General features: G+C 63.7%; 199 protein-coding genes, 3 tRNA genes and 1 riboswitch (2 of these 203 cut by a window edge). Of the genes, 74 read left to right on the forward strand and 128 right to left on the reverse strand.

All coding sequences use genetic code 11. The features are described 5' to 3' along the window. The 9 genes from ftsE to J7E83_RS06825 form a co-directional block, all read right to left on the reverse strand. Positions 1–210 carry the beginning of a cell division ATP-binding protein FtsE gene (ftsE, locus tag J7E83_RS06785; protein WP_214960232.1) on the reverse strand. The gene continues 582 nt to the left of window position 1, outside the view, so only the first 210 of its 792 coding nucleotides appear in the window; it begins with the start codon at positions 208–210; the stop codon falls past the left edge of the window. 176 nt (positions 211–386) lie between these two features. Continuing rightward, positions 387–1,502, reverse strand: a complete 1,116-nt coding sequence (gene prfB, locus J7E83_RS06790; RefSeq protein ID WP_214960234.1) for a peptide chain release factor 2 — start codon at positions 1,500–1,502, stop codon at positions 387–389. Between the two features lie 54 nt (positions 1,503–1,556). Beyond that, positions 1,557–2,000 (reverse strand): pilus assembly protein TadG-related protein, encoded by a 444-nt coding sequence (locus tag J7E83_RS06795; protein WP_251043473.1) that lies wholly within the window; start codon positions 1,998–2,000, stop codon positions 1,557–1,559. Continuing rightward, complete coding sequence (locus tag J7E83_RS06800) at positions 2,000–2,392, reverse strand: hypothetical protein (RefSeq protein WP_214960236.1); 393 nt, start codon at positions 2,390–2,392, stop codon at positions 2,000–2,002. Before J7E83_RS06800 ends, J7E83_RS06795 begins: the two co-directional genes overlap by 1 nt. Positions 2,393–2,561: 169 nt before the next feature. Next, positions 2,562–2,978, reverse strand: a complete 417-nt coding sequence (locus tag J7E83_RS06805) for a TadE family protein (protein ID WP_214960238.1) — start codon at positions 2,976–2,978, stop codon at positions 2,562–2,564. Between the two features lie 3 nt (positions 2,979–2,981). After that, complete coding sequence (locus J7E83_RS06810; RefSeq protein WP_396020521.1) at positions 2,982–3,161, reverse strand: hypothetical protein; 180 nt, start codon at positions 3,159–3,161, stop codon at positions 2,982–2,984. 191 nt (positions 3,162–3,352) lie between these two features. Further along, positions 3,353–4,294, reverse strand: a complete 942-nt coding sequence (locus J7E83_RS06815) for a type II secretion system F family protein (protein ID WP_214960241.1) — start codon at positions 4,292–4,294, stop codon at positions 3,353–3,355. Further along, positions 4,291–5,145, reverse strand: a complete 855-nt coding sequence (locus J7E83_RS06820; protein ID WP_214960243.1) for a type II secretion system F family protein — start codon at positions 5,143–5,145, stop codon at positions 4,291–4,293. Before J7E83_RS06820 ends, J7E83_RS06815 begins: the two co-directional genes overlap by 4 nt. Beyond that, positions 5,145–6,368, reverse strand: a complete 1,224-nt coding sequence (locus tag J7E83_RS06825; RefSeq protein ID WP_214960244.1) for a CpaF family protein — start codon at positions 6,366–6,368, stop codon at positions 5,145–5,147. The genes J7E83_RS06820 and J7E83_RS06825 overlap by 1 nt, the downstream gene beginning before the upstream one ends. Before the next feature lie 574 nt (positions 6,369–6,942). On the opposite strand from J7E83_RS06825, the gene J7E83_RS06830 reads away from it, so the two are divergent. Continuing rightward, positions 6,943–9,111, forward strand: coding sequence for a lysozyme (locus tag J7E83_RS06830; RefSeq protein ID WP_251043474.1), 2,169 nt, complete (start codon positions 6,943–6,945; stop codon positions 9,109–9,111). 166 nt (positions 9,112–9,277) lie between these two features. Beyond that, positions 9,278–10,549 (forward strand): lipopolysaccharide biosynthesis protein, encoded by a 1,272-nt coding sequence (locus J7E83_RS21500; RefSeq protein ID WP_214960248.1) that lies wholly within the window; start codon positions 9,278–9,280, stop codon positions 10,547–10,549. Positions 10,550–10,556: 7 nt separating this feature from the next. On the opposite strand, the gene J7E83_RS06840 is transcribed toward J7E83_RS21500, so the two are convergent. From J7E83_RS06840 to J7E83_RS06855, 4 genes are read right to left on the reverse strand one after another with little or no spacing between them, the layout of a single operon-like run. Further along, positions 10,557–11,549, reverse strand: a complete 993-nt coding sequence (locus J7E83_RS06840) for a glycosyltransferase (protein ID WP_214960250.1) — start codon at positions 11,547–11,549, stop codon at positions 10,557–10,559. 11 nt (positions 11,550–11,560) lie between these two features. Then, complete coding sequence (locus tag J7E83_RS06845) at positions 11,561–12,985, reverse strand: bifunctional dTDP-4-dehydrorhamnose 3,5-epimerase family protein/NAD(P)-dependent oxidoreductase (protein WP_214960252.1); 1,425 nt, start codon at positions 12,983–12,985, stop codon at positions 11,561–11,563. Positions 12,986–12,988: 3 nt separating this feature from the next. Then, entirely contained in the window at positions 12,989–13,987 is a 999-nt protein-coding gene (gene rfbB, locus J7E83_RS06850; RefSeq protein WP_214960254.1) for a dTDP-glucose 4,6-dehydratase, read from the reverse strand. 31 nt (positions 13,988–14,018) lie between these two features. After that, positions 14,019–14,798 (reverse strand): glycosyltransferase, encoded by a 780-nt coding sequence (locus J7E83_RS06855; RefSeq protein WP_214960257.1) that lies wholly within the window; start codon positions 14,796–14,798, stop codon positions 14,019–14,021. A gap of 204 nt (positions 14,799–15,002) precedes the next feature. On the opposite strand from J7E83_RS06855, the gene J7E83_RS06860 reads away from it, so the two are divergent. From J7E83_RS06860 to J7E83_RS06885, 6 genes are all read left to right on the forward strand, one after another. Then, entirely contained in the window at positions 15,003–15,752 is a 750-nt protein-coding gene (locus J7E83_RS06860) for a glycosyltransferase family 2 protein (protein WP_214960259.1), read from the forward strand. 3 nt (positions 15,753–15,755) lie between these two features. Further along, positions 15,756–16,199: a DUF2304 domain-containing protein gene (locus J7E83_RS06865; RefSeq protein ID WP_214960261.1), complete on the forward strand. Its 444-nt coding sequence runs from the start codon at positions 15,756–15,758 to the stop codon at positions 16,197–16,199. Positions 16,200–16,202: 3 nt separating this feature from the next. Further along, a complete protein-coding gene (locus tag J7E83_RS06870) occupies positions 16,203–17,090 on the forward strand; it encodes a glycosyltransferase (RefSeq protein WP_214960263.1) in 888 nt (295 codons plus the stop codon). Positions 17,091–17,115: 25 nt separating this feature from the next. Then, on the forward strand, positions 17,116–18,210 hold the full coding sequence (locus tag J7E83_RS06875) for an NAD(P)-dependent oxidoreductase (protein WP_214960265.1): 1,095 nt from the start codon (positions 17,116–17,118) through the stop codon (positions 18,208–18,210). A gap of 12 nt (positions 18,211–18,222) precedes the next feature. Next, on the forward strand, positions 18,223–19,122 hold the full coding sequence (locus J7E83_RS06880; RefSeq protein WP_214960267.1) for a glycosyltransferase: 900 nt from the start codon (positions 18,223–18,225) through the stop codon (positions 19,120–19,122). Positions 19,123–19,346: 224 nt separating this feature from the next. Beyond that, entirely contained in the window at positions 19,347–21,281 is a 1,935-nt protein-coding gene (locus tag J7E83_RS06885) for a hypothetical protein (RefSeq protein WP_214960269.1), read from the forward strand. 31 nt (positions 21,282–21,312) lie between these two features. Here the strand turns inward: J7E83_RS06885 and J7E83_RS06890 are convergent, their stop codons facing one another. Continuing rightward, positions 21,313–23,493 (reverse strand): acyltransferase family protein, encoded by a 2,181-nt coding sequence (locus J7E83_RS06890; protein WP_214960270.1) that lies wholly within the window; start codon positions 23,491–23,493, stop codon positions 21,313–21,315. Positions 23,494–23,628: 135 nt separating this feature from the next. On the opposite strand from J7E83_RS06890, the gene rfbA reads away from it, so the two are divergent. After that, positions 23,629–24,498: a glucose-1-phosphate thymidylyltransferase RfbA gene (gene rfbA, locus J7E83_RS06895; RefSeq protein ID WP_214960272.1), complete on the forward strand. Its 870-nt coding sequence runs from the start codon at positions 23,629–23,631 to the stop codon at positions 24,496–24,498. Between the two features lie 128 nt (positions 24,499–24,626). Here the strand turns inward: rfbA and J7E83_RS06900 are convergent, their stop codons facing one another. The 5 genes from J7E83_RS06900 to glf all read right to left on the reverse strand — a co-directional run bounded on the left by J7E83_RS06900 (position 24,627) and on the right by glf (position 31,453). Further along, positions 24,627–26,570: a DUF6541 family protein gene (locus J7E83_RS06900; protein ID WP_311379614.1), complete on the reverse strand. Its 1,944-nt coding sequence runs from the start codon at positions 26,568–26,570 to the stop codon at positions 24,627–24,629. A 70-nt stretch (positions 26,571–26,640) separates the two neighbouring features. Then, positions 26,641–27,369: an ABC transporter ATP-binding protein gene (locus J7E83_RS06905; RefSeq protein ID WP_214960277.1), complete on the reverse strand. Its 729-nt coding sequence runs from the start codon at positions 27,367–27,369 to the stop codon at positions 26,641–26,643. Continuing rightward, positions 27,370–28,251, reverse strand: coding sequence for an ABC transporter permease (locus J7E83_RS06910; protein WP_396020501.1), 882 nt, complete (start codon positions 28,249–28,251; stop codon positions 27,370–27,372). Further along, positions 28,248–30,269 (reverse strand): glycosyltransferase, encoded by a 2,022-nt coding sequence (locus tag J7E83_RS06915; RefSeq protein ID WP_396020502.1) that lies wholly within the window; start codon positions 30,267–30,269, stop codon positions 28,248–28,250. The genes J7E83_RS06910 and J7E83_RS06915 overlap by 4 nt, the downstream gene beginning before the upstream one ends. After that, positions 30,266–31,453: a UDP-galactopyranose mutase gene (glf, locus tag J7E83_RS06920; RefSeq protein ID WP_214960279.1), complete on the reverse strand. Its 1,188-nt coding sequence runs from the start codon at positions 31,451–31,453 to the stop codon at positions 30,266–30,268. Before glf ends, J7E83_RS06915 begins: the two co-directional genes overlap by 4 nt. Positions 31,454–31,847: 394 nt before the next feature. Between glf and J7E83_RS06925 the strand changes: the two genes are divergently transcribed. Beyond that, positions 31,848–35,954 carry an FtsK/SpoIIIE domain-containing protein gene (locus J7E83_RS06925; protein ID WP_214960281.1) on the forward strand — a complete coding sequence of 1,369 codons (4,107 nt, stop codon included), beginning with the start codon at positions 31,848–31,850 and terminating at the stop codon, positions 35,952–35,954. Between the two features lie 55 nt (positions 35,955–36,009). Here the strand turns inward: J7E83_RS06925 and J7E83_RS06930 are convergent, their stop codons facing one another. After that, a complete protein-coding gene (locus tag J7E83_RS06930; protein WP_214961058.1) occupies positions 36,010–36,423 on the reverse strand; it encodes a hypothetical protein in 414 nt (137 codons plus the stop codon). 314 nt (positions 36,424–36,737) lie between these two features. On the opposite strand from J7E83_RS06930, the gene J7E83_RS06935 reads away from it, so the two are divergent. Then, entirely contained in the window at positions 36,738–36,986 is a 249-nt protein-coding gene (locus J7E83_RS06935) for a WhiB family transcriptional regulator (protein ID WP_003804966.1), read from the forward strand. A gap of 140 nt (positions 36,987–37,126) precedes the next feature. Here J7E83_RS06935 and J7E83_RS06940 read toward each other — a convergent pair whose 3' ends face one another. From J7E83_RS06940 to J7E83_RS06955, 4 genes are read right to left on the reverse strand one after another with little or no spacing between them, the layout of a single operon-like run. Continuing rightward, entirely contained in the window at positions 37,127–38,596 is a 1,470-nt protein-coding gene (locus tag J7E83_RS06940; RefSeq protein ID WP_214960282.1) for a sensor histidine kinase, read from the reverse strand. A 28-nt stretch (positions 38,597–38,624) separates the two neighbouring features. After that, entirely contained in the window at positions 38,625–43,478 is a 4,854-nt protein-coding gene (locus J7E83_RS06945; RefSeq protein WP_214960284.1) for an NAD-glutamate dehydrogenase, read from the reverse strand. A gap of 57 nt (positions 43,479–43,535) precedes the next feature. Next, positions 43,536–44,843 carry a P-loop NTPase gene (locus J7E83_RS06950; protein ID WP_214960285.1) on the reverse strand — a complete coding sequence of 436 codons (1,308 nt, stop codon included), beginning with the start codon at positions 44,841–44,843 and terminating at the stop codon, positions 43,536–43,538. Then, complete coding sequence (locus tag J7E83_RS06955; protein WP_214960286.1) at positions 44,840–45,484, reverse strand: hypothetical protein; 645 nt, start codon at positions 45,482–45,484, stop codon at positions 44,840–44,842. Before J7E83_RS06955 ends, J7E83_RS06950 begins: the two co-directional genes overlap by 4 nt. 154 nt (positions 45,485–45,638) lie before the next feature. On the opposite strand from J7E83_RS06955, the gene J7E83_RS06960 reads away from it, so the two are divergent. Next, entirely contained in the window at positions 45,639–45,854 is a 216-nt protein-coding gene (locus J7E83_RS06960) for a helix-turn-helix domain-containing protein (protein WP_015937610.1), read from the forward strand. Between the two features lie 72 nt (positions 45,855–45,926). On the opposite strand, the gene J7E83_RS06965 is transcribed toward J7E83_RS06960, so the two are convergent. Then, entirely contained in the window at positions 45,927–46,490 is a 564-nt protein-coding gene (locus J7E83_RS06965; protein ID WP_214960287.1) for a hypothetical protein, read from the reverse strand. Between the two features lie 145 nt (positions 46,491–46,635). On the opposite strand from J7E83_RS06965, the gene J7E83_RS06970 reads away from it, so the two are divergent. Both J7E83_RS06970 and J7E83_RS06975 read left to right on the forward strand, forming a co-directional pair. Continuing rightward, positions 46,636–47,400, forward strand: a complete 765-nt coding sequence (locus tag J7E83_RS06970) for a LysM peptidoglycan-binding domain-containing protein (protein ID WP_214960288.1) — start codon at positions 46,636–46,638, stop codon at positions 47,398–47,400. Positions 47,401–47,442: 42 nt separating this feature from the next. Further along, entirely contained in the window at positions 47,443–47,904 is a 462-nt protein-coding gene (locus J7E83_RS06975) for an Rv3235 family protein (RefSeq protein ID WP_251043475.1), read from the forward strand. A 92-nt stretch (positions 47,905–47,996) separates the two neighbouring features. Here J7E83_RS06975 and secA read toward each other — a convergent pair whose 3' ends face one another. From secA to mtrA, 7 genes are all read right to left on the reverse strand, one after another. Next, positions 47,997–50,735, reverse strand: coding sequence for a preprotein translocase subunit SecA (secA, locus tag J7E83_RS06980; protein ID WP_214960289.1), 2,739 nt, complete (start codon positions 50,733–50,735; stop codon positions 47,997–47,999). 47 nt (positions 50,736–50,782) lie between these two features. Next, on the reverse strand, positions 50,783–52,051 hold the full coding sequence (locus J7E83_RS06985; RefSeq protein WP_214960291.1) for a winged helix-turn-helix domain-containing protein: 1,269 nt from the start codon (positions 52,049–52,051) through the stop codon (positions 50,783–50,785). Between the two features lie 32 nt (positions 52,052–52,083). Continuing rightward, the gene (gene hpf / locus J7E83_RS06990; RefSeq protein WP_214960292.1) at positions 52,084–52,809 is read right to left on the reverse strand and encodes a ribosome hibernation-promoting factor, HPF/YfiA family; all 726 of its coding nucleotides are present in this window, start codon (positions 52,807–52,809) and stop codon (positions 52,084–52,086) included. Between the two features lie 172 nt (positions 52,810–52,981). Further along, entirely contained in the window at positions 52,982–53,887 is a 906-nt protein-coding gene (locus J7E83_RS06995; protein WP_214960294.1) for a ComF family protein, read from the reverse strand. A gap of 87 nt (positions 53,888–53,974) precedes the next feature. Then, positions 53,975–55,690 (reverse strand): LpqB family beta-propeller domain-containing protein, encoded by a 1,716-nt coding sequence (locus tag J7E83_RS07000; protein WP_214961063.1) that lies wholly within the window; start codon positions 55,688–55,690, stop codon positions 53,975–53,977. After that, positions 55,690–57,555: an MtrAB system histidine kinase MtrB gene (gene mtrB / locus J7E83_RS07005; RefSeq protein WP_251043615.1), complete on the reverse strand. Its 1,866-nt coding sequence runs from the start codon at positions 57,553–57,555 to the stop codon at positions 55,690–55,692. The genes J7E83_RS07000 and mtrB overlap by 1 nt, the downstream gene beginning before the upstream one ends. A gap of 115 nt (positions 57,556–57,670) precedes the next feature. Further along, positions 57,671–58,345 carry an MtrAB system response regulator MtrA gene (mtrA, locus tag J7E83_RS07010; RefSeq protein WP_214960296.1) on the reverse strand — a complete coding sequence of 225 codons (675 nt, stop codon included), beginning with the start codon at positions 58,343–58,345 and terminating at the stop codon, positions 57,671–57,673. 168 nt (positions 58,346–58,513) lie between these two features. On the opposite strand from mtrA, the gene J7E83_RS07015 reads away from it, so the two are divergent. Genes J7E83_RS07015 through J7E83_RS07040 form a run of 6 tightly spaced genes read left to right on the forward strand, consistent with a single transcriptional unit; the run spans position 58,514 to position 64,680 of the window. After that, positions 58,514–59,785 carry a hypothetical protein gene (locus J7E83_RS07015; RefSeq protein ID WP_251043476.1) on the forward strand — a complete coding sequence of 424 codons (1,272 nt, stop codon included), beginning with the start codon at positions 58,514–58,516 and terminating at the stop codon, positions 59,783–59,785. After that, positions 59,775–60,422, forward strand: coding sequence for a DUF4129 domain-containing protein (locus tag J7E83_RS07020; protein ID WP_214960297.1), 648 nt, complete (start codon positions 59,775–59,777; stop codon positions 60,420–60,422). The genes J7E83_RS07015 and J7E83_RS07020 overlap by 11 nt, the downstream gene beginning before the upstream one ends. Then, positions 60,419–61,630 carry a DUF4350 domain-containing protein gene (locus J7E83_RS07025; protein WP_311379596.1) on the forward strand — a complete coding sequence of 404 codons (1,212 nt, stop codon included), beginning with the start codon at positions 60,419–60,421 and terminating at the stop codon, positions 61,628–61,630. Before J7E83_RS07020 ends, J7E83_RS07025 begins: the two co-directional genes overlap by 4 nt. Then, positions 61,627–62,622 (forward strand): MoxR family ATPase, encoded by a 996-nt coding sequence (locus tag J7E83_RS07030; protein WP_214960299.1) that lies wholly within the window; start codon positions 61,627–61,629, stop codon positions 62,620–62,622. The genes J7E83_RS07025 and J7E83_RS07030 overlap by 4 nt, the downstream gene beginning before the upstream one ends. Positions 62,623–62,627: 5 nt before the next feature. Further along, positions 62,628–63,920 carry a DUF58 domain-containing protein gene (locus tag J7E83_RS07035; RefSeq protein ID WP_214960301.1) on the forward strand — a complete coding sequence of 431 codons (1,293 nt, stop codon included), beginning with the start codon at positions 62,628–62,630 and terminating at the stop codon, positions 63,918–63,920. Between the two features lie 46 nt (positions 63,921–63,966). Further along, entirely contained in the window at positions 63,967–64,680 is a 714-nt protein-coding gene (locus tag J7E83_RS07040) for a DUF4166 domain-containing protein (RefSeq protein WP_214960303.1), read from the forward strand. A 51-nt stretch (positions 64,681–64,731) separates the two neighbouring features. Here the strand turns inward: J7E83_RS07040 and J7E83_RS07045 are convergent, their stop codons facing one another. The 7 genes from J7E83_RS07045 to mnmA all read right to left on the reverse strand — a co-directional run bounded on the left by J7E83_RS07045 (position 64,732) and on the right by mnmA (position 73,339). Next, positions 64,732–65,805, reverse strand: coding sequence for a hypothetical protein (locus J7E83_RS07045; RefSeq protein WP_214960305.1), 1,074 nt, complete (start codon positions 65,803–65,805; stop codon positions 64,732–64,734). 13 nt (positions 65,806–65,818) lie between these two features. Continuing rightward, positions 65,819–66,280, reverse strand: coding sequence for a chorismate mutase (locus tag J7E83_RS07050; protein ID WP_214960306.1), 462 nt, complete (start codon positions 66,278–66,280; stop codon positions 65,819–65,821). 114 nt (positions 66,281–66,394) lie between these two features. Beyond that, entirely contained in the window at positions 66,395–68,110 is a 1,716-nt protein-coding gene (locus J7E83_RS07055; protein ID WP_214960308.1) for an ABC transporter ATP-binding protein, read from the reverse strand. After that, the gene (locus J7E83_RS07060) at positions 68,107–69,126 is read right to left on the reverse strand and encodes an ABC transporter permease (protein WP_214960310.1); all 1,020 of its coding nucleotides are present in this window, start codon (positions 69,124–69,126) and stop codon (positions 68,107–68,109) included. The genes J7E83_RS07055 and J7E83_RS07060 overlap by 4 nt, the downstream gene beginning before the upstream one ends. A 1-nt stretch (position 69,127) precedes the next feature. Then, on the reverse strand, positions 69,128–70,219 hold the full coding sequence (locus J7E83_RS07065; RefSeq protein ID WP_214960312.1) for an ABC transporter permease: 1,092 nt from the start codon (positions 70,217–70,219) through the stop codon (positions 69,128–69,130). 126 nt (positions 70,220–70,345) lie between these two features. Then, entirely contained in the window at positions 70,346–71,977 is a 1,632-nt protein-coding gene (locus J7E83_RS07070; protein WP_214960314.1) for an ABC transporter substrate-binding protein, read from the reverse strand. A gap of 216 nt (positions 71,978–72,193) precedes the next feature. After that, entirely contained in the window at positions 72,194–73,339 is a 1,146-nt protein-coding gene (mnmA, locus tag J7E83_RS07075) for a tRNA 2-thiouridine(34) synthase MnmA (RefSeq protein WP_214960316.1), read from the reverse strand. 409 nt (positions 73,340–73,748) lie between these two features. Here mnmA and J7E83_RS21070 point away from each other — a divergent pair, with 409 nt between their 5' ends. Then, positions 73,749–73,889, forward strand: coding sequence for a hypothetical protein (locus J7E83_RS21070; RefSeq protein WP_251043477.1), 141 nt, complete (start codon positions 73,749–73,751; stop codon positions 73,887–73,889). Here the strand turns inward: J7E83_RS21070 and J7E83_RS07085 are convergent. Next, positions 73,865–75,097: a cysteine desulfurase family protein gene (locus tag J7E83_RS07085; protein WP_214960319.1), complete on the reverse strand. Its 1,233-nt coding sequence runs from the start codon at positions 75,095–75,097 to the stop codon at positions 73,865–73,867. The two genes, J7E83_RS21070 and J7E83_RS07085, sit on opposite strands and share 25 nt — an antisense overlap. Before the next feature lie 247 nt (positions 75,098–75,344). Beyond that, positions 75,345–76,013, reverse strand: coding sequence for a hypothetical protein (locus J7E83_RS07090; RefSeq protein ID WP_311379597.1), 669 nt, complete (start codon positions 76,011–76,013; stop codon positions 75,345–75,347). 206 nt (positions 76,014–76,219) lie between these two features. Here J7E83_RS07090 and J7E83_RS07095 point away from each other — a divergent pair, with 206 nt between their 5' ends. The 4 genes from J7E83_RS07095 to J7E83_RS07110 all read left to right on the forward strand — a co-directional run bounded on the left by J7E83_RS07095 (position 76,220) and on the right by J7E83_RS07110 (position 79,385). Beyond that, positions 76,220–77,185, forward strand: a complete 966-nt coding sequence (locus J7E83_RS07095) for a J domain-containing protein (RefSeq protein ID WP_214960321.1) — start codon at positions 76,220–76,222, stop codon at positions 77,183–77,185. Positions 77,186–77,215: 30 nt separating this feature from the next. Further along, complete coding sequence (locus J7E83_RS07100; protein WP_214960323.1) at positions 77,216–77,683, forward strand: tRNA (cytidine(34)-2'-O)-methyltransferase; 468 nt, start codon at positions 77,216–77,218, stop codon at positions 77,681–77,683. Positions 77,684–77,872: 189 nt separating this feature from the next. Next, the gene (gene sigK / locus J7E83_RS07105; protein ID WP_214960325.1) at positions 77,873–78,481 is read left to right on the forward strand and encodes an ECF RNA polymerase sigma factor SigK; all 609 of its coding nucleotides are present in this window, start codon (positions 77,873–77,875) and stop codon (positions 78,479–78,481) included. 1 nt (position 78,482) lies between these two features. Then, the gene (locus J7E83_RS07110; protein WP_214960327.1) at positions 78,483–79,385 is read left to right on the forward strand and encodes an anti-sigma factor; all 903 of its coding nucleotides are present in this window, start codon (positions 78,483–78,485) and stop codon (positions 79,383–79,385) included. A gap of 101 nt (positions 79,386–79,486) precedes the next feature. Here J7E83_RS07110 and J7E83_RS07115 read toward each other — a convergent pair whose 3' ends face one another. From J7E83_RS07115 to J7E83_RS07140, 6 genes are all read right to left on the reverse strand, one after another. Next, positions 79,487–80,899, reverse strand: coding sequence for a gluconate:H+ symporter (locus J7E83_RS07115; protein WP_214960329.1), 1,413 nt, complete (start codon positions 80,897–80,899; stop codon positions 79,487–79,489). A gap of 9 nt (positions 80,900–80,908) precedes the next feature. Continuing rightward, positions 80,909–81,448 (reverse strand): gluconokinase, encoded by a 540-nt coding sequence (locus J7E83_RS07120; RefSeq protein WP_214960331.1) that lies wholly within the window; start codon positions 81,446–81,448, stop codon positions 80,909–80,911. A 74-nt stretch (positions 81,449–81,522) separates the two neighbouring features. Beyond that, positions 81,523–82,302, reverse strand: a complete 780-nt coding sequence (locus tag J7E83_RS07125; protein WP_214960333.1) for a PIG-L deacetylase family protein — start codon at positions 82,300–82,302, stop codon at positions 81,523–81,525. A gap of 4 nt (positions 82,303–82,306) precedes the next feature. Further along, positions 82,307–83,260 (reverse strand): electron transfer flavoprotein subunit alpha/FixB family protein, encoded by a 954-nt coding sequence (locus tag J7E83_RS07130; protein WP_214960335.1) that lies wholly within the window; start codon positions 83,258–83,260, stop codon positions 82,307–82,309. 14 nt (positions 83,261–83,274) lie between these two features. Further along, on the reverse strand, positions 83,275–84,075 hold the full coding sequence (locus J7E83_RS07135) for an electron transfer flavoprotein subunit beta/FixA family protein (protein WP_214961071.1): 801 nt from the start codon (positions 84,073–84,075) through the stop codon (positions 83,275–83,277). Positions 84,076–84,331: 256 nt separating this feature from the next. Further along, positions 84,332–86,029 (reverse strand): S1C family serine protease, encoded by a 1,698-nt coding sequence (locus J7E83_RS07140; RefSeq protein WP_214960337.1) that lies wholly within the window; start codon positions 86,027–86,029, stop codon positions 84,332–84,334. 299 nt (positions 86,030–86,328) lie between these two features. On the opposite strand from J7E83_RS07140, the gene J7E83_RS07145 reads away from it, so the two are divergent. Continuing rightward, a complete protein-coding gene (locus J7E83_RS07145) occupies positions 86,329–88,374 on the forward strand; it encodes a TPM domain-containing protein (protein ID WP_214960339.1) in 2,046 nt (681 codons plus the stop codon). Between the two features lie 110 nt (positions 88,375–88,484). Beyond that, positions 88,485–89,276 carry a PspA/IM30 family protein gene (locus tag J7E83_RS07150; protein WP_214960341.1) on the forward strand — a complete coding sequence of 264 codons (792 nt, stop codon included), beginning with the start codon at positions 88,485–88,487 and terminating at the stop codon, positions 89,274–89,276. 91 nt (positions 89,277–89,367) lie between these two features. Here J7E83_RS07150 and J7E83_RS07155 read toward each other — a convergent pair whose 3' ends face one another. The 5 genes from J7E83_RS07155 to J7E83_RS07175 all read right to left on the reverse strand — a co-directional run bounded on the left by J7E83_RS07155 (position 89,368) and on the right by J7E83_RS07175 (position 95,202). After that, positions 89,368–90,300: a cytochrome b/b6 domain-containing protein gene (locus J7E83_RS07155; RefSeq protein WP_214960343.1), complete on the reverse strand. Its 933-nt coding sequence runs from the start codon at positions 90,298–90,300 to the stop codon at positions 89,368–89,370. Between the two features lie 138 nt (positions 90,301–90,438). Then, positions 90,439–90,512 (reverse strand) — tRNA-Met (locus tag J7E83_RS07160). A gap of 143 nt (positions 90,513–90,655) precedes the next feature. Next, a tRNA-Met gene (locus J7E83_RS07165) sits at positions 90,656–90,729 on the reverse strand. A gap of 204 nt (positions 90,730–90,933) precedes the next feature. Continuing rightward, entirely contained in the window at positions 90,934–93,939 is a 3,006-nt protein-coding gene (locus J7E83_RS07170; RefSeq protein WP_214960345.1) for a UPF0182 family protein, read from the reverse strand. Between the two features lie 135 nt (positions 93,940–94,074). After that, positions 94,075–95,202: a PDZ domain-containing protein gene (locus J7E83_RS07175; protein ID WP_396020522.1), complete on the reverse strand. Its 1,128-nt coding sequence runs from the start codon at positions 95,200–95,202 to the stop codon at positions 94,075–94,077. 209 nt (positions 95,203–95,411) lie between these two features. Here J7E83_RS07175 and J7E83_RS07180 point away from each other — a divergent pair, with 209 nt between their 5' ends. After that, positions 95,412–96,881 carry a zinc-dependent metalloprotease gene (locus J7E83_RS07180; protein WP_214960347.1) on the forward strand — a complete coding sequence of 490 codons (1,470 nt, stop codon included), beginning with the start codon at positions 95,412–95,414 and terminating at the stop codon, positions 96,879–96,881. A 38-nt stretch (positions 96,882–96,919) separates the two neighbouring features. Here the strand turns inward: J7E83_RS07180 and J7E83_RS21505 are convergent, their stop codons facing one another. From J7E83_RS21505 to nudC, 3 genes are all read right to left on the reverse strand, one after another. After that, entirely contained in the window at positions 96,920–97,498 is a 579-nt protein-coding gene (locus tag J7E83_RS21505) for a M48 family metallopeptidase (RefSeq protein WP_214960349.1), read from the reverse strand. Then, complete coding sequence (locus tag J7E83_RS07190) at positions 97,495–99,630, reverse strand: ATP-dependent DNA helicase UvrD2 (RefSeq protein ID WP_214960351.1); 2,136 nt, start codon at positions 99,628–99,630, stop codon at positions 97,495–97,497. Before J7E83_RS07190 ends, J7E83_RS21505 begins: the two co-directional genes overlap by 4 nt. 80 nt (positions 99,631–99,710) lie before the next feature. Further along, the gene (gene nudC, locus J7E83_RS07195) at positions 99,711–100,733 is read right to left on the reverse strand and encodes an NAD(+) diphosphatase (RefSeq protein ID WP_214960353.1); all 1,023 of its coding nucleotides are present in this window, start codon (positions 100,731–100,733) and stop codon (positions 99,711–99,713) included. Between the two features lie 148 nt (positions 100,734–100,881). Here nudC and J7E83_RS07200 point away from each other — a divergent pair, with 148 nt between their 5' ends. Then, the gene (locus J7E83_RS07200; RefSeq protein WP_214960355.1) at positions 100,882–102,138 is read left to right on the forward strand and encodes a macrolide 2'-phosphotransferase; all 1,257 of its coding nucleotides are present in this window, start codon (positions 100,882–100,884) and stop codon (positions 102,136–102,138) included. Here J7E83_RS07200 and J7E83_RS07205 read toward each other — a convergent pair. From J7E83_RS07205 to J7E83_RS07215, 3 genes are all read right to left on the reverse strand, one after another. Next, positions 102,125–105,622, reverse strand: coding sequence for an ATP-dependent DNA helicase (locus J7E83_RS07205; protein ID WP_214960357.1), 3,498 nt, complete (start codon positions 105,620–105,622; stop codon positions 102,125–102,127). The two genes, J7E83_RS07200 and J7E83_RS07205, sit on opposite strands and share 14 nt — an antisense overlap. Then, complete coding sequence (locus J7E83_RS07210) at positions 105,619–108,876, reverse strand: ATP-dependent DNA helicase (protein ID WP_311379615.1); 3,258 nt, start codon at positions 108,874–108,876, stop codon at positions 105,619–105,621. The genes J7E83_RS07205 and J7E83_RS07210 overlap by 4 nt, the downstream gene beginning before the upstream one ends. Positions 108,877–109,058: 182 nt before the next feature. Beyond that, positions 109,059–109,475, reverse strand: coding sequence for an MGMT family protein (locus J7E83_RS07215; RefSeq protein ID WP_214960361.1), 417 nt, complete (start codon positions 109,473–109,475; stop codon positions 109,059–109,061). Positions 109,476–109,538: 63 nt separating this feature from the next. Here J7E83_RS07215 and J7E83_RS07220 point away from each other — a divergent pair, with 63 nt between their 5' ends. From J7E83_RS07220 to J7E83_RS07235, 4 genes are all read left to right on the forward strand, one after another. Continuing rightward, on the forward strand, positions 109,539–110,249 hold the full coding sequence (locus J7E83_RS07220) for a 3'-5' exonuclease (RefSeq protein WP_214960363.1): 711 nt from the start codon (positions 109,539–109,541) through the stop codon (positions 110,247–110,249). A gap of 308 nt (positions 110,250–110,557) precedes the next feature. Further along, positions 110,558–111,493, forward strand: a complete 936-nt coding sequence (locus J7E83_RS07225) for an ABC transporter substrate-binding protein (protein WP_214960365.1) — start codon at positions 110,558–110,560, stop codon at positions 111,491–111,493. Between the two features lie 3 nt (positions 111,494–111,496). Then, complete coding sequence (locus tag J7E83_RS07230; protein WP_214960366.1) at positions 111,497–112,255, forward strand: amino acid ABC transporter permease; 759 nt, start codon at positions 111,497–111,499, stop codon at positions 112,253–112,255. A 1-nt stretch (position 112,256) separates the two neighbouring features. Continuing rightward, positions 112,257–112,994, forward strand: coding sequence for an amino acid ABC transporter ATP-binding protein (locus J7E83_RS07235; RefSeq protein ID WP_214960368.1), 738 nt, complete (start codon positions 112,257–112,259; stop codon positions 112,992–112,994). 104 nt (positions 112,995–113,098) lie between these two features. Here the strand turns inward: J7E83_RS07235 and hemL are convergent, their stop codons facing one another. From hemL to hemE, 10 genes are all read right to left on the reverse strand, one after another. Then, entirely contained in the window at positions 113,099–114,433 is a 1,335-nt protein-coding gene (hemL, locus tag J7E83_RS07240; RefSeq protein WP_214960370.1) for a glutamate-1-semialdehyde 2,1-aminomutase, read from the reverse strand. Positions 114,434–114,446: 13 nt separating this feature from the next. After that, positions 114,447–115,547, reverse strand: coding sequence for an LLM class flavin-dependent oxidoreductase (locus tag J7E83_RS07245; protein WP_214960372.1), 1,101 nt, complete (start codon positions 115,545–115,547; stop codon positions 114,447–114,449). Then, positions 115,544–116,527, reverse strand: coding sequence for a porphobilinogen synthase (gene hemB / locus J7E83_RS07250; protein ID WP_214960373.1), 984 nt, complete (start codon positions 116,525–116,527; stop codon positions 115,544–115,546). The genes J7E83_RS07245 and hemB overlap by 4 nt, the downstream gene beginning before the upstream one ends. Further along, positions 116,524–117,480, reverse strand: a complete 957-nt coding sequence (locus J7E83_RS07255; RefSeq protein ID WP_214960374.1) for a uroporphyrinogen-III synthase — start codon at positions 117,478–117,480, stop codon at positions 116,524–116,526. The genes hemB and J7E83_RS07255 overlap by 4 nt, the downstream gene beginning before the upstream one ends. A 71-nt stretch (positions 117,481–117,551) precedes the next feature. Next, complete coding sequence (gene hemC, locus J7E83_RS07260; protein WP_214960375.1) at positions 117,552–118,550, reverse strand: hydroxymethylbilane synthase; 999 nt, start codon at positions 118,548–118,550, stop codon at positions 117,552–117,554. Then, on the reverse strand, positions 118,547–119,815 hold the full coding sequence (locus J7E83_RS07265) for a ferrochelatase (RefSeq protein ID WP_214960376.1): 1,269 nt from the start codon (positions 119,813–119,815) through the stop codon (positions 118,547–118,549). Before J7E83_RS07265 ends, hemC begins: the two co-directional genes overlap by 4 nt. Continuing rightward, on the reverse strand, positions 119,812–120,513 hold the full coding sequence (gene hemQ, locus J7E83_RS07270; protein ID WP_214960377.1) for a hydrogen peroxide-dependent heme synthase: 702 nt from the start codon (positions 120,511–120,513) through the stop codon (positions 119,812–119,814). The genes J7E83_RS07265 and hemQ overlap by 4 nt, the downstream gene beginning before the upstream one ends. A 120-nt stretch (positions 120,514–120,633) precedes the next feature. Further along, a complete protein-coding gene (locus tag J7E83_RS07275) occupies positions 120,634–121,422 on the reverse strand; it encodes a hypothetical protein (protein WP_214960378.1) in 789 nt (262 codons plus the stop codon). Between the two features lie 101 nt (positions 121,423–121,523). Continuing rightward, positions 121,524–122,987, reverse strand: a complete 1,464-nt coding sequence (locus J7E83_RS07280; protein WP_214960379.1) for an NAD(P)/FAD-dependent oxidoreductase — start codon at positions 122,985–122,987, stop codon at positions 121,524–121,526. A gap of 4 nt (positions 122,988–122,991) precedes the next feature. Beyond that, the gene (hemE, locus tag J7E83_RS07285; protein ID WP_214960381.1) at positions 122,992–124,134 is read right to left on the reverse strand and encodes a uroporphyrinogen decarboxylase; all 1,143 of its coding nucleotides are present in this window, start codon (positions 124,132–124,134) and stop codon (positions 122,992–122,994) included. 158 nt (positions 124,135–124,292) lie between these two features. On the opposite strand from hemE, the gene J7E83_RS07290 reads away from it, so the two are divergent. Continuing rightward, positions 124,293–125,636 (forward strand): glutamyl-tRNA reductase, encoded by a 1,344-nt coding sequence (locus tag J7E83_RS07290; protein ID WP_214960383.1) that lies wholly within the window; start codon positions 124,293–124,295, stop codon positions 125,634–125,636. A 28-nt stretch (positions 125,637–125,664) separates the two neighbouring features. Here the strand turns inward: J7E83_RS07290 and moeB are convergent, their stop codons facing one another. Beyond that, positions 125,665–126,864 carry a molybdopterin-synthase adenylyltransferase MoeB gene (gene moeB / locus J7E83_RS07295; RefSeq protein ID WP_214960385.1) on the reverse strand — a complete coding sequence of 400 codons (1,200 nt, stop codon included), beginning with the start codon at positions 126,862–126,864 and terminating at the stop codon, positions 125,665–125,667. An 85-nt stretch (positions 126,865–126,949) separates the two neighbouring features. On the opposite strand from moeB, the gene J7E83_RS07300 reads away from it, so the two are divergent. The 3 genes from J7E83_RS07300 to J7E83_RS07310 are packed head-to-tail and all read left to right on the forward strand — an operon-like array spanning position 126,950 to position 128,235. Further along, positions 126,950–127,615, forward strand: a complete 666-nt coding sequence (locus tag J7E83_RS07300; RefSeq protein WP_214960387.1) for a TetR/AcrR family transcriptional regulator — start codon at positions 126,950–126,952, stop codon at positions 127,613–127,615. Positions 127,616–127,667: 52 nt separating this feature from the next. Then, positions 127,668–127,892: a DUF3107 domain-containing protein gene (locus J7E83_RS07305; protein WP_214960389.1), complete on the forward strand. Its 225-nt coding sequence runs from the start codon at positions 127,668–127,670 to the stop codon at positions 127,890–127,892. Positions 127,893–127,932: 40 nt separating this feature from the next. Continuing rightward, the gene (locus J7E83_RS07310; RefSeq protein ID WP_214960391.1) at positions 127,933–128,235 is read left to right on the forward strand and encodes a hypothetical protein; all 303 of its coding nucleotides are present in this window, start codon (positions 127,933–127,935) and stop codon (positions 128,233–128,235) included. Between the two features lie 11 nt (positions 128,236–128,246). Here the strand turns inward: J7E83_RS07310 and J7E83_RS21510 are convergent, their stop codons facing one another. From J7E83_RS21510 to thiO, 4 genes are all read right to left on the reverse strand, one after another. After that, a complete protein-coding gene (locus J7E83_RS21510; RefSeq protein WP_214960393.1) occupies positions 128,247–128,915 on the reverse strand; it encodes a 4a-hydroxytetrahydrobiopterin dehydratase in 669 nt (222 codons plus the stop codon). A gap of 63 nt (positions 128,916–128,978) precedes the next feature. Next, the gene (locus tag J7E83_RS07320; protein ID WP_251043478.1) at positions 128,979–129,794 is read right to left on the reverse strand and encodes a thiazole synthase; all 816 of its coding nucleotides are present in this window, start codon (positions 129,792–129,794) and stop codon (positions 128,979–128,981) included. Between the two features lie 4 nt (positions 129,795–129,798). Further along, positions 129,799–130,035, reverse strand: a complete 237-nt coding sequence (thiS, locus tag J7E83_RS07325; protein WP_214960395.1) for a sulfur carrier protein ThiS — start codon at positions 130,033–130,035, stop codon at positions 129,799–129,801. After that, the gene (thiO, locus tag J7E83_RS07330; protein ID WP_214960397.1) at positions 130,032–131,360 is read right to left on the reverse strand and encodes a glycine oxidase ThiO; all 1,329 of its coding nucleotides are present in this window, start codon (positions 131,358–131,360) and stop codon (positions 130,032–130,034) included. Before thiO ends, thiS begins: the two co-directional genes overlap by 4 nt. Further along, positions 131,356–131,474: riboswitch (TPP riboswitch) on the reverse strand. Its footprint overlaps the gene before it by 5 nt. A gap of 27 nt (positions 131,475–131,501) precedes the next feature. Between thiO and thiE the strand changes: the two genes are divergently transcribed. The 4 genes from thiE (at position 131,502) to J7E83_RS07350 (ending at position 136,767) form a co-directional block, all read left to right on the forward strand. Continuing rightward, positions 131,502–132,257: a thiamine phosphate synthase gene (gene thiE / locus J7E83_RS07335; RefSeq protein ID WP_214960400.1), complete on the forward strand. Its 756-nt coding sequence runs from the start codon at positions 131,502–131,504 to the stop codon at positions 132,255–132,257. 77 nt (positions 132,258–132,334) lie between these two features. Continuing rightward, a complete protein-coding gene (locus J7E83_RS07340; RefSeq protein WP_214960402.1) occupies positions 132,335–133,873 on the forward strand; it encodes an RNB domain-containing ribonuclease in 1,539 nt (512 codons plus the stop codon). A 300-nt stretch (positions 133,874–134,173) separates the two neighbouring features. Then, a complete protein-coding gene (locus J7E83_RS07345; protein WP_214960404.1) occupies positions 134,174–135,886 on the forward strand; it encodes a DEAD/DEAH box helicase in 1,713 nt (570 codons plus the stop codon). A gap of 8 nt (positions 135,887–135,894) precedes the next feature. Continuing rightward, positions 135,895–136,767 carry a site-specific DNA-methyltransferase gene (locus J7E83_RS07350; protein ID WP_214960407.1) on the forward strand — a complete coding sequence of 291 codons (873 nt, stop codon included), beginning with the start codon at positions 135,895–135,897 and terminating at the stop codon, positions 136,765–136,767. 57 nt (positions 136,768–136,824) lie between these two features. Here J7E83_RS07350 and J7E83_RS07355 read toward each other — a convergent pair whose 3' ends face one another. The 3 genes from J7E83_RS07355 to J7E83_RS07365 all read right to left on the reverse strand — a co-directional run bounded on the left by J7E83_RS07355 (position 136,825) and on the right by J7E83_RS07365 (position 138,634). Next, on the reverse strand, positions 136,825–137,202 hold the full coding sequence (locus J7E83_RS07355; protein ID WP_214960409.1) for a hypothetical protein: 378 nt from the start codon (positions 137,200–137,202) through the stop codon (positions 136,825–136,827). A gap of 128 nt (positions 137,203–137,330) precedes the next feature. After that, positions 137,331–138,179, reverse strand: coding sequence for a PHP domain-containing protein (locus J7E83_RS07360; protein ID WP_214960412.1), 849 nt, complete (start codon positions 138,177–138,179; stop codon positions 137,331–137,333). A 29-nt stretch (positions 138,180–138,208) separates the two neighbouring features. Further along, the gene (locus tag J7E83_RS07365) at positions 138,209–138,634 is read right to left on the reverse strand and encodes an ester cyclase (protein ID WP_214960414.1); all 426 of its coding nucleotides are present in this window, start codon (positions 138,632–138,634) and stop codon (positions 138,209–138,211) included. Between the two features lie 176 nt (positions 138,635–138,810). Between J7E83_RS07365 and J7E83_RS07370 the strand changes: the two genes are divergently transcribed. Then, positions 138,811–140,397 carry an aminopeptidase P family protein gene (locus J7E83_RS07370; RefSeq protein ID WP_214960416.1) on the forward strand — a complete coding sequence of 529 codons (1,587 nt, stop codon included), beginning with the start codon at positions 138,811–138,813 and terminating at the stop codon, positions 140,395–140,397. Positions 140,398–140,493: 96 nt separating this feature from the next. On the opposite strand, the gene J7E83_RS07375 is transcribed toward J7E83_RS07370, so the two are convergent. Then, positions 140,494–141,393 carry a general stress protein gene (locus J7E83_RS07375; protein ID WP_214960419.1) on the reverse strand — a complete coding sequence of 300 codons (900 nt, stop codon included), beginning with the start codon at positions 141,391–141,393 and terminating at the stop codon, positions 140,494–140,496. A 77-nt stretch (positions 141,394–141,470) separates the two neighbouring features. Between J7E83_RS07375 and J7E83_RS07380 the strand changes: the two genes are divergently transcribed. Genes J7E83_RS07380 through J7E83_RS07390 form a run of 3 tightly spaced genes read left to right on the forward strand, consistent with a single transcriptional unit; the run spans position 141,471 to position 144,605 of the window. Next, positions 141,471–142,754: a magnesium transporter MgtE N-terminal domain-containing protein gene (locus J7E83_RS07380; RefSeq protein ID WP_214960421.1), complete on the forward strand. Its 1,284-nt coding sequence runs from the start codon at positions 141,471–141,473 to the stop codon at positions 142,752–142,754. Then, a complete protein-coding gene (locus J7E83_RS07385; RefSeq protein WP_396020505.1) occupies positions 142,735–143,466 on the forward strand; it encodes a DUF1003 domain-containing protein in 732 nt (243 codons plus the stop codon). Before J7E83_RS07380 ends, J7E83_RS07385 begins: the two co-directional genes overlap by 20 nt. Positions 143,467–143,477: 11 nt before the next feature. Next, positions 143,478–144,605, forward strand: coding sequence for an Mrp/NBP35 family ATP-binding protein (locus tag J7E83_RS07390; protein WP_214960423.1), 1,128 nt, complete (start codon positions 143,478–143,480; stop codon positions 144,603–144,605). Between the two features lie 27 nt (positions 144,606–144,632). Here the strand turns inward: J7E83_RS07390 and J7E83_RS07395 are convergent, their stop codons facing one another. The 3 genes from J7E83_RS07395 to sigE all read right to left on the reverse strand — a co-directional run bounded on the left by J7E83_RS07395 (position 144,633) and on the right by sigE (position 146,593). Beyond that, on the reverse strand, positions 144,633–145,046 hold the full coding sequence (locus J7E83_RS07395; protein WP_214960425.1) for a Sec-independent protein translocase TatB: 414 nt from the start codon (positions 145,044–145,046) through the stop codon (positions 144,633–144,635). A gap of 69 nt (positions 145,047–145,115) precedes the next feature. After that, positions 145,116–145,967 (reverse strand): anti-sigma factor, encoded by an 852-nt coding sequence (locus J7E83_RS07400; RefSeq protein ID WP_251043480.1) that lies wholly within the window; start codon positions 145,965–145,967, stop codon positions 145,116–145,118. An 8-nt stretch (positions 145,968–145,975) separates the two neighbouring features. Continuing rightward, a complete protein-coding gene (gene sigE / locus J7E83_RS07405) occupies positions 145,976–146,593 on the reverse strand; it encodes an RNA polymerase sigma factor SigE (RefSeq protein WP_214960426.1) in 618 nt (205 codons plus the stop codon). 229 nt (positions 146,594–146,822) lie between these two features. Here sigE and J7E83_RS07410 point away from each other — a divergent pair, with 229 nt between their 5' ends. Beyond that, on the forward strand, positions 146,823–147,455 hold the full coding sequence (locus J7E83_RS07410) for an O-methyltransferase (protein WP_214960428.1): 633 nt from the start codon (positions 146,823–146,825) through the stop codon (positions 147,453–147,455). An 82-nt stretch (positions 147,456–147,537) separates the two neighbouring features. On the opposite strand, the gene J7E83_RS07415 is transcribed toward J7E83_RS07410, so the two are convergent. From J7E83_RS07415 to J7E83_RS07430, 4 genes are all read right to left on the reverse strand, one after another. Beyond that, the gene (locus tag J7E83_RS07415) at positions 147,538–147,705 is read right to left on the reverse strand and encodes a DUF3117 domain-containing protein (RefSeq protein ID WP_009357720.1); all 168 of its coding nucleotides are present in this window, start codon (positions 147,703–147,705) and stop codon (positions 147,538–147,540) included. Between the two features lie 231 nt (positions 147,706–147,936). Beyond that, the gene (locus J7E83_RS07420) at positions 147,937–149,142 is read right to left on the reverse strand and encodes a hypothetical protein (RefSeq protein ID WP_214961081.1); all 1,206 of its coding nucleotides are present in this window, start codon (positions 149,140–149,142) and stop codon (positions 147,937–147,939) included. 38 nt (positions 149,143–149,180) lie between these two features. Beyond that, positions 149,181–149,627, reverse strand: coding sequence for a DivIVA domain-containing protein (locus tag J7E83_RS07425; protein ID WP_214960430.1), 447 nt, complete (start codon positions 149,625–149,627; stop codon positions 149,181–149,183). A 31-nt stretch (positions 149,628–149,658) separates the two neighbouring features. Then, the gene (locus J7E83_RS07430) at positions 149,659–150,444 is read right to left on the reverse strand and encodes a TIGR00730 family Rossman fold protein (protein WP_214960431.1); all 786 of its coding nucleotides are present in this window, start codon (positions 150,442–150,444) and stop codon (positions 149,659–149,661) included. 116 nt (positions 150,445–150,560) lie between these two features. Here J7E83_RS07430 and J7E83_RS07435 point away from each other — a divergent pair, with 116 nt between their 5' ends. The 4 genes from J7E83_RS07435 to J7E83_RS07450 all read left to right on the forward strand — a co-directional run bounded on the left by J7E83_RS07435 (position 150,561) and on the right by J7E83_RS07450 (position 153,895). Next, the gene (locus tag J7E83_RS07435; RefSeq protein WP_214960432.1) at positions 150,561–151,316 is read left to right on the forward strand and encodes an amino acid ABC transporter ATP-binding protein; all 756 of its coding nucleotides are present in this window, start codon (positions 150,561–150,563) and stop codon (positions 151,314–151,316) included. Between the two features lie 70 nt (positions 151,317–151,386). Beyond that, positions 151,387–152,271: a glutamate ABC transporter substrate-binding protein gene (locus J7E83_RS07440; RefSeq protein WP_214960433.1), complete on the forward strand. Its 885-nt coding sequence runs from the start codon at positions 151,387–151,389 to the stop codon at positions 152,269–152,271. A 92-nt stretch (positions 152,272–152,363) separates the two neighbouring features. Then, on the forward strand, positions 152,364–153,014 hold the full coding sequence (locus J7E83_RS07445) for an amino acid ABC transporter permease (protein WP_214960435.1): 651 nt from the start codon (positions 152,364–152,366) through the stop codon (positions 153,012–153,014). Next, positions 153,011–153,895, forward strand: coding sequence for an amino acid ABC transporter permease (locus tag J7E83_RS07450; RefSeq protein WP_214960436.1), 885 nt, complete (start codon positions 153,011–153,013; stop codon positions 153,893–153,895). Before J7E83_RS07445 ends, J7E83_RS07450 begins: the two co-directional genes overlap by 4 nt. 60 nt (positions 153,896–153,955) lie before the next feature. Here J7E83_RS07450 and dapE read toward each other — a convergent pair whose 3' ends face one another. Next, positions 153,956–155,107 (reverse strand): succinyl-diaminopimelate desuccinylase, encoded by a 1,152-nt coding sequence (gene dapE, locus J7E83_RS07455; RefSeq protein ID WP_214960437.1) that lies wholly within the window; start codon positions 155,105–155,107, stop codon positions 153,956–153,958. A gap of 50 nt (positions 155,108–155,157) precedes the next feature. Here dapE and dapD point away from each other — a divergent pair, with 50 nt between their 5' ends. Together dapD and J7E83_RS07465 are read left to right on the forward strand one after the other, a co-directional pair. Continuing rightward, positions 155,158–156,198 carry a 2,3,4,5-tetrahydropyridine-2,6-dicarboxylate N-succinyltransferase gene (dapD, locus tag J7E83_RS07460; RefSeq protein WP_214960439.1) on the forward strand — a complete coding sequence of 347 codons (1,041 nt, stop codon included), beginning with the start codon at positions 155,158–155,160 and terminating at the stop codon, positions 156,196–156,198. Positions 156,199–156,205: 7 nt separating this feature from the next. Next, complete coding sequence (locus J7E83_RS07465) at positions 156,206–157,060, forward strand: hypothetical protein (protein WP_214960441.1); 855 nt, start codon at positions 156,206–156,208, stop codon at positions 157,058–157,060. A gap of 61 nt (positions 157,061–157,121) precedes the next feature. On the opposite strand, the gene J7E83_RS07470 is transcribed toward J7E83_RS07465, so the two are convergent. Then, positions 157,122–157,733, reverse strand: coding sequence for a hypothetical protein (locus J7E83_RS07470; RefSeq protein ID WP_214960443.1), 612 nt, complete (start codon positions 157,731–157,733; stop codon positions 157,122–157,124). A gap of 66 nt (positions 157,734–157,799) precedes the next feature. Next, positions 157,800–158,444 carry a TetR/AcrR family transcriptional regulator gene (locus J7E83_RS07475; protein WP_214960444.1) on the reverse strand — a complete coding sequence of 215 codons (645 nt, stop codon included), beginning with the start codon at positions 158,442–158,444 and terminating at the stop codon, positions 157,800–157,802. 120 nt (positions 158,445–158,564) lie between these two features. On the opposite strand from J7E83_RS07475, the gene galE reads away from it, so the two are divergent. Further along, positions 158,565–159,578: a UDP-glucose 4-epimerase GalE gene (gene galE / locus J7E83_RS07480; protein WP_214960447.1), complete on the forward strand. Its 1,014-nt coding sequence runs from the start codon at positions 158,565–158,567 to the stop codon at positions 159,576–159,578. Between the two features lie 81 nt (positions 159,579–159,659). On the opposite strand, the gene J7E83_RS07485 is transcribed toward galE, so the two are convergent. From J7E83_RS07485 to fdxA, 3 genes are all read right to left on the reverse strand, one after another. Next, positions 159,660–160,943 (reverse strand): citrate synthase, encoded by a 1,284-nt coding sequence (locus J7E83_RS07485; RefSeq protein ID WP_214960449.1) that lies wholly within the window; start codon positions 160,941–160,943, stop codon positions 159,660–159,662. Positions 160,944–161,172: 229 nt separating this feature from the next. After that, entirely contained in the window at positions 161,173–162,321 is a 1,149-nt protein-coding gene (gene dapC / locus J7E83_RS07490; protein WP_214960451.1) for a succinyldiaminopimelate transaminase, read from the reverse strand. Positions 162,322–162,334: 13 nt separating this feature from the next. Further along, the gene (fdxA, locus tag J7E83_RS07495) at positions 162,335–162,661 is read right to left on the reverse strand and encodes a ferredoxin (protein WP_009356972.1); all 327 of its coding nucleotides are present in this window, start codon (positions 162,659–162,661) and stop codon (positions 162,335–162,337) included. A gap of 135 nt (positions 162,662–162,796) precedes the next feature. Between fdxA and J7E83_RS07500 the strand changes: the two genes are divergently transcribed. Further along, complete coding sequence (locus J7E83_RS07500) at positions 162,797–163,036, forward strand: hypothetical protein (RefSeq protein ID WP_311379600.1); 240 nt, start codon at positions 162,797–162,799, stop codon at positions 163,034–163,036. Positions 163,037–163,085: 49 nt separating this feature from the next. Here J7E83_RS07500 and J7E83_RS07505 read toward each other — a convergent pair whose 3' ends face one another. Beyond that, positions 163,086–163,895 carry a hypothetical protein gene (locus J7E83_RS07505; protein ID WP_214960453.1) on the reverse strand — a complete coding sequence of 270 codons (810 nt, stop codon included), beginning with the start codon at positions 163,893–163,895 and terminating at the stop codon, positions 163,086–163,088. 63 nt (positions 163,896–163,958) lie between these two features. Between J7E83_RS07505 and J7E83_RS07510 the strand changes: the two genes are divergently transcribed. After that, a complete protein-coding gene (locus J7E83_RS07510; RefSeq protein ID WP_214960456.1) occupies positions 163,959–164,114 on the forward strand; it encodes a hypothetical protein in 156 nt (51 codons plus the stop codon). A 13-nt stretch (positions 164,115–164,127) separates the two neighbouring features. Here J7E83_RS07510 and typA read toward each other — a convergent pair whose 3' ends face one another. Next, the gene (typA, locus tag J7E83_RS07515) at positions 164,128–166,056 is read right to left on the reverse strand and encodes a translational GTPase TypA (protein ID WP_214960458.1); all 1,929 of its coding nucleotides are present in this window, start codon (positions 166,054–166,056) and stop codon (positions 164,128–164,130) included. Between the two features lie 407 nt (positions 166,057–166,463). On the opposite strand from typA, the gene J7E83_RS07520 reads away from it, so the two are divergent. After that, positions 166,464–167,132, forward strand: coding sequence for an SGNH/GDSL hydrolase family protein (locus J7E83_RS07520; protein WP_396020507.1), 669 nt, complete (start codon positions 166,464–166,466; stop codon positions 167,130–167,132). Between the two features lie 68 nt (positions 167,133–167,200). Here J7E83_RS07520 and J7E83_RS07525 read toward each other — a convergent pair whose 3' ends face one another. The 8 genes from J7E83_RS07525 to ychF all read right to left on the reverse strand — a co-directional run bounded on the left by J7E83_RS07525 (position 167,201) and on the right by ychF (position 178,378). Continuing rightward, complete coding sequence (locus tag J7E83_RS07525; protein WP_214960463.1) at positions 167,201–168,907, reverse strand: ABC transporter ATP-binding protein; 1,707 nt, start codon at positions 168,905–168,907, stop codon at positions 167,201–167,203. Between the two features lie 11 nt (positions 168,908–168,918). Next, positions 168,919–169,863: an ABC transporter permease gene (locus tag J7E83_RS07530; RefSeq protein ID WP_214960465.1), complete on the reverse strand. Its 945-nt coding sequence runs from the start codon at positions 169,861–169,863 to the stop codon at positions 168,919–168,921. Then, a complete protein-coding gene (locus J7E83_RS07535; RefSeq protein ID WP_214960468.1) occupies positions 169,853–170,782 on the reverse strand; it encodes an ABC transporter permease in 930 nt (309 codons plus the stop codon). The genes J7E83_RS07530 and J7E83_RS07535 overlap by 11 nt, the downstream gene beginning before the upstream one ends. Positions 170,783–170,905: 123 nt before the next feature. After that, positions 170,906–172,591, reverse strand: coding sequence for an ABC transporter substrate-binding protein (locus J7E83_RS07540; protein WP_214960471.1), 1,686 nt, complete (start codon positions 172,589–172,591; stop codon positions 170,906–170,908). 291 nt (positions 172,592–172,882) lie between these two features. Next, positions 172,883–174,655, reverse strand: coding sequence for an ABC transporter family substrate-binding protein (locus J7E83_RS07545; RefSeq protein ID WP_214960473.1), 1,773 nt, complete (start codon positions 174,653–174,655; stop codon positions 172,883–172,885). A gap of 302 nt (positions 174,656–174,957) precedes the next feature. Next, positions 174,958–176,571 (reverse strand): hypothetical protein, encoded by a 1,614-nt coding sequence (locus tag J7E83_RS07550; RefSeq protein WP_214960475.1) that lies wholly within the window; start codon positions 176,569–176,571, stop codon positions 174,958–174,960. A 197-nt stretch (positions 176,572–176,768) separates the two neighbouring features. Then, on the reverse strand, positions 176,769–177,149 hold the full coding sequence (locus tag J7E83_RS07555) for an AbiV family abortive infection protein (protein WP_214960477.1): 381 nt from the start codon (positions 177,147–177,149) through the stop codon (positions 176,769–176,771). Positions 177,150–177,292: 143 nt separating this feature from the next. Then, entirely contained in the window at positions 177,293–178,378 is a 1,086-nt protein-coding gene (gene ychF / locus J7E83_RS07560; RefSeq protein WP_214960480.1) for a redox-regulated ATPase YchF, read from the reverse strand. A gap of 120 nt (positions 178,379–178,498) precedes the next feature. Here ychF and J7E83_RS07565 point away from each other — a divergent pair, with 120 nt between their 5' ends. Further along, positions 178,499–179,728 (forward strand): DNA recombination protein RmuC, encoded by a 1,230-nt coding sequence (locus tag J7E83_RS07565; protein WP_214960482.1) that lies wholly within the window; start codon positions 178,499–178,501, stop codon positions 179,726–179,728. Positions 179,729–179,736: 8 nt separating this feature from the next. Here J7E83_RS07565 and J7E83_RS07570 read toward each other — a convergent pair whose 3' ends face one another. After that, positions 179,737–180,816, reverse strand: a complete 1,080-nt coding sequence (locus J7E83_RS07570; protein WP_214960485.1) for a 4-hydroxy-3-methylbut-2-enyl diphosphate reductase — start codon at positions 180,814–180,816, stop codon at positions 179,737–179,739. 9 nt (positions 180,817–180,825) lie between these two features. Beyond that, on the reverse strand, positions 180,826–181,677 hold the full coding sequence (locus J7E83_RS07575; RefSeq protein ID WP_214960487.1) for a hypothetical protein: 852 nt from the start codon (positions 181,675–181,677) through the stop codon (positions 180,826–180,828). Between the two features lie 183 nt (positions 181,678–181,860). On the opposite strand from J7E83_RS07575, the gene xseA reads away from it, so the two are divergent. Next, complete coding sequence (xseA, locus tag J7E83_RS07580; protein WP_214960489.1) at positions 181,861–183,174, forward strand: exodeoxyribonuclease VII large subunit; 1,314 nt, start codon at positions 181,861–181,863, stop codon at positions 183,172–183,174. Beyond that, positions 183,167–183,385: an exodeoxyribonuclease VII small subunit gene (locus J7E83_RS07585; RefSeq protein WP_214960491.1), complete on the forward strand. Its 219-nt coding sequence runs from the start codon at positions 183,167–183,169 to the stop codon at positions 183,383–183,385. The genes xseA and J7E83_RS07585 overlap by 8 nt, the downstream gene beginning before the upstream one ends. Positions 183,386–183,437: 52 nt before the next feature. On the opposite strand, the gene J7E83_RS07590 is transcribed toward J7E83_RS07585, so the two are convergent. The 6 genes from J7E83_RS07590 to J7E83_RS07615 all read right to left on the reverse strand — a co-directional run bounded on the left by J7E83_RS07590 (position 183,438) and on the right by J7E83_RS07615 (position 189,225). Next, a complete protein-coding gene (locus tag J7E83_RS07590; protein WP_214960493.1) occupies positions 183,438–184,292 on the reverse strand; it encodes a polyphosphate kinase 2 family protein in 855 nt (284 codons plus the stop codon). 49 nt (positions 184,293–184,341) lie between these two features. Then, the gene (locus J7E83_RS07595; RefSeq protein ID WP_214960495.1) at positions 184,342–185,562 is read right to left on the reverse strand and encodes a pyridoxal phosphate-dependent aminotransferase; all 1,221 of its coding nucleotides are present in this window, start codon (positions 185,560–185,562) and stop codon (positions 184,342–184,344) included. Between the two features lie 168 nt (positions 185,563–185,730). Further along, a complete protein-coding gene (locus J7E83_RS07600) occupies positions 185,731–186,690 on the reverse strand; it encodes an ABC transporter substrate-binding protein (protein ID WP_214960497.1) in 960 nt (319 codons plus the stop codon). Continuing rightward, complete coding sequence (locus J7E83_RS07605) at positions 186,687–187,433, reverse strand: ABC transporter permease (protein ID WP_214960499.1); 747 nt, start codon at positions 187,431–187,433, stop codon at positions 186,687–186,689. The genes J7E83_RS07600 and J7E83_RS07605 overlap by 4 nt, the downstream gene beginning before the upstream one ends. Then, the gene (locus J7E83_RS07610) at positions 187,430–188,140 is read right to left on the reverse strand and encodes an ABC transporter permease (protein ID WP_214960501.1); all 711 of its coding nucleotides are present in this window, start codon (positions 188,138–188,140) and stop codon (positions 187,430–187,432) included. Before J7E83_RS07610 ends, J7E83_RS07605 begins: the two co-directional genes overlap by 4 nt. Beyond that, positions 188,140–189,225, reverse strand: a complete 1,086-nt coding sequence (locus J7E83_RS07615) for an ABC transporter ATP-binding protein (protein ID WP_214960503.1) — start codon at positions 189,223–189,225, stop codon at positions 188,140–188,142. The genes J7E83_RS07610 and J7E83_RS07615 overlap by 1 nt, the downstream gene beginning before the upstream one ends. A gap of 262 nt (positions 189,226–189,487) precedes the next feature. On the opposite strand from J7E83_RS07615, the gene J7E83_RS07620 reads away from it, so the two are divergent. Then, positions 189,488–190,507: a pirin family protein gene (locus J7E83_RS07620; protein ID WP_214960505.1), complete on the forward strand. Its 1,020-nt coding sequence runs from the start codon at positions 189,488–189,490 to the stop codon at positions 190,505–190,507. Positions 190,508–190,661: 154 nt separating this feature from the next. On the opposite strand, the gene J7E83_RS07625 is transcribed toward J7E83_RS07620, so the two are convergent. Together J7E83_RS07625 and J7E83_RS07630 are read right to left on the reverse strand one after the other, a co-directional pair. Continuing rightward, positions 190,662–191,651: a BadF/BadG/BcrA/BcrD ATPase family protein gene (locus J7E83_RS07625; protein WP_214960507.1), complete on the reverse strand. Its 990-nt coding sequence runs from the start codon at positions 191,649–191,651 to the stop codon at positions 190,662–190,664. A 115-nt stretch (positions 191,652–191,766) separates the two neighbouring features. Further along, positions 191,767–192,753 carry a LysR family transcriptional regulator gene (locus J7E83_RS07630; RefSeq protein ID WP_214960509.1) on the reverse strand — a complete coding sequence of 329 codons (987 nt, stop codon included), beginning with the start codon at positions 192,751–192,753 and terminating at the stop codon, positions 191,767–191,769. Positions 192,754–192,885: 132 nt separating this feature from the next. On the opposite strand from J7E83_RS07630, the gene J7E83_RS07635 reads away from it, so the two are divergent. Together J7E83_RS07635 and J7E83_RS07640 are read left to right on the forward strand one after the other, a co-directional pair. Continuing rightward, positions 192,886–194,169 (forward strand): MFS transporter, encoded by a 1,284-nt coding sequence (locus tag J7E83_RS07635; protein ID WP_251043483.1) that lies wholly within the window; start codon positions 192,886–192,888, stop codon positions 194,167–194,169. 119 nt (positions 194,170–194,288) lie between these two features. Beyond that, positions 194,289–194,792, forward strand: coding sequence for an Lrp/AsnC family transcriptional regulator (locus J7E83_RS07640; RefSeq protein ID WP_214960511.1), 504 nt, complete (start codon positions 194,289–194,291; stop codon positions 194,790–194,792). Between the two features lie 7 nt (positions 194,793–194,799). Here J7E83_RS07640 and J7E83_RS07645 read toward each other — a convergent pair whose 3' ends face one another. Next, entirely contained in the window at positions 194,800–196,050 is a 1,251-nt protein-coding gene (locus J7E83_RS07645; RefSeq protein ID WP_214960513.1) for an MFS transporter, read from the reverse strand. Between the two features lie 165 nt (positions 196,051–196,215). On the opposite strand from J7E83_RS07645, the gene J7E83_RS07650 reads away from it, so the two are divergent. The 6 genes from J7E83_RS07650 (at position 196,216) to J7E83_RS07675 (ending at position 205,349) form a co-directional block, all read left to right on the forward strand. Then, positions 196,216–196,752, forward strand: coding sequence for an Lrp/AsnC family transcriptional regulator (locus tag J7E83_RS07650; RefSeq protein ID WP_251043484.1), 537 nt, complete (start codon positions 196,216–196,218; stop codon positions 196,750–196,752). 9 nt (positions 196,753–196,761) lie between these two features. Beyond that, a complete protein-coding gene (locus tag J7E83_RS07655) occupies positions 196,762–197,187 on the forward strand; it encodes a DUF1761 domain-containing protein (RefSeq protein ID WP_214960515.1) in 426 nt (141 codons plus the stop codon). 43 nt (positions 197,188–197,230) lie between these two features. Continuing rightward, entirely contained in the window at positions 197,231–198,226 is a 996-nt protein-coding gene (corA, locus tag J7E83_RS07660) for a magnesium/cobalt transporter CorA (RefSeq protein WP_214960517.1), read from the forward strand. 3 nt (positions 198,227–198,229) lie between these two features. Beyond that, on the forward strand, positions 198,230–198,718 hold the full coding sequence (zapE, locus tag J7E83_RS07665) for an AFG1/ZapE family ATPase (protein ID WP_214960519.1): 489 nt from the start codon (positions 198,230–198,232) through the stop codon (positions 198,716–198,718). Positions 198,719–198,948: 230 nt separating this feature from the next. Continuing rightward, positions 198,949–199,899 carry an ABC transporter substrate-binding protein gene (locus tag J7E83_RS07670; protein WP_214960522.1) on the forward strand — a complete coding sequence of 317 codons (951 nt, stop codon included), beginning with the start codon at positions 198,949–198,951 and terminating at the stop codon, positions 199,897–199,899. A 158-nt stretch (positions 199,900–200,057) separates the two neighbouring features. Beyond that, complete coding sequence (locus J7E83_RS07675) at positions 200,058–205,349, forward strand: family 43 glycosylhydrolase (protein WP_214960524.1); 5,292 nt, start codon at positions 200,058–200,060, stop codon at positions 205,347–205,349. A gap of 86 nt (positions 205,350–205,435) precedes the next feature. Here the strand turns inward: J7E83_RS07675 and J7E83_RS07680 are convergent, their stop codons facing one another. From J7E83_RS07680 to J7E83_RS07695, 4 genes are read right to left on the reverse strand one after another with little or no spacing between them, the layout of a single operon-like run. Beyond that, positions 205,436–206,824, reverse strand: a complete 1,389-nt coding sequence (locus J7E83_RS07680) for a GntP family permease (protein WP_214960527.1) — start codon at positions 206,822–206,824, stop codon at positions 205,436–205,438. A 25-nt stretch (positions 206,825–206,849) separates the two neighbouring features. Next, the gene (locus tag J7E83_RS07685) at positions 206,850–207,485 is read right to left on the reverse strand and encodes a bifunctional 4-hydroxy-2-oxoglutarate aldolase/2-dehydro-3-deoxy-phosphogluconate aldolase (RefSeq protein ID WP_214960529.1); all 636 of its coding nucleotides are present in this window, start codon (positions 207,483–207,485) and stop codon (positions 206,850–206,852) included. Then, positions 207,482–209,134 (reverse strand): amidohydrolase family protein, encoded by a 1,653-nt coding sequence (locus J7E83_RS07690; RefSeq protein ID WP_214960531.1) that lies wholly within the window; start codon positions 209,132–209,134, stop codon positions 207,482–207,484. Before J7E83_RS07690 ends, J7E83_RS07685 begins: the two co-directional genes overlap by 4 nt. A 7-nt stretch (positions 209,135–209,141) precedes the next feature. Continuing rightward, entirely contained in the window at positions 209,142–210,470 is a 1,329-nt protein-coding gene (locus J7E83_RS07695) for an alanine racemase (RefSeq protein WP_311379601.1), read from the reverse strand. A 233-nt stretch (positions 210,471–210,703) separates the two neighbouring features. On the opposite strand from J7E83_RS07695, the gene J7E83_RS07700 reads away from it, so the two are divergent. From J7E83_RS07700 to J7E83_RS07710, 3 genes are read left to right on the forward strand one after another with little or no spacing between them, the layout of a single operon-like run. Then, on the forward strand, positions 210,704–211,726 hold the full coding sequence (locus tag J7E83_RS07700; protein WP_214960535.1) for a sugar kinase: 1,023 nt from the start codon (positions 210,704–210,706) through the stop codon (positions 211,724–211,726). Between the two features lie 4 nt (positions 211,727–211,730). Next, the gene (locus tag J7E83_RS07705) at positions 211,731–212,492 is read left to right on the forward strand and encodes an IclR family transcriptional regulator (protein ID WP_214960537.1); all 762 of its coding nucleotides are present in this window, start codon (positions 211,731–211,733) and stop codon (positions 212,490–212,492) included. Continuing rightward, the gene (locus J7E83_RS07710) at positions 212,489–212,893 is read left to right on the forward strand and encodes a RidA family protein (protein WP_214960539.1); all 405 of its coding nucleotides are present in this window, start codon (positions 212,489–212,491) and stop codon (positions 212,891–212,893) included. Before J7E83_RS07705 ends, J7E83_RS07710 begins: the two co-directional genes overlap by 4 nt. 129 nt (positions 212,894–213,022) lie before the next feature. Here J7E83_RS07710 and J7E83_RS07715 read toward each other — a convergent pair whose 3' ends face one another. The 5 genes from J7E83_RS07715 to galU form a co-directional block, all read right to left on the reverse strand. After that, positions 213,023–213,457, reverse strand: coding sequence for a rhodanese-like domain-containing protein (locus J7E83_RS07715; RefSeq protein WP_214960541.1), 435 nt, complete (start codon positions 213,455–213,457; stop codon positions 213,023–213,025). 108 nt (positions 213,458–213,565) lie between these two features. Continuing rightward, positions 213,566–213,638, reverse strand: a tRNA-Ala gene (locus J7E83_RS07720). A gap of 123 nt (positions 213,639–213,761) precedes the next feature. Then, positions 213,762–214,691, reverse strand: a complete 930-nt coding sequence (locus tag J7E83_RS07725; protein WP_396020508.1) for a hypothetical protein — start codon at positions 214,689–214,691, stop codon at positions 213,762–213,764. Between the two features lie 81 nt (positions 214,692–214,772). After that, a complete protein-coding gene (locus J7E83_RS07730) occupies positions 214,773–215,393 on the reverse strand; it encodes a GNAT family protein (RefSeq protein WP_311379602.1) in 621 nt (206 codons plus the stop codon). Between the two features lie 5 nt (positions 215,394–215,398). Further along, positions 215,399–216,304 (reverse strand): UTP--glucose-1-phosphate uridylyltransferase GalU, encoded by a 906-nt coding sequence (galU, locus tag J7E83_RS07735; RefSeq protein WP_214960545.1) that lies wholly within the window; start codon positions 216,302–216,304, stop codon positions 215,399–215,401. A gap of 125 nt (positions 216,305–216,429) precedes the next feature. Between galU and J7E83_RS07740 the strand changes: the two genes are divergently transcribed. From J7E83_RS07740 to J7E83_RS07750, 3 genes are all read left to right on the forward strand, one after another. Continuing rightward, positions 216,430–217,077, forward strand: a complete 648-nt coding sequence (locus tag J7E83_RS07740) for a 5-formyltetrahydrofolate cyclo-ligase (RefSeq protein WP_214960549.1) — start codon at positions 216,430–216,432, stop codon at positions 217,075–217,077. A gap of 97 nt (positions 217,078–217,174) precedes the next feature. Continuing rightward, positions 217,175–217,450: an FmdB family zinc ribbon protein gene (locus J7E83_RS07745; protein WP_214960551.1), complete on the forward strand. Its 276-nt coding sequence runs from the start codon at positions 217,175–217,177 to the stop codon at positions 217,448–217,450. Between the two features lie 207 nt (positions 217,451–217,657). Continuing rightward, the gene (locus J7E83_RS07750) at positions 217,658–218,323 is read left to right on the forward strand and encodes an RcpC/CpaB family pilus assembly protein (RefSeq protein WP_251043487.1); all 666 of its coding nucleotides are present in this window, start codon (positions 217,658–217,660) and stop codon (positions 218,321–218,323) included. A gap of 60 nt (positions 218,324–218,383) precedes the next feature. Here J7E83_RS07750 and J7E83_RS07755 read toward each other — a convergent pair whose 3' ends face one another. The 8 genes from J7E83_RS07755 to J7E83_RS07790 form a co-directional block, all read right to left on the reverse strand. Further along, positions 218,384–222,520, reverse strand: coding sequence for an AAA family ATPase (locus J7E83_RS07755; RefSeq protein WP_214960554.1), 4,137 nt, complete (start codon positions 222,518–222,520; stop codon positions 218,384–218,386). 127 nt (positions 222,521–222,647) lie between these two features. Beyond that, the gene (gene guaA / locus J7E83_RS07760) at positions 222,648–224,237 is read right to left on the reverse strand and encodes a glutamine-hydrolyzing GMP synthase (protein ID WP_214960558.1); all 1,590 of its coding nucleotides are present in this window, start codon (positions 224,235–224,237) and stop codon (positions 222,648–222,650) included. Positions 224,238–224,330: 93 nt separating this feature from the next. Further along, positions 224,331–224,885, reverse strand: a complete 555-nt coding sequence (locus J7E83_RS07765) for a DUF3817 domain-containing protein (protein WP_214960560.1) — start codon at positions 224,883–224,885, stop codon at positions 224,331–224,333. After that, on the reverse strand, positions 224,882–225,781 hold the full coding sequence (locus J7E83_RS07770; protein WP_214960563.1) for an SURF1 family protein: 900 nt from the start codon (positions 225,779–225,781) through the stop codon (positions 224,882–224,884). Before J7E83_RS07770 ends, J7E83_RS07765 begins: the two co-directional genes overlap by 4 nt. 79 nt (positions 225,782–225,860) lie before the next feature. Continuing rightward, the gene (locus tag J7E83_RS07775; protein WP_214960565.1) at positions 225,861–226,349 is read right to left on the reverse strand and encodes a PTS sugar transporter subunit IIA; all 489 of its coding nucleotides are present in this window, start codon (positions 226,347–226,349) and stop codon (positions 225,861–225,863) included. A gap of 43 nt (positions 226,350–226,392) precedes the next feature. Beyond that, entirely contained in the window at positions 226,393–228,132 is a 1,740-nt protein-coding gene (locus J7E83_RS07780) for a glycerol-3-phosphate dehydrogenase/oxidase (RefSeq protein WP_214960567.1), read from the reverse strand. Between the two features lie 83 nt (positions 228,133–228,215). Then, positions 228,216–229,352, reverse strand: a complete 1,137-nt coding sequence (locus tag J7E83_RS07785) for a GuaB3 family IMP dehydrogenase-related protein (RefSeq protein WP_214960569.1) — start codon at positions 229,350–229,352, stop codon at positions 228,216–228,218. Positions 229,353–229,373: 21 nt separating this feature from the next. Next, positions 229,374–230,686 carry the 3' portion of an ABC transporter ATP-binding protein gene (locus J7E83_RS07790; protein WP_214960571.1) on the reverse strand. 547 nt of this gene lie beyond the right edge of the window, so only the last 1,313 of its 1,860 coding nucleotides appear in the window; its start codon lies off the right edge, out of view — the gene reads right to left on this strand; its stop codon occupies positions 229,374–229,376.

Consider the following 230,686-nt stretch of genomic DNA (forward strand, 5'->3'; position numbering starts at 1 on the left):
GATCTTGGCTACGTTCTGGCCGGCGACATAGACGGCCCCCGATGTTGCCCTGTCCTCCTTGAGCACAAGCCGCAAGAAGGTCGACTTGCCGGACCCCGATGCTCCGACAAGGAAAGCAAATTCACCACGGTCAATTTCAAGGCTGACATCGTCCAGGGCAGGCCGGACGTTCTGGTCGTAGACCTTGGTGACATTTTCGAATCGGATCATGGCCCTAAGTACCCTGCAGGCAGCGCTGATACAGCCCAGATCTGCGACCGGTGCGCGGGCTTTCGTTTGGGGGAAGTAGAGCTCCGGCTCCTTGACTATACGCAGTCTCTACGCCGGATTTTGGGGGTTTGGCTGGCGTGTCGCGCGATCTGGCCCGCCGGGTAGGCATGACCGGCCTACTTCTCGGCGTTGCGGTTATCGGTCCGCCAGCGAATGCCGGCATCAATGAAGTCGTCAATCTCGCCGTCGAATACGGCCGAGGTGTTGCCCACTTCGTGTTCCGTTCGGAGGTCCTTGACCATCTGGTACGGGTTGAGGACGTATGACCGCATCTGGTCGCCCCAGGACGCCTTCACATCCCCTGCAAATGCCTTCTTTTCGGCATCTTCCTGTTCCTTCTTAATGAGGAGCAACCGGGACTGCAGCACGCGCATGGCAGCCGCACGGTTCTGCAGCTGGGACTTTTCGTTCTGCATGGAAACGACCGTGCCGGTGGGGATGTGGGTGAGGCGCACCGCGGAGTCTGTGGTGTTGACAGACTGACCACCCGGTCCCGATGACCTGAACACATCAACGCGGATCTCGTTATCCGGGATGTCGATGGAGTCCGTCTGTTCGATCAGCGGGATTACCTCAACGGCCGCAAATGAGGTCTGGCGCCGGCCCTGGTTGTCAAAGGGGCTGATCCTTACGAGGCGGTGGGTTCCCGCCTCAACGCTCAGCGTGCCGAAGGCGTACGGTGCCTTGACTTCGAATGTAGCAGACTTGAGACCTGCCTCTTCAGCGTAGGACGTGTCCATCACAGTGGTGGGGTAACCGTGGCGTTCGGCCCAGCGCAGGTACATGCGCATCAGCATCTCGGCAAAGTCTGCGGCGTCGACGCCGCCCGCCCCGGCCCGGATGGAGACCACGGCCTCGCGTTCGTCGTACTCCCCGGACAGCAGCGTCACGACTTCAAGTTCCTTCAGGGATTTCCTGATGGACTCGAGTTCGGTGGCGGCCTCTCCCATCGAATCGGCGTCGTCCTCGTCCTGGCCGAGCTCCACCAGGACCTCCAGGTCATCGATCCGCGAGACCAGGGTGTTGAGCCGCTCCAGTTCGGACTGGCGGTGCGACAGCCTGGAGGTGATTTTCTGGGCCGCGGCGGGGTCGTCCCACAGGTCCGGTTCCCCCGCCCGCTCGCTCAGCTCGGCGATGTCTTCCTTCAGAGCCTCAACATCGGAGACTCTCTCGATGGAGGTGTAGGTAGCGCGAAGAGCGCGGATTTCTGCGGAAAAATCAATATTGGCCATGGTTGTTTAACCCTACGCCATCCGGCAAGGGGCCCGACCCCATGGTTTTCCCCATCACCGGGAAAGCCTGGAACGGGCGGTGGAAGTCGCTTCGATCCTGATCCCGTCGGGAACGAGGAAGTTCACCAGCGGTGGGTGGACGGCTGCGCTGAGGACCACGACGGCGGTGGAGCCGTCCGGCGTGCCCGTCGCCGAGGCGACGGCCAGCCCGTCGAACCGCTGCGAAGCAGGTGTCCTCGCGATGAAGTGACCCGCCACGCTCCTGACGCGCTCTGAATTAAGGGTGGCCGATGGGCTGCCTCCCTGTGTGCCTACCTCACCCAGGGTGTAGCTGTCAGCGGCAGCGAGCGACGCGCCGTCGGCCAATGACAAAAGCCGCTTGTGTTCGAGATACAAGCTGGAGGTGCCGATAACCACGGTGGTGACGAGGAGTGCCAGCAGGACGTAACCGATGATGAGGACGATCATCTGGCCCTCCTCCTCCGGTTGTTTAGGCATCAGCGGAATCTCCCAACCAATTGCGTGGACGATGCCGCCACTTCGCTGGCGCGCAGCATGAAGTCATCGCTAAACGGAACGAAAGGCAGGCGCACCGTCAGATGCACGGTGACCGTAACGGCAGTTCCGGCGGCCTGGCAGTCGGATTGGTCGCAACTGGTCGACACCTCGGCGTCTGCCGCACTGTGTCCGTAATCTGCCAAGGCTATGAGGGCTGCCTGCTCCGCCGCTGTTTGGGCCGAATGTGCGTCGGACTGGGCCACATAGACCTTTGCGGCCTGATCGGCGGCGCCGGCCACGGCAAACGATCCACCCTGGACTTGTCCCATCGTGATGATGAAGTACACCAGCGGGACCATCAGGAGCAACGCCAGGAAAGTAAACTCGACCACCGCGCTCCCCTGCTCACGCAGCTCAGCTACCCGGAGGGGGTTGGCGGGAGAGCCTGGTTTAGTGGACCGGTCAGGCCTGGCATGCGGCGGGCCTGGCGTGGCAGGTGCAAGGCAGAGGGCTTCATTGAACCTGGCTCGAAGCCAGGCCCGCCACGAATCCCTGCTGGGTTCAGGGCTGGATTGCGGCATGACCCTTGACCTCCAGCATCTCCCGGGGGCCGATAAGACCAATCACAGGCATTGGAGCTTTGATGGTGACTTCCAGCGTCCTGAGCCCCTGAAACGTAACTTCCGATGTGCTGATGTCCTCGGCGAAGTCAGCATTCAGTGCTGTTCCAATCAGATCCCCGGCCCTTTCTGCTGCGTCCGCAGCCCCGCGGTCCGCGAGGGTCCCGTACCGGGCTCCCGAAGCAGCGGCATCGATCAGCGTATTGCGCACATGCAGGATCAGGGTGAGCTGGATTATGGCCAGGAAGAACATCGTGAGCAGGCCGCCCACCATGACGAAGTCCACCACCGCGGAGCCGCGTTCGTCCGTGGGCGGGCCTGGCTCCGAGTCACATCCGGAGTAGCCAGGCCGACGCATGGCCTACTTTCCGACCTTGTCCATGGCCTGGTTGAACATCGTTTCGAGTGCCGGGCCTGCGAGCGCGAGCAAACCGGCCACCAAAACAGCGGACATGAGCGTGATCATCACCCAGCCCGGGACATCGCCCCGCTCCGGGTGATCCCTGGAGGATCCGTCCTGCTGAGGCTCAACGTTTGCCATGCCACGTGCATTCGTTGCGACCGAAGTCCAGAGGCCCGCCACGATCGCCAGGAGCAGCAGGCCACTCCGGATTCCCAGATTCTTCATTTTTCGGTCCATTTCTTTGTGTACTGGCTCACTGCGTACTAGTAAATGTCTGGGGACGGTCGGCCTGGATGTTGTCTCAAGCTCGAACGACACACGTAGACCCGCTAGAGGTCCAGGCTGATCGCCGCAATGCCGGGAAACACCGCGAAGACGACTGTCAGCGGAAGAACACCGAATACCAACGGAATCATCATGCCAATCTCCTTCTTGCCCGCCGATTCCATGAGGTCGCGCTTGGCAGTATCCCGGACGTCCTGGGCCTGGGCCCGGAGCACGTCCGCCAAGGGTGTGCCCCGCTCAACTGCCACGATGATGCCATCAACAAACCTGACCAACGGGCCCAGGTCTGTCCGGGCGGAAAATTCCTGTAGAGCTTCCACCAGGGGTTTTCCGGCCCTGGTTTCGGCGAGGATTTTGGAAAAATCTTTGGAGAGCTCACCGCGTGCGCTGCGGCATACTCTGTCCAGGGCGCCCGTCGCGCTTTCGCCTGCCCCGACTGCCAGGGCCATAAGTTCAGCGAGGCTGGGGAATTCGGCCATCATCCGGGATTCCCGCCTGCGGATCTGGACGCCTAGCCAGTAGTCACGGAACATGTACCCGCCCAAGGCAGTCCCCAGGACCGCCAAGACAGCGGTGAACGGACTGAAGCTCCCGGCCACGGCACCGAGGACAACTGCCGCTAGCGAGAGAGTGAATCCTGCCGCCGCCCAGAGAAACTGTTCGGCGCGGAAATCGATCGGGGACTTGGCGAAGCCTGCCTGGGCAAGTCGGCGGGACAGCGCCTTGGAACCCAGGTTCAGCCTGCCCAGGGCTGTCTTGCCGTCGCGCAGCAAAGGACGCATGATCCGTTCCAGTGGGCCAAATGGGGTGACGTTCTGTTCCCCCGACCTCAGGAGCCTGGACTCAAGGTTTTGCGACTTTAGTTGTGGTTCGATGCGCTCCATGAACGTAGTGGGACGCATAAAGGGCGTCCTGAACAGCAGCAACCAGAGGCCTGCTCCCAGACTAATGCCGCAGACGATGGCTGCCGCAGAGGTGCCTGTCATCGGAGTACCCTCTCGTCCTGTGGAAGCGCGCCGATCCGCAGCATGATGGAGTAGGAGATAAGTGACACAACCAGGCCGCCCAGCAGAACACCTGCGCCCACGGGCGTGTTGTAGGCCTGGACCGCTTCAGGCCGGGTTGCAAGAAGGATCATGACGATCCAGGGAGCGGCAACAGCGAGCCTTGCTGCGTTGACAGTCCAAGACTGCCGAGCCTCAAGTTCGCCTCGGGTCCGGGCATTTTCACGAAGAAACTCAGCAAGGGTTCCCAGAAGCTTTCCAAGGTCCGAGCCGCCCACTTCCCGAGTCAGCCTGAGGGCCTCGACGATCCGGTCAGCAACCGGATCAGCCAACCGGTCTTTGAGCTTATTCAGGGACCCGTCGAACTGTCCTCCGGCACGATAGTCGGCACCGAAGTCCCGGAAAACATGCCGGAGTTCCTCCGGGCCTTTCTCTCCCAGTTGAATCAGGGCTTCAGGCAGCGATAATCCCGCCCGGATGGCGGACCGAAGGTGATCAACGACGTCAGGCCAAAGCTGGCGAAGGACGGCGGTCCTCTTCTTTGCCCGCCAACGCACCGCACTCATGGGCAGCCAGGAACCGAAAAGACCAAAACACACAGAGATCGGCCAAGATCGGCTGATCGCAAAGAACGCGAGTGCCACAAACAGGCCCAGTCCGAGGCAGGTGGCAATCAAGCCGGTTCCGGTCACTCTTTCTATTCCGGCCGAGGCGAGCAGGTCGCCCAACCGATCCACCTTTGCAGGCCTGGGCGTCGGCTCCGGTTGCTCCCAGAAAGACCACCAAACAAGAAATAGTCCCGTTCCGGCAAGTACCCCGACTAAGGGCGCCATCAGCGCGGCTCCAGCAGCGCCGCGACGTCGTAACCTGCTCGTGCGAATTTCTCGGCCGACGGCATTGAATTAACCTTGGGCTGCAGCTGCCCGTCAGCAACGGCGAACACCATCGATGACTCAATGATGCCGTTCTCCACGCGCCGGCCCAGGGACAGAATTTCTGTCACCTGCCGCCGACCGTTGGCCTGTCGGCTGCAGTGCACTACTAGGTCAATGCAGGAGGCAACGGTCGGAACCACAAAGGCGCTGGAGATGTTTTCGCCGGCCAGCAGGGGAAGGGTGCAGATCTTGGTTACCGCGTCGTGGGCAGAATTCGCGTGGACCGTGCACATGCCTGGCAGGCCACTATTTAAGGCGATCAGCATGTCCAGGCTTTCGGCTTCACGGACTTCGCCCACCACGAGGCGGTCCGGGCGCATCCTGAGCGCTTCCTTGACCAGCCTGCGCAGCGGGATCTCTCCTTCCCCCTCAAGGTTGGGCTGGCGGCATTGCAAGCCCACTACGTCCCGCAAAGGAAACTGTAGTTCGAAGATCTCCTCGACCGTGATGACCCGTTCCCGGCTGCCAATGCTCGCTGCGAGGCAATTGAGCATTGTTGTCTTGCCCGCCTGGGTAGCGCCCGAGACCAGGATATTCAGTCCGCTGGCTACCGCGGCACCCAAGAACCGGGCCGACTGAGGGGTCAGGGTGCCTAACTCCACGAGGTGTTCCAACCTGCTTGCCTTGACAACAAACTTGCGGATGTTGACAGCCCAGTGGCGGCGGGTTACGTCCGGGATGACCACGTGAAGCCTTGAGCCGTCAGGCAATGCGGCGTCCACAAATGGCGACGACATGTCGAGGCGGCGGCCGGAACTCTTCAGCATGCGCTCCACGAGGTCACGCACCTGCTGATCCGTCAGGCTCAGGGAGGTCAGCTCGGATTCGCCGTTTCGGGCAACATAGATTTCGTTCGGGGCATTCAGCCAGATCTCCTCTATAGAGGGATCGTCCAACAGCGGCTGGAGAACCCCGAAGCCGGCAACCGCATCAAAAACGAACCTGCGGGCGGCGTCCAGCGGACCAATCGGCGGGAGTGGTCCCATGAGGGCACGCTCGTCATAGTCAGTTACGGCTGCCTCGACCAATCGGCGAACCTCGCCCGCCTGACGCAACGGATCTAGACCGCGACGACGGATCAGCTCGCGTACTTCGTCCTCCACGATTCCCACAGCGTCCATAGTTCCCCAATACAACTGCCGCCCCCGGCCGAGGCAGTTCAACTGGGTACAGCCTAGGGAGCGTACAGCACGGCAACAAGTCATACGGGAGGAGTGTGGATAACGGAGCCGCATCATTCACACTGGTAACAGCAGAATCACTGGTTTCACTGGGCACTCCGGTGTTAGGGTGAGCGCGTCAAGGTCTCGATATTCCCCAGTTCAGTGTCTCCTGGCCGGATTTCGCTGCAGCTGTTAAACCCCTAATGATGCGCTTTTGGGGAGCTCGTCATTTGTCTCCGGAGCCAATATGAAGCGGAACCAGCTCAATAGTCGTCGCTATTTCCTGCAAGCTCTGGGGGCAGCAGCTTTGACTGCTTCACTCGTGACGGGACCGGGATTAGCCAGCACCTCATTCGCCGTTGAACCCAGTCCAACGCCAGCTCCGTCGGAGTCCCATGCCCCGGTGACCGGGCCGGTCACCGCTTCGCCCACGCCAACGCCTGCCGTGCAGCAGGAGCCGACAAAAACGCCCACACTGGTTCCTGCAACTGGCAGTCTCCCTGTTCCTGAAACTGGCAGCGCCCGCGGAACAATGGCTGAGGCGATCGGAGTCGGCGGCGCAGAGATGGGCCAGCGATCGAAACGCGTGACCGAGGCTTCCTCCGCTGGCGCGCCGAACAGACTGAGCACGGAATCGATGGGAACAGAAGGGACTTGGACGCCTACTTTTGGGGTGCAGGGGCTGGATGTCAGTGGTCACCAGACAAGCGTGGACTGGCAGCAGCAGTGGAACATGGGCGCACGCTTTGCCTATGTCAAGGCGAGCGAGGGCAACTACTACACCAATCCATCATTTGGCTCCCAGTACAACGGTTCCAGGAATGTTGGCATGATCCGGGGAGCCTACCATTTCGCCATCCCCAACTGGTCGTCGGGTGCCGACCAGGCAAGCTACTTCGTTCAAAACGGTGGGGGATGGAGTCCCGACGGGTACACGATGCCACCCGTGCTTGACTTCGAATTTAACCCATATGAGGGTAGGACCATCAACGGCTTCTATTTCGGCAATACGTGCTATGGAATGTCGCCGGCACAGCTGAGCTCCTGGGTCCGTGACTTCGGGAACACCATGCTGTCTTTAACCGGCCGCTTGCCTGTCATATATACCAACACCAGCTGGTGGAAGCAATGCCTCGGAGATCCTGCAGGCTTCGGGGATTATCCGCTGTGGGTGGCGGCGTACCCGGCCTCGCCCTCAAATAATGCGGGAGCTATTCCCTCGAGTTGGGGAACTTACAGCATATGGCAGTACAGCAGCACGGGACCCTTCGCGGGCGATTCCAACGTGTGGAATGGGGACTACTCGTCGTTGGCGATATTTGCGGGCACACGGCCGTTCGGGTCCTTTGATTCCGGAACTATCGAGCGTACCGAAACGACAACCGCCCTGCGGCTCCGCGGATGGGCCGTGGACAAAGCTCTGCCTGGAGCCACCACAGAGGTACACGCGTACGTCACGTCACCATCCGGAACCACTGCGCTTTATAAGATGCCGGCGACGTCCTATCGACCAGACGTAAATCAAGTTACCGGGCTCGGAGATTTCCACGGTTTCGACCAACAAATACCCGTTAGTACGTCAGGCACCTATAACGTATGTTCCTACGCCATCGGAAAGTTCACTAACGTGAGCATCGGATGTATGTCGATCGTAGTCGAGGGGGCAGAACCGCCCATCGGCAGCTTGGATGAACTGACTGAGGAACGCACCGCTACTAAAGTGACGCTCAAGACAAAGGGCTGGGCGGTGGACATGAGCAGAAAGTCTGCCACTGCGGTAGTCCGCGCTGACCTGTACAGACCCGATGGATCAAAATCCTCGTACCAAATCAATGCTGCGGACTACCGGCCCGATGTCGACCAGTTCCTAGGGGCCGGCACAAACCACGGGTTCCACCTTGATGTCGATATCAGGGCGGCTGGTGACTACAAGCTGTGTGCCGTCGCAACAGGGCAGTTCCTGCAGAGTGACCTCGGCTGTAAAACGCTGAGGATCACTCCGGCCCCCTCGCCAATTGGAACTCTCGATTCCCTGAATGTTAAAAAGACTACTTCCCAGGCATTGCTGTCTGTACGTGGCTGGACGGTCGATTACAGCGACCCTGCATCTCCTGTTGCTGTACATGTATATGTGTATGCGCCGGACGGTTCGAGCAAGCTCGTCCAGTTGTCGACAACAACGACCAGGACGGACGTCAATCAGTTTCTTGGGATTTCAGGGGTGCACGGCTATGAACAGGACATCCCTGTAACCTCCCCTGGAGAATACACAGTCTGTACATACGGGATCGCCCTAAGTCCCGTTTCCCCGAGCAATACCGCCCTGGGTTGCAAGACCGTTAACGCAGGATTTGCTGCAAGCCCGGTGGGATACCTGGACTCGGCTACTGTTCAGGTTTCCGGTGGGGTTGCAACCCTCGTTTCAACGGGTTGGGCGGTTGACCGGGATGTCCCGTCTGTATCAATCGACATCCACACCTACGTCACTGCTCCTGACGGCACTGTTACTAATTTCCCGACTCCAGCGAATCTGTCCAGGCCGGACGTCAACCAGGTTTTGGGAATCAGCGGGAACCACGGCTACACGTCGAAAAAGGTAATAACTCAACGGGGCCGTTATGCGGTCTGCACTTACGGGATCGCAGCATCACCGTTCACACTTGGAAATTCTGCGCTGGGGTGCCAAACCCTCACCTACTGATTTCGCGTGCTGTCGCTGGTCCGACTACCTACCTGAGGCTCGATTCCCGCAGGTTGGAGATGCCCGGCCATTCGGCCCTGCACGCGGTTCCGGGGTAAGATTCACTTCGGCCAAATTGGCAACGCGCACGGGCGCCGTGCTGGCAACATAGGATCGGAGATCTTGAGTGGCTTCGATAGCTGCACCTGCCTTGTTGAGGCGTTTTGGCGGTTTCGCGACGTCGCTCGTGGTCTCGACTGTTATTAACTTGCTGGCAATCCCGTTCGTGATTTCCACCCTGGGCGGAGACATTTGGGGCGAACTAGCCCTGGCACAGGCAACCGCGGCCGTCTTCGGCATCCTCGTGGCCTTCGGATGGGGCACTGTCGGGGCCGCCTTGGTGGCGTCACTTCCGCCCGGGCGACGCCCACAAATGTTCCTGGACTCATTAGTCAGCCGCGTTTATCTCTTCATGTTCGCTGCGCCGGTGATGTTCATTGTTGTCCTGATGCTTGGCAGCTTCGACCCCCCGGCGGCGGCATTAGCTTCAATCGCCTATTTGCTGCCGTTCGTTGGGGCTTCGTGGTACTTTATCGGCCAGGCGAAACCATGGCAGCTCCTGGTTTTCGACGTCCTCCCGCAAGGTCTTGGGACCGTCGTCGGCGTCATCTTAATCCAGTTCGCTCCGCACCCATTTGTATTCGTGCTGTGCCTTCTCCTCTTCAACCTGATCGCTGTGATAGCGGGAGCACTCGGCGCCCTGCAGCCCAAAGAAACCAAGGGCGGGCAGCCCCTGAAGCTGGACCTCGGCCTTGTAGCTGCAATCCGTCGACTTCGCGACCAGAAGCACGGGGTTATAGCAGCCGGCACTGGAAGCCTGAACAGCAACCTGCCAATGATCGCAGTTAAGCTTGTAGTCGCAGCCGCGCTCCCCCAATATGCCCTTGCGGATAAGCTCTTCCGTTTTGCTGTTGCCGGGTTTGGCCCTGTTCTTCAGGTAATACAGGGCTGGATTCCTGAAGCCGGCCCTGACCAAAGCACCCACCGGATCCGCAGGGTGGCAAACCTGGCCCCGGCCGTTGGCCTCCTTGGAGGAGTCTGCCTGGCCGTCTTGACACCCTGGGCAAGTTCCGTCTTTTCCCGAGGCGAAATCCAGGTCGATTTTGCCCTCAGCATCCCTTTCGGACTGATTCTTGCCGGAGTCATCGTGGCCCAGGTAGTGGGCCTGGCATGTCTCATCCCGCTCGGCAAGGGAGCTGCCCTGGCTAAATCGACGGCGATCGGCGCGGCCTTCAACGTTCCGATGATGTTCGTCCTAGGCGTCATGTTCGGTGCGCCTGGCGTTGCCTGGGCTGTCGGCCTCGCTGAACTCGTGGTTGCCGGCTACCAGATCATGGTGGTCCGGGATAGCCTCAAGCACCTCGTCCAGCCGCCCGTCGCAACCGTGGAACCACGATAGAGGGCAGCTACTTCCGGCGCCCCTTGGCAAACAATTCAACCGGCAACCCGGCAACGAACTCCGCGAAGCAGGGCAGGGCGATGTCGCCGCTACGCAGTCCTGAAACAAGGACCCGTGACGTGTGCACCCAGCGGTGTCCGCTTTCGAATGCAGCGATGCCTCCGTCCAGCCCGGCAGTCCCCGGGGCAACGCGCTTCCGCAGGGCATCCGCCATGATCCTGCGCCAGCCAAAGCTCAGATCATTTGCGGTCCTCAGCATGGCCAAGGGACTGCTGCTACCCTGAAACTTTCTGGACAGCGCTGCAACATTCTGGATTGACTTCGCAAGGCTCTTGCGTCCCCCCACCTCACCCAGCACGTTTCCGCCGTGCTGGACATAGTCCTGTACGACGTCGTCGATCACCCTCGTGCCGCCGGTCGCCTTGGCGCAAACCGCCAGCCAATGATCGTGCACCTGAGAAATTGTATTGAGACGGGGGAATGGAAGGGCGAGTTCCAAGAGCTCCCTCCGGAACGCACTCAGACTGCCCGTCACCTGATTCTGGGCCAAGAGTGCATCCAACGCGACGTTCTTCCGCTGGGTTGATTCTGATACAACATCATTTTCCGGGAGTCTGACCACCCGGGCCTGGGCGGCCACCAGGCTCACATCATTAAGGTGTGGCAGCATCGTCTCAAGCTTGGCTGGATACCAGTCGTCATCCTGATCCGACAATGCCACCCAGGCAGCCTCGGTTGGAACGCACTGAAGAACCCGTTCAAAGTTGCCGTAGAACCCTAGCCGCTCCTCGTGGCCGATGACCACGAACCGTTCGTCACCGTCAATTTCCCTGGCCACGAAGTCCCGGACTTCGCTGAACCCGCCGTCTGCTGAAATGAGGCACTGAAAATCAGGATGCGTCTGGTTCTGGATGGATCGAAGCTGGGTCCGGAAGAGGTCCCAATCAGGGTTGTATGCAGCCAGGGCTACCACCCCGAAGGAAGTCGAGTCAAAGGGCATAGTCTGGCCTTTTACTCCGCCGCTGTCGGCGCACCCAGGTAGGACTTAAGCGCTTCCTTGGCCGGCCGGGGCTTGAACCCTGACTCCTTGATCTTAGTCAGGTCAAGCACACTGTTCAGCGGCCGCGGCGCAGCAGCCTTGCCCCTGAAGTATTCTTCGGTGCTCACGCCGGTGACGGCGGACCTGGGCTGGCCGGAAAGCTCGTATACGTCCGCTGCGATGTCCGCCCAGGACTGCGGCTCGCCGTCGTTGCTGAGGTTATAAGTCCCGTACCCCGCGCCGGATTCCAGCAGGTGCTGGATCCCCGCCGCGATGTCTTCGGTGAAGCTGAGCCTGCCAACCTGATCATGGACGACAGCTGGCTCGATGCCGCGGCCGGCTAGCGATGACATGGTGCGGACGAAGTTGTTACCTTCGCCGATGACCCAGCTGGTGCGGATGATGTAGTGCCGGGGAACGACGCTGACGACGGCGTCGCCGGCTGCCTTTGTCTGACCGTACACACCCAGCGGAGTAAATGGTTCGGCCTCGTCATGGCTCTCACGGACGCCGTCGAAGACATAGTCGGAGGAGATGTGGACCAGCGTGAGGTCATGTTCGACGGCGGTTCGGGCGAGTCGTGCGACGCCAGAAACGTTCACTGCCCATGCGGCTGCCCGGCCCTCCGAAGACTCCGCGGTGTCAACACCGGTATAGGCGGCGGCGTTGACGATCGTCGAGTAGTTTTTCCAGTTCCGTTCCGTGAAAGATTCCTCGCTGCCCATGTCGAACCCGGCACGTCCTGCGAATTCGACGGTCGCGTCGCCGTCGTACTGTTCCCGGAGTGCCTTGCCCAACTGGCCATCGGCGCCGACCACGAGGATCTTTTTGGCCGGCATCGGCACGACGTCCGCGAGGCGGGGGTGGGCCTTGTCCTTGTCCGAGAGCTCCGCGTTCTCCAGCGGGACAGGCCAGGCAATAGCCGCAGTCTCGTCTGCGAGGTTCAGGAAGGTGTACCGGCCCTGTGCATCTGCCGACCAATGGTCGTTGACCAGGTAGGTGTAGGCCGTGTTGTCTTCCAGCGTCTGGAACGCGTTGCCCACACCGCGGGGAATGAAAATAGCCTGACTCGGGTCAAGCACGGCAGTGAAGACGGCACCAAAGGAAGGACCTTCGCGCAGGTCCACCCAGGCACCGAAAATCTTGCCGGTGGCAATTGAAATGAACTTGTCCCAGGGTTCGGCGTGGATGCCGCGCGTGGTGCCGGCCTTTTCATTGAAGGAAATGTTGTTCTGCACGGGACGAAAGTCCGGCAGCCCAAGGGCAACCATTTTTTCGCGCTGCCAGTTTTCCTTGAACCAGCCACGGTTATCTCCATGCACCGGAAGATCGTAGAGGACGACGCCGGGGATCGACGTTTCGTGGGCGGTCAGCTTCTTGGAGAACTCGATCGACATCTTCTACTGGCCCTGTTCCTTGTACTTGGCTTCGGTCTGGGCCTTCTGTGGCCGCCACCAGTCTTCGTTGTCCCGGTACCAGGCGATAGTGTCCTCGATGCCGAGGTCGAAATTCGAGAAACGCGGCTCCCAGCCGAGCTCGTCGCGGAGCTTGGCGGAATCGATCGCATACCGCAAATCATGTCCCGGCCGGTCCACGACATGGTCGTAGGCGTCCGGAGACTGTCCCATGTGCTTGAGGATCAGCTCCACAACGTCCTTGTTGTTCTTTTCCCCGTCCGCGCCGATGAGGTAGGTTTCGCCGATCCTGCCTTTGCCGATGATGGCCAGGACCGCCGACGAATGATCGTTCGCGTGGATCCAGTCACGGACGTTCTCGCCCTTGCCGTAAAGCTTGGGGCGGATCCCGTTGATCACGTTGGTGATCTGGCGTGGGATGAATTTCTCCACGTGCTGGTACGGGCCGTAGTTGTTCGAGCAGTTGCTGATGGTAGCCTGCAGCCCGAAGGAACGGACCCAGGCGCGGACCAGCAGGTCCGAGCCCGCCTTTGTGGAGGAGTAAGGGCTTGACGGGTTGTATGGGGTGCTCTCGCTAAAGCGCTCCGGGTCATCAAGTTCCAGATCCCCGTACACTTCGTCCGTGGAGATGTGGTGGAACCGCTTGCTGTGCTTCCTGGCGGCCTCGATCAGCGTGTACGTGCCGATGATATTCGTGTCCAGGAACGGGCGGGGATCATGCAGTGAATTATCGTTGTGCGATTCGGCCGCATAGTGGACCACGACGTCGGCATCCGCCACTAGCGTGTCGACCAGTACGGCGTCGCAGATGTCCCCTTGGACGAACTCAAACCGATCGCCTGGAAGCCCCTGCAGGGACTCCAGGTTGCCTGCGTACGTCAGCTTGTCCAGAACTATGACGCGATTATCAGTGTTTTCGAGTACATAGTGGACGAAATTGGAACCGATGAAGCCGGCACCGCCGGTGACAAGGAGATTCTGCATTAAGCCAGCTTACCGGGTGTGCCAACGCCTTCTAATCAGTGCGACGCTGGAGCAGGAGCCGACGTGTGGCCAGGATCATGCACCTGGCCAACATGATCCGTGAACGAACGATGACCGAAAGTGAACGCCAGCTCCGTGGGGTCGCATTCTCGTCGTGGATCCTTCGCAAGAGGGTGGATTCGTCCAAATGCTGAATAGACCGGCCGAGGTTCCCGCAGATCGCAAGCCAAAGGTCGTGCGATTCGTTGAGGTAGCCAGGCACGGGGGCAAATACCGGCAGGACCTGCCGGCGGAATCCCATGCAGCATCCGTAATAGGCCCGGTATCCGACGAGCACACCGAAAAGGTTGGCTGCGTGCCTTCGGCTGTCCTTGCTCCGTAGCCGCGGGATGTTCGGACGTGGGCCGTCCCCGAGGACGTCAAAGTTAGAGGCGACGACATCCGCTGAGCGCAGAGCCGAGACCATGAGCTCGAGTCTTCCCGGCATCCACACGTCGTCCTGATCTGCGAGAAGGATGAACCCCCCGTTGCAGGCAAGTATCGCCTGTTCGAAAGACTTTACGTAGCCCTTGTTGATCTTCGCCTCGAGCAGGCGGATGCGGCTGTCCTCGAAAGTCCTGATTTGGGCGACAGTGTCGTCCGGCGAGGCATCATCCACAATGACTACCTCGTCATCGGGACCGAGCTGGGCGAGGATCGAGTCAAGTTGTTCCTTGATGTACCGCGATCCGCGGTAGCTGGCCAGACAGACACTCACCCTGACCTCTTTGCCTCCACCGATGCCGGAGACTCCGTTCGGGTCGCTCTTCAATCTGGTCCTTCCGCCTGGACAAGGTGGGCGCCGCCCCTCCTTGTGGATTTCTCGTGACCCGTCCCATCTTAGGCAATGCGTCAGCCCTTCACTCCGCAGCTCACGTGGCGCGCGGTGGGCCGGTGCGTGTACCCGGGCCGCAGGGGATGGCGGCCCACCCGGACTGAATGAACCCCGCCGGGGAATTGATATAGTTTGGACACCATGGAATCCTCCCCCAATCCGCGCGTTCTGGTGATAATGCCTGCCTGGAATGAATCAGAAGCTGTCGGAAACACCGTCAGGGAAGTCCTTAATGCAGACTCCCGGTACGACGTCGTCGTCGTCAACGACGGATCGACGGACGACACAGCAGATGTAGCTGCCAGTGCCGGGGCAACAGTGCTCAACCTGCCGTTCAATCTCGGCGTGGGCGGCGCCATGAGGGCAGGTTTCAAATATGCCCGGCGTTGCGGATACAGCCAGGTTATCCAGGTCGACTCCGACGGCCAGCACGATCCACGGAGCATCGACGAAGTCCTCGCCGGACTGGCCCGGGCCGACATCTCAATCGGTGCAAGGTTCGCAGACCGCGGCGACTACAAGGTCACGGGTCCGAGAAAATGGGCGATGAATTTGCTCGCCAAGGTAATTTCTTCCCTGGCCAAGACGCGCCTGACCGATGTCACGAGCGGGTTCCGCGCAGCAAACGAGCGCGCTATGAACCAGTATTTGGACCACTATCCGGCGGAGTACCTCGGCGACACGATCGACTCCCTCGTCGTTGCCATCAGATCCGGCTGCACCGTCACACAAGTCCCGGTGGAAATGCGCGCCCGGCAAGGCGGAAAACCCAGCCATAATCCGGCCAAGGCCGCCATATATTTGGGAAGATCGGTGTTTGCCCTGCTGTTCGCCTTGACCCGAAAGCGGTCCAACCCCGCGGTACTGGCACCGCAAGCATCAGGAGCATAAGGAATGGGAAATATCGCAGCGTTCCTCCTCGCCCTGGCCATAGTTGGCCTGGTGGTGGAAATGCTCCGCCGGAAGAAGCTCAGGGAGAAGTACGCTGCACTCTGGCTGATCGTCGGAGTTGCCACCCTCATCCTGGCGGCCTTTCCACGGCTGCTTAACATAGTGGCCGAAGTCGTCGGTGTGCAGCTTCCCTCGAATCTGCTCTTCGCAATCAGCATCCTCATGCTGCTGGGCGTCTGCCTGCACCTCTCCTGGGAAATCTCCGTTGTCGAAGACGAGACGCGGACCCTGGCGGAGGAAGTGGCGATCCTGAGGGTGCAGGTTGAAGCGTTAGCTGCCCATGCCACCACTGGTTCATCGATGCCCTCGGAGTCGTTAACGTCAAGTCCAAGCAAAGCGGACCCGCAGGCTTCGCAGCCCGATACACAACGCAAAGGTTTGGAATAAGAGATGCCACTGGATATATTCATTCCCTACTGGGGCGATCCGGGCTATATGAAGGAAACCGTCACCAGTGTCCTGGCCCAGGACAGCAGCGACTGGCTGCTCACTGTGGTGGACGATGCCTATCCCAGCCATGAGATCAGGGACTTCATGGCAGGGATCGCCGATCCACGTGTCAAGTACGTCCGCAAGGAAGAGAACGCCGGCATAACAGAAAACTATCGGTCCTGTGTTGCCATGGCGACCGAGGAAGTCCTGGTCATCCTCGGATGCGACGACGTCTTGCTTCCCAACTACGTCGCAACCATCCTCGACGCCCACAAGCGCTATCCCGATGCAGCGCTTATCCAGCCCGGCGTGCAGGTAATCGACGATAATGGCGAGGTTGCTTTTACGTTGGTGGATACGGTGAAACAAAAATTCATTAAGCCCCGCGGCCGGGGACGCCAGCTGGTGTCCGGGGAGGCCATTGCCGCCAACCTGATGCACGGAGACTGGCTGTACTGGCCTTCGCTTGCCTTCCGAACCCAGAATATCCGCAAAGTGGACTTCCGGGACGGTTTCCCCATCATCCAAGACCTCGCCCTGATCATGGACATGATCTACAACGGAGATCAGCTCCTGGTTGAGCCGACTGTCTGCTTTCAGTACCGCCGGCACTCGAACAGCGCTTCGTCAGCAAAGCTTGTCGACGGCTCCCGGTTCGCCGGAGAGCGAGAGTACTTCGCCGTTGCCGCCGCGCAGGCAGAGGAACTGGGATGGAGCAGGGCCGCCCGGTCAGCACAGCTGAGGCTCACGTCACGTGCACACGCGGCGTCCCTGCTGCCCAAAGCAATGCTCAGCAAGAACGCCCCTGCCGTCAAGGCCCTGGTCCGCCACACCTTCGGCAAGTAACGCCGTTCGCTACGAAAGGTCCCAAGTGACTTCCTCTTCAACTTCCGTCCGTCCCGGAGGCACCGTCCTGGTCACGGGCGGCGCCGGATTCATCGGCTGCGCCATCTCCGAGTCACTGGTCAGCGAGTTCGACCGCGTGGTTGTCGTCGACAATCTCCACCCACAGATCCATGCCACGGGAGAGCGTCCCGAGCAGTTGAACCCCGCTGTCGAACTGGTCGTTGCGGACGTGACGGAAGCGCAGACCTGGGATGCCGTCTTCCAGGAGGTCAGTCCCGACGTCGTCATCCACCTGGCCGCCGAAACCGGAACCGGCCAGTCCCTGGAAGAGTCCACCCGGCACACGCACGTCAACGTCGTCGGAACCTCCCAACTTCTGGACGGCCTCAACCGGCACGGCAAGCTGCCCCGCCGGATTGTATTGTCCTCAAGCCGGGCTGTGTATGGCGAAGGCGCCTGGAAAGACGCCGACGGACGGGTCTTCTACCCGGGCCAGCGGACGAGCGAAACCCTCGACAAGGGCCAGTGGGATTTCCCCGGCGCCTCGCCGGTCGCCATGAAGGCATCTGAGACGTTCCCGGCGCCGGTGAGCGTCTACGGTGCCACGAAGCTTGCGCAGGAGCATGTCCTGCAGGCATGGGCCAAGTCATACGGAGTGGAGACTGTGATTCTCCGCCTGCAAAACGTGTATGGTCCAGGCCAGTCCCTGATCAACCCGTACACGGGCATCATGAGCCTCTTCTGCCGGATGGCCATGGGCGGCAAGTCCATCCCCCTCTACGAGGACGGCGAAGTGCGCCGCGACTTCATCCTGATCGACGATGTCGCCTCTGCCATCGTCGCCGGCGCTGTCTCCCCCACGGTCCAGGGCGAACCGATGGACATCGGATCGGGCGAGTTCCAGACCATCGGCACCGCCGCAAAGCTGATTGCTGAGCACTATAACGCACCCGAATCGCACGTGACGGGCCAGTACAGGCAGGGCGATGTGCGGCACGCATGGGCTGACATCACGGCCGCCGAGAAGGTGCTGGGCTGGACGCCGAAGTACAACCTGGCGCAGGGAATCGAACGGCTGGCAACGTGGATTGACGAGCAGCCAGACGTCAAGCCTGCCTGAACCGGCGAGCGAATGACGTCCAAAACAACCACTGCCGTGGTTAGCCTGTTTAATGCCGACCAGCACGTCCTGGCCAACGCCGCCGCACTGCTGGCCCAGGTCAGCCACGTGGTGGTTGTCGACGACGGCAGTCCCCAGGACCCCGGGCCGGTGCTGTGCCAGCTCCAGAACCTGGGCTGCACGGTCGAGCGGCTCCCGGAGAACTCGGGTATCGCTGCCGCGCTCAACGCCGGGATTGCGGTGGCGCTGGCGTCCGGAAACCGGCCGTCCTTTATCCTCACCATGGATCAGGACAGCCTGCTCGACGGCGGTTATGTCGCCGCGCTGGAGGAAGCGGCACTGGCTGCCGAGCAGGCCGGAGTCAGGGTAGGCATGGTCGCCCCCGCCTCAATCAGGGGCCTTCCGACGCGGCGCGCCGGCGTCGTTAACGGTGTGCAGTTGGGGGGCGAGCCGATCCAGTCGGGGCTGCTTCTGCCCGTTGCCGTCATTGAGGAACTCGGAACACTCCAAAGCGATCTGTTCATCGACGGAGTTGACTCCGAGTACTACTTGAGATGCCTTTCCTCCGGATTCAACACGGTAATTGCACCGGACGCCCGGCTGGACCATTCGCTGGGAACCATGACGCCAGCCCGGATTCTTGGGACGAACCTGGCGTTGGGGAAGCGGCCGTTAATGATCCGCACGGCTGCTTCATGGCGTTACTACTATCTGTTCAGGAACCGTATCCTGCTCGCGAAAACGTACGGGAGGAAGCACCCTTGGTGGACGATCAAAGGCGTTTTGGCCGACTATCGGCACCTCGTAATCGTGACGCTGTTTGCTCCCCCAAGATGGAGCCGAATTATTGCCGCGGCTGCTGGGATCGTGGACGGAGTAAGGGGCGCGCGGGGAAAGCGTCGGTCAACGTAACCCCGCCCGATCTGGACTAAACCAGAATCGACTATTTGTGGCGCCTGGGTGAGCGACCCGGTCCGCGATTTCTACTATAACTTTCATATGATTTGGGGACGAAGTCCGTGAACACAGCATTGAGTCAATCGCCGCTCCCTATGCGGCGGCGTTCCCGCTCACTTGGGGATGATCCGCGGGGATCAAACCGGAGAATCCTTCGTTGGTCCCGGGGAGCGGCGATATTGGCCATAGTCTCATCGCTGATTGTGCTTCTCCGTATGAACGGGCAGCTCGAGGGAATTCCGGCGATGACCTTGGCGGCCCTACTCGTGTTGCTCGTCCCAACGGCAAGGAACCTTTCCTTACGGTTGCTCATCAACGGCTTGCTTGCCATGGGATTTACACCCCTCACATGGTGGATCCCCGAGCGCATAATAGGTATTGATCACGGCACGCTGCTGCTTGCGGCCTGCTCCGGGTTAGTTTCATGGTGGATATTCTCAGCCAAGCGAGTCGCCCCCAGGCTACGACGCCTGCTACCTATCGCCCGATGGATCGACGCTGTTCCCTTTCTGGCAGGCGTGCTCTCCGCGATGTCCGTGGGGACAATGCTGGCCGTCAGAACATCTCTCGACGCCTTGTCGATTATGACCAGTAGATGGGATTACCAGTCGCATTTCAGCATCTACTACATGGTTCGAAGCCACGGCGAGGTCATACCGACGATTCCACTCCCCCCGAACGGCGCGCCCTGGGGGTTCTCGGAATATCCGCAGGGTTTCCATGCTCTCCTTGCCACCTTGTCCGAGCTCGTTCGTCCGGTGCAGACATCCATAGATGCCGAACTCGTTTCCTATATCAACCTTCAGGCCCTTGTCAGTGTGTTGACTGTTTTCCTGGTGATGGCGGCCCTATGCGCTCTGCCCTCCGTCCGCCGAAACCCGGCGGTCATGGCGCCAGCCATTGCCGTAGCTGCCGGCGCATGGATCTTTGGCCCGGGTTCGATACCCGTGTATGACGGCTTTGCCAACTTTTATCTTGCCTGCGGATTGGCGACGGCCACCGTCCTCCTCATCCTCGTTTTCCACAGAAGGATGCCCATTTGGGGGTTGGCCGCTGTGGGTGCCGGAATCATCGGCACAGCCAACAACTGGCTGCTGTTGTTAACGCTTATCGCCGTCGTGTTCATTGCCAAGTTGTGGTCGGTTCTGCGCCGGTCGGGGACATATGGCCGATCTTGGTGGAGACTCGCATTCGTTGTAGCCGCCTTTACCCTGCTTGGGGTGTCGCTGCCAGTTCTTCAAATATCACCGCTTATCGACCAGGGACAGGAAATACTCGGTCTCGCTGGCGGGATTTCCGTACCTGACTTTGGATTGACCCTCGCTTCCGTTGTTCTTGTGGTAACTCTTGGATTCGCCAACGCAGCCTTGCGGGTGACAAGGCCGCCGCTCCAAGATGAACGGCAAGCTGTCAAAATGGCATGCTTCGGGCTATTCCTTCCCATCGGACTCTGCCTATGGCTCGCCATTTCGCAAAGCATCACCAACGGTGCCATTTCGTACTACTTCTACAAGTATTTAGTTGCTGTACTGCTGTTCGCATTGCCCGTCGCCGTGGCGGCTACAGCATCACTCCTGCCGAGGCCCCGACATTCGGGCCTCGTTGTGACCGGGCGCAACTCCCTGACCGCATCATTGTGCCTTCTGTCCTTGTCTGCAACTCAGTTTTTTGGCTTCTCTGTGAGCGGTCTCGACGAGATCGGACTCCCTCCAACTGCCCGGGCAGTAACAGAAATGGAAGAACAGACGGCGAGGCTGAAAGTGACGCCGGACTACGTCGCCCGGCTCTTGGTAAGCGCCGTCCAGCCTCAACCCGCAGAGACCGTCTATATCGCCGCTCCAAGCACAATCGACGCCGTTCTCGCCGCCCGTTGGCAGTGGGGTATGCGCGGAAGATCATCTCTCAAGACCACAGGGCTGAGCCCGCTGCTCGCGGAGATCATAGATGACTATAATCATGCGCCAGAATTCATAGCCCAAATACTCACGGAAGATCCGACCATGTCGGTAATCGTTGACCCCGAACTATACGAAACCGTGCGGCGACACCTGGTCACGCTGGGACTGGAAGGTCGCTTGCTGAAGCTCGCGGTGTCCACAAAACCCCGCGTATAAATCCGGGATCTGGATCAGTAACCGCACCGCGTCAGCTGCCGAGCAATGCACCCGCAATTAATGGGCCCAATTCCTCTGAGGCGCGGGCACTGATGTGATTGATGTCTGCATACAGTGCTGTATTCCCGATGAACGCGGGGCACTGGCCATCGACGCAGAACCAGTCCTTTGTTGGCACGTACAGGGCGCTCTTACTCAAACCGGCAAGGGCTCGGCGCTCAACTTCGCTTGTGTTATCGAAGTTTGAGGCGCGCTGAGTGACGCAGTCGCCAGGAGTGCTGAACCGGGTGATACATAGGCTGGGATCTGCCTTTGCTGGTGCCGGGGCCTCCAGTAGCACGTAACGCGCCCCGCTCCTTATTACGAAGTCCCCCATCGCTGCGATGTTGCGCTGCCACTCGGCGTCGGCTGCGGGACCAACTGCATGGCTTGCCAAGTGCCCGTCGTTCCTCAGGAAAGAGGACACGACCGTAGCGGGATGCAGCCTCTTTATCTCTTCCTGGACCCACCCCTTGAAGCGAATACACTCATCGGCTGAGGCATCTTGTCCGACGGGAACGAGAGTGGGTGAACAGGCCGCAACGGTGTATACGTAAATCTTTACGTCCTGGCCCTCCAGCGCCTTCCGGATTCCCGGTACAAAACTCATTGTCGTAGAGTCGCCGAAAACGATGATCGACTTAGCGGCGGACTCGCTTCCATACACACAGCGCGCTGCGTTGCGGGTGACGTCCTTGTCATGTGCGAGCGGGGACAACTCACCGCCGAGGCATCCGTCTTTTGTCCATTCACCCGGTTTTGCCAACGCGCCGTCGGGTCCCATGCCGGCAGGGTCGGGAGTCAATGCGGGCCACTGTGAAGCGACCAACGCCGCGCGCAACTGCTCCTGGCGCCCCGTAAGCGTTGTCGCCGTCATCGATTTCGGGCTCTCCACACCGCCGGACGGGGAACCGGCGTCGGCCGTCCGCTGTTGCCCGAGAGTCGCAGACGCCGTCACGGGAGCCGCGACGAGGATTGCTGCGAAGATCGCAACGACGGCCGGTTTGCTGCGGCGTCTTCGGGGTCTGTGTTGCGTCCTGACCCTCGGGGCACCGAAACTGCTCCGGCGAATCGGGTCTTCAACCAATATGAAGGAGCAAACAGACAGCAAGACCATGACGGCCACAGCCATCACGTAGTAACGCTTAGAACCGGATGGCAGGAGCGCCCCCACTATGACAATCACTGGAAAGTGCCAAAGGTAGAGGGAGTAGGAGATTTTTCCGACGTATCTGCTTATTGGGTTCGTCAAAATCCAGGCCATCCTGTCATGGGCGTCGGATTGCATCCCAGCTCCAGCCAGGATGACCATGCACGCTCCCACGACGGGGTAAACAGCATTAGGTGCAGGAAACGGGGTTTCCGGACTAATGAACAGGGAAGACACAACGAGCAATGTCAAACCCAGCCACATGAGCACAGCCCGGACCGGTTGGGCGAAACCCTTAAAAGACGTGGTCAACACGGCAAGAAGGGCTCCCGCACTCAGCTCCCACCCTCTCGAAAAGGTGGAGAAATAGGCAACGGTGTGGTGAGTCTGTGTCTCCCAAAGCGCGAATGCGAACGACAAGAATATGGACACCGCTATGACGGAAGTCAGGATGGCAACAGTTCCACGTGAGTTGGCTCGAAGACGCCTTGCAAGCCATAGCGCCCCAAGGATGATCCAGGGCCAAAGGATGTAGAACTGTTCCTCGACTCCGAGAGACCAATAGTGCTGGATCGGAGAAACGGATGACCCTGAGTTCATGTAGTCCGTCCCCAAAATGGCGAATCGCCAGTTCGCGGAGAACAGGAGCGCCCAGAGCGAATCTCCAGCTATGGAAGAAGCACGCCCGGCATAAAAAACCACATAGGCCGCAGTCACGGTTACTGACAGGACCACGACTGCTGCCGGCAGAATGCGCTTGATCCGCCGAACATAGAACTGCCGGAAGGATATACGGCCGGTCGTGCTGGCCTCCCGCAACAGGATCCCTGATATCAGGTACCCGGAAATCACGAAGAAGATGTCCACGCCTACAAAGCCGCCTTGAGGCCAGTGAAACAGGTGGTCGAGCACAACTGCGACCACAGCGATGGCCCTGAGGCCTTCTATGTCTAAACGCCGTTGGTGTCCCACGGCGGGCAGAGCCGCCCCGGACCGCGTCTCGACGGCCAGTGCTGGAGGCATAGTAATTCCGCTCATCTTGGGTCTCAGGGTCAGTCCAGCTTACCAAGCTGAAGGCACACCGCTGTCTGCACTGCCCGCTGGACCACTATGGGGCTGGTTTGGCGATGCGGCAGTATTACGGAAAGATGTAGGTTCATGCGCGGAATTATATTGGCTGGCGGGACTGGGTCCCGGCTCCACCCCATCACCCTCGGCATCAGTAAGCAGCTTGTGCCTGTCTACGACAAGCCAATGATCTACTACCCGTTGTCGACGTTGATCCTTGCCGGGATTCGCGACATCCTCATCATTACGACGCCACATGACGCAGAGCAGTTCCAGCGACTGTTGGGCGACGGTACTCAGTTCGGTGTGAATCTAACTTATGTTCAACAGCCGTCCCCTGACGGACTCGCCCAAGCTTTCATCCTTGGCTCGGAACACATCGGCAATGACACCGTCGCCTTGGTTCTCGGGGACAACATATTTTACGGGCAAGGAATGGGAACCCAGCTTCGACGCCACGCAGACATCGACGGCGGTGCCGTCTTCGGTTACTGGGTCAAGGATCCCAAGGCGTATGGGGTAGTGGAGTTTGACGACAACGGCAAGGCGCTCTCACTGGAAGAGAAGCCTGCTAAGCCTCGTAGTCACTACGCCGTTCCCGGTCTCTACTTCTACGATAATGACGTAATTGAGATAGCACGGAACCTTGAACCCTCGGCGCGGGGTGAACTGGAAATCACAGATATTAACCGCATCTACCTGGAAAGAGGGAAACTTCAGGTTGAGATCCTTCCCCGCGGCACCGCGTGGCTGGACACTGGGACGTTCAATGATCTCAGCGACGCCTCGAACTTCATCCGCACCGTCGAGAATCGTCAGGGTCTGAAGATCGGCGCCCCTGAAGAGATCGCTTGGCGAGTGGGCTTCCTTAACGATGATGAACTGCGTAAACGCGCCGAACCGTTGGTCAAGAGCGGTTACGGCTCGTACTTGCTGGAACTCCTTGAAACGACGATCTGAAAATCTATACGTGCGCTAAAGCGCCCTAAGGTAGCTGGAATCAATCCGCTCCTTTAGGGCGCTTTTCGTAACTAAGCCCGTCTTCTCTCAGGGAGGGGAGCGACTAAAGATTTGTACAACCTATGGATTTAGCACGCAACCAGCTTGTAGAGACGGTTGGCTCCCACTTGGGCAATAAGTTCGAACCCGGGTGCCCTGTCCAAGCCCGCCAAACCTGGATAGGCCTGATTGTTTGGGTTACCAGGTAAATAGATCAGCTCGTCCGAATTAATCGCATATTCCACGTTCAGCCGCCTCGCAGCGGCGCATACTTCGGGATTCGTGGCGGCCGTATTCAGTGACTTGGCAATCACCGTCTTATCCGCATTCATCGCCGCGAGCACATGGGGAAACAGAACGTGCTTGCCGGAGACGAAATACGCCCAAGCGCTCCCATCCCAGGGGTTCCCGGCGATCACGCCATCGTCGTGTACCACCTCAGGGAGTTCCTTGTATAACTCAAATTCGTCAGCTGACATTATTGGAGACCCTGGGCCCAGGCTGTAGTTGGAATGCGCAGCGTTCGATGCGTCCCGGATTGCCCCTGTCTGGGCGATAAGAAGGACGGGCACAGCTATTAGAGCGAGGGAGGCACTAATCTCCCATGCATGGCTAGACTTTCGAAGGCTCCCGAGATACTTGGCGACAATGCGGTAGAAGCCGATAAACGCCAACAATGACAAAGGCAGTCCGACCAGAACAAGACCTGCGGCGACCCTCTTGTAGTCATCAAACCAACCACCAGTGAGAAACGCACGCATTACGGATGGCTGCCATGCCGTGACGGACACCAGGAGAAGGGTCCACATCAAGAAACTGATGGCCAACCATCTGTATCCCCGGTGGCTGAGGGCCAACCAAAGGCCAAAAATCAAAAGAACTCCTGTCGCCCATGCAGCTCCCCTCGCTGAATGGGTGGTAAAGAGCGCCTCTCCTACCGCCTGGGCTGAACTTTGATACGGGGGCCACGTGACATTAAACGACGTAAACGGGAATGGGCGCAGGACGACCCACGCCGTCGCTATAGCAACTGCCAGGCCTAAGGAGGCGGCAAGCTTGAGAATCCGCCGCCGGATTGTCCAGTGGGCAAACGAGGTTAACACCGAGCGGCGAAGCGTGCGGGACAGCAGGTATGGAACAAGGATGACGATCAGGCATATTACGCTGTTGGGGTGGCTGAGGCTAATGCCCGCCAGTCCTATGAGTCCCAGCCACGGCAGCATGATGCCCTGGCCAGACGACAGGAATCCGTTACGGCACAGCAGCAGTCCAATCCCTGCGACCGCTGGCAGCGCGGCCATCCCGAGATAGTTTGGATATAGGACTCCCCAGTCAACCAAAAGGTACGGGAATGCAGAAAACGACGAAACAAGGACTCCGAATCCCACATTCATGACGGTTGAACCGCCAAAAAGCGTGCGGCAAAAAAACCACATGGAGAGCGGCCACACCAGCGCACCTATGATCAAGTTTAGGCTGGCGACTGCTTCCGGTATGGAAGAGCCAGAGGTTTGAACGATCAGAGCAGCTATTCCATGCCATGCGGCCGGGTAGAAGGAAGGAGCGCCTCCTCCCGCTGCTCCTAGGGTCAGGGATGACGCGCTACCGCTCTCGATAACGTAGCGGACCGCATTCAAGTGGAAGACGTTGTCTGCCGTCTGGGAGACGTAATCCGGACTGCCAAAAATCCTGCCGAGGCGGACGAGAATTACACCGGATCCGGCGGCGATGCCGATGGCCGTCGCAGGCGTGAGTGCGAATCCCCACTGAATGTGCGCCCGCTCCCAGCCGAATCTCTTTGCAAGCAGAGATCGAACGACCCAGGTCGCGGCGGCCGTCACCAAGGTTCCCGCGACAACCGCGACAATCCCCCAGCTCACACCTGCGATCGGTGCGGCAACGGCTGTCACGCTCATAACCGAAATGCTCATCAGCGGGGCCAGGGCTATTGCGCTCATCGATCGCAGGCCTGCAGCTCTTGTTACGACCACACCGGGCAGGGTTACGATCAAAAGTGCCGCAAAAAAGGGCACCCATGCGTCAGTCCAGACTGCCAACTTATAACCTGCTTACTCGTCGGGTCCGGAGGATCCGGACGGCATACTACCTGTTGCGCAGAAACTGAACGGCAGAATCAATTTTTCCATCAAAGAGGACCTGACCATGTTCCAACACGACGCCTCGGGAACATATCCGTGCAACAAGGTCTAAATCATGGCTTACCACCACGAGCGTCTTGCCGTTCCGCGCCAATTCCTGGATCTTGTCGATGCACTTCCGCTGGAAGGGTTCGTCTCCGACGGCGAGAATCTCGTCAATCAGGAAGACTTCTGGATCCGTATGTACCGCTACAGAGAACGCCAGCCTCAGGTACATTCCTGACGAGTAGAACTTCACTTCCGTATCGATGAACTGGCCGATCTCGGAGAATTCTACGATCGCGTCGAAGCGGTCGTTGATCTGTTGTTCGGTCATGCCCAGGATGGCGCCGTTGAGGTACACGTTGTCGCGGCCGGAAAGATCCGGATGGAAGCCCGCCCCCACTTCGATCAGGCCCGCCACGCGGCCCCCTGTCCGCACCGTGCCGGAGTCGGGCAGCATCACTCCTGAAATGTGCTTCAGGAGTGTGGATTTTCCCGAACCGTTCAGGCCCAGAAGGGCGACGGTCTCACCCGTCTCTATGTCCATGGAGACATTCTTGAGGGCGTGGAACTTCTCGGACAGATCGCCCTTCCTGCCCTTGGACAGCCAGACAACGGCTTCCTTTATGGATCTGGTATGGCGCAGCACAAACTGCTTGCTGACATCAGAAACCTCTATTGCGTTAACCACTCACAGCTCCTGCGCGAAGCGGCCTTCAAGCCGTCGAAAAGTCAATTGGCCCAGTCCCAGGACCAGCAAGGCTACTACCAGCCCCACAGGCAACCAGAGGCTGAACAGGTTCGGTGGCATCGCCGCAGAACCGTCAGTTGTTGGAAACCAAAATGCATAATGGAACAGCTCAACGCCGATAGTGACGGGATTCGCCTGGTAGACCGAATAGGCCACTGAACCAAGCTTCGCTTGCACCATGGTCCATGCGTACATCACAGGCGAAGCCCAAGTAGCAACCATTAGCAACATGTCCACAAGATTTTCCGAATCCCGGAAGTAGACATTCGCGGAACCGAACAACAGTCCCAGCCCGGTGGCCAACAGGCCCACAATGACGAAACCTGCGATCCCGGCCAGCAGTTGGATGGCATCCGGATGCCATCCGGCAAAGATGCAGGCGGCCACCAACACGACCAGTTGTGGGAAAAAATGAACGGCGGACACCCAGACGGAGGCCACAGGAAACAGCTCGCGTGGAAGGTAGATCTTTTTGATGAGGTTACCGTTGGCCACTATCGAACGCGCGGCGTTGCCCAGCGCCTCGGAGAAGAAGTTGATCAATACAATGCCTGAAAACAGATAAATGGCGTAATTGGCCAACCCATCGGGATTCTTAGGACTGCGCTCCAGCCCCAGGAACACACCAAGCGCCACATAGAAGACGATAAACTGCACGCCGGGCTTCACATAGGACCAGAGCAGGCCAAGCACAGACCCGCGGTATCGCACCTTGAGTTCCTTGCGTACCAGCAGCTTCAACAGGAAGCTAGACTGACGAATATCGCGCAGTCCCCCGCCCAGACCCGGTGTGGTTAGTTCCCTAAGACTGATCTGGCTCACTTGATCTCGTTCTGAGTGTGCTGCTCGAACGTCTTCCTCCAGGACTCGATCGACGTGAGGTCGTTCAGTGCAGCCTTGTACCGCTGGCTCAGTGCGGGCCAGTCCTTGAGCAGAGCCGAGTGCAGGCGAGCGCTTCCTGCCAGCATCCCGCGGAGCTTCTTTGGATCGCGGCGGTACCACGATGCGCCTGTACCTTCAGCGTTGGACACTACGGCGCTGTCGTACTGCGCCATGCGCCACCAGCGGTTGTCCTGATGGGCAACAGTGGCCTGTGGACGTTCGGCGCTAGATCCGCTAACCGGACTGGCAAGCTGTCGGATGACGGTCTTGGCGGCCCACGGAACAAGCGACATCGCGGACGGCTTTGAGATCCCATGTCCCCTGCGGGGAGGCTTATCCATTTTTGGAGCCGGGAAGTCATCAGGATCCGCATGAAAGACGGAGTCGGAGTAGCCGGCCATCATTTTCCGGATCTCGGGCAATTTGGACGGCAACAGGTCCCGCAGGCCCTCGGGGCCTGACAGCACGTCTTCAAGGGCCCAGCGGCGTCCGTGTGCCGTCGCGTACTGCATCGACACGAGGTGCTTGACATCATGTTGCTGGGATTCTTTGACCACCCCGCCCCCGTATTCATAGGGACTGTGCAGGAGCGCGACGATTGCCCGGTTACGGGCGTGGAAGTAAGCCTGCCAGCCGACAAGGTCATCTTTGTCAATCCAGGACACGTGCCAGACAGCTGATCCGGGAAGGGAAACAGTTGGGAAACCGTGTGCCTTCGCCCGGAGGCCATATTCGGAATCGTCCCACTTGATGAACAGGGGCAGGGAGAGTCCGATCTCTCGGATTACCTGCGTCGGCACCAGACACATCCACCAGCCGTTGTAGTCCACATCGCAGCGTCGGTGCAGCCAGGACGTCTGACGCAGGTTCGAGGACATGAAGTCATGTCCAAGGATCATCTCGTCGTTGGGAAGTGACGGCTGGAACCTGTACGGGTTAACTACCTCGCCGAAGGTATGCAGAACTGTCCGGTTGTAGAGGTCGAACATGTGTCCGCCAACGATGGTGGGCGTCTTGCAACGGTCAGCGAAAGTCAGGAGCCGGATGATGCTTTCCGGCTCAACGACGACGTCGTCGTCCATCAGCAGGACGTAGTCGCTGCCATTTTCAACGGCCTCGAACATGCCTCTGGCAAATCCCCCTGACCCGCCGAGGTTGGACTGGTTGATAATCCGCAGTTTCCCGTTCAGGGAGTCCCGGACCTCTTCATAACCCGCGGCGTCGGAGACCTTCTGTGAACCTTGGTCCACAATAAGAATTTCCTGAACGTGCTCCAGTGCTTCAACGTTTTCTGCGAGGAGCCGGAGGTTATTGAGGCAGAAGTCAGTCTTGTTCAGTGTCGTGATCTGAAGTGTTACAGCTCCCGGGTGAGTATCAACCGCCGGCCCCTGCCATTCGGCGTCGAGCATAACAAGCGGTTCCGAGCTGGCCACAAGGTCAAACCAGTACCAGCCGCCATCGCCGAACGGAGCCAGCGACAGCTCAAAGAAGTTCTCCGAAATTCCTTCAACCCGACGGGTATCTACGCGCTGCAGCGACCCGCGTGCATTCGACTTGTAAACAATGACTGACCCGGTACCCTGGGTTCGCACATGGAGACGGATGCTTTCGACTGTGGTCCAGCGGCGCCAATAGCTTGCCGGAAAGGCATTGAAGTAGCTGCCGAAGGAAACGCGCTCCCCGGACCGGACCGATGTTGAGCGCCTGGAAAGAAAGTCCTCAACGTGGGCTTCCTTGGTCGGGCTGCTGAAGGCCTGCGCCTTGCTGGGCTTTCCGTCGCGGTCGCCAACGGTTGGCAGCTGGATACCGGTGGCGGTGCCCATATCCATGTACAGAGGTACTGTGTCCATTTGGCTGGAACTGGGCAGAATTACACGCTGGAGCGTGTCCCAGCGCGTTTCGGTGCCCTCGGGGTGGGCAGTTTCGGCGCCTTTGGTGCTGTTGGTTGAGACACTCACGCGTCCACTCCTCCGCTTTCAAGCTTCGCTCCGCCTTCAAAGTGAGGCCGGATTTTGTTGTCGAACATGGTCAGGGCAGAGCCGATGGCCATGTGCATGTCAAGGTACTTATAGGTGCCCAGGCGCCCGCCGAACAGCACGTCCTTCTCCGCGGCGGCCAGGTCGCGGTACTTCACGAGGCGCTCCCTGTCCGCTGTGGTGTTGATGGGGTAGTAGGGTTCGTCGCCCTTCTCCGCCGCGCGGGAGAATTCGCGCATGATGACGGTCTTTTCCGTCTGGTACTCGCGCTCGGGGTGGAAGTGCCGCGGCTCGATGATACGTGTGTAAGTCACGTCGGCATCGTTGTAGTTCACTACAGAGGTTCCCTGGAAGTCGCCGACGTCGAGCACTTCTTCCTCGAAGTCGATGGTGCGCCAGGAGAGGTCGCCCTCAGCAAAGTCGAAGTAGCGGTCGACAGGGCCAGTGTAGATGACGGGGATGTTGCCGACGACCTTGTCCTTGCTGTACTCGTGCGACTCGTCGAAGAAGTCCGTGTTCAGCCTGACTTCAATGTTCGGATGCTCCGCCATCTTCTCGATCCAGGCGGTGTAGCCATTGGTCGGCAGGCCCTCGTACTTGTCGTTGAAGTAACGGTTGTCGTAGTTATAGCGCACGGGCAGGCGGGAGATGATGCCCGCCGGCAGGTCCTTCGGATCGGTCTGCCACTGCTTGCCGGTGTAGTGCTTGATAAATGCCTCGTACAAGGGCCGGCCAATGAGCTGGATTCCCTTGTCATTGAGGTTTTGCGGATCAGTCCCCGCCAGCTCTCCGGCCTGTTCCTGAATCAGGGCCTGCGCCTGGCCCGGCGTCATGTTCGCGCGGAAGAACTGGTTTATGGTGGCCAGGTTGATGGGCAGCGAATAGACCTCGCCCTTATGCACGCCGTAGACCTTATGTACGTAGTTTGTGAAGGTCGTGAAACGGTTGACGTAATCCCACACTCGCTCGTTGGAGGTGTGGAAGAGGTGCGCACCATAACGGTGTACTTCGATACCGGTCTGCTCTTCTTTTTCGCTGTAGGCGTTGCCACCGATGTGGTGGCGGCGGTCGATGACAACCACGTTCAAGCCGAGCTCAGTGGCGGCCTGTTCTGCGATTGTCAGGCCAAAAAAGCCAGAGCCTACGATGACAAGGTCAGCGGTCACAAAATCTCCTGGTTCGAAAGCGGGCAGCGCAATGGTGCGCATTGTCTGCTGCTCTAGCCTACCCGAGACCCCACATCGACCGTCGAACCTCCTGATCTTCAGCACCTCACGGTGAGGGAAACTCCTTCAGCCTCACTGCACGGAGGGCACCGACGTGTTCCGCGTAGCTGCTCCCCGTTCGGGTTCCACGGAAATCATGGCGATCGCTCCTTCCTCCTGAGGGGCTGAGGCATTAGAAGGGCTCGAAATGTTTCTGGTCATCATCGAGGCCAGGGGCACGTGCAGTAGTGGCAGTGCCAGATCAGGGGATATCCACATATCGCAACCTCCCGAAGACAGTTGGGACGCCCCATCGCTAGCGTGAATTCAAGCTGATTGTTAGGACACCAACGCCATGCTGCTGCACTGCACGCTGGCCAGCAGCCCCGGATCCGGGCTGCATGGTCCGCCGGTCGAACTCACTATAGAGGCCCCATCCGGAACCTCCGGAGCGGAACTCGAGGCCGCGATTGCCGGCAGGTTCGGAACAGATCAGCTCGCTGTTGACGGCCAAGGAATTGGGCCAATGAAGCTTGGGGATCCACCCCTGATTAACGGCGCCGTCCTCGTAGACCGGGCGGGGAATCGGTCCTCTCTCCGGCCACGGCGGACCCACTCTGAGTCCCCCTCTTCTCTGGCTTTGGCCGTCCATAGTGGTACAGGTGCCGGAACAGTGGTTCCGCTGAAGCGAGGAACCTACACCATCGGGCGGAGCGGCACCGATATCGTCATCCCCGATGCGGAGCTTTCGAGGGAACATGCGCGCCTCGTTGTCACGGATACTGCCATCACGATCGTTGATCTCGACAGTGCCAATGGGACGGAAGTGGACGGCGAGCGAGTGAGGAACGCCGTCGTATCCACGTGCTCCACCATCCGATGCGGGAGTTCCACGTTGTCCCTCATTTTTCTCAGTTCACCTGCCCCGGACCTGGATGAGGCGGGCAGCTCCGTCCAACAACCGCTGGTTGTCAGCCGGCACGTAGACACGGGCTACCGATCCGTCCTGCTCCTTACGGCTGCGCTCCCTCTCGTCCTTGGCGTGGGATTAGCTGTCTTCACTGGTACGTGGATGTTCCTGGCGTTCACCGCGGTCTCGGCAATATCCATGGTGGTCCCCATTTTTTCCGGGCGGAGGCAGCGCCTGGCACTTGCCGCAGCGGTTGCGGCCGCCGTCCGGGAGGACAAAGAACGACGACGACGATCCGCGCCCCCGCTTTCTGACCTCGCAATGGCTGGGCAACTTTCGCCCGAAGGACTGAGTATGCAGAAAGCCGCAGATGAGGGCCTCTGGCTCCGGCTTGGCCAAGCGGTACAGGACGCGAATATTCGCTTCGAACCAGCAGATCCGGAGAGAGCCGTCCCGTCTGCCGGGCTGATGCCGCTGACCCTGGACCCCGCGAGGCCACTAACCACAGTCCGGGGCCCGAGGGCCGCCATTGACGCCTTGGTCCGTTCCGTCCTCATGCAACTGCGGGGCTACCCGCGAGGCCGCGATACCTTCGTGGTGGTCCACGGCGAAGCGGAGCAACTTCCCCTGGCCGCGCGCTACCTGCCTGGCGTCACTCTTACAGCCAGCCGCGAAACACTGGAGGCAGTGCTGGTCCGAGGTTACGAGCCGTCGTATCGCCATGCGGTGCTCATTCTCACTAGCGGGGACGCCTGCGACACCGGTTCCGGGAATATCGCGCATGCTGTCCGGGAGAACTGGCAGGTCATCCACCTCCGACGAGGCGACGGCGCGACGATGGCAGCGGACGTCGAACTTGACGGACGCCGATCGCTGCTCCGGACACCTACGGAATGCATCCGCTTCGTACCGGATCTTGTGCCTGATCAAGTCTTCAGCCGATTTTGCCGCCGACGCGCAAGAGGTGCTGCCGGCCCCGTCAACAGTGGCGGAGTGATTCCAGCATCATGTTCGCTGGCAGACGTACTCCCGCTGTCGCCGGCGGATACGTCGTCACGGTGGGCAGCCAGCCGTTTGAGCCAAGGGCTCGTTGTTCCTGTCGGACAGGGCACCGACGGAAAACGGGTTCTGGACCTCCAGACCGATGGACCCCACCTCCTGGTCGCCGGCACCACCGGTTCAGGCAAGTCGGAACTTCTGCGCAGCCTGACCTTGGCGCTGGCCCTCAGCTACCCGCCGGACCGCATCAACTTCCTGTTTGTTGACTTCAAGGGCGGTTCCTGCCTCGGCCCCTTGACCGGCCTCCCCCACGGCGTTGGAATTATCACCGACCTGACCAGCCATGAGCTCGAACGTTCGCTCACGTCACTCCGCGCGGAGATAAGGCTTCGCGAAGAACTCCTTGCATCAGTCCAGGCCCCCGATCTGACGTCCTACCGGGCTTCCCCGGTTGGCCAGGACACACCGCTCCCCCACCTCGTTTTGGTCATCGATGAATTTCGCATGCTGGTGGAGGACGCACCCGAGGCCCTGCGCGAACTCATGAGGATCGCAGCAATCGGCCGCTCCCTGGGCATCCACCTGATCATGGCGACGCAGCGTCCTCAGGGTGCACTGACCCAGGATATTCGCGCGAACGTCACCACCAGCATCGCCCTGCGGGTGCAGTCCGAGGTGGAATCCGTGGACATCATCAACTCCAAGGCCGCAGCCGCAATCAGCGTGGACACCCCTGGAAGGGCCTATCTGGCTCGAGGGATGGAAGCGGCACAGGAGTTTCAAGCTGCTTCGCTCGGCAGCGCGGCCGTCGAAGCAGAATCTAAAGGAATCAGGATCAGGCTTGCCACCGAGGCGCTTGAGTTCTCGGCAGGCAGCGGCGTCGCGGCATCCGGTCCACCGGGTATGACGCCCGCGCTGGACACAGCTCCCCTGATCACCGCCTTGAAGGACCTGTGGACGTCCATGGGCGGACAAGCCGTTCGTAGACCGGTTGCGGCACCACTGCCTGCCATCCTTTCAGAAGCGGACATGAGAGAACTGGCCGGGACAGAACCAGCCCTGACAGCAGCTGCCCGAGCATCGATGCAGCCCCCCAACAAGAGCGGCTGGTCGATCCAGCTTGGCCTCATGGACGTGCCCGAAGAACAGCGGACTGTACCTCTCGGCTGGGAACCCGCCGGTCATGGACACCTTGCCCTCATCGGCGGATCCGAGTCAGGCGCCCGCGATGCGCTCGGGTTGGCTGTTGATGGGCTGGCTTGCCATTCCACTGAATCGCATCTATATATCCTCGACGCGGACAACACTTTCAACCGCATGGCCACACACGACAGGGTAGGTGCGCGGGCTGGCCTTCATGAATTGCGGCGAGCGGTCCGCATACTGGAGCGCCTGACTCGGGAGCAATCCGATCGGCTGAGCCGTTCCGCCCTCGACGCCCCGCCGCTTGTCCTGGTCATCGCGGGATGGGGGTCGTGGGTCTCGGCCTTCCGTTCCGGTCCCCTGGCTTGGGCTGAGGATTTAGTCCACGATCTTGTCCGGAACGGCGGCCAGGCGGGACTCACCGTACTTCTTTCCGGCCAGCGTGAACTGGTGACTGCCAGATTCTTCGCGTCGATTCAAAGCCGCGTCTATTTTCCGACTGGATCCAGCGAGGACAGCCGTGTCACCTGGCCACGAATGCCGGAGACTGCCGCTCTGCGGGGACGCGGAGTGGCCTTCGGTGCCCTCTCGGTGGGCAAGGTGGCGGTGTGCCAGTTTCTCGCCCCTTCCCTGGACGCCGGGGAGGTCTGTCCTGTACCAGGCGCACGGCACCTTCCCCCACTCAGTCGTCCCTTCAGGGTAGAGCCGCTACCGGCTAAGGTGTCCGTCCTCGAAGTCCTGGCTCAGGCGGCAAGGGACGGTGCCCCGATCTTTGAGAAACAGTCCGGCGCAGGACAACCTGGCCCGGCAACTCGACGGCATCATATTCTGTGCGTAGGAGTGGGCGGCGACGAGTTGGCACCTGTCTATCTGCGCCTGCCGGCGGGCGGAGTCCTTGCTGCCCTGGGCGGCCCGTCCTCGGGCAAATCGAACCTTTTGCAGTTACTGCCACGGCTCAACAACGGTGCAGGCCGCTGGCTCTCACCGAAAGCTGGCGTAGACCCGTGCGACTACTGGGCGGAGGTCCTCGGCGCGGCTGCTGCCGGCGAGCTTGAACGTGGTTCCATCGCACTGGTTGATGACGCCGATCTGCTGCCGGCGGCCGCGAACCAGGACCTGGCTGAGCTCAACGCGATGGGCTTCGCCGTGGTCCTGACTGCAAACTTCAGCCCGATGCTTATCCAGCGGGTTCCGTTGGTGCTGAGCGCACGAGGAGTGGGGACCGGTTTGCTCATCGCCCCGCGCACGCTCATGGACGGCGATGTCTTTGGTGTTCGGTTTGACGTGGAATCCAATCCGCCGCCGGGCCGGAGCGTCCTGATCGCTGACGGCCGGTCGACGCCTGTCCAGTTGGCCTGGGCTCCCCCAGCCCTGCCCGGCACGGCACGGCCGCAACGGGAAACGCCCTAGACCCCGGGACCGCCCCCAAGCGGGACGCCCAAGGCCGGATGACACCAACCTGGCATCACAAGGCTGGCGATGACCCACCTGTCCGGGACGCATAAGTGATGACGCGTTTGTCGAAGAGCAGCACAATGGCAGTCAGCGCCGGCACCACCATGGCAAGCCCTGCCCATACCAGCCCGCCAGTCAGGGTCGGGAACCCAATGGTCAGAACAATCAATTGAGCAACCAGGGCCGCCGCCCGGGTCCAGCGGTACCCACGGAAGAGGAAGTGGCCCACTGCATAAAGCCATACGGAGAATGCGAGCAGAAGCCCAAGGGTAAAGACAGCACCCCAAAACGAGAGGACCGGTGCGCCTGTGACCAGCTGGTACCCATACCAGCACGCTGCGATCAACAGGCCTGTCGCTTCAACCGCCACGATCAGGGCTATGACCGTCAGGGCCCGAGGCCGCGCGGGGCCCGAAGGCGTCAGTTGTTCCTGCTCGTCTGGGGAGCCAGTACCGTCAGAGGAGGCGTCGGGCGACGGATTTTCGGGGTTCAGCGGGGGTCTTGACACACTGGCACCCTACCGGACATAGTCGGACAGTGGTGAAGGCCATCAGCACAGATGTGATGTATCGCTCAGCGTTCCAGGGATATCGAGCCTTATTACCCCTTGTTTACACAGCGTTAACATGACAGGCTTAATTCAGATGACCAAGGGGGCCCGACGGGCCCCTTTCCTTTGTAGCCCCTAGTGAATAATTTCACAAAGGGCTCTTCCCAGAAATGGAGCAACTGATCAGCATGGATTGGCGTAACCGCGCGGCGTGCCTCGACAAAGACCCCGAACTGTTTTTCCCGGTCGGAAATACGGGCCCTGCCCTTCTCCAGATCGAGGAAGCCAAAAGCGTCTGCCGCCGCTGCCCGGTTGTCGACACCTGCCTGCAGTGGGCCCTCGAATCCGGACAGGACGCTGGTGTGTGGGGCGGAATGAGCGAAGACGAGCGCCGCGCCCTGAAGCGCCGGGCGGCACGAGCACGCCGCGCATCCTGACGGGCGGAAAGCAACTTAATAGGCAATGGCCGCGACCCAGAGGGTCGCGGCCATTGCCTTTAAGTTCTCCGGACTCCCCACCACCAGGAGGGTCCAGCAGCAACACACTTTCCCGCCAGGACGGCAGGGCCCAGGAGCGGCTACCTGGCCGCGAGGCTCAGCCGGATCTGCACTGCTGTTCCCCCGCCTTCCCGCGGTTGCCACTGGATAGAGCCGCCAAGTTCACTGGTGACCAGCGTGCGGACGATCTGCAGGCCCAGGCCTTCCAGATGGGGCGTGTCCGGCAGGCCGACTCCGTCATCGGCCACAGTGACGGTCAGGAGCTCTTCGCCGTCTTCCTCCTCGGAACGATCAGCGAGGAGCCAGACCGTTCCGGCCCTGCCCTCAAGGCCATGCTCGACGGCGTTGGTCACCAATTCGTTGATGACCAGCGCCAGCGGCGTGGCGAAGTCGCTGGGTAGCTCACCGAAGAGCCCGGACCGCTCGGTTTTCACCTGCTGCGAAGGCGATGCGACCTCAGCCGAGAGCCTGAACTGGCGGCCGATCAGCTCGTCAAAATCAACGCTCTGCGCCAAGCCCTGCGAGAGGGTCTCGTGGACCAGGGCGATGGTTGCCACACGCCGCATCGCCTGTTCGAGGCCCTGCTTGGCTTCATCGCTGACCATCCGGCGGGACTGCATCCGCAGCAGGGCGGCCACCGTCTGCAAATTGTTCTTGACCCTGTGGTGGATTTCGCGGATGGTTGCGTCCTTGGTCACGAGTTCCATCTCCCGCCGCCGCAGCTCCGAAACGTCACGGCACAGCACCAGGGCGCCAAAGCGCTGCTGCTCATCGCGGAGCGGAATGGCCCGCAACGAAAGACTCACCCCGCGGGATTCGATCTCGCTCCGCCACGGCATCCGCCCGGTCACCACCAGAGGCAAGGTCTCGTCCACCATGCGCCGGTCCTTGAGCAGGCTCGCGGTCACCTCGGCCAAGGAACGGCCCTCAAGGGACTCGCCGTCGCCCAGGCGCCGGAAGGCGGACACCCCGTTGGGACTCGCATACTGCACGATGCCCTCGGTATCGAGTCTGATCAGGCCATCGCCCACACGCGGCGCGCCACGTCGCGAGCCGGTCGGCGAGGCAAAATCGGGCCACAATCCCAGCGTGCCCATCCGGAGCAGGTCATAGGCACATTGACGGTAGGTGAGTTCCAGACGGGACGGCATCCGGGAGCTGGACAGGTCCATATGGGTGGTCACGACAGCAAGGGTCCGGCCGTTCCGGACCATCGGAACAGCTTCCACCCTCAGCGCCATGTCGCTGCTCCAGTTGGTTTCACTGGACCGCTCGATGGAACGGCTGGCCCAAGCTTTGTCCACCAGGGGTTGCAGATCGGAACGGATGCCCTCTCCCACGAAGTCTCCGTGAAAGACGGTATGCGTCGTGGACGGCCGGACGTGCGCCAAGGCCACGTACCCGAGTTCCGGATGCGGGAACCACAAGGCCAGGTCGGCAAAAGCAAGGTCGGCGACCATTTGCCAGTCGCCCACGAGGAGGTGCAGCCATTCGGCATCGCCCGGCCCGAAATCAGCATGTTCCCTGATGGGGTCCGTAAAGATTGCCACTGCACCTCCAGTTACGACGCGGAAATTCCTAGCGCCGGACGATTGACCTCAAGAGCCTCAATGCTACCGACAGTGAAGCCATATCGTCGGCTTCGAGCGAATTGACCTCATCGAACATGGTTTTGGCCCTGCCCAGCTGCTCAGCATTTTGGCCTTCCCACGCCCTCAGCCGGTCCTCGGCAGAGTCCTCAGACCGCGTCGACTCAAGCACCGCCGTCGTCATGTCCGAAACAGTGGAATACAGGTCGTCCCGCAGGGCCGCCCTGGCCAGAGCCTGCCACCTGTCCTGCCGCGGCAGGCTGCTGATCCGTTCCAGAAGCGAATCCGCGTGGAAGCGGTTGAACACGGTGTAGTACACGGCTGCGATCTCCTCGACGGGATCTTTGCGGACGTGCGCGATCCTGGCGATGTCCAGGAGGACGAAGCTCTCGAAGAGCTCAGCCCAGCGGAGTGCTATGCCTTCGGGCAGGTCCCACTCGCGTCCCTTTTCCAGCCAGCCGGCGACGCGTTCGCGGTCGTCCCCGCGCAGGTAGTCAAGCAGACGGGCGCGCATCGGACCCATGAGCGGCTTAAACTCAGCGACAATGTCCGCAATGGGGCGTGACACACCGCCCTGCCCGAGTAGCCAGCGGACGGCGCGGTCCAGCAGGCGCCTGATGTCCAGATGGACAGTGCTCCAATGTTCGGTCGGGAACGACGCCGGGAGGTTGTTAAGCTCGCCCACCATGACGTCCAGCTCATAGATTTCCCTGAGCGCGACGAAAGCCCTGGCCACTGCCACCTCGGTGGCTGACGTCTCCTCCATGGTGCGGAAGGCGAAGGTGATCCCGCCCATGTTGACCATGTCGTTGGCGACCACCGTGGCAATGATTTCGCGCCGCAGCGGATGGGTATCGAGCTCCGCGTCGAAGCGTTCCCGGAGCTGCTGCGGGAAGTAGGCGCGGAGTGTCCGCCGGAACCACGGGTCGTCGGCGAGGTCGCTCTCGCGCAGCGCCGAAGCCAGCTCGATCTTCGCATACGCCGCCAGCACGGACAGTTCCGGGGAGGTCAGTCCCTGGCCCTGATTCAACCGTTCCCGCAGTGTCTCGGTAGTCGGCAAGGCCTCAAGCTCGCGCTTCAGGTCCGCACTCTTTTCCAGCCAGTCCATCAGTCGCTCATAGCTGGGGCTCCACTCGGCAACGCGCATGCGGTCGTTAAGGAGCAGGATGTTCTGGTCCACGTTGTCTTCAAGGACCAGCCGGCCTACTTCTTCCGTCATGGACGCGAGGAAGCCGGGGCGTTCCTCCGGAGTCAGCTTGCCCGCGGCCACCATCCGGTCGACGAAGATCTTGATGTTGACCTCATGATCCGAGCAGTCCACGCCCGCGGAGTTGTCGATGGCGTCGGTGTTGAGGATGACACCCTGGAGTGCTGCCTCGATGCGACCGCGCTGCGTCATGCCCAGGTTTCCACCTTCACCGACCACCTTCACCCGCAGATCCTTGCCGTCCACACGGATCGCGTCGTTGGCCTTGTCGCCCACCAAGGCGTTCGACTCGGTGCTGGCCTTGACGTAGGTCCCGATCCCTCCGTTGTAGAGGAGATCGGCAGGTGCGAGCAGGATGGCGCGGAGGAGCTCGGGCGGGCTCAGCTCCGTGGTTGAATCATGGAGACCCAGCGCGGCACGGACCTGCGGCGAGACGGGGATGACCTTGGCCTGGCGGGGGAAAACGCCGCCGCCCTCGCTGATGAGCGATTTGTCGTAGTCGTCCCACGATGACCGCGGCAATTCGAACAGCCGCTGGCGCTCAGCGAACGATGACTCCTCATCCGGGGCAGGGTCCAGGAAAATGTGCCGGTGGTCGAAGGCGGCGAGCAACCGGATGTGGTGGCTCAGCAGCATGCCGTTGCCGAATACGTCACCCGACATGTCCCCGACACCGACCACCGTGAACGGCTGGGTCTGGGTGTCCAGGTCAAGCTCGCTGAAGTGGCGCTTCACCGATTCCCAGGCACCGCGGGCTGTGATGCCCATGACCTTGTGGTCGTAGCCCACCGAGCCGCCTGATGCGAACGCGTCGCCGAGCCAGAAGCCGTACTCGGCGGCCAGTCCATTGGCGATGTCAGAGAACGTCGCTGTCCCCTTGTCCGCCGCCACCACAAGGTAGGAATCGGCGTCGTCGTGGCGCACCACGTCCGACGGCGGCACGAGGGTCTCGCCGTCGGGCCGGGTCACGAGGTTGTCAGTGAGGTCCAGCAGGCCGCGGATGAAGGTCTTGTAGCTTTCGATACCCTCGGCCATCCAGGCGGCACGGTCCGCCGCGGGGTCCGGAAGTTGCTTTGCGAAGAAGCCGCCCTTCGCGCCGGTGGGAACGATGACCGCGTTCTTGACGGTCTGTGCCTTCACTAATCCCAGGATCTCGGTCCGGAAGTCCTCGCGGCGGTCCGACCAGCGAAGGCCGCCGCGGGCCACCTTGCCGAAGCGGAGGTGGACGCCTTCGACCTTGGGAGAATAGACCCAGATCTCGAACATCGGCCGGGGGAAAGGAAGCCCTTCGATGTGCGCAGGATCAAGCTTGAAACTCAGGTGCGGCTTGTACTGGTAGTAGTTGGTGCGGAGGGTGGATTCAATCAGGTTGACGAACGTGCGCAGGACCCGGTCGGCGTCGAGCGTTGCAACCTGCTCAATCGCAGCCGCCAGTTCCCCCCGGACCCTTTCCTGGACCTTGGTGCGTTCATCCCCGCTTAGTACGGGATCGAAGCGGGCTGCGAACAGCGCACTCAGGCCCTTGGTGACCTCCGGATTAGCCAGCAGGGTGTCCGCCATGAACTCAAAGGAGTTGGTGTTTCCCATCTGCCGCATGTACCGCGCGTAGGCCCTCAGGACGGTAATCTGCCGCCATTGCATACCCTCGCGCAGCACCAGCCGGTCGAAGGCATCGGATTCAACGGCGCCGGACACGGCAGCTCCGAACGAGTCGGCGAGCAGCTGGCCAGTGGACACTGGATCGACCCCCGAAGGGTATTTGAGACCCAGGTCGTAGAGGAAGAAGTCGCGCCGGTCTGCGGTCTCTATTTCGAAGGGCCGCTCGTCCAGGACCTCAAGTCCCAGGTTATGGAAGTACGGCAGAATCTGGCTGAGGCTCTTGGGCTCCAGCATGTAAAGCTTGACCCGTGCGTCTTCCTCCAGGGTGGCGCCTGCACCTTCGGGGAGATAGACATGGACCCCCGGGCGCTGCTGCCTGGCTCCCGCGGCCCGCTCCGCTTCCGCGCCGTATTCTTCGAAGCGGGCGATGTCCTGCAGGGCATCCTCGACCTCGTAGTCCACGCGGTATCCGGCCGGAAAAGCTTCGGACCAGATGGCAGCGAGCTCCTTGGCGTGCTCATCGGTGCCGCTCCCCCTCAGGACTTCTGCGATCCCCTCGCTCCAGGAACGCGCCGCGCGGACCAGCCGTTTCTCCAGCTCTTCGGCATTGACGTGGCTGACCTCAGCGTTCTTGGGCAGGCGGATGCGGAAGAAGAGCCGGGCAAGGGCGGACTCGGTCATCCTGGCCTCGTAGTCGATGGACACGGCCTGGAACGTCTCCCGCAACTCTTCCTCGATGCGGAGGCGGACGTTGGTTGTGTAGCGGTCCCTGGGAAGGTAGACGACGGCGGACATGAACCTGCCGTAGATGTCAGGCCTGAGGAACAGCCGCGTGCGCCGACGCTCCTGCAGCCTCTGGATGCCGGTTGCTGTGGCTGCAAGATCGGGAATTTCAATCTGGAACAACTCGTCGCGGGGGTACGTTTCCAGGATTCCCAACAGGTCCTTGCCGGAATGCGAATCCGGAGGGAACCCGGCGCCGCCCAGCACGGCGTCCACTTTCTCCCGGACAATCGGGATGTTCCTGACTGAGCCGGCGTAGGCGCTTGTCGCAAAGAGGCCAATGAAGCGGCGCTCGCCATTGACGTTTCCGGCCGCGTCGAAACTCTTGACGCCTATGTAGTCAAGGTAGGCAGAACGGTGAACGGTGGACCGCGAGTTGGCCTTGGTGATGACCAGCGCACGTTTTTCCCTTGCCTTGTTCCGGCCGGCCTCAGTCAGGTGCTGGACGTGGTGTGAGTCAGCCGCCGCCCGGAGCAGGCCGAGCCCGCTGTCGTCACGGGGTTCCAGGACATCTTCTCCGTCGACATTGACGAGGTCGTATTCGCGGTAGCCCAGGAAGGTGAAATTTCCTTCGTCCAGCCAGCGGAGCAGGTCCTGGGCTTGCCTGAGTTCGACGATCTGTGCCGGGTTGGCTACCTTGTCGAGGCTTTCGGCGATCTGCCGGGCTTTGTTCCGCATTTTGGGCCAATCCTCGACAGCGGCTCGGACGTCACCGAGTACGCGCTCCAGCCCCTTGAGCAATGCCGCCCGTGCATCGTCGTCGGCACGTCCGATCTCCACTGCAATCCACGACTCCATGTGCGATGCGTTCTCGCCCTGGGTGATCAGGTGGGACACGCTCGGCATGGCGGCGGTGTCACCGCTCGAAATTCCGATATGTGAAGGAACCCGGTCCACCTTGACGAGCTGGCCGGTTTCACGGTTTCGGCTGACGACGAACAGCGGGTGCAGGACGAGGTGGATTGCCGCGTTTTGGCGAACCAGCTCTGAATTGACAGAGTCGACAAGGAAAGGCATATCGTCCGTTACGACGTAGACGACAGTGCTGTCGTCCTCGTTGATGATGGATATTCTTGCCTGGCCTGGCAACCGGACGGATGCGACCTGTCGGTGGTTTTCGGCCCGGGCAGCCAAAAGTTCCTGCGGATAGCTTCGGGCGTCCTCTTCGGCTAGGTGCTGGTAGTAGTCCCCGAGGAAACCTTCACGGTCTCCAATGGAAAGGGGCTGATCCTCCACGCTGGATCCAGACGACATCGACAAACGCCTCCATCACAAGATTGATGCTGCACCTTTGCAGCTCTTATGGTGAGCCTAACCCTTTACCCGACGCCTCGCTGTGTAAGGAAATACAGAGGATCGCGAAATTCGTTGGGCAGGTGCACAAACCAAATCGGCGATAGCCCGTCGCAGTTCCGAATCGGGAGCTGTCTCCAGCAGCAATGACCCACCAAGCAAAGCGGCATCGGCAGCAGCACCGTCAGCTGGCAGGAAGGCGATAATTGGGGAGGAGGGGCCATATCTGTCCCATGCATCACGCAATTGCCGTTCCGGCGACCTGCCGACTGCCGCCGCGCGCACCTTGTTCATCACCACAACCGGGGAAACGTGCGGAACAGCCGTTGCCAGTTCAGCCAGGCCACGGACCAGCCTCGGCACCCCGACCGGGTCAGCGGAACCGACCGCGTACACAGTGTCCGCGAGCTCAAGGCTGCGCAGGGTGGCAGCGTTCCGCCGGGGCGCCATGGTGTCGAAGCTGAGCTCTTCATCAGCTTCGAGACAGAATCCGGTATCCACCACCACGACGTCAGCAATGTCCCTGGCGCGCTCCAGTACCAGGGACAGCGCCGCCGGCCGGAGCTCGGTCCAGCGGTCGGACCGCGTGATGCCGGTCAGGACCCGGAACGTTCCAAGCCTGGTGGCTACGGGCGCGGCCACGCGGAGCAGCGCTTCGGTGTCCAGAAGCCCTTGGTCCGCGAGCCTGCACGCCTGGGCCAGGGCTGCAGATTCATCGAGAAGGCCAAGGACAGCAGCGATGCTTGCTCCATAGCTGTCGGCGTCAATGAGGAGGACCGACTTGCCTTCAGCAGCCAGTTCCCCGGCCATATTGGCTGCAACAAAGGTACGCCCCGGAGATCCGGCCGGCCCCCAGACGGCAACGATTTTCCCCGATCCGGCAGGAGGAGGAACGTCGGATGAGGCAGCTGGAAGTTGTCTGAGCGAAGCGCCTGTGTCCGCCAGACCACTCCCGGAATCCGTGGACTGTCCGTAACCGGTCAGCTGGGAGACGGCCTCGGCGATCCGTCCCGCCAGGGCCGCGGATTCGATTCCCGACAGCGCTGAGGCCACCCCTATGCCCCGTAGCCTCGCAGCTTCAGCCGGACTGTCAGTCAGCGCAATGATGGCAACCCCAACCGCGCTTAGCCTGTCAACGAGCGAAGCCGACAGCTCCTCGCAACCTTCGGCAACGACGGCGGCCAGCGCCAGTCCGCTCTGGCAGGCCGCGAGCAGTTCGGTCAGCTCGGCGCACCGGCGTACGACCGTCACGGAGCCATGAAGCCTTTCCAGTCCGCCCACGAGATCTTCCTGCGCCTGCCCCACAGTCACCACGGGAATGCTCATGAAGCTCCCCCACCCGGATTCCACACCACGGAAATCTTGGCGTGGTTCGCCTGTGCCCCCAGTAACGCAGGCATCTGGTTGTCCGCGACTAGGACCATAAGCACCGTATTCCGGGAAGACCCCAGAGTGGTTGATCCGCTGGTCACTTGGGCAATTTCGGCGCCGGGAAGCAGCAGCTTCGGTTCACTGAACCCGTTCCGTGCATCCGGCAAGGCAACCCAGACGTCTACCCTGGTACCGGCAATGGCCTGGGGCGGCAGGCTCTCTTCTATGGTCACGGCTACTGGTTTACGGTCCAGCGCGTCCACCTTGCCGAGGCTTTCCCTTGGAACCAGCTGGTTTTTCCCGATTCTTTGGACAGCGACCAACCCCTCGGGCAGCCCGGATTCCACCGTCACATAGTGCTCCTCAGTCTCACCAAGCCGGACTTTGGCATGGACGACGTTATCCGGGGTCAGCTTTTCACCTACCGCAATGGAGTCCTTGGCTGCATACACTTCCGTGGTCCGGTCAGCGCTGCCGACGAGTGAGATGACGCCCACAACAGATGCCAGAACCAGCAGCACCCCTACCAGCAGCCGGGGATCTTTCCATGATGGCCGCTTCAACCTTGCGCCAGTGGCCGCCCCATCAGGACTCATGCGTCTTCTCCCCCTTGCTCCGCACCCGACGGCTGATTGCGCCGAACACCCTCATTGTGACGGCAAGGTTGGCCTAACAGAAAGTCAAGAAACCAAACCGCATCAAACTGTGGATAACGCCACCCATTTGCCCCTGCAGTGGCAAAATGGTTGCATGCCCCGATTCCTCACACTCGCAGATGTCGCCGAACAGCTTCAGATCAATTCACCCGCGGCGTATGCGCTCGTCCGCAGCGGAGAGCTCAAGGCAATCCAGGTGGGCGGACGGGGCCAGTGGCGGGTGGAAGAAAAGATGCTTGAGCAGTACATCGAGGAACGCTACGCCGAAGCCAGCCGAATGATCCAGGAAGCCAAATCGAAGTCGGTCTGACCCGGGCTCACCCGACATGACATGACCTCGCCGCCAGTTCCCCTGCCTCCGCGGCGGCGGTAGCAATGCCGCTCACGTCCGCGGCGACCTAATGGCACCCAATGCGCCAAACGGAATGCTGGAAACCTGTTTCACCTGCGACGCACGTCGGGCTTCGCCGACGCTCAACGAGGCAAGGTCGAAGAAGTCCCTGCCCACCCTGTCGATGACGCCAAGCAATCCGCTGTCCTGAGCCGAACCGCCCCTGAGAGTCACTGTGAGCTGGGCCCTGTCGCGGGCAAGGCCGCGGAGGGCATGAGACAAACCGATGCCGCGCCGCACGACCGACGGCTCGCCGACCGACAGCCGGCCCAGGCCCACGTACCGAGCGGCGGCAGCGTACGGGATCAGAACCTGATGTCGCGCCTCATTCAGGACCAGCGCATCCGCCCCTGCATGGCTGAGCGTCCCCTCGAAGACCGTTCGACAGGCGAGGTGCACAGCCACGTGGGCTCCTAACGAGCCGCGCAGCCTATCAGCCAGATGTACGGCGGCCGTCTCAATCCTGGCCCGTTCCGTGACTTCGGCTTCCAGGGACAGCCTGTCCCCTTCGGCGAACTGTGACTCCATGTCATTGAAGAGTGAATCCCACCGCATGGCGCCAGCGTAGGGCGATGGCTGCGTTGCGGTCAATTCGCCGAGCGAGTTGTATCCAACGTCTGGACAAAAATCGAGTATGTAAGGCAAACTGAAGCCATCTATAACAAACTGCATCAAAATGCATCAAACATAAAGGATCGTCATGGTTGAAGGAAAAAACCGTGGAGTTGGCGCCGACGCCGCCATGGCCGCAGTGCTCTTGCTTCTCGGTTCCTTTCTGCTGGTCACGGGTTCGGGACTTGTGGATCAGTGGCGCCTGTCTGCCGACCGCCGGCAATCGCCCGACGTCGACGACCTCCTGGGCGCATTCGCAAATGCCGGTGGACTCGCCATCGTTGGATGGTGGGTCCTGTCCATGCTCCTGGCCACCCTGGCCGCTGTCCTTGAGGGGAGGGGCAGTAGAACGGCCGCGGCAGCCGCCGGCAGACTCTGTCCTGCCTTTATGCGGCGCCTTGCCCTCGCCGCGCTTTCTGTCCAGCTCCTGTCCGCTCCGTTGGCCAATGCCGCCGAGCCATTACCCGCCGGTCCGGCATGGTTGCCGACCCAGGAAGTAGCGGTATCGGCGGACTGGGCCCCGACGGACGTAACAGACGGAACAGGCGAACCGTGCCCGGTATCGGAAATTCAACCAGACTGGCGGCCCAACGCCCCAGTGACCGATCCTGGACTTCTCGCGGCCCAGCCGGTCCGCACCGCGCAACTTCCGCTCCAAAATCACGGCGAATTTACGGTGCTGGCCGGAGATACCCTCTGGGACATCGCTGCGCGCGAGCTCGGGCCCACGGCAACGGACGTCGATGTTGCCCTTCAGTGGCCCCGCTGGTACGAGGCCAACCAGGCCGTCATCGGGGAGAACCCGGATGTCCTGCTGCCCGGCCAGATCCTCAAACCACCCTCCGCTGCCTAGCCGACAGTCTCACGCGAATCCGCAACCAAACAAGGGGAAATCATGAGTGCAGTAACACCGATCGGAACGGCCGCAGCCAACGGCATCCGGAGAGCAGCTTCGCGGCAAGCACCGCGGCCAGATAGTCCCCTCCACCCTCTCCGAGTACGTGACCAGGACGAAGAAATCCGGGCTCTCGCACGGAGCACCGTGCAAGCCGCCATGGAGGTCCTCGCCGGTATCCGGCCCGTCCACCAGCTATCGCGGAGATTGGACCCGCGGTGCCTCGCAGTACTGCATCACCGCGCATCGTTGATCCGTCGAGAACTGGCGCGCTCGGCTTCCCCGTCGCTGGCCAAACTTCACAAGAATTCGGTGGTGCGTTCGGTCCGGGCCTGTGAGGTCGCGCCGGGTGTCTACGAGGCCAGCGCCGTGGTGGTTGACGACGTCCGGGCACGGGCGGTGGCCATCAGGCTTGAACGGAGCAAGCAGGTCTGGCGGGTGACAGAGCTCGTCGTTGGCTGACCCCAGTGCGGGAAGGACTCAAAAAAGGCAGGACCCGGAACTGTCGCTCCGGGTCCTGCCCCTTGGTGCAATCTGCGCTTGCCCGCAGGCTGTCAGCGCCGCTTTTTCTTGCCTGAACGCTTGGCCGCGTCCTGTGCCGCCGCCTTTGCCGGGTTGCCGGAACGGGAAGAGGACCGGCTCTCCACGCGCGTCTGGGTTCCGCCGTCTTCGCCAGGCGCGGTGTACTGCAGCTGGGCCGGCTTCTCTGGGGCCTCCAGGCCCGCCGCGTGGATCTGCGGTTCGACATGCTCCGTGTGGCCGCCGCCCGCATCGGCAACCACAACATCCTGTGCAGGGGTGACCTCCACCTCAAGATTGAACAGGAAGCCAACACTTTCCTCACGGATGGCCTCCATCATGCTCTGGAACATGATGAAACCTTCCCGCTGGTACTCAACCAGCGGGTCCCGCTGGGCCATGGCACGCAGGCCAATGCCTTCCTTCAGGTAGTCCATCTCGTAAAGGTGTTCTTGCCATTTCCGGCCGATGACCGACAACACTACGCGACGCTCAAGCTCCCGCATGCTTTCTGAACCGATTGCTTCTTCACGGGCCTGATACACGAGGCGGGCGTCGGACAGCAGCTCCTCCTTAAGCAACTCCACCGTCAGCCGTGACTTTCCGCCGGCCTCTTCGATAATGTCCTCAGGCGTGACACTCACGGGGTACAGCGTCTTCAGGTTCGTCCAGAGCTGGTTGTAATCCCAGTCATCGCCGTTCCCCTCAGCCGTGGCGGCATCGATCAGGGCTGTGACCGTGTCTTCGACGAAGTACTGCACTTTCTCATGCAGGTCGTCTCCCTCGAGGATCCGGCGCCGGTCGCCGTAAATGGCTTCGCGCTGGCGGTTAAGGACGTCGTCGTACTTCAGGACATTCTTGCGCTGCTCGGCATTCCGGCCCTCGACCTGGCCCTGGGCCGACGCGATAGCACGGGAGACGAGCTTGGACTCCAGCGCAACATCATCCGGCACCGAGCTGTTCATGAGCCTTTCGGCGGCGCCGGAATTGAAGAGCCGCATCAGGTCATCGGTCAGGGACAGGTAGAACCGTGATTCACCTGGGTCCCCCTGGCGTCCGGAACGGCCCCGAAGCTGGTTATCAATACGGCGGGACTCGTGCCGCTCGGTTCCCAGCACATAGAGCCCGCCGAGGTCCAGGACTTCTTCGTGCTCGTCCTTGACTGCCTGCTTGGCGGCTTCCAAGGCTTCAGGCCAGGCGGCCTCGTACTCCTCCGAATTCTCCTCCGGGTCCAGCCCGCGCTTGGCGAGCTCGGCAACCGCCGTGAATTCGGCGTTGCCGCCCAGCATGATGTCAGTCCCGCGGCCTGCCATGTTGGTGGCAACTGTCACGGCGCCCTTCCGGCCGGCCTGCGCGACGATGGCGGCTTCGCGCGCATGGTTCTTGGCGTTCAGGACTTCGTGCCTGACACCTTCCTTGGCGAGCAGTTTGGAGAGGTATTCGCTCTTCTCCACGCTGGTAGTACCGACCAGGACGGGCTGGCCCTTCTCGTGGCGTTCCGCGATGTCCTTGACTACGGCGTCGAATTTCACGGTTTCGTTTTTGAAGACGAGGTCGGACTGGTCGATCCGCTGCATGTCGCGGTTGGTGGGGATGGCCACGACACCGAGCTTGTAGGTGCCCATGAATTCGGCGGCCTCAGTCTCGGCCGTGCCGGTCATCCCCGCGAGTTTGCTGTACATGCGGAAGTAGTTCTGAAGGGTCACCGTGGCCAGGGTCTGGTTTTCAGCCTTGATCTCGACGCCTTCCTTGGCCTCGATTGCCTGGTGCATTCCCTCGTTGTAGCGCCGCCCCGCGAGGATGCGGCCGGTATGTTCGTCAACAATCAGGACTTCGCCGTCGAGGATCACATAGTCCTTGTCCCTCTTGAACAGTTCCTTAGCCTTGATGGCGTTGTTCAGGAATCCGATGAGCGGCGTATTGGCGGACTCATAGAGGTTCTGGATACCCAGGTAGTCCTCCACTTTTTCGATGCCGGTTTCAAGAACGCCCACGGTGCGCTTCTTTTCGTCCACTTCGTAGTCCTGGTCGGCCTGGAGCCGCAGCACCACCTTGGCGAATTCGCTGTACCAGCGGTTTGTATCCCCCTGGGCCGGGCCGGAGATGATCAGCGGGGTGCGGGCCTCGTCGATGAGGATGGAGTCGACCTCGTCCACAATGGCAAAGTGGTGCCCGCGCTGGACGAGTTCAGACTGGTCCCACGCCATGTTGTCGCGAAGGTAGTCGAAACCGAACTCGTTGTTGGTGCCGTACGTGATGTCGGCGGCGTACTGCTCCCGGCGGACGGACGGGTCCTGGTTGGACAGGATGCAGCCGCTCGTCAGCCCCAGGAACCGATAAACCCGGCCCATGAGGTCAGACTGGTACTCCGCCAGGTAGTCGTTCACCGTGACTACGTGGACACCGTTTCCAGCTAGGGCATTGAGGTACGCAGGAGCGGTGGCCACGAGGGTCTTGCCTTCACCGGTCTTCATTTCTGCAATATTGCCGAGGTGGAGGGCTGCGCCGCCCATCAATTGCACGTCGAAGTGACGCATGCCAAGGGTCCGGGATGAGGCTTCACGCACTGCGGCAAAGGCTTCCGGCAGAAGATCGTCGAGCTTCTCCCCGTCCTGGTGCCGTGCACGGAGGCGGTCCGTTTCTTCACGGAGTTCGGCATCCGTGAAGGTTTTGAACGAGTCTTCGAGAGCATTGATGGAATCGGCATAGTTCCGGAGTTGCCGCAGGGTTTTCTTGTCACCCGTACGGAGAAGTTTTTCGATAAGTGATGCCACGTGAAGATGCTCCCAGTCTCATGCTGCCGAATTCTGGCGTTTTTAGTCTACGGGAGAGACACAGGCCACGTTGCCTCTGTTCCCTGAGAGCGGATACCCCCATCATCCCCTCGAATGGCTGCTGCAAGTACCGCGGCCAGGTCCCCGGCGGGGTGAACCACCACCTCCCCAAGTCCCAGCCAGCCAGCCATGAGTTTCAGTTCGGCCGCAAGCTCGACGGCGGTGTCCAAAGGGGCGTTCGGCTCCGCATGGGCCGACTTGACCAGCAGTCGGCCCGCCGCCCGGTCGGCCTTAAGGTCCACCCGCGCCACTATCCTGTCCCGCAGGAGGAACGGCAGGACGTAGTAGCCGAATCGCCTTTTTGGTTCAGGCGTGTAGATCTCGATGCGGTAGTGAAAGCCGAAGAGCTCTTCAAGCCGGCGCCGCTCGAAGACCAGGGAATCGAAGGGACTCAGGAGGGCGCGCCCGGCGGCCTTCCGGGGAACCCTGGCATCCACGTGACGGAACAGTTCCCTGTCCCAGCCTGCTACCGTCACGGGTTCAAGCCTGCCGCTGCGCACCAGGTGGTCCACGGATACGGCCACCGCCTTTCCCGGAATCCGGAAGTAGTCCGCAAAGCACCTCACCGTTCCAATACCGTGCGCCTGTGCGGCGGCATCGACGAGCCGGTGCATGGCGGCATCCCGGTCATGGGGGCCTTCCCGTTCAGCGTCGCGGCCCGGCAGCACCCGCGCGGTGAGCGCATACCTGCGCTCGAACTGGTCGGTTCTGGAAGCGGCGGAGACCAGCCCTTCTTCGAAGAGATGCTCAAGGACCCTTTTGACCGCGTTCCAGTTCCATCCCCAGTTGTCCGTCCGCCGGTCCTCGACGTGTCCGATCCTGGCCGTCAGCTGGGCTGCTGTCATGGGGCGGCCGGTAGAAAGTGCCGCCAGGATTTTCCCGGCTACGCCCTCCCGCAGATCCGGTTCCATTGCTGAGGCCCCCACCCATTTGCGTTTTTGCCACAGGACCAGATCCCGGAAGTGCTCTGGCCGGATATAGCTGGCTTCATGTGCCCAGTACTCGATCATGCGTCGGGGGTGCGTGGCTGACATACGCTGCAGGATGCTGCGGTCGTAATTCCCAAGCCGGGAGAAAAACGGAAGGAAGTGGCTCCGGGACACCACATTGACGGAATCGATCTGGACCAGCTGGAGCCGGGCAAAGGTACGGCCCACCGTCCGTGATGTCACGGGTCCGGCAGGCCGTCCTTTGTCGAGTCCCTGGGCTGCCAAAGCGATCCGCCGGGCCTGGTCCAGGCTCAGCGTCGCTTCCACCTCAGTCCTCTCGTTGGATGGTCTTCACCATCCTAGACTTTTGCTGCTTCATCGGCGGAACGGTAAGCGATAATTTTCTCCTCAATCACGTTATCCCCAGGTTCGCATTCGTGGTCCAGGGTGATAACCCCGTACGTCCAGCCGCGGCGGCGGTAAACCACGGACGGCGTATTGGTAGCTTTGTCCACAAAAAGGTAAAAATCGTGCCCTACGAGCTCCATGTTGTCCACGGCGTCGTCGAGGGAGAGGGATGCGGCAGGAAAGACCTTGCGCCGGATCAGCACCGGAGAGTCTCCGGCCGGAATGTCATTGTCGACCTCATAAGGCGACGTCTCGGCAGGCGCTGCCCCGGGTTCGTTCCGGTGGCTTGCCTCTGCATAAATTGGTTCGTGGGCACTGGCAGGCTCCAAGGCTGCGGTGGCTTCGCGGACCGCCTTGGGTGTGTGCCGGCCGTGGTGGACCTTCTTACGGTCCTTCGCACGGCGGAGCCGCTCAAGCAGCTTGTTGTAGGCGAGATCAAACGCCGCGAATTTGTCGGCGGCGCTGGCTTCGGCACGGATCACTGGTCCACGGCCCAGGACAGTCACTTCAACGGTGAGCTGGTCGCCAGTCTGACGGGCATTCGTTTCCTTGGAAACCTTCGCATCCACCCGCTGGACCTTGTCGCCGAGCGCTTCGATCTTCGAGATCTTCTCGCCGGCGTATTCGCGGAAGCGGTCTGAGACCGTCAGATTTCGTCCGCTGATCATAAACTCCATGGTGCCCTCCAAATGACTTCGGTGACACGACGGCGGCACTTCCTAAGGCCGATCTGCTTGACAGTCGAGCCCCTCTCCGAGCCGCCATCGAAAGGTACATCTGTTCTTGGTACCCACAACCGACGTTAGTTCATAGCCACACGTTATTCATCCTTTCCCGGTTTATTTTTTTCTAAGTCATGGTGCCTTCCGCCAGTACCCGCCGAGGCGACGCCGACGCCCCGGAATCCGGCGGGCGTGTCGCCGCCAGGACCACGGCACCCGCCACGAAGGCGCCCGCCAGATGCAGTGCCCGGGCCGATTCCGAGAGCGTTGCCCCGGTGGTCAGGACGTCGTCGACAATGACGCACCGCCGGCCGGCAACGCTCCTCTGCTTCCATCCCGCGACCCGCATGGATCCACGGACCCGCTTGGCCCTCGCCCCGCGACCAAGGCCTTTTTGGCCACCCGGAAGCTGTTCCCCGACGGCGCGGCGTGGCGACTTCCGAAGCACGTCAAGAACAGGTGTGCAGGCCAGGTTCCCCCCACCCCTCAATGCACCGAGCAGAAGATGGACGGGGCTGAACCCCCGTTTCACGAATGCTCCTGCACTGCTGGGCACGGGCACCAGGAAGACGGCGTCCATGCCGTCAGCCGCGGCGGTCACAGCCCCGCCCAGCCCTTTCGCCAAAACCGACTTCAGCTGGTGCTGGCCATGGCTCTTGAAGGAAAGAAGCGCCTGCGCCAGCTCCTCGCGGTACACCCCCGCGGCTACCACCGGGAGGATGACCCCGCCGTCAACGTCCATCAGCGCCGGGGCCTGCGCCTCCGCCCTGAACGGCCGGCTGGTCAATATCCTGACCTGCCGTTCACAGGGAGCGCAGAGGGCCCGGTCCTCGGCACCACAGCAGACGCACTCCACGGGGATGGCAAGCGACAGAAGCTCGGCCCCGGCTGCAGCCACCTGGTCAGCCAGCCTCAGGACCCACTGCTGCTGCTCCCCCCGGTGCTTCGCGGGTCTTGGCGCAGCCGGAAGAAGGTCCGGATCTGCAGGAACGACGGCCCTGCCGGGTCCCGTGGTAGGTGAGCCATCAGTCATACCACCATGCTCGCTCTGGAGCGGACGTCGTGGAAGGCTTCGGGGCGATATGTGGGTAACGCGGCCTGCTGACGGGGTAATCGCACCCTAGCCGGGGAAAGACGGATCGATGGGACCCTTCAGCTGGGGGGACCAGCCATTCCCGAGCCGCTGAAAGATTCCTTCGGCCGACTGGCCGTAAATCTCCTCCTGTCCGTTGCCCGCACTGAGCGACACCAGGCCTGGCCACGGCGCCAGCTGCTGTGGCTGTCCGGACGTAAGTGACAACAGCTCCGGAGTGACATTCGCTGCCGGGGCCTCCTTCATGACTGCAACCGTCGTTTCGTTGACCCAGACCCCCTGGTCCGGCTCACTGTCCGTCACCAGCGTTATGGGTGACGTCAGCTCCCTCGGGGTTCCATCGGCATTGCGGATGATCCCGGCAACCTGCACCCGCGTCTTTCCGTTCTGCTCCGAAATCACCAAAGCGCGCACCCCTTCCCGGGAAATCCTCAGGTCCTTGATGGTCCAGCCTGCGAGCCAGGAAGGCGCCAGGGTGACGGTGGGAACGACTGTGCCCTCCGCCACCCCTGCCGGATGGTAGGCCACAATCTCCGTCCCCCCGGCGGCACCGGGCCCGGCGACCCATACCCAGTCATTGAGGCTCAAGGAGGGGTGTGTCAAAGTGCTGCGTGTGGTCAGGGCCCTGGCGGGCTGGCCGGGAACCATGCTGTAAAGGGTGGTTCTGCTCTCATTCAGGAACGCGACGGTCTGGGATACCGGCGACTCCGCCGGAAAGCGCGGACCAAGCGCCGAGACGGTCTGCATGTCCGGCAGCGGGGACACCCTGTTGTTCTCATAACGCACCAGTTCCTTTCCGTTCACGGCGATCTGGCGCGCGGGTACGTTCTTGTTTTGTACGGGTGGCAGCACCGACCCGTTGTCGTCCACCCGGACAAGGTCTTGGTTGGCGCGCAGCTCAACGTTGACCACATCGGGCTGGCTGCGGAAAGTCAGTGCGAGCTGCGTCTGCATGCGGAGCCTGTCCTCCGTGGACGCTTCCGTGAGTTCCTTGGCGCTCAGATCAACCTGTGCAGCCCCGGACACTACCGGAACGGACTCCCTGGCCAGTTTGATGCCTGACGGGAAGGCGCTCACCACTGCGCCCCGGAGGTAGGGCGCCGGTCCGGCAAGCAGCGCACTGGTCATTGCCTTGACAGTCTTGTTCTTGATGAACCAGCGGACGTCCGGAACGGCATAGGTGAAGCTGGGATCGTAGAAGTAGATGGGGTAGGCGCCATAGATTACCTTAAAGGTCTCCTCCGGAATCGCAGTCCCGTCAGGAATGGCTGAGATCCGCCATTGCCCATCAACCTTGGAAACTGTGGCCGGAATGTTCTCCATGGTGCCCGCCGGGCTCTGGGTGGCGATGCCGTCCGCGTCGACAGTGTAGGCAACGTCCAGTTCGTAGTTGTAGACGTTTTCGACGCTGGTAGCCACCACCCTGGCCGCCCGGTACACCAGGGCCCGCTGGTCCGGTTTCCATGCCACGGAGGAGGCTTGCGTGAGGTACTCGCGGGCCACCGCGTAGTCATCCTCGTAGCCGCTCCCTGCCCGATAAAAGTCCTCAATGATGGTTTCCGGGTCAGCTCCGGACTGGGGACCCGCGGGAAGGAAGACCGGGGCGCTGACGTTCCCCGCGCTTCCCTCGCTGCTTTTTCCTACCGGACCAGAGGTGGGTATGCGCGCGCATGACGCAAGCAGGAGGACCAGTACGACCATTAGTACGCCAGGCCGGTACCGCATCACGAGGTTCTTTCGCATCATGTCGTCTCCTTCCCTGCTGCAGCGGCGGCGGAACGGGCCTGGGACGTGCCATCGCCGCCTCTTTGCTCTTCCTCTGGAGCCTGCGCACCTTCCGGGGCTGGCACACCGTCTGGAGCAGGCCCGGCATCCGGGGCCGATAAATCAGCTGGCGGACGGTCCAGAACCAGCGCGTTCGTTCCTTCCGGCGCGCCATAGAGGACGATCTCCCCCGGCTCCAGCTGTACGGGTGACTTGTCGATCTCCTCGCCCTGCCTCAAGGGTATGGTCAGCCGGAAGTTAGCCCCGCTCCCCTTCTTTCCCCAGGCCTGCAGCCAGCCGTTGTGCAGCTTGGTGTCCTCCATGGCGATGGAGAGTCCCAGGCCGCTGCCACCCGTGGTCCGCGCCCGGGCGGGGTCCGCTCTCCAGAACCGGTCAAAGACACGGGCAGCCTCCGCCGGGGTCATTCCGATGCCGTGGTCACGGACCGCGATGCCCACTGAGGTCTGGTTGGCGGCGACAGTAATGTTCACCGGCTTGCCTTCGCCGTGTTCCACGGCGTTCAGGATCAGGTTCCGCAGGATCCTGTCGATCCGGCGGGCGTCCATTTCCACAACAATGCCACCGGCAGGCGCCCGGAGCGTGATCTCGCAACCGTACTCAGCGGCGACAGGCGCCGCTCCTTCGATGACGTGGGCAACGACCTGCAGGATGTCTTCCGGTTCGGCGTCAAGCACGGCCACGCCTGCGTCAAAGCGCGAGATCTCCAGCAGGTCCGAAAGGAGCGACTGGAAACGCTCAACCTGGTTGTACAGGAGTTCCGCAGAACGCTTGTTAATGGGATCGAAATCATGGCGGGCGTCATACAGGACTTCCGCGGCCATGCGCACAGTGGTCAGCGGCGTCCGGAGCTCGTGCGACACGTCCGAGACGAATCGCTGCTGCATCTGGGACAGCGTGGCCAGCTGGGTGATCTGCTCCTGGAGGCTGGCCGCCATGTGATTGAAGGAAGCTCCCAGCCGCGCCACTTCATCCTCACCTTTGACCACCATGCGCTCCTGCAACTGGCCGGCTGCGAGCTTCTCCGATACCAGAGCCGCGTGGCTGACCGGACTGACCACGTTACGCGTGACGTACCAGGCGATCGCGCCGATTATCACTACCAGCACCGCGCCGCCAGCCCAGAGCACGCTCTGAATCTCGTCCAGGGTCTGCTGTGCGGTGTTGAGGTCGTAAATCAGGTAGAGCTCGTACACCGTCCCGTTGAAGGTCACCTTGTTGCCCACTGCGATGCCCGGCCGGTCCTCGGTGCCTACGGGAATAACAGTGGAGGCCCAGTACTGGTCCTTGCCGGACTGCTGGACCGCCTTCCGCAGTTCCGGCGGAATGACACTGACGGTCAGCTGGTCCGAAGCCCTGGACTCAACCCACCGGTTCCGGGGCTTGGTCTGCTCCGGCATCGCTTCGAAAACGTAGCGGCGCTGGATCACGTCTCCCCGTCCCTCGACTGCGGTCAGGGTGTCGTAGACCAAGGTGATAACACTGGATTGGTCCGTGACCTGGGCGCCGTCGAAAGTGTCCTGGACCTGCTTGACGTTGTACCGGGTCTCGGACTCAGCCTGGGTCAGGCGCTCCTGGAAGAGGTTGTTGGCGATCTGGTTTGACAGGTAGGCGCCCACCACGGCGAGTGACGTCACGGACAGCAGCAACGTGGTGAGGACCGTGCGGAACTGCAGGGAGCGCCGCCAACGCCGCTGAAGCGATTTAGCCAGTTGACGCAGGGCAGGGAAGACGCGGCTGAGCCCGGTCCTGACCAGGCGCGCCACCCTGAGGGTGACAATCAGCGCCCGGCGCCTCCAGATGCCTGCGCGGAAGGGCAGCCGCATCAGTCCCGCCGCGAGGGCATCAGTGTGCTCCGGGGCAGTGTGGCTTACTGGGTGGACTTCCCGCTGCCCGGCCCCGGCAGCGTCCTGTGCGCGCCCCTTGTCGGCTCCCGAGGGGTCAGGAACCTGCTTTGTAGCCGACACCACGAACCGTCATTACTACTTCCGGGGCTTCCGGATCCCGCTCAATCTTTGACCGGAGGCGCTGGACATGGACGTTGACCAGCCTGGTGTCGGCGGCGTGGCGGTAACCCCAGACCTGCTCGAGCAGCAGCTCCCGGGTGAACACCTGCCAGGGCTTGCGCGCCAGGGCCACGAGGAGGTCGAACTCCAGCGGAGTCAGGGAGATACGTTCGTTGGCGCGGCTCACCGTGTGGCCGGCCACGTCGATGGTGATGTCGGCGATCCGGAGCGTTTCGGGAGCCTTTTGGTCTCCCGGCCGTAGGCGCGCACGGACCCGGGCAACCAGCTCGGCCGGTTTAAACGGCTTCGGCACATAGTCGTCAGCTCCGGACTCAAGGCCACGGACGACGTCGGACGTGTCCGACTTGGCGGTGAGCATCACAATGGGCACGTCGGATTCCGCACGGATCTGCCGGCAGACTTCAATGCCATCCACTCCGGGAAGCATGAGGTCAAGCAGCACGAGGTCCGGCTTCGATGAACGGAACACGTCAAGCGCCTGGCCGCCGTCGGCGCAGAAGACCGGCTCAAAGCCGTCGTTGCGGAGAACAATTCCAATCATTTCGGCCAGCGCTTCGTCATCATCAACTACCAGAATGCGTGCCTTCATAGTTATATATTCCCTTATCGACGGGGCTTTGTCCTGTTGAACGCCTTCCCGGCATGGCGTCAGGCTATGACGCCCGACGCCGGAACTATAGTCTGGGAGCGTACCGGCAGCTGCCGAAAGCGACGGTGCGCCCGGGGAAGGAACAGGTTGTCACCACAGGATCCGAATATGCAGCAGCCGCATCAGAGCGGCGAGCCGCCATGGGGGCCTCCGCCCGGCCCGCCGCGCGGGTCCCAACAACCGACAGGGTCCCAACAGCCGCAGTGGGGCGGGCAGCCGGTCTGGGGTCCGCCGCCAGGTGTCCCGCCGGCTCCGCAACAGTCGCCTTGGGGCACTCCCCCGTACAACGCCTACGGCGGTCCGCTGCCCTACCGCCAGCCGCTGTACGTCGCCCCACCCAAACCGGGCATCATTCCGCTGCGCCCCCTGATGTTCGGCGAGATCCTGGATGGCTCTTTCCAGACCATCAGGCGCAACGCGAAGGCCATGCTGGGCGCCTCCCTGCTGGCGCAGTCGCTGGCAGCGGTGCTGACCGCGGTTGCCACGGCGCTTTCGGCCAACTCCACCGGATCGCTCGAAACCTGGCTGCAGGGCCTGCGCCCGCAGGAGCTGGCCGCGGTGGGGCTGGGTTTTGGCGGCGGCATTCTGCTGTTCAGCGTCCTGACCCTGTTCATCTCCGCTGTTCTCCAAGGCGCCATGGTGGTGCCGGTAGCGCGGTCCGTCCTCAACCGGTCCACGGGCTTCCGGCAGATGTGGACCCTGGCCCGCTCCCGCGCTGGCGCCTTGCTCCGGCTGGCCGGCCTGCTATTTGTTGCCTGGCTGCTCGCCGTGCTGCTATTCGGTGCGCTGGCAGCCCTGCTGATCAGCAGCGTGGGTAGGGTCGGCGTCCTGGTGCTCATTCCCGTGGGCCTGGCCTGCATCGCGTTGACGATATGGATCTACATCAAGGTGATGGTGGCTCCGGCCGCCGTTGTCATCGAGGAGCTCGGGGCCATGGATGGCCTGCGCCGTTCGTGGGAACTCACCCGGGGGAACTGGTGGCGCGTCCTTGGCATCACCCTGGTGGTGGGGATCATGGTTGGGGTCATCGCCCAGGTGGTCATGATTCCTGTCAGCCTGCTCTCCACTTTCTTTACCGGCGTCATCTCACCCCACGGTGGCCCGGACCAGGCACTCTTGGCAGCGGTAGCCCTGGGAGTAGCCACTGCCGTAATCAGCGCACTCGTGGGGGCTGTGGGCTACGCCTTCCAGACATCGGTCATGGCACTGCTCTACCTGGACCTCAGAATGCGCAAGGACGGACTGGACATCGCTCTGCTGCGGCTGCTGGAATCGGGCGCGGACGTCGACGGCGTACCGGGCCGAGGGGTAGCTGTCTACACAGCAGGACGTGGCTACGGTCAGCCGCCGGCCTACGGGGCATGGCCGGATGGCCGCTGAACCTCCGGTGCTGCCCGGCAGCGACGAGGCCCGCCGCTGGGCTGTGGAGGAACTTTCCAAGTCTGAGTACCGAGAAGCAGCCCCGGGCTGGCTTGAGGGCTTATGGCGGATGCTCACGGAATGGCTGCGGTCCCTGGACAGTTTCCCCGGCGTCGATGGCAGCGCAGCCGCCCCGCTGATTGGGGTGGGGATAGCCGTGGTGATCGGGATCGCCATTATCCTCGCCCGTCCCCGCCTCAATGCAAGGTCGAGGCCCTCGGACGACGTGTTCGACGCCGACGCAACATGGAGTGCCTCGGACTACCGCGGACGCGCGGCGGCCGCAGCGTCCGCCGGTGAGTGGGGTGCCGCTGTCGTCGATTGTTTCCGTGCGCTGGTGCGCACCGCCGAGGACAGGAACGTCCTGGACACAAGGCCGGGCAGGACAGCGGATGAAGTGGCTCGCGAACTGGCCGGTCCATTCGGCTCTGAAGCGCGGCGCCTCGCCTGGGCGGCCAGGACGTTCGACGGGATCAGGTACGGAAACGAGGCCACGGACCGCGATGCCTATGCTGCCGTGATGGAACTGGATACCGCCCTGCAATCCCTGAAGCCACTGAACGCCGCGCTTCCGGCGGAGCCGGCGGTTCCACGGTGACCCAGGATCTGCACTCCGGCCCGAACGGGGTCCCGGCTGACGTGTCCGTCGAAACGGAAGCAGGTTCCCCGGCCAGCAGGTCTGTTTCGTGGCTCCGGCGGCACCGCGGCGGGGCAGCGCTGGGAGCGGTTTTCGCCGTCGCCCTGACGGTGGTGATCTCCTCGCAGCTTGCTCCCAAAGGCGACAGCGTTCCGTTATCCGTCCATAACTCCGGACCCGATGGTGCCAGGGCCGTGAGCGAGATCCTGGGCCGCCATGGTGTTGCCGTGGACGGCGTTGACTCCTTCGGCGCCGCCATGCAGGCCTTGGACGGCAGGCCTGGTTCCACACTCCTGCTGTATGACCGGAACGGCCTCCTGGACGAATCCCAACTGGCCGGGATCAAGAAAGCGGCGGGGCGGTTGGTGGTGGTCACACCGCGATTGAACACCCTGACGGCGTTGGGGAGCGGAATCAGCCAGGCCGGCGTGGTGCCTGACACCTCGCCGACCCTGGAGCCTGACTGTGGCCTTCCCGACGCAGAAGCTGCGGGAACCGTTTCGGGGGAATCGGGCTTCCTGTACGAAGGTGGCACCGTTTGCTACCGGCCGGCAGGGACTGCCGGCGGGTTGCTCGCCTTCACCGATGACGGCGCGTTGACGGTCCTGGGAAGCACGGCGGTTCTCACCAACGGCGGGCTCGCCGACCATGGACACGCTGCGCTCGCTCTACGGATGCTTGGCAGTTCCAGGGATCTTGTCTGGTACCTTCCGGGGCTAGGCGATGTGAACGCGGCGGACTCCACCCGGACGCTCGATGACCTTGCGCCGGAGTGGGTGCACTTCCTGGGTCCCTGGCTGGCCCTTGTGGCGGCACTGGCCATCGTCTGGCGTGGAAGGCGCCTCGGACCACTCGTCTTTGAACCACTGCCAGTCGTGGTCAAGGCTGTGGAAACGGCAGAGGGCCGAGCGCGGCTCTATCACGATTCGCACGCCGTCGACCGTGCGCGGGACAACCTCCGGGCGGGCACCCTGGTGCGGCTGGCCAAGGAGTTGCGGCTCGGCGTCGACGCCACCGCTGACGATGTCACGGAAGCAGCGGCCCGGCACCTGGCGCGGCCGGTAACCGAAATCAGGGAACTTGTCCGGGAGTATCCGCGGAACGAAGCCAGACTGGTGCGATGGTCCCAGGAGCTGGAGAAACTAGAAAACGAGGTGAGGACCCGATGAACGAACACAGCAGCGGCCCGCAGATCCTGGATTCCATCCAGCACGACCCTGCCCGGCAGGCGCTCCTTGACGTCCGCCACGAGGTGGCGAAGGCCGTGGTCGGGCAGGACTCAACAGTCACCGGGCTCCTGATCGCACTACTGTCCCAGGGGCACGTGCTCCTCGAGGGCGTGCCTGGAGTTGCCAAGACACTCCTGGTCCGGGCACTGTCCGCGGCTTTGAGCCTGGACACAAAGCGGGTGCAGTTCACCCCGGACCTGATGCCGGGCGACGTCACCGGCTCCCTGGTGTACGACACCCACACGTCGGAGTTCAGCTTCCGCGAGGGACCGGTATTCACAAACATCCTGCTCGCTGACGAGATCAACCGCACACCCCCCAAGACCCAGGCATCCCTGCTGGAGGCCATGGAGGAACGGCAGGTCTCAGTGGATGGCGTGTCCCGCCCGCTGCCGGAGCCTTTCCTCGTGGCGGCAACCCAGAACCCGGTGGAATACGAGGGAACCTATCCGCTGCCTGAAGCCCAACTGGACCGCTTCCTCCTCAAGCTCACCATGCCCCTCCCCAACCGGACGGACGAGATGGAGGTGATCCGGCGCCACGCCTCCGGATTCAACCCCCGCGACCTGGCGGCAGCCGGCGTCCGCGCCGTGGCCGGTGCGCAGGATCTTGAGCGCGCCCGCCAGTCCGTGGCCACTGTGGCCGTGGAACCCGAGATTATTGGCTACATCGTGGATCTGGTGCGCGCCACCCGGGCGGCACCATCCTTCCAGCTGGGCGTCTCGCCCCGAGGGGCAACCGCACTTCTGAACACGTCCCGTGCCTGGGCGTGGCTGTCCGGCAGGAGCTTTGTCACTCCGGACGACGTCAAGGCCCTGGCCCTGCCCTGCCTGCGGCATCGCGTGGCCCTGCAGCCTGAAGCCCAAATGGACGGGGTCCGCGTGGACGACGTGCTGGGCAGCATCCTGGCCTCCGTCCCTGTCCCCCGCTGAGCGGCATGGCAATCTCCGGACGTTTTGTGCTCCTGGCCCTCCTTGGGCTGGTGCCGGTGTTGCTGTTGCCGCGATGGGACACCGCCCTGACGGTGCTCCTGGTTTTGGCGTTGCTCCTAACCCTGGAGGTGGGTTTGGCGGCTTCCCTGCGGGGCATCGACGTCCAGCGCACGGAGTCCGGCAACGTGACTCTGCACGGCACGGCAACCTCCACCATCACGGTCCGGAACAACGGCCGGCGCCGGCTGCGCGCCACAATGCGCGACGCCTGGCAGCCTTCCGCCGGAGCACAGAATCCAGTGCAGGACGTGGAGGTCCCCGCGGGGGAAAGCCGCCGGGTAACTGTCCGGCTCCACCCGGTACGGCGCGGAGACCTGCGCGCTCCGCACGTCACACTGCGGTCGTACGGGCCCCTGCGCCTGGCTGCACGGCAGCGCACCCTCGCCTGCCCTGGCTCCCTGCGCGTCCTGCCGCCCTTCCATTCCCGCCGGCACCTGCCTTCCAAACTCCGGAAGCTGCGCGAGCTCGACGGCAAGGCGGCAGTGCAGATCCGCGGTGCGGGAACCGAGTTCGACTCGCTCAGGGACTACGTCCGCGGGGATGATGTGCGGTCCATTGACTGGCGGGCAACCGCCCGCCGTTCCGCCGTCGTCGTGCGGACATGGCGGCCGGAGAGGGACCGGCGCGTGGTGATCATCCTGGACACTTCCAGGACCTCAGCGGCGCGGATCGACGACGAGCCCCGCCTGGACACGGGCATGGAAGCTGCCCTCCTCCTGGCTGTCCTGGCCGAGCGGGGCGGTGACAGGGTGGACTTCCTGGCCTTCGACCGCCGGCCGAGGGCCAGGGCAGGATCCGCAACCACAGGGAATCTCCTGGGCCAGCTGGTCAAGGCTATGGCACCCCTCGAGGCAGAACTGATTGAGCTTGACTGGTCCGCCATTCCCGGCCAGGTCCGCGCTATATCAGCCCACCGCTCCCTTGTGGTGCTGCTGACCTCGCTTGAGGGCGGGGCCCCGGAAGAGGGGTTGATTCCCACGGCCGCACAGCTGGCGCAGCAGCACGTTGTGGTGGTGGCGTCCGTCCGCGATCCGATGCTGGGCCTGATGCTCCGGGAACGTAGCAACGCCTCCAGCGTGTTCCGGGCGGCGGCCGCCGAACGCGCCCTCCTGGAACGCGAGGCAGTCAGCACGCAACTGCGGCATCAGGGAGCGGAAGTGGTGGACGCCGAACCGCATCAGCTGCCGCCGCAGCTGGCCGACATGTACATCAGGCTCAAGGCTGCCGGTAGATTGTGAGACTACACGCAGTGCCGCTGTCAGCGCCGCCACCAGGAGGTCCAGCATGAACGTTCCCATCTACCAGCAGGTCCTGGGCGGAGACTTCGACCGGCTGCAGCCCGAGCTTCAGGACTACTTCTCCCTGGCTCCGGGCTCCGGACACTACTGCGTGGGCGAGGGCGTATTCGACGTGGTGGGGTGCAGGCAACAATGGCTGCGTCCCCTGCTGCGGCTCACGTCCTCGGAGGAGGCGTTCTTCCCCGAGTACGGTGAAAGCATTCCCTTCAGGATCGAAAACCACGCGCATCTTGATCCATTCCGACGCTCCAGCCTGACAGCCAGGCGGGAAATCCGGTTTCCCACGGTCACCCGGATCTTCCAGGACACCACCAGCGTCACCGACGCGGACAGCGGTCCCCAGCTGGTGGACTATGTCGGCAGGTACCGGCGGGTGGTGACTGACCTGAACCTCAGCGTCACGGCGGAGGGCCGGCTGCGCGGCATTTCCGAAGCCTCCCGCCTTTTCCTCGGCTCCCTCCGGCTTCCGCTGCCTGCCGCGCTTGATGCCAGGGCCTACGCCGAGCAGTGGTGGGACGGGTCGGAGGGCGAAAACGGAAAGCACCGGATCCAGGTCAAGGTCATCCAGCCCCAGATCGGCCTGGTCCTGGTGTATGCGGGAAGCTTCGACTATCGGTTGCGCCCCTACATTGGAGGCAGCTCGGCACACAGCTTCCTGCCTCCTTATGTGCAGCCGGACCGTTGGGAGAACCGGACCTAGCGGGCGGCAGCTTGCCGGTGCCGGCGCGCCGCCCTGCTGCAGCAGGCCTGTTCAGCCCAGCGCCCGCTGGTTCAGCCCATCTGCCACCTGCGTGAGCCGTGTGAGAACGGCGGTAGCCGTTGCTGGTGTGTGGTTGGCCAACCCGGCGGAGGGTGTGACGCGGACAGTGCTGAGGGACGACGGCGGCAGGCCCAGCTGGTGCCACGGATGCCAGACGGAATCGACGACGTCCGCCACCTTGGGCAGAGTGCCCATCGAGACCTCGAGCGCCCCGGCCCAGAGCCGCTTTCCTGCCTCAATTGCTCCGGCGAGCTGCTCCCATTGGCGCGACGTCAAGGCTTTCAAGGGGACGGCTATGCCGTCGGCACCAGCGGCGAGGATCCGCTCAAAAGGCGCCTCAACCTCCGGAACTGAAACGGCGATTTCGGCAGCCCCGGCGGCACGAAGTGCGTCAATGACCACCCGCCAGGATTCGGTGACCTCCTGCCCGCCCACCGCGCGCAGTGTGCGGTAACCGCTCGACGTCGGAATGGTCCCGGCAAGCACGGCGGCGATATCGGGTTCGTCGAGCTGCACCACCAGCCGGGCGCCCGGAACTGCCATGGAGATCCGGGACAGGTAGCCACCCACGCCGGCGGCCAGCGAGGCCGCAATGTCGCGGCGCGCGCCATAGTCAAGGAGTGCCCTTTCACCGTTGTGCAGGTGCAGGCCCGCGGCCAGGCTCAGCGGCCCGAGCAACTGGACCTTGATCTCTGCGGCGGGTCTGTCCTCCTCTCCAGCTACGTCGGCGAGGATGTTGATGTCCGTAGACAGCGCTGAGGCTGCCCGGCGAAAGTCCTTCCCCGGGCGGTCAACCAGGCGCCAGCCATAAGGCTGGACATCCACTGCCATCTCGACGAGGAGCGACGCCGTACGTCCCAGGCTGTCCGATCCGACGCCCCGGTCCGGAAGTTCGGCCAGGAACGGCATATGAGGGGTCCCGAGTTCGCCGCGGATAATCCGGGCAGCCTCCACAGGGTCCTCTCCCGGCCACGGACCCAGGCCGGTTGCGGTCACCTCCAGGGGCGCGGCATCGACGGGCTCCGCTTTGTACTGCTCTGGTTGCTGGCGGCCGGTCAAACTCATGCGACGGCCACTTTCATGCCACGGCGGAGGCATGCGGGCCTGAGGCGACACCCGTCCCTTGGGGTGCCTGCTCTGCGGCGGGTCCCCCATCCTGCTTTCCGGAGGCGGCCTCATGGTCTTCGGCGATGGCTTCGTGGTGCCGGATCACCTCGCCAATGATGAAATTGAGGAACTTTTCCGCGAAAGCGGGATCCAGGTGCGCCTCCTCGGCCAACCGCCGGAGCCGGGCGATCTGGGCGGTTTCACGGCCTGGGTCTCCCGCCGGCAGCCGGTGGGCGGCTTTCAGGAAGCCCACCTTCTGGGTGGCCTTGAACCGTTCCGCAAGAAGGAAGACCAGGGTGGCATCGATGTTGTCGATGCTGGAACGGATGGACAGCAGTTCCGCCATCACCGAGTTGTCCACCTGGCCTGCCAGGGAACTGGCGGAGGCGTCGTAGGATTCGGAGTCAGGAACGTCATGGCTGTGCTGCGTCATGGTCCAAGTCTATGGGCAGGCGGGGGAATTCCTGGCGGTGTTAGGCGCGGGGTGGGGCGAAGGGCACCCCGCCTGGTTCGCCCGGCGGGGTGCCCTTCCTGCTGAACGGAACGTTCAGATACCCAGCAGCGTTCGGTGTTCTGCCCGCCGTTTTGCCTGCTCGTCCGGATCCGGCACGGGAAGGGACGCGATCAGGCGCTTGGTGTAGTCGTGCTGCGGCGCCCCCATCACCTGGCTGCCGATCCCCTGCTCCACCAGCTTGCCCTTGTAGAGCACGCCAACCCAGTGCGAAAGGATGTCCACCACGGCAAGATCGTGGCTGATGAAAAGCGCCGCGAAGCCAAACCCGCCCTGGATCTCCTTGAACAGTTCCAGGACCTTCGCCTGCACGGAGACGTCCAGGGCCGACGTCGGCTCGTCTGCGATGAGCAGCTTCGGGTTCAGGATCAGTGCCCGGGCCAGCGAGGCCCGCTGCCGCTGTCCGCCGGACAGCTCATGCGGGTACCTTTCGGCGTACGACGCCGGCAGCTGGACTGATTCGAGTAGTTCGGCCACGCGTTTGCGCGCCTGGGCCGGAGTGGGGTTTTTGTGGATGATCAAGGGCTCCGCAACGCAGTCACCGATGGTCAGCTGGGGGTTGAAGGAGGCGGCCGGATCCTGGAAGACGAACCCGATGTCCTTGCGGAGCGGCTTGAAAGTGCGTTCCTTGAGATTCAGCATCTCGTACCCCAGGACCTTCAGGCTCCCTCCGGTGGTCCGGTTAAGTCCCGCGATGGCCCGGCCGATAGTGGTTTTTCCGGATCCGGATTCGCCAACCAGCCCGAAAACTTCGCCCTCGGACACCGTGAAACTGACCCCGTCCACGGCCTTGAAGGAAGGGCTTCCCAGCCGGCCGGGGTATTCGATGGTCAGGTTCCGCGCCTCCACCAGCACCTTGCCGTCCTGGTGGGCTCGCTGTGTCATGCCCTCCGACGCCGAGTTGCGCCCGAGGTGCGGGACGGCCGCCAGCAGTTTCCTGGTGTAGTCCTGCTTGGGCTCCGCAAACAGCACCCGCGAAGTGGCTTCCTCCACGACGTCGCCCCGGTACATCACCACCACACGGTCGGCGAGGTCGGCCACTACGCCCATGTTGTGGGTGATCAGCACAATGGACGTGCCGTAGATGTCCCTCAGGTCCCTGAGCAGTCCCAGGATCTCCGCCTGCACCGTTACGTCCAGTGCCGTGGTGGGCTCATCAGCCACGATCAGCCCGGGGTTCAGGGCAAGGGCCGCGGCGATGACAACGCGCTGCTTCTGGCCGCCCGAGAACTGGTGCGGGTAGTAGTTGACCCGCTGTTCGGGATCCGGAATCCCTACTTTGCCCAGCGCCTCGATGGCTCGGGCCTTGGCCTCTTTGGCGGAGACCCGCTTTCCGTCGGGCCCGCCGCTGTGGGCACGAATGCCCTCCGCGATCTGCCAACCCACAGTAAACACCGGGTTCAATGCCGTGGACGGTTCCTGGAACACCATGGCGACATCACGGCCGCGGATCTGCCTCAGCTTCGAGGCGCTGACGCTGATCACGTTGTTTCCATTGATGAGCACCGCCCCGCCACTGGTGGCAGTCTCCGGCAGCAGCCCAAGAATGGTCTTGGCTGTCACGGTCTTGCCGGATCCGGATTCGCCGACGATCGCCAGCACCTCTCCGGCCCTGACGTCGAGGCTTACGTCGTTGACCGCGTAGACGTCCCCGCTGTCAGTGGCGAACGTGACCTTGAGGTGGTCAATCTCCAGGACCGGGGGATCAGTAGGGTTCTTCCGGTCCGATACGGAACCAAGGTTGACAGTCAAAGTACTCTCGATTCTGCTTCGAGGCTGGCCGGGGCAGCCGGAACCGGGCCGCTTTTGCCGCTTCCCGCGCGCTTGCGCCCGCGGATGCGCGGATCATTGAGGTCATTGATGCTCTCCCCCACGAGCGTGAGGCCCAGCACCGTCCAGACAATGGCCAAGCCGGGGAACACGCCTGTCCACCAGATGCCCGACGTCGTATCGGCAAGGGCCTGTTTGAGGTCGAAGCCCCACTCTGAGGCGGATGACGGTTCGATGCCGAAGCCCAGGAAACCCAGCGCCGCAAGCGTGAGGATTGCCTCCGAGGCGTTCAGCGTGAAGATCAGCGGCAGAGTCCGGGTGGCGTTGCGGTAGATGTGCCTGCTCATGATGCGGATGCTCGAGGCGCCCACAACTTTGGCGGACTCGACGAACGGTTCCGCCTTGAGCCGTATGGTTTCGGCCCTGATGACCCGGAAGTACTGGGGAATGAAGACGACCGTAATGGAGAAGGCAGCCGCCAGAATGCCGCCCAAGAGGCTCGATTGTCCGCCGCTGATGACAATCGCCATGACAATGGCCACGAGCAATGACGGGAAAGCGTAGATAGCATCTGCGACGACAACCAGGATTCGGTCCAGCCAGCCGCCCAGGTATCCGCTGACCAGGCCAAGAATAACGCCCGCGAAAATGGAGAGGATGACGGCCACGACGATGACGAAGACAGCGGTTTGTGAGCCCCATACGACACGAGAAAAGACGTCATAGCCGCCCACTGTAGTTCCCCAGAGATGCTTGCCTCCGGGCGGCTGCTGGGTGGCAAAACTGCCCTCGGCGTCGGAAAGCTGGGCAAAGCTGTAGGGGGCAATCAGCGGCGCAAAGGCCGCAGTCAGCAAAAAGATACCGGTCAGCACCAGCCCGATGACGAGCATGCCCCGCTGCAGCCCCACGCTCTTGTTGAAATGGGAGATGACGGGCAGCCGCTTAAGCAGGGACGCCTTGCGGGCAGTGGGGGCTGCCACAGGAGAATTCGTGCTCATGTCAGTACCTCACGCGGGGGTCGATCAGCGCGGCCACGATGTCCACGATGAAGTTGGTGACCGCTACGATGACGGCCAGAAGGACAACGATGCCCTGGACGGCCACAAAGTCACGGGCCGTCAGGTAATTGGCCAGCTGGAAACCGAGGCCTTGCCACTCAAACGTCTTCTCGGTCAGCACCGCGCCCCCAAGCATGACGGCGATCTGCAGGCCCATCACGGTGATGATGGGGATCAGGGCCGGCTTGTAGGCGTGCTTGGTGACCAGCCGGAACTCGCTCACTCCACGTGAGCGCCCGGCCTCGACGTAGTCCTTGCCGAGGGTACCGATCACGTTCGTGCGGACCAGCCGGAGGAAGATGCCCGCTGTGAGGAGGCCAAGGGCCACCGCGGGAAGGACTGCGTGTGCCATCACGTCGCCGAGCGCGGCCATGTTCCCGCTGCGGACGGCGTCCAGCCAGTAGATCCCGCTGGGCGCCTGCAAGGACGTCAGGGCCAATTCGCTGGAAGTCTTGGCCCGGCCTGCAACGGGAAGCCAGCCGAGCCAGACCGAAAATGTGAGCTTGAGGAGAAGCCCTGCGAAGAACACCGGAGTGGCGTAACAAAGGATGGCGAACACGCGCAGCACGGCATCGGGCAGATGGTCGCGCCGGTGCGCGGCAATCATGCCGAAAGGAATACCGACAAGGAGCGCCACAATCAAGGCATTGATCGTCAGTTCAAGTGTGGCTGAACCATAGGTGGCCAGCATCTCCGTAACCTTTCGGTTGTCGGAGAGGGTGGTTCCGAAGTTTCCGGTGACGAGCTGGCCGAGGTACTCGAAGTACTGCACCAGGAGGGGGCGGTCGTAGCCCGCGGCATGGATCCGTTCCTGCAGCTGGTCCGGGGGAAGCCGGCCACCCATGGCCGCCGTGACGGGATCGCCGGTGACCCGCATCAGGAAGAACACCAGGGTGACCAGGATGAGGATAGTGGGAAAGATCAGCAGGAACCTGATCAGCATGTACTGGCCGAGTCCCCCGCCGGCCGCTTTCTTCTTTGACGGTAACAGGCCGTCGGCGTCGCTTGGCGGCGCCTCAATCAATGTAGTCATTCTTACCTAATGTCGATCGGTCCGAAGGCGGTGGGCAGCCCCGGATCTGTTATGCATCCAGCAAGAGGGCGGGACGCCAGTAGGCGTCCCGCCCCTAGGCTGGACAGATCCTGACGGTGCGGGTCCTTACTTCGAGATCACGCCGAGGCGGGTCTTGAAGGATGCGTCGAGCGTCTTTTCCACGCCCTTGACATCCGCGCCGGCCACCATCAGCTGGGCACCCTGCAGCAGCGGCAGCGTGGACAGGTCCTTAGCCACAGCTGTTTGTACGTCGCCGAGCGCCTTTGCACGCTCGGTCTTGTCAGCTGTAACAAGTTCCTTCTTGACCAGATCGGTAACCGCCGGGTTCTCGTAGTGGTTATGGAGGAAATTGCCCGGGATAAAGAACGGCGTGAGGTAATTGTCGGCGTCGGAGTAGTCCGGGAACCAGCCCAGCTGGTAGACCGGGTAGGCGTCCGCGGTGCGTGCCTTGGAGTAGGTAACCCATTCGGTGGACTGCAGGTCCACCGTGAACAGGCCGGACTTCTCCAGCTGTTCCTTGACCATGGCGTATTCATCGCCGGAGGACTTGCCGTAGTGGTCCGGGTTGTACTGCAGCTTGATGTTGACGGTACCCGAGATCCCGGCGTCGGCGAAGGCCTTCTTGGCTTTGTCCAGGCTCGGCTTGCCGTTCCCGTCGCCGTACATCTCCTTGAGTGGCTTCACTGCTCCGGGCAACCCGTCAGGAACAACGGAATAGGCAGGTACGTACGTGCCCTTGTACACTTGGGTAGCTATGGCATCACGGTCCACGATGTTCGCCATGGCCTGACGCACGGCCAGCGCCTTCTTCGCATCGGCGTCCGGGGACTTTGCACCGAACGGCATGGTGTCGAAGTTGAAAACGATATAGCGCAGCTCACCGCCCGGCCCTTTATGGACCTTGACCTTCGAATCCTTTTCCAGGTCCGCGGCATCGGTGGCCGTGAGGCTGCGGCCCGCGACGTCGACGTTGCCCTGCTGCACGTCCAGCTTCAGGTTGTTGGAGTCAGCGTAATACTTGATGTTGGCACCGTCGTTGGCGGGTTTACCGAGCAGGCCCATGTAATCCGGGTTGACCTTGAGGCTGACCAGTTCGTTCTTCTTGTAGCTGTCGATCGTGTACTGTCCCGCGAAGGGCTTAGCCTTGACGATCTCCTCATCGCTGAGGATTTTGTCTGCTGGAAAAACTTCCTCATCGACAATGGGGCCTGTGTTGGTTCCGAGCACGCTCGGAAAGACCTGGTCATTCGCCTCCTTCAGCGTGAAGACGACCGTCGAATCATCCGTGGCCTGCACGGACTTCAGGTTCGAGAGCAGCGACGCCGGTCCGTTGGGGTCAGCGATTTTGACCACCCGGTCAAAGGAGAACTTGACGTCAGAGGACGTCAGGGCGTGCCCGTTAGCAAACTTGAGGCCTGGTTTTAGCTTCACCGTGTAATCCGTGGGACTGGTGAAGGATGCCGATTCGGCGATGTCAGGGCTGGGTTCTGCTGTTCCGGGCTTTGAGTTCATGAGGAACGGATAGACCTGGTTCATCAACATGAAGGACCCTGCGTCATAGGAACCTGCGGGATCCAGGGTGACCAGTTTGTCAGTCGTTCCATAGGTGACGATTCCGCCGCCGGCACTCTCTGTGGACGTTCCGCCGCCGCCTGAGGGGCCCGTGCAGGCAGTCAATGCGAAAGCGGAAATGCCTGCCAGCGCGATAGCGCCCCGCAGTCTGGTGCTCTTGATCATCTGTGAGCTTTCTGTTCGATGAGTCGTGCCCGCCGCCCGCCAGGCTGTGTTTGCATTGGGGGGAAGCGCGCTGTCGTGATTCCTCGATTCAATCAGACAGGCAGACCATGAAACGATTCATACTGTGATTTGGTACACAAAATTTACCTGATTGGTTCATCGCTCTCACTTTTGTGTTCGAGCCTGTGCAAAGCCGCTCCGCGCGGGTTGCTGTCGCTAGAGTTCGGCGCGCTGCAGCGAACGGGCGGCGTCGATTGTCGCCTGCCCCAGGACCCGGCTGCCCTGGTAAAGCACCACTGTCTGGCCCGGAGCCACGCCCCGGAGCGGTTCGGTCAGGGTGACAACCAACTGCTCGTTCGAAGCTGCGTCTGCCGAACTGCTGGGGCTGCGCACCACAACCGCCGTCGCCGGAACCGGGTCCCCGTGGGCACGCACCTGGGCGTAGCAGGCGAACTCGGCACCTGTGTGCACTTCGGCGATTGGCAAACCGGCCCAGGACACCTTGATACCCCGGATCTCGTCAATGGCCAGCAGCGATCCAGGCCCCACCACTACCTTGTTTTCCTTGGGGCGGATCTCCAGCACGAACCGTGGCTTGCCATCCGCTGCAGGAGTACCCAGCTTGAGGCCCCGGCGCTGCCCCACGGTAAAGGCGTTGGCGCCAGGATGCTCCCCCACCTTCGTGCCGGTCTCGTCCACGATGTCGCCGGTGCTCATCTCGATTTTCTCGGCAAGCCAACCCGCGGTGTCGCCGTCGGGAATAAAGCAGATGTCGTGACTGTCCGGCTTGTTGGCTACGGACAGTCCACGGCGCTCGGCTTCGGCACGCACCTCGGCCTTTGACGGCGTGTCAGCCAGCGGGAACATCGAGTGCTTGAGCTGTTCGTGGGTGAGTACGCCCAGGACGTAGCTCTGGTCCTTGGCCCAGTCGGCCGCACGGTGAAGTTCGGGATTCCCCTCGGCGTCGGTGATCACCTTGGCGTAGTGGCCTGTGCAGACGGCGTCGAATCCCAGTGCGATGGCCTTCTCCAGCAACGCGGCGAACTTAATGCGCTCGTTGCACCGCATGCAGGGGTTGGGAGTCCGGCCGGCAGCGTACTCGTCGATGAAGTCCTGGACCACATCTTCCTTGAAACGCTCGGAGAAGTCCCAGACGTAGTACGGGATACCCAGCACGTCGCAGGCGCGCCAGGCGTCGCGTGAGTCTTCGATGGTGCAGCAGCCACGGCTGCCGGTCCGCAGGGTTCCGGGCATCCGGGACAGCGCGAGGTGGACGCCGACGACATCGTGACCCGCCTCGACGGCCCGTGCTGCGGCAACGGCGGAATCGACTCCGCCGCTCATGGCTGCTAGAACTCGCATGCTGGCTTTCTTTGTGGGGTAGGGGTTTTGCCGGCTCTTGGCGGCTGTTCGCCGCAGAAATAGCACAATGCCTGCATCCCTATTGTATCGGCACGCCGAATCCTCCTCCAAAAGAGCCTGACTGCCCCTAGGCCGCCTTCTAAAGTCACGCGTAATGGTTTTAGATACCGCCTTCCACAAGCGGTGCCGGCTGAGCCCCGGCCGCAGGAATGGAGCCAATCATGGCCAACGGGAACATTGTGATTGTGGGCGGCGGACTCGCCGGCTCCACCGCCGCCAAGACACTCAGGGCCGAAGGATTCGGCGGGCCTGTGATCCTGCTCGGCACCGAAAGCCACCCCCCTACCTGCGGCCTCCGCTGTCCAAGGAATATCTACTGGGCAAGGCGGCCAAGGACAGCGTCCCGGTGGTGCCGGTTGGCTGGTACGGGGAGAACGACGTCGACCTCCGCCTGAGCGTTTCAGCCACCAATGTTGAGCCTGATGCCAGGACCGAGCGGCTGAGGGACGGGTCGGTGGGTCTCGATCAGCTCCTGCCGGAGGCCGCCTGACGGGCCACCGTTCCGGCGGTCTGGATGGAGGATTCATGCCCCGCCATTCCTGCCTGACGGGCCCGCAGGTAGGCGTCGGGGAGGGCCGCCAGCAAGGCATCGACGTCAGCGTCGCTTGAAGCGTGGCCCAGCGTGAACCGCTGTGCGCCGCGCGCCGTTTCCTCATCCAGGCCCATTGCCAGCAGCACGTGGGATGGCCGCGGGACTCCGGCGGTACAGGCTGACCCTGTGGACGATTCCACTCCAGCCAGGTCCAGCAGGAACAGCAGCGAATCCCCCTCGCAGCCAGGGAAGGTGAAGTGCGCATTGCCGGGAAGCCGCCCCTGGCCGGGCGCTCCACGCAGGACTGCCTCCGGAACAGCCAGCAGGACTCCGTCGATCAGGCTGTCGCGGAGGCCGGCGATCCGGGCGGACTCCGTTGGCAGTTGGGCGGTTGCGGCTTCTGCGGCCGCTGCGAAGGCAGCAATGGAGGCAGTATCCAACGTCCCGGAGCGCACATCGCGTTCCTGGCCGCCGCCGTGCTGCACTGGCGTCAGTTTGACTGCCCGTCCGAGCAGCAGGGCCCCCACTCCCACCGGTCCACCGATCTTGTGCCCGGAAATGGACATGGCATCCAGGCCCGCAACCTTGAAGTCCACCGCCAACGAGCCAAAAGCCTGCACAGCGTCCGAATGCACCGGCACGCCCACGGCATGCGCCAGCTCCACGATCCTTTGCACCGGCTGGATGGTGCCCACTTCGTTGTTGGCCCACATGACCGTGACGAGTGCGATGGTGTCCGGATCACGCGCCAGCTCAGAGTCCAGGACCTCCAGATCCACAACGCCGTCGGCGTCCACCGGCAGCCAGGTGACGTCGGCACCCTCGTGCCGCTCGAGCCATTCAACGGTGTCCAGTACGGCATGGTGTTCGACGGCGGAGCAGAGGATGCGGCGCCGGGAAGGGTTTTCGCCGGACCGGGACCAGTACAGCCCCTTGACGGCCAGGTTGTCCGATTCAGTGCCTCCGGAGGTAAAGATGACTTCGGAGGGGTGGGCGCCGGCCGCCGCCGCTATGGTTTCCCTGGCATCCTCCACGGAGCGGCGGGCACGGCGGCCCGAGCCATGGAGAGACGACGGGTTCCCTGTGCGGGCCAGTTCCCGGGTCAGAGCGGCCAGCGCCTCCGCGAAAAGAGGCGTGGTGGCGGCATGGTCCAGGTATACGGGCACCCATCAATTCTAGCCGCGTCCGCAGGGCGGAGCGTTGGGCAGGGGTTTTTGGGCAGGATTCCCGGGCAGGGGTTTTTGGCCGAGTTCCTGGTGGGTAGTTGGCGCCAGGGCCGGGGGGTGCCGAGGAAGTTCTTGGCCAGCTCTTGGGCACGCTACCGTCAGGCCGGAGTGATCCTGGCGCAGCATTGGCCGGGCGCGTTGTTTGCCGCGCCGCATCGAGGCGAAGCCGCTGACCAGACTGCACCAGCTAGTTGGACGGCGGAACAACCACGAGCCGCCGCGCGACATCAGCACGAGCGGCGGCGAGCGCAGCGGCATCCGGACAGGCGACTGAAACGTAGACAGAGGAGCCAGCCATGCCGAACAGCCTCGCCATGATGGCGGTCGCCTTGGCTCCCGGAGCGGCCGACGGCTCAAGCACCAGCACCTCAACCGACGGCCCTGGTTGTTCCGGGTCTCCGCCCCAACGCAGTGTTTCCGTCTTCAGGTATTCCGGCAGGATGCTCGGGTCCAGGTAAGTGAAGAGGCCCACTGTCGACTCACGGTCATCACCCCGCGTAAGAGCGGACTGGTTGGTGCGGACCTTGGCAGCCACCAGGCACCCGTCCGCTTTCAGGTACTGGCTCTCGCCGGCCACATCGTCCTTGACCAGCTTCCAGCCGGGTAACTCTTTCAGCCCGTCAGAGATTCCCACGGGAACTCCGGGCGCCAGGGAGCCACCAGCTGAAAACGGCAGGTCCCTGGCAGCCACCGCCCCGGCGTCGTGGCCTGGGGTGATGGTGGGGGTGGCAAGGGTGGAAGCGGTCTTCTCAGGTGTCGGGACGGCCGGATCGGGCACGTTGATGCTGCAGCCACCCAGAACTGCCACTTCGAGCAACCCACCAGCCACCACTAGCGCCGCAACCAATGCCTTCACACACACCCCAATACTCTCCGCACCCGCTTGGCCGCACCCGCCGTCGTCATCCAAGAGTCTAGACGCCCAGCAGGCCAGTCCCTGGAGTGCGCCAGACCACGCCCCGGGAACCACTGGTGCTGTCACGGTCGTTATCTGGGCAGGCCGTTAAACTGGGCTGACCGGGCTGCCTCCGTGGACTGGCCATATCAAGAGAAGGACGATGCTTGACCGAGAGCAGCAGCTCCCATTACCAGGTGCTTCGAGTCGCAGTGACTGCCAGCGACAAGGAGATCAAGGTGGCCTACCGCCGGGCCGCCCGTAAGGCCCATCCCGATCACGGTGGCGACCCCGCGGCCTTCCGGCGGGTCACCGCGGCATATGAGACCCTTATCGATCCGAAACGCAGGAGCGCCTATGACCGCTCCTATGCCGCAGGCACGGCGGGAGATGGTTCGGCGAACGGAACCCCGGAGGCACACTTTGATGCGCCGCCCGCGGGAAGCCATGCGTCAGCCACTGTCCACCGTCCTAATACTCCGCGCAACACCGCAGGGGATGCACCCCTCTACGTTCCCCCCTTCGAGGCGGACGCGTACGAAGCAGCCGGAACGGTGCCGCTGATCCCCCTTGGCCAGGCCAGCCAGCAGGTCCATGGAGTGCCGCGCAAGCGGGGCATTTTTGGTGCCGAAGCGCGGATCCAGCGCGAAATGAGGACCGTGCAGCTCATCAGTCGCCAGGTGCTCCCCGCGATTCCAGCGGCCCGGCTGATCAACGGACTGCAGTCCCCGGCGGACAACAGCCACATTGACCATGCCCTCCTCTCCGGCTACCGGCTGGCACTCATCAGTTCCATGCTCCTGCCCAAGGGCGCCTACGCGTGGGACGGTCGGACCCTTAACCACGGCGGACGGTCAGTGGCCCCGCCACAGCTGGCCCATGTCGTCCGGGCCATGCAGGATATCTTCCCCGAACTGAACGTCACCGGCTGGACCGTGATCCACAGCACCGACGGCAACCTGCACGAGCCAGTGATTGACCGTCATCGCCGTTCCGCCGTCGGGCACGACACCGTCCAGGTGGTCAACGCTGCGGGCCTGGTCCGCGGTCTCAAGCAGTTCCTATCCTCCGGACCCGCGCCCAACACCGTCAACGTGTCCGTACTTGCCAGGCTGCTTCGGGGCATGCACTGACGTCGTTGCCCGGCTGACTAGGATGGGACGGTGTTCCGTATCCTCTTTATCACTCCTGAAATTCCGGGCAACACCGGCAACGCCATCCGGCTCGCAGCCATTACCGGCGCCGAACTGCACCTTGTGGAACCCCTGGGCTTCGATTTTTCCGACGCAAAGCTCCGGCGCGCGGGACTTGACTACCACGACCTCGCCGTCGTCACCATGCACAAGACCATCGAGGCCGCCTGGCAGGAATTGCAGCCGGAGCACGTGTATGCCTTCACCTCGGACGGGCAGGCCAGTTACACAGACATCGGATACTCTCCCGGCGATGTGCTGATGTTCGGGCAGGAGTCCGTGGGCCTGTCAGACCATGTCAAGCGCGATCCGCATGTAACGGCCACGGTACGCCTGCCCATGCTGCCTTCCCTCCGCTCGCTGAATCTCGCCAATGCTGCGTCCATCGCGGTCTACGAAGCCTGGCGCCAGCACGGATTTGCCGGCGCCCGGATCTGACCGGCCTCCCCGGCAATCCGCACCGTCATCTGCACCGAATCACTCCTGAGAACATTCATCATCGGCGAGGAGCGGCAGGTGACACTACTGGAGGCAGGGCAAGCGACAGACCATCAGGATCCCCTTGTTCCTTGCGGCGGCTGCGCTGCCGCCGATAGTCCGCCGCCGCAAGACCTATGCTTGGTAGTGATGGAAACTCCCAACGCGCCAGACTCCCAGGCCCGGGCCGCCGTCACAGACTCGCCGGCCGAACTCAGCCAACGCCTTGCCGGCCTGCTCGGCCGCATCGCCCACGGCGACCAGGCCGCGTTCGCTGAGTTCTACCAACTGACATCCCGGCGAGTTTTCGGCATGGCGCGAAGGGTCCTGATCGATGCTGAACTCAGCGAGGACGCCACCCAGGAGGTCTTCCTGCAGGTTTGGCAGAACGCGTCCAAGTTCAACCCGGCAGTAGGAAGCCCGCTCTCGTGGCTGATGACCATCTCGCACCGCCGGGCCGTGGACAAGGTAAGGTCCTCACAGTCCTCCACTGACCGGGAAGCCCGGTACGGCGCCAGCAGCCAGGACATTGACCACGATTCCGTTTCCGATGAAGTGCACAGCAAGCTTGAAGCCGAGGCAGTCGGCCGATGCCTGGAAACATTGACTGATACGCAACAGGAGTCTGTTCGGCTGGCCTACTATGGCGGACTCACGTACCGCGAGGTTGCCGAACGGCTGGATGCCGCCGTACCGACCATCAAGTCCCGCATACGCGACGGGCTGATCCGCTTAAAGACCTGTCTGGGGGTGAGTTGAGATGACCGACATGAACAATCACGAAGGCAGCCGCCGGCCGGGCCCGTTCGGCGAGACCGTAGCCACCGACCTTGCCTCAGGGCGTGCCGTGGATTTGGCCGAACTCTATGCCCTCGATGCAGTGACCGTGGCCGAACGCTCGGCGATTGAACAGTACATTTCCTCAGTCTCGGAAGCTGAGCGCAGCTCCTTCCTCGAGCGGGTCCGCCAGGCCCGGGAAAGCCTCGCGGCAACGTTCACTGCCGAGGAAGAACCCCCCACAGATCTGTTCGCGCGCATCGTTTCGCAACTGCCGGCCCAGTCGCTGCCGCCCGCCGGAGCGCCGCCCGCTGCAGCTCAGGCCGGGGCGGAAGCGCCGCCTAATGCTGCGGACGTTTCGCCGGCCGCGCACGACAGCGAAACGACGCACACGCGCGATGATCTGTCCGATGCCAGGCAACGCCGGGAACAACGACGCCGGCAGTCCGGTCCGCGCCGCTGGCTGGCAGGCATCGCGGCCGCAGCAGTACTCGCGCTCGGCGGTGTCGGCGTGGGTGCCTACATCGCCGACCAGAACGATCCGTTGAACCAGGTGGTCCGGGCGGACGACGTCCGGGAAGAATCTGTCGACGTCTCCGGCGGCGGAAGGGCCACCGTCCTGATTTCCCCGTCAAAGGACGCAGTGGTGGTCAGAATGAACGGGGTTCCTGCCCCTCCGGAGGGCAAGGTTTACCAGATGTGGCTGATCCCGAAGGACGGCTCGGCACCGGTGTCGCAGGGCCTGATGGACGAAGCAGCACTTTCCAAGCCCGCGTTGGTGAAGGGCATCGCCTCGGCGGCCGCTTTGGGTTTCACGGTGGAACCCGTGGGTGGTTCCACTTCCCCGACCTTGCCCACGGTGGCTGCCGCCCCACTTGGTACCTGATTCACTGCGTTTACGCCCGATTTAGGACCAAAAGCCCCGTTGCACGTCTTCCTGACGGAAGGCGAGCAACGGGGCCCTGGTCAGGCCCAGGTGGCCGGGGGCTAAATTATGAGCGACAGAAGCATCACGAAGCCGAAGCCGACCACAGAAATCAGCGTTTCCATCACCGACCAGGTCTTGAAAGTCTGGCCCACGGTCAACCCGAAGAGTTCCTTGACCAGCCAGAAACCGGCGTCGTTGACGTGGGAAAGGAACAAGGACCCTGCCCCGACGGCGAGGGCCAGCAGCGCTGCGTGGGTGGGGGTCAGTGAACTGGCCAGGGGCGCAACGATTCCGGCTGCGGTGACTGTCGCGACGGTGGCGGAGCCGGTAGCCAGGCGAAGGGCCACAGCCACGATAAAGCCGAGGACCAGGACCGACATATTGGTGCCCTCCGCCCACTTCTTCACTGCGTCGCCCACACCGGCTCCGATCAAGGTCTGCTTGAAGCCGCCGCCGGCGCCGACGATCAGCAGGATTGCGGCGATGGGGCCGAGGCTGGCACCGATCTTGGACGTGATCCGGTTGCCGCTGAACCCTACGGCATACCCGAACGTGATGATTGCAAGGAGCACCGCAAGTGTCATGGCCACCAGGGGCTGGCCCACGAAGTCGAAGAAGGTCCGGATGGCGGGAGCCGTCGCCGGATCAGGCCAGATGATGTCCACCACTGCCTTGAGCAGCATCAGGACCACCGGGAAGATGATCGTGAGCAACGTGACGAGGAAGCTGGGCTGGCGCTTCACCCCTTCCATGTCAGCGCCGTGCTCGGTATCAATACCGCCCGCCACCGCCGGAGCGCCTACGGGTACCCACCGGGCGGCCAGCCGCGAAAACAGGGGGCCGCAGATGATGACCGTGGGGATAGCAACGAGGATTCCCAGCGCGAGAGTTGTGCCCAGCTCTGCCTTGACTGCACTGATGGCGATGAGGGGTCCCGGGTGCGGAGGAACCAGGCCGTGAAGTACGGAAAGGCCTGCCAGGGCAGGGATGGCAATCCGCATCAGCGGCATCCTGGAGCGCTGGGTGACAAGCACGATGACCGGAAGCAGGAGGACCAGGCCGATCTCGAAGAACATTGGAAGGCCGATGATGACCGCCACCAGGGTGATGGACCACACCACCTTGTTTCCGCCGGCCTTTGCCAGCAGCGTGTCCACCACGCGGTTTGCGCCGCCCGAGTCCGCCAGCAGCTTGCCCAGCATTGCTCCGAGGGCAATGAGGAGGCCGACTTCCTTGAGGACGCCGCCAACCCCGTCCTCGAAGTTACTGATCACCTTGGCCAGCTCCACCCCTGAGGCCAGGCCGACGAAGGCAGACCCCAGTACCAGGGCCAGGAAGGGATGGAGCTTGAACTTCGCGATGAGGACCACTATCAGGGCAATGCCGAGACCGGCCACGACCAGGAGCTGGGTGTCGTGCCCCGTCCAGTCCTCAACGGCAGCGGGAAGCTGCCCCGTTACTACAGAATTCATGATGGGTTCCTAGTTCTTGCCCGGGGCAACGGCGGGGTTGCCGAGGCCGAGGGTGTCGATGATTTCCTGGGCTTCCTCGGCAGGGGTGGCAGAGACACATAGGGAGATATGGTTTTCGTCTTCCGTGGGCGCTTCAAGGGCGTCGAACTGGGATTCCAGCAGCGCGGGCGGCATGAAATGGCCGTGCCGGGAGGCCAGGCGTCCGGAGATTTTGTCCTTGCTGCCCTGGAGGAAGACGAAGACCACGCCTTCACCCCGCAGGACGTCCCGGTATCTCTTCTTCAAGGCCGAGCAGGTGATCACGCCCGGCCTGCCGGTCTCCGTATGCTGCCGGATCCAGGCCGCAATGGTTTCAAGCCATGGCCATCGGTCTTCATCAGTCAGCGGGATGCCTGCCTGCATTTTGGCAACGTTCACCTCCGGATGCAGGTCGTCGCCTTCCGCGAGGTCCCAGCCGAGCGTGCCGGCAACAACGCCGGCCACCGTTGATTTGCCCGATCCTGAGACGCCCATGATCACCAATACGGGCTGTTGCGCAGTCTTCGCCATCAAAGTCTGCCTTCCTGAATAAATATGATTTAAACAGAGGCAAGCATATGACACGGATTACAGCAGTAGCAATCCTAGAAGCCGGCGATGGTCCCCGGGCCGTTGATTGTGACGACATGGAAAGCCTCGGCACTGCGCCCGTCCGGCAGTCCGGCCCTCCTCGCGTTCAGGAGCATCCCATTCCTGACGGCCGCTTCCATTGCTTCGACGTCCGGATGCTGGCTGACGTGGACGTGGATCGCTTCAAGTTTGCTCCCCACGTGCCCGGTGACATCAACGAAGTGGTTTTCCCGCTCTTCAGGACCTGCGTAGAGCCACAGCCACGGAACCTTGTACGCCTGCAGTCCGGACTCAGCGAGCTCCGGATACGCGTAAGGGTTTTCGACCGCGGGGTAGATGGCGCGCGTCACCGCTTCCCCTACCGCCAGGTGGTCCGGGTGGCTCTTCTGGATGCGGCTCCAGTTGCGCTCCGGGTGCATGGAAAGCACGACGTCGGGCCGGATTTCCCGGATCAGCTTCACCACCCCCCACATCACCTGGTGATTCGGTTCGAGAAACCCGTCCCGTTCGTGGAGGTAGTGGATGTCGGTGACCCCGACGATCGCTGCCGCCCGCTCCTGCTCGGCCGCACGCAGCGCGATGATTTCAGCGCGGTGGGCAGGGTCGAAGCCGCCGGCGTCGCCGTCGGTCATGATGCAGTAGCTGACCTGGACACCAGCAGCCGTCCAGGCAGCGATAGTGCCCGCGGCTCCGAAGTCGATATCGTCAGGATGGGCCGCGAAACAGAGCACCCGCCCAACCCGGTGCGTGACCGGGTTGAACGGGCTTTGTGCTGGAACAGCGTGGTCAGTCAAAGGATCAGCCTTTTCGCTTCTTGATCTCTTCCGTGGCCTGGGGAAGGACGTCGAAAAGGTCCCCGATGATGCCAAAGTCGGCGATCTCGAAAACGGGTGATTCGGCGTCCTTATTCACTGCCACAATGACCTTGGCCGTCTGCATGCCGGCCTTCTGCTGGATGGCACCGGAGATGCCTGCAGAAATATACAGCTGCGGGGAGACCGTTTTGCCCGTCTGGCCTACCTGGGCGTCGTGGCTGATCCAGCCGGCGTCCGTAGCCGCACGGGAAGCACCCACGGCGGCGCCCAATGCGTCTGCCAGCTGCTCCACCGGGCCAAAGTCACCGTCTAGCCCCCGCCCGCCAGCCACCACGATCCGGGCGTCGGTCAGGTCCGGACGGCCACTTGCTGTTTTCTGCTGGCGATCGGTGATGCGTGCAGCTGCGGCAGTGCTGCCGGCAGGGACCTCAACAGTCGCGGCTTCAGGAGCACTTGGACTGGCCGCCGGCTCGGGCGTCACGTTGTTGGCCTTCACCGTCAGCACGGCCACCGGCGTCGTCACCTTGGCGGCGGTGGTGTAGGAGCCGGCCAGGACGGATTTGTGAGCTGTCCCGTCGGCGTCGACCGCCACAACGTCCGTAATGACGCCTGCGCTCAAGCGGATGCCCAGCCGGGCAGCGATCTCCTTGCCTTCGGGCGAGTTATCCAGGAGCACTGTGCCGGCACCTGCCGCTTCAACGGCAGCCGCCAGATAGGCAGCCTTGGGGGCCACCAGGTAGCCGTCCAGGTCCTGCGCCGATGGCTGGTAGACCGCGCTGACGCCGTATTCCGCGAATGCGTCCGAGACGTCGGTGCGCAGGTCGCCGTTGAGCACGACGGCAGTCTCCCCCAGGGAACGCCCGAGGGTCAGCAGCTCCAGGCTGCTCTTCTTCAGGGCGTCGCCCGGGTTGTCAATGAATACGAGTACTTTTGCCATGTCTGTGATCCCTCTTAGAGCAGCTTCTGGGCGGCCAGGAAGTCCACCAGCTTGATGCCGGCGTCGCCTTCGTCGGTGATGATGGTGCCGGCGGTGCGTGGCGGACGTTCCTCCGCCGACGTCACTGTGGTCCAGGATCCTGCGCGGCCCACCTGCGAGCGATCAACGCCAATGTCCGCCAGCGAGAGTGTGGTGATGCTCTTGCGCTTGGCGGCGATGATGCCCTTGAAGTTGGGGTAGCGCGGCTCGTTGATCTGGTCCGTTACCGACACCACTGCCGGCAGTGACGCTTCCACGGTCTCGGAGTACGTGTCCGCGTCCCGACGCGCGGTGAGGCGTTCGCCGTCGACCTCCAATGACGACGCGAAAGTTACCTGCGGAAGACCGAGCCGCTCCGCCAGCTGCGCGGGTACGAGGGACGTTTCGCCATCGGTGGATGCCATGCCGGTGAGGACGAGGTCCACCGGCGCGCCTGTGCCGATGTGGCGGATGGCTGCTGCGAGCGCCAGTGAAGTGGCGGCGGCGTCGGATCCGGCGAGGGCGTCGTCTGTGAGGTGGAAACCTTCGGTGGCACCCATCTGCAGTGACTTCTTCACGGCGTTCACGGCGCCGGCAGGTCCCATGCTCAGGGCAATGACCTGGTTGCCGGCCTTGCTGCCGCCGCGGGCTTCGGCCAGCTGCAGTGCGGCCTCCAGGGCGTATTCGTCCAGCTCCGACAGGATGCTTTCGTCGCGGTCCGTGGTATGGCCCTCCCCGTTGAGGTGACGGTCGAACTGCGCGTCCGGTACATGCTTGACCAGGACGATGATCTTCAATGTCTCTTCCACTGTATTTACAGCAGCCTTCCATGCTTGTGGATAGCCAGCCGGGTGAGGACATGGCCGCGGAACGCCCGGGGTACGGGTAGCTCCTAGCTAACCATATAGCCGGGTCCCGGCGCGGTCCCGTTAACGCCTGTGTCAGCCGGCCTGTCAGGTACCGGACAGACGGCGACGGCGGAGGGCACCGATAAAGGTGACCTCCGCCGTCGTCGGACTGCTTTTGCCGTGCTTCCTTTGCGTGCAGTGCTTCCTACTGGTCGGGAGCGGTACCCAGCGTGACGTCCAGCGTCTGCTCCTGGCCGTTGCGCAGGACGGTGATCTTAACCGTGGCTCCGCCTGCCTGTTCACGCACAGCAGCCGTCAGCTGGTTGGGGTCGCTGATGGCCAGGTCGTTGAACTTGGTCACCACGTCCCCCACTTTGATGCCCGCCTTGGCGGCCGCGGAACCGGATTCAACGGTGGCAACATCTGCTCCCACCGAGAAGCCGGACGTTGAGCCCGAGGTGGACTTGTCCTTGACGCTCACGCCCAGCTGTCCGTGGGACACCTTGCCGTTAGCAATAATTTCCTGCGCGACGCGCTTGGCGTGGTTGATGGGGATGCTGAAGCCCACGCCGATGTTCCCGCTCTGGGATGATGACGTCGAATCAGAACCCGCGGAGGCGATGGCCACGTTCACGCCGATGATCTCGCCCTTCGAGTTGACCAGCGCTCCGCCGGAGTTGCCGGGGTTGATTGCGGCGTCCGTCTGGATCACGTTGATGGAAATGGAGCCCTGCCCCGCGGTGCTCTGGCCCTGCCCGCCGCCGGGAGGGGCGAACTGGAAGCCCTGATCGCCGCCCTGGGAATCGTCGCCGTTTTTCGGTGCCGCGGACGAAGCAACGCTGATGGTGCGGTTGAGGGTGGAGACAATACCGTCAGTGACGGTGCCGGTAAGTCCCAATGGGGAACCGATGGCGATCGCGGTATCCCCCACGTTGAGTTTGGAGGAATCCCCGAGGGTGGCTGCGGTCAGGCCGGAAGCGTTCTCCACTTGGATGACTGCGAGGTCGGACAGCGGGTCGGTGCCCACCACCTTGGCAGGAATGACCTTGCCGTCGCTGGTCCGTACCTCGATGACGGCGCTGGCCGTCTGGCCGTCCAGGGTTACCACGTGCGTATTCGTCAGGATGTGACCGTCGTTGTCCAGGATAATGCCGGAGCCGGTGCCGCCGGAGCTGCCGCTGGTCGCGCTGATGGTGACGACGCTCGGGGATGCTTTCAAGGCGGCGGCCGTGATGGCATTGACGTCGTCCTTGTTGTTGACGATGACGGTGCCCGGCTGGTTGCTGCTGCTCACTGGTGACGAGGAGCCATTGCTGAAGAGGTTGGCGGATCCCACGGTGGCAACGCCGCCGCCCACCAGCCCGGCAGCCAGGATGCTGGCCACAAGGGTTCCGACTCCGAAGGCGGCCTTTCGGCGGGGCGCATCGGCGGGGTTCGGAGCGATGCCGACGCTTCCGGTGTGGCCGGCCGGGGCCGCCGAATGTGCTCCGTGCTGGGCGTACTGCTGGTCCGGGTTGTACTGGCCGGAATTATGGTGCCCGGGGTCCTGCTGGCCGTAGTTGTACTGTCCGGTGTTCTGCTGGTTCTGCTGTTCTGGGCTTTGCTGTCCATAGAACGGTTCGCGAGGAGGGTAGACAGGACGAGGAGCACCAGGGAGTTGCTGGGTGGGGTGCGCAGGTTCCTGCGGGGGGTCCAGCCGCTCGGTCGGGTGATTGCGCCCCTCCGAACCCGCGTCGCCTGCGGGAGTGTGGTGATCCCCTTCTCCGGAGATCCCGTTGTGCAATGGCGTGGGGTTCTGTCCGTACCGGGGTTCCGGCTGGTGCCCGTCCTGCGCCTCCGGTGATTGCCCTTGGGCCGGATTCCGGTTCTCAGGCGCTGCACCCGGGGTTGGGTTCTCAGTCATTGGACTTCCTTTCATCCTCGTCTGTATTAACTATGGACTCTCTGGCTGGAACTAGGGCGGACGTTGGCTGGGAGGTTCCTGAATGGCCCTTCGCAGCTTTTCAGGTGGCGTGGTCCCGTGCCTGGATTCGTTTCGCTGGTGGCATATTCGGCCTTGTGGACGCACCAATAGGTGCACCATAGAATCAAGAGGAATTGCCACAGCGACCTGCGGCTTTTACACCACGCGTGGGGGCGCTGCTGCATTCTAAGACGACTGATTCGTCCCGAATCGGTGTCAGGCGTGCTGAAGGGTTGCACATGCGGTCAAAGTTCAAACGTATTCTCGCCGTGATCGGCCTGGCCGGGTTGTTGGCGGTTCCCGCCGGCGCGGCCTGGGCCGAGGATCCGGTGACTCTGGATCCCGCATCGAAGATAGCCGACAAGGCCAATGTTCTAGGCAGCAAGAAGGCCGACGTCGAGGCCGCCATCAAGAAACTCGGCACGGATCATCAGATGAACCTTTACGTGGTCTACGTGAAGACGTTCACTAACCCTTCCGTCCCGTCAGAATGGGCGGCTAAGGTGGCCACCACCGCACAACTGAGCAAAAACTCGATGCTGTTGGCGGTAGCTACTGATTCCCGAAAGTACCAGCTCAGCAAACCCGACAACAGCACCATCAGCGACGCCAAGCGGGAAACCATCATCAAGAGTGCCGTGGATCCACAGCTTCGCAGCGGTGATTATGCCCAGGCTGCGATTGACACTGCTGCGGCGATTGGTGACGCCGCCGGCGGCGGAAGCGGCACGGTTCCCTCGGGGGCCGGCGCAGGAACTGCAGTCCTGGTAGGGACCGGAGTTGTTGTTGCCGGTGGAGCGGGCGCCTACCTATACTTCCGCAACCGGCGCAAGAAGGCCGCCTTGGCATCCAGCGCGAGTTACGGCCCGCAGGGCGCCGAGCTGGACCCCCTGGCCTCGCTCAGTGTGGAGGATCTCCGGCGCAAGAGCGGGTCGCTGATCATTGAGGCGGATGACGCCATTAAATCCAGCGAGCAGGAGCTGATGTTCGCCCAGGCCCAGTACGGAGATGCGGCCGTTGGCAACTTCACCAAAGCCTTGGCGGAGGCACAGGCCCACATGTCCGAGTCGTTCAAGCTGCAGCAGCAACTGGATGACCACATTCCAGATACCGAAGAGCAGCAGCGGAGCTGGCTGGGCGAAATCATCCGCTGTTCAGAGGCGGCCCTGGCCTCACTGCAGGAGCAGAAGGCGGACTTCGATTCATTGCGGGAACTGGAGAAGAACGCTCCGCAGGCGCTGGCTGCCGTCAGCGCCGGGGCGCAGGAAGCTGATGCCAAGATCGCGAACGCCGAACAGTCTCTGGCCACGCTGCGCTCCAAGTATGCGGACAGCGCCCTCGTACAGGTCTCGGACAACATCAGTCAGGCGAAAGAACGTCTTGCCTTTGTGCAGAACGCCACAGCCACCGCCCAGGAGAAGCTCGCCGCGGGCGAAAGCAGCCTGGCGGCCGTTGCCGTCCGGGCCTCCGAAGAAAGCCTGCACCAGACCAACGTCCTTCTCGATGCCATAGCCAAGGTCTCGTCAAGCCTGGATGAGGCGCGCAGCGGGCTCGAGGCCGCCGTCGTCGAGACCTCCCAGGATCTTGCCCAGGCGAAGGCCATGATCCAGTCCGGCGCCCACCCCGAGCTTGCCGGCCCCGTCGCGGGCGTAGAGGCCGCATTGGGCCAAGTTAGGGCCGAGATCCAGGGCGGCAAGATTGACCCCATCGCGACCCTCCAGCGCGTGGAAACCGCCCATCAGGCTTTGGACCAGGGGCTGACTGGTATACGTGACCAGCAGGAACAGGCCCGACGTGCCCAGGCCTCGCTGCAGCAGACCATTATGTCCGCCCAGGCCCAGATCAGTGCCACTTCGGACTACATCACGGCCCGCCGCGGCGGAGTGGGGACAGAGGCCCGAACGCGCCTCGCCGAGTCCCAGCGCAATCTCGATTACGCGCTCTCCATCTCGCGCAATGATCCGGTGACGGCACTCACGTATGCCCAGCAGGCCCACGCCCTGGCGGCCCAGGCAGCGCAGCTTGCCCAGGCCGACGTCGACAACTTCGGCGGCTATGCCAACCAAGGCTACGGCGGCGGCGGAATGTTCGGCGGAGGCGGAGGCGGCCTCGGAGGCGCCATCCTGGGCGGCATTCTCATCAATTCCATCCTCAACGGCGGCAGTGGTGGCGGCTGGGGCGGCGGCCACAGCGACGGCGGCGGCTGGGGTGGCGGAGACGGTGGCGGCTTCGGCGGGGACTCCGGCGGCGGTTGGGGCGGGGACTCCGGCGGCGGGGACTTCTAGACAACTAAAACTAGCGCTAGCCGGAATGAACCGGCCGGCGAATAGAAGCGGTACAACAACTGTTCACTGATTTCAGTGGCCCACCACTGAGCAGGACGAAAGGCAACAACATGGTAAAACAGTCCATTTTCGGCCGAATCGCGCAGCTTGCAAAAGCAAACGTCAACTCTTTGCTGGACAACGCTGAGGATCCGCAGAAGATGCTGGACCAGATGGTCCGGGACTACACGAACAACATCGCGGAAGCCGAATCGGCAGTTGCGCAGACCATCGGGAACCTGCGCATGCTCCAGGATGACTACAACGAGGACATCAGGAACGCCCGGGACTGGGGCAACAAGGCCCTCGCGGCCTCGCGCAAAGCGGACGAGTACCGCGGCAGCGGCAATGCGGCCGACGCGGAGAAATTCGACAACCTTGCCAAGGTAGCCCTGCAGCGCCAGATGTCCGCGGAGAGCGAGGCTAAGGGCGCCGAGCCCAGCATCGCCTCGCAGTCGGAGGTGGTGGACAAGCTCAAGACCGGGCTGGGCCAGATGAAGGGCAAGCTCAACGAGCTCACCAGCAAGCGCAACGAACTTGTGGCCCGTTCCAAGACGGCCGCAGCGCAGTCGCAGGTCCACGACGCCATCAAGAGCATCGATTTCATGGACCCCACGAGCGAGGTGGGCCGCTTCGAAGAGAAGATCCGCCGCGAAGAGGCCAAGGTGCGGGGACAGCAGGAACTTACCGAGTCCAGCCTGGATGCGCAGTTCAACCAGCTTGAGGACCTTGGCGAACAGGTTGAAATCGAAGCAAGACTGGCCGCGCTCAAGTCCGGCAACGCCAAGCCCGCTATCGGTGCTTCCGGCGCCTCCGCTGCCTCGGAATCAACCGTCGACGAAGCTGATTTCGACAAGCTCTAGCCAGCACGGGGGCAAAGGCCCCGGGGAGCACAGCGAAGGCCGGGGTTCATGAAGAACCCCGGCCTTCGCTGTGCTTAGCAGCATGGCTGCGTCAGCGGCTGACTTTGCCCATCAGTGAGGCTATGGGACGAAGGAAGATGGGCCGGGCCAGGAACCAGGCCGCCACCATGACGGCCACTGAGGCGACGAAGACCCAGAATCCGAACCAGCCGGCGTCGTCGCTGCCGCCGTACATGTGGTTCAGGTTGCGCAGGGCTCCCGTGGCCAGGACCAGGAAGACATGGACCACAATGAACGCGACGAAGTAGATCATCACCGGGAAATGGATGGCCCGTGCCAGCTCAATCGGGAACGCCCTATTCAGGCCACTCGCTTTCTTCGGCCAGGCGGAGGAGGTCCGGATGCCGGAGATGAAGGCAAGCGGGGCGGCAATGAAGACCGTGACAAAATATGTGAGCAACTGAAGCGCGTTGTAGTTCACCCAGCCGTTCTCTGTGGGCCAGTTCAGGGACGCGTACTGAAGTGCAGCCGACAAGGCATTCGGGACAACATCCCAGCTCGTGGGGACGATCCGCGCCCACTGCCCGGTCGCGAACAGCAGAACCGCGAAAACCAGCCCATTCAGGATCCACAATACGTCCAGCGTCAGGTGGAACCAGAGCTCAAGCGTGATCTTGGTGGGAGGCGTCTTCGTCTTGATCAGGCCCTTGTTGTTGCGCGTCCAGTGCCCGCTGGGGCGCGTGGTCGTCCGCACCTGCCAGCCTGTCCGAATGATGAGGAGCAGGAAGAAGGCATTCAGGAAATGTTGCCACCCCAGCCATGCCGGGAAACCAACGGGCGCGCCCTCGGGAAGCTCCGAATGGCCGGGATAGTCCGCAAGGAAGGAGGCGACCGCCGGAAGTCCCGTCATCCACTTCGCAAGAAGCACCACCAATACCAGCACCACGAGAGCGCCAGGGACACCCCAGTAGAATCTTGACCGCTTGCCTGCCGCGGACCCGGGCTTCTTGGTGGATGTGGACATCGAACAACATTCCTCTCGAGAATGACTGGCCAGTGCTCAAAATGTGAGGCTCTGCGAAAGAGAATACTAGGGACTGCTGGCATTCGAGCAAAAAGGAGGCCCCGGCCGGCGTAACTGCCGGTCGGGGCCTCCATCTTGTTGCGGGGACAGGATTTGAACCTGTGACCTCTGGGTTATGAGCCCAGCGAGCTACCGAACTGCTCCACCCCGCGTCGCTTGATCAACACTACCCTACTTTGGCGGCCACTTTCTCCACATCCGCCTGCGCCCTCCGGGGGCCCCCACAGCACCGAATACTGAAGACTCCTTAAACAGGAAGGCCCGGACCTGTCTCCAGATCCGGGCCTTCCGTCAGTTGCGGGGACAGGATTTGAACCTGTGACCTCTGGGTTATGAGCCCAGCGAGCTACCGAACTGCTCCACCCCGCGTCGCAAGATCAACTCTACCGTCAGGTGAACGGGGGGCCAAATCGAGAAGACGTGATGTGCGTCTCGCGCTTCGTGCGGCACAGCTCTGACGTCGGCAAACGTCCGCAAGCCGCCAAAACCGCCGCAGCCCGGCCACGCCCCTTTGTGGGTCGTGGCCGGGCTGCTGGGGCGATGGGTTCCTGGCCCGTGGCTGTCAGTGACCGCCTAGGGCGACGGCGTGGCCGAACCAGTCGGACTTGCCGTACCCGATGGAGTGGCAGCAGGAGCCGGTGTGGCATCCGGAGTCACTGCAGGAATCTTGGCCTCGGCGTCAAGGGCACTCTGGAGGGCTGCAGCCAGCTTCTTCTGCTGATCCCCGTAGGTCGCGAAGTCACCGGCCGCCAAAGCGGCCTGGCCGGCCTTGATGGCGGCATTCGCCGCTTCCAGTGCAGCCTTCAGGTCGGCCTGGGCACCCACGCTGACGACGGGCGGGGTTGCACCGGGAGCAGCCGGGGTCTGGCCATTGTTGGCGGAGTCACCGGCGGACGCTCCGGAGTCACCGCCGAAGAGCTGCTTGAGCGCCGCATCCAGGGTCGGGGCGAACCCCACCTTGTCGCCGAATGCCACCAGCACGCGCTGCAGGGTGGGATAGGACGTTTCACCCGTGGACTTCAGGTAGACCGGCTGGACGTAGAGGATTCCGCCGCCAACCGGAAGCGTCAACAGGTTGCCGTTCAACACATCCGAGGCCCCCTGCCTCAGCAGGTTCAGCGCCTGGGAGACAGATGGATCCGAGTTGAACTTGTTTTGAGCCTGGCCCGGACCAGGGACCTGGGCCTCGGGTGGTATCCGGAGGAGCCTCAGCTGGCCATAAGTATCGGCCTTGACACCCTTCTGGTTGCCGGCGTCTGAGTCCGCCGCAAGGAAGCCATACAGGACGTTGCGTGCGGTTCCGTTCACAATCTGAGGAATGAACGACGATGTCAGCTGGAAAGCCGGCTGCTTCTGGTCAGGCATCTGCAGGGACATGTAGAAGGGCGGCTGCTTGACGTCAGTTGAGACCGTTGGATCGTTCGGAACACTCCAGGCGTCGTCGGTCTTGTAGAAGCTGGCCGGATCAGTAACGTGATACCTGCCCAGGAGCTCGCGCTGGACCTTGAACAGGTCCTCCGGGTAACGCACGTGGCTCATCACGTCTGCGGACATTTCGGAGTAGGGCTTCAGTGAAGTCGGGAAAACTTTCTGCCACGCCTTCAGGAGGGGATCCTGGTCGTCCCAGGCGTACAGGGTGACCGACCCGTCATAGGCGTCGACAGTCGCTTTGACGGAGTTCCTGATGTAGTTCACGGAGCTGTTCGGCAGGGCCACTGCACGTCCGGAAGTAGTTTGTGAGTCCGTTGTGGCGTCCGACAGCTGCGCCTGCTGCGAATACGGGTAGTACTGGCTCGTGGTGTAGCCGTCCACGATCCACTTCACGCGACCATCCACTACAGCGGGGTAGGCGTTGCCGTCCACTGTCAGATACGGGGCGACTTTTTGGATCCGCTCGCGCGGATTGCGGTCATACAGGATCTGCGAATCCTGGTTAACGCCGTCTGACAGAAGCAGGTCGGACGACTGGAACTTAATCGCATAGAGCACCTTATTGAAGAAGCCGCCAACATTCGGGCCGCCGTTGCCCGTAAAGGTGTACTGCGTTTCGCCGCCACCTTCCTTGCCGGAAGGCCTGTCCTGCTCGCGGGGGGCCGCCCCTGCCGGGGCACCGACGATAGAATACTCCGCTGAATCTTCGCCGAAGTAGATGCGGGGCTCGTAGGTGGAGTCGTTGCCGAGGACACCGGTGGAAGGGATGCCGGACTGGAGGAAGTCCGGCTTCCCGTCGACGGTGAATTTGTTGCCTTTCGCCGCCACCACGCCGTAGCCGTGGGTGTAGACAACATGCTGGTTGAGCCAGCCCTGCTGGTTCGATTGCACATTTTGGGGGTTCAGCTCACGCACGGCAATGACAGTGTCCTGCACTTTGCCGTCCACCAGGTAACGGTCAACGTTGAGCGACTTCGGGAACTGATAGTACGGCCGGTACTGCTCCAGCTGGGAGAACGCGTCCGAAATGAGGTTGGGGTCCAGCAATCGGATGTTGGCAGTGGTCTGGGCGTCCGGGGCAAGTGCACCGGTGGTGGCGTTGTTGGTGGCGTTGTACTGATCAACCTGGATCTTGTCCAGGCCGTAGGCGGCGCGGGTCATCTGGATATTGCGGGTGATGTACGGATTTTCCAGTGTCTGTTCGGATGGACGGACCTGGAACTGCTGGATCACCCAGGGGTAGACGCCGCCGGCAAGAATGGACGTGATGACCAGCATGGCCGTTCCGATGACGGGCAGGCGCCAGCGGCCGATCACTGCCGCAACGACGAACAGGATGGCCACCAGCACGGCGGCCACTGCCAGGATGGCCTTCGTGGGGATGACGGCGTTCACGTCCGTGTACAGCGCTCCGGCCCAGTGGCCTCCGCTGTTCTGCAGTGAACCAAAGCGGTCGAGCCAGAAGTTGGTGCCGAGGAGGAGTAAGAAGGCTGCACCAGTTACGGCGAGGTGGATCTGGGCGGCCCGGCTGGTGAAAATTCCGCGTTCCATAAGCCGGATGCTGCCGTAAAGGTAGTGGGTCAGGGTACCGGCAATGCCAGCGAGCACCACGACGCTGATCAGGAAACCGGTGACAAACCCGAAGAAGGGAAGGGACATGAGGTAGAAGCTGATGTCCATGTTGAATACCGGATCGTTCTGTCCAAACGGTTCCTGATTGAAGAACAGCAGTACCTTCTGCCATTGGCTGGCAGCAGCGCTGCCGGCGAACAAACCGAACAGGATAGGCAGTCCCACCATGACGACGCGGCGGACGGGTTCGAGCTGGGCCTGGTACCGGTTCAGGTTGTCCCGGACTTCCGAATCCGGGGCGTACACCGGCCGGGCGCGGTAGGCGGTCCGGATGGCAAAATAGACGGCCAGGAACATCAAGGCGAACCCTGCGACAAAAATGCCGATGCGCGCGACATTTTCCGTCACGAACACTTCGAAGAATCCGAGCTGCCGGTACCAGAGGACGTCAGTCCACACGTTGGCGAAGAAGATGAATCCCACCACCACAAGGGCAACGACTATCAGCGTGGGCGTGAGGGCACCGCGTCTTGAGGGGTTTCTTCCGGGCGGGATGGGGCTGGTGGGACGGGACAAACTCGGTACCTCATAGCTGTCGTCAGATTAACATTTCAAGCGTTCCTGCAAGAGACGTCCCCGACCCGTCAAGCGTGTGGCAAGGTCCGTCATATCTGCCACGAGTGGCGGTAAAGCTTAGTTCCTGGCCTAAGTCTAGTTGCTGGAGCAACCGGGCAGACCGGACGTGTCCTGGCCTGAACCGGCGACCTCGACAGCATGGCGCGCCTGGGCCAGGTTCTCCACCTTCACCACTTGCAGCCCTTCCGGGATATGTCCCACAACCTCGTCACAGTTCGCGGCCGGGGCAAGGAACAACGTGGCTCCCCCGGCGCGGGCGCCCTGCATTTTCTGGTCGATTCCGCCAATCGGTCCGACCATCCCGTCGGGCGAGATGGTGCCGGTTCCGGCGACGTGCTTCCCGCCGGTCAGGTCACCAGGAGTCAGGGTATCGATGATGCCGAGGGAAAACATCATGCCCGCGCTGGGGCCGGCAACCTTGTCCAGCGAGATTTTCACGTCGAACGGGAAGCTGAAGCGGTACTGGAGCATGACGCCCAGGATGTACCGGCCGGCACCGTTGTCCACCGGCGTTATGGTTTCGGTCACGGGCTCGCCCGCCCTGTCCATTACCAGCGTGGCCGGTTTCCCCTTTCCCGCCGCCAGTTCGGACTGGACGACGGCCAGGGATGCCACTGGTTTGCCATTGATCGACTCGAAGACGTCGCCCTTCTCGATCTTGCCCTGCGACGGCGACCCATCGGAGAGGCCGGCCGCCTGGAGCTGCTGGCCGAAGGGAATCTTGAGTTCGGTCAGCGCGGAAGCGACGGCGTTCTCCTGGGAGGTGGTCATGGCCACCGCACCCTCTTCCGCGGCCTGCTCCTTGGTGGTCCCGCTCGGATAGATGAGCTCCTCCGGGTACACGGCTTTTGACCGGTCCAGCCAGGCTGCAAAGGCGCCGAAGATACTGACGGGACCGTTAGGGCCGCCTTCGACATAGACCGTAGTCAGATCCAGGTTCCCCTGGGCGGGATACGTTTCATGTCCGGTGACGCTGATGACCGGGCTGCCCTGGACCTCGCCCAGTGTATTGAACGCGGGGCCGCGAGATTCCACCACATACGGCACGGGGATGGTTCCGGCCGCAATTCCGAGCCCCAGCGCCAGCAGTCCGGCCGTCGTCATCAAGGAGACCTTGTTGCTCCCCCGCTTGGCGCCGCGCGGAGCACCGCCATCCGGAGAAGTATCGCCGGGCAGCATATTTTCTTGTCCTGGGGAAGCCATCTCTGCGGCCAGGGCCGCGCGGGCGTCGAGGTTGGCAGCGTGGTCCTCGGATGGGTGCTCGCCACGGGTTGTAGTCACTCAGCCAACACTACGCGTTGGGGCCTTCGGCACGCTCTTTGCCCACAGCGAACGATAGCGCCGTCCGGCAGACAGCCGCCCGCGCCCGGGGTACCGTGAAGTGAACAGTCACACCGACGATCGGCGGGATCATGACCTCCAACCCACTCAATCCGTCCAATGGCGATGATGCGCCAAAGGATCCGTTGACAGAAATGCTGCAGAACCTGATGGGCGGCAAGGGCATGGAAAACATCGACCCCGCCGAGCTCGCGAAGGCGGCAGGTCTTCCAGACGACCCCAATCTCCTGGCCCAGATGTTCTCCCAGGTCCAGGCCATGATGAGCGCACCGTCGGAGGGACCTGTCAACTGGAAGCTTGCGCACGAGAATGCTCGCCGGGTGGCGGCAAGCGCCAGTGACCCGTCGGTCAGCTCGGTGCAGTCCCGCGAGGTGGACGAGGCCCTGCGTCTTGCCGAACTGTGGCTTGATCCAGTGACGGACCTGCCGGCCACCGGCCTGATCGGACGCGCCTGGTCACGTGCGGAGTGGGTGGAGGCCACCCTGGGAACCTGGAAGCGGCTCACAGAACCCGTGGCGAACAGCATCGCCAACGCACTGTCCAACGCCATGACCGAACAGATGCCCGAGGAAATGAAGTCCATGATGGGCGGGGCCTCCTCGATGCTGCAGAACATGGGCGGAGCCATCTTCGGGATGCAGCTTGGGCAGGCGATTGGAGCCCTGTCAGCCGAAGTGGTCAGTTCCACGGACATCGGTGTGCCGCTGGCCGACCTTGAGATGGCACTGCTGCCCACAAATGTCGCATCCTTCGGCGAGGGCCTGAGTATCCCGGCGAATGACATCAGGCTCTTCCTTGCCGTCCGGGAGGCTGCCCACGCACGCCTGTTTGTCCAGGTTCCATGGCTCCGGGGGCACCTGCTGGGCGCAATCGAGGCATACGCGCGTGGCATCCATATTGATACCTCACGGATCGAAGAGCTGGCCCGTGACCTTGATCCCAGCAACCCTGAGGGCATCCAGGAGGCCCTGTCCCAGGGGGTCTTTATGCCCCAGCGCACCCCTGCCCAGGAACAGGCCCTTGAAAAGCTTGAGACAGCCCTCGCACTGGTCGAAGGGTGGGTGGATGAACTGACCGCCGCAGCAACCGAGAAGCTGCTGCCCTCAGCCGGCGCCCTCCGCGAGACTGTCCGCCGTCGCCGGGCCACAGGCGGCCCGGCGGAGCACGCGTTCGCTTCACTGGTGGGGCTGGAACTGCGTCCGCGGCGGCTCCGCGAGGCGGCCACCCTGTGGGCAGGCCTCAAGGACGAACGCGGCATCGAAGGACGCGACGCCATTTGGCAGCACCCCGACCTGTTGCCTACCGCCGAGGACCTGGATGATCCGACGGGGTTCACTGGCCGCCGCAAGCTGGCGGAAGCCAGCGACAGCGAAGTGGACGACGCGTTGCAAAAGCTGCTGAACGGCGGCTTCGACAATGCCCCGGAATCCGGTGGGGACACAGCCGGGCCAGCCGGTGAAGGTACCGGTCAGGACAACGACGGCGACGGCGACGGCGACCGGAAAGGTCCCGACGACAGCGACGACCAGCCTAAGGGCTGAGCCGGAGGTCAGCCAGGGTCCTGGCCGGCGTCCCCCGGTCAGGCTTCGTCGGGTTCCAGCCCTCGGGAAGTGGCGAAGGAAACGCCCTCAAGGAACGCTTTGGCCCGCTCGGTATCTGGATAAGCCTCGAGCAGTTTCCAGAAGGCGGCGTTGTGCCCGGCTACCAACAGGTGGGCAAGCTCGTGGAGCAGCACGTAATCGATGACCCACTGGGGCATGGGCCTGAGCTTGTCGGAGAGCCGGATACTGCCGTCCGACGGCGTTGCCGAGCCCCAGCGCGAGTTCTGGTTGCTGACCCATCGCACCGACGTCGGAACCGCCCGCCCACCGAAATAACGGTCTGAGAGAGCGGCTGCGTGGGCCGCCAATGCACCATCCGTAGCCGGCCGCTTCCTGCCCTTGTGGGAGCGCCGCTCCCCTTGGCGCTGGAGCTTTTCCAGCATCCGGTGCACCCATTCAGCTTCCTGCGCCACCGTGAACCGGGCGGGTATGGCCACCACTGCGGTCCCGTTCTCCCAGAAAGCCGCCACTGTCCGCGTACGGCGGGCCGAACGCCGCACCTCAACCGGGGCGCCATCTCCCGTGGTCCGCCGGGCCGCCGTCGCCGGTGGCCTCACAGCTCGGTGCTTTCAACAAGCACACGGAGCACGTCTTCGCCGTAGCGTTCCAGCTTGGAGGGCCCGACGCCGGCGAGGGCCGCAAGTTCCTCAAGCGAGGCTGGCTTGGCCTCGGCTATGGCGGTCAGCGTGGCATCAGTGAATACCACAAACGCCGGGACGTCGGCCGAAAGCGCGACCGCCTTCCTCCACTGCCGGAGGGCGTCAAACGTCTGTTCCTCGTAGCTGGGGGGACATCCGTTGCAGCGCCCCACCTTGCGCTCCGCACCGCTTGCCAGCATGCTGCCGCAAACCCGGCACACGGCAGGCGTGGCCGCTTTCCTCCGCGGCGCGGGACCGCTGCCGCGCGCACTGGAACTGGCCACTGAATCGGGCCTCAGTCCGTCGAGGAACCGGGAAGGTTTCCTGTTGGCCCGGCCACCAGGGGTGCGGGCAGCAGACCACGACAGGGCAAGGTGCTCGCGCGCCCGGGTTATCCCGACATAGAGGAGCCGGCGCTCCTCGTCCACGGCTTCAGGCGTATCGGCAAAGGAAATCGGCATCAGGCCCTCGCTGAGACCCACCAGGAAAACAGCATCCCACTCCAGGCCCTTGGCGGCATGCAGGGACGCGAGCGTGACCCCCTGGACGGTGGGCGCATGCTGCGCCAGGGATCTCTCCTGGAGCTCGGTGACGAAATCCGCAAGGCTGAACTGGTCACCCCGCGTCTGGACCAGTTCATCAGCGAGGGCCACCAGTGCGGCCAGGGATTCCCAGCGCTCCCTCAGGGCGCCACCGTTGTGCGGAGGGGCTTCGGTATAACCCAGGGACGCGACAATGTCGCGGACCAGCTGCCCGAGCGGTTCCGGCGTCGCGGTTTCGGCCACGGCCCTGGTTGCGGCCCGCAACTGAAGGATCGCGTCCCGCACTTCCTTCCGGGCAAAGAACCGCTCGCCGCCGCGCAGCTGGTAACCGATGCCTGCTGCTGCGAGAGCCTGCTCGTAGGCTTCAGACTGCCCGTTGGTGCGGAAGAGCACAGCCACCTGGCTCGCCGGGGTACCGGCGTCGAGCAGTTCCCGGATCTTGAGCGCCACAGTGGCGGCTTCCGCTTCATCGTCGGCGCATTCCGTGAACTGGGGCGGGGGGCCTGCGGGCCTCTGGGCGACCAGCTGGAGCGGCGCTGCCCACGCAGCATCCGCCACGGGTCCGCCGCTTCGCCGCCCGCCCAGCAGGTCGTTGGCAAGCTTGACCACTTGGGGCGTTGAACGGTAGTCCCGGATCAGTTTCACCACGTGGGCTTCCGCATACCTGGCCTTGAAGTCGAGCAGGTGTTTGGGCGAAGCGCCCGTGAAGGAATAGATGGTCTGGCTGGCGTCACCCACAACGCAGAGGTCGTCCCTTCCCCCGAGCCAGAGTTCCAGGAGGCGTTGCTGCAGGGGGGATACGTCCTGGTACTCGTCAACCACAAAGTGCCGGTACTGTTCCCGGACCGTAGCCGCAACCTTTTGGTCCTCCTGGAGGATACCGACGGTGATCAGCAGCACGTCCTCGAAATCGATGACGTTGCGGTCGGTTTTCACATCCTCATACGACTGGAAGACCCTCGCGACTGCCGTGAGGTCGAATCCGCCGGGTGTGCCGCGCCCCTTGGCGTTTTCCAGGTAGTTGGCCGGAGTCAACATGGAAACCTTCGCCCACTCGATCTCCGATGCCAGGTCCCGGATGGAGGCACGATCGGTGCTGAGCCTCAAACGTCGGGCTGCCTCGGCGATCATCTGGGCTTTGTGGTCCAGGAGGTTGGGCAGCGTGCCGCCCACTGCCTGTGGCCAGAAAAACTGGAGCTGCCGCAGGGCAGCAGCGTGGAACGTCCTGGCCTGGACGTTCCCCACACCGAGGTCCCGCAGCCTGCTGCGCATTTCCGCGGCGGCCCTGGCCGTGAAGGTCACGGCCAGGAGCCGCTGGGGGTTGTACACCCCGGAGTGCACGCCGTAGGCAATGCGGTGCGTGATGGCGCGGGTCTTCCCGGTGCCGGCGCCGGCAAGCACACATAGCGGTCCGTTGAGCGTGCTGGCGACTTCCCGCTGTTCAGCATCCAGGCCTCCGAGGATCCGATCCTCGAGGGACTCCGCATGGTCAATATTGTCTGTGGTCACTTCTGCTGCTCTGTTGTCTCCACTGCCGCGTGCTGGAGTCTCGTCGTTGGGGGGCCTGGTTTTCATCTGCCGGTGCTGCGTCAGGACTCTGTCCGGTCCAGGATTCTTCCGCCATACCAGTGCTCGATCAGCGAGCGCGCGATGGACAGGCGGCTGGAGATCGTTATTTCGCCGTTCAGCACTTCCTCCTGGAGTTCCTCCCGGCCGAACCACCGTGCCCGGGTGACTTCCACGCCGTCGGGCCTTGCCTCCGTGTCGGTGGTGATGGCAGTGAATCCAAGCATAAGCGAGGCGGGGAAAGGCCACGACTGCGAACCCAGGTACTGGCACCCGGTAACCCGCACGCCGACTTCCTCGAGGATTTCCCTGACCACTGCCTGCTCAAGGGACTCGCCGGGCTCAACGAACCCGGCCAGAGTGGAATAGTTCCTGGCGTCGACGGCGCCGCCGCCACCGAGCAACAGCCGTCCGTCCGGTCCCACAACAGTCACGATGATGGCAGGATCCGTGCGAGGGTAATGCTCCGAACCGTCCTTGGGACAGCGGCGGACCCAGCCGCCCGCCTCCACAACAGTGGGGGCGCCGCAGCGCGGGCAGTGGGTGTGGCCGGAATGCCAGTTGGCGATGGCGCTGGCTTCCACGAACAGGGCTGTGTCGGTGGGGTTCAGAGCGGCGGCAATGTCGCGGAAACCTGTCCAGGAGGCATTTGCCGGGATCCCTGCCGTTCCCGGCTCCATGGGGGCAGGCAGCACAAAAAGGACAAGCTCCGTGCCCTCGGGCAGGTCAGAGCCCGGCAGTGCGGCACCGAGGTAAATCACCAGATCGGGTGCCGAGCCAAGACCCTGCAGCTCCGCCAACAATTGTGAGGCGCCAGCCAGCAGCAGGCTGTCCCCCTGCACCAGCGCCTGCCTTCCGGACAGGACCGCTGCCAGCGTGCCATCGCGTGCGAGCAACTCGTCCACCATGCCGGGCCTGATGCGCCCGGCAGAACCACGGTCCACCAGCGCGGGCCGGACCGGGAGCACGGTATCGAAAAGGTGGTTTGCCCGCAGCTGCGTTGACTGCGCCTGGCAGGCCGGTGTCGCGGACTCCGCATGACTCATGTGTCCACCGTACTGACTCGGACCGACAATTGACATTTCCAGGGCCTGCCGGTCCTGGCACGTACAGAAGGGCCGACATTTGGAGTCGATCTGAAGACTCGCCGCCGCACATCGTTGTCTTGGCCGCCACTCAACCTACCGTGGAACGGTGAGAAGAAAACCGATCGAACTGGCAGCCGTGGCAACCGCAGCAGTCCCCGGGCTGACCCCCACTGCCGTGAGCGCCGCTCCGGACGATCCCGCAGATTTCGACTCAGCCCTGCTCCTCGACTCAGAAGGAAAGCGCTGGCGGGTCCGGTCACCGAAGCACGCTGAAGCCAGTGCCAGGCTCGAGACGGAATTCCTGGTGCTCCGTGCCTTCGCTCCGGGAATCCGTGCCGAATTGCCCTTCCTCATGCCCACCGTGGCCGGCAGTGTCCGGCTGGGCAGCCTCAGTACTTTCGTTTACTCCCACCTCGCCGGCAGCACCCGGAGCGTGGAGGAACTCACCGCCGGTCCGGATGCCCTCGCCCGCGAAATAGGCGTAGCCCTGGCCGCGATCCACGATCTGCCCCATGCCTTGGTCAGCAACGCGGACCTCCCCAGTTACACGCCCAACGAATTCCGCCAGCGGCGGCTCAACGAGCTTGACCAGGCGGCCACTACGGGCAAGATCCCGCCTGCGCTCCTGCTCCGCTGGGAACATGCCCTGGAAGACGTCTCGCTGTGGCGTTTCAACCCCTGCGTCGTCCACGGGGACCTTCATGAGGACAACCTGCTGGTGGACGGCGGCCGTGTCACAGCCGTGACCGGATGGACAGACCTGAGGATCGGCGATCCCGCCGATGATTTCGCCTGGCTGGTCGCCTCCAACGAGCAAGACTTCGTGGACAGCGTTCTCAGCAGCTACACCAGCGAGCGCCGGGACTCGCCGGACAAGCATCTGCTTCGGCGGGCGGCGCTTTCTGCCGAGTTTGCCCTGGCGCAGTACCTGGTCAAGGGCATAGCGGCCGGGGACGCGGACATGATCTCCGAAGCCGAGGGCATGCTCGAATCCCTCGCCACCGAAGTCGCCGAACATGGCGGGCAGGCCATCAGTGTGGAGCCTCTGCCGGGCGTCACGGTGTCCGACGCAGGGGCCGCTGCCCCGGGGAACGGTGCCTCAGCCGGCGCCGTGCCGACTCCATCGGTGACCGTCACACCTGTGCCTGCGCCTGCCCCTCAGCTTGTGGTGCCCGCGCCTGTGTTGCCGGCCGTCCAGGTCGCTCCGATTCCAGCCGAAGACCCCTCCGCAGCTGCGGAGGAGTCAACCCGGGAAGTTTCAAGCCCGGACGTGCCAAGCCCGGACGAAGGCCGCAACGGGTCTCCGTCCGCAGACGACACTTCGACGGCGGCGATCACCATCATCGACGTCACGAAGCACTGACGCCCAGGGCCACCGCCACAATCCGCTCCAGGTCCGCGGCTGACCCGAGGTCATGAGGGCGCACCACCTCGTTGTCCGCCACATAGAAGAACGCGGCCTTAACATCCTCCACGGCAACGCCTTTCAGCCTTGCCCAGGCCAGCCGGTACACGGCCAGTTGGACCGCCTTGGCATCGAGCTGCGCAGCCGAGGGTTTGCGGCCCGTTTTCCAGTCCACCAGGTCCCAGCGCCCGTCCGCGTCGCGGAAAACGGCGTCGATCCGGCCACGGACCACCACCTCGCCCACGCGCGTCTCCACCGGCACCTCCACGAAGGCCGGTGAACGGTTGGCCCACTCCGAGGCCCGGAAGGTGGCCACCATCGCGTCAAGGTCGAAGGCGGCGTCGATATGGCCGTCCGAACCGGGGGCTTCGTCAAGATCCAGCATTCCGGCAGCGCCGAAGTATTCCTCCACCCAGGAGTGGAAAGCCGTTCCCTTCCGGGCAGACATGCCAGGTGCACGCGGGACCGGCCTCCGGAGCCGGGCCAGGACGGCCGATGGGTCCTCGCCCAGATTTACCAACGTGGACGCAGAGATGTGGCCGGGGAGGTGCACGTCTTGGCCACCTGCCCTCCTGGACCGCCGTTCCAGCAGCAGGGCCGCCTCTTTGGCCCACCCGGCGGCATTTCCGCGGAGCTCAATCATGCTCCTGTCAAGGCCGGCCTGCGGGATGCTGGCCGTATCAGATTCGCCTGTCGACCCTCCTGATAGGGCCGCCAGGATCCGTGCCGCGGCGCTTTCCATCACGGCCCTCCGGCCGGGTACAAGCCGAAGCCGCTCGCCCGTCCGTGGATCCACCGGACCCTCCAGCGGATCGTAGGGCCACTCCGCCACCTCTGTCCCCATGGTCAGCGGGCTCTTCTCAGGCAGCGAAAGTTCATCCACGGAGGCAGGATGGACAACTGCGGCATTCGTCTCGCTTCCGTGCCTCGCCTGGGTGACGAGCGGTTCGAGCTCCGCGAGGAAGGATGACATTTCGGCCCGCCCTGCCCTGGAACCAACCCAGGCAGAACTCGAGGCCCAGAGGACGTGTTTGGCGCGGGTATACGCGACGTACGCTAGGCGGCGTTCCTCGGCCTCGCCGTGGGCCTGGACAGCTGACTTGAACTCCTTCTCCGCGTCCAGCCAGCCCTTCTGATCCGGCTGGTCAATGTCCCAATGGGGCAGGTCAACACGGTCCCCCCGCAACGGCCATGGAAGGGCGGCTGATCCGATGCTCCACCGGGAATCGCGGTTGCTGGGAAAGGCGCCGTCGTTGAGGCCCGGCACGAAAACCACGTCCCATTCCAAACCCTTTGACGCGTGGACGGTCAAGAGCTGCACGGCTTCACGGTTCACCTCGGCTGCCGGTGCGTCCAGGCCGTTCTCCTCTGCCGCTGCCGCCTCGAGCCATGAGAGGAATGCCAGGATGTCCACCCGTTGGGACGTCCGCAGGAAACCGGCCGCGGCGTCCTGGAACGCATCCAGATTGCGTCGGGCCTGATGGATGCTGATTCCCGGCCGGGCCGCAACCTCGATGTCCAGCAGCATGGCACGTTCCACTTCGCCAAGGAGGGTGGCCAGATCATCCCCCAGGTAACCGCGAAGCTGCCGCAGTTCCAGGGACAGCAGGCTTAGCCGGTGCCGGGCTTGTGCACTGAGCGACCTTCCAAGCGGGGAGATCCAGCCCTCACGTGGGAGCGCATCCAGGGCTTCCACAAGGCTGGCCCCGTCAGTCAGATCGCTTTCGATCACCGTCTCCTCCGGCACGGTGGTGTCATCGCTGTCCGAAGAACTCCCACCGGCCCGGTGTCCGCGTCTGCGTGCCAGCTGGGCAGACCAGTCCTTGAAAGCCATCAGGTCTGCTGGACCGATGCGCCAGCGGGCGCCGGCCAGGAGGCGCATCAGTGAATCCGAACGTCCAGGGTCGGCAAGTACGCGCAGTGTGGCCACCAGGTCAACGATCTCGGGGGCATCGAGCAGGCCCCCCAGGCCCACGATCTCGTAGGCGATCCCCCGGGCCTCAAACTCGCGCCGTACGGCCTCCATCTGGGCGCGGCGGCGGCACAGGACGGCCAACGCAGGGGGAACAGGGGTGCCGTCCGCCCGGTGCTCAAAGTCGGTGAGGCGGTACTTCAAAACGCCCTCAGCCATGGCAACGGCTTCATCAACGTCAGTCCCGAAGCGGCCGAGGACGACCTGTCCCTCCGGAGCAAACGGGCTGGGCTGGAGCGGCGGGACTCTAGCGGCCGCCGGCGCGCCGGCACTTCCGCCGGCCGGTTCCCTCGCCGCCGCGGCCCTGCCGAGCGCGTCAGACATGACATTGGCGGCCGAGAGAATCGAGCGGCCGTTGCGCCACGCTGTTGTCAGGTAGGACGTCGGCGCGGGCGTGAAGACCTCCTGTCCTTCCCGGTCCGCGACGCTGACAGGAAATTCGCGGACAAAGTGGAACAGCTGGCCAGCGGAAGCGCCGCGGAAGCCATAGATTGACTGGTTGGGGTCACCCACCGCGGTGACGGCATGGCCGCCGCCGAAGAGCCGCGAGAACAGGACCAGCTGGGCGTAGGACGTGTCCTGGAACTCGTCCAGGAGAACCACTTTATAGCGCTGCCGTTCCATCTCCGCGGCCTGCGGCACGTGCGTGGCTACCTTGGCCGCCAGTGCCACAAGGTCGCCGAAATCAAGGGCTCCCCTGGCCCGCTTGGCGGAGGAATACCGGCCCACCATGTCCGCGACGCTTGCCCTGGTCCGCAACATGGCTGCCAGCTCGGCCGAGGCCTGCGGAGCGTTCTTCCTGGCCCCGGCCACATAGGGCAGTCCCTCGAACTCTGTGAGCCTCGCCATCAGCCAGGCCTCAACATCCCCGGGCTCCTGGAGGTGCTCGGCGCATTCCCCGGCAAGCTGGATGACTGCCTTGACGAGCGTGGACTTGGCCGCGCTAAAGTGGCGGTACTCGCCGTCGAACGCCTCCACCACTTCGCTGGCGAGCTGCCAGGCCTGGGCGCTGCCCAGCAGCACCACGTCGCGTTCCACCCCGAGCCGCAGGCCGTAGTCAGCAACGATCCCGCTTGCGAATGAGTGATAGGTGGACACTCTGGGCTCAAGGGCGTCGCTGCTGAGAAGTCCTTCCGGGAACACCACGTGCTGGCTGTCCTGGGCGGCGATGCGCTGCAGCGCCGCCAGCTTCCCCCTGATGCGGGTAGCCAATTCACCGGCGGCCTTCCTGGTGAACGTGACTCCGAGGACTTCCTCCGGCCGGACCCATCCGTTGGCCACAAGCCAGACGACTCGGTCGGCCATGGTCGCGGTCTTGCCCGAGCCGGCTCCCGCTATCACCAGTCGCGGGGCCAGGGGCGAGGAGATGACGGCGGACTGTTCAGGTGTTGGCGTGTTCTTTTCACCCAGCATCTCGGACAGCTGCTCCGGGCTGAAACGCGGCTGCCTGGTTCCCGGGTGGGGGCTCATTCGGTGACCTGCTTTCCCCGGACACACAATGGACAGACTTCGGGAAGCCTGCAGCCTTGGCCTCCGTGGCTGCCCTTCGAAGGATCGTGCCGGGCCTGGAAGCTGTTGCCGGACATCACCACCGAGGCCTCGATGACCATCTCCAACGCCCAGTTTTCCTGCGTATCAAGGGCGTCCTGCTGCTGCACGCCGGGATTCTTCGTGCCGGTGCCGAGCTGCGCCAGCACGGCGCCGCCCGGCCGGGGCTCCTGGGGCACCCCTGGTGTATCCCCGAAACCCCCTGCGAGGACAGCTGCCTGATAAGCACCCAGCTGCGGGTGGCGGGAGAGTTCGGTTTTGCCCGGTTGGCGTTTGCCGGTCTTCAGGTCCACGATGACGAGCCTGCCCTCTGCATCAATCTCGAGCCGGTCCACCTGGCCCCTGAGGACGGCGGACCGGGATGAAGTACCGGAGACGGGCTCCGGGCCGGTGTCAGCACCCGTCGAATCAACTCCGATGTCGCCGGCAACATCGGGAAGCCGGACCTCAAAATCCTGTTCGACACCCAGAAGGCTCCGGCTCTCGCTCCTCATGACCAGGACGTATTGGGCCAGCTTCCGGACCATGGCTTCAGCCCGCTGGAAATCGAGCTTGCCTTCCCAGTTGTCCTTCATTCCCAAGGCCGGCCACCGCCGCACGAGCTCAGCGACGTATTCGGAGCCGGAAGCATCCGGGAGATCCTGTGCAATGGCATGGACCAGCGTGCCAAGGCTGCGCGCGAAGTCGGTAGCAGCTTCGCCGCCTGCGGCCTGGACGAACCAGTCGAGGGGGGACTTTTGCACCGACTCCACCTTCGAGGGCGACACGTACACGGTACCGCCCGGCGGCACGACGGCCGCCGTGGTTGTCAAAGGTGCAAGGCCCCACCAGCTGTCCGGGTGCGCGCCCGGAACCGGCGGCTCAGCTGCTGCCAGTCCGGCAAGCACCCTCGTGGCTTCGGCCGCTTCGGGAGCGTACCGTCCGTCCAGCTGGGCGTACTGCCTGAGTTCGGCCACGAGGGACCGCAGCGTCATGGGACGCTCAACGGGTGTAAATCCCCGGCCCTCTTCATCCGGTGGCAGCGGAGCCACGTAGTCGAGAAAGGAGGACGGCTGGTCATCCTCGGAGGAGACTGCCGTACAGACCAGGAGCTCGCGGGCTCGGGACACGGCTGTGGAAAAGCTCCGCAGCTCGTCGTACCGGATCTCCCTCAACCGGCTGAGCGGGTCCAGTTGCAGGGCGTAACCGACACCGTGCTCCACCGCGTCCGCGAACAGGGTGCTGCCAAGGAGTTCACCGCGGAGCCGGGTATTGGGCCACACGCCTTCCTGCAGTCCCGCCACAATGACCACCGGCCACTCCCGTCCGGCGGCACTTGCAGGTGTCATCAGTTCGACGGCGTCGTCCACCTGCGCCCTTGCCGCCAGTGTGTCCATGGGCAGTTCCTGGTTCAGGAGGTATTCGAGGAACTGCTCCGGCCCTGCGCCCGGCATCTGGTCCACGTAGCGTTCGGCTGTGTGGAAAAGTGCCATCATGGCATCGAGGTCCCGGTCAGCCCTGGCGCCGTGGGTGCCACCGGTCAAAGCGGATTCGGTCCACGTATTTGCGAGGTTGGTGGCATGCCACAGGGCCCAGAGGACCGTTTCGGCGTTGGCTCCCGGTTCTTCCGCAGCAATGCGGCCCGCCTGGATCATACGCGCTGTCCTCCGTGCCGCTCTGGCCTCAATGCCAAGGGTTGCCAGCGCACCCGGCTGCAGAATGGCCTCCACGAGAAGTGCGTCGCTGGTCCGCCCGCCGCCGCCCAGCAGTTCCTCGCGCCGCAGCGACTGCCTCAGCCTGCGCAGTTCCAGTGACGTGGCTCCACCGATCCGCGAAGTAAGCAAGGATACGGCTGTTTCAGGGGTCAACAGTGCGGGGTCCAGCGCAATGGCATAGGCATCCAGGAGCGGGCGGACCGCCACTTCGTCCCGCACCGCTGATTCCGCCACGGGCACTCGCACCGGGATTCCTTGGCCCGACAGGTAGCGTTGGAGCTCGCTAAGCCGGCCGCCGTTGCGCACGATTACCGCTATATCGGCGAGTTCTCGTCTGTGGTTGATGTGCTGGTCCAGGATGCGCTGGGCGACGTAGCGCAGCTCGTGAACCGCCGAGGGAACAAGATGGGCCTCCACAGCACCGGCTGACTGCCGGTCCTCTTGCGCCGCCGCCACCCGTTCCGGCCCTTCCGTCGCAGGGTCTGGCTGCTCCAGCCGCCGCGCCGACTGGCCACCGGCCCGTTGTGAAATTCTGCCCGCAACTCCAAGCCAGGCCTCGGCGATGGCGGGGGCATGCCGATGCGTATGCCACAAAGGCCGCTCTATCACGCCCGCACCCGCGGACAGCAACCGCGGAAGCTCAGCCACGAGATCTGGCCGGGCCCCACGGAAACCCTGCACCACAGTGTCCGGGGACGAGGCCACATAGCAGTCCTTTCCCGCGGCGATGTCAGCCAGGAGTTCAAACACCGCCGGGTTGGCTTCCTGGGCGTCGTCCACCAGCACCAGTTGCAAGCGCTCCCGTTCCGCCGCCAAGAAATCAGGCGAATCCTGGAAAATCTGGCGGGCGGCAGTAATGATGCCTGCGGGGTCGAAAGCCTCGGGCATGCGCAGGTCAAGAACGTCCCGGTACTCCGCATAAAGCGCAGCGGCGGCAATCCAGTCCCGTCTGCCACACTGCCGGCCAAGCTCCTCAAGGTCATCTGCGGTCCTGCCTGATTCGATAATCCGGTCGAATAGCTGCCGAACCTCGTGGCGGAAACCCCGCGTCTCCAGAGCCGCTTCCAGATCACCGGGCCATGGCAGTTCCAGCCCCGGCATCCGGTGGCCTTCCAGCAGTTCCTTGATGATCAGGTCCTGCTCCGGACCTGACAAGAGCCGGGGCGGGCGCGGAAGAGGCAGGATTCCTTCCGCCTTCGCGCGGCGGATCAGGTCAAATGCGTACGACGCCCAGGTCCGCGCCGGAGTCGTGCTGAGGCTCCGGTCCAGCCTGGCCGTGAACCGGTCCCTCAACGAGTCCGCGGCCAGGCGGCCGGGCGCCAGGATCAGGATACGCTCAGGGTCCACGCCATCGTGGAGGGCCCTTCGGACCACTGCTTCCACCAGGACGGTCGATTTTCCCGTTCCAGGAGCTCCGGGAACCAGAACGGGGCCCGAACCGTGCGGCACCTCGACGGCGGCCTGCTGGTCCGCCGAAAGCACTGGGACGTCCGCGTGGACCTGGCGCGGCGGGAGGAGCCGAAGCCGGGTCCCGTTGGGGCCGGGTACAGCCGGACGTTCCGTGAAGTATCCGGCGTGGGAGCCCGTTGCGGTTTCCCTGCCGGATTCTGTAGCGGGTGCCGTGGTGGCTTGGTGGAAGGGGTCAGTCAGCGGGATTGTTACTGTCACACCGACATTCCATCATCAGCCACCGACAATCTGTGCAGCCGCCGCTCCAGTTGCTCCGCAATGGCGTCTATCCGGTCGAAGCCGTCCTCGTCGGGTGCCCAGCGTGCCGCTATCAAGTCCACCCTCCACCGGCCCTCCCCTGTACGCAGGTAATCAAGGTGGTCGCCTCGCAGCGGTGTTCCCTCCTGCAGATAATGGCGTAGGGCCACCGCTTCGTGTCCCTCCGGAGCCTGGCCGCTCGCCTTGATGACCCGCCACCAGGGCAGGGCGCTGCCATAGTGGCTCATGACGGACCCGACCTGACGTGGACCACCCGAGCCGAGGAGCTCTGCAACGTCCCCATAGGCAACTGCGGATCCGGCTGGAACCAGCTCCACGAGGGCCAGCACCGCCTCAACATACTCAATCCGCATGGATCCAGATTAGCCGCAGTGGCGTTACCCGGAATTGTCCGTGGCCGCCGGTAGCGTTGAAATATGACCACCTGGAACACGCTCCCGCGCGCAGCTTTCGACCTCGAGACCACCGGACGGAATTCCCGCGCGGCGCGGATCGTCACGGCGTCAGTGACAGTTGTGGACCACAAGGGCGAGGTCATCACGGAGCATGAATGGCTGGCGGATCCGGGCGTCGAGATTCCCACCGAGGCGAGCGATGTCCACGGCATCACCACCGAGCAGGCCAGGCGCGGCGGCCGGCCTGCCCATGAGGTGACCCGGGAACTCGCAGCTGTCCTCCAGGGACTATTCGACGACGGCGTTCCCGTTATAGCGTTCAATGCCAGTTACGACTTCACTGTTCTCGCAGCAGAGTCCGCCCGTCACGGCGTCCCGCAGTTGAGCCGATTTCCAGTCCTGGACCCGTACATCATGAACAAGCAGGTGGACCGGTACCGCAAAGGCAAGCGGACGCTCACCGCACTCTGCGAGGAGTACGACGTGAACCTGGACAACGCCCACACCTCGGCTGCCGATGCCCTGGCCACGCTCAGGGTGCTCGACGCCATGGCCGGCAAGTTTCCCAAGCTGCGGATGCCGGCAAGCCAGCTCCACCAGCTCCAAGTGGACTGGGCCGTCAGCCAGGCCGCGGATTTCCAGGGCTACCTCCGTAAGACCAAGCCAGCCGCCGTGATCGAAGGTGATTGGCCGGTCCTCCCACCGGAAGATGCCAGCCGGGGCGACTTCTAGCTGCGAGCTAATTCACATGCCCGCGCCGGACGCAAACTCAGCCTACCGATGGCCGGGGATTCGGCACCCTGCAGGGGCATCGTTCCTCTCATACCCTCCCACGCCACCTCACCGAACGATATTCTGCAGCAGCTAATCAGAGGATTCATTTGTTCATCTATCCTTCCCAAGAGGGGGAAGTGAGATGATTAAGTTTTGCGGTCACCCCTGCCCCGGCCTTCCGCACCACCGCCGGGCAGGCGCCAGGCGCCACCAGCGCAGCCTTGCCGCCCTGTTGGACTTATGACTCAGATGAAAGTGACTTCCTCATGAAAACCAAAGCCATGAAATGGCTGACCAGCGTTCCCGTTGCGATTGCCGTGGCTGTCTCCCTGGCCGCCTGCGGCGCAGGGGCGGGACAGCCCAGCGGAACGCCCTCTGATGCCCTCGCCGGCAGTGACCAGCAGGCCCTGGACAAGTACACCACCGCCGAGGTCACGCCCCTGGACAAGGTCGACAAGGCTGCCTTGGGCCTGATCACCCCCGGCACCATCACGGTGGGCACGCTCTCCGACGCCCCGCCGAACATCTTCATCGATCCCTCGGGCAAGTTCACCGGCTACGACAACGAGCTCCTGCGGGCCATCGCCGCCAAGCTTGATCTCAAGGTGGAGTTCAAGGCCACCGGATTCGCCTCCCTGCTCTCGCAGGTCCAGAACAAGCAGTTCGATGTCGGGTCCTCCTCCATCTCCACCACGGATGCCCGGCGCAAGACTGTTGGCTTCACCAACGGCTACGACTTCGGCTACATGGCCGTGGTTGCCAAGACCGACGCCACGATCAAGGGCTTCAAGGACCTCACCAAGGACACTCGCATTGCAGTGGTCCAGGGCACCGTCCAGGATGACTACGTCACCAACACTTTGCAGATCGAGCCGGTGCGCTTCGAGAACTACAACACGGCGTACGCCAACGTGAAGAACGGCCAGGTTGACGCCTGGGTTGCCCCGTCCCAGCAGGCCACCGGCCAGGTCAAGGACGGCGATAACACCGTTATTGCAGAGTCCGTGGTCAACACCCAGAACTTCACCGCCTACGCTGTGAACGCTGAGAACAAGGCCCTCATCGATGCCTTGAACTCAGGCCTGGACGCTGTGATTGCCGACGGCACCTGGTCCAAGCTGACGAAGGAATGGTACCCGGACCGGGAAACCCCGGAGACTTGGACCCCGGGCTCCAAGGCCGTCACCGTCCCGAAGTCCTAGTCCATGGATGCACTCGAACAACTGATCAAGACCTTCTTTGACTGGGAGGCCATGGGCGCCGTTCTGCCGTCCATGCTCACAGTCGGTCTGCCCAATACGCTGACCCTTGCGTTCTCCTCGGGCCTGCTCGGGTGCATCCTGGGCATGCTCCTGGCAGTCATGGGCATCTCCCGCAACCCAGTGCTGCGATGGCTGTCCAGGATATACACGGATGTCTTCCGCGGCGTTCCGGCGATCGTGACCATCCTGCTGATCGGTATTGGCCTTGGCCCCATCGTCCGCCAGCTGACCGGGTCCACCAACCCGTTTCCGCTGGGCATCCTCGCGCTGACGCTCATGGCTGCCGCCTACATCGGGGAAATCTTCCGTTCCGGCATCCAGAGTGTGGAAAAGGGGCAGCTGGAGGCATCCCGTGCCCTCGGCTTCGGCTACTCCTCCTCCATGCGCCTGGTGGTCATCCCACAGGGGATCCGCCGGGTCCTGCCTGCCTTGGTGAACCAGTTCATCTCGCTGATCAAGGACTCATCCCTGATCTACCTGCTGGGATTGCTCTCCAGCCAGCGGGAAATCTTCCGCATCGGCAATGACGCTGCGGCCAACTCGGGCAATCTTTCGCCCCTGATTGCTGCCGCTGCGCTGTATCTGGTCCTGACGGTCCCGCTCACGCACCTGGTGAACTTTATCGACAACCGGCTCCGCACCGGCAAGCCGGAGAAGAGGGAACCGGATGAACTGGCCGCGCCGATCGGAAAGAAGGCCTGACATGACAGAATTTACTTCCGGCACCCTGACCGGCAAGAACCTGCACCTTTCCTTCGGCCACAACCATGTGCTCCGCGGCATCGATCTCCATGTGGAGAAAGGCACCACAGCGTCGGTGATCGGTCCCTCCGGGTCCGGTAAGTCGACGCTGCTGCGGGTCATGAACCGGCTGATCGAACCTGACCAGGGCGATATCCTGCTCGATGGCCGTTCAGTCCTGAAGGACAACCCGGACGAGCTGCGCCAGCGCATTGGCATGGTGTTCCAGCAGTTCAACCTGTTCCCGCATAAGACTGTGGTGGACAACGTTTCGCTGGCCCTCCGTAAGCTCCGCAAGCTGCCCAAGGACCAGGCGCACGCCGAAGCCCTTGAGCAGCTGGACCTGGTGGGGCTCAAGCACAAGGCCGACGCACGTCCCGCCAATCTGTCCGGCGGCCAGCAGCAGCGGGTGGCAATCGCCCGCGCCCTTGCCATGAAGCCCGAGGTGATGTTCTTCGACGAGGCCACCTCAGCCCTGGACCCGGAGCTGGTCAAGGGTGTCCTGGGCTTGATGGCGGACCTCGCCAAGGGTGGGATGACCATGGTCGTTGTGACCCACGAAATGGGATTCTCCCGCAATGTCTCCGATACCGTGACCTTCATGGACGCCGGCGTTGTAGTGGAATCCGGGCCTCCCGAGCAAGTGTTTTCGGCGCCCGAAACGGACCGCCTGAAGGGCTTCCTTTCGGACGTTCTGTAGCCCGGACAGAAAATCCCCCCTTCCCGGACTTTTCCCCCTCGCATGTGCAGGGGATTTGTCCGGGAAGGGGGATTTTCAGGTTAAGACGTCGAACGACGTCGGGACTAACCTTTCGCCGCGGCCGCTGCAGCCTTCGCGGCGGCCGGCAACGCATCAAGGATCCGGCCCATGGCGGCGTCGTCATGGGCAGCGGACAGGAACCACGCCTCGAACACTGACGGCGGCAAGTAGACGCCGGACTCCAGCATGGAATGGAAGAACGGCGCGTAGCGGAAGGTCTCCTGGGCCTGCGCGTCGGCGTAGTTGTGCACACCTGTGGCAGACGTCCCGAACGCGACGGAGAACAGGTTTCCGGCGAACTGGATGGAGTGGTCCACACCTGCGTCATCCAGCGCCGCGGACAGCGCAGAGGACAGCTCCAGTGAGCGGGCATCCACGAAGGAGTACACATCCCGGGTTGCATGGGTCAGGGTAGCAACGCCCGCTGCCATGGCAACCGGGTTGCCGGAGAGCGTTCCCGCCTGGTAGACCGGGCCGACAGGCGCGAGGTAGTCCATGACGTCGGCACGCCCGCCGAGGGCCGCCGTCGGCATTCCGCCGCCGATGACTTTTCCGAAGGTCAGCAGGTCAGGAGTCCATGGCTCCTGGGCGTCGGCGGCTCCGCCGGTGAGGCCCCAGTAGCCGGAGTAGCCGGTGCGGAACCCGGTCAGTACTTCGTCAACGATCAGCAGAGCGCCGTGCTCCCGGGTGATGCGTGAGAGCCCCAGGTTGAAGCCTTCTCCGGGTGTCACCACGCCCATGTTCGCGGGGGCCGCCTCCGTGATGATGGCGGCAATGTTGGGGCCGTGGGTTTCGAAAGCGGCCTCGACGGCGGCGAGGTCGTTGTACGGCAGCACGAGTGTTTCGGCGGCGGTCGCCTCGGTCACTCCTGCCGAACCCGGCAGCGCCAGGGTTGCGAGCCCGGAGCCGGCTGCGGCGAGCAGGCCGTCCAGGTGTCCGTGGTAGCACCCTGCGAACTTGATGATGAGGTTCCGCCCGGTAAACCCGCGGGCCAGCCGGACAGCCGTCATGGTCGCTTCCGTGCCAGTTGACACCATCCGGACGCGTTCGGCGGCCGGTACCCGTTCCTGGACGATGGCCGCGAGGTTGGCCTCGTCAGGGGTGGAGGCACCGAAGGAGAGCCCCCGGTCCACGGCGGCGTGGACCGCTTCCAGGACGGCGGGGTGGGCGTGTCCCAGCAGTGCGGGCCCCCAGGAGCAGACCAGGTCCACGTACTCCTTGCCGTCGGCGTCGGTCAGGTACGGGCCCTTGGCCGAAACCATGAACCGGGGGGTCCCACCCACCGACCCGAAGGCACGGACGGGAGAGTTGACTCCGCCCGGCATCAGCTGGCGGGCGCGGTCGAAGAGAGCCTCGTTGCGAGGGTTGCTGGAAGTCATGGTTCCTATTCTTTCAGGTGGCCGGGGAAGCCCCGGCCAGCAGCACCGCCACCCGGGGCGCCACTTCCGTGCCGAACAGCTCGATGGAGCGCATCATGGCCGAATGTGGCAGGGTCCCGTTGCTGTACTTGAGATCAAAGCGGTCCACGCCCAGGTTCTTTTTGAGCAGGGCAATTTTCGCGGCGACGGTTTCCGGCGAGCCGACGTACAGGGCACCCTCCGGTGCGCACATCGCGTCGAATTCTCCGCGGTTGGCCGGACCCCAGCCGCGCTCTCGTCCGATCCGGTTCCGCTGTTCGAGCCAGTGCGGGAAGAGCTCCTCCCGTGCCTGCTCGTCGGTGTCGGCAACGTGGCCCGGGGAATGTGTCGCCATTTGCTGCATCGGGTGGCCGTACTTTGCCATCGCCTCGCGGTAGAGGTTGGCAAGCGGCGCGAAGGACCGGGGTTGTCCGCCGATGATGGCGAAGATGATCGGGTAGCCGTATTGGGCGCAGCGCAGAACGGATTCGGGGGTGCCGCCGACCCCCACCCAGGCGGGCAGCAGATGGTGTTCCAGCGGCGGATAGACGTTCAGCCCGTTGATGGCAGGCCGGGTCCGGCCCTCCCAGTGGACGGGCTTCTGTGCCCGGACCCTGTCGAACAGCTCAAGCTTCTCCTCGAACAGGACCTCGTAGTCCGCCAGGTCCAGGCCGAACAGCGGGAAGGACTCAATGAAGGACCCGCGGCCAAGCATGACCTCGGCCCGGCCGTTCGAGATGGCGTCCACGGTGGAAAAGCGCTGGAACACCCGGATGGGGTCATCGGAGCTGAGCACCGTCACGGCCGAGCCCAACCGGATGTTCCTGGTCCGGGCCGCCGCGGCGGCGAGGAACACTTCAGGGGCCGAAACCGCGAAGTCCTTGCGGTGGTGCTCCCCGACGCCGAAGGCATGCAAGCCCACCTCGTCCGCGAGCTCCGCCTGTTCGAGGAGTTGGCGCAGCACCTGCGCGTTCGGGACGGGTTGCCCATCGGGGAAGACTCCGACGTCGCCGAAGGTGTTCAGGCCCAGCAGGATCCGGTCCTCCGCAACCGGCGCCGTAGGGCCCGCTGCAGGATCGGCTGCCTTCTCGGTCACCGGGATTCCTTCAGCCAGCCGGCAAGCTCGGATGCCCAGTAGGTCAGCACCATGTCCGCGCCGGCCCGGCGGATGCCGAGCACGGATTCGGTGATGGCTGCACGGCGGTCGATCCAGCCGTTGGCGGCGGCGGCCTCGATCATCGCGTATTCCCCCGAAATCTGGTAGGCGGCAACGGGGACGGGGCTCATCGCGGCGACGTCGGCCACGATGTCCAGGTAGCTCATGGCCGGTTTGACCATGACGATATCGGCGCCCTCGGCCAGGTCAAGCTCGACTTCCCGGATGGCCTCGCGGCGGTTGCCGGAGTCCATCTGGTAGGTCCTTCGGTCGCCCTTAAGCTGGGAATCCACGGCCTCCCGGAATGGGCCGTAGAACGCCGAGGCGTATTTGGCGGCGTAGGCCACCACCGAAGTGGTGGTGTGCCCGGCTTCATCCAATGCTGTGCGGATGGCGCCGATCTGGCCGTCCATCATTCCCGACGGGCCCAGCATGTGGGCCCCGGCGTCGGCCTGCGCCACTGCCATCCTGGCGTAGATCTCCACGGTGCGGTCGTTGTCCACGTTGCCCTCGGCGTCCAGGACTCCGCAGTGCCCGTGGTCGGTGAATTCATCCAGGCAGACATCGCTCATGATCACGAGTTCGTCGCCCACCTCGGAGCGGACGTCCCGGATTGCCTTGTTGAGGACGCCGTCGGGGTCCAGGGAAGCCGTTCCGTCTGCGTCCCGGACGGCCGGAATGCCGAAGAGCATGATGCCTCCGATGCCCAGTCCGGCTGCCTCTGCGGCTGCCCGCTTGAGTGTGTCTGTGGTGTGCTGGACCACGCCGGGCATGGAGGTGATCGGGTTGGGCTCGCTGAGGTCCTCGCGGATGAAAGCAGGCAGGATCAGCTCCGCCGGGGCAAGCCGGGTTTCAGCGGTAAGCCTGCGCATGGCCGGTGTGGTGCGGAGGCGGCGGGGGCGTTCGTTGGGAAAGCTCATGATTCGTCCTTCACATTGGGTCCAGGTGGTTGCTCAGAGTCGAGGGCTTCGGCGATGGCGGCAACCAGTCCGTCGGGCGAGGGGTCAGCCGCAACTGCCGCAACGTCCAGGCCAAGCGCGGCCGCCGCGTCCGCCGTCGAACGCCCGATCGCTACCAGGCGGCATCTGTCCAGGGGCGACAGTGAACTGTGGATGCGCCGAACGGCGCTGGGCGAGGCTGCGACGACGGCGTGCAGCCGGTGCGCGGCTATCTCCGTGCGGGCGCCTTCCGGAGTCAGCAGGCGGTACGACGGCGGTGACAGAGGATCTGCGGCCCTCTCCGGCGGCTCGGTCTGAAGCGGTCTGCGCTGAAGAAGTTCGGCACCAAAGGGCTCGAGGGACAGCCTGCGTTCTTCGTCCGCCGGATAGTCCACTGTCCGATACGCGGTCACGACCGTCACAGTGGCCCCGGTGGCCCTCAGCCCCTCGCCCAGCCGGGAGGCAGCGATGTCTGCCTGCGGCAGGAGCACCCTCCCTGCCTCCTGGGGCCAGACCGCCAGCAGGCCCGCGGCGGACTGCGAATTTTCGGGGGTCAGGGCCACGCTGACGCCTTCGGCTTCCAGCAGTCTTCGGGAGGCTGGCCCGACGGCGGCCACCTGGGTGGACGCAGGTATCCAGCCGCCCAGCGTCACGCCGCGTTCGGCGGCTTTGTCGCTGAGAACGTGCACGGTGGTGGCGCTGCTGACGACGAGCCAGTCGAAGGCTCCTGCCCCGAGCGCGTCACAGGCGACGTCCAGGGAATGCTGGTCCGCGGCGCGCTCAAAATCGATGAGGGGCAGCAGCAGGACTTCGGCGCCGGCCCGCTTAAGCGCGGCGAGCAGGGACAGTGAACGCTCAGGGCTTCGGGTAACCAGGACCCGGGCATGCGCCAGCGGCTGCTGATGGGACTGTCCGCTACTGTCCTGGCCAGCCATATCAATCCCTTCCGGCCACCTCAGGACCTTCAATATCTCAGCCCTTGCAGTCCGCGTGTTCACGGTCCGGATCAGGAGGCGTGGAGGTCAGCGATGTCAGCGGCGCCGCCGGCAAGGAGGACCTCGGCCAGTTCGATGCCGAGCAGCGTGGCGCCAACCTCGGTCAGCCCGTCGGTGGCCCGCTTGTCCCGGACCGACGCCGTCCCGTCCACCGCGCAGACCACCGCTTCGAGGTGCAGCATGCTGCCCTTCCGGTAGGCATAGGCGCCCACCGGCGCGGCGCAGCCTGCTTCCAGCCGGGCCAGGAGCGCACGCTCGGCGGTGACGGCGAGCCTGGTGTCAGGATCATCCAGCGCCGCGAGGGCCTGGGCGAGGACGCCTTGGGACCCTTCAGCGGTTCCAGCCTTGCGGGGGGCGTCGGCGGTGCGGCATTCAATCGCGAGCGACCCCTGCCCGGCAGCGGGCAACATCACGTCGGTTTCGAGGAATTCACTGACGGCGTCCAGCCTGCCGATCCGCTCCAGCCCGGCCGCGGCCAGGACTACGGCGTCGAGGTCACAGGATTTGCCCGGCACAATCTGGTCGGTGGTGTTGCCCGGAAGTCCGGGGACCCTGCCAAGGCGGGTGTCCACATTGCCGCGGATGTCTATGATCTGCAGGTCGGGCCGGGCCGCGCGGAGTTGGGCCGCGCGGCGGGGCGACCCTGTTCCCACGGTGGCGCCCGAAGGCAGGTCTGCCAGCTTCAGGCCATCGCGTGCGCAGAGGACATCGCGGGCATCGACCCGGGGCGGCGTGGCGGCAAGGGCCAGGCCGACCGGCACGCCAGTCGGCAGGTCCTTGAGGGAATGGACGGCGACGTCGCATTCGTTCCGCAACAGGGCGTCCCGCAGGGCGGTCACAAACACCCCGGTGCCGCCCATCTGGGACAGCGAGCCCTTGAGGATGTCGCCGTCGGTCCTGATGTGCACCAGTTCCACTGGAAAACCTCCGACGCCGGCCAGCCGGTCAGCAGTTTGCTGCGTCTGCGTCAGGGCGAGCTTGCTGGCCCTGGTTCCGATCCTGACAGTCACTGGACGCCTTCTGGCCCGGCCACGCCTGCGTTGGCGGCGGGGTAAGCGTCGTGACCGGTGCCGACTGTGCTGTCAGCTCCGGCAATGGCCGGCTTCTCGCCGCGGAAGTTTGCACAGCAGCCGGGCCGGCAGACGTCATACCACGGGCCCAGCTTGGTCAGGGCCGGCCGGTCGCTGATGTTGTTGGACACCGTCCGTTCCGAGATGAGGTCAACCAGCCCGTTCACGAACGTGCGGTGGGTTCCCGGCGTGGGGACACGGGTGGCGGCAAGGCCCAGCTTGCTGCAGGTCTCCAGGGCTTCGGTGTCCAGGTCCCAGACAACCTCCATGTGATCACTGACGAAGCCCAGGGGTACGATCACGATGCCCTTGACACCCTGGCCGGCCAGGTCCTCGATGGCGTCGTTGATGTCCGGCTCCAGCCACGGCACGTGCGGTGCCCCGGAGCGGGATTGGTAGACGAGGGACCACGGCGCCGTGAGGCCTGATTCGGCCTCGACCCGGCTTAGCACCGCCGCGGCTGTTGCCAGGTGCTGGGCGACGTAGGCCGAGCCGTCCTCGAAGGTCCGGGGTTCGGACTCGGAGCGTCCGGAGGCCTCGGCGTCGCGCGTTGGGATGGAATGCGTGGCGAACAGGATGTGCACGGGCGCATCAGGGGTGCCCGCCGCGTCCAGCTTGGCGCGGACGTCGGCCAGGCCGGCAGCGGTTCCTTCAACAAACGGCTCCACAAAGCCGGGGTGGTCGAAATACTGGCGTACCTTGTCCACTTCCAACCGCCCATCCAAAGCGGTTTCGGTCAAGGCCATGCCGATGTCCTCGCGGTACTGGCGGCAGCTGGAGTAACAGGAGTAGGCACTCGTAGTGACCATCAGCAGCTTGCGGTGGCCGGCGTCGTACGCGTCCTGCAACGTCTGCGGGATGAAAGGGGCCCAGTTGCGGTTGCCCCAGAGCACGGGAAGGTCGATGCCGCGGGCGGCAAGTTCCGCTTCCAGCGCGGCCTTCAGCTCACGGTTCTGCTGATTAATGGGGCTGACGCCACCGTTGGCCCGGTAGTGGTGCGAGACCTCTTCCAGCCGCTCATCCGGGATGCCTCGCCCCCGGGTCACGTTGCGGAGGAACGGAATCACGTCCTCCTGGCCCTCCGGGCCGCCGAAGGAGGCGAGCAGGACGCCGTCGTAGTCCTTGGGGTCCATCCGCCCCGCCTGGGTCACCGGGTTGACCGCGGTCGCCGAAGCACCAGTCGCCTGAGGGTCCAGCGGGCTCACGCCAGGACCTCTGCGATCTCTGGGGCGGTGATGCGGCGGCCGGTGTAGAACGGGATCTCCTCGCGGACGTGGTTGCGGGCCTCGGTGGAACGGAGGTGCCGCATCAGGTCCACGAGGTCAACCAGGTCCGGAGCTTCCAGGCCAAGGATCCACTCCCAGTCCCCCAGTGCGAAGGAAGAGACGGTGTTGGAGATAACCTGCGGGAATTCCCGGCCCAGCATGCCGTGGTCGCGCAGCATCTTGCCGCGCTCGGCTTCGGGCAGGAGGTACCACTCGTAGGAGCGCACGAACGGGTACACGCAGAGCCAGTCGGCCGGTTCCACGCCGCGGGAGTACGCAGGCGTGTGGTTCTTGGCGAACTCGGCCTCGCGGTGTACGCCCATGGCAGACCAGACGATTTCCGTCCCGGCGAAGAGCTTGCTGCGGCGGATATCGCGGATGGCCTGCTGCAGCGCTTCAGGTTTGGCCCCGTGGAGCCACACCATGATGTCAGCGTCGGCGCGCATGGCGGAGACGTCATAACTTCCGCGGTGGGTCACTCCGGACTCGGCCAGGCGGGACAGCAGTGCATCGAAGTCCTGGGCAGCATCGGCGCTGCGCAGGACGTCGGCAGACCTCTTGAAAACGGTCCAGAGAGTGAAAAACTGCTCGGCTGATTCTTCGGTTTTAGTGACAGATTCGGCGGAAGTGTGGCTCATGCTTACCAGTTTGCCCCTTCCTCTGCGCCAAGTCGAAACCGGCGACTTCTACAAGACGTAGAAGTGGTGCATTTCACATTCAGACCGGAGTATCAGGCACAAGCACGCCTCCGGGCTGCCTCAGGACCGGCGGATCCGGGCAAAGACAAGTCCTGCGGCTCCTGCCGATCCCAGCAGGCCCACTCCCAGCCACACCTTGGCAGTCCCAGCCGCCGGTTCGGAGGCCGGAGCCATTTCCGGCCGGCTGCCGGCCGGGGTTCCCGCGGCGTGGAGACTGCCGCTGCGGGACGTCGATCCGGCCGTAGGAGTGGTAACGCTGGACGTGGGCTGGCCGGTCCCACCGGCCTCCGCCCCGGCAGCACCTTGCTGGTCAGCTGACTGCTGCCCAGCGGACTGTTGGTCAGCTGGCTGCCCGCCGCCTATCTGGGATCCGGAACCGGGCTGCTGCTGTCCTGGCGCGGGGACGGCCCTTGGATCTGCCGTCGCCGTCCCGGACGAGGCCTGCTGTCCTGTAGCGGTGGCACCCGGCACAGCCTGAGTGCCGGGTGCACTGCTGGTGGCCGGAGTCTGAGACACGGTGGCGGGGCCCGGGGCAGCTGGCGATACGGGCACCGGCGCCGGGGAACCCGTACCCGTCGGCGAAGGAGTCGTGGTTGTGGGTGGCGTGGTGGCGGGCTGGGTGACGGAACCGAGCAACCCGTTCAGCAAACCGCCTACCGCTGGCAGCTGTGCAGTACCGGTGACCTGGATTTCCGGCTCGCCGGAATCAGGACTGTCATCTGCCTGTGACGCGGGAACTCCCGCTGAGAGGACCAGTACCACCCCGATTGCGGCTGCTGCCGTGCCGCGCTGGAGTCCCCCATGGATACCGGTCCGGGAACGTGAAAGTTCGGACCTGTAATCAACCATAGTCATCGACCCTAGCCACATCCGCGGGTGAAATGAAAGCCGCCGGCGGCGCTGCCGGACGTGATTTAAGGGGATGATAGTGCGCTGAACAGGGACAACGTTCAGCTGAGAAGCTGGCGGATCTGGTCCCGCGTGTCAGCCACAACGGCGGCTAGACCGTTCCCCGCCACCCATCCGCCCACCACACCGAGCCTTCCCGCCCCGGCGCACGCTTCCCGCACCTCCGCGACCCGCGCCTTATGGCCAACTGCGGCAAAGGGCAGGGCCCCCTGCCATCGGATCACGTCCCAGCCGACGAGGTCCTCCACGTCGATTGGTATGTCAAGCAGTGCCGAGGCGTCCCGGAGCGACGCTGCCAGGAGTTCATTGTCGGTGGACGGGCCGGGCGTCACGGAGGCTGACCCGTCGATGCGCCCATAGGAGAGGCGGAGGACGTGCGTGCCGGGCCCCGCGGCGGCGGCGAGCCATTCCCACTTTGCTGTAGCGTGCGTGAGCGCTTTTGCCTCGATGTCCGGCGTCTGCGGGGCCACCAGGACTCCGGTGCCTCGTGGCCTGCGGTCCAATTCCGGAACGTCGACCACCAGCGTGACGAGCCTGACGTCGGGTCCTGTTTCCGGGCGCTTGCCTGCGAGTCCGGGCACTGCCTCCTCCAGCAGCCCGACGGCGGCGGGGCCATCGAGCGCCACCACCAGCAGGCCGGCGTCGTACGTTTCGTGCTCCGCCGTGACGCGCCACCCCTCCGGTGTTCGGGCCACGGCGTCTGCACGGGAACTGTCCAGCAGCGTCACGCCCCGGCCCCGGAGGTCGCCCAGCAACGCGGCGATCAGCGTGTGCATGCCGCCTTCAAGGCCAGCGACGGCGGAGCCCGCCTTAGAAATTGCCGGTGGGGCAATTGGAGGTGAGGCCGGAGCATCAGCCGGAGGGGCCGCGTTGCCGCGGCGCTGGGCTCCAACGGCGGCGGCCAGGGAGCCATGCCGGCGGAGTCCCGCGCGCAGCCCGGGCGCCACCATGTCAACGTCGAGGAGACCGGGATCCGCGGAGTGCACTCCCCCCACCACGGGCGCCACGAGCCGGTCCAGCACGCGGCGGCCCATCCGTGCACGCACCAGCGACGCCACGCTCGTGACCTCGTCCGAAGTCCCCAGGGAGGCGGGCAGGTACTTGTCAAGGGACGCTCGAAGAGAGCCGAGGAACCCCAGAGAACGCCGGACTTCCGGATCCCATGGGTTGGCGGGGATGCCCAGGACTCCGGTCTTTGGAAGTTCGCGGGGACCGCCGGGAAGCTGAACCCAGGCGCCTCCGGGCCGGGGCGCAACGATCTTTTCGGCCAGTCCCAGTTCGGCAGCCAGGTCGCCCACCGCGGTGGAGCGGGTGGCAAAGGACTCGGCGCCACTGTCGAGCGTGAGTCCGGCCACCACGTGGCTGCCCACGCATCCGCCCCAGGTGCCGCTGGCTTCCAGGACGGTCACCGAGTAGCCGGCAGCCGACAGCTCCCGCGCGGCCAGCAGGCCTGAAATCCCGCCGCCCGCCACGAGCGCAGTTTTGCCGGACCCGGAGCTGCCCATGGACCTACTCCGGGGAAATGGAGTGGATGAGCTGCACAACCCGGGTCAGGACGGCCGGATCGGTTTCCGGCGGCACCCCATGGCCGAGGTTCAGCACGTGGCCCGGCGCGGCCGAACCGGCAGCGATTACTTCCCTGATGTGGGCCTCCAGGACATCCCATGGGGCGGACAGCAGTGCCGGATCGATGTTTCCCTGCAGCGGTACGGTACCGCCCAAGCGGCGGTTGGCCTCATCCAGCGGCAGGCGGTAATCAACACCCACCACGTCCACGCCGACGTCGCGCATGGCGACCAGCAGTTCCGAGGTTCCGGTGCCGAAGTGGACCAGGGGTGCCCCGAGGTGCCGGACGTGGTCCAGGGCGCGTGCAGACGCCGGAGCTACGTACTTCGCGTAGTCGCCCAGGCCCAGGGAACCGGCCCAGGAGTCGAACAGCTGCCCGGCAGAGGCGCCGGCTTCCAACTGGGCACGCAGGAACATCCCGGATGCGTCGGCGGCCCAGTTGGCCAGGGCCGTCCAGGTCTCCGGATCCGCGTGCATCATGGTGCGGGGACCGAGGTGGTCGCGGGAGGGCTTGCCTTCGACCATGTAGGCCGCCAGAGTGAACGGGGCCCCGGCGAAGCCGATCAGCGGGGTCTTGCCGAGCTCCGCGACGGTCAGGCGCACGGCTTCCCGGATGGGCTCCAGCGCTTCCCATGTGAGCTGCGGCAGGGCGGCGACATCGGCGGCTGTGCGCACGGGCTTGTCCAGGACAGGGCCAACGCCGGGCACGATGTCCACTCCCACGCCGGCGAGCTTGAGCGGGATCACAATGTCGGAGAAGAAGATGGCGGCATCAACGTCGTGCCGGCGCACCGGCTGCAGCGTGATCTCAGACGCCAGTTCTGGCCGGAGGCAGGAGTCCAGCATGGCCACGCCTTCGCGGACCTTGAGGTACTCCGGCAGCGAACGCCCGGCCTGCCGCATGAACCACACGGGACGGCGCGACGGCTTGCCGCCGCGGTAGGCCGTGATCAGCGGGGAATCTGCGGTGCGGCCGTCCATCAGGGGATGGCCTGCGTCAAGGGCGCCGGCACTGGTGACGGCAGGAGACGCGGCATTGGACGCAGCGTTGGACACGGCGTTGGACACGACGGAGCGGGAAGTCATGCCTTCGATTGTCCCCAAAATCGGCTGTAAAAGATAACGACAGCCTGTCATCCCCGGCCGTCCGGCCGGCCCCGTGTCAGGAATCACAGCAGCTGCACTCCCGTCCGGATCCTGCGGGTTGTTCTACCGAGACACGAAAAAGCTATGATTGTCCTGCTGTGGTTCTTTTTTCATTGGTGGCTACACACGCCGACATCGACCTTGAGACCGTTGCTCAACTGAGCAACGGTGCTTCCGGGATCGCTACATCCGCACTCTCCGGATCGCCGGCGGTGACGGGTGCGGTGGTGCTTGCCACCTGCAACCGGTACGAAATCTACGGGGAAGCACCGCACGCGGATGACGTAGAGGCAGCCCGCGCGGCGCTGGTGTCCCAGATCAGCGATTTGAGCGGCCTCAACGAACAACTCGTGTCCCGGTCCTTCAGTACCCGGACCGGCCCCGAAGTCAGCCAACATCTTTTCGCCGTGAGTGCCGGACTCGATTCCGCCGTCGTCGGCGAACGCGAAATCGCAGGCCAGGTGCGGCGCGCCCTCATCACCGCGCAGCACGAAGGCACAGCCAGCTCCGGCCTCATCCGGCTCTTCCAGGCCGCCTCCAAAACCGCCAAGGACGTCGGTGCCCAAACCGCCCTCGGTTCCCGCGGGTTGTCCATCGTGTCGGTGGCCCTGGACCTGGCCACGGATTTGTCCGAAAACGCGGACTGGTCAACCAAGAAAGTCGTGGTTTTCGGCACCGGGGCGTACGCTGGCGCCACCATGGCCCTGCTCCGTGAACGGGGCTGCACCGACATCTCCGTGTTCTCCTCCTCAGGCCGCGCGGAAGGCTTTGTCGCCACCCGGGGCGGGACCGCCCTGGACAGTGAATCCCTTCGGCCGGCCGTAGCGGCGGCCGACGTCATGATCGGCTGCAGCGGTTCAGACACCCGGGTCGAAGCCGATGAGCTGGCGGAGGTCCGGTCGAAATCCCCGCAGCCGCTGATCGCCATCGACCTCGCGCTCACCCACGATTTCGACCCGGAGGTGGGAGAGCTCGACGGCGTCGAGCTGCTCACGCTGGAATCCGTCCGTCTCGCCGCTCCACAGGAGCAGGCCGAGTCCCTGGCCCAGGCCAGTGGCATCGTGTCCGGTGCGGCGCAGGCTTTCGAGCAGGAGCGGGAGGCCCGCTCCGTGGATTCAGCCATTGTTGCCCTGCGCCGACACACCATGAACGTTCTGGACGCGGAAATGGAAAAGGTCCGCGCGCGCCACGGCTGCACGGCCGCGGCCGAGGAAGTGGAGTTCGCCCTCCGCCGGATGGTGAAGCAGTTGCTGCACGTCCCCACGGTGCGGGCACGCGAACTTGCCTCGAACGGGCAGCAGGATGACTACGTGGCCGCGCTGGAGACACTGTATGGAATCACCGTGGAGCAGCCTGCTTCTTCTGCGCTGCCTTCCGCGACGGCGGTCGAGTGCCCTGTTGACCAGGGACGAGACCAGGAACAGCAGCGGGATTCTGCTTAGGGCCGGAGTCTGATCTCCCCGGACACCGTTAGTAGACAGGCTTTTCCGGCTCCACCTCGCGCACCCAGGCGAGAACCCCGCCGTCGAGGTGGCTGACGCGCTGGTAGCCGGCCTTCCGTGCCGCTTGGAGGACGTTGGCTGACCGGGTCCCCGCCTTGCAGAGGAACACGATGTCCCGGTCCTGCGGAAGTTCGCCCCAGGCCTCTCCCGCCAGTATCCTTCCCTGCGGGATCAGCACGGATCCTTCGATACTGACAATGCTGTGCTCACCCGGTTCACGGACGTCGATGAGATCAAAGTCCTTCAGCCCGGCTTTCCGCGACGCCAGCATGGTGGCCAGCTGCCTCGCCGTCACCGTGTGTTCGGTGTCCGCGGATGCGTCGGGGACAATACCGCAGAACGCCTCGTAGTCGACCAGTTCCGTAATGGGCTCGGCCTCCGGATCCTTGGAGACCCGGATTTCACGCCAGCTGCCTCCGAGGGCGTCAAACAGAGCCACCCGGCCCAGGAGGGAACGCCCGACGCCGGTGATCAGCTTGACGGCCTCGGTCACCATGAGGGAGCCCACAGCCGCGCACAGCATGCCAAACACACCGCCCTCACCGCAGGACGGCACGGACCCGGCGGGAGGGGCCTCCGGATAGAGGTCGCGGTAGGTGGGTCCATGCTTTTCCCAGAAGACGCTGACCTGGCCGTCAAAGCGGAAGATTGAGCCCCAGACGTAGGGCTTGCCCAGGATGGCGGCGGCGTCGTTGACGAGGTAGCGCGTGGCGAAGTTGTCAGCCCCGTCCAGGATGAGGTCGTAGTCCGCGAAAAGTTCCAACGCATTGGAGGCATCCAGCCGGACGTTATGCAGCCTGACGTCTACCAGGGGGTTCAGCCCGGCAATCGCATCCCGGGCCGATTCGATCTTGGGCCGTCCAACGTCGGCGACGCCGTGGATCACCTGGCGCTGCAGGTTGCTGAGATCGACGGCGTCGTCGTCGATGATTCCAAGCGTGCCGACTCCGGCCGCGGCCAGGTACAGCAGTGCAGGCGAGCCCAATCCCCCGGCTCCGATGACCAGAACCTTTGCATTCTTGAGCCGTCGCTGCCCCACTGCGCCGATCTCCGGAATGATGAGGTGCCGCGAATACCGTTCCACCTCGGCCGGGGTCAAATCGCCGGCGGGTTCCACCAGCGGTTCAAGCGAAACAGACGAAGCCTTTGTGGTGAATGTCGAAGCCATACTTCAATGTAGCCCCGAGAAACCGCTCGGTCATATTACCGCGCAGTAAAGTAGAAGTAACTGCACATGGAAAGTGGGGACAACTGTGGTTCATCAAGCACGGACTGACCGGGCGTCCGGCGGCGAACCGGCCGTCCCGCAACGCACCTCGGGCCAGCGATCCGCGCGGCTCCCCCGTGACGAGCGCCGCGCGCAGCTCCTCGCGGCCGCACAGGAAGTCTTCGTCGCCAACGGGTACCACGGCGCAGCGATGGATGAGATCGCCGAGACGGCGCATGTCAGCAAGCCGGTCCTCTACCAGCATTTCCCGTCAAAACGGGAACTGTACCTGGCACTGCTGGACAGCCATCTCACGTCCCTGACCGAGCTCATGCTTGGAGCCCTCAGCTCCACCACTGACAACGATGAACGTGTCCAGGCCGTCATGCGGGCCTATTTCCGGTTCATCGCCAGCGATGACCAGGCGCACCGGCTGGTCTTCGAATCGGACCTCATCAACGATCCCGATGTCAGCTCCCGGCTGGAGACCTTCAATAGGACTTTCGCCGACGCCGTTGCCCGCGTCATCGCCGAGGACACCAAGCTGCCGCACCTGGAAGCCCAGCTCCTGGGGCGGGGGCTGGCCGGAATGGCCCAGGTCAGCGCCCGTTATTGGCTTGAAACAGACGGCAACCTTGACTTGGATGTTGCCAGCGACCTGATCTACCGTTTAGCTTGGCGCGGAATCTCTCGCTTCCCCAAGGAAACCTAGACTACAAATAAGAGATCACTTGTGAAACTTTGATTGGCTGGGAGGCCCCGCTTTGGAAATTAAGATCGGCGTTCAGAATATTGGCCGCGAAATTGTGCTTGAGTCGGCAGAGGATGCTGATTCAGTAGCCAAGATCGTCGAAGACGCCATCGCGAAGGGCAGCGATCTGCGCCTCAAGGATGACAAGGGACGTGTGATCATCGTTCCCGGGAATGCCCTGGGCTACGTGGAGATCGGTGCCGAAGAGGCCCGCCGCGTGGGTTTCGGCCAGTTCTGACCCCCTGTGCCGGGCACCGGCCGCACCCCGAGGAGATTGCATGCTTTCACTGACCATTGTCGTACTGGTGACCACGGCCGCAGGCTTTGTCGTCTGGGCCAATGACAAGCGCCATGCCAAGTACGGCACGGGCCTGCCCGCAGGCGTTGCGGTAGGTGTGGGCGCGCTGAGCTGGATCATCTTCATTACGGCAGGCTTTGGCTACCAGCCCGGCCTCACCTGGATCCCGTGGGTCCTGCCCATGGCGTTGGGAACCGCGGCGGCCGTAGGGGCGGTTACCTACCTGGGCCGCGCCCGGGCCCGTTACGACACGATTCGACTGACAGCAGCGCTCAAGCTGTAGCGGGTGTGCGCCTAAGCCTCGGGGTCAAAGCCTTCCTCTGTACACAGGCACAGACGGTTTCCCTGCGCATCCGTGACCACCACCCATTCGGGTGCGTGGTCACGGTTCATTAAGGCGCCGGTGGCGGCAGTCTTCTCCAGGACGGGTCCGGATTCGGCTTTGCTCCAATGGACGTCAAGATGGATGCGGCTGCTGTTAGGCGTCGAGGTTTCCTGGAACCACACGTTGGGTCCGCGCCCGTACGGATCCATCAGGTCGTTTCCCTCTTCGGCCCTCTTGTACCCCAGGGCAACGCGCCACACTTCCGAGATTGCCCCGGCGTCCGCCGTATCGACCGCCACTTCAACGGTCCTGTACAGGCCTGGCTCCGCCGCAGCCCCGGCCGCCGAGGCGGCCGCGGTGACGGCCGCTGCCGCCCTGGTATCGCGCTCGGTAACCTCTCCCCCGGCGTCGTGGGATGTGAACCGGATGAACACACGGTTGTAGCGCCAGTCAAGATCCGGATGGTGGTTCTGCTCTTCCGCCAAGCGTCCGACGGCGGCAATCAGCTCCAGCGCGGCGGCCGCCGTCCGCGCTTTGTAGACAGTGACCAGTCCGCCCAGGCGGTACCGCCAGTCCGGGAGCCCGTCAAGTGCCTCCTCGATCCGCACCCTGGTGAGAATGTCTTCCTTGCCGGCCACAGCTGACTCCTTGACTCGTCGCGGTGAGCCCGGTCCCGGTGGCCGCGGCGGCTGGATGCCGGTCTAGAGGAACTCTGCCCGGCCTTCCATGGCCGATGACGCCAGGGCGTGCTCGCGGCGCGGTATCCGTCCGGCCGCTTTCGCCAGCCTACCGGCGATGACGGCGTGTTTGAAGGCTTCGCCCATCAGGGCCGGGTTCTGCGCACGCGTCACGGCGGTCGCCAGCAATACGGCGTCGCACCCCAGCTCCATGGCGAGCGCGGCGTCCGAGGCCGTACCGATGCCGGCGTCCAGGATCACAGGAACCGAAGCGCGGGAAACGATCAGCTCGATATTGTGCGGATTGAGGATGCCCAGGCCCGTGCCGATAGGAGCTCCCAGCGGCATGACCGCCGTGGCGCCGAGGTTCTCGAGCCGAAGGGCCAGGACGGGATCGTCGTTGGTATAGGCGAACACTTTGAAGCCACGGTTGACCAACTGTTCGGTGGCGTCCACCAGTTCAACGGCGTCCGGCAGGAGGGTCTGTTCATCCGCGATGACCTCAAGTTTGACCCAGTCGGTTTCCAGGGCCTCACGGGCCAGTTCCGCGGTCATGACCGCATCCCTGGCCGTGAAGCAACCGGCGGTGTTGGGCAGCACCCGGATCCGGTGTTCCACCAGGAGCTGGAAGAGTGATCCCGTCTCAGCAGGCGAATAGCGCCGCATGGCCACGGTGGTCAGCTCGGTTCCGGACGCTATCAAGGCACCACCCAGCCCGTCCAGGCTGGGTGCGCCGCCGGTACCCATGATGAGCCGGGATCCGAGGGCGACGCCGTCAATAACCAGCTGGTCCGCGCCGATCGGCTGGTTCAGTGTGTTGACGCTGCTAGTTTCTGTCATGGGGTCAGCCTCCCTGGACTGCCGTGACGAGTTCCACGTCGTCACCGTCGGCGAGCGGCGTGACGTACCACTGGCTGCGGGGAACCACTGCGGAATTGTGCGCCACAGCCACGCCGAGTTTCCGGCCGTCTGTCGCCTGGCCATCCGTCGCGAGGGGGCGGCCGGTGACCTGGCTGACAAGGGTGGTGATGGAGGCGCCGTCGGCCATGGCGTGGTGCGAACCGTTGAGGGTGATGTTCATGCTGATTCCTTTTGTGGGTCAGGGGTGCTGGCGGACCGGTGCCTGCCGGAAAACCTGGCCGGGCTGAAAACCCGCCACCGCGGGTCTTCGTTGCCGTCCATGAGGGACCGGCAGATGACGGCCGCCGCGGGAGTGAGCAGGACGCCATGACGGAAGAACCCGGTGGCTATGATCAGCCCGGAAATCTCCTCCTCGCCGTCCTGGACCGTGCCTCCTTGGCTGGTGTTTCGGGGCATGCGTACACGGCCCAGCAGCGGGGCGTTGTCCGGGGTGCCCGGCCGTGCCCTTGCCGTGCTTTCCAGCAGTTCCAACTCAGCAACGGCGGGCACCAGGGCCTGGGCATCCCGCAGCAGCTGGTAGACGCCGCCGGCAGAGACCGCGGCGTCCCCCGTGGCGGACAACGCGTCCTCGCGCTGGGTTGCTCCGATCACCACCGTGCCGTCCTGACGCGGAACGATATAGACCGGGACACCGTGGACCAGGCCACGGACGGTAGAGGTGACCAGCGGGCGGAGGTGGTGAGGAACCGCCAGCCGGAGGATGTCGCCATGGACAGGGCGCAGGGGCAACTGCAGCCCCTCTGGGAGGCCCTCGAGCGACGCCGCCTGCAGCCCGTTGGCCACCACCGTCTCGCAGGCCAGGACTGTCCCTCCGTGTGCGAGCCGCACGCCACTTACCCGCCCGTCCTGCCAGAGGAGGGACGTGGCCCGGTCTGGGGCGGCGAAGCCATCCGGGGCGCCTTCGACAAATGTTTTGGATCCAGGATCGTGGGAAGCGAGCACACGGCGGAGGCATGCCACCAGCTTCCGCGGATCCACCTGATGGTCTGCGGGGATGTCCAAGGCACAGGAGATGGCCGGGCTGAGCAGGCCCTCCCTGGCCCTGGCTTCGCGGACCATAAGCGGTTCCACCTCGAGCCCGTTGGCCTGCTGGACGCTGCGCAGGTCCATGAGCGCCCTGCGGTCCGCGGCGTCGACGCCCACGGCGATGGTGGGCGTCGCCAGGTAGCCGGGATCCTGCTTGCTTGCATCGACGAGGTCCGCCGCGAAGTCCGGCCACAGGCCGGAGGACTCGAGCATGAGTTCCAGGAGGTCCTCCTCCTGGTAGTGGAGCTCGCTGACGGGGGCGAGCATACCCGCGGCCGCCCAGCTTGCGCCGGAACCGGGCGCGTCATCGATGAGGACCACGGAACGCCCGGAGCGCCTCGCTTCCCACGCAATGCCGTGGCCGATGACTCCGCCGCCGATCACTGCCACGTCCGCGTTCAGTACCTGCGGGAAGCCGGACGAAGAAACGCTGGGGGACGCTCTCCCTGACGGGGGCATGATGTGTCTCCTTCCCTACGCCGGTACTAGCCGGATCAGGTCAAGCGGTCGGCTCTGACGCCCTCTCAGCCCGGCGCTTGGTGACAGCTGCCGCGGGCTCCCGCAGTACCAGCCCAGTTTAGAGGAACTAGGGTGGTTTCCATGAACCCTGCCCTTTCTGACAGCACGGCCGTTTCCAGCAACCCCGACGCCGGCAGCGAAGACGGCGGCCGAGGCCTCGACAGCGCACGCCTCTACCTCTGCACAGACGCGCGCCGCGAGCGCGGCGACTTTGCCGAGTTTGTCGATGCGGCATTTGCCGGCGGCGTGGACATCATCCAGCTCCGGGACAAGGCGATCGAAGCGGCCGAGGAACTCGAACTGCTTGCGGTACTGAAAGCAGCAGCCCAGCGCCACGGACGGCTGTGGGCCGTGAATGACCGGGCCGATATCGCAGTCCTGTCCGGCGCACCCATATTCCACATCGGCCAGAAGGACCTTCCGCTTCCGGCGGCACGGACCCTGCTGAACGGGAACGCGGAGATAGGCCTGTCCACTCACACCACAGCACAGATCGATGGCGCCATCGGAGCCTCCGCCGCAATGCTTGACGCCCCGGCAGGACTGGACTATTTCTGTGTTGGGCCGGTCTGGGCCACCCCCACGAAGCCCGGCCGGTCCGCCGTCGGACTTGACCTGATCAGGTATGCGGCAGGAGAGGTGACGAAGGCCGGCTCCTTTCCCGGCAGGGCAAGCGTGCCCTGGTTCGCCATTGGGGGCATTGACCTGGGCAATGTGGAGCAGGTGGTGGCAGCCGGTGCCAGCCGGTTGGTAGTGGTCCGTGCCATTACTGAGGCCTCTGATCCGGCCGCAGCGGCCGGCGCGCTGCTAGCCGCGCTGGGGGCCGACGCGCCCTAAGGCCTTCCCGGACGCTCCAAGCAGCAAGCGGGCCGATGGCGTGCACTATCTGCGGAATTCGGGCTAACCTGATTTTCGTGTCACATCATCGGTTGGCCCCTAGCGTCCACGAGCACACGAACGCGCTCGAGGAGGCGCTGGGCGCGTTGCGGGTAGAGCTTGAACTGCCGGGACCGTATCCCGCGGAAGCGGTACGTGACGCCGAGGCGGCCGTGGCATCACACCAGCTTCCGGAGGCCGACCTGACTGGCGTGGAGTTCCTGACCATTGATCCCGAGTCGTCCACAGACCTGGACCAGGCCCTCTTCATTGAGCGAGACGGCGCGGGCTACAACGTGCTTTACGCCATCGCGGACGTTCCTTCCTTTGTGGCCCCCGGCGGTGCCCTGGATGCGGAAACCCGGCGCCGGGGCCAGACGTTTTACGCTCCCGACGGCCGAATTCCGCTTCATCCCGAGGTCATCAGCGAGCAAGCCGGCAGCCTCCTCGCAGGCCAGCTGTGCTCGGCATTTGTCTGGGAATTCCGGCTTGATGACGCCGCCGAGGTCACCTCCGTGGCTGTCCGGAGGGCCCGGGTGCGAAGCCGCAGCAAGCTCAGTTACAAAGGCGCCCAGTCGGAGCTCGACGCCGGCACAGCCAGCCCCGTCCTGCAGCTCCTCAAGGAAGTGGGACTCAAGCGCGTTGATCTGGAGCGTGCCCGCGGCGGAGCCAGCCTGAACATGCCGGAACAGGAAATCGTCCAGCTGCCCGACGGCGGATACCGGATTGCGGCAGCTCCGCAGCTTCCCGTGGAGGACTGGAATGCCCAGATTTCCCTCCTGACCGGGATGGCGGCCGCCAGGCTGATGTTGGACGGAAAAGTGGGGATCCTCCGTACCATGCCGTCCCCCGACGAACGCTCCCTGCGGCACTTCAGGATCCAGACCGAGGCCCTGGGCAGGCCTTGGGACGGGGAGGTCAGCTACGGGGAATACCTCCGCACCCTTGACCCCCTGGACCCGCGCCAGCTGGCCATCCTCCACTCGGCCGGGATGCTGTTCCGCGGCGCCAGCTACACAGCGTTCGACGGCAGCGTTCCGGACGATGCCGTCCAGTCCGCCATCGGCGCCGCCTATGCGCACACCACAGCCCCACTCCGGCGGCTCGTGGACCGCTTCGTGCTGGTGATCTGCGAGGCGCTCAGCAACGGCAGGCCGGTGCCCGGCTGGGCCAGGGAAGCGCTGCCGTCGCTTCCGGTGATTATGGCTGGTTCCGATCAGCTCGCATCGCGGATGGAACGCATGGCGCTGGACACCGTCGCGGCAGCACTGCTGGTGAACCACGTCGGGCAGGAATTCGATGCGATAGTCATCTCCGGGTCCAAGCCCCAGAGGGACAACGGGGGCGGCAACGGCGACAGCGCCACCAACGGCAAAAGCACGAACGGCAAGAACGGCGCCGGCAACGGCAAGAACGGTAACGGAAACGGCAACGGCGCTTCGGGGATTATCCAGATTGCCGAACCAGCAGTCACCGCCCGGTGCGCGGGCGATTTGGAGTCGGGCACCAAGGTCCGTGTCCGGCTGATCTCCTCGGACATCACCACCCGTGAAGTTCACTTCGAGCTGGTGGAGTAAGACTTCGGGGCCGCGACTTCGGCGCCCGAAGGCGCCAAAGCCAGCATTCAGGCTCCGTGCGGCTAGACTGAAGGAGTAGAAATGGATGCCCGGTCGTTGATTCATTGATTTTGAACTCAACAAGCCCGCCCCTACGCGATCTTGAGATACACCCGTTGGTCACCAGTGCCAGCATTTAGATAGCCCGCGATCGGCTTCCACTGGATTTGCTTGCGCGCCCGAGCGTGCTCCGGAACGGCCACACCGGCCAGTCCGTTGAGCAGGCAGCGCCAATGCCCAAATGAATAAGGAAACTCCCCTGTGAGTGAATTGCATACCCACCAGCTGCTGACTGATGATTCCGGCCTCGAGACCCTCGAGCCGGAAGAAACTATCATTTCGGACGAGAAGCCCCACGAAATCGAGGAGAAATCCTTCGCTGACTACAACGTCCGCGCCGATATCGTCGAGTCCCTGGCCGATGCCGGGATCACGCACCCGTTCCCTATCCAGGCCATGACGCTGCCCGTGGCCCTGTCAGGCCATGACATTATCGGCCAGGCCAAGACAGGCACCGGCAAGACCCTGGGCTTCGGTATTCCAGCGCTGCAGCGCGTTGTGGGCCAGGACGACCCCGGTTTCGACAAACTCCCGGCACCGGGAGCTCCGCAGGCTCTCGTGATCGTTCCCACCCGCGAGCTGGCCGTCCAGGTGGCCAACGACCTCCAGACCGCTTCCCGCAAGCGCAACGCCCGCATCACCACCATCTACGGCGGCCGTGCCTACGAGCCCCAGGTGGAGGCCCTGCAGAAGGGCGTGGAGGTTGTCGTCGGGACACCAGGCCGGCTCATTGACCTGTACAAGCAAAAGCACCTCGTCCTCAAGAACGTCAAGATGGTCATCCTGGACGAAGCCGACGAGATGCTGGACCTGGGCTTCCTGCCGGACGTCGAGACCCTGATAGCGGGCACCCCGGCCGTCCGCCAGACGCTTCTGTTCTCTGCCACGATGCCTGGTCCCGTCGTCGCCATGGCCCGGCGTTACATGACCCAGCCGACGCACATCCGTGCCGCTGATCCGGATGACGAAGGCCTGACCAAGCGCGATATCCGCCAGCTCATCTACCGTGCCCACAGCATGGACAAGATCGAAGTTGTCGCCCGCATCCTGCAGGCGCGCGGACGCGGCCGAACCATCATCTTCACCAAAACCAAGCGCACCGCCGCCAAGGTATCCGAGGAACTGGTGGACCGCGGCTTTGCGGCCGCCGCCATCCACGGCGACCTCGGCCAGGGCGCCCGCGAGCAGGCACTCCGTGCCTTCCGCAACAACAAGGTGGACGTCCTGGTGGCCACCGACGTCGCCGCCCGCGGCATCGACGTCGACGACGTCACCCACGTCATCAACTACCAGTGCGTCGAAGACGAAAAGATCTATCTGCACCGCGTCGGCCGCACCGGCCGTGCGGGCAACAAAGGCACCGCGGTCACGTTCGTGGACTGGGATGACATGCCGCGGTGGGGCCTGATCAACAAAGCCCTGGGCCTCAGCGTTCCGGAGCCGGTCGAAACCTACTCCTCCTCGCCGCACCTCTTCGAGGAGCTGGACATCCCCGAAGGCACCAAGGGCCGGCTGCCCCGCAACCAGCGCACGCTGGCCGGAGTTAACGCCGAAGTCCTTGAGGACCTGGGCGAGACCGGGAAGAACAACTCGCGCAGCGCAAGGGACAGTGGCCGTTCCGGCGCACGCGAGGGAAGCCGCGACGGCGCCCGGTCCGGAAGCCGGCGCAGCGCCGGCGGCGGAAGAGACAGCGGCGGAAATGACAGCGGACGCTCCGGGGACCGCCGCCGTCGTTCTCCCGACACTGAGGCAACGGCCGGCGCAGCAACTCCGCCCGCAGAAGCAGCCGGGACTGCCGCCACAGAGGTTGACCGGGCCACGCGCGCCCGTCGCCGGACCCGAACCCGCCGGCGCAACGGCGAAGTGGTGGCCGGTGGCGACAGCGGCGCGCAGCCGGGAAGCGCCGAGGCCTAACAGCCTCAATGACTGACACTGTCTGGGCGCCGGACGGCAGCAACCTGGTGGTACACGCGGACAACGCGGAATTCCTCCCCTCGCTGCCGGACGGCGCCTTCACTCTCATCTACGTGGACCCGCCGTTCAATACGGGCAGGGCCCAACAGCGCCAGGAAACCAAAATGGTGGTCAACGCCGACGGCGCGGGCGACCGCGTCGGTTTCAAGGGGCGCTCCTACGACACGATCAAGGGTGCCCTGCACCGTTACGACGACGCCTTCAGCGACTACTGGTCCTTCCTGGAACCGCGGCTCGTCGAAGCCTGGCGGCTGCTCGCGGACGACGGGACGCTCTACCTGCACCTCGACTACCGGGAAGTGCATTACGCCAAGGTGATGCTGGATGCAATCTTCGGCCGCGAGTGCTTCCTGAACGAAATCATCTGGGCCTACGACTACGGTGCACGCGCCAAGTTCCGCTGGCCCACCAAGCACGACAACATCCTAGTGTACGTCAAGAATCCGGCCAAGTACCACTTCGACAGCGCCGAGGTGGACCGCGAGCCCTATATGGCACCCGGCCTGGTCACTCCCGCCAAGCGCGAGCTCGGCAAGCTGCCCACGGATGTCTGGTGGCACACCATCGTCTCCCCCACGGGCAAGGAAAAGACCGGCTACCCCACGCAGAAGCCGGAAGGGCTCATCCGCCGCGTGGTGGCAGCCTCAAGCAGGCCGGGCGACTGGTGCCTGGACTTCTTCGCGGGTTCGGGAACGCTCGGTGCGGTGGCGGCGAAGCTGGACCGCAGGTTTGTCTGTGTAGACCAGAACCAGCCGGCGATCGACGTGATGGCCAAGCGGCTGGGTGCCCACGCGACCTTTGCCTCGTTCCCACCCAACTAGGTCGTAGTAAGTGTCGTTTTGGGCGTCCAAAACGACACTTCGTACGACTTACTTACGTTAGGGCATCTCCCCGCAGCCGTGCATCAACTGAATCCCATGGTCGGTCTGTCGGTTGTCCAGAACCGATCCCTGGGAATCGCAGATGGCGTTGACTAACAGGGCGAAACCGGTGCCGTTCTGGTAGTTGCCACTCTGCGCGGGACCCATAGGAACTGTTCCCGGGGGCAGGAAAATCCAGTTCCCGAATTCCTGGATGAAGGCCCACTCACCCTGAAGGTGCACGTGTGCACTGAAGTCGGGGGCCGAAACGAGAATATAATCGTTGCCCGTATAGGCAGGTCGGCTGGCGTTATAACAGTCGAGGGCCTGTGCGGCTGGAGCGACAAACATCAGCGCGAACAACGCAGCGCCAACGGCAATGATTTTCCTGACCATGGTGTCTCCTCTGGTTGACGAGACCAAAACAGAAATCGCAGCCGGCGAGGCCGCTCCCACAGCAAGACCGACGATACTCCTACCGTAGGCCAAGTCAATGGATGGTCGCTGGCCCGGCAGGCTCTACTTCAGCCGCGTACCACTAAGGTTCCGGTTGCCATCTCCTCGATCCGGGCAAGCATGTCCGGAGTGGTGAGGTTTTCCCCCAGCAGGTTGGGCTTGCCTGTGCCGTGGTAATCCGAGGACCCTGTCACCAGCAACCCATGGCGGTCCGCCAGCCGGCGGAGGAACTCCCGGCCCTCCTCCGGATTGTCGCGGTGGTCGATCTCCAGGCCCGCGAGGCCGGCGTCGATCATGTCACGGTAGGTGCTCTCCCCCACGATCCTGCCGCGGGCCGAAGCTACCGGGTGGGCGAAGACAGGCACGCCTCCGGCCGCACGGACAAGCTCGACGGCGGTTGCCGGGTCGGGCGCGTAGTGCTGGACAAAGTAGCGCGAATGTGAGGTCAGGATGGAGGTGAACGCCTCCGAGCGGTCCGCGACCACGCCGGCCGCGACGAGGGCGTCGGCAATATGCGGACGCCCCAGCGTTGCACCCGGCGCCACGCGATGGATGACATCGTCCCACGTCAGCGGGAAGTCCTCCGAGAGCAGCGTCACCATACGTTCGGCGCGGGTGAGTCGGGCGTACTTGGCCTTGGTGATCTCCTCCAGCAGTCCTGGATGGGCCGGATCGTGAAGGTAGCTCAGGAGATGAACGCTGATGCCCTTTTCGGTCCGGCAGGAAACCTCCATGCCTGGGACCAGCGCCACTCCGTTGTCTATGGCGGCCAGTGAACCTTCCGTCCAGCCGTCGGTGGAGTCGTGGTCTGTCAGCGCCACGACGTCCAGGCCCGCCCGGGCGGCGGATGCCATCACATCGGCGGGTGTCTCCGTGCCGTCGGAAACATTGGAGTGGGCATGCAGGTCGATCCTCACCCATCCAGCCTAGTTCACGGGTACCGCAGTCACTCCCCGGGCAGACGGATCACGCCCAACTGTTGCATCAACCCCAGGTCATCCCTGTTTGACCAATGCTCAACGATACGCCCGCGCTCAATACGGTGGACCGCCACCGCAGTCTCGCGCAATGTGGTACCGCTGGCAGGGAGCGGGCCAGGGAGTTCGCCTTTGTGGGTGCCCGATGCTGTCAGCCGGGTCACCACCTTGTCCCCCTCCGCGACTTGGTCCTCGATCTCGTGCCGTCCCGGAGTAGCCTTCCAAAAGATGCGGAAGGCCTCCTTCAGCCCCTCCCGTCCGGCCGGCATCGCCGGAAACGGCGGATTGTGGTCAACATAGTCCTCGGCGACCAGCTCATCCATCGCGTCGATGTTGCCTGCGTCGATCTCTTCGTAGAACCGCCTGATCAGAGCCTTGTTATCGTCGGTTTCCATGGGCGTCTTCCTGTTGTCCACGGAAGCCTGACTTCTACCAGTCATTCCCCGTGGGAGGCTATCGTAGCGCCAAACCCGGTGACGCGGGAGGGGGCTCTGATCCGCAGACGTGGGGACTTTCGCTCCGGTGTTTGCTTTTGTCGCACTACCCCGGCTGCTGGTGAGACGATGGTGCCGTGAACGATGCCAAAAACACCCCTGACTCTGCTTCCCAGCCCCTCGACGAGCGCGTCAACAACCGCTCGCAGCGGCCGAGTTCCGACGCCTTCAAGGCCTTCATGGCCAGCAACTGGGCGGCCTCCAACCAGGAACTCCCGCCCCGGGACGATGTAGCCGGCCATGCCGCAACCCGGCGCAAGGCCATCTCAGAACAGTTCAAGGGCGAACGCCTGGTCATCCCAGCAGGCCCGCCGAAGGTTCGCTCCAACGACTGCGACTACCGCTTCCGCCCCCACTCCGGCTTCGCGCACCTCACCGGCCTGGGCCTGGACCACGAGCCGGACGCCGTCCTGATTCTCGAACCCGTCGCCGAAGGCACGGGCGACGGCGGCGGCCACCACCGCGCCACCCTGTACTTCCGCCCGCTGGCCGGCAGGGACACCGAACGCTTCTACGCAGACTCGAGGTCCGGCGAGTTTTGGATCGGCGCCCGTCCGACGCTTGCCGAGTTCGAAGCCCGTCTGGGCCTGGCCACCGCGCACATCGATGAACTCGAAGCTGCCATCACCAAGAACGTCGGTGCCCCGGAGATCGGCGGCATCTCCATCCGCCTGGTCCGCAAAGTGGACGAGAACATCGACGCCCTGGTGGACACGGCCCGCTACAACACGGCCAAGGATCCCGAGAACCTGGACCTCGCAGTCCTGGACGCACTGGATGAGAAACTCACCGAGGCCCTGTCCGAGCTCCGCCTCCTGAAGGATGAGTGGGAGATCGACCAGATGAAAATCGCCGTGGCCGCCACTGTTGAAGGCTTTGTGGAGGTGGTCAAGGCGCTTCCCAGGGCCCTCACGCACACACGGGGCGAGCGGGTCGTGGAGGGCGCCTTCTTTGCACGCGCCCGTGAAGTGGGCAATGAACTGGGCTATGACACCATCGCGGCCTCCGGCAACAATGCGACGGTGCTGCACTGGACCCGCAACACCGGCAAGATCAACGCCGGCGAGTTGCTGCTGCTGGATGCCGGCGTGGAGGTGGACTCGCTGTACACGGCGGACGTCACCCGGACCTTGCCGGCCAACGGCGCGTTTTCCGAGGTCCAGCGTAAAGTGTACGAGGCGGTCCTTGACGCCGCGGACGCCGGATTCGCTGCTGCCCAGCCTGGTACAAGGTTCCGCGACATCCACACGGCCGCCACCACCGTACTGGCCGAACGGCTCGCCGAGTGGGGCCTGCTTCCCGTCAGCGTCGAGGAAGCCATCAGCCCCGACGGTCAGCAACACCGGCGCTGGATGCCCCACGGCACCAGCCACCACCTTGGCCTGGATGTCCATGACTGCGCCCAGGCCAGGCGCGAGCTGTACCTCGATGGCGTGCTCACCGAGGGCATGGTGTTCACCATCGAACCCGGCCTGTATTTCAAGAACGAAGACCTCGGCATTCCCGAGGAATACCGAGGCATCGGCATCCGCATCGAGGACGACATCCTGATGACGTCCGACGGCCCGGTCAACCTCAGCGCAGCCCTGCCCCGCAAACCCGACGACGTCGAGTCCTGGATGGCGGGCATCTACCGGGAGGCCGACGACGGCGGGGCCTCCTGACCCGCAAGCGCCCCTGGCGACCGCTTGAGCGCTAACGGACAGTTGAGCCCCGTCGGGCGTCAACTGCCCGTTCGCGCTAAGGATCCAAAAGGTCAGCTAGGGCTGGTGTTCATCCCTGTTACGTTCAGAGGCTGGTTCCTGCCGTTGGACCGGCTGTCCGGTGTCCTGGGGCTTGTTGTCCTCGGTTGTCCCTGCCGCAGCGGGAGTCGGATTGTCGGAAACCCGGACGCCGTACTGCGGGCGGCCGTCGGGCAGGTCCGGATACCGGACCGCCGGCGCAGGCTGGGCCGGTCCTGCGGGCTGCTGGCCGGAGTGCCCACCAGAGGCGGGCTCGCCCTGCTCCGGGGTGCCGGGACCCTGCTGGCCGTAGGGGTCCGACCAGCCGGACGGCCGGGCAGGGCCCTGTCCTGGTGCCTGCCCTGGCTGATTGTAGGGCTGGTTCTGGTAGTCGCGCTGAGTGTACGGCCTGGGGCTGGCGGCGGCATCCGACGGGGTCATGGGCAATTGCTGGAGCAGGCGCCGCGCCTCGTGCGCAGCTTCCTGGGCGACCACTACGTCGTAGCTGGTGGCCACGACCTGGCTCGTGGAGGTGAAGTCGCGTTTTCCCCGCTGCATGGCATACGTCACGATGCCAAACAGCATAAAGAACGCCGCGCCCATAAGCACGGAGGTGAGGATAGAGAAATACCCAGGGGACGGCGCAAAGAAGGAAAGCATCACGCCGACAAACAGTCCGAACCACATGCCGCTGAGCGCCCCCGAAAGGGCAACCCGCGGATAGCTAAGGCGGCCTGTCACGCGCTCCACCATCTTTAGTTCGTTGCCCACAATGGAGACCATTTGGACGGGGAACTGTTGATCGGCAAGGTAGTCCACCGCCTTCTGGGCATCTAGGTAGGAGGTGTACGAGCCGACGGTGTCACCGGTGGGGACGGTTCGGGACTCGTCCGTACCGTTGGGGCCACCGGCCCTGGGAGCACCAAAAATGTTTGACATACCTCCATTCTTGCCCATCCGCATGTGTACCGCCTGTAAATTCAGCTAAAAGAGAGCAGACTCGGTAGCCTGTAGACGTGAGCACAAATCTTTCGCGCGTCTTCGTCGCGCGCCTTCTGGGTCTTGACGTCTTCGACCCGCTGGGTGACCGTCTGGGCCGGTTGCGCGACGTTGTGGTGCTCTCGAGGGGAACCCGCGGCGCCCCGCACGTGGTGGGCATCGTCGTCGAGGTTCCAGGCAAGAAGCGGGTCTTTGTGCCCATGACGCGGATCACCTCAATTGACCAGACGCAGATCATCTGCACCGGCCTGGTCAACCTCCGGCGGTTTGAACAGCGCGGTGCGGAGACGCTGGTGGTCGCCGAAATGTTCGACCGCCGGGTCACCCTGCGCGACGGAAGCGGTGATGCCACCATCGAGGACATCGCCATGGACCAGCTCCGGTCCCGCGACTGGTTCGTGAGCAAACTGTTCGTCCGCCGCGGCCATTCACTTTCCCCGCTCAGCCGGTTGCGCCGCAACGAGACCCTGATCATCGACTGGGCCGATGCCCTCCAGGGCCCCCGTACGGAACCGCAGGCTGCCACACAGTTCGTGGCCACACATGAGGACCTCAAGCCCGCAGACTTCGCCGAGGCACTTCAGGAGATGAGCGACAAACGGCGCTTCGAAGTTGCCAGCGAACTCCAGGATGAGCGGCTTGCCGACGTCCTGCAGGAGCTGCCAGAGGACGACCAGGTGGAGATCCTCTCCGCACTGGATGTCCAGCGCGCAGCTGATGTCCTGGAGGAGATGGATCCTGATGACGCCGCCGATCTCCTCGGTGAGCTGCCCTCCGCCCAGGCCGAGCAACTGCTTCAGCTGATGGAGCCGGAAGGCGCAGACGACGTCCGGCGGCTGCTGGAATACGACGAGGATACAGCGGGCGGCCTCATGACTCCCGTGCCCGTCATCCTGCCTCCGGAAGCGACAGTTGCCGAAGCCCTGGCCCACGTCCGGCGGGAAGAGCTTTCCCCGGCCCTCGCCTCATCCATCTTCATCTGCAGGCCTCCCCTGGAGACGCCCACGGGCCGGTTCCTGGGAGTGGTCCACATCCAGCAGCTGCTGCGCTTCCCCCCGTTCGAGCCCCTGGGTAACCTCGTGGACAAGAACCTGGAACCCTTGTCCGACCAGGCGCACATCAGCGAAGTGGCCCGGACCCTGGCGACCTACAACCTCAACTCCCTCCCTGTCGTCAACGATGCCGGCCGCCTCGTGGGAGCGGTAACTGTTGATGACGTATTGGATCACCTGTTGCCGGATGACTGGCGCGCCCATGATGGCGAGGCCCCAATCAGAAGGCTTGGAGGCCGCATTGGCTGACATCGCCCCGAAGAATCCCGGCCAGCGGAACTTGTCCAGGGCCACATCGACCGGCAGCCTGGATACGCCGCTGAGCGGACGCCAGCGCATCCTGCCAAAGTTCTCGCCCGATCCGGACGCCTTTGGCCACGCCACGGAAGGCTTCGCCCGGTTTATGGGCACCCCGCAGTTCCTCGTCTACATGACGGTGTTCGTCGTCATCTGGCTCGTCTGGAACACGTGGGCCCCGCTGGAATTACAGTTCGACTCGCGTGAACTCGGCTTTACCCTGCTGACGCTGATGCTCTCCCTGCAGGCTTCCTACGCGGCGCCGCTGCTCCTGCTGGCCCAGAACCGGCAGGACGACCGCGACCGTGTCTCGCTCCAGCAGGACCGCCAGCGGGCAGAACGCAACCTCTCCGACACGGAGTACCTGACCCGGGAGCTGGCATCACTGCGGATTGCCCTCCGCGAAGTGGCAACCCGCGACTACGTCCGAGCGGAACTCCGTTCGCTGCTTGAGGACATGCTGGAGGCGCAGGAAGAACTGCGGACCCATGATCCGTCCGGAGACGGCAGCCATGAATCGCCTCGGGACAAAGTTAAAGAGAGGCTGAAGGAAAAGCGGGACCGGCAGCGGAATCCCCGCACTCAGCAGATCCCAAGGGTCCACCCCAGCCATATCGTCCAGGACCGCGGCGGCCCGCCACAGTCCACGACCCCCGAAAGCTGAGTCCACCCTGCATGAGTGCCACCCTGGACCAGGCCGTTCACGCTGCACTGGCCACCGTTATCGATCCTGAGCTCCGCCGTCCCATCACCGAACTTGGAATGGTGGATTCCGTTGACGTTTCCGACGACGGCGAGGTCCGGCTATCCATATTGCTCACCATCGCCGGCTGTCCCCTGCGCGAAACCATCACGAGTGACTCCGAAAAGGCGCTGTCCGCGGTTCCCGGCGTCACCGCCGTCGAGGTTGAGCTGAAAGTGATGAACCAGGCGCAGCGCGATGCGCTGAAGGAGCGGCTCCGCGGCGAGGGCGGCCAGCGGGGGATCCCCTTCAACCAGCCGGGCTCACTGACCAAGGTCTTCGCAGTGGCCAGCGGCAAGGGTGGTGTGGGAAAGTCGTCCGTGACGGTCAACCTGGCATGCGCGCTGGCGGCGCAGGGGCTCCGGGTAGGCATCGTGGATGCTGACGTCTACGGTTTCTCCGTTCCGGCGCTGATGGGTATCACGCAGTCACCCACACGTGTGGATGACATGATCCTGCCGCCGGTTGCCTACGGCGTCAAAGTCATCTCGATCGGCATGTTCGTCACGGCCAACCAGCCGGTGGCCTGGCGCGGGCCCATGCTGCACCGCGCCCTGGAGCAGTTCCTGACCGACGTCTACTTCGGCGACCTCGATGCCCTGTTCCTTGATCTTCCGCCGGGAACCGGCGACATCGCCATCTCAGTGGCCCAGCTGCTGCCGAAGGCCGAGATACTGGTAGTCACCACGCCCCAGGCGGCAGCGGCCGACGTCGCGGAACGCGCCGGGGCCATAGCCACCCAGACAGGGCAGTCCGTGGCGGGGGTTATCGAGAACATGTCGTACCTGGAAATGCCCGACGGCGGCAGGATGGAGCTGTTCGGAAGCGGCGGCGGGGCGATCCTCGCCGAAAGGCTCACGGCAACGGTGGGTGCCGCCGTGCCATTGTTGGGACAGATTCCGCTGGATATCCTGTTGCGTGAAGGCGGGGACGCAGGTTCCCCTATCGTCCTGGGGCGGCCTGAGACACCGGCCGCGCTGGCGCTGAGTGAAATTGCGGGGAGACTGGCTGCCAAACCACGCGGCCTGACAGGAATGAAGCTGGGACTGCAGCCGCGCTGAACGGTGGCGCTTTAAGGCCGCTGGGCCCTACGTGGCTTCCGTGTCGAAAGGGGCAACATCGCCCGCCGCCAGTCGCTGAAGAACCCTTTCAGGACGGGAGTGGTCGGCTGTCCCCCCGGCCGCAACGGCTGCCGCGCCGGACACTGCCGCCACGGCGGCCGGGGAGCCCGGGCTGACAGGCTTGGTATCGTCGTCGAGCAGCGCTTCCTTGATGATGCGGCGAGGATCGTACTGGCGGGGGTCGTATTTCTTCCAGTCGACATCGTCGATGTCGATCCCCACCTCCTCCTTGATCTGCTCCCGTGCACCGGAGGCCATGCGCCGGACTTCCTTCACCAGATTCGCGAGCTTCTGGGTGTATTCGGGCAGCCGCTTGGGACCGATCACGAGGATGCCGATGATCAGCAGAAGAAAGAACTCCGGGCCGTTGATTCCAAACACTTTAGGAAGATTACCCTCTCCGGCGTGCCGCTGACGATTCGTGCGGAACCGTGGCGGAAACAGTAATGATCAAGGCGTCAGCATTTGCGCAATTTTACGGATTCCGCGCTGTAGCCGGTCGCCCAGGGATTCGTCCGGGGCGCCGGACTGAGCCGCTGCAGGCTCCACAGTGACGCCGGTGTTGATCCCTTCGGCAGCGAGGGCGCTGAGCTCCTTCAGGAGGGGAATGGCGTCGTCCGCCTGTTCCGCCGGGAGGTCGGATTTATACGTCAACGTCCCCGCAGGAGTCTGGTAGGTGGCTGTCCATGGCTCGGAACTGCTGATCCGCAGTTCCCCGTCAGCGGCCGGCTGGCCGGCTTCACTGTGCTGTTCAAGGACCGTGGCGTAGTGCTGGCCGTCCCACAGCTGCAGTTCCACAGCGGGCCGGCCCTGGACCGTGGTGGTCCTGGCTGACTGGACGTGGAATCCCAGGGACCCCAGCTCCGGGCAGACCCAGCCCTCAGAGCGGAGTTGTGTCAGCTGGGCCTCGCTCAGCTGCCTGCCATCGGCAGGAAGCTGCGCCGTGTGCTGCGCGAGGCTGCCGGCAAAGGCGTCTCGCGCCACGGGGACGTTGTCTCCTGCAAGGGCGAACGCGCCGACGGCGAGTACTCCTGCTGCGGCGGCCGTTCCTCCGGCCGTGAAGGCAAGGACCCTGGCCGCACGGTGCTGTCCAGGGGCGGGCGCCGGAGAAGCTGCGGCCAGCATTTCTGTGTGGGCCAACAGCCGCGCCGTAAGGTCCTGGCTGGCCGGCGGAACCGCGGCGTCACGGAGCCGTTCAATGTATTGGCGTTCCCGGTTCACGGCCGCGGCACATTCTGCACACGATCGCACGTGGCTGGCGCCGCGGTGATGCCTGCGGCCAAAGAGTTCGTGGGGCGTCATGGGGCCGATCAGAGAATGCCGGCGATACGTGGCATCGAAAGCTTCGGCTTCCGCGACTGCTGCGGCCGGGGATCACGGTGGGCAAGTTTTTCGCGGAGCATGGTCCGGCCCCGGTGGATGCGTGAACGTACAGTTCCGAGCTTGACGTCCAGGGCGGCAGCCACCTCGTCGTAGGACAACCCTTCCAGGTCGCAAAGCACCACGGCAGCCCGGAAGTCGGGCGGCAGTTCCTCCAAGGCAGCCTGGACATCCAGGTCAAGGTTGTTCAGCTCAAAGCTCTGCTCCGGCCCCGGTTCCCGCCCCGGGATGCGGGATTCCGCGTCCTCCGCCAAGGCATCGAACCGGATGCGGCTCTTCCGCCGGGCCTGGTCCAGGAAGAGGTTGGTCGTGATGCGGTGCAGCCAGCCGTCAAGGGTTCCGGGCTTGAAGTTCTCCAGCGAACGGAACACCCGGACGAATACCTCTTGGGTGAGGTCCTCGGCGTCGAACTTGTTTCCGGTCAGGCGGTAGGCCAGGCGGTAGACCTTGGCGGAGTGGTTGGCCACTACTTCTTCCCAGGTGGGCCTGACCCATTCAGCCGCGGAATCTTGTGCTGCAGCGACAGGTGCCACAACTGATGCTGACATCGTCCGCTCCCCTCGTGGATTGCTAACGCCCGGATACTGTTGACATCTCTGGTTCGGCGCCGATCACCACATGGATGAGCGGATAACCATCATTTCAAATTTCGCTGGGAATTACCTGACCGGGGACGCAATTTTTGCCAAGGGCGCAACCCTTTATCTTCCCCGGTGGCACCCCGCGACCCAGTAGGCTGTATGAAACACTCCCCTGCCGCCCAGAAAGCGAATCACCATGAGCGCCGACAAGTCCACGAGCTGGTCCTATGCAGAAGATCTGCCCGCTGAGGATGAAGTCATGCTTCGGGCACGGGAGCGCTCGTTCGAGCTGGGCGTGACGCCCGTCGGCCCCGGCGTCGGCGCAATCCTGACTGTCCTGGCCGCGGCATCCAAAGCCCAGACCGCCGTGGAAATCGGAACAGGGGCCGGCGTCTCCGGCGTCTGCATCCTGCGTGGTCTGGGCCCCCAGGCCGTCCTGACGACCATCGATGTGGATGTTGAACACCTGAAGGCTGCCCGGGAGGCATTTTCAGAGGCGGGAAGCCCGGCAAACCGAACCCGGACCATTTCAGGCCGTGCGGGCGATGTCCTGCCCCGTCTTACCGATGCGGCCTACGACCTGGTCCTCATTGACGCTGACAAGCCCGGCCTGCCGGGTTACGTGGAACAGGCCATCCGGCTCCTCAAGAGGGGCGGGCTGCTCATCATCAATGACGCCCTGGACAAGGATCGCGTGGCCAACCCTGCCGACAGGGAGGCCAGCACCGTGGTGCTCCGTCAGGTGGGCAAGACCATCCGCGACGACGACCGCCTTGCATCGGCCATGCTCCCCACTGGCGACGGCCTGCTGGTAGCCGTTAAGAAATAGGGCCTGACCTCAAAACAGGTCAGGGTCCGCAGCCCTGAGGCTGCGGACCCTACCCAAACCCAGCAGTATTACTTGGTAACGATTATTCGGTAACGCCGACGAGGCATTCCTTGAGGTTGGCCGCTTCCGCAGCGTTGAGTTCGACCACAAGCCGTCCGCCGCCTTCGAGCGGCACACGCATGATAAGGCTGCGGCCCTCTTTGGTGACTTCCATAGGGCCGTCGCCGGTGCGTGGTTTCATAGCCGCCATGAGGAATTCCCCTCCATTTAGTCCCAGGACATATCAGCCCGGACGGGCTGTGTCCGCATGGTCAATCAAGCCGCTATGGGAGCCCGAGGGCGCCGCCGTGGCTGAACATCTTCTGAATGCCTTTGTCCTTGCTTGCTTACTATTATCCCGTAATTACCCGTACGTAGCTAATCGATGGACATTTCCGGCCGCGTCGGATTAATGCGCAATGCCGCGGAGTACCGCCCCTGACTAGGGCGGATAATCACCCCCGCCGGGCAGTTGGGCCCAGGCCCAGAGCCAGACGATCCAAACGAGCTGGAGCAGCACAAACATCGTAAGGACGGTGCCGCGGTAGGCCCGGGAGCGGGACAGGAGGGCCGCGCCGAGTGCCAGCGGAAACAGCGGAAGCAGCATGCGGAACGTACTGGTCTGGGGGTGCAGGAAAACCAGGAGGTAGCCCATATAGCAGGCGCACCACAGCCGCATCTCCACGCCCAGCCTGACCACCGGCGGCAGGAAGAGCATCATTCCGAAAAGTCCTGCGAAGACGAACGGCGCCAGCACTCCAAGCACCGGGCCGAAGAGCTGGATTCCTGTATCAAACCACGGTTTGAAGGGCACCAGATCGTGGCCGCGCCACACGGTCTCCGTCTTGGTGTAGGCCGCGATGTCGCCGGTCGCGGCCCACGCGACCACCGGCCAGATAAGGGCGGACGCCCCGCTGAAGGCAGTGAGGCCTGCGAGGCCGGCCAGCTCACGGGGGCTGTGGCTATGCTCCCCCCTTCCGAGGCTGCGTTGCACCAGCCGGCAAAGAAGAAGAAGTCCCACCATGGCGGCAAAAGGAACACCCACGGGCCGCGAAAGGCACATCAGCAGCACCGCCGGCATGGCCCAGAGGTACTGGCGCCGGACCACCAGTAACAAGGCCGTTCCCAGAAGGAGGATGGTCAGGGGCTCAGCGTACGGAACCTGCAGAATGGCCGAGACCGGAAAAGTCGCAAAAAAGGCAACACCCCACAGTGCCGGCGCATGGGCCGCCTTAAGCCGGAAGAGGCTGTAGGCAATCAAAGCCGCCCCCAGACCGGACAGCATCGCGATGACAGTCAGTGAGACGGCAGGAGTAAGACCCGTGACCGCCCCCAGGACACGGGCGAGGGCAGGGAACAGCGGATAGAACGCCCACGTGTTCTCCTGCACGTTGCCAGCGTCGTCCACCGGGAGTACCGCGGGGTAGCCGTTGGCGACGACCTCCGCGTACCACCGTGCGTCCCAGATATTGATGAAGTTCCAGTAATCGGGCTTGGCTGGGAACCAGGGGTTGGGCCCCTGCTGCAGGGCCGCTGCCATGAAGATGCAGGCACTGACCAGCCTGGCGCCGAGGTAGAGCGCTCCGACCTGGAGCCACCATGGCCATCGGCGAACCGCATCGCCGGCCCGCCCGGCGAGGCCCGTCATCCACACTGGCAACCCGGCGCGGTTATGGGTCGCCGTACTCAAACTTCACCCTCCGCCCCGCTTGGGTCAGTCTTCGCAGTGCTTCCCTCGGGCTCCGGTTCAGCAACCGGCAACGCGGCCGCCCGGGGGCGTTCGGCTTCAAGTAGTCGTATCCGCAGCCGCTCCATTTCCTCTTGATTCGCCGCCAGCTGGTCCCGGAGTTCGTCCAGTACCTGGTCCACCTGGTCCATCCGGTATCCGCGGAGGCCAAGGGAGAAACGGATCCTGTCGACGTCGTCCGGCGCCGCTTCCGCGGGCAGCAAGACAGGAGGAAGGTTCGCCACGGGCTGATCGAATCCGCCGTACAAAAGGCTGCCGGCCTTGAGTCGGTCGTTCTGGACGTCAGCGGAAGGGCCGCGCCGGAAAATGCGGCGGCGGCGGCCGGCGCCGGCCCACACGGTGGCGCCGATCAGCACGATGGCAAGGAAAACCAGGAAAAAGCTCACAGCACCCATCGTGCCAGATAAGGACGCACCTCTACTCGGGCCGCTGCTCGCCGTTCGTTGAGGGTGCCCTGACCGTGGCATGGAGCACCAGGTCCACCGCTTCGGCAGGATCGTCCACGAGCTGGATCAGATCCAGGTCCTTTTCCGAAACCATGCCTTCAGCAACCAACGTGCCCCTGATCCACTCGATCATCGGCCCCCAGAAAGAAATGCCAAGCAGCACAATCGGGAACGACGTCACCTTCCGTGTCTGGACCAGCACCATGGCCTCAAAGAGCTCATCCAGCGTACCCAGCCCGCCGGGCAGGACGATAAACCCCTGGGCGTACTTGACGAACATGGTCTTGCGGGCGAAGAAGTAGCGGAAGTTGATACCAAGGTCCACCCATTGGTTGAGGCCCTGCTCGAAGGGCAATTCAATACCCAGCCCCACGGATACGCCGTTGCCTTCCACCGTTCCCCTGTTGGCCGCTTCCATGGAGCCCGGGCCGCCTCCGGTGATGACAGCAACACCGGCCGCGGCCAGTTTCCTGCCCACCTCGACGCCCATCTCGTAGTACGGGCTGCCGGGCTTTGTCCTGGCCGAGCCGAAGACGCTGACCGCGGGACCCAGGTCCGCAAGCGCCCCGAACCCTTCAACGAACTCGCTCTGGATGCGCAGGACACGCCAGGGATCTGTGTGGACGAACTGCCCGGGGCCCTTGGAATCGAGCAAATGCTGATCCGACATTTCCACGGCCGCCTGTTTGCGACGGAGTTCAAGGGGACCCTTACGGCGCGGCTGGGAAGTTTTGGCCGGATCTGCGTTGATGCTCATCCCCCAAGGCTAGCGCCAAGGCCCGGGTGCTGGCGGCAGGTATCTCTTGAATCACGATCCACGGGAACTTGGCGTGATTCCCGTCATAAGCAGCCTTTGTTCGCTAGATTCTTCTTATGACTACTCATGTCCCCGGCGATGCGCTCGTCTCCCTGAATGGTGTGAATAAGCATTACGGTCAGCTGCACGTCTTGAAGGATATCGATCTTCACGTCCGCAAGGGCGAGGTGATCGTTGTCATCGGCCCGTCCGGCTCGGGCAAGTCCACGCTCTGCCGTGCCATCAACCGCCTGGAAACCATTGAGGGCGGCACCATCAGCATTGATGGCAAGGTGCTGCCCGAAGAGGGCAAGGAACTCGCCCGCCTGCGCGCCGACGTCGGCATGGTCTTCCAGTCGTTCAACCTGTTTGCCCACAAGACCATCCTGGAGAACGTCACTCTCGGCCCCATCAAGGTCAAGGGCATTTCCAAGGCCCAGGCAGACAAGGAAGCCATGGCACTGCTCGAGCGGGTGGGCGTGGGGCACCAGGCGCCCAAGCTTCCCGCCCAGCTGTCCGGCGGCCAGCAGCAGCGTGTTGCCATTGCCCGCGCGCTGGCCATGAAGCCGAAAGTCATGCTCTTTGACGAGCCCACGTCCGCCCTCGATCCCGAAATGATCAACGAGGTCCTGGACGTGATGATCCAGCTGGCCAAGGAAGGGATGACCATGATCGTGGTCACCCACGAGATGGGCTTTGCCCGGAAGGCCGCGGACCGCGTTGTGTTCATGGCCGACGGCCAGATCGTCGAGGACGCCAAGCCCGAAGAGTTCTTCACCAATCCCCAGAGCAACCGGGCCAAGGACTTCCTGTCCAAGCTTCTGACTCACTGACACCCTACGAACGCCCACACTCCAGTTCGCACCAGGCCGTGACCCGCGGCCGATCAATGAAAGGAATGTCATGACGGCATTTATGACCCGGCGGAAGTCGTTGTTCGTGGCGGCTACGGCTGCGCTCGCCCTGTCCCTGAGCGCCTGCGGCGGCAGCACCCCCGGCACCAGCAACCCCAGCGTCGCAGAGAAGCCGACCTTCGCTGCAAACAGCACCATGGCCAAGCTCTCCTCCGCCGGAACCATCAAGATCGGCACCAAGTACGACCAGCCGCTGTTCGGCCAGGTCGGCCTGGACGGGAAGCCTGTCGGGTTCGACGTCGAGATGGGCAAGCTCATTGCCGCGAAGCTCGGAATCGCAGCGGACAAGATCGAATGGTCCGAGACCGTCTCCGCCAACCGCGAGCCGTTCATCGAGCAGGGCAAGGTGGACCTGGTCATCGCCACGTACACCATCAATGACAAGCGCAAGCAGGTTGTCAGCTTCGCAGGCCCGTACTACGAGGCCGGGCAGGCCCTGATGGTCAACAAGGACAACGACTCCATCAAGAAGCCGGAAGACGTCAAGGGCAAGAAGGTCTGCTCAGTAACGGGCTCCACCCCGGCGGGCACCATCGTGGACAAGTACGGTGCAGTGCTCGTCCCGGCGGCAACCTACTCGGCCTGCCTCGAGCCGCTCCGCAACAAGCAGGTGGAAGCCGTCACCACGGACAATGTGATCCTGGCCGGGTTTGTGGACAAGGAGCCGGACGCCTTCAAGCTGGCCTCGGACCAGACGTTCACCAAGGAGCCCTACGGCATCGGGCTGAAGAAGGACGACACCGAGTTCCGCAACTGGATCAACGACCAGCTGGAAGCCTTCAGCAAGGACGGGTCTTACAAGAAGGCCTGGGAAGCAACCGCAGGCACTGTCATCAAGACTGCCCCGGAACTCCCGGCCATCAACCGTTACTAGGTAACGCCGGCGGTTGCCGGGATGGGCTCACGGCTCATCCCGGCAACCGCTGATCCGTCTTCGCCCGTCCACTCCCAGAGCCGAAGGATCCTATGGACGTCATCATTGAAAACCTGCCCCTGTACTGGAACGGTTTTCTCCGCACCCTCTTCCTTTCAGTCGTCTCCGGGATCATCGCGCTGGTGCTCGGAACACTTCTGGCCGCCGCACGGGTTTCCCCGGTGGCAGCCTTACGCGGCTTCAGCACGGTCTACGTAGAGGTTCTCCGTAACACCCCGCTGACCATCGCATTCTTCTTCGCGGCCATCGTCCTGCCCCGGCTCGGGGTCAAGTTCGAACAGTTTGAAATTGCCGCCATCATCGCCCTCAGCGCGTACACAGCGGCCTTCATTGCGGAAGCTGTCCGCTCGGGTGTCAACAGTGTCGCGTTGGGCCAGGCAGAGGCGGCACGGAGCATCGGCATGAACTTCGGCCAGGTGCTGTCCCTCATCATCCTGCCGCAGGCGCTCCGAACTGTGATTCCACCGTTGATCAACATCCTGATCGCACTTGTGAAAAACTCATCCGTCGCCGGCGCCTTCTTCGTGCTGGAGCTGTTCGGCTACGGCAGGCAGATGGCCAACGCCAATGGCGACCAGGTCATGACCGTGCTGTTGGGCGTGGCGTTCTTCTACCTGCTGATCACCATTCCCTTGGGAATCCTGGCAAGCACCGTCGAACGAAAGGTGGCGATTGCCCGATGACTTCAGTCCTCTACGACGTTCCCGGCCCCAAAGCCCGCCGAATATCCCTGATCGGTTCCGTCATCGGAACGGTCGTGATTGTCGGCCTGCTGGCATGGATCGCCATGACCCTGGCCCAGCAGGGCATCTTCGAAGGCCGGCGCTGGGCCATCTTCACCAGGGGCGATGTCTGGATGCTGCTCGGAAACGGACTGGGGGCAACACTCAGCGCCGCTGCCGTCGCCGCCGTCATCGCGTTCCCCCTCGGCCTGATGCTGTGCCTGCTGCGGATCTCCCTGGTCGCCTGGATCCGGATCCCCACCCGTGTGGTCCTGGAGTTTCTGCGCGGCATGCCGGTGGTCCTGATGATGCTGTTCGTCCTGTTGGGCTTCGGCACATCGCAGTTCGTCGCTGTCGTCACGGGCTTGGTCCTCTACAACTTGGCCATCTTCGCGGAGATCCTCCGTGCCGGCATTCAATCATTGCCGAAGGGACAACGGGAGGCGGGCCTGACCATTGGCCTGACCAGCTTCCAGTCCCGCATGTTCATCGAACTTCCGCAGGCAATCCGCCGCATGATGCCGTCGCTTGTGGCCCAGCTGGTCGTGCTGCTGAAAGACACGTCGCTTGGCTATATCGTCGCCTATGGCGAGTTGCTCCGGGCGGTGCAGGTCATGGCGGACTTCCTGGGCAACGCTTTCTTGTTCCCCATCTTCTTCGTCGCCGCAGCAATCTACATTGCGATTAACATTTGCGTATCCCGCATCGCCGTCTGGATAGAACGCCGCGGCTCGAAGAAGGCCGCCGGCGGTGTTGCTCCCGCCATGATACGAACTGGCCTTGAAGGTGCTGGCAACGACCCCGTCGCCAAGAACATTGTCCCAGGTCCGGACAAAAAGTAGGCACGCAAAAGCGAAGGTCCGCAGCTATCAGCTGCGGACCTTCTGCGTTGGGACGGGTATTTACGCCGTAAGCCAGCTCCGCAGCGCACGCAGGCATTCACGGATAGCGTCCGCGTCCACGTGCTCATTGTCCTTGTGGGCCAACAGCGGGTCGCCCGGACCGAAGTTGACCGCGGGGATCCCCAGTTCACTGAAACGCGCGACGTCGGTCCAACCGTATTTCGGTTTCGGCTCGGCTCCGACGGCAGCCACGAAGGACGCTGCCGCGGGATGGTTCAGTCCGGGACGGGCTCCGGCGGCGCTGTCTGTCCGGACGACGTCGAACCCCTCCAGCAGTTCCCGTACGTGGGCTTCGGCCTGGTCCGGGGATTTGTCCGGCGCAAACCGGTAGTTGATGACCACGACGCAACGGTCTGGAATGACATTGCCTGCGGTGCCGCCATGGATCTTCACCGCATTGAGGCTTTCCCGGTAGCCGAGTCCGTCGACATTGACGGTCTGCGGCTCGTAAGCGGCCAGCCTGGCCAGGATCGGCGCAGCGGAGTGAATCGCGTTGCTGCCCATCCAGGCCCGGGCTGAATGGGCGGCCTCGCCCAAGGTGGTCGCTTCGAGGCGCATGGTTCCGTTGCAGCCTCCTTCCACCGTCCCGTCCGTGGGTTCGAGGAGGATGGCAAAGTCGCCGCCGAGGAGGCCTCCGTGATTGCGGACCAGGCGGCCAAGGCCGCTCTTCACCGCTTCCACTTCCTCATGGTCGTAAAACACAAAGGTGACGTCCCGCTCCGGTGCCGCCCCGCCGTCGAACATTGCAGCGGCCAGTGCCAGCTGCACCCCGACACCGCCCTTCATATCCGTAGCTCCGCGGCCGTAGAGAATGCCCTCGCCCGGAACTCCTGAGTCCCAGCTGGAGGGGACGGTACCCCGCGCCCCGGCCGTGGCGGGCAACGGGACGGTGTCCAGGTGCCCGGCGAGAATAACCCGCTCCCGCCGCCCCAGCTCGGTGCGCGCAATCAGCGAATCGCCGTCGCGCACCACGCGGAGTTCCGGGATTCCACGCAGGGCAGTTTCGACGGCGTCGGCCAGTTCGGTCTCGTTGCCCGAAACACTGTTGATGTCCATCAGGGCAGCGGTCAAAAGGGCAACGTCCTGGCTGAGGTCCAAAGGCACGGACTTTGAGCCAAGCGTTGAGGATTCGGGAGCGGTTTCAGCAGTCACGTTGCCAGTCTAGTTCGAAGCCAGTGCCCTGCTCTCGATAGACTGGGGCCATGACTGAAACCACTACCTCCGCTGCGCCCGAACACCAGAACGCCACCGCTGACTCCCGTTCCGCTTACGGCTTCGGGCTCGCCACCATCGCGACAGCCAGAGGCAAGGAAAGCGGCCAGGCCACAGTGCTGGACGTCTGGTTCCCGGAACCGGCCCTCGGCATCGCCGCCGAAAACTTGCGCGCCGTGGAAAATGCCGACGAAACCCTGGCCGAAATCGCCGCGAACGGCACCGACCCGGACCGCGGCACCGAGCAGAAGGTGGTCTTCGTCCAGATCAACCTCGATGAGGCCCCGGCGGACACAGCGGATGCCTACCTCCGGCTTCACTTGCTCTCGCACCGCCTGGTGCAGCCCAACACCGTCAACCTGGATGGGCTCTTCGGCAAACTCCCGAACGTCGTCTGGACCAACTTCGGCCCAGCCGCCGTAGAGGGCTTTGAGATGACTCGAGCCAGGCTGCGCCGCAGGGGCGCCGTCACGGTGTACGGCATCGACAAGTTCCCACGCATGGTGGACTACGTGGTGCCCGCCGGTGTGAGAATCGCCGACGCCGACCGCGTCCGCCTCGGCGCGCACCTCGCCGAAGGGACGACGGTCATGCATGAAGGGTTCGTTAACTTCAACGCCGGCACGCTGGGCACGTCCATGGTGGAGGGCCGAATTTCGGCCGGAGTGGTGGCTGGCGACGGCAGCGACGTGGGCGGCGGTGCGTCAATCATGGGCACCCTCTCCGGCGGCGGCAAGGAGAAGATCGCCATTGGCGAGCGCGTCCTCCTGGGTGCCAACTCCGGCGTCGGGATCAGCATCGGCGATGATTCCGTGGTGGAGGCCGGGCTCTACGTCACAGCGGGAACCCGGGTGCGCGTGATCGGCATCAAGGACGCCGATGGCGAGGACACCACCAGGGTGGTCAAGGCCGTGGAGCTGTCCGGCGTCCCCAACCTCCTGTTCCGGCGCAACTCCACCACCGGGGCCGTGGAGGTCCTGCCGCGCAAGGGCCAGACTGTGGAACTCAACGACGCCCTGCACTCCAACTGACACCTCCGTGGCACACAAGCGTGGCCTGGCGCGGGCAGTAGTGCTGCTGCTCACCATGGCTCTGGTGGGCGGCGGCGTGTACACAGTCGTTTCCTTCGTGCAGCGCTCCGAGACCCTCGTCTCGGAGCGCTGCACAGCGGCGGTGGGGCCCCAGACTGCGGAGCTCGCAACAGACCAGGCCGTCAATGCTTCGCTGATCACCGCCGTCGCCGTCCAGCGTGGACTTCCGGCGCGGGCCGCAAGCATCGCCCTGGCTACCGCCATGCAGGAATCGAAGCTTCGCAACATCGGCCACGGAGACCAGGCCGGCCCTGATTCCCGCGGGCTGTTCCAGCAGCGCCCTTCCCAAGGATGGGGAACTGAGGCCCAGTTAATGGACCCGTATTATGCCGCCAATGCGTTCTACGACGCACTGGTCAAGATCCCCGGCTACGAGTCGCTGGAGATCACTGACGCAGCACAACGAGTCCAGCGTTCCGCCTATCCCCGCGCTTATGCCGAGCATGAGAACATGGGCCGCAACTTCGCGTCCGGCCTCTCCGGCCAGACGCCGGGCGCTGTGCAGTGCACGCTCCGCACGCCCGAAGATCGGGGAGACCCCGTTGCCGTCGCTGCCGAACTCGAGCAGGCCTACGGGACGCTTACCACCACCACCGAGGGACAGACGTTGGTCGTGGAGGCCAGCGGCAGCGAGGCGTGGTCCGTGGGGCAATGGGCCGTGGCCAACGCCAAAGGTTTTGAGGTCACCCGGGTGGACGTTGGAGGTCAGAGCTGGAACCGCCTGGCCCGGGACGGCTGGCAGGATTCCGACGCCGGCGACGGCCAGGTCCGGATTACCGTCTCTGGGGTGCCGGCCGGCTAAGCCGCCTTAGGCTGTGCCGGGCCGGCGAAGCCGGTCAAACCCGGCTGTTTGAACCAGCAGCTCAGACGAGCATTTCCACCACAGGTTGGACATAGCTGCGGAAGAGTTCAGGCTGCGACATGAGGTCGTGGCTCATGATGATCTTGTCCGGCTCAAGGTACCAGGCCCGCTGCTCGTTCAAGGGCAGTTCGATAATGGTCAGCTTGAAATCCCGGGGACTCCGCCCGACCTCCATTAACCGGTCGTCCACCATGTCGTCCAGCAGTTGGTCTGAGCCACTGGCCACACGCTCCGCTTCCAGCTCGGCGTATTCACTGCGGCGTTCCCGGGCCCACGTGAGTGCGGCTCCGAAGTGCGCCTGGAGGACCCGCTGCAACGCCGGGGAATTTCCGAATGCCCCGAACTCGGGGGGCGACAGCTCCGGTGCCATGTGAGGATAGGCCTTCAGCAACTGCTCCCACCATGCCTCCCACTCGGTCTTCAACGCGTTGAGGCCGCCTACCTCCGCAGTGAGATGGGTATGGTCCGCGTGGTGGATCTTCGGGGCGGCATGGGACAACGCCGGATGGCCGGCGCCGTCCAGTCCGGCGGCGTCACGCACATACAGCGCGATCATCATCGGGCCGGATGTGTCCATGGTTATCTGCCAGCCGGAACCGCCTGTGTTGTGCATCCCAATTCCTCCCGTGGCGTGCCTGCACCGGGTTGATTATCCGGATCCGCTCCCCTGGCTCCCAGTCTATTCCCCAAGCACCCCGACGTTAACGGCAGCGACCGCAGCGAGGCCCGCAAGGTGCCGTTCCAGAACTTCGCGGCACATTTCCGCGGTCATCCATTCGGGCTGAAGAAGGGCATGCATGCAGAGGCCGTCCATGGTTGCGAGGAGTCTCTCGGCCTCAACAACCAGACTCTGCTGCCCACCGCCGTCCTCTGTCACCAGGGCAGTGATCACTTGGCCGATGATGGCCGCCACTTCCCGGTGGCTGCGGTCGGATTCGACCGCCAGGAATGGTCGGATTCTCGCTGCGCTCCTAAATGCCATCCAGACGCAGGCTTCCACGGCGCGCCGCTCATCCAGAGGCAGCAGTTCACCCAGCAGGGTTAAAACAGCCTCATGATGCTGCAGTGTGCCCGGGGTCTCCGCACGCATCTTTGTCAGCGCATCCGTGAGACGGACGGTCAAACTGTCCACGACAGTTGCAAACGAATACACCAGGAGTTCTTCGCTGCTGGCAAAATAATGCCTGACAGATCCCACCGCGAGCCCCGCTTCATCCGCCACCTCGCGAAGTGACGCCCGTTCAAGCCCGTCCACGGCGACGATCCTGAATACCGCTTCAACAACTTCCGCACGCCGGGCTTCGGCATCTACGATCTTGGGCATTTCCTCTTTTTAGCACATGTGTGCCTCGAAAGACGTTCACCCGCCGGTGTTGGCCGGTCACAGTGACCGGCATCCGGAACGCCGGGGCGCCCCAGGCAGCAAGTGGGATAGCGTTGGGGCATGAAAATTCTGGTCACAGGTGGCACCGGGTACATCGGCTCCCACACTGTTTTGTCCCTGCAGGAAGCCGGCCACGAGGTGGTGGTGATCGACAACCTGGTGAATTCCAGCGAAGAGTCCTTGCGCCGGGTTGCGGAACTCAGCGGCAAGGCCGCAGAGTTCCATCACGTGGACCTCGTGGACGAGGCCGCCGTGGACAGTGTGTTTGACGGAAGCAGCATCGACGCAGTCATCCACTTCGCCGGCCTGAAGGCAGTCGGAGAGTCAGTGCGTGAACCGCTCAGGTACTATTACAACAATCTCGTGGGCACGCTCAACCTGATCCGGGTTATGGACCGCCACGACGTCCGGTCACTGGTCTTCAGCTCATCCGCCACCGTCTACGGGGAACACAATCCCGTCCCGTACGTTGAAAAAATGGAAATCGGCGCGAACAACCCCTACGGCCGCACCAAGGAACAGATCGAGGACATCCTCTCCGACCTTGGCGCCGCTGACAGCCGCTGGCACATAGCGCTGCTCCGCTACTTCAACCCGGTGGGAGCCCACCCGTCCGGACGCATTGGCGAGGACCCGCAAGGCATCCCGAACAACCTGGTGCCGTTCATCGCCCAGGTTGCCGTGGGGAGGCGAGAGAAGCTGATGGTCTTCGGCGGCGACTATGACACCCCGGACGGCACCTGCCTGCGCGACTACATCCACGTGGTGGACCTCGCCGAAGGCCACGTGGCGGCCTTGGACCACGTGACGGACCGGACAGGTGTTTTCCGCTGGAACTTGGGCTCAGGCAAGGGTTCTTCGGTACTGGAGGTGCTCCGCTCGTTCGAGAAGGCAGTGGGGAAGCCCATCCCCTACGAGATCACGGAGCGCCGCCCCGGCGATCTGCCGGCTTTTTGGGCCGATGCCGCCTCGGCCCTGGCGGACCTCAGCTGGTCCACCACGAAAACGGTGGACCAGATGTGCGAGGACCACTGGCGCTGGCAGAAGAACAACCCGCAAGGTTACTCCGCTTAAAACAACAACGCGGGGTCACTTACGGCCTGTCCCAGGGTGTGGGATGGACCGTAAGTGACCCCGCATTGTGTTTTCCGGGGCTTAGCGGGCGGGGTAGTCCCGCTCCGGCTCACCGATGTAGAGCTGGCGCGGGCGGCCGATCTTGGTGTTGGGGTCGGAGATCATTTCCCGCCACTGGGCGATCCAGCCGGGCAACCGGCCGATCGCGAAGAGCACAGTGAACATCTTCTCCGGGAAGCCCATGGCCTTGTAGATCAGGCCCGTGTAGAAGTCCACGTTCGGGTAGAGCTTTCGCTGGATGAAGTAGTCATCGTTGAGCGCCTTCTCTTCGAGGCGCAGGGCGATGTCCAGGAGTTCGTCGTTGCCGCCGAGCTTGGTCAGGATCTCGTGCGCCGTGGCCTTGACGATCTTTGCACGGGGATCGTAGTTCTTGTAGACGCGGTGTCCGAAGCCCATGAGGCGGACGCCGTCTTCCTTGTTCTTGACCTTCTCCATGTAGTCCTCGGGCTTGGTGCCGTCGGCCTGGATCTGGCGGAGCATCTTCAGCACTGCTTCGTTCGCTCCGCCGTGGGCGGGACCGAAGAGCGCGTTGATGCCGGCTGAAACCGATGCGAACAAGTTGGCGTTGGAGGAGCCTACCAGCCGCACAGTGGAGGTAGAGCAGTTCTGTTCGTGGTCCGCGTGCAGGATGAGCAGGAGGTCCAGGGCCTTGGCTACCACCGGATCCACCTCGTACTGCTCTGCCGGGAGGCCAAAGCTCAGGCGCAGGAAGTTCTCCACAAGGTTATGGGAGTTGTCCGGGTACAGCATCGGCTGACCAATGGACTTCTTGTGCGCATAGGCCGCGATGACCGGAAGCTTTGCCATCAGGCGGATGGTGGAGACTTCCACCTGCTCGGCGTTGAACGGGTCAAGGGAGTCCTGGTAGAACGTGGACAACGCGGAGACGGCCGACGACAGCACAGGCATCGGGTGGGCGTCGCGCGGGAAGCCGCCGAAGAAGCCCTTGAGCTCTTCGTGCAGGAGGGTGTGATGGCGGATCTTCTGGTCGAACTCTTCCAGCTCGGTGGGGCTGGGCAGGTTGCCGTAGATCAACAGGTAGGAAACCTCGAGGAAGCTGGAGTGCTGCGCCAGCTGCTCGATGGGGTATCCGCGGTAACGCAGGATGCCCGCATCGCCATCGATGTACGTGATGGCAGAGGTGGTTGCTGCGGTGTTCATGAAGCCGGGGTCAAAGGTGACTGCGCCCGTCTGCTTCAGCAGCTTGGAAACGTCGTAACCTTCGTTCCCTTCAACAACCTGGATGCGCGGGAGCTTGAGCTCCCCTCCTGCGTGATGCAGGGTTGCGCTGTTGGTCTCAGTCATGGAGTCCCCTTCATGAGGCGTCTGGGCCTCTGTCGAAAGCTTGATCCAACATCCGGTGAGCCGCGCACTGACCCTGTTCGGCACAGGGTTCCAACACCCGGGCTGCCTTCTTGTAGAAAGCCACCATTGATAGTCACTTAAAAAGTACCGCTCCTTAGCGGGTGTCACTAATCGGCGACGTACGAAAGTGGCCTAAAATGCTCCCGTTGTGGCGCGAGTCACACCATTGTTACGACGCTGCGGCCAGCCGGGACACGGCGGCGTCGATCCGTTCGTCCGTACCGGTCAGCGCGACACGAACGAAGCCGTTGCCTGCCTCGCCATAGAAGACGCCGGGCCCCACCACGATGCCGTGGTCGGCGAGCCGCCCCACCGTCTCCCACGTGCCCTCCCCTGCGGTGGACCAGAGGTACAGCCCGGCGTCGGACTCCTTGATCTCCAGTCCGAAGCGGTTCAACGCCGGCACGAGGCGTTCCCTGCGGCCCCGGTACAGGTCCTTCTGCGCCTGGACATGCGCGTCGTCAGCAAGGGCGGCGCGCATTGCCTCCTGCACCGGGTAGGGGACGATCATGCCCGCGTGCTTGCGGCTGTTGACCAGGTTGGCCATGATGCGCGGATCGCCGGCAACAAAGGCGGCCCTGTAGCCGGCCAGGTTGGACTGCTTGCTCAGCGAATACACGGCCAGGAGGCCCTCGCGGGAGCCGCCGGCAACACGGGGGTCCAGGATGCTGGGTACAGGCTCGCCGCCCCGCTGGACATCCCAGGCGCCCCAGCCGAGCTCTGCGTAGCACTCATCCGACGCCACCACTGCCCCGAGCTCCCGTGCCTGCTCGACCAGCGCACGCAGGGACTCGACATCCCTGACGCTGCCGGTGGGGTTGCCGGGCGAGTTCACCCAGACCAGGCGGACCCGCGAGCGGGTGGCCTCGTCGAGTTCGTCGAGGTGGTCAGTGGCAACCGACATGGCGCCGGCGAAGGTGGCACCGATGTCATAGGTAGGGTAGGCGACTTTGGGGCGGACGACGACATCGCCCGGCTTCAGCCCCAGCAACAAAGGAAGCCATGCCACCAGTTCCTTGGAACCCACGGTGGGCATAACGTTCTTGGGATCCAGGCCTGGAACTCCCCGGCGGCGTTCGAACCACTGCGCGATGGCTTCACGCAGCGGGATGGTGCCGTGGACTGTGGGGTATCCCGGGGCGTCGGCGGCGGCCCTGAGTGCCTCCTGGATCAACGCGGGGGTCGGGTCCACTGGCGTGCCAATGGAGAGGTTCACCGCCCCGCCCCGGTGTTCTGACGCCTTGGCCACATAAGGCGCCAAGGCCTCCCACGGGTAGTCGGGCAGGCTCAGGCCAAAGCCGTTCACGGCTGCGGTCACCGGGACGCCCGGCTCAGTGGTCTTGGTTCTGCGGCGGCAGTGCGGCAATCATCGGGTGGTCCTTACCCGTGTTGCCGATTTTTGCGGCACCGCCGGGGGAACCCAGATCGTCGAAGAATTCGACGTTGGCCTTGTAGTAGTCGGCCCACTCGTCAGGGGTGTCATCCTCGTAGTAGATGGCCTCGACGGGGCAGACAGGTTCGCAGGCACCACAGTCGACGCACTCATCCGGATGGATGTACAGCGAACGCTCACCCTCGTAGATGCAGTCGACGGGGCACTCCTCAATACATGCCTTGTCCTTGACATCCACACACGGCTGCGCGATTACGTACGTCACGTCCCTTGCCTCTCCACGTTGGTACCGGCGACCGGCCGGTTCTTGCGTCCGGCATGTCCTCCGGACTGTTGACTTCTGAGCCTATTATCTCCCAGCCCGTCACCGCGAACCTAGCGGGCCCCCTAGTATGAACTGGTGAGTCTGACCACGCCTTCGCCCCGTGAGTTCCTGGAGGCCGCCGCGCCCGGAACCCGGGTAGTGGTCCGGTACCGGATCGAGGGCGGGCTCACGGACGCGCTGGGCCACCTGGTTGGAACCGCCGACGGCGACTGCACCGTCCGTACCCGGCAGGCCGACGTCGTCATTCCCCTTGCGCTGGTGGTGGCGGCGAAGGAAGTGCCGCCCGCACCTGAGCGGCGCCGGCCCGTGCGCTAAATGAGGCTCTCACTGCGCAGGAACTGCCCACGCGGGTCGAACCCGGGCTTCACTGCGCAGACCTGTACGTGGCAAGAGCTCGATGCACCATTCGCACGAACTCCGTGGGCTCGCTCAGCAGCATTTCAAAGGTCACGCGAAGGGTGGGAATACCTCGGACAACCGTCACGTTCCATCGCCGCCTGTCCTCCCGGTACGCTGCCCGGCTCCTGTGGTGGGCGTAGCCGTCGGTCTCAATACCCAGCAGGCCATCGACCAAGAGGTCCAAATGGCCCACCCCGGGAATCTTGACCTGCAGCTCCACCGTCAGCCCCGCCTCCTCCAGCAGATACCGGGCCATGGTTTCGATGATCGACCCGGACTGCGGCCGGATTCTTGCAACCAGTCCAAGAACGGCCTTCTCCCTGACCGCTGGAAACTGTTCCCGGAGAGTCGGAAGTTGAACCAACCCCCTTTTGACCGCAGATTCCGCGATGGTCAGCCCCTCGAGCGGCGGAAGACAGCGGAGCGATTGGCACACAATGTCCAGATGCGTCAGTGGAACGTTGCTTCTGTGCACGACACAGCCATCAATTGGCCTCCCATGCCCTGCGGCAAGATGGGGTCTCCCGGGGCCCTTGACCACCCATAGCCCCGCTGCCTGGGCAGCCGTGACACAGGCGGGCACCGCGTAGTGCCGGCCGGCGTGGACGAGCAAGGGTTCTGCGTCAGGCAGCGCATACACGCCTCGCGCCACCCTTTGGACGGAGGAGTCCTGGACTCCGGCTTCAATGCTCCGGCGGGAGACACCGGCCTGCCTCAAGGAGCTGGTGCTGCCGACTCCCCCCATCGCCGCCAGCGCATCAGTGATAGTTCGCATAAGTGCATGCTGCCTGTTCCGGGAGTCCGACACAGCGGCCAGGAGCGCGTATGTGGAAAACGCATGGGCGCAGTGAAGGGGCGGCACGGTGCGCAGGCACTGCCTCAGCACCTCGACCCCGGGCTTCACTGCGCCGAGCGGTACCCGGCAAGGCCCGTTAACGGCAAAAGCTGCCGGTACGACGGCGGGGTGACCCTCCCGTTGTACCGGCAGCTTTAGCTGTGGTGCAGTACTAGACCTTGGCGCGGGCGCGGTTTGCCTTGGCGCGCTCGTTGGTGTCAAGGATGAGCTTGCGGATGCGGATTGACTCCGGGGTTACCTCAACGCATTCGTCCTCGCGGGCGAATTCGAGGGACTCCTCGAGGGTGAGGTCACGCGGCGGCGTCAGGTTCTCGAAGGTATCGGAGGACGCCGCACGCATGTTGGTGAGCTTCTTTTCCTTGGTGATGTTGACGTCCATGTCGTCGGCGCGGGAGTTCTCGCCGACGATCATGCCCTCGTAGACCTCGGAGGTGGGCTTCACGAAGAAGGAACCGCGCTCCTGCAGGTTGATCATGGCGAACGGCGTCACAACACCTGCGCGGTCGGCGATCATCGAACCGTTGGTACGGTACTCGATGGGACCGGCCCACGGCTCGTAGCCCTCGGAGATGGAGGCCGCGATGCCGGCGCCGCGGGTGTCCGTGAGGAATTTGGTGCGGAAGCCGATCAGGCCACGGGCGGGAACGATGAATTCCATCCGGCACCAGCCGGTACCGTGGTTGGCCATGTTGGTCATGCGGCCCTTGCGGGCTGCCATCAGCTGGGTAACGGCGCCGAGGTACTCTTCGGGCACGTCGATGGTCATGTGCTCCATCGGTTCGTGGATCTTGCCGTCCACGGTCTTGGTGACAACCTGAGGCTTGCCCACGGTCAACTCGAAGCCTTCGCGGCGCATCTGCTCAACGAGGATGGCCAGCGCGAGCTCCCCGCGGCCCTGGACTTCCCAGGCATCCGGGCGCTCCGTGGGAAGCACGCGGATGGAGACGTTACCGATCAGTTCCTTGTCCAGGCGGTCCTTTACCTGGCGGGCCGTCACCTTGGCGCCCTTGACCTTGCCGGCAAGCGGCGAGGTGTTGATACCGATGGTCATGGAGATCGCGGGATCGTCTACGGTGATCAGCGGCAGCGGCTGCGGGTTCTCTGCGTCGGTCAGGGTCTCACCGATGGTGATCTCCTCGATTCCCGCGACAGCGACGATTTCGCCCGGACCCGCGGACTCGGCCGGAACGCGGTCCAGTGCCTTGGTGGCCAGGAGTTCGGTGATCTTGACGTTCTTGAGCTCACCGTTGGCGCGTGCCCAGGCAACGGTCTGGCCCTTGCGCAGGGTGCCGTTGTAAATGCGCAGGAGGGCGAGGCGGCCCAGGAACGGGGAGGCGTCAAGGTTGGTGACGTGTGCCTGCAGGACACCGTTCGGGTTGTACGTGGGAGCAGGAATGTGCTCGATGATGGTCTGGAACAGCGGTTCCAGGTCCTCGTTCTCCGGAGCGGTTCCGTCGGCGGGCTGCTCGAGGGAGGCGCGTCCGACCTTTGCGGCGGCATACACGACCGGCACGTTGAGGATCTTGTCCAGGTCCAGGTCCGGAACTTCGTCCGCGAGGTCCGAGGCGAGGCCCAGGAGGAGGTCCATGGACTCGTGGACAACTTCCTCGATGCGGGCGTCGGGGCGGTCGGTCTTGTTGACCAGCAGGATGACCGGCAGGTGCGCGGCCAGGGCCTTGCGCAGCACGAAGCGGGTCTGGGGCAGCGGGCCTTCGGAAGCATCAACCAGCAGCACAACACCGTCCACCATGGACAGGCCGCGCTCAACCTCGCCACCGAAGTCGGCGTGGCCGGGGGTGTCGATCACGTTGATGGTGATGGTTTCGCCCTTGGAGGACGGTCCGTTGTAGGCCACGGTAGTGTTCTTGGCCAGGATGGTGATGCCCTTTTCGCGCTCCAGGTCACCAGAGTCCATCACCCGGTCTTCAAGGTGGTTGTGCTCGGCAAAGGAATTGGTCTGCTTGAGCATGGCGTCGACCAGCGTGGTCTTGCCGTGGTCAACGTGGGCCACGATCGCGACGTTGCGCAGGTCACTGCGCGATGCAGTGGCTACCGCGGTGTTGGTGGTGGTTTCAGACATGCGTAATGGCTCGATTCAGTGGTGAAGTCAGCTGTTGTATCGCGACATTTCCAACTGGAACGCACGACGGATTAGTCCCTTTGCACAGGGCACCTTCCCCCATTCTAGCCGGTGAGCCATTTATTGGCCTAAAAATCACACACCATCTGGGTTCGGCCCGGCCGGGGATTGCAATGGCCGCGTTGACATCGTGAGTAAAATCACTGGATTTTCCTGACTAGATAGCCCATCATGGCTGTGATAAGCCAAGCAAGCCCGGAGATCCACTGATGCGAAAAGCCTCGGCTCTGACCCGCTTTGTTGCATGTGGAATCGCCGCCGGCGTCCTCCTGAGCGGCTGCGGGCAGTCCCCAGAACACCCTGACGCCTCCCCCGCCCAACCGCCAGCGCAGGCGCCTGGGAATTTGGTGACGAGCGGTGCTGACCCGGCCGCGCTGCCCGCAGGTTCCTACGTCCACAATCCGGCAAGCGGCCGTGACGAGGTAGTAGTACCGGACATCGCGCACACGGCGCTGCTGATAGGTGATTCCCAGTCGGAACCGTACGACGGCTGGCCGCGCCTTGGCCTGGCGGCAGTCGGCTACAAGGTCCACTTCTGCGGGCTTGGCGGCACCGGTTTCGTGACGGGCAACGGCAAGACGGGGAACTACATCGATGCCCTGCTGCGGGGCGACTGGAAGCTTCCGTATGGGACTCCCCCGCTCATCATCATTCAGGGCGGCGGCAACGATGCGTCCCAAGGTGCCACCGACGCACAGATCGTGGCTAATGCCGACCGCCTGATCGCCGCCCTCCAGGAGCGCTACCCAGGCATCAGGATCGCAATGATCGGCACTCTGGCACGGGGCGCGAACTACGGCGGTGGCCGGCGCAGCCAGGTGGACGCACTCCTCGGCACAGTCGCGGCGAACCACGGAATGCCTTTTGTGGCGGTGGGCGACTGGCTGACCAAGTACGATCTCGCCAAGAACCTGGCCGACGCCGTGCATATGAACGCAGCGGGCCGGAGGGCTCTCGGGTCATTGCTTGAAGTCAGGCTGCGGGCGCTGCATCTCGAAGCCGAGCCGGCTGGTTAAGCAGGATGGAGCCGGCCTCCCCTTCCGGGCGCCGGCTCCATCCGCTGTTCAGCGTGCAGATCCTACTGTCAGGCGACTTCCGGCGGGAGCATTAGTCGCGCTCCCGGAATGGCGTTCAGCAGTGCCTTGGTGTAATCCTGCTGCGGCGAATCGAAGACGTCATCCGTGGACCCGGTCTCCACCAGTTGCCCCTGTTCCATGACGCATACGTGATCGGCTATCTGCCGGACCACTGCAAGGTCGTGGGTGATGAAGAGGTAGGTGAGTCCCAGGTTGGACTGCAGGTCGGCCAGGAGGTTAAGCACCTGCGCCTGGACCAGTACGTCCAGTGCAGACACCGCCTCGTCGCAAATGATCACTTCGGGGTCGAGGGCCAGGGCGCGGGCAATGGCGATACGCTGGCGCTGCCCGCCTGACAACTCGTTCGGATACCGCTGCATAGTGGACTGCGGGAGTGCCACCTGGTCCAGGAGTTCACGAACCTTCTTCTCACGGCTCGCAGTGTTGCCGATTTTATGAACCCTCAGAGGCTCTTCGATGGTCCGATAGATGTTGTACATCGGGTCAAGGGAACCGTAGGGGTCCTGGAAGATCGGCTGCACCCTCCGGCGGAATTTGAACAGGTCCGCACTCCGCAAAAGGGACGTGTCGACGCCGTCGAACAGGATCTTTCCATCCGTCGGCTTCTCAAGTTGCAGCACCATTTTGGCCACTGTGGATTTGCCCGAACCGGACTCTCCCACAATCGCCGTCGTGGTTCCCCTCTTGACGTTGAAGCTCACGCCGTCTACTGCCGCGAAGTCCGTAGACTTGCCCAGGCCCTGCCGAAGTTTGTAGACCTTGCGTAGGTCCTGGATCTGCAGAATATGGTCATTCGCTTGTACCTCGGTGGCCGGTGCCAGCAAGTCAGCCGCCTCCACGCCCTGTTCCTTCGCGGCCTGGATTCGCCGGCTGGCCAATGAAGGCGCAGATTCGACGAGACGCTTGGTATAGGGGTGCTGGGGGTCCTGCAGCAGCTCCAGCGACGGGCCAGCCTCCACTACCTGTCCGCGGTACATAACCACTACCTTGTCAGCCCGCTCTGCCGCCAGCCCCAAGTCATGGGTAATCAGCAGCACGGACGTTCCCAGTTCCGAGGTCATCGTCTCAAGGTGGTCCAGGATCTGACGCTGCACAGTGACGTCCAGCGCCGACGTCGGTTCATCGGCAATCAGCAGCCGAGGCTGGCAGGAAAGGCCGATGGCGATGAGGGCACGCTGGCGCATTCCGCCTGAAAACTCGTGCGGATACTGATTGGCGCGGCGGTGTGCATCGGGCAGCCCGGCTTCAGACAGCACTTTGGCGACATCAGCGGGGCCGCTTGGTTTTCCGTTAGCCCGCAGTGTCTCGCGGACCTGGTAACCGATCTTCCATACAGGATTCAGGTTGGACATGGGATCCTGGGGGACCATGCCGATCGTGTTGCCGCGAAGTTCAATCATGCGGCGCTCGGAAGCGTGCGCGATGTCCTCTCCGTCAAGGAGAATCTGGCCGGCCGACACTTTGCCGTTGGTTGGCAAGAGTCCGATCGCTGCCAGGGCCGTGGTCGATTTGCCTGACCCGGACTCTCCCACGATGGCAACGGTTTCACCCGGCAAGATGGTGAGATGGGCGTTGCGGACCGCCTGGACTTCGCCCGAGCCCGTCTTGAAGGTGATCGCCAGGTCGCGGATTTCCAGCAACGGCCTGACTCCGGTGGTGTCGGCCTCATCGATCCGGATTTCTGGGGTTGTCATGGCTTTTTCTTTCATCGCTGACGGCTCTTCGGATCGAGGGCATCACGCACTGCATCGCCGAGCATGATGAAGCTCAGAACGGTGATGGACAAAGCCGCCGCCGGATAGAGCAGAATCTCGGGCTTGGTGCGGATTGACGATTGCGCCGCGGCGATGTCATGCCCCCACGACATGATGCCCTCCGGCAAACCAATGCCAAGGAAGGACAGCGTGGCCTCGGCCACAATAAAGACGCCCAGCTCCAGAGTTGCCAGCACGATGACGGGCGCCAGCGCATTGGGCAGGACGTGCCGGACCAGGGCACTGAACTTCGAGACACCCAAGGCACGCGCAGCAGTGACAAAGTCCGCATTGCGGACCTCTATCACCGCACCCCTGGTTATGCGCGCCATTTGCGGCCACGCCAACACGGCAATGACGAGCACCACAGTCCACACGCTCTTGTTTTGGCGGAATACGGGAAGCTGCGTGATGACCAGCGCGCCAAGGATCAGGGGCAAAGCGAAGAAGATGTCACCGAGCCGGGCGAGTACTATGTCCAGCCAGCCTCCGTAGAAGCCTGCGAGTGCGCCGAACGTCACGCCGACAATCAGGACACACAATACGGCCAGAACGCCTACGGAAAGGGAAGCCTGGGTTCCGTGGATAACCCGGGAGTAAATGTCGCAGCCCTGGAAGGTGAAGCCGAACGGGTGTCCCGCGGTGGGCCCACCCTCCGAGTTCGCAAGTTCGCAGCCCTCGTTCGGTGCCACAGAGGAGAAGAGGCCTGGGAAGAGTGCCACGACCACCAGCGCCAGGATCAGCAGAGCAGAGATGATGAACAGCGGACGCCGGCGGAGCTTCCGCCAGGCATCGGCCCATAGGCTCAAGGGCGCCTGGTCGGTCTTCAGGGTATCCGTCGCCAGCAGCGGGGTTTCTTCGATGGGAGCCACGAAGTGGCTGTTCTTATTGGTCATAGCGAATCCTCGGGTCCAGCCAGGCGTATAGGAGATCGACAATAAGGTTGGCCACCACAAACACCAGCACCAGCACGCTGACGATCGAAACGATGGTGGGGCCCTCGCTGCGCAAGACAGCCTGGTAGAGCTTGTTGCCCACCCCAGGGACGTTGAAGATGCCCTCGGTCACGATGGCGCCGCCCATGAGGCCACCAAGGTTTGCCCCCAGATACGTGACAACCGGGATCAGCGAGTTCCGCAGGATATGGGCCAGCACGACGCGGGGCCGCGAAAGGCCCTTGGCTGTGGCCGTACGAACGTAGTCGGCATTCATGCTTTCACTGACGGACGCGCGGGTCAGGCGGAGCACGTAGGCGAATGACACCAGACCCAGGACAACCGCCGGCAGCAGCAGGTTGCCCCAGTCTGCATTCGCGCCGACCGTTGGTTTCGCCCATCCCAGCTGGACTCCGAAAACCAGCTGGAAGACGAAGCCGAGAACGAAGGTGGGCACCGCGATGACCACCAGCGAGGCGACAAGGACAGTGGAGTCGAACCAACTGCCGCGACGGAGGCCGGCAAAGACGCCGAAGGCCACGCCAAAGACCGCCTGGATAATGAGGGCCTCAACAGCGAGCATTGCGGTCACGGGAAAGACGCGAGCCAATGTAGCGGCAATAGGCTGGCCGGTAAAATCATTGCCCAAATTGAACGTGAAGAGGTTCTGCAGGAAGATCCCGTACTGGACCCAGAAGGGCTGATCCAGGTGGTACTGACTGCGGAGGGTGTCAATCACGGACTGGGGCGGCTGGCGGTCACCGAAGAGCGCGGAAATGGGGTCGCCCGGAAGGGCGAACACCATGTAGTAGACCAATAGTGTGGTGCCGAGGAAGACGGGGATCACCTGAAGGAGTCGACGCAAGATATAGCGGACCACTGGATCACCGGCCTTCCGGGCAGGAAGAGATGGGTTTCATTTGTGCCTTCCTACCGTGCAGACGAATGGGGGCCCGGCATGAAACCGGACCCCCATCCCTGTCGGTAAGTTAGTTCCTGGGGATTACTTAGCCGTGATGTTGTAGTAGAGAATGGCGCCATTCCAGCCGGTTTCGGCCTTCACGACGTTGTTGCTCCACACAATCGGCACTGTGTAGTCCCAGAGCGGCAGGCCGGGAAGGTCCTTGAAAAGGATCTCCTGCGCCTTGTTGAACTTGTCGTTCGCGTCTCCGGTGGACTTAGCCGCAAGACCCTCCTTGAGGAGCTTGTCGAACTCGGGGTTCGAGTACTGTTCGTAGTTGGATGATGCACCAGTCGCCCAGACAGGTCCGAGGAAGTTGTAGAGCGACGGGTAGTCCGCCTGCCAACCGGCTCGGGTCAGGCCGGGGAGGGACTGCGACTTGCGGAGGTTCAAGACCTCTGCGAACTTCGCGAAGGGCTGAATCTCTGCCTGGATACCAAGGTTGTTCTTGAAGCCGTTGGCTACGGCATCGATCCATTCCTTGTGGCCACCATCGGTGTTGGAGGCAATCTGGAGCGGCTTGGAACCGTCGTACGGCTTGATCTTCTCGGCCTGGGCCCACAAGTCCTTGGCCTTTGCAGGGTCAAACTTAAGGACCTCACTGCCCGCTAGGTCGCCCTTGAAGCCCTCAATCACTGGCGGCGCGAAAGCTTGAGCTGGCTTGCGCGTTCCATTGAAGACAACCTTGGTGATTTCCTCGCGGTTGATCGCGTAGGAAAGGGCCTGGCGACGCAGCTTGCCGGCCTCACCCTGGAAGTTCGGGTTGTATGGCGGGATGTTCAGCGTGGCGTCGGTGGCAACGGGCTTGGCAGCATTGCGGTCCGGGAAATCCGTGACGTATGTCTTCAACGCGTTTGAAGGCAGGACGTCCGTGACATCCAGATTATCGGACTGCAGGTCAGTGTAGGCGGGACCCGGATCGGTGTAGAACTTGAAGGTCACGCCGCCGTTCTTCGCTTCGCGGGGACCGCTGTAGTCGGCGTTTTTTACCAGCGAGATGGACTGGTCATGAACCCAAGCCCCAGTCTTGGCGAATTTGTAGGGCCCGTTTCCCACGGGGTTCTCGCCATAGGTCTTTGGGTCAGCAAGCGCGGCCGACGGCAGGGGGAAGTAGGCAGAGTAGCCAAGACGCAGTGACCAGTCAGCCTCGGGCTGGGACAGCTTGACGGTGATCGTAGAGTCGTCCGGTGCCGCCAGACCCGACATCGTGTCGGCCTTGGGAGCGGGCGTGGTGGTCGTCTTGCCGTCGGCGGACTTCTCGGTGGTGACCGCGGAGACATCGTCATAGCCGGCGATAGATTCAAAGAAGAAGCCGTTGGCTTGGAGGCTCTTCGAGTTCGCTGCGTAGTTCCAGGAGTCTACGAAGGATTTTGCGGTGACTGGTTCACCGTTCGTGAACTTCGTACCCTGCTTGACTTTGATGGTCCAGTTTTGGGCGTCACTCGATTCAATGGAATCAGCAAGAGCATTGACAGGCTTGCCACTGGGATCGTAAGTACGAAGACCTTCGAAGAGCAGCTCGACGACGTGGCTGCCATAGGCCTCGTTCGTGTTGGCTGGCAGCAGCGGGTGCTGTGGTTCATTGTTGTACGCGGTGATGATTTTGTTGGGATCGCCGCCGGACTGGCTGGCACCGTTATTGCTGCCGCCTCCAGCGCCGCAGCCGGTCAGGGCGAGCGCGGCGACTGCCACGATGCCCAGTGCTTTGGAAGTGCGCGTAAAACGCATTCCGCCTCCTATGAGTTGTGGGAGATGTTTAGGGAAATCTTTTGCTTCCCCGCAGGCCGGCCGCAGTTTTGTACTGTGACGCACCCTACATATACGATTAGCCTAACCGCACAAAGTCCAAATACTGGTACTCCGTTGCCAAACCGTGATGGGGTAATGATCAGGAGGTAGCCGGTAGGCGGCCGTAGTGCACGTCACATGTTACTCGCTGGTACGAAACTCGGCGAATCAGCGCACAGCGAGGGCAAATCACGCCGGGCCGCTCCCCTCATCAGGTTCCAGCGGCGACCGTCAGTTAACGTGCCAATCCCACACGTTCCACCAGACGCCCAACGGCCCTGGACTGGATTTCACACCGGCGATCCGGCTGCTGAAAGCGGTGGTTCCGGGGGTCTGGTACAGGGGCAGACCGTAGGCGCTTGCCCACACCCGCTTGTCGATCTCGGCCATCAGCTCGTCCTGCTTCGCCAAGTCGGTGGTAGTAGCGAGTTGCTCCATCGCCTTGTCGGCGTCGCCGTCGGAAAATCCGTTGAAATTGCTGCCGGCGCCTGTCCGGAAGATCTGCGGGATGCGGCTCACTCCGACTCCGGTGCTGATCCAGCCAAGAATTGCCGCGTTGTAGCCGCCGCCGCCCAGCGCCGCCGCCCAGTCCGCGTTTCCCAGCCCGGCATCAACAACATTGAACCCGGCAAGCCCGGCGGATTCGCGGATCAGCGAAAAGACCCGGGCCCGGTTCGGGTTGTCCCGGTTGTACAGGATACGGACCGTTGGCGTGGCCCCGCGCAGCAACGACTTGGCGCCCTCAATGTCCACCTTGGAATAGCCGGATGACCCGTTGTTCTTCACCGTGTCGCCGTACTTTGGATGGGCCGGAAGGAAGACCTGGGAATCCAAGGGCTTGGCCTCGGGTATGAGTTCGCCGACGATCGCGTCCACAATCTCCTGGCGCGGGACGGTCTTGAGGAACGCTTTGCGGACATCCTCCTCGGCAAAGGGGCCGGAGAAGTTCAAATCGAGGTGGTCATAGCCGGACTGGCTGAACCGCTGGACAGTCGCGCCCTGGCTGGCGAGGCCGCTGAAGAGGTCCACGGTACCGGCTGACAGCTGCGGCGAAATAATATCGGCCTGTCCGTTCCGGAGCGCGTCGACAGCTGCCTGAGGCGCGTCCGTGAACCGGATGGTGATGTCGTCCAGATGTGGCTCGGGTCCCCACACGTAGTCCCGGTTCCTGACCAGCCTCACAGAAGATCCGGGGATGACGTCCCTGACGATGTAAGGTCCGCTGGAAAGATAGATCGCCGGATCCGCAGGCAGCGCTGTGGAATCGAAACCTGAGTTCCAGAAGTCGCTGACCCTCTTCAGCGCGGGATTAGCCGCGGGTCTCTTGCTGTCGCCGCGGGGTGAATCCCTGAGCAGGTCAATGAGGTCCCCTTCATCGTTCAAGCCGCTTTTCGCGGCGACCACATGGGCGGGAAGTCCGACGTCGAACGCCACTTCCCAATCAGCATACGGTTCTGCATACTGCAGGATGATGGAACGTCCGTCTCCCCCGATTTCCGGAAATGTCGTCTTGGCGAGGCCGCTGGTATCCGATGCAACCGAGAAGTACTTGGTCCCAGTGCCGGCCTTCGCGTCTGCATCATCAAAATAACCGGAACCAGCCGCCCATGCCAGCAGCAGGTCACCTGCGCTGATCGGTTCGCCGTCGGACCATTTGACCCCTTCGTTGACCGTGTACTTCACCTTCAACGGCTTGTCAGAGACCTTTTCATAGTGGCCGAACTTGTCGTTCCGGATCACTCTGGCAGAGTCGTCCACGTAGAAGAACCCGGAGTGGGTGATGTAGCCAACTTTGGAGTTGATGTCCGTATTTCCGGCGGTGCTGTAGGGGTTGAAGGAGGAGAGCGCGTTGACCTCGGCGACAGTCGCGCTGCCGCCGCGCTTGACCTCGCCGACCACCGCCGGCACTGTTCCCCCGAGTCCCCCGCCGGCCGTGCATGCCGAGAGAACCAGCGCTGCAGCCACAGCCCCGGAAACAATGTGAATCAGACGCCTGAGAGGCATGCCGTCTCCTTTTGTGTTCCCTCGTCATGAGGGGTCCCCCTGGAGTCGCCAGGATCTGTCCTAAGTCCTTGAGTAAGGATACGGCGTATGCCTCGCCGGCATCACACGCGCGTTGGCGTTCACGAACGCAGACCTCGGGATTCAGCTCAGCGTGATAGGCGCCGTGTGCGAAGGCAGGGGTCTGCCGCGTCCTCGTGACGCGAAGGGTTTCAACCCGGATACCGTACAAATCAGCTGGACGTAGTAGCCGCCCATCAGCCGTACCATCGAGTGCAAGCAGGAGGAACCAATGGCGGTAACAGCTAGCCGCCGGTTCTGGGTGCGAGGAGGATCTGCACGGCCTCCATCCGTTTGCCCATACCCGACGTGCCCGCCGTTCCGCCGTCGGCGACCCATGACTGCCAGCCCAAATCTTGCACGTGGGCGCGGTAGTGGATCCCGTAATGGTTCGCCATCTCACCGGTCAGCCTGATTTCAAACGCTTCCAAACGTAGCCCTTGCCCGGTCACACCGATGGGATTGGCCGAGGATGTCCACGGCTGCCAGCCGATCGACTGCACATGCCCCCGCCACTCGATGTCCCCGGTATAAGCCGTACTGGACACGTTGAGGCGCAACGCCTCGACCCGAAGGGCCCGACCCGTGGTCCCGGCGACTGTCCCATCCGAAACGGTCGCCATCCAGCCGAGGTTCTGAACGTGGGCGGCGTATACGGCAGTGAATGCCGGTGCGACCTTCGGAACCAACTCGATCGTTACGGCCTCCACCCGCAGACCTTGCCCGACGGTGCCGGCCGTGGCTCCGTCGATACCGTACGGCTGCCAGCCGACGTTCTGCACGTGGGCTCGATACCTGATGCTGTACTGCGAGGCCAGGTCCCCCGTCAACCGGAGCTGGAACGCCTCCAGGCGCAAACCGCGCCCGGTCGTTCCAATCGGCGACGCCGACGTCGTCCATGGCTGCCAGCCGATGTTCTGCACATGCCCCCTCCACAGAATGTCGCCCGACAGGCGGTCTCCTGCCACCGACAGACGCAACGCCTCCATCGGCAGTGACCGGCCGGTGGTTCCTGCGGTTGCGCCGTCCGAAACGCTCGACTGCCAGCCGATGGTCGCGACGTGGGCCTGGTAGACGCCGATGCACGTCATATCGTGGTCGTAGGTGCCGTCGGTCCATTGCGCGATGTGGACGGTGCCGCCGGAGAAGCTGCCATTCACACAGAGGTCGGATGCTTCACTGGCGAAGTCCAGCCGGCCTGCCGGTGACCAGACGGGCTCGTCGGGAAGCTGCCACGATCCGGTGATGGCCTCCCAACCGCTCAAATAGGAGTAGATCCCGTGCGGGTATCCGGCGTCGGCCAGTGCGGCCAAGAGCCCGGAGATGATGTCTCGGTTCTCTTGCCGCTCGGCTGCTGTGGAGCTGGGCCAGGGCTGTTGCGGGCGGGGCTCGACGTCGACCCAGATTCTCTCCGGTCGCCATCCCACCTTAGCGAGAGACGCGAAAGCCGCGCGACCCTCGGCGTACCCGACGTTGCGCAGGCGGTCCGGCCTGGTGCTCGCGGGCCAAGGGCCGTCGTCGCCGTAGGTGTCGTATTGCGCGGTGGTGGGGAACGTAGCCATGGCGTAGGCCTGAGCCCGGACGCCTCGGTCGAGCACCCACTGGAACTGCCCGTCCAGGCAGGGGTTCTCGGTGAACGCGAGTCCGTTCGTCAGCCCCACGACCACGAACTCCGTGTCTTCCGGCGGCATCGGAAGGCCGCCCGGACACTGTGGCCACGAAACGTCATGTCCGTAGTCGACTGCTCGGGCGGGTGCAGCGAACAGCACGCCGAGTGCGAGCACAAGTAAAACCGCCAGGAGCCGGGGCGTGGATGCCCGGGAGCGGCGGCCAGGTCGAAGAGCACCAAAGCCGGCCATGATGGGCCCCCTATTCGAAGGATGACCAAATCATCCCACTCGGCCGCCTTCGCCGCTAGGGGAAACCGCCCCTGTGCACCCCCCTGCCGGCGTGATCAAACGGCTGGAAGGGAGTGGCCCCAGCACCTGCGCGACCGGCGGGTCAGCGTTCCGGGCCCATGGCATCCGTTTCAGGAGTGTCGCTCGAGGCGAGTGCATCACTGTCGAGCGCGTCGGAGTTCCAGATGTTTGTGCCGTCGTAGTATCCCTGGTACGTCATAGGGTTCAGCGGAGAAATGCTTCATGCGTGTGTGATCCTTGATCAGCAGCATTTCGATGACTTGGGCCGCGGTTTGGAGTTCCTGGACTAGTGTTCCCTGCCCGATGCCTTCAGGAGACTGGATTGAGCCGTCCGTTTCCTGATCCACGTAAAAGCCCCTCTGTTTGATGAGATTCGCATCTTTAGCTGCGAGCTCGGCCTTCTGCCGCCGCTCTTGCCAAAGCTTCTCCCAGGATTCCTGGTCGTCGCCGTAATCGTCATTTTGGCCGTAGTCACCCCAGAAGGAAGCCAGTTCACGTCCGAAGACTATGGCCTCCATTTATTCCCACCTGTGGCCGAGCGCTGAGGACCGCACACAATCCGCTGCCGCAGCCATGATGAGCGAAGCTCTTGGCAGTCTTGCGGACTGTGCGCGGACTGACAGCGCTTAGACTCCTTATTTGCAAGGGAAAAGGGCACGTATCAGACGTTGAAGCGGAACTCCACCACGTCGCCGTCGGCCATCACGTATTCCTTGCCTTCGATACGGACCTTGCCGCGGGACTTGGCTTCTGCCATGGACCCTGCGTCGATGAGGTCGTCGAAGGACACTACCTCGGCCTTGATGAAGCCTCGCTGGAAGTCGGTGTGGATCACGCCCGCGGCCTGGGGCGCGGTATCTCCGCGGTGGATGGTCCAGGCGCGCGTCTCCTTGGGCCCGGCGGTGAGGTAGGTCTGCAGGCCCAGCGTGTGGAATCCCACGCGCGCGAGCTGGTCAAGGCCCGATTCGTCCTGGCCGTTCATCTCCAGCATTTCCCGGGCTTCTTCTTCATCCAGCTCAACGAGGTCTGATTCGAGCTTGGCGTCGAGGAAGATGCAGTCCGCCGGGGCCACCATGGCCCGCAGTTCCTCCTGCTTCTCGGGGCTGCCCAGAATCCCTTCATCGGCGTTGAAAACGTAGATGAACGGTTTCGCGGTCAGGAGGCTGAGCTCCTTCAGGTGTTCCATCTCGAGTTTGTCGCTCTTATTGGAGGCGAAGATGGTGTCGCCGCGTTCCAGGACCACCTGCGCTGCCTTGATGGCTGCCAGTTCAGCGGCCTCGCGCTTCTTGATCTTGACTTCTTTTTCGATGCGCGGAATGGCTTTTTCAATGGTCTGAAGGTCGGCGAGGATCAGCTCGGTGTTGATGGTTTCCATGTCCGAGCGTGGGTCCACTTTGCCGTCCACATGGATGACGTCGGGATCGTCGAAGACCCGGACCACCTGGGCGATTGCCTCTGCCTCGCGGATGTTGGCCAGGAACTGGTTGCCCAGGCCTTCCCCTTCGCTGGCGCCCTTCACGATCCCGGCGATGTCCACGAAGGAGACGGCGGCGGGGAGCAGACGCTGGGAACCGAAGATTTCCGCCAACTGTTTTAGCCGGGAATCCGGAAGGTTCACGACGCCGATATTCGGCTCGATGGTGGCGAACGGATAGTTCGCTGCCAGCACCTGGTTACGGGTCAGTGCGTTGAAGAGGGTTGATTTGCCGACGTTGGGCAGTCCGACGATGCCAATAGTAAGAGCCACGAGCATTGATTCTACCCGCAGCGGGCGCCGAAGGCCCCAGCGGGTCCGATCTCACGCGGCAGTCGCTTCCTCAAAATGTCGCTTCCGTAAATTGTCACAGGGGCATGCCAGAGTGAAGACATGGATGCTTTCGCCGTGATTCTTGCCTTGTTGACGCTGCTGCTCGGTGCACTTGCCGGCGCCGCCGCCGCCTACTTTTCCTTGCGCAGGCGCAGTCATGCCCTGGAAGAGGATTTCGACGCCGTGTCATCACGCCTTTCCGAGGTCAGCGCACAGTACGCGGCCGCCGACGCCGAACGGCGGCTGCTCTCGCTGCAGAACCGTGAGCTTGGCGAATCCCGCAACCAGGACGGTAACGTGCTCCGGGCATTGGCACCCGTGGCGGAAAAACTGACGGCGGTCCAGCAGCAGGTCGCGCTGTTGGAACGCGACAGGCTGGAACAGTACGGGCAGCTTGCCCAGCAGCTGCAGGAAGCGAGGCTGTCCGATGAGCAGCTGATCCGGTCCACGCACGCCCTGGAATCGGCGTTGCGCTCCAACAGCGCCCGCGGACAATGGGGGGAAGTCCAGCTGCGTCGGGTGGTGGAGGCTTCGGGGATGCTGCGGCACGTGGATTTCCTGGAGCAGGTTCACAGCGGCGGAGGCGATACAACAGTCCGCCCGGACCTTGTGGTGCAGCTGCCGGGCGACAAGCAGCTGGTCGTGGATGCCAAGGTACCCTTGTCCTCGTACCTCCAAGCCCAGGAACTCGGCTCCCTCGACCCTGGCCGTGGTGCAGACTCCCGGACGAACGCTGGCTCTCGTGAAGGGTCTCAACAGGCCCTCCTGACCGCCCATGCCAAAGCACTCCGTGCACATGTGGATTCCCTCAGCACGAAGAGGTACTGGGATATCCCGGGCAATTCCCCGGAGCTGGTGATCTGCTTCCTCCCGGCCGAGTCAATTCTGGCGGCGGCGCTGACGGCCGATGCAACTCTCCTGGATCACGCGTTGTCCAGGAACGTGGTCCTTGCTTCGCCGAGCACGTTGCTGGCCGTACTCAAATCCGTCGCGTTTACCTGGCGGCAGGATGTCCTGACGGACAGCGCCCGTGAGCTGTTCGATCTTGCCCGGCAGCTGTATGAGCGCATGGGAACCCTGGGCGAGAACGTGAGCAAGCTGGGCTCGTCCCTGAAGTCCTCGGTGGACCGCTACAACTCCATGGTGGGCACCCTTGAGGCCCGGGTCCTGCCGACCGCACGGAAACTCAATGCCCTTGATGAATCGGGCCTGATAACTCCCACCCCAGTGGAGGTGACACCGCGTTCCCTGGCCGCGCCAGAGCTTCAAGAACGCGAAACTGCTGCCTGACGCCAGGGCTAGCTTCGGGACCGGCGTCCGCCAAGGGCACGGCTGACGTCTCCGGCCTCCTTCAGCGTTGCCCGAAGCTCTTTAGGAAGCGAGAAAAGAAGGTCCTCTTCGGCTGTGACGACCTCTTCAACGGTGCCGTATCCGTAGTCAGCCAACAGCCGAAGCACGTCCTTCACCAGCACCTCGGGAACGGATGCGCCTGATGTGACGCCCACGGTCGAAACACCTTCAAACCAGGTCTCGTCCACTTCGTTAGCGAAGTCCACGCGGTACGAGGCCTTGGCGCCGTACTCGAGGGCGACTTCCACCAGGCGCACGGAATTCGAGGAGTTTGCTGAACCCACCACGATGACCAGGTCGGCCTGCGGGGAAATCTTCTTGATGGCAACCTGGCGGTTGGTGGTGGCGTAGCAGATGTCGTCGCTGGGTGGATCCTGCAGCGTGGGGAACCGTTCCTTCAGCAACCGGACAGTTTCCATGGTCTCGTCAACGCTCAGCGTGGTCTGGGACAGCCAGATGACTTTCTCCGGATCCCTGACAGTGACCTGGTCCACCTCGTGGGGCCCGTTAATGATCTGGATGTGTTCGGGAGCCTCGCCGGCCGTTCCTTCAACTTCTTCATGACCGTCGTGACCGATCAGCAGAATGTCGAAGTCGTCGTTGGCGAACCGCACGGCTTCCTTGTGCACCTTGGTGACCAGTGGGCAGGTTGCGTCAATGGTGCGCAGCCCGCGTTCCTCAGCGGACTGGACGACCGCGGGCGATACGCCGTGCGCAGAGAAAATCACCAAGGCGCCCTCAGGCACCTCGTCGGTTTCGTCGACGAAGATGGCGCCTTTTTCCTCCAGTGAGCTGACCACGTGGACGTTGTGCACGATCTGTTTCCGGACATACACCGGGGGGCCGTAGTGTTCCAGGGCTTTTTCCACGGCGATCACGGCCCTGTCCACGCCAGCGCAATACCCGCGGGGAGCGGCCAGCAGGACCTTCTTGGGGCCGGATACCGGTGCGGCTGCGGACACGTCCTCCGGGGTTCGCCGCCTTCGCGGGACGGTCGGCATCGAGAGGGAAACTGCTGAGGAGGTCATCTATCCATGCTACCGGGTTGTACGCCGGCGTCCCGGCGAGGCGATTCGGATCACAACGCCCGCCACCAGAAGCACGCCGCTGGTGATGGCGGTTGCTTGGATCCAGGTGCTGAAGTTATGGGAGGCCGCGGCGACGAACTCATTCTTGAACATGTCCGCCACCCCGTTCCCGCTCGCAGCGCCACGCACAGCGTCGCCGGCGAGCTGGGAACCTGAGGTCCACAGGCCGGCCAATAAGAGGCCCGCAACACCGGCACTGAAAAGCACTGCCCAGCGACGACGCGCCGAAAGCAGCGCCAGCGCGAACGCAACCCCTGCCGCGATGGCCAGGATGTACCCCATCGGGGCGTAGGCAGAGAGACGTTCGACCAGCTGGCGCTGGCTTGACTGTCCGATGTTGATCAGGGTCTGGTTCGGCGCATCCAGCTGCAACCCGGACGCCCGTGAAATCTCCTGCACGCCCAGTGCCACCAGGGGCGCTACGTCCAGCGTGAGCGATGTCGTGGAGTTAGCTTCGGGCGGCAGGGTGCGGGGGTCGGCGAAGCTAAGCCGGTGGCTCCTGCGCAGCGTCTCCTCCCACGCGGCCTGGTAGCCGGGCAACCCGGCCAAAGAGCCCGCTGCCGCCTCCAGGACCGGCTGGACCAGGCCGGCCAGGGCCTGGGGGATGGCGCCCGTATCAATAGTTCCCACTGCGGAAGCCGCAAGGCGCTGCTGGAACGCCCCATCCTTACCCAACGGGGCCGCGAGTGCCACAAAGCCGTCCTCCTGTACGACGTTGCGGTCAAGCCAGATCGCCGGAACAGCGACGGCGGAAAGCAATACGCCAAGGATGACGGCAACGGCAGAAACAAAAGTGCGCAAATCGGGTCCTTAACGGTCGGCGGCGGTGATGCCATCCTATGGGGCCCGGCTGGACGAAGAATGTCAGAGTCCGGTGATACCGCTTATGGATAAGGTGGGATGAAGCCTGCTACAAAATCGCCAACAGCAAACACCAGAAAAGGAACGCCATGCCACTAGCCACAGCTTCCCGGGGGCGTGCGCATGTCTGAACCCGCGGCCCTTCCCGGCCCGGCCGGCTCCACCCTGCCTGCCACGGCAGCAGAAACCACGCCGGACAACCCGTGGCCCCTACAGCTGCTGTCCCAAAAACTAAAAGCCCACATCGACCGGACCCCGTCGGCGTGGGTCGAGGGCCAGGTCATTGAGCTCAACAGGCGCGGCACCAACGCCTACCTGACGCTGCGCGACGTGGACGCTGAGGTTTCCCTGCCGGCTTCGGTCTGGACCAAAATCCTTGAGCGGCAGAACATGCCCCTGGAGCGCGGATCCCGGGTTGTTGCCTTGCTCAAACCGGAGTTCTGGCTGAAGACCGGCCGCCTGAACATGCTGGTCAGGGACATCCGGCCGGTGGGCCTGGGCGACCTCCTGGCGCGTATCGAACGGCTGCGCCAGGCCTTGTCCGTTGAGGGACTCTTTGCCGATTCCCGGAAAAAGCCGTTGCCGCTGCTCCCGCACCGCATCGGCCTCATCACCGGCCGCGACTCGGACGCCAAAAAAGACGTCCTCCAGAACGCCGCGCTCCGCTGGCCCGCCGTCGAATTCGAGATCCGCGAAGTGGCGGTCCAAGGCAATACGGCCGTGTCACAGATCATTCGGGCTCTCCGGGAACTCGACGGACGTCCGGATGTGGATGTCATCGTCATCGCCCGTGGCGGCGGCGCGCTTGAAGACCTTCTCCCGTTCAACAGCGAAGAACTGATCCGCGCCGTCGCCGCCGCCGAAACTCCCGTTGTCAGCGCCATCGGGCATGAGGCAGACCGGCCGCTGCTCGACGACGTCGCGGATCTCCGGGCATCCACTCCCACGGACGCAGGCAAGCGGATTGTTCCGGATGTTGCCGAGGAGCTGGCCAACGTGCGCCTGGCCAGGGAGCAGTTGCGCCGCTGCATCGGCCGGCTGGTGGACAGGGAGGCCGACCGCCTGCTGTCCCTTCACTCCCGGCCAGTCCTTGCCGCCCCGGAGGGTATGGTCACGGTCCGGTCCGACGAGATTGAACGCCTCCTGCGAAGGTCATCCGCCGCCGTCAGCTCCATCGTGGTGCGGGCAGCGGACCAGCTGGGCCACCTCCAGGCGCAGGTGCGGGCTCTCTCACCGCAAAAAACCCTTGACCGCGGCTACGCAGTCGTCGAGCTGGCCCGCGGGCGGACCGCCAGCAGTGAAGATTCGGCAGGCCACGCCGTGGTCCGGGACCCTGCAGAGGCACCCTCCGGCACGCCTTTGACGGTCCGTGTTGCCGAAGGCCGTTTTGGTGCCACATCCACCGGAAGAATTCAACAAGGAGAAGCACATGGCTGAAACAAAGCCTGGTTCGGATATTGACGCCCTGAGTTACGAGGAAGCCCGCGAGCAGCTCGTTGCCGTGGTCGGCAGGCTCGAGGCCGGAGGAGCCAGCCTGGAGGAATCACTGGCGCTGTGGGAACGCGGCGAAGCCCTGGCCAAGCGCTGTGAAGAGTGGCTGGAGGGAGCCCGGAAGCGGCTCGCCGCGGCCCGCGACCAGCCGCTCTGACCAGCCGCTCTGTGCAGCGGCTCTGTGCAAGCCGTCTAGCCTCAGGCAGCGTTCAGGATCTTGCCACCAGCTCGCGTTCTGCGTCAACGTCGAACTCAGCCTTGGGCCACTCCAGCTTCAGGTCGGACAAGGCGCCAAGCACCAGCTGCTGCACGGCGATCCGCGCATACCACTTCTTGTTGGCTGGGACCACATGCCAGGGCGCCGCCTCGCCATTGGTCTCGTCGAAGGCCGCCTGGAAGGCCGCCATGTAGTCGTCCCAGAAGGCGCGCTCATCCAAATCACCGTGGCTGTACTTCCAGTGTTTTGCCGGGTTGTCCAGCCGTGCCAGGAGCCGCGACTTTTGTTCGTCCTTGCTGATGTAGAGCATGACCTTGATGATCTTCGTTCCGGATTCCGTCAGCCGTGATTCGAATTCGTTGATGGCAACATACCGGCGCTTCAGTTCCTCGGGAGTCGCCCAACTATGGACCCGGTGGATCAGGACGTCCTCATAGTGGGAGCGGTCAAAAACGCCCACCATGCCTGCGGCAGGGACCTCCTTTTCGATGCGCCAGAGGAAGTCATAGGACTTTTCCTCTTCCGTGGGAGCCTTGAAGGCCTTGAACTGGACGCCCTGCGGATCCGTTGCGGCCATGACATGGCTGACGATGCCGCCCTTCCCTGCGGTATCCATCGCCTGAAGGACCAGCAGGATCCGTTTGGTCCCCCCGAAGCGGGACTCGGCAAAGAGCTTTTCCTGCAATTCACTCAGTTTGCCGTCCAGGTCCGCCAGCAGGGCCCGCCCGTCGGCTTTGGTCCCGATGTATCCGGGCGTGGAGTCAGGATCGACGTCCGCCAAGGCAAAGCCGGGTGCGATCCTCAGCGTCTCGGAAGGGTGCTGCTTGAACTGAATGATGCCGGCCATGAGGATCCTCTTCCCGAAGTGTCACGGGCCCTAAGCCCGTGACCACAGGCTAGTTCCCCTGATACCGGCTAAGGAAGTCCCCCATGCGCCCAACCGCCTCTTCAATGTCCTTCACGTTGGGCAGTGTGACCATCCGGAAATGGTCCGGGCGTATCCAATTGAAGGCACGGCCGTGGGATACCAGGATCTTCTGCTCCCTGAGCAGGTCCAGGACAAACTTTTCGTCATCGCGGATGTGGTAGACCTCAGGGTCCAGGCGCGGGAACAAATAGAGGGCGCCGCGGGCCTGCTGGGTACTAACACCCGGTATGGCGTTGAGCATGTCATACGCCTTGTTGCGCTGTTCCAGCAGCCGCCCGCCGGGCAGGATGAGGTCGTTGATGCTCTGATACCCGCCCAGAGCCGTCTGGATAGCGTGCTGGGCAGGCACGTTAGCGCAGAGCCGCATGTTGGCGAGCAGGCTGATGCCCTCGAGATAATCCGAGGCGTCCTTCTTGGGGCCTGCGATTGCCATCCAGCCGGCGCGATAGCCGCAGACCCGGTAGGCCTTGGACAGGCCACTAAAAGTGAGGCAGAGCACGTCGTCGCCGGTCAGCGCGGCCAGGTTGACGTGCACGGCGTCTTCGTACAGGATCTTCTCGTAAATTTCGTCGGCAAAAAGCACCAGCCCGTGCTTCTCCGCGAGCGCCACAATCTTCTTCAGCGTCCCCTCGGGATAGACAGCGCCGGTGGGGTTGTTCGGGTTGATCACCACGATTCCCTTGGTGCGGGGCGTGATCTTGGCCTCCATGTCCTCAAGGTCCGGCTGCCAGCCGGACTCCTCGTCACAGAGGTAGTGCACTGGCTTCCCGCTGGCGAGGGCAACGGACGCGGTCCACAGCGGGTAATCTGGCGTCGGAATCAGGACTTCGTCGCCGTCGTCCAGCAACGCCATGAGGGACATGGTGATGAGTTCGCTGACGCCGTTGCCCAGGTAGACGTCGTCCACATGGATGTTCTGGATTCCCCGGGTTTGGTAATACTGCGAGACAGCCGTCCGGGCTGAGAAGATGCCGCGGGAGTCGCTGTACCCCTGGGCATGCGGCAGGTGGCGGATCATGTCCACCAGAATCGCGTCCGGCGCTTCGAATCCAAACGGCGCCGGGTTGCCGATGTTCAGTTTAAGGATCCGGTGACCCTCCGCCTCCATCTGCTGGGCGGCCTGAAGAATCGGTCCACGGATGTCGTAAAGGACGTTATGAAGCTTGGTGGACTGCTTGAATTCTGCCATCCATCAAATATGCCACAGGAAGGATGTACTTCCGTTGAGACCTCGGACACAGGCCCAGGCCGCGCCACGGGCCTTGCGACGCACAGGATAACCCGGGCATGACGCCGGGGGCCGGACGTTGAAATTCCGGCCCCCGCCGTCGTGAATCAGTCAGAGGGGCGCCTGTTCCTACTTGACGATTCCCTTGTCCTTGAGCCAGCCCGCTGCCGCGTCCTTGGCGTTCTGCTTCTGGTCCCCGCTGACTGCCCGGTTGAGGTTAATCAGGTCGTCCGTGGTCAGCATGCGTGAAACCGCGTTGAGCGCGTCCTTGGCCTTGTCTGTCATGTTCGCCTTGTTGTACAGCGGCAGGACCTGCTGAGCCTTGAAGTTGTTCTTGGGATCCTCCAGCACCACCAGATCGTTGTCCGCGATGGAGGGAGTGGTCGTGTAGATGTCGGCCACCTGGACGTCATCGGTGAGCAGTGCCTGCAGCGTCAGGTTGCCGCCGCCGTCGCTGAACGGCTTGAGGGCCTTGAGTTCGCAGCCGTACTTGTCTTTGAGGCCGGGGAAGCCGTAGGCGCGCGTTTCAAACGTGGCCGGGGCCGCCATGGTCAGGTCCTTGCATACCTTGGCCAGATCCTGGATGGACTTCAGCTGGTACTTTTCGGCCGTCGCCTTGGTGACCACCATGGCATCCTTGTCCTCGGCTTTGGAGGCTTCCAGGACGGCGAGTCCCTGGGGCAGCTTGCCCGGAAGGGCTTTGTAGACGTCGTCAGCTGACACCTCCGGTGCATCGGGATTTACGTATGAGAGCAGGTTGCCGGAGTACTCCGGCACCAAGTCAACGGAACCGTCCTGCACGGCTTTGAAGTAGATTTCCCGGGATCCGATATTGGGCTTCGTGGTTGCCGTGATGCCGGCCGCGTTCAGTGCTCCGGCGTAGATCTCGGCGATCACCTGACTTTCCGGGAAGTCGGCGGAGCCGACAGTCAGTGGCTTGCCCTCGGTGCTGCCGTTTCCGGTACTGGTACTAGGGCTGGATAGCGGGTTGCTGCCGCCGCATGCCGAGAGTGCGACTGCGATGCCGACGCCGGCGGCCAGGCCTGCCAGGCCCCGCCTGGTCAGGGTCGTCCGGACATGGTTCTTCATGGGTTGCCTCCTTGGACAGCAGCTGGCGCCGGTGCGGCAGCTGTGAGATCGGCGGTGGCCTTCTGGCCACCGGGGGTTTCAGGTGAAAGGCCGGGCGAGAGAAGTAATTTCTGCACTGCGGCCAGGATAAGGTCCACACCGATGGCCAGCCCGGCAATCAGCAGCGAACCGGCGAGCATCCGCGGGAAATCCTGCAGGACCAGACCGTCAAAAAGATAGCGGCCCAGGCCACCCAGCGGCAGGTAGGCCACCACTGACACGGTGGCGATGACTTGAAGGACGGCCGTGCGGATGCCCCCGAACATGACCTGGAATCCGTTGGGCAGTTCCACCCCGAAAAGGATCTGCAGTTCGGTCATGCCCATCGCCCGGGCCGCGTCCACGACGTTACGGTCCACGCTGGAAATGCCGGCGTACGTGCCCGCCAGCAGCGGCGGCACGGTAAGGACAACCAGGGCCCAGACCGGCGGCATGAGGCCACTTCCCGCGATAAGTGCGAAGAGAACCAGCAGGCCCAAGGTTGGCAGCGCCCGCAGCGCGCCCGCCACGGCAACGGCAACCACACGGCCACGGCCGGTGTGTCCGATGTAGAGTCCCACCGGTATCGCGATCGCGGCGGATATAAGGAGCACGATTCCGCTGTACTGCAGGTGTTCGAGCAGGCGGACGGGAATACCCGAACTTCCGGTCCAGTGGGCAGGCGCCGCAATCCAGTCAAGGGTGTCCGTGAAAACATTGCTCATGATCCGGCCCCCGCGTGAATCCGGGCATCAGCAACGATTCCTGCGCTGACTGCCGGTGAAGGACCGGCGGCATTCGCAGCCCGGGTCCAGGGCGTCAGCAGCCGCTCCAGGAGGACCAAAACCCCGTCCATGGCCAGGGCCAGAACCAGGATGGCCCCGATGCCAACCACCACCTCGGTCACGAAGGTGCGCTGCAGCCCGTCGGTGAACAAAATACCCAGATTACCTACGCCCAGGAGCGCAGCCACGCTCACCAGCGAGATGTTGCTGACGGAAACCACCCGCAGGCCCGCAAACAGCACCGGGAGGGAGAGTGGCACATCGATCTGGAGGAACCGCGCCAATGGCTTGTAGCCCATGGCCACCGCGGCCTGGCGCAGGTCCTCGTCCACGGAATCGAAGGCGTCCAGGGCGGCGCGGACCAACAGTGCCACTGCATAGATGGTCAGGGCGACGATCACATTGAGCGGGTCAAGGATCCTGGTTCCCAGCAGCGGAGGAAGGATGATGAAAAGGGCCAGTGACGGGATGGTGTACAGCAGCGAACTGGCCGTGAGCACAAGTGTCCGGAGCGCCGGATTTGTCCGGGCAAGCTGCGCCAGCGGTATCGAGAGCACCAGGCCCAGGACCATGGGCACGAGGGCAAGAACCAGGTGCTGGCCCGCCCGTTCCAGGACCATCGCGCTGTTTGACAGAAGCCACTCCATCAGAGCGCGGCCTGCCGTACGCGGCGGGCGTCCTCGATGACACCCACGACCTCTTGTGCCCGGATGGCACCCAGGACCCTGCCGTCGGAATCTACTGCCACACCCAGGCCGGACGGCGAGGACAAGGCCGCGTCCAGGGCGCGCCGCAGGGTTTCCCCGACGCGGAAAAGGGATCCGCCGGGAATGAGTTCGGTGCCCGTCGCCGGGCTTGTCCAGCCGAGAGGGCGCATCTCCGCATCAACCACGAGCTGCCACTCCGCCGCCGCGGCGTCCCCGGAAAAGCCTGAGCCGTCGAGAGTGAGCGTGGGCACCGGGTGGATCGCCACGCCGTCGGACGCCGTAAAGCCCAGGTGCCGGAACCCGCGGTCGCGGCCCACAAACGCCGCGACGAAATCATTGGCGGGGGCACGCAGGATCTCCTCGGGGGTGGCGTACTGCGCCAGCCTGCCGCCCAAGCCAAAGACCGCCACCTTGTCGCCCAGGACCGTGGCTTCATCGATGTCGTGGGTTACAAAGACAATGGTCTTGGCGAGGTGCTTCTGCAGCCTCAGCAGCTCCTGCTGGAGTTCATCGCGGACCACTGGATCCACGGCGCTGAACGGTTCATCCATCAGGAGCACCGGAGGATCGGCGGCGAGCGCGCGCGCGACCCCCACGCGCTGCTGCTGTCCTCCCGAAAGTTGTGACGGGTAACGCTTCCCCAGGGCGGAAGCCAGGCCGACGACGTCGAGAAGTTCCTCTGCACGCTTGCGGGCCTGGGCCTTCGGCATTCCGTTCAGCCGTGGCACCGTAGCGATGTTGTCCAGCACGGAGCGGTGCGGCATCAGCCCGGAGGACTGCATCACATATCCCATGGACCGGCGCAGCTCCGCAGCCGGGACCGAGGTGACGTCTTTGCCGGCTACCGTGATGAGTCCTGAGGTGGGCTCCACCATACGGTTGATCATCCGCAACGACGTGGTTTTGCCGCAACCGGACGGTCCTACGAAGACCGTGATCGCCCCCTTGTCAATGGACATGGTCAGCTGGTCCACGGCCGGATGCCCGCCCGGATACTGCTTGGTGACGCTCTTGAACTCAATCATGGCTTGGTCCTTTTCCGGACTTACCTGTTCTCTCGGACGGGATCGGACAGTGACGGCATCGGACGGTGGAGCGACCCGATCATCAGCACACTGGCAATGACCGTAACCCCAATCCAACCTCAGCCTAACCAGTACCGCGGACAAACCGGGCTAAGGAGTCCCTACTGTAATGATTCGGAAACCTGCCCTGCGCGGATGGGTCCACCATCCCTCAGTCTTCAGTGCGCTGACTCGGGGGAACAGAGCGGCTTAGAGTTGGACTGTGACCAACTTGGAAGTGTCCCCCCAGCAGGAACTCTGCCCGCCCGCCGGCCCGGACGGAACCTCCGGTCCCTGCCTTCAGCTCTGGCCTGAACGGGAGGTCCCGCTGGGCGGCGTCCGGGCGATGAACGTCCAGCGCACCCTCCCCCAACGCGGACTGCCCACCATCGGCGCCTGGTGTTTCCTGGACAGCTTCGGCCCGGACCGGACCGCCATGTCTGTCCTTCCCCACCCCCACATCGGGCTCCAGACGGTCACCTGGCCTCTGGCTGGCCACGTCCGCCACCGGGACAGTGTGGGCAGTGACGTGGTGGTCCGCCCAGGTGAGCTGAACATCATGACGGCCGGGTACGGAGTCTCCCACTCGGAGTTCGCTGTGCTGCCAAATCCCGACGGCGGGGGCCCGCTTCCGCTGCAGCGCGGGCTTCAACTCTGGGTGGCGCTTCCGGACGGGGAACGGCACCGGGAGCCGGCCTTCGAACAGCACCGGGAACTGCCCTCCGTGACGGGCGAAGGATTCAAGGCAACGGTGATGGTGGGTGAATTCAGCGGCGCGGTGTCCCCTGCCACCATGTACTCGCCCATCGTCGGGGCTGAGGTCTCCTGCTCGGGGCGAGCCGTATTGCCGCTGAAGGAGGACTTCGAACATGCCGTCCTGGTGCTCGACGGCGGGCTGATGCTGGACGGGCAGGATGTTCCGCCCGGACCGCTGGGCTACCTGGGCGTTGGCCGCACATCGCTTGTGGTGCGGGCACTGCCCGGCACGCGTTTCCTCCTCATCGGCGGGGAACCATTCCAGGAGGAACTGCTGATGTGGTGGAACTTCGTGGGCCGCACCCACGACGAGGTAGAGCAGGCCCGCGAAGACTGGGAAGCCCAGGGCAGCCTGACCGAGTCCGGGGCGCGCGGTTCCCGCTATGGTCTCGTTCAAGGCCACGGCCCGGAGGCTGGTGCCGAGTCGGGCCGCATTCCCGCTCCCCCGCTGCCGGCAGTCAGGCTGACCCCGCGGAAGCGCGCCTAAGACCCCGAGGCTGAGCCTCATCCCGCGCCGGGCTTGGACGGCCCTGAGCCATGGTCTGAGAGAGGGTTTGCGTTAAAGCCGCACGATCTGAGAGAGGGTTCGGGTTAAAGCGGCAGGATCTGAGAGAGGGTTTCCGGGCGGGTCCTGAGAACTGTCAGCCCCGAGCCGGGTCCTGCTCCGCCACGAGTTGCAGGACGCCGAATACCGGTTCCTGGTCCAGGACCCGGACGTCGGTGATCCCCGAGGCTGCAAGATGGTTGCGGAACGCGTCCTGGAGCGCCGGCACGTTCATGCCCAGGCCCCCGCCCAGGATGACAGGGCCGTCCGTTCCGAGCTTCCGCAGTGCCTGCGCCGCCAGGCCCGCAAGGTCACTGCCCGCCCGGTCGAGCAGCTCCTGGCTCGCCGCGTGGCCGGCCGCAGCGGCCTCAACCACATGGCGGGCCTGCTGGGCCCAGAAGCGGCGGCCGGTGCCAGCGGAATGGAACAGTGCAATCAGCCGGTTGGGGTCATTCACGCCACAGGATTCCAGCAGCGCGGCGGTGAGCTGATCGACCGGGAGGCCCTGGTTCATCCGCCGCAGGCTGTAACGGACAGCTTCGCGCCCCAGCCAGTAGCCACTGCCCTCGTCGCCCAGCAAATAGCCCCAGCCGCCGGCGCGCGCTTCTTCCCCTGCCGCGTTCCTGCCCCAGGCAGCAGAACCGGTACCAGCTATCACTGCCACGCCGGTACTTGCCCGTCCTGCTGCGAGCAGAAGACGGGAGTCATGGACCACCGTGATCCTTGCCCCGGGCACATGCGGTTCGATCAGGGCAGCCAGGGCGGCAGCGTCATCCTCGGTGTCTATTCCGCCGGAACCGGCATACACCTGGGCCACGCTGCCGCCACCGATCGGCGCAATCCGCGCAAATAATCCAGCGAGATGGGCGGCCGCCTCCTCCCGGCTCACGTTCTGGACGTTTGAGCTCCCGGCCGAGTCGTCGGCCACGGCGATGCCATCCTCAAAACGAACGCCGTGAGTCTTGGTGCCGCCGATATCCAGTCCGATGATGGCGCCGGCCAGCGGGCCCGCCCCGCCCGTGGACTGCGCGTTGGCGCCATGAAAGTTTACGGATGAGGCGGCTGGGGGGTGCTCGGTGTTGGTCACGTCACAAGCCTACTGAAGCGCGGCAGGAAGGCCGCACCGCCGTCGCCATGTTTCAGCACTTCCCGGTCTCAGTGCTTCCGGCTTTCAGTAGCCGGGACTTCAGTGGCCCCGGATTTCAGTGGGTTCGGGAACGCGCCCTGACCAGCCCGGCCAGCAGGTCAGGACCTTGGAGCAGGACCATATCCCGAAACAGCCGGACAGGATCGGGTTCGGCATCCCGGCCGGGTTTGCGCCGGCGCCAGGCCAGGCCGATCTCCCGGTAGGCAAGGTCGGATTCGAGCGGCAGTTCAACCCATCCCAGGTTGCCTGTCTCTGCGCTGACGTTCCGTCCCGGTCCGTTGCCGCCGGGCGGCAGGATACTGACGCCCAGTCCCGCGGAGACCAGGCCCCGGACAGTGTGCGAGTCCTGACTCTCAAAGGCGATCCGGGGCCGGAATCCGGCTTCGCGGAACAGCGCATCGGTCAGCGACCGCAGCCCGTATCCGGGCCCCATCGCCACAAAAGGGTCCACGCGGATGTCCTGAAGCCGGGCACTGCTCCGCCGCGCCAGCGCGTGCCCGTGGTGCACCACCAGCCGGAGGGGTTCGCGGTAGAGGGACGCCGACAAGATCGTGCTGCTTTTCGCTGAAACCGGGGCCGTGAGAGCCAGGTCCGCCTGCCCCGAGGCAAGTTCAGCGAGGCAGCCGTCCCGTGCGCCCTGGCTGAGAATGAAGCCGGCCTCCGGGTGGCGGCTCCGGAAAGCACTGATGAGCAGGGGCAGCGTCGCCTCTCCGAACGTGTGCTGGAAGGACACGGAGATCTTCCCGCGCACCACGTCCGACTCGTGCCGGACCACGTCCAGACCGGCCTGGAATTCGGTCAGGGCCGACTCAATGTACGGCAGCAGCGTCTTCGCCGCGGTGGTGAGGCGGACGCCCCTTCCGTCCCGGACCAGGAGTTCGGTTCCGACGACGGCGCTGGCCCGGGCAAGTGCCCTGCTGACGGTTGACTGAGGTACTCCCAGCAGCTCCGCGGTTTCGGTGACGTGCTGGGTGCGGCCGAGTTCGGCCAGCACAGGGAGCAACGGCAGCAGCTGGACCAGTTGCTTGTAATCGGCATCCATGTCGACTCCCGTTCTGAAACTTCCTTCTCTGCCTGTAGCGTTCGTTCTACAGTCGTTTCGTTCCATATTCGCCATCAATATCGGACGAAACATGCATTGGAAGCATACATTCAAGAAGCCTACGCTGGGTCCATGCGTACCAATCCGCCCCAGCCCGGCACTCAGGACGCCATGCCGCACGCCTGGAACGGGCACTCGAAGGACTCCACGGCCTACGGCAGGATCCTGGCCGGTCTGGGATTCGCAGGAGTGGCTACTTTTGCCCAGCTGTACTCCACACAGGCGGTGCTGCCGATCATGGCGGCCGACCTGCAGATCACTGCGGCCGAAGCGGCACTGACCATTTCGCTGGCCACCGTGGGCCTGGCCATCACGGTCATCCCCTGGTCCTTCCTGGCTGACCGGATCGGCCGGATCAAGGCCATGGCCCTCGGAATTTCAGCAGCCACCATCCTGGGCCTCCTGGTGCCCCTGGCGACGAGCTTCGGCATGCTCCTGTCCCTGCGGCTGCTGGAAGGAATGGCATTGGGCGGAATCCCCGCAGTGGCCATCGCCTACCTTAGTGAGGAAGTGAACAAGGCGCATACGGCTTTGGCAGCAGGTAGCTACGTTGCCGGCACCACGCTGGGCGGCCTGGCAGGACGACTGGTAGCTGGTCCGGCGGGCGAGCTGTGGGGCTGGCGGGCCGCCACACTAACTGTCTCCGTTCTGGCAACCATCGCCGCGGTCATTTTCCTGATGCTGGTGCCCAAGGCAAGGGGATTTACCCCGGCAAGGGCGGTAGGGTTTCGAGGCGCCATCCGGACCCTCGCAGGCCATGTGCGGAATCCCAGGCTGCTGGCGCTCTATGTCCAGGCTTTCCTGATGATGGGTGGATTTGTGGCTGTCTACAACTACCTTGGCTTCCGGCTCTCCGGTGAACCTTTCAGCCTGCCCGCCACGGTGATTAGCCTGATCTTCCTGGCCTACCTCTCCGGCACCGTCTCCTCCCGCTGGGCCGCTGGACTCACGCTGCGCTACGGCCGAAGGAATGTCCTGCTCGCCTCAGTCCTCCTCATGGCCGCGGGCCTGGCATTGACCCTGACCCCGCTGCTCGCCCTCATCCTGGCAGGGCTTCTGGTATTCACGGGAGGCTTCTTCGCCGCCCACAGCGTCGGTGCCGGCTGGACGGGGAGCATTGCCACCACCAGCCGTGCCCAGGCAGCGTCGCTGTACAACCTGGCGTACTACTTGGGGTCAAGCGTTATTGGCTGGGCCGGCGGCCTGGTGTTCCAGTCCCTGGGCTGGACGGCGCTGGCCCTCACCGTGACCGTGTTGGCCTGCCTTACGGCGGTGACCATCGCTGTCGTCCATCCCCGGGTGGAGGGGCGTGCTCCGTCAGACTCCGTCCAAAGGGGGCAGCAGGCAGCGGCCTGAACTATCCGTCGCTATAGCCCTGTAACGTGCGGTGATTGTTCGGGCAAGGCCCGACTATTCGGGGTGATGCGCCGGAACCGCACGTCTAGGATGAACTCAGAACACTTTGAGGAGATTCCATGAGCAGCAACGCAAAGAATATCCGGCCCGGGATACACCTCGAACCGCTGGACGCCATCGATGAGCGGTTGCTTGCAGCACTCGTGGACGACGCCCGGATCTCGAACAAGCAACTGGCGGAACTCGTCGGCATCGCCCCCTCAACGGCCCTGATGCGGACCCGCGCCCTGTCCGAACGCGGAATTGTCCAGGGCTTCGAGGCCAAGCTCAGCCTCTCGGCGATCGGAAGGTCGGTCCAGGCGCTGGTCGCCGTCCGGCTCAGGGCTCACGACAGGGACCAGATTGACCGCTTCACAGCGCGTGTTCCGCACCTGCCGGCCGTGCTGTCCACGTTCCATACCTCTGGCTCGGTCGATTACCTCCTGCACATCGCAGTGGCCAGCACGGAGGACCTGCGGGACTGGGTGCTGGACAACCTCGCCACAGACCCGGTGGTGGGGCACACGGAGACAACACTCGTCTTCGACCACATCCAGGGAAACCACGGGCCCCTGCCCGACTAGGTCCTGCCTAGGCTGCGTGGGGACCTGGCAGCACAGCGGCTCGCAGCGTCACCGCGGCAAGGACCAGGGCTGCGGCGCCGCACACTACGGCAAAAACAGCCACCGATGCTTCCAGCCCGAAGGCCGCCGCCGCCCAGCCGAGCCCGATCACCGGGGCGGCACTGCCGAGGTAGGTGATGACATACAGGGTGCTGATGACCTGGGCGTGGCCGGACGGCGCCACCTTGCCGGCTACGTCATTGAAGACCGTGCGGAAGGCGATCCCCTGCCCCAGGCCGCCAGAAATGCTGGCGATGACCAGCAACAGCGGGCTTCCCCAGGAGGCGGCTGCTGCCAGGAGCAGCACGGATACCCCCAGGACGGACAGTCCCGCCGGTACCACAAAGCGGCCCTGCACGGTCAGCAGTTGGCTTGCGGCCGAGGCACCCAGCGTCAGCCCGGCCAGCGCGCCGGTCAGGGGACGCGAATCAGCACCCACGATCCCGGCAAAGTAGGCGGGAGCCAAGGACAGGCAGAACCCAAAAACGGAAAAACTGAGGAAGCCGACGGCGGACGCCAGCCAGAACGCACCCCTCGCCTCAGTGGACACGGACGGACGGCGCGGCGCCAACGCTTTCAGCGGGCGGGTTCCAGCCGGAAGCTGGATCGCGGGGCGGGCCTTGAGCAGGTATAACGGCACCAGCAGCACGGCGAGAACCGCTGAATGCACATAGTAGGGCGCGGTGGTGGGGCCCGGAAGCAGCGACAGCACTCCGCCAATGACGGGACCGGCGGCCACACCGCCGGCGGAGGCCAGCAACGTAAACCGGGACGCCCACTCCGGGCGTGCGGGCAGCAGTTCGCGGAGTGCGGCCGCGCTTGCACCAGTGGCCAGCGCCACCGCCGCGCCCTGCAGGGCGCGGCCGGCGGACAGGGCAGCCAGGTTCCCCGCATGCGCGAAGATCGCGCCTCCCGCCAGCCCCGCTACGACGGCGAGGATGAGGGCCGCCCTCCGGCCGATGTGGTCAGACCAGTGACCGGCCAGCATCAGTGTCAGGACCAGCGCCAGGACGTAACTGGCGAAAGCGGCCGTGACTCCGAAGGGCGAGAGTCCGAGGTTTGCCTGCAGCAGCGGATACAAGGGCGTTGCCAGGTTTGCACCCACCAGCAACGTGAAGATGACAGAGCCCGCCATGACCAGACGTGCGGTATTCGATGCATCCCAACCGCTTGATGCTGTTGCAGCCGGGTGCATGCGGAGCTCGCTGAAGACTGTCATTCGCGGTGCCTTTGCCTTTACGGCAGGGGTCCCAGTGGGACGCCGCGCCGGGGTGGAAACGTCTGCCTCCAGAATGGGCCACTTCTGCTTGATCGAGTGGTTTTTCGTGGAAGAATTGAGCAATATTGTCAATCCTGCATCTTCCTGGCAACCGAAAGTGACAGTTTGAATAACCTCGACCCAACCGACTTGAAGATCCTGCTGGAGCTTATCCGCGATCCCCGGGTCCAGATCGGTGAGCTCAGCGAGTCGCTGGGGATCGCCCGGAACACAGCGCAAACGCGGGTGCGGCGCATGATCCGTGCCGGCGTACTGCACGACGGCGGCAGGGAGATCGACCTTGAGGCGGTGGGGTACGACGTCGTGGCCTTTGTGACGATCGAGGTAACACACCGTGAACTGGACGGGGTGGTGGGCGCGCTGCGGCTCCTCCCCCAGGTCCTGGAGGTGCACGAGATCTCCGGCCGGGGAGATGTGTGGTGTCGGGTGGTGGCCACCGATACCCACAATCTGCAGGCTGCGCTGCGGCAGATCCTCCGGATCAAAGGCGTTATCAGGACAGAAACTGTCCTGGCCCTTCACACCCACATTCCATACCGGGCAGAACCCCTGATCAGCAGGCTCGCCGACGTCGGGGGCCATCCGCCAATACGGCCACGTGCACGGCACGAAGGGCCCCAGAGCCCCCGGCAAAGCGGCTAGGATTCGAGCATGGACTGGCTCTCATATATTTCGCAGATCAACTGGCTTGCCGTGCTGCTGGCGTTCATCGCCAACATGGCCATCGGTTTTGTCTGGTACATGCCGGCCGTGCTCGGCGGGCGCTGGATGGCAGCCATCGGCAAGACGGAGGAAGACCTCAAGAACATCGGCGGCGGAGCAGGGATCTGGCTTCCCATGATGGCGACTGCCGCACTCACCGCGGTCCTGCTGGCTGTACTCATCAGCAAGCTTGGCCTGGACAACGCCTTGGCCGGCGGCTGGTTCGCCCTGGTCCTGGGACTGGTCTTCCGTGCCGGGGGCCACGTGATCCACAATGGCTTCGCGGGACGCCCAGCGGCCGTCACGCTCATCGACTCGGGCCACGATCTGGTTGCCATGACGGCGGCCGGCGCAATCATCGGAGCGATGTCCTGAGGAGTCTGGACCTGGCCACCGCCCGGATGGAGAATGCCCGCCTGTGACCATCATCGATAATGCCGTCTACGTTGACGGCGTCCGCAGCGCTGAACCTGAAAGCCTTGAGCAGACATTCGAGACGCTTGCCCAACACGGAGGCATGGCCTGGATCGGACTGTACCGGCCCACCAAAGCAGAGATGGCGGCCGTCGCCAGCGAATTCGGGCTCCACGCGCTGGCGGTTGAGGATGCGATTTCCGCGCACCAGCGGCCCAAGCTGGAGCGCTACGACGACAACCTCTTCACGGTCCTCCGGCCGGCCCGGTACCTGGATGACACCGAAACCGTGGAGTTCGGAGAACTCCACGTGTTCACGGGCAAGAACTTTGTTGTTACTGTCCGCCACGCCGAGATGGCGGGAGTTGCCAGCGTGCGCCACCGGCTCGAGTCCCGCCCCGACCTCCTGCGGCACGGTCCTGAAGCCGTCCTCTACGCCCTCCTGGACCGCGTGGTGGACGATTACGCGCCGGTAGTGGCCGGGCTTGAAAACGATATCGACGAGATTGAGGACCAGCTGTTCGCGGGGGACAATACAGTCTCGCGGCGAATCTACGAACTCGCCCGCGAAGTCATCCAATTCCAGCGCGCCATCCACCCGCTGCCGGGGATGATGCACCAGCTCAAGAGGGGATTCGAGAAGTACGGGGTGGAAACCGAACTGCGGCACAGCCTGCGGGACGTTGAGGACCATGTGGAACGGGTGATTTCCCGGGCGGACTCTTTCCGGGACCTGCTGCAGAACGCCCTGACCCTTGACGGTACCCTGACTGCCAACCGGCAGAATGAAGCCAGTGCCGTGCAGAACGAGCAGGTCAAGAAGATCTCCTCCTGGGCAGCGATTTTCTTCGCGCCGTCGTTTGTGGCGGGCGTCTACGGGATGAACTTTGACCACATGCCCGAACTCCACTGGACCCTTGGCTACCCCATGGCCATCGCCCTGATGGCCGGCACCGCAGCCCTGATGTACGGCATCTTCAAAAGGAAGGGCTGGCTCTAGGACGTGGACGGCGGGAATGACGGCGCGGCGAAGCCTAACTTCGTCCGGGGTCGCATCATCACGCCCGGTACTGAACACCAACTGGGCACGTTCGGGCTGTTCCCGCCGTCGCCCGGGCAGCGGCGCACGCTGCGACCCACCACACTGCTGCTCACCGCCAAAAACGCGGAACCCGAACTGCTGTGGATCAGCTTCGCCGAAATCTGCGACAGCAGGGTGTCAGCGGCAGAGTACGAAGTCCTGGCAAGGCGGCACAAAACCTGGGTGGTCGACGACGTGACGACCCCGGAGGTGGACCAGCCACCACATCAGTCATCCGCTTGGCACCGGTTCAGCACATTGGTGGACGTTCTTTACGCGCACGACGACACGCTTTTCCTGGTTGGGAGCGGATTGTCGGCGGGCCTGGCACGGGTAGCCGGCCGTCTCTCCCTCCTGGAACTCGTGGAGTCAGCGGACGTCCTGGTCACTGACCCAGCATCCGGGAGCTAGGCAACGGCGGCGACACGGCAGGACCGGCAGTCTGCGTGGTCTGCGGGCGGTGTCCTCCGAGCTGTCACTCAAACGTGACCTAAGTTGCTTGACCCAAAGCATTGTTAGCGTTCACACTTATGCGCAGAGCGAATCTGCTCACTTGCAGCAACGGCGGTGTGGGGGCTCCGCATGCATGCAACAACGCATCCGGGAGGACCATTGTGTTCAAGAAAACTCTAATCGCGGTCATGGCCGCATCAGCCCTGGCCCTGACCGCGTGCGGCGGCGGCACCCAGGCCGCCAGCGGCGGCGGCGCAGACAAGAAGATCGTGATGGGCTTCGCCCAGGTAGGCGCCGAAAGCGGCTGGCGCACCGCGAACACCAAGTCCGTCCAGGAATCGGCCAAGACGGCCGGGGTGGACCTGAAGTTCTCCGACGCCCAGCAGAAGCAGGAAAACCAGATCAAGGCGATCCGGTCCTACATCCAGCAGAAGGTCGACGTCATCGCCTTCTCCCCCGTGGTCGAATCCGGCTGGGACACCGTGCTGAAGGAAGCCAAGGACGCGAAGATCCCCGTGATCCTCACCGACCGCGCCGTTGACTCGGCCGACAAGTCCCTCTACAAGACCTTCCTCGGCTCCGACTTCGTCCTCGAAGGCAAAAAGGCAGGCGAATGGCTGGTCGGGGACTCCAAGTCCGCCAGCGGCACCGTGAACATCGTCGAAATCCAGGGCACCACCGGCTCCGCACCGGCCAACGACCGCAAACAGGGCTTCGAAGAGGCCATCAAGGCCGACCCGAAGCTGAAGATCATCGCCTCCCAGAGCGGTGACTTCACCCGCAGCGGCGGCAAGCAGGTCATGGAAGCCTTCCTGAAGAACAACCCGAAGATCGACGTCGTCTTCGCCCACAACGACGACGAAGGCCTCGGCGCCATCGAGGCCATCGAAGCCGCCGGCAAGGTCCCGGGCAAGGACATCAAGATCATCACCATCGACGCCGTCAAGGACGGCATGACCGCCCTGAGCGCAGGCAAGATCAACTACATCGTCGAGTGCAGCCCCCTCCTGGGCACCCAGCTCATGGACCTGGCCAAGAAGGTCCTCGCCGGCGAAACAGTACCCGAACGCGTCGTCACCGAAGAAACAACCTTCACCCAGGAACAGGCCACCAAGGCCCTGCCTACCCGTCAGTACTGAGCCAACGCTCACCTGACCGTCCATGCGGTGGCAGCGCACCAGCTGCCACCGCAGGGATCAATCACGCTGCAGCAATCCCCAACCAAGAGTCGGCAACGTCATGGCTGCCGCTCAAAGGAGTGCCCTGATCATCCAGGGGACAGAAAGAAGGCGCAACGATGCGACCCTTACGTCTACTAACCAGGGCGGCAGCCGCCGGGGCGGTTGCCTCTGCGCTTGCCCTTACCTCCGTGGTCCCGGCGCAGGCTGAGACCGCCCCCGACCCCAGGCTTGTCCTGCAGTACGCCCTTGACCAGACCAGCGGCACCGTCGCCGTCGACTCTTCCGGAAAAGGACGCAACGGCACAGTCGTCAATGGCGGAACCTGGGCAGGAACTGAAGGTTTGAAGCTGGACGGCGTCAATGACTACGTCCGCCTTCCGGACAACATCATGCAGGGGCTGGCTGCGATCACGATCAGCACCGACGTGCTCATGTCCCCTACCCAAGCGACGCCGTACTTCATCTACGGACTCGGCAACACGACCTCTAATGCAGGTAACGGGTACCTGTTCACCACCGGGGACAGTTACCGCACTTCCATTGCCTCAGGCAACTGGTCTACGGAACAAACGCTTTCCCAAAACCAGCCGCTGGCCCGCGGCGTCTGGAAGACCATCACCTACACACTCTCCAACGGCACAGCCACCCTGTACCTCGACGGCGTACAGGTGGGGCAGAAAACGGGCGTCACCATTACGCCGGGGAGCATCGGCAACGGACTGACCACCGCGAACTACCTCGGCCGCTCCGTCTACACCGCCGACAAGTACCTGTCCGGTTCCGTGCGCGATTTCCGGATCTACAACGCGGCACTGACACCCAGCGAGGTCGCGGCATCCATCGCGCCCAGCGACCAGCTTCGGAAGGACCGGGACATCGCCGCCCTCACCCTCGGTGACCTCTCGGCAGTCACAGCCAACCTGAACTTGCCGGCAACCGGCGTCAATGGCTCCACACTGACCTGGGCGTCCGGCAACCCGGCCGTCATCTCCGCTGCAGGAGTCGTAACCCGCCCAACCGCAGCGCAGGGCCCGGCTACCGTCACCCTGACCGCAACTGTCACTCGCGGTGAAGCGTCCGGGACCAAGGCGTTCACCGCAACTGTTCTCCCGGCTGAATCCGATGAGGAGAAGCTCGCTGCCGCCACCGCTGCCCTGACGCTCCCCGCCGTCGACGACGTCCGCGGGAACATCACGCTTCCGCCCACCAGCGGGCAGGCGACAGTCACGTGGCAGTCCTCAAATCCCATCATCGACGCTACCGGCATCGTCAACCGCCCCGCGGCGGATACCGACGTCGTCCTGACCGCCACCCTGAAAGTCGGGGCCGCCAGCGGAACCAAACAATTCACCGCCCACGTGAAGGCAAAGCCGGCGATGGCTCCCTATGCCGGGTACGGCTTCTCCTACTTCACCGGCAACAGCATTGCCGGTGAAAACATCTTCATGGCCGCCAGCCGCGGAAACGATGCCCTCCACTGGGACGAGACGAACGGCGGCAAACCGATCCTGACATCGTCCATGGGGACCAAGGGCCTGCGGGACCCGTTTGTCATCCGCTCCCCTGAAGGCGACAAGTTCTACATGATCGCCACCGACCTTTCCATCGGCGGCGGAACCTCCTGGGATTCCTCCCAGCGCCAGGGAAGCCAATACCTCGAGGTGTGGGAATCCTCCGACCTCAAGAACTGGTCAGAGCAGCGCCACGTGAAGGTTTCGCCGAGCACGGCCGGCAACACCTGGGCCCCGGAGGCCTACTACGACCAAAGCATCGGCGCGTACGTTGTCTTCTGGGCATCGAAAATCTACGCCGAGACAGACCCGGGCCACACCGCCGGAGTTGCCAACAAGATGATGTACTCGACCACCAGGGACTTCCGGACGTTCACTGAAGCCAAGGTCTGGAACGACCCCGGCACATCGGTGATCGATTCGACCGTCATCAAGGACAAGGACACCTACTACCGCTTCACCAAGGACGAGGCCGGCGTTTCAGGCTGCGTGGACATCATGGAAGAAAAATCGAAGAACCTCCAGGCCGTTGACCTTCCGACCACCAACCCACGGAACTGGTCCCTCCTGAGCTCGTGCATCGGCAAGAACGCGGGAACTGCCGCCGTCGAAGGCCCCACCGTGTTCAAATCCAACACAGAGGAGAAGTTCTACCTGTTCGTGGACGAGTTCGGCGGACGCGGCTACATTCCGCTCGAAAGCACCAGCCTGGAGACTCCCAACTGGAAGCTGTCCACCAACTACCAGCTACCGGCCAGCCCACGGCACGGAACTGTTCTCCCCGTAACACAGGCCGAATTGGACGCACTGCGCCAGACGCCGAAACCGGTCCCGGCCAACGAAAACGGTGAAATCCTCCGCTACACCTTCAATCAGACCTCGGGAACGGACGTCGCCGATTCCTCCGGCAACCACCTCAACGGCAAGATCGTCGGCGGCGCCAGCTGGCAGCCGGATGGCGCCCTCAAACTCGACGGAGCCGGCGGTTACGTGGACGTCCCGGACAACATCCTGTCCGGTGTCCAGGACGTGACAGTGGAGGCAGACGTGAATGTCAGCGCTGCCCAGAGCGGGGCCTACTTCATCTACGGATTCGGCAATACCGACGCCGCCGGCGTCGGTAACGGCTATCTGTTCGCGACGGGAAATTCCACCTACAAGACCGGGATCGCCTCAGGCAACTGGACAACAGAACAAGTTGCCAACAGCACTTCCGCCCTTCCCCGTGATTCCTGGAAGCACCTCGTTTATACGTTGAAGGGAACAGTTGCCACCGTGTACCTCGACGGCATCAAGGTTGGAGAGAACCTGAACGCCACGCTCGACCCGGCGGACATCGGCTCCGGCAGCACCACGGCAAACTACCTCGGCAAATCCGTCTACAGCCCGGACAAAACCCTGAACGGCTCCATCCGTGAATTCGCGATCTACAACCGGGCCTTATCCGCTGACGAAGTCCGGAACATTTCGGGCGACAAGACCGGCATCGCGGATGTTTCCCTTACCGATGCCAACGTCCTGAAAGTGGCACCTATCGTAGACAACGCAGGCAAGAAGGCCACCTTTCCCGTCAAACCGGGAACGGATTTGAGTAAGCTCGCTCCAACATTCAGCCTGGTCCCCGGTGCTGTCTCGAGCCCCGCATCCGGAGCGAACGTGGATCTGACCAAGCCGGTCACCTACACGGTTACCGCGCCGGATGGTACAACCGCGGTATGGACCTTGTCGGCGCTCGAAATGAGAAGCCCGGTGCTGCCCGGCTACACTGCTGACCCCAACATTGTCGTGTATGGAGACACGTATTACATCTACCCCACGACCGATGGAATCGCCTCGTGGGGCAGCACGAAATTCTCCGTCTTCTCCTCCAAGAACCTAGTGGACTGGAAAGATGAAGGTGTCGTGCTGGACCTGGCGGACGTCAGCTGGTCGCATTCCAATGCGTGGGCGCCTACTGCGGCTTCGAAGGACGGTAAGTACTACCTGTATTTCTGCGCGGGTCAAAGCATCGGTGTCGCTGTCGCTGACTCTCCCATGGGGCCGTTTGTGGACTCCGGCGCTCCACTGGTGAACAAGGCTGCCTTCGGCGGTGCCCAGCAAATCGATCCGGCCGTCTTTACTGATGACGACGGGGTGTCCTATCTGTTCTGGGGCAACGGTACGGCGCGCTATGTGCCGCTCAACGCGGACATGGTGTCCTACAACGCTGCGAACGTGAAGACCATTGGCGGTCTTGACCAGTTCAGGGAAGGCGCCTTTGTCCACAAGCGCAACGGCACGTACTACATGACTTACTCGATCGACGACACCAGGAGCGAAAATTACCGCGTCGGTTACGCCACGGCCAGCAGCATCGCCGGCCCGTGGACGTACAAGGGAGTCATTCTTGAGAAGAAACCCGAACTGGGCATCCTTGGCACCGGCCACAACTCCATCCTGCAGGTGCCAGGTACAGACGACTGGTACATCGTCTACCACCGTTTTGCCATACCGGGCGGAGACGGGATGCATCGAGAGACCACCATCGACCGTCTCACCTACGCTGAGGATGGATCCATCAATCCGGTAGTCCCCACACTGGAAAGCGTAGGTCCACAGTTCGCGGATAATTCCGCCCCAACCGTAACGTTCGGCACAGCGCCTTCAGCACCTAACGGTGGTGAAGGCTGGTACCTGGGCCCGGTCACGGTGAGCGCTACCGCCACTGATAACTTCACAGCGGCTCCCACCGTGGAAGTAGCGGTCGACGGCGGCGCCTGGGTTCCGTATTCCACTTCCTTCGACGTGGCATCAGACGGCGCCCACACCGTCAAGGCGAGGGCAAGCGATGAGGCCGGGAACTTGTCCGAGGAAACATCGATCGCCCTGAAGATCGACCGGACCGTGCCCCAAACAACTGCCACCCTCGACGAAGACCGGACGCTCACCCTCACGGCGACCGATCCGTATTCCGGTGTTGCTTCCCTTGACTACCGCATCGGGACGGCTGAGTGGGCGCCGTACTCAGCGTCCATTCCGGCGGGACGCACGGCGGCAACGGTGGAATTCCGGGCCATCGACAAGGCAGGCAATGCCACCACGGGAACGGTGGATGTGCCGGCACCGGCCAGCCAGTCGATCTCGTTCGGCGATATCACGCCCAAGACGGTGGGCGACTCTGACTTCACCGTCAGCGCCACAGCAACGTCGGGCCTGCCCGTAGCGTTCACTGCTGCTGGGGCATGTACTTTGCTCAACACCTCGGTTCACCTGACCGGGGCCGGGACATGCACCATCACGGCCAAGCAGGAAGGTAACGCACGGTTTTTGGCGGCACCTGACGCGGTCCGTTCATTCCGGGTCATGGCACCCGTTTTGGACAGTTTTGACCGCGCCAACGGGAAGGTGGGCAGTTCGTGGAGCGGCGAGGACGGACCCCAGTCCTACGTCATCAAGGACAAGGCCCTCAATCTGCTGCAGGGCGGTTCGCTGCTCTACTCCAGCACGTTCGGATCAGACCAGACGGCTTCGGTGACGCTGAAATCCATCGCGCCGAAATCCGTCCAGGGAGTACTCCTGAAGGCGCAGTCCGGAAAACCGTTCCACTCGGCTGCAGTATCAACGGTCTACGACGCCTCCACGAAGACCGTGCGGGTCTCCACACTGGGCGTCGACAAAAACGCCTGGTACTCGTATGGCGACGTCCAGGCTTCATTCGAGGCCGGAGACGTCCTGACAGCCGGCTACGTGGATGGCATTGTGACGGTCTATCGCAACGCGGACGTTGTGGCTGCTGTTCCCCTGCGGGCAGCTGACGTGCAGCTCTTCGCCGGTAAGGCCGGAAAGGCCGGCATCTCATCCACGCTGGCGAACGGCAGCATTTTGGACGACTTCCGGGCGGCGGCGATCGCTCACTAGGCGTAACGCAACCACCTTGTGAGGGGCGGCCACTCATCTTTCCAGATGAGTGGCCGCGAGGCCGTCGTCCCGGTACCTGCGCGTTCCTACACGAACTGGTACAGCAGCGCCGCCATTCCGAATCCGACGATGGACAGCACGGTCTCGAGCACGGTCCACGTCTTCAGGGTGTCCTTCACGGACATGTTGAAATACTTGGAGATGATCCAGAAGCCGCCATCGTTGACATGGCTGGCGATGATGGAACCAGAGGAAATGGCCATCACGATCAGGGCGAGCTGCGGCTGGGAATAGCCCGAGGCCAGGCTCGGAGCCAGAATGCCACCAGTGGTCACGATCGCCACAGTGGCTGAGCCCTGGGCGATGCGCATTCCCGCACTGATCACGAAGGCAGACAGGATGATGGGCAGCCCGGCCTGGGCCAACGAATCCGCCACGGCCTTCCCGACACCCGTGGCAGACAGAACAGCGCCGAAGAAGGCACCGGCGCCAACAACCAGCAGGATCATGCCGACCGGACGCAGCGAGGAGCCGGTAATTTCGCTGAGCTCGGCGGAGGTCATGCCACGGCGGATGCCCAGCAGCCACATGGCCATCAGCACAGCGACAGTCAGGGCAATGGCCGGGTTGCCGAAGAACTGAAGGGTGTCGCGGAATGGCCCGGCCGGAGCAAAAATGTTGCCGAACGTGCCGCCGAGGATGAGGATCATGGGCAGGCCGATTGCCAGCAGCACCAGTCCGATGGACGGCTCGTGGCCCTTTGCTTCATCGGATTCGGGAACGATCCGGTCCTCGGGAACATTGACCATGACGCGCTTGCCGATCCACGTGCCCCACAGGATACCGGAAGCGAACCAGGCGGGAATGCCGCAGATGAGGCCCATCAGGATGATCCAGCCCAGGTCCACATGGAACAAACCGGCAGCGGCTACGGGGCCGGGGTGCGGCGGCAGGAACGCGTGGGTGACGGAGAGGCCGGCCAGCAAGGGAAGTGCGTACAGTGCGAGGGACTTGCCACCGCGAATGGCAGCGACATAAACCAACGGTGCCAAGACGAAGATGCCGATATCAAAGAACACCGGAATGCCCAGCACGAAGCCGGTGATGCCCATCGCGAGCGGGGTGCCCTTTTCGCCGAAGATCTTCACGAGCCTTCCGAGCAGCACTTCCGCACCGCCGGATCGCTCCAGGATGGCGCCGAGCACCGTACCGAGGCCGATGATGACCGTGATGTGGCCGAGGATGCCAGCGAAGCCCTTCTCGATGAGGGCGTCGCTGCTCTTGGTGGCCGAGCCCACCAGGGCCTCCACCGAGATCCCACCAACCAAGGCCACGATCACGCCGGTTCCCACCAGTGCGATGAACGGTTCGAGCTTAACCTTAATGATCAGGAACAGCAGAAGCGCGATGCCGGCGCCTGCCAGGAGCAGCAGGCCAGCGGTGTCGTGCCGCAGCCAGTCGAGGAATTCATTCATGGAAGTTTTTCTTTCTCGGTAAGTCTTACTTGAGGGTGCCGGTGAAGGCGGCGGCACGTGCCGCGATGTCTGCCCAGTCGCCGGCAGCGACAGCTGCCGGTGGGACCACGCTGGTGCCGCAGCAGACTGCGGCAGCACCGGCGTCGAGGTAGCTCTTGGCGTTGGAGGCGTCGATGCCTCCTGAAGGAAGCAGCCGGACGCCCGGGTAGGGGCCCTGCAGGTCCTTCAGGTACACCGGACCGAGCTGCCGGGCGGGGAAAATTTTCACAGCGGCGGAGCCCAGGTCCAGTGCCTGCGCCACCTCCGTGGGGGTCATGGCACCCAGGCTGAATGGCACGCCTGCTGCAGCGGCCACTGCTGCCACCTCCGGGCGGAGCCCGGGCGTCACCAGGAACTGAGCCCCGGCGTCGATAGCTGCACGGGCCTGGTCACCGGTCATCACCGTGCCGATCCCGACAGCGGCACCGTGCTCCGCGGCCGTTTCCGCCGCGCGCCGTACGTGCCTGAGCACGTCCGGCGTGGTGTATGTCAGTTCCACACTGCGGATGCCGCCGTCGGACAACGCGCGGCAAAGATCCGCGGCGTCTGTGATGGACGGGGCCCGGACCACGGCAAGGGCGAGGTCGGCTTCCAGCTGTCGGACGAATTCTTCGGGGGTCATAACGTGGTGCTGCTTCCTTCTCGGGTGAGGCCGTCGCTCATGCGACGCAGGGCGCGGCCGGCGCGCACCCCGGTGGGCTTGCCGCCGTCGATGGCTGCCGTGCCGTTGACGAAAACGTAGTGGATGCCGGCTGCTGCCTGGCGGGGGTTATCAAAAGTGGCCTGGTCCCGGACGGTTTCCGGATCGAAAAGTACGACGTCGGCCGCGTAGCCTTCGCGAATAAGTCCCCTTTGGTGGAGCTTGAGGCGGGCGGCGGGGCGGCCGGTGAGGTGGTGCACGGTTTCCTCGAGGCTGAGGAGCCCCAGATCACGGGAGTAATGGCCGAGATAACGGGGGAACGTGCCCCAGGCTCGCGGGTGGGGCTTTGCTCCCACCAACAGGCCGTCGCTGCCGCCGGTATGGGTGCGATGCTTCATGATGGCCTGGACGTTTTCCTCGTGGCCCACGTGCTGCAGGATGCCGGTGCCGCAGCGGTCGTCCAAAAGGATCTGTGTGAAGACCTCGAAGGGTGCGCGGCCTTCTTCCTTCGCAACGGCCGCGATGGTCTTGCCTATGTAGCCGGCGAGCGCCTGGTTTTGGACGCCGCTGATCTCCAAGGTGTCCCACTCCGCGACCACTCCGTGGCAGCCGTCGGAACCGTGAATCTCCACGGACTCGCGGATCTTCGCCGAGGTTTCACGGTCGGCCAGGCGCGCCAGGGTGGCCTCTGTACCGCCTGATGATGCCCAACTCGGCAGGATCGCGGAGAGAGTGGTGGCACCAGGCAAGTAAGGGTAGGTGTCCAAAGTGATGTCCACACCGGCGTCAAGCGCTTCATCGATCAGATCCAGCAGTTCACTGGCGCGGCCCTTGTTTTCGGCGAAATTCATGGTGGCGTGGGAAAGATGCAGGGGGCAGCCGGTGTCCCTGCTCAGCCCGATCATCTCCGCATAGGCATCCAGTGCGCCCTTGCCGTAGGAACGGTGGTGAGGTGCGTAGAAGCCGCCGAGCGCGCCGACAGCCCGGCAAAGCCCGGCCAGTTCCTCGGTTTGGGCGTACATTCCCGGGGTATAGGTGAGGCCGGAGGACATGCCCACAGCGCCTTCCTCCATCGCGGCGCTCACCACATCCTGCATACGCTGCTGCTGTTCAGGCGTGGGTTCGCCCTCCTCGAAGCCCATCACGAGTGCTCGGACAGTTCCCTGTGGTACGAGATAGGCGGCGTTGGTGGCGATCCGGCCTTCTTTTTCCGGCGCGTCAAGGCGGTCGAGGTATTCGCCTACTGTCCGCCAGTTCCAGTCGAAGTCGTCGGGATTGTCGTTCCAACCTGCGATCTTTTCCCGGACCCCGGCCAGCGTGGCGTCATCCACGGGAGCGTAGGACAACCCGTCCTGTCCCAGCAGTTCCGTCGTGACGCCCTGGCTCAGCTTGGCGTAGTGGCCCCTATTAATCAGCAGCTGCAAGTCAGAATGAGCGTGCATGTCAATGAAGCCCGGGCTCAGCACAAGGCCGGTGGCATCGATGGTGCGGTCTGCGCCGGTGCCGGCCGCGGTGACGGAACCGGCGTCGACGACGGCGGCAATCACCGGACCGTCCAGCAGGACGTCCGCGGCACGGCGGTCCACGCCCGTGCCATCCACCAGGGTGGCGTTGCTGATAAGGATCTTCATGGCGGTCCTAGAAGAAGGTGTGGATGAGGTCGACGACGGATTGGTCGCCGTCCGTGTCCGCGAGCACAGGGATGATGGTCCATTTGTCGAAGGCGGTGCACGGGTGGGAGAGGCCCAGCCGGACGACGTCGCCCGCGCGCACCGTGGTGGTTTCGGGGTCGAAGGTCATGAAGCAGTGTTGGTCGTTGACTGAGATGATCTCTGCTCCGGTGATCGGTTCCATGGCGCCGCCAAGGACTGGCCCGATGAGCTGGGGGCGGGGCAGGCCTTCGTCGAAAGGCAGGTCGCGCTTGCCGGCGTCCAGGATGGCCAGGCCGGGCTCAGGCTGCGAGACGACCCGCGCCCAGCCGTGCATTCCAGCCTTGAAAGGGTGTTCACCTTTCCGGGCGAAGGGTGAGATTCGGCGGTAGAAACCGTCGTCGTGGATGATGTACGCGCCGCTGCGGATCATGAGGTCGACGCGGGGACTGGCGTCTGCCCGCTCAGCGATGCAGGGCGACAGGACGGACACGACGTCGTCGAAGTAGGCACTTCCGCCTGCAGTGACGATGACCGACTTTGTGCCGTAGAGGCCCGCCGCGAGCAGCTGCTCGTGAAGTAGCCGCATCTGGGCGAGGTAGCCGCGAACGGCGGCCAGACCGGCGTCGTCCGCTGTGTGCGCAAGCGAGCCTTCATACCCGCTGACGCCCACCAACCGGAGGTGCTTGGAGTCAGCGACGGCTCGGGCGACCACCAAGGCGGCCTCCAGCGAGCGGGCACCGGTGCGGCCTCCCGGGGCGCCGAGTTCGACCAGGACATCCAGGACTGCACCGCTGTTAGCCAGCGTCCGTTCGATGACCTCGACCGTACCGGCCGAATCCACCCACGAAAGGATAGGTTCCTCGGCAGTCGCGTTTGCAGCGGCCCACTCGATGGCGTGCGGATCGGTAAGGCTGTTGGCGAGCTGGAGGCGCCGAACACCGAACTCGCGGGCCACCCGAAGCTGCGCAAAGTTGGCCAGCGTAATGCCCCAGGCGCCACGGTTGAGCTGTTCGGCCCAGAGCTGGGGAGCCATGGTGGTCTTGCCGTGGGGGGCCAGCAGCACGCCTTGTTCCTCGCACCAGGAGGCGAGGCGATCTGCGTTGTTCCGCAGGGCTGTGGCGTCGAGGGTGAGCAGCGGCGTCTGCAGGTCTGCCAGCATGGGGCCGGCAGCGAGGAACCCGGTGTGCGTGGTCCCGCCGGACGTGGCGGGGACGGCCTTGTGTCGCCAGTCCAGCCGCACCTCTGCCAGGGCGGCGATGGATTGGGCTGAAATGGCCGGAGCCGTAGTTTCTGCGCCAAACGCGGAATTTTTCACGGGTCTTTCCCTTTCGCGGTGCTGCGTTCTTGAAGCTGCGTTGTGGGCGGGGACTTTGTTACGTTGCGTATTTTGCAACGCTGGTTGCAAAGCTGCTGGTGATATGTCTAACATGGTCGCGGATTGAGAGTCAAGGCCACGGCACGCCTGCCGGGCCCCTCAACCCGCCGTAGATCCTCTGGACTGCGGTCACGTTTGCCGCTGGAAAGCGCACAAGTTGGTACGGGAGTTACATGCTGTCTGCTGTATGTGTTGGCGAGACGATGGCCATGCTGACCCCTGTGCAGGCCGTTCCCCTGCATCAAGCCACCGAGCTGCACTGTGGGATTGGTGGGGCGGAGTCGAACGTGGCCATGGGCTTGGCTGCCATGGGTCTGGACACCCATTGGGTGGGCCGCGTGGGCCGGGACGGTTTCGGAACGCGAATCCTGCACGAGTTGGGGGACCATGGGGTGGGGGTGTCCGGCGTCGAAGTCGACGATTCCCTGCCGACCGGCCTCTACATCAAGGTGCCCGCCCAGGAGTCAAACCCCGACGGCGCCAGCTCCGTCCTCTACTACCGGCAAGGCAGCGCAGCCTCGACGATGGGACGCGCCACTCTGGCTAATCCGGCGGTGTTTTCCCTGCTGAAGGATGCCGCGCTCATCCACCTGAGCGGCATTACCGCAGCGCTCTCCCCCGACTGCCTGAACCTGCTCGAGGCCATCCTCACAGCGCCTCGGGACGGTCGGACGATAAGTTTCGACGTGAACTGGCGCGCAGCGCTATGGGCAGGCCAGGACCGTTCGGTCCTGCAGCGGCTGGCGAACCTGGCCGACGTCGTGCTGGTCGGAAAAGACGAAGCTGAGCACGCCTTCGGCACCACAGACGAGGCGGAACTGCGCGGCATGCTGCCAGACCCCGAAGTGCTTGTCATCAAGAACGAGGCGATCAGTGCGATTGCCCTCACGCGAGGGGAATCTGCCGGGGACGGCACCCGGGAAGAGGTGCCAGCACTGTCCGTTGCCGTCGTCGAGCCTGTAGGCGCCGGCGACTCATTCGCCGCCGGATACCTCAGCGGCATGCTTTTTGGCCTGGGGCAGAAGGCGAGTCTTCGCAGGGGCCACGTCGCGGCGGCATGCACCCTCACTGTCCACGGTGATCGCGGCCCTTTGCCCGACGCCGCGCAGCTGTCGGCCATCCTGGATTCTTCAGATGACGCTTGGGCCGCTATCCACGTTGAACACGGACATTTCAACACCAGAACGGGAGCGTGACACGGTGAGCCAGAGCCTACTGCGGGCCATCGACCTGCTCGCAGAACTCGCAGTCAAGCCAGCGACACTGGACGAGCTGGCGTCCAAGGCCGCCGTGCACAAGACCACGGTGATGCGCCTCCTGCACGCCATGGAGGAGAAGCGCTTTGTGGTGCGGGACGAGGATCAACGGTTCATGCTCGGCTCCAAACTGTTTGAACTGTCCTCGCTCGCACTGGAGCAGCGCGACATCCGCAAGGTGGCCCACCCCCACCTGGCGAATCTGAACGGCCGCACCGGGCACACCGTGCACCTGGCGGCGTTCGAAGGCACCGAGGTGGTGTACATCGATAAGTTCGAGTCGCACCACCCTGTCCGTATGTACTCGCGCATCGGCCTGACTGCTTCGTTGCACTCGGCCGCTGTCTCGAAAGTCCTCCTCGCCGATATGCCGCGGAGCCGGCAGGAAAAGATCGCGGCGGGGCTGGACTACGTGAAAGTCACCGACAACACCCTGACCTCGCCGGAAGCCTTGCTGGCCGAACTGGAGCAGGTCAGGATCCAGGGCTGGGCACACGATAACGCCGAGCACGAAGCGTTCGTGCACTGCATTGCGGCTCCCATCCGCGATGCCGGCGGCGCCGTTGTTGCCGCAGCCTCTTGTTCGGTACCGGTAGTGATGCTCAGCTATGAAGGAATGCTTGAGCTGCTGCCCGATCTCAAAGCCAGCACCGAGGCCATCTCCCGTGACCTCGGCTGGATCAGCCACGAAAGGAACTCAGCATGAATGAAAAGACCGTAGTGCTCACCGACAACGCCCCCGCCCCGGCGCACGTATTCTCCCAGGGCATCAAGAAGGGCGGCTTCTTCCAGGTCTCGGGCCAGGGCCCTATGGATCCCGCCACCAACCAGTACATCGGCGAGGGCGACGTCCGCGTCCAGACCCGCCGCACCCTGGAGAACGTCAAGGCTATCCTCGGGGCCGGCGGCTCTTCCGTCGAAGACGTCCTCATGTTCCGCGTCTACCTCACCACCCGCGACGACTTCGCGGCGATGAACGAGGTCTACGGAGAATTCATCCGCGAAAACGTCCCAAGCGGCGCACTGCCCAGCCGCACCACTGTCTTCGTTGACCTCCCCCACGAGGTAATGCTGGTGGAGATCGACGCACTGGCGGTTACGGCCTAAGTCTTTCGGTGCCGGCGGCGTTGGCCGCTGGGGCCACCCAGACCCGCCCAAGATACCCAGATGGGGTGACGACACGTCAGATCACGTGTCGTCACCCCATTTGTGCGTCCAGGGCTCGACGGCGGCCGGTCACCCAGGGTGCGCGGTCACTATGCCGTCCGGCTTAGTGCAGCCCACACCATCGGCCGTTTCCACCGGCAGCCCGTTCCGCGCCCAGTACTCGATACCGCCGATCATTTCCCGCACGGAATAGCCAAGCTCGGCGAAGGCCAGGGCGGCGACCGTGCTGCCGTTGCAACCTGGCCCCCATGAGTAGACCACCACTCTCGTCCCGGCAGGGATCAACTCCGGGGCACGGGACGGGATGTCTGCAGTGGGTATATGCAGCGAACCAGGGATATGCCCGTGGTCCCAAGACGACTGCCGCCGCGTGTCAACGAGCACGAACCTGCCATCAGGAGCATCGGCAACATCCATGACGTCGATCTCGAACCTCAATTTCGCGCGGAAGTAGGCTGCAGCCACGCTGTCTGGGTTCCGTGCGTCTACGTCTTCAGCAGTCATTTGTGTCCTATCCAGCAGTGGCGCGCTGTTCCGGCGTCGCAGTCTCGGGAACTGCCAAGAGAAAAGCCCTCCGGCTCAACGTTGCCGCAGGCCAGAGGACTTTCTTTGTGGAGCTAAGGGGATTCGAACCCCTGACCTCTTCGATGCGAACGAAGCGCTCTACCAACTGAGCTATAGCCCCGGAACAGCCCGCTCTCCGGTAGGAGCCGCGGCGCCGGTGACCCTAGGCTACAAATTTTCCGGCCACATTACCAACCGGCACCGGCTTCACGAGTCTCAACGGCGCTTTTACCTGGCGAATGGCCTAGGCGCGGCGCCGCTGCAGCACATCGTCCAGGTTGCTGAGGGCACTTTGGGCCTTGGTGAGCGGCTTGGCTGCGGGGGCAGCCGGCGCAGCGCCAGCCGTACCCTGCTTAAGGGACGGCTTTCCCACGGCTTTGGGAGCCTCAGGCAGGTCGAGGGGCTCCGGGGCGGGCCGTTCGGCCTTTGCCGCCTCCACGTATACGGGCTTGGGCACGTCCACGGGCTGCCAGGTTGTGCCGCCGGGCGCGGCTTCCGCTGCAGCCCTCACGCTCGTATCTCCGGCTTCAAGGGCCACTGCCAATGCGGCTTCCCGGAGCTCCAGTGCGGTCAAGCGCTTGGGCTTGGCTTGGTGGGCCTCGGCGTCGAACAGCGGGCTGTCGGGCTGTTTCGCAGCCGCCTCCGGCCGAGCCGGGCGGCTGACGGGTGTATCCCGTGGACGGGGAGGCGCACTCATCGCAGCGCTGAAAGCTGCATTCACCTTTGCCTTGCGGTCACGTACGGCAAGCCACCGGAGCAGGACGACTGCAGCAACAGCCGCAGCCAGGCAAGAACCGGGCAACAACGCAGTGCCCAGCCTGAACAGCAGAAGCACGCCGGAAACAAAGGCGGTCAGGAGTGCTACCAGGCCCACCAGTGCGATGCCCGCCCGGCCGTACCGGATCCGGAAACCACCCGTCGTCGGGGTGGTGCCAGCGTCCGGCGCGGTCTCGGGGCGCTTTCTGATGTCCATGGCTTTCTCCTGCTGGGCGGTCATATTCATTACCGTCCCGGCCCTCGGGTCCGATGATTCAGTGGCTGGTGCGTCCACCGGTAAATCTGCTGCGGCCTGGAACTGGTGCCTGCGGTTCCGGAGGACATACGGGGCTACCCACACAATCCAGAGCACAACGGCAACCACAAGGATCACTGAGCTGCTAAGGGGGAAGTCCACAATCAAAACCGTATGAGCATTAGCCCGGTGGCTGCCGCATTCGCCCCGGTGTGTCGCAGGCAAGGTGGCAAATCATTGGACTTATGACGCGCCAGACGCCAGCCACCGCCGGAGCAGCCCGTCCGGAACCTCTTCAGACGTCAGGGCAAAGGTGCGGTGGTCCGCCCACTCCCCATTGATGTGCAGGAAGCGGGGGCGGTACCCCTCGTCACGGAAGCCCAGCTTTTCAACAACCCGGAGGCTGGGGCGGTTCTCGGGCCGGATGTTGATTTCCATGCGGTGCAGGCCCAGGGTCTGGAAGCAATGGTCTGTGGTCATGGCGACGGCGGTGGGGGCAATGCCTTGGCCGGCCCTTGCCTGATCCACCCAGTAGCCCAGCGTTGCCATCAGGGCCGAGCCCCACACAATCGAAGAGACGGTGAGCTGGCCGACGATCACCGGCACCCGGTAGCCGGGAGTCCGTTCGGTGATGAGGAACGGCAATGCTGTGCCTTGGGCAGCCTGGATATTAAGGGACCGCACCATGTTCCGGTAGTCGGGCAGGCCTCCGCCGGGCGCCGGGTTGGAAGCCTCCCAGGGGGCGAGCCAACTGCTGTTGCGCGCGCGGACCTGGGTCCACTCTTTTTTGTCCCGGTACCGGATGGGACGCAGGACGAGGTCGCCGCATTCCAGTGTTACTGGCCAAATGGGACCGGCGCGCACAGGCTTTAGTTGGACAGACCGGCGGTGAAGCCCGGCAGCCATTCGCGCAGACCCGGGCCCAGGTCATCGCTGTCGATGGCCAACTGGACGCAGGCCTTGAGGTAGCTGAGCTTGTCGCCCGTATCATAGCGCCGCCCGCGGAAGACCACGCCGTAGACGCCGTAGCCCTCCTCGTCTCCGGCGGCCAGTTCCTGAAGTGCATCAGTCAGTTGGATTTCGCCGCCGCGGCCCGGCCCGGTGCGTTCCAGGACCTCGAAAACCGCTGGGTGCAGCACGTAGCGGCCAATGACGGCGAGATTGGAGGGTGCCTCGTCTACCTCCGGCTTCTCCACGAGCTTGTTGATCCGGACGAAGCCTTCGCCGTCGATTTCCTGGACATCGGCGCAGCCATAGGCGCTGATCTGGGACGGTTCCACCTCAATGAGGGCCACTACGGACCCACCCGTTTTCGCCTGGACTTCGATCATGGTGCTGAGCAGTTCGTCCCGGGCGTCGATCAAGTCGTCACCGAGGAGGACCGCAAACGGTTCGTTGCCTACGTGCTGCTTGGCCCGGAGTACCGCGTGGCCAAGGCCGTTCGGGTCGCCCTGCCGGACGTAGTGGATGTCGCCGAGGTTGCTGGCGGCCTGGATGGCATCGAGCTTCGCCGTGTCTCCCTTGGCGGCCAATCTGGCCTCCAAGGCCGGAACCCGGTCGAAGTGGTCTTCAAGTGCCCGCTTGTTGCGGCCCGTAATCATCAGTACGTCATTGAGGCCCACCTTTACTGCTTCTTCGACCACATACTGGATGGCGGGCTTGTCCACCACGGGCAGCATTTCCTTGGGCATAGCCTTGGTGGCAGGCAGGAACCTGGTGCCGAGCCCCGCAGCGGGAATAACGGCCTTGCGTACTGTCTGGTTAGTGGTACTCACCGGACTAATCTAGCGGAGGGACCATTCATTCAGTAATTACTGAGGCAGCGGCAACGGTCGGGCAGTGACGCCAGGCGGGGTACGCAGCGCAACATCCGGCGAGGCGCCGGGCGGGAGGAGCGGCAGTGTCCGAGGACAGCAAATCAGCCAAGGACGGCATCCGTTCGCTGCACCGCGAACGCCGCGCCGGCATGGATGCCCGTCAGCGGGATGAGGCCGGCGCAGGGCTGGCTGCCCATGGCCTCGAGTGGGCCAACAACGTCGCAGGCGGAACCCCGTCCACGTTCTGCCTTTACCTGGGCGTCGGCTTTGAGCCGCCCACCGGGCCCCTGATGGCCGCCCTCCACGCCCGCGGCCACGGCGTTCTGCTCCCAGTCTGCGAACCAGGGCGCCGGCTGAGCTGGGTCCACTGGACTCCCGAGGCAGAATTCGTGCGGAGCAGGTATGCGCCCATCCTGGAACCCGCAGGCACCCGCCATGGCCTGGAAATCATGGCCACGGTGGCCGGCCTCTTCATTCCGGCTACGGCTCTGGACCGAAGCGGGAATCGTATCGGCCAGGGCGGTGGATACTATGACGTCTTCCTCGGCTCACTGGCCAGCAGCAGGCCTGACGTGCGCCTGGCGGCCATCATCTACGACCACGAACTGCTGCCCGCGGGAACCCTTCCGTCGGAGGACTTTGACCGGAAGGTGCCGGCGGCTCTGACCCCGTCGGGACTTATTCGCCTGGGGAACGCCTCCGGGCGGACAACGACGCCCGGGCCGGGGTGATAGAATTGGCACTCAGGCCCTGCGACTGCTAATGGGACGGAAAGTTCCCCCCGCTGGCAGCACGGGACCTCTCGTTTGCCCAAGAGGAGGAGCACCAGTGCCAACGTATGCATATGCCTGCAAGGATTGCGGCCATGCCTTCGACATCGTCCAGTCGTTTACGGACAGTACTCTGACGTCCTGCCCCGAATGCCAGGGGACCTTGCGCAAGAAGTTCAACAGCGTGGGCGTGGTCTTCAAGGGCTCCGGCTTCTACCGGACCGACTCCCGCGACGCCAAGGGAAGCACTGTCACCCCGGCGCCGGCATCGCCTGCCGCTCCGGCCACCGCGCCCACCGCCCCCGCTCCCGCCCCGGCCGCCGCTGCCAGCTGATCCACCCCGTCCGCCTTACTGAAGCCGGAGCGGCCCACCAACATCAGTCGCTTCACCATCGGTCGACGGCGACGGCCTGGTTGTCCACATAGGCGCCCTTTCCGCTGTCGTGCCGCCGTCTGCCGGACCTAGCGTGGGCTCATGCCCGCTACCCCCTTTCGTTCCAGCCAAAGAAGCGCCACGCCGCGAACCCCACGGTGCCGTCCCTTGGCTCCGTCTCCGGTCGGCCGGCGTCGGGGCAAACGGCTGGCCGGGTGGCTCGGCCGGCACCGCCGCCTCGCCGTTGCGCTCCTGCTCTGCCTGGCCGCCGGTATCACCGTCCACCAGCTCACCCCGGCGCCCGCCGCTACCGTTACGGCATGGGCTGCAGCCCGTGACCTTCCGGCCGGCACCGCCGTGACCGCCCAGGATCTGGAAGGGGTACACGTCCCTCCGGGCTTGATGACGGACGGGGCCATCCGTGACGGCAGCGAGGTTACCGGCAAGCAGCTGGCCGCACCGCTGCGGAAGGGCCAGCTGGTGACGGACGCGCAGTTCCTGGGACCCGGTCTTTTGACCGGCACTCCCCCCGGAACAGCAGCCGTGCCCCTGAGGATGGCGGATCCGTCGTCCATCCAACTGGTTTCGCCCGGGCAACTTGTCAACGTCGTACTAACCGGAGCGAACGGCTACGAGCAGCAGTCCCCTTCCGAGGTGCTGGCCTCGGCTGTGCCCGTACTGTGGACCTCGGGGCAGGGCGGCAAGACAGGACAATGGCTCAATACGGGCGAGACGGACGGACTGATCGTGGTGGCATCTGACTCCGCGCAGGCAGCCCGCCTGGCAGGCGCCTCCACGAAGGGAAAGCTGTTCTTTGTCCTCGTCGGGCCCTAGAGGGGCCGGGCGGCGGGCCAAGTTCGGCCGGCTGATGCTCAGCCCAATGAGCCGGACCGCTCAGCCCCAATGGGGAGGTTTCTGTTCCTTCAGCCACGCGTCGTGATCGTCCTCAGCGCCGTCGCCCCAGCGGCGCGGGTCATCTTCCGATGCCTTATTGGGAAGAACGCCCTCCGGCCCGGTCCGGACCGAATCCGGGCCAGCCCCGGACTCCTCGCTGCGGGCCGGGCCGTCGTTCGTGCCGCTTGGGGTCAAGGCCGCCTCCTCTTCACCGTCCAGGCTTCCCGCCCGGACCTCGTTGCTATTGGGCCCGGCAGGACCGTTCGCCGCACCGTAACCGGCGTCCGGCGTCTGGCCACCGCCGTCGTCGCTTCCCAGGGTCAGGGAGTCCACATCATCCTCGAAGAAGACCGCTGAGGCGGCAGCCCGTCCCGGCAGAACCACCTTTTCAAGGCCCAGGTAGCCAGCAATCCGGTCCGCACAGGCCGACGGGTCCGTAAAGACTTCAATGGTCCACAACGGCATGTACCGCCAGCCCAGGCGCTCCAAGAGCTGGGGCCGGAGACGGCTCCGCTCGCGTACGCTCATGGTGCGGTACTGCTCAGTACCGTCTGATTCGATCGCCACGGGCCTTGGGATTTCAGCATCGTCCTGGCCCATCGTGCTCAGCGGGTCGGCGGCAGCCACAACATCGATGACGCCGTCGTACTGGTGCCACACGCGGGCGCCGCGGGCACGCAGCCTGTCGCCAAGATCGGCCACCAGCGGGTCCGCTCCGAGCGCCTGCTCGCTGGCAGCGGCCCGGGACGCCGGAGTGCCAAGGTTCGTGTTGCCTGAAATCTCGCGGTCCAGCAGCTCGTAGAAGTCAACGGCGCCGTGTGCCAGCCGGGTATGGTCCAGGTCTTCGGGCCTGAAGCAGGTCAGGATGTGCAGCGACCTCCGGGCACGGGACATCGCCAGGGCGAATTTCTCGCGCCCTCCCTCGGCCGAGAGCGGTCCGAAGTTGTGCAGGGCCCGCCCGTGCGGGGTGCGGCCGAAGCCCGGCGAAAAGATTACATGGTCGCGGACCAGCCCCTGGGCCCGTTCCAGGTCCACCACGCGGAACGACTCGGGCCCCGCGCTGAAGAATCCAGCCAGGCCGGGATGATTGGGCAACTGCAGCCGGATAGACTCGCCGATCCGGGCCGCGTGCCGCAGGCTGGCCGTTACAACGGCCAGCGAGGTGCGGGGCCGCAGCCGGGCGTGCTCAAAGACCAGCTGCACTACCCGGTTGACTTCGGCCGCCACGGACTCCACGCCTTCATGGTCCGCGCTCGGCAGCCCTGTGCCGTCCGGCAGGTACTCCACCAGCAATGCCCTGTCGAGACCGGTTGCCGACTGGCCCTCCGGAAGGCGCCGGAGGCCGCCGTCGTAAAAACTCTTGCTGAGCTGCAGGACCACGTCCTCATCCACGGCGCGGTACACGAAATTGAGCCGCCAGACCGGCAGCACCTCTGAGAGCGCCGAGAAGGCGCTGTTCACGCGCTGGGGTCCCGGTTCACCCGCCGCCAGCCTCTCGATGCCTACGGTGAAAGTCCGCGGGCTGGCTATCCTGGCGTCGCCAAAAGCTATGACCTGCGTGGCGCGTGCGATGGACGGCAGGACAGCCTGGAGCGAGGTTGCTTCAGCATCCAGGATGACCACAGCATCAAAGCGCTGTTGGGCCGGAAGGAGTCCCGTCATGAGATAGGGGCTCACGGACCACACCGGGACGAGCATGGGCACCAGCTCCGGGGCCTGGGCAGTCAGGGCGGCAAGCGAAACCCTGCCGTCCTTCAGCAGGCTGCGGAGGAGGTCGGCCTGGCGCGGGTGCTGGCCGATGGCTGCCCGCCATCTCCCGGAAAGGTCCCAGCGCAGGCGCGCGGCGCCGCTGGCGATGTGCGCGTTATCTGCCAGCCGGTATTCGGCCTCCAGTTGACGAAGGGCTTCACCGTCGGACATGGCAAGGTAATCGTCACCGCTGATCATCGCCTCGAGGGCGGACTGCCACCACGCCAGTTCGAGCTCGGCGGCTACGGACTCCGCCGGCACCTCGCGTTCGGCAAGATCGGCGAGCAATTCGCCCAGCCCGTGTTCACGCATGTTTTCCACCAGCAACGTGCGTTCCGGCAGCGTCTTCAGGGTATGCGTATCCGCCACCAGCCGCTCGAGCCGTTCCAAGAGTTCCCTGTAAGCGGCTGTAGCCAGCGAGCCGCCCTCCCGGGTGTGCCGCAGCGCCTCGCCCAACTGGCCGAGTTCACGGTCGAGCGAGCGGTACATCACATTCATTTCCGCGAGGCCCGAGGGGACGGCGGGATGGCGCTGGGTCGTTGCGTAGCCGGCCCACAAGGCGCGCTGTTCCTGCACGAGCACGAGCGAGCTGTGGAGGTCCGCGATGTGGACTCCGGGCCGGACGTATTCCTTGGCCACCCGGCGCAGGCGGGACCGTTGCATGGAGGCCATGTCAATGTTCCGTTCGCGGCGCCAGGCGGAGGATGCAGTGGCGGAAATGAGATCGTGGACGGGACGGTCAAAGATGTCGGGGGTGAACTTGTCCAGGCTTTCCCGGACGGCCATCAGCAGCTCAAGCTGGGCACCCCACTCCGCGAAGGTTGAGCCCAGGCGGATCTCGGCGTGCTCCGCTACGTCATTCATCCGGTCTCGCAGGACTGGCAGGTTCTTCGCCACGGAGCGGGCAAGCTGCTGGGCCTCCTCGGTCTCCTTCCGGGTCAGCAGCCTGGCCCCATACCAGGGGCTCTTGGTGGACGCACGGCTGAAGCTGCCCAGCTCCGCGGCGCGGCGCAGTCTGCCGGCGAGCTCGTCGCGGTCCCTGATGCTGTCCAGCACACTCCGTTTGAGCCGGACCGTCGTAGCCGGTGCCGGCTGGATGGAGGTCAGCTCAGCCAGCGACTGCATGGCCTGGTAAGGCGAGCACCCCCAGCGCTGGCGCACGTTATGAAGGGAAGCAACATGATCCATCAGCGCGTGCCGATGTTCCGTCAGCGTCTTATGGAGGTTACCCAGCTGGGGTTCGAGTGATTTTTCGTTCCGGACGATCGCCCGTACCAGTTGCGCCTTGAGCTGCTGCGGGGTGGCGTTTCCGGAGAGCTGGAACAGGATGGATTCGAGGCCGAGGGATTCAAGCTGGCCTGCGACCTCGTTGAGGCTTGCCCTGCGGTCGCCCACCACCAGCACCGTTTTGCCGGCATCCACCAGCGCTCCGATGGTGTTGATGGCCGTTTGCGTCTGGCCCGTGCCTGGCGGGCTGCTGACCACCAGGGAATCACCGGCGCGGGCGGCATCGATGACATACTGCTGGTTCGCGTCCGCGTCGAGCAAGAGCATCTCGTCGTCGGGGTGCCGGTTGTCCACACCTGGAAAGCGCGAGGCGTCCGGCTCCTCGATATCAACCACGTCACCGTTCGCCGCCTTGGCCAGGGCAGCCACCAGCGGGTTGCCCTCGTTGATCCAGGGGTCATCAAGGTTGCCGGACAGATCTGCAAAGGTGGACACCAGCAGGTTGTGCTCGGCCTCCGCACCGTGGATCGGCCGGATCAGCGTGCCAAGCCTGTCCAGGACCGGCTGGGGGTCGAACCTGGCCGTACTGTAGGCCAGCCGGGTGACCGTGTTGACGTCGAAGACGATGCCATGAATGTTTTTCAGGTGCCGGACCAGAGCCGGATTGATGTGCGCCTGTTCGGTGAGCTGAAGTTCGTAGTCATCCTCGCCGGGGCGGACTGTCAGCGAAATCGCAGTGAGCATCACGGGAGCGGAAACCCTTTGGGGTTTGCCACCGACGGCGGAGGTCCACACCACCGTGCCCGCGGAGAGGTACCCGGCGTCGATGCCCCGGTCGTTTCCGAGCTCGAAGATCTTGGAACGGATATTTCGGGACGCGCGGGCGGCAACCACATACTGCTGCTGGTCGCGGATCAGCGTTGAGAGACGCGTGCGGCGTCCGGCCATCAGCTGGGCCAGGCCGGAAGGATGGGCATGGGTCAGGTCGATGGAACCTTCAGGGGTCTTGGTGAAACGCAGCATGGTGTCTGCACCGGTGACGGGCTTGAGACCGGACAGCCATTTCCTGAACTCCTCGGAGCCCTCCGGGTGGCCTTGACCAAATGACACTACTGCCTTCTTTTCTGCGCTTGCACGTGACGCCCTGGACCATACCGGCATACTTTCGAGCGTAGCCGGAAAGAAGCCCCAGTGAGAGACCGCAACACTGGATCATGCCAAATTGCGGAGGTTTCCACCAGGTAGGGCAGCGGCCGGTCTCCGACCCGGAGACCGGCCACTCAGGCTGCTATTCCCATTCGATGGTTCCGGGCGGCTTGCTGGTGATGTCCAGAACCACCCGGTTCACGCCGTCCACCTCGTTGGTGATCCGATTGGAAATCCGGGCCAGGAGATCATACGGAAGCCGTGACCAGTCGGCGGTCATGGCATCTTCGGAGGAGACGGGGCGGAGCACGATCGGGTGCCCATAGGTCCGGCCGTCACCCATCACGCCCACGCTGCGGACGTCAGCGAGCAGCACCACCGGCATCTGCCAGACCTCGTTGTCCAGGCCTGCGGCAGTTAGCTCCGCTCGGGCGATGGCGTCAGCTTTGCGGAGCAAGTCAAGGCGTTCCTTGGTGACCTCGCCCACAATCCTTATGCCCAGGCCGGGGCCCGGGAACGGCTGGCGTCCGACGATTTCCTGCGGCAGGCCGAGCTGGGCGCCGACGGCCCGGACTTCGTCCTTGAACAGCGCACGAAGCGGTTCCACGAGTTCGAACTGCAAGTCCTCGGGAAGGCCGCCCACATTGTGGTGGCTCTTGATGTTCGCCGCGCCTTCGCCGCCGCCGGACTCGACCACGTCCGGGTACAGCGTGCCCTGGACAAGGAACTTGATCTTCTCGCCGTGGGCCGCCGCCTCAGCGATGATGGCCAGTTCGGCTTCTTCGAAGGCGCGGATAAATTCGCGGCCGATGATCTTGCGCTTAGTCTCAGGATCGCTGACGCCGGCCAGCGCGGCCTGGAAGCGTTCCTGCTCGTTAGCGACGTACAGCTTGACGCCGGTGGCGGCAACAAAGTCGCGTTCCACCTGCTCCGCCTCGCCTTCGCGCAACAAGCCGTGGTCCACAAACACACAGGTCAGCTGGTCGCCCACGGCGCGCTGGACGAGCGCCGCTGCAACAGCGGAGTCCACTCCGCCGGAGAGGCCGCAAATGACCCTGGCGTCGCCGATCTGCTGGCGGATCCGGTCAACCTGCTCCTCGAGGATGTTCCCGGTGGTCCAGTTCGGTTCCAGCTTGGCGCCCTTGAACAGGAAGTTCTCAAGGACCTGCTGGCCGTAGGCGGAGTGCTTCACCTCCGGGTGCCACTGAACGCCGTAGAGGCACCGCTCCTCGTTGGCGAACGCGGCGACTTCAGCGCCGGCTGTCGTCGCCAGCACTTCAAAGCCTTCCGGCGCCTCGTGGACAGAGTCACCATGGCTCATCCAGGTGTTCTGGTGCTGCGGCATGCCGGCCAGGACAGAGCGGCCCTCACCGAGGATGGTGGTTTGTGTTGAGCCGTATTCGCGCAGGCCGGTCTTGTCCACCTTGCCCCCCAGGGCGTTCGCCATGGCCTGGAAACCGTAGCAAATCCCGAAGACCGGAACACCGGCCTCGAAGAGATCGGCTCCGACACTTGGCGCACCGTCCGCGTAAACGCTGGAGGGGCCGCCGGAAAGGATAATGGCGGCAGGGTTCTTGGCCAGGAGCTGCTCGGTCGTAAAGGTATGCGGAACCACTTCCGAATACACATTCGCTTCCCGGACGCGGCGGGCAATCAGCTGCGCGTACTGGGCACCGTAGTCAACAACCAGCACCGGCTTCTGGGAAGTCTGGGATGCAGTGGGAGTAGTCACCCTCCAAGCCTACTTTGCGGCGTTGCCCCGCCGCACCTTGAGGAGCCTGCTGTGACGGATCGAACTCCCCCGGGCAGCTGACACCGGCAGGAGTCAGTACCGCTGTGGTGCCTGCGGGTTTGCAGCCAGCTCCGCCTCGACGTCGGTATGGAACTTCTTCTCCACAATGAAGGACAGGAACGGGATGACGCCCCCCAAGGCCAGCAGGATGAGCTTGGCAAACTGCCAGCGCATCAACGACCACAGGCGGAAGTTGGACATAAGGTACACGACATACATCCAGCCGTGGACGATCAGCACGGTCACCGAAACGTTCAGTCCGCCGGTCACGCCCTGGGGCTCGGCAGCGGCGAATCCCAGGCCGAACGGCTGGCCGGTGACGGCATTGGTGCCGCCGGCAAACAGGTACTGGCCGAAAGCGTAGCGTGCGACGAGCTCAGCGCAGAGCAGCAACAGCATGGCGCCGGTGAGGTATGCCATCACCTTGTAGAACTTCAGCGCCGACCGGATCTGGGCCGCGGTTCCGCCGAAACGGCGTTTCCTGCCGGCTTTGCCCGGGGCCTTTTCCGGATTTGTGCCGTTGGGCCCGGCGCCCTGGCCGTTTTCGTCGGACGGCTGTGCCTGCATGGCCGGTTTCGGTTCAATCATGGCTGTACCTCTTGTTGATTCTGATCGGAAGAAGGCTGTACTTGCGGGGTGCTGTTTCCGCGATCGTCAGGATGTCCGTCGTCGGGACTGCCGCCTGGCTCGTCGCCCGCCGCGTACTCCAGGTTGTCTTCGAGATCGCGGTGGTAGTCGTCCTTGACGAGGCGCCACCAGATGAAGATGGCGAAACCTGCGAAGACAACCCACTCCAGCGAGTAGAAGAGGTTGAGCCAGTTGATCTTCTGGGCCGGCGGCTGCGGACCGATGTTCAGGGGCTTCAGTTCACCGGCGACTGCCGCCGCGCCAACGTCGTGGCCGTCTGCGAGCTCGGACGCCGCGGCGATAAACCCGGGGTAGCTGCTCACGCCCCAGTCGTTGATCAGTTCCGCGACGGATACGGCCGTCGCGCGTCCGGCCCCCGGGTCCGTGGCTGGCACAGGAGCCTCTGACGGTAACAGCCGTCCGGTCAGTGCAACGGTGCCCGACGGCGGCGCGGCAGCTTCCGCCGGATCGGCCACCCAGCCACGGGCTACAGGGATCCAGGTCTGCGGGGAGGCGGCAGCGCCGCTGAGCACAGGTGCGCCGGTGACGGAGAAGGCCGAAACCACCCAGTAGCCGGACTCGCCGTCGTGCAGCCGCCCGGGGACCAGGACCTGCTTGGCCGGATCATACGATCCTTCAGCGGTAACCATCTGGTCCGCCACCGATCCATGGAAAAAATCGCCCGGCCGGAGCGTGTCGGTAAGCGCCTTTGCGTCCTCGGTGCCGGGGTTGACGGGAGTCTCTGGTTGCGTGGACCGCCCGAACTGCCATTGGCTCAGCAGAACGAACACCCCGGAAAGGGCAAGCGCGAAGATCAGGCCTGCGATCCATCGGGGCTTAAGGGCTGTTTTCCACACGTCTTAACCGTACTTCGTTCCTCTGTAGAAAAACTAAATGGGCAGGCGCTGCGCCGGACCAGGTTAGGGCAATGCTCTTTCAGTGGTCGAAGAACACGAGGCTGGAATTGATGAGCTCGGCAATCACTTCGGCGTCGTAGGCCCGCCGCAAGGACTCCCGGAAGGACTCCTTCGACAGTGAGCGTGCCAGCGTGGCCAGGACTTCCAGGTGGTCCGAAAACGAACTCGCGGGTGTGGCGATCAGGAGGATGACGTTCGCCGGGCCGTCGGTAGCGCCGAAATCCAGCGCATGGCCGTACTTGGTAATGCCGACGGCGATGGAGGTCCTGGACACGAATTCGCTGCGGGCGTGCGGGAGGCCGATTCCGCCCGGCAGGCCCGTGGCGAGCTGGTGTTCCCGCGCATTGACGTGCCCCAGGAATCCCGGCAGGTCCGTGACCCGCCCGGCTGCAAAAAGGCGCTCCCCCAGCTGTGATGCTGCGTCAGTCTTGTCCGATGCCTCCAGCTCCAGGATCACCATCTCGGGGGTGGTGAGCTCGGCATCGTACCGGTCAAGTGGTTCCGCCAAGGCGTGTCCCTTCAGTGAGGCAAGTAGCTGGTCCTTGAGCCCCTCAGCGCAACGGAACGATATCCTCCACGCCCAGGCGGGCGGCGTCGGCGGATACATCGTCCGGTTGCTGCTGGCTCAGCCGCTCCGCTTCGACGCGAGCAACGTAGTGCTTGATCTCGCTCTCGCGCTGCGCATCACTCCAGCCAAGGACTTCACCCATAAGCTTAGCGACTACCGGAACCGCCGACACACCACGGTCCCACGCCTCGATGGAAATCCGGGTCCTCCGCGTCAGGACGTCATGGACATGCCGGGCGCCCTCGTGCGTGGCCGCGTACACGGCCTCGGCCTGCAGGTAGTCGTCGGCACCGGGCAGCGGCTCGGCCAGGGCGGGGTTTTCGCCGATGAGGGCCAGCACTTCCGGCAGCATGGAGCCGTAACGGTTGAGGAGGTGCTCCACGCGGGCCACGTGTACCCCCGATTCCTCGGCTGTCCGGTTCCGGCGGTTCCAGGCTGCTTTGAAGCCATTGGCCCCCATGAGGGGGATGGTCTCGGTGCAGCTCGGCGGAACCCGCTCATCCATGGTCCTGGTTGCTTCGTCAACGGCGTCCCTGGCCATGACCCGGTATGTGGTCCATTTACCGCCCGCCACCACTACCAGTCCTGGCACGGGGTGGGCCACGACGTGTTCACGCGACAGCTTGGCGGTGGAATCATTCTCTCCGGCCAGCAGGGGGCGGAGGCCGGCGTAGACCCCCTCAACGTCCTCCCGGGTCAGCGGGCGCTTCAGCACCTTGTTGACGTGCTCCAGGATGTAGTCGATGTCCTTGCTGGACGCCGCAGGATGGGCCTTGTCCAGATTCCAGTCGGTGTCCGTGGTACCGATGATCCAATGCCGCCCCCACGGGATGACGAACAGCACGGACTTCTCGGTGCGCAAGATCAGCCCCACCGTGGACTGGAAGCGGTCGCGGGGCACCACCAGGTGGATGCCTTTGGACGCACGGACCTTCAACTGCCCGCGGTCCGTCACCATCGCCTGTGTCTCATCCGTCCAGACACCGGTGGCATTGATGACCTGCTTGGCGCGGACGTTGAACCGCGAGCCGTCTTCATGGTTGACCACCTTGGCGCCCACCACACGTTCACCTTCACGCAGGAAGTCCACCACGGACATCTGGTTCACGGCATGGGCACCGTAGTAGGCCGCCGTACGGACCAGGTTGGCCACGTATTTGGCGTCATCCACCTGGCCGTCGTAGTACCTGATGGAACCGACGAATGCCCCGTCCTTCAGGCTGGGCGCGGCGCGCAGCGTCCCGCGGCGGGTCAGGTGCTTGTGGAAAGGCACACCGCGGCTGTGGCCGCCGGTGATGGACATCGCGTCGTACAGGGCGATCCCCGCGCCAACATAGGGCCGCTCCAGGAACGGCCTGGTCAGGGGGTACAGGAACGGCACCGGCCGGGCGAGGTGCGGTGCGAGCACGGAAAGGATCAGGCCCCGCTCGTGCAGGGCCTCCTTCACCAGGGCAAAGTCAAGCATTTCGAGGTAGCGCAGGCCGCCATGGATCAGCTTGGATGACCGCGAGGACGTGCCCGCCGCCCAGTCGTTGGCCTCCACGATTCCCACGCTGAGCCCACGGGTGACAGCGTCCAGGGCCGCCCCCGTGCCCACGATGCCACCCCCAACAATGAGGATGTCCAGTTCCCTGCCCGGCTCGGAAGTGGCCCTGAGCCGTTCAATCGATGTTTCCCTGGCCGCAGGGCCAAGGGCCCCACTGTTGTTTGGAACACTCTTCATCGAACGCCTCCATTGCCGGGTGCCGGTAGTAACCCAGACTACTTCGTTGCCGCACGGTTGGGCAGGCTGGAACCGGGTGGTATTCAGTTGCCGGCGTAGGGCGACACCACGACGTCGACGCGCTGGAACTCCTTGAGGTCCGAATAACCAGTGGTGGCCATCGAACGGCGGAGCGCACCGATGAGGTTGGACGTTCCGTTGGTGTGATGGCCTGGTCCGAAGAGCACTTCTTCAAGCGCCCCGACGGTGCCGACGTTGGCCCTGTCGCCACGCGGAAGCTCCAGGTGGTGGGCCTCCTGGCCCCAGTGCCAGCCCTTGCCCGGAGCCTCTTCCGCCCGGGCCAGCGCGCTGCCCAGCATCACGGCGTCGGCGCCCATGGCGATTGCCTTCACAATGTCGCCCGAGGTGCCCATGCCGCCGTCGGCAATGACATGGACGTACCGTCCGCCGGACTCGTCCATGTAGTCCCGGCGGGCGGCGGCGACGTCGGAAATGGCGGAAGCCATAGGCGAGTGGATGCCCAGGGCGCGTCGCGTGGTGGTGGTGGCTCCCCCGCCGAAGCCCACCAGGACCCCGGCTGCTCCCGTCCGCATCAGGTGCAGTGCCGGCGTGTAGCCGGCCGCGCCGCCAACGATGACGGGGACGTCAAGCTCGTAGATGAACTGCTTGAGGTTCAGGGGTTCATGGTCCTTCGAAACGTGCTCGGCGGACACCGTGGTTCCCCGGATCACGAAAATATCGACGCCGGCGGCCACGACCGTCTTGTAGTGCTCCTGGGTGCGTTGCGGGGTCAAAGACCCGGCCACGGTGACGCCGGCGGCCCGGATCTCCGCGAGGCGTGAAGTGATGAGTTCGGGCTGGATGGGCGCCCGATAGAGCTCCTGCATGCGCCCGGTCACGGCGGGGCTGTTGGTCTCGTCCTCCAGGGCGCCGATCTCGTCCAGGACCGGCTGCGGGTCCTCATAGCGGGTCCAGAGACCCTCGAGGTCCAGCACACCGAGGCCGCCCAGGCGGCCGAGCGCTATGGCGGTCTGCGGCGACATGGCTGAATCCATCGGGGCAGCGATGACGGGCATGTCGAACTTGTAAGCGTCGATCTGCCACGAGACGGAAACATCTTTGGGATCGCGGGTGCGACGGTTAGGGACAATTGCAATGTCATCCAGGGAGTAGGCACGACGCCCACGCTTGCCACGGCCAATCTCAATCTCGTAAGTCACTGCTCTAGGTTATCCCAGTGTTCAGACGCCCTCGGATTCGTCTACCGTGAGCTGGGATTCGAACATCCTGAAGTACCGCCCCCTGAGGGCCACCAGTTCCCGGTGGGTGCCCTGTTCCACGATGCGGCCGTCCTCCAGCATGTAGACAATGTCGGCCTTCTCGATCGTCGCGAGCCGGTGGCTGATGGCGATGATCGTGCTGTTGCGGTCGGCGAAGAGCCGGGTGAAGATCCGGTGCTCCGCCAAGGCGTCGATGGCCGAGGTGGGTTCGTCCATCACCATAAACGATGCATTCCGGTAGAAGTTCCTGGCCATGGCGAGCCGCTGCCACTGACCGCCGGACAACCCGCTGCCCTTCCGCCCGCGCGGGTCCTCCATCCAGTTACTGACGTGGTTGTCCAGGCCGTTGGGCAGCTTGTTGATGAAGTCCAGGGCTTCCGCATCTCCGGCGGCGCGGCGGATCAACTCATCGTCCCGGGGTGATTCGACGTCTCCGAAGAAGATGTTTTCGGCGGCGGTGGCGAACTCGTACTTGAGGAACTCCTGGCTCAGCACCGCCAGGTGGCGGTGCCAGGAGGTGACATCGACGGCGGCGAGGTCCACGCCGTCGAGCATCACCTGGCCGGAATCCGGCCGGTAGAGTCCGGCCAGGATACGGATCAGGGTGGACTTTCCGGCGCCGTTCTCACCCACAATGGCGATGTGCTGCCCCTGGCGGATAGTCATGCTGATGCCGCGGATCACCTCGATGTCACTGCCCGTATACGTGAAGCGGATGTCCCGGAGTTCCACGGCCTTCGGGGCCTGCAGCAGGGGCGGGGCGTGAAGGGAATGCACTGGCAGGGCCATGAACAGCTCATAGTCCTTGAGGTTGGCCAGATCCTCGTCGATCGAGCTCAGGGAAGAGACGAGGTTATTGGCGGTGGACAGGGCGCGGCTGACGATCTGCTGGACGTACAGGAACTGCCCCACCGGCTGGGCGCGGGCAATGATCTGTCCCACCACCCAGATCAGGGAGACCACCTCGGCACCGTACTGCAGAGCGTCGGCTGCAAGCTGTTTGGGGATATAGCGTTTCTGGAAGTCGAGGCGGCGGCGCTCATCCGCGTCGCGGAGCCTGGACCGGAAATCCATCAGATAGCCCACGATGCCGTAGAGGCGCATCTCGGCGATGTGCTGCGGCCGGAGGAGGTTGGTCTCGATCATCCTGCGCTGGCGTCGGGAGTCAACCTGCGTGTTCCAGTGGGCGATCTGCTCCCGGGACAGTTTGAACTGGAGGTACACACTGGGCACGATCGCGACGAGGACGATGACGGCGATCCACCAGCTGACCA

This window comes from Arthrobacter sp. ISL-48 (assembly GCF_018613805.1).
In the GTDB taxonomy this organism is placed as follows: domain Bacteria; phylum Actinomycetota; class Actinomycetes; order Actinomycetales; family Micrococcaceae; genus Arthrobacter.

Excerpts from the sequence above, each read along its gene's own strand:
- prfB (WP_214960234.1), bottom strand. The coding sequence starts at position 1,502 with ATGGCCAATATTGATTTTTCCGCAGAAATCCGCGCTCTTCGCGCTACC.
- J7E83_RS06795 (WP_251043473.1), bottom strand. The coding sequence starts at position 2,000 with ATGCCTAAACAACCGGAGGAGGAGGGCCAGATGATCGTCCTCATCATC.
- J7E83_RS06805 (WP_214960238.1), bottom strand. The coding sequence starts at position 2,978 with ATGCGTCGGCCTGGCTACTCCGGATGTGACTCGGAGCCAGGCCCGCCC.
- J7E83_RS06810 (WP_396020521.1), bottom strand. The coding sequence starts at position 3,161 with ATGGCAAACGTTGAGCCTCAGCAGGACGGATCCTCCAGGGATCACCCG.
- J7E83_RS06815 (WP_214960241.1), bottom strand. The coding sequence starts at position 4,294 with ATGACAGGCACCTCTGCGGCAGCCATCGTCTGCGGCATTAGTCTGGGA.
- J7E83_RS06820 (WP_214960243.1), bottom strand. The coding sequence starts at position 5,145 with ATGGCGCCCTTAGTCGGGGTACTTGCCGGAACGGGACTATTTCTTGTT.
- J7E83_RS06825 (WP_214960244.1), bottom strand. The coding sequence starts at position 6,368 with ATGGACGCTGTGGGAATCGTGGAGGACGAAGTACGCGAGCTGATCCGT.
- J7E83_RS06830 (WP_251043474.1), top strand. The coding sequence starts at position 6,943 with ATGGCTGAGGCGATCGGAGTCGGCGGCGCAGAGATGGGCCAGCGATCG.
- J7E83_RS06840 (WP_214960250.1), bottom strand. The coding sequence starts at position 11,549 with ATGCCCTTTGACTCGACTTCCTTCGGGGTGGTAGCCCTGGCTGCATAC.
- J7E83_RS06845 (WP_214960252.1), bottom strand. The coding sequence starts at position 12,985 with ATGTCGATCGAGTTCTCCAAGAAGCTGACCGCCCACGAAACGTCGATC.
- rfbB (WP_214960254.1), bottom strand. The coding sequence starts at position 13,987 with ATGCAGAATCTCCTTGTCACCGGCGGTGCCGGCTTCATCGGTTCCAAT.
- J7E83_RS06860 (WP_214960259.1), top strand. The coding sequence starts at position 15,003 with ATGGAATCCTCCCCCAATCCGCGCGTTCTGGTGATAATGCCTGCCTGG.
- J7E83_RS06865 (WP_214960261.1), top strand. The coding sequence starts at position 15,756 with ATGGGAAATATCGCAGCGTTCCTCCTCGCCCTGGCCATAGTTGGCCTG.
- J7E83_RS06870 (WP_214960263.1), top strand. The coding sequence starts at position 16,203 with ATGCCACTGGATATATTCATTCCCTACTGGGGCGATCCGGGCTATATG.
- J7E83_RS06880 (WP_214960267.1), top strand. The coding sequence starts at position 18,223 with ATGACGTCCAAAACAACCACTGCCGTGGTTAGCCTGTTTAATGCCGAC.
- J7E83_RS06890 (WP_214960270.1), bottom strand. The coding sequence starts at position 23,493 with ATGCCTCCAGCACTGGCCGTCGAGACGCGGTCCGGGGCGGCTCTGCCC.
- rfbA (WP_214960272.1), top strand. The coding sequence starts at position 23,629 with ATGCGCGGAATTATATTGGCTGGCGGGACTGGGTCCCGGCTCCACCCC.
- J7E83_RS06925 (WP_214960281.1), top strand. The coding sequence starts at position 31,848 with ATGCTGCTGCACTGCACGCTGGCCAGCAGCCCCGGATCCGGGCTGCAT.
- J7E83_RS06935 (WP_003804966.1), top strand. The coding sequence starts at position 36,738 with ATGGATTGGCGTAACCGCGCGGCGTGCCTCGACAAAGACCCCGAACTG.
- J7E83_RS06945 (WP_214960284.1), bottom strand. The coding sequence starts at position 43,478 with ATGTCGTCTGGATCCAGCGTGGAGGATCAGCCCCTTTCCATTGGAGAC.
- J7E83_RS06950 (WP_214960285.1), bottom strand. The coding sequence starts at position 44,843 with ATGAGCATTCCCGTGGTGACTGTGGGGCAGGCGCAGGAAGATCTCGTG.
- J7E83_RS06955 (WP_214960286.1), bottom strand. The coding sequence starts at position 45,484 with ATGAGTCCTGATGGGGCGGCCACTGGCGCAAGGTTGAAGCGGCCATCA.
- J7E83_RS06960 (WP_015937610.1), top strand. The coding sequence starts at position 45,639 with ATGCCCCGATTCCTCACACTCGCAGATGTCGCCGAACAGCTTCAGATC.
- J7E83_RS06965 (WP_214960287.1), bottom strand. The coding sequence starts at position 46,490 with ATGCGGTGGGATTCACTCTTCAATGACATGGAGTCACAGTTCGCCGAA.
- J7E83_RS06970 (WP_214960288.1), top strand. The coding sequence starts at position 46,636 with ATGGTTGAAGGAAAAAACCGTGGAGTTGGCGCCGACGCCGCCATGGCC.
- J7E83_RS06975 (WP_251043475.1), top strand. The coding sequence starts at position 47,443 with ATGAGTGCAGTAACACCGATCGGAACGGCCGCAGCCAACGGCATCCGG.
- hpf (WP_214960292.1), bottom strand. The coding sequence starts at position 52,809 with ATGGAGTTTATGATCAGCGGACGAAATCTGACGGTCTCAGACCGCTTC.
- J7E83_RS06995 (WP_214960294.1), bottom strand. The coding sequence starts at position 53,887 with ATGACTGATGGCTCACCTACCACGGGACCCGGCAGGGCCGTCGTTCCT.
- J7E83_RS07000 (WP_214961063.1), bottom strand. The coding sequence starts at position 55,690 with ATGCGAAAGAACCTCGTGATGCGGTACCGGCCTGGCGTACTAATGGTC.
- mtrB (WP_251043615.1), bottom strand. The coding sequence starts at position 57,555 with ATGCGGCTGCCCTTCCGCGCAGGCATCTGGAGGCGCCGGGCGCTGATT.
- mtrA (WP_214960296.1), bottom strand. The coding sequence starts at position 58,345 with ATGAAGGCACGCATTCTGGTAGTTGATGATGACGAAGCGCTGGCCGAA.
- J7E83_RS07015 (WP_251043476.1), top strand. The coding sequence starts at position 58,514 with ATGCAGCAGCCGCATCAGAGCGGCGAGCCGCCATGGGGGCCTCCGCCC.
- J7E83_RS07020 (WP_214960297.1), top strand. The coding sequence starts at position 59,775 with ATGGCCGCTGAACCTCCGGTGCTGCCCGGCAGCGACGAGGCCCGCCGC.
- J7E83_RS07030 (WP_214960299.1), top strand. The coding sequence starts at position 61,627 with ATGAACGAACACAGCAGCGGCCCGCAGATCCTGGATTCCATCCAGCAC.
- J7E83_RS07035 (WP_214960301.1), top strand. The coding sequence starts at position 62,628 with ATGGCAATCTCCGGACGTTTTGTGCTCCTGGCCCTCCTTGGGCTGGTG.
- J7E83_RS07040 (WP_214960303.1), top strand. The coding sequence starts at position 63,967 with ATGAACGTTCCCATCTACCAGCAGGTCCTGGGCGGAGACTTCGACCGG.
- J7E83_RS07045 (WP_214960305.1), bottom strand. The coding sequence starts at position 65,805 with ATGAGTTTGACCGGCCGCCAGCAACCAGAGCAGTACAAAGCGGAGCCC.
- J7E83_RS07050 (WP_214960306.1), bottom strand. The coding sequence starts at position 66,280 with ATGACGCAGCACAGCCATGACGTTCCTGACTCCGAATCCTACGACGCC.
- J7E83_RS07060 (WP_214960310.1), bottom strand. The coding sequence starts at position 69,126 with ATGAGCACGAATTCTCCTGTGGCAGCCCCCACTGCCCGCAAGGCGTCC.
- J7E83_RS07065 (WP_214960312.1), bottom strand. The coding sequence starts at position 70,219 with ATGACTACATTGATTGAGGCGCCGCCAAGCGACGCCGACGGCCTGTTA.
- J7E83_RS07070 (WP_214960314.1), bottom strand. The coding sequence starts at position 71,977 with ATGATCAAGAGCACCAGACTGCGGGGCGCTATCGCGCTGGCAGGCATT.
- mnmA (WP_214960316.1), bottom strand. The coding sequence starts at position 73,339 with ATGCGAGTTCTAGCAGCCATGAGCGGCGGAGTCGATTCCGCCGTTGCC.
- sigK (WP_214960325.1), top strand. The coding sequence starts at position 77,873 with ATGGAAACTCCCAACGCGCCAGACTCCCAGGCCCGGGCCGCCGTCACA.
- J7E83_RS07110 (WP_214960327.1), top strand. The coding sequence starts at position 78,483 with ATGACCGACATGAACAATCACGAAGGCAGCCGCCGGCCGGGCCCGTTC.
- J7E83_RS07115 (WP_214960329.1), bottom strand. The coding sequence starts at position 80,899 with ATGAATTCTGTAGTAACGGGGCAGCTTCCCGCTGCCGTTGAGGACTGG.
- J7E83_RS07120 (WP_214960331.1), bottom strand. The coding sequence starts at position 81,448 with ATGGCGAAGACTGCGCAACAGCCCGTATTGGTGATCATGGGCGTCTCA.
- J7E83_RS07130 (WP_214960335.1), bottom strand. The coding sequence starts at position 83,260 with ATGGCAAAAGTACTCGTATTCATTGACAACCCGGGCGACGCCCTGAAG.
- J7E83_RS07140 (WP_214960337.1), bottom strand. The coding sequence starts at position 86,029 with ATGACTGAGAACCCAACCCCGGGTGCAGCGCCTGAGAACCGGAATCCG.
- J7E83_RS07145 (WP_214960339.1), top strand. The coding sequence starts at position 86,329 with ATGCGGTCAAAGTTCAAACGTATTCTCGCCGTGATCGGCCTGGCCGGG.
- J7E83_RS07150 (WP_214960341.1), top strand. The coding sequence starts at position 88,485 with ATGGTAAAACAGTCCATTTTCGGCCGAATCGCGCAGCTTGCAAAAGCA.
- J7E83_RS07155 (WP_214960343.1), bottom strand. The coding sequence starts at position 90,300 with ATGTCCACATCCACCAAGAAGCCCGGGTCCGCGGCAGGCAAGCGGTCA.
- J7E83_RS07175 (WP_396020522.1), bottom strand. The coding sequence starts at position 95,202 with ATGGCTTCCCCAGGACAAGAAAATATGCTGCCCGGCGATACTTCTCCG.
- J7E83_RS07180 (WP_214960347.1), top strand. The coding sequence starts at position 95,412 with ATGACCTCCAACCCACTCAATCCGTCCAATGGCGATGATGCGCCAAAG.
- nudC (WP_214960353.1), bottom strand. The coding sequence starts at position 100,733 with ATGAGTCATGCGGAGTCCGCGACACCGGCCTGCCAGGCGCAGTCAACG.
- J7E83_RS07205 (WP_214960357.1), bottom strand. The coding sequence starts at position 105,622 with ATGAGCCCCCACCCGGGAACCAGGCAGCCGCGTTTCAGCCCGGAGCAG.
- J7E83_RS07215 (WP_214960361.1), bottom strand. The coding sequence starts at position 109,475 with ATGCGGATTGAGTATGTTGAGGCGGTGCTGGCCCTCGTGGAGCTGGTT.
- J7E83_RS07220 (WP_214960363.1), top strand. The coding sequence starts at position 109,539 with ATGACCACCTGGAACACGCTCCCGCGCGCAGCTTTCGACCTCGAGACC.
- J7E83_RS07225 (WP_214960365.1), top strand. The coding sequence starts at position 110,558 with ATGAAAACCAAAGCCATGAAATGGCTGACCAGCGTTCCCGTTGCGATT.
- J7E83_RS07230 (WP_214960366.1), top strand. The coding sequence starts at position 111,497 with ATGGATGCACTCGAACAACTGATCAAGACCTTCTTTGACTGGGAGGCC.
- J7E83_RS07235 (WP_214960368.1), top strand. The coding sequence starts at position 112,257 with ATGACAGAATTTACTTCCGGCACCCTGACCGGCAAGAACCTGCACCTT.
- hemL (WP_214960370.1), bottom strand. The coding sequence starts at position 114,433 with ATGACTTCCAGCAACCCTCGCAACGAGGCTCTCTTCGACCGCGCCCGC.
- hemB (WP_214960373.1), bottom strand. The coding sequence starts at position 116,527 with ATGAGCTTTCCCAACGAACGCCCCCGCCGCCTCCGCACCACACCGGCC.
- J7E83_RS07255 (WP_214960374.1), bottom strand. The coding sequence starts at position 117,480 with ATGGCTGGCCAGGACAGTAGCGGACAGTCCCATCAGCAGCCGCTGGCG.
- hemQ (WP_214960377.1), bottom strand. The coding sequence starts at position 120,513 with ATGAGCCACACTTCCGCCGAATCTGTCACTAAAACCGAAGAATCAGCC.
- J7E83_RS07275 (WP_214960378.1), bottom strand. The coding sequence starts at position 121,422 with ATGGTTGATTACAGGTCCGAACTTTCACGTTCCCGGACCGGTATCCAT.
- J7E83_RS07280 (WP_214960379.1), bottom strand. The coding sequence starts at position 122,987 with ATGGGCAGCTCCGGGTCCGGCAAAACTGCGCTCGTGGCGGGCGGCGGG.
- hemE (WP_214960381.1), bottom strand. The coding sequence starts at position 124,134 with ATGACTTCCCGCTCCGTCGTGTCCAACGCCGTGTCCAACGCTGCGTCC.
- moeB (WP_214960385.1), bottom strand. The coding sequence starts at position 126,864 with ATGGCTTCGACATTCACCACAAAGGCTTCGTCTGTTTCGCTTGAACCG.
- J7E83_RS07310 (WP_214960391.1), top strand. The coding sequence starts at position 127,933 with ATGCTTTCACTGACCATTGTCGTACTGGTGACCACGGCCGCAGGCTTT.
- J7E83_RS07320 (WP_251043478.1), bottom strand. The coding sequence starts at position 129,794 with ATGACAGAAACTAGCAGCGTCAACACACTGAACCAGCCGATCGGCGCG.
- thiS (WP_214960395.1), bottom strand. The coding sequence starts at position 130,035 with ATGAACATCACCCTCAACGGTTCGCACCACGCCATGGCCGACGGCGCC.
- thiO (WP_214960397.1), bottom strand. The coding sequence starts at position 131,360 with ATGCCCCCGTCAGGGAGAGCGTCCCCCAGCGTTTCTTCGTCCGGCTTC.
- thiE (WP_214960400.1), top strand. The coding sequence starts at position 131,502 with ATGAACCCTGCCCTTTCTGACAGCACGGCCGTTTCCAGCAACCCCGAC.
- J7E83_RS07350 (WP_214960407.1), top strand. The coding sequence starts at position 135,895 with ATGACTGACACTGTCTGGGCGCCGGACGGCAGCAACCTGGTGGTACAC.
- J7E83_RS07355 (WP_214960409.1), bottom strand. The coding sequence starts at position 137,202 with ATGGTCAGGAAAATCATTGCCGTTGGCGCTGCGTTGTTCGCGCTGATG.
- J7E83_RS07365 (WP_214960414.1), bottom strand. The coding sequence starts at position 138,634 with ATGGAAACCGACGATAACAAGGCTCTGATCAGGCGGTTCTACGAAGAG.
- J7E83_RS07375 (WP_214960419.1), bottom strand. The coding sequence starts at position 141,393 with ATGTCAAACATTTTTGGTGCTCCCAGGGCCGGTGGCCCCAACGGTACG.
- J7E83_RS07390 (WP_214960423.1), top strand. The coding sequence starts at position 143,478 with ATGAGTGCCACCCTGGACCAGGCCGTTCACGCTGCACTGGCCACCGTT.
- J7E83_RS07400 (WP_251043480.1), bottom strand. The coding sequence starts at position 145,967 with ATGACGCCCCACGAACTCTTTGGCCGCAGGCATCACCGCGGCGCCAGC.
- sigE (WP_214960426.1), bottom strand. The coding sequence starts at position 146,593 with ATGTCAGCATCAGTTGTGGCACCTGTCGCTGCAGCACAAGATTCCGCG.
- J7E83_RS07410 (WP_214960428.1), top strand. The coding sequence starts at position 146,823 with ATGAGCGCCGACAAGTCCACGAGCTGGTCCTATGCAGAAGATCTGCCC.
- J7E83_RS07415 (WP_009357720.1), bottom strand. The coding sequence starts at position 147,705 with ATGGCGGCTATGAAACCACGCACCGGCGACGGCCCTATGGAAGTCACC.
- J7E83_RS07420 (WP_214961081.1), bottom strand. The coding sequence starts at position 149,142 with ATGACGGGCCTCGCCGGGCGGGCCGGCGATGCGGTTCGCCGATGGCCA.
- J7E83_RS07430 (WP_214960431.1), bottom strand. The coding sequence starts at position 150,444 with ATGAGCATCAACGCAGATCCGGCCAAAACTTCCCAGCCGCGCCGTAAG.
- J7E83_RS07435 (WP_214960432.1), top strand. The coding sequence starts at position 150,561 with ATGACTACTCATGTCCCCGGCGATGCGCTCGTCTCCCTGAATGGTGTG.
- J7E83_RS07440 (WP_214960433.1), top strand. The coding sequence starts at position 151,387 with ATGACGGCATTTATGACCCGGCGGAAGTCGTTGTTCGTGGCGGCTACG.
- J7E83_RS07445 (WP_214960435.1), top strand. The coding sequence starts at position 152,364 with ATGGACGTCATCATTGAAAACCTGCCCCTGTACTGGAACGGTTTTCTC.
- J7E83_RS07450 (WP_214960436.1), top strand. The coding sequence starts at position 153,011 with ATGACTTCAGTCCTCTACGACGTTCCCGGCCCCAAAGCCCGCCGAATA.
- dapD (WP_214960439.1), top strand. The coding sequence starts at position 155,158 with ATGACTGAAACCACTACCTCCGCTGCGCCCGAACACCAGAACGCCACC.
- J7E83_RS07470 (WP_214960443.1), bottom strand. The coding sequence starts at position 157,733 with ATGCACAACACAGGCGGTTCCGGCTGGCAGATAACCATGGACACATCC.
- J7E83_RS07475 (WP_214960444.1), bottom strand. The coding sequence starts at position 158,444 with ATGCCCAAGATCGTAGATGCCGAAGCCCGGCGTGCGGAAGTTGTTGAA.
- galE (WP_214960447.1), top strand. The coding sequence starts at position 158,565 with ATGAAAATTCTGGTCACAGGTGGCACCGGGTACATCGGCTCCCACACT.
- J7E83_RS07485 (WP_214960449.1), bottom strand. The coding sequence starts at position 160,943 with ATGACTGAGACCAACAGCGCAACCCTGCATCACGCAGGAGGGGAGCTC.
- J7E83_RS07505 (WP_214960453.1), bottom strand. The coding sequence starts at position 163,895 with ATGCGAACTATCACTGATGCGCTGGCGGCGATGGGGGGAGTCGGCAGC.
- J7E83_RS07510 (WP_214960456.1), top strand. The coding sequence starts at position 163,959 with ATGGGCGCAGTGAAGGGGCGGCACGGTGCGCAGGCACTGCCTCAGCAC.
- typA (WP_214960458.1), bottom strand. The coding sequence starts at position 166,056 with ATGTCTGAAACCACCACCAACACCGCGGTAGCCACTGCATCGCGCAGT.
- J7E83_RS07525 (WP_214960463.1), bottom strand. The coding sequence starts at position 168,907 with ATGACAACCCCAGAAATCCGGATCGATGAGGCCGACACCACCGGAGTC.
- J7E83_RS07530 (WP_214960465.1), bottom strand. The coding sequence starts at position 169,863 with ATGACCAATAAGAACAGCCACTTCGTGGCTCCCATCGAAGAAACCCCG.
- J7E83_RS07540 (WP_214960471.1), bottom strand. The coding sequence starts at position 172,591 with ATGCGTTTTACGCGCACTTCCAAAGCACTGGGCATCGTGGCAGTCGCC.
- J7E83_RS07545 (WP_214960473.1), bottom strand. The coding sequence starts at position 174,655 with ATGCCTCTCAGGCGTCTGATTCACATTGTTTCCGGGGCTGTGGCTGCA.
- J7E83_RS07550 (WP_214960475.1), bottom strand. The coding sequence starts at position 176,571 with ATGGCCGGCTTTGGTGCTCTTCGACCTGGCCGCCGCTCCCGGGCATCC.
- J7E83_RS07555 (WP_214960477.1), bottom strand. The coding sequence starts at position 177,149 with ATGGAGGCCATAGTCTTCGGACGTGAACTGGCTTCCTTCTGGGGTGAC.
- J7E83_RS07565 (WP_214960482.1), top strand. The coding sequence starts at position 178,499 with ATGGATGCTTTCGCCGTGATTCTTGCCTTGTTGACGCTGCTGCTCGGT.
- J7E83_RS07570 (WP_214960485.1), bottom strand. The coding sequence starts at position 180,816 with ATGACCTCCTCAGCAGTTTCCCTCTCGATGCCGACCGTCCCGCGAAGG.
- xseA (WP_214960489.1), top strand. The coding sequence starts at position 181,861 with ATGTCTGAACCCGCGGCCCTTCCCGGCCCGGCCGGCTCCACCCTGCCT.
- J7E83_RS07585 (WP_214960491.1), top strand. The coding sequence starts at position 183,167 with ATGGCTGAAACAAAGCCTGGTTCGGATATTGACGCCCTGAGTTACGAG.
- J7E83_RS07590 (WP_214960493.1), bottom strand. The coding sequence starts at position 184,292 with ATGGCCGGCATCATTCAGTTCAAGCAGCACCCTTCCGAGACGCTGAGG.
- J7E83_RS07595 (WP_214960495.1), bottom strand. The coding sequence starts at position 185,562 with ATGGCAGAATTCAAGCAGTCCACCAAGCTTCATAACGTCCTTTACGAC.
- J7E83_RS07600 (WP_214960497.1), bottom strand. The coding sequence starts at position 186,690 with ATGAAGAACCATGTCCGGACGACCCTGACCAGGCGGGGCCTGGCAGGC.
- J7E83_RS07605 (WP_214960499.1), bottom strand. The coding sequence starts at position 187,433 with ATGAGCAATGTTTTCACGGACACCCTTGACTGGATTGCGGCGCCTGCC.
- J7E83_RS07610 (WP_214960501.1), bottom strand. The coding sequence starts at position 188,140 with ATGGAGTGGCTTCTGTCAAACAGCGCGATGGTCCTGGAACGGGCGGGC.
- J7E83_RS07615 (WP_214960503.1), bottom strand. The coding sequence starts at position 189,225 with ATGATTGAGTTCAAGAGCGTCACCAAGCAGTATCCGGGCGGGCATCCG.
- J7E83_RS07630 (WP_214960509.1), bottom strand. The coding sequence starts at position 192,753 with ATGGATGCCGATTACAAGCAACTGGTCCAGCTGCTGCCGTTGCTCCCT.
- J7E83_RS07635 (WP_251043483.1), top strand. The coding sequence starts at position 192,886 with ATGCGTACCAATCCGCCCCAGCCCGGCACTCAGGACGCCATGCCGCAC.
- J7E83_RS07640 (WP_214960511.1), top strand. The coding sequence starts at position 194,289 with ATGAGCAGCAACGCAAAGAATATCCGGCCCGGGATACACCTCGAACCG.
- J7E83_RS07645 (WP_214960513.1), bottom strand. The coding sequence starts at position 196,050 with ATGACAGTCTTCAGCGAGCTCCGCATGCACCCGGCTGCAACAGCATCA.
- J7E83_RS07655 (WP_214960515.1), top strand. The coding sequence starts at position 196,762 with ATGGACTGGCTCTCATATATTTCGCAGATCAACTGGCTTGCCGTGCTG.
- J7E83_RS07670 (WP_214960522.1), top strand. The coding sequence starts at position 198,949 with ATGGCCGCATCAGCCCTGGCCCTGACCGCGTGCGGCGGCGGCACCCAG.
- J7E83_RS07675 (WP_214960524.1), top strand. The coding sequence starts at position 200,058 with ATGCGACCCTTACGTCTACTAACCAGGGCGGCAGCCGCCGGGGCGGTT.
- J7E83_RS07680 (WP_214960527.1), bottom strand. The coding sequence starts at position 206,824 with ATGAATGAATTCCTCGACTGGCTGCGGCACGACACCGCTGGCCTGCTG.
- J7E83_RS07685 (WP_214960529.1), bottom strand. The coding sequence starts at position 207,485 with ATGACCCCCGAAGAATTCGTCCGACAGCTGGAAGCCGACCTCGCCCTT.
- J7E83_RS07690 (WP_214960531.1), bottom strand. The coding sequence starts at position 209,134 with ATGAAGATCCTTATCAGCAACGCCACCCTGGTGGATGGCACGGGCGTG.
- J7E83_RS07700 (WP_214960535.1), top strand. The coding sequence starts at position 210,704 with ATGCTGTCTGCTGTATGTGTTGGCGAGACGATGGCCATGCTGACCCCT.
- J7E83_RS07710 (WP_214960539.1), top strand. The coding sequence starts at position 212,489 with ATGAATGAAAAGACCGTAGTGCTCACCGACAACGCCCCCGCCCCGGCG.
- J7E83_RS07715 (WP_214960541.1), bottom strand. The coding sequence starts at position 213,457 with ATGACTGCTGAAGACGTAGACGCACGGAACCCAGACAGCGTGGCTGCA.
- J7E83_RS07755 (WP_214960554.1), bottom strand. The coding sequence starts at position 222,520 with ATGCCGGTATGGTCCAGGGCGTCACGTGCAAGCGCAGAAAAGAAGGCA.
- J7E83_RS07765 (WP_214960560.1), bottom strand. The coding sequence starts at position 224,885 with ATGATTGAACCGAAACCGGCCATGCAGGCACAGCCGTCCGACGAAAAC.
- J7E83_RS07780 (WP_214960567.1), bottom strand. The coding sequence starts at position 228,132 with ATGAAGAGTGTTCCAAACAACAGTGGGGCCCTTGGCCCTGCGGCCAGG.